Raw genomic sequence first — 230,686 nt, 5'->3', positions numbered from 1 at the left:
GATTTATTTTACGATTGCCAAAATTATTTTGGGATTCTGAATTCTAAATTTCTGTTTGAATTTAATTCGAATAAAAAATTCATTTACTAATTATTCAGAATTCAATAATTCTTTTATTCAATCATTCTTTTATTTAATCATTCTTTATTCAATCATCCGTTTTCTCATCAGAATTCTAATTTCCGTTCCCGATTCTTTATCAGATTTAGCCACGAAAATCTTTCCTTTATGGTAATTTTCAATGATTCTTTTGGCCAGTGAAAGCCCCAATCCCCAACCACGTTGTTTGGTGGTAAAACCCGGTTCAAAGATTCGTTTGTGAAGTTTTTTTGGCATTCCCGGTCCGGTATCGGCAACCGAAACAATTACGCTATTTTCCTTATCGGTCACATACACATTGATGGCGCCTTTGTTTTGCATAGCATCAACAGAGTTTTTCACCAAATTTTCAATCACCCAACTGTAGAGTGCAACGTTGAGCGGAATTCTGATTTCTTCCTTATCGGAATTAAATCTCAAATCCACTTTTTTGGAAATTCTGTCGCGCAAATAATTGACAGAAGCTTCTGTCACCTCAATCAGATTAGCCGGCTGAAGTTCGGGAAGCGAACCGATTTTGGAAAAACGTTCCGTAATCTGGTTGAGACGGTAAATATCTTTTTCGATTTCCAGAACGGGTTCCTGATCCATTTCTTCCATTTTAAGGATTTCCACCCAACCCAACAGCGACGACAAAGGTGTACCGATCTGATGTGCGGTTTCTTTTGCCATTCCCGCCCACAAAAAACTTTGTTCCGTATTTTTCAGGGTTTTGAAATACCAATAACTGAAATAAACAAAAAGGATAATGACGAGAATCAGAATAATCGGATAATATTGCAAACGCGTGAGCAAAGGAGAATTTTCATAATAAACGTATTGTTTGCCAAATTCGCCCAAATCAATCAAAATCGGATCACGAAGCTGTTTCATGTGATTGATGATGCTCTCCATTTTCAGGGAATCTGCCTGGTCATCTTCGGGGATATTCAATGCTGAATTCAGTTCTCCGGATTCGCTCAACAAAACCACCGGCATAGTAGTATTTCCGTTAGCAATATCAATCAGCAGGTTTTGAACATCGGAAGTCAGTAATTCATCTGAACCCATTAGTTGAACCGCTTTGGCGTAGGTTTCCATTTTTTGCTGTTCCTCGACTTTCAGCTGTTGCACAAACTGATTGGAATACCAAACCGTCGCGCCGAATATGAGGAAAGCAAACAGAAATCCAATCCATTTGCTCAAATTCCGGTTTTTCAAAAGATCAAAACGGTTCATATCCTGCTTTTGGGTTGGTAAATGTATTAATTTTTTAAGGATTTAATTTGGAATTAAAGCAATGCGAACTGGGAAAATTAAAAAGAATTCTATTTAAAAATTTCAAATGAATCTTTGACTATGTCCCAGAATTCATCAAGTTTCAGAAGATTTTCTTTAAAAAAGCCAATGATTTCCGACCAGTTTTCTTCTCTGAAAATACTGACTTTTTCGAGCCGGAGCTCTATTTTGCTGATTTCCTTTCCGTTTTCATCGTAAAAACTTCGGAACCAAATCCAGTCCTCGCCTACTGTGGACTCAAACAGTGGAAGATATTCTTCAAACTGTTCAAACATCAGTTCTTGCATTTCCCTGTCCTTCAAAGAAATCTCAATGGCAATTCTAGCCGATTTATTGTCCACATCGGTTTTGAAATACAGTTCCTTGATGCCGGTTTTATAGTTGATCCAGTTCACTTCTTCTCCGCTTGCAGACGACTGAAGTTTCATGTAACGACCAAAGGAAGTCCAGAATTTTTTACGGATTTGAAAAGCTTCTTCTTTTGAATACATTTTACAAAGAAACTCAATTTCCCAAAATCAAAAAAACACTCAATACGTTCTATTAAAAAATGAAATTACCGATTCCTTTTAGTTTAAGCAGATGGTTTTCCTATATTTGGAATCCAAATTAAAAAATATGAAGCGTCTGAGTTTATTTATTCTTTTCTGTTTTGGATTAACCATTTCAACATTTGCACAAAACATGATGACACCCGAACTTTTATGGAAACTGAAACGCCTTTCTCCGGTTGGGATTTCAGATGATGGTAAAAACATTATTTACACCATAACCGAATATGAAGTCGAAAAGGGAGAAAAAACCACCAAAAAATATACGATTCCGGTAAAAGGCGGCACGCCGATGGAAATAAAGGATTATTCGGATTTAATTACAGATAAATCTGTTTCGCCTGATGGAACGCGCAAAATTGACATCGAAAAAGTCAAAATAGACAAAGTACTGGGAAAAGATTTATACCCCAATCTTCAGGAATCCAACGTTTACATTTTCAATGATTTGTATTATCGTCATTGGGACAAATGGAATGACGGAACTTTCAATCACCTGATTCTCAAAATGAACGGAGATTCGGAAGTGGACGGAATTGACATTCTCAAAGACGAACCTTACCATAGTCCGCAAATGCCTTTTGGCGGAAGTGATGATTTTACTTGGAACAACGAGGGAACCAAAATTCTTTATGTCGCCAAGAAATTGGAAGGAAAAGAATATGCAACCAGCACCAATACAGATATTTACGAATATGACTTGCAATCGGGAATAACCAAGAACCTGACAGAAGGAATGCTTGGTTATGATACCCATCCCGAATTTTCAAAAGAAGGTGCATTGGCATTTTTGAGCATGGCGCGTGACGGTTACGAAGCGGATAAGAATGATATCGTCGTATTTTTTAATGGTTTAAAAACCAATTTGACCCAACACTGGGACGGAACCGTTTTCAGTTTCAAATGGGATAAAGACGGAAGAAAAATTTATTTTACTGCACCTATTGGCGGAACGGTTCAACTATTTTCCGTGGATTATGTTCCGGCCAACAACAGCAAAAAACCATTGGAAATCAAACAAATTACCGACGGACAATTTGATGTAGCCGGATTGGTGGGACAAGTTGGAGAGGAATTCATCGTTAGCCGAACCGATATGAACCACGCTTCCGAGCTTTATTCCGTAAACCTGAAAAACGGAAAAATGAGCCAATTGACCGATGTGAATAAAAACATTTACGACCAAATCAAATTGAGCAAAGTTGAAAAACGAATCGTGAAAACCACTGACAATAAAGACATGGTGACCTGGGTGATTTATCCGCCGGATTTCGACCCGAATAAGAAATATCCGACTTTGCTTTATTGTCAAGGAGGACCGCAATCCGCACTTTCGCAGTTTTATTCTTTCCGATGGAATTTCCAACTCATGGCTGCTCATGGATACATCGTGGTAGCTCCCAACCGTCGCGGAATGCCCGGACATGGCGTGGAATGGAACGAAGCCATTTCCAAAGACTGGGGTGGACAAGTGATGGATGATTATTTGTCGGCGATTGATGATGTCGCCAAAGAAAAATATGTGGACAAAGAGCGTTTGGGCGCAGTGGGTGCGAGTTATGGCGGATACTCGGTGTTTTATCTGGCCGGAATTCACAACAAAAGATTCAAATCTTTCATCGCGCATGACGGAGTTTTCAACTTGAAATCCATGTATGGAACAACAGAAGAACTCTGGTTTACCAACTGGGATGCCGGAGGAGCTTATTGGGAAAAAGACAATAAAGATGCGGTGAAAACCTATACGGAATTTGATCCGAGTAATATGTTGGACAAATGGGATACGCCGATTCTAATCATTCAGGGCGGAAAAGATTATCGAGTGCCGATCGGACAAGGATTGGAAGCTTTTCAAGCTGCGCAATTGCATGGTTTAAAAAGCCGTTTGCTGTATTTTCCCGATGAAAATCACTGGGTTTTGAATCCGCAGAATTCTATCATCTGGCATACGGAATTTTTCAAATGGCTGGGGGAAACGCTTTGATTTAAAATTTAAAAAATGAAATTCGGAAAAGTAGAAAATCCGGAGCTGGTTGATTTCAGTTTGCCAAAGGATCATCCCGACACGAAAAAAATTCTTTCGAAACATAAAAAAGAAAATGATTTCGAAGCTTTTGTGGGATGTGCCAAATGGAATCGTGCCGATTTGAAAGGGTTTTATCCGCGTGGAACTAAGGACGAATTGACTTATTATTCCACACAGTTCAATTCCATCGAACTCAATGCTACTTTTTATAAAATGCCTGATTGGCAACAAGTCCAAACCTGGAAAAACAAGACGCCCGAAGGTTTTCAATTCTTCCCGAAAGTTCCCAACATCATCACGCATTTTCGACGATTGATCAACGTAGAAGAACCCATTCAGAATTTCGCAAATGCCGTGAGTAATTTCGAAGAAAAATTCGGGATGGCTTTTATGCAATTGCACGACAATTTTAAACCCAAGGATTTTAATCGGCTAAAAAATGCGCTGGAAGCTTTCCCAAAAGGTTTTCCGCTTGCCGTGGAAGTTCGCAATGAAGAATGGTTTTCTGACGAAAAAATCAACAATGAATTTTGTGCATTGCTCGAAAGTCTAAATATGGCAAACATCATTGTGGATACAGCCGGAAGACGCGATATGATGCACATGCGACTGACCAGTCCGGTGGCTTTCATCCGATATGTGGGCGCAAACCATAAATCAGATTATGACCGATTGGACGAATGGGTGGAACGAATTAAAATCTGGAAAAATCAAGGATTACAGAAACTCTATTTTTTTGTGCATCAAAACATTGAATTGGAGTCTCCCCTCCTCGCTTCGCAGTTTATTGAAAACTTGAATATGGCATTAAAATTGGATTTGAAAATTCCTGATAAAAATAATTCCGGAAACAATCAGACTTCGTTGGACATCAAATAAATAGCCGGAATTGAAAAACAAAAAAGATGAAATTAAAAAATTTCTTTCCGGTTGCAATTCTCTCAGGATTCTTCCTGCTGATTTCTTGTGGCAGTACAATTCCTGATAATGCAGAAGCTGTTCAGGGATTCCAAAAAGATAAATATTTAGGGAAATGGTATGAAATTGCCCGGCTCGATTTCAAATACGAAGAAGGCCTGAACAATACCACTGCTCATTATTCGCTGAACGAAAACGGTTCCATAAAAGTTGTAAACCGTGGCTATGACTACGAAAAAAGGGAATGGCGCGAAGCCGATGGAAAAGCCAAATTTGTAGGCGAAGAAAACATCGGAATGCTGAAAGTTTCCTTTTTCGGACCTTTCTATTCGGGTTATAATGTGATTGCTATCGACCAAGAATACCAATATGCTTTGGTTGCCGGAGAAAGCTTAAAATACCTTTGGGTTCTATCCCGCGAAACCACCATTCCCGAGGAAATCAAAAAGGATTATTTAAAAGTCGCAGAAGAAATCGGTTATCAAACTTCTGATTTAATTTGGGTGGAACATAATCAGTGATTTCGGAATTCTTAATTGATTGAATGGGTTTTGGTTGGGAAGTAAAATGTTTGATCCAAAAGGAATTATACGTTCGAAAATAAGAAAGAGGGATTAATTGCATTGATCCCAAAAATGGAGACCTTGCAAACGAAACCGATGATGTTTCACATCCTATTATTTTTTTCACTCGTCCATTTTAGAAAGTACACTTTCTACATTTCCGAATAAAAAAAAACCGATTGATTACTCAATCGGTTTCGTTTGCGGAGAAAGAGGGATTCGAACCCCCGGAGGTGTGACCCTCAACGGTTTTCAAGACCGCCGCATTCGACCGCTCTGCCATTTCTCCAAGTGAACAGTCGCCTGTTCCCTATTTTGTGGGTGCAAATATATAGATTTTTAAACTATACCTGCAAACCTAAATCGAAATTTCTATCGTAGAATTCAATAAATCTTCCAAACTTTCTCTTCTTCTGATGAGATAGTCCTGATTCTCAGTCAACAATACTTCAGCCGGACGAAAACGCGAATTGTAATTCGAAGCCATCGAAAAACAATAAGCACCTGCATTTTGAAAACAAAGGACATCGCCTTCATTGATTTCATTTATTTTACGATTCGAACCAAAAGTATCCGTTTCGCAAATGTATCCCACCACCGTATAATATCGTGGACGTCCTTCCGGATTGGAAAGATTCAAAATTTCATGATGCGCATTGTAAAACATCGGACGAATTAAGTGGTTAAAACCACTGTCCACACTCGCAAAAACTGTTGAAGTCGTTTGTTTGATGACATTGACCGAAGCCAAAAAATATCCCGCTTCACTTACCAAATATTTCCCCGGCTCGAACATTAACATCAATTCTCGACCGTATTTTTTCTCAAAACGATTAAACCGATGACTCAAACGTTCACCCAGATATTCAATGTCCGTTTCGTCGGCTCCCGGATAATAAGGCACCTTGAAACCACTTCCGAAATCCAAATATTCCAAATCCTTTAATTCAGCCGCTACATCAAATAAAATTTCGGCTCCCTGCAGAAAAACATCCACATCCAAAATATCTGATCCCGTATGCATATGCACACCGTTTACAAGCATTCCGGTATTTTCAATCACCCGTTTGGCCAATGGAAACTGATGAATCGAAATCCCGAATTTCGAATCAATATGTCCCACTGAAATATTCGCATTTCCACCCGCCATGATGTGCGGATTGATACGGATGCAGACCGGATATTCTGGAAATTCCTGTCCGAAATGTTCCAAAACCGACAAATTATCGATGTTGATTTTAACACCCAATTCCATCGCTTCTTTGATTTCCTCAAAAGAAACACCATTGGGCGTATAAATTATTTCAGAAGGCTCAAATCCGGCTTTCAGTCCGATCAAAACCTCCTGAATCGAAACCGTATCCAAACCTGAACCCAAACCTTTGAAAAACTTCAAAATATTCAGATTCGTATTGGCCTTGCACGCATAATTCAACTTCAGCTTCTTGACAGAGGAAAACGCCTTGACCATTCGCTCATATTGAGCGCTCATTCTTTCCGAATCGTACACGTACAGCGGTGTACCATAGTTTTCGGCTGCCGCAAGCAACCTTTCTCTGTCAAAATTCATTTTTAAAATTTTATGTGAGGCACAAAAGTAAAGAAACTCCGTTTTATACACCCAAAGTTTCTTTCTTATTTTATTGGGGCGCCTCCCGTTGCGATTCCAGATTCATTATTCCATTTAAAATCTCACCGCAACGGGACCGTGCTATCCACTATATCTTTTCGCACCAGGAACTGAGGCTCTCGAAGCTCCGATGTGAAAAGGATGCCGCTACTATCACTGGCGCAAGCATTATAAATTAAAAAACACAAAAATTCAACAATCGCTTTTTCCAATTGAATAAATTTGTAAGAACAGTAAAACGCTCATACGATGAAAACTACTCGAAAAGAATTTCTACAAAAATCAATTACAGGATTGGCGGGGTTGCTGATTTTGCCCACTCTTTCTTCCTATTCGCCACAAAATGGCAAACCCGTTGTCGTCCATGCCGGCGAAGGTGAAACCTATTGGATCGGACCACGTAATTCACCATTGACCATCAATATTTCCCGTGATAAATTTGGGAATGAAACCATGTCTTTATGCACGGAACTCATTGCCGTCGGAGAAGGAATTCCGCTTCACAAACATCTGAACGAAGACGAACTGATTTTCATTCACCGCGGTCAGGGAATGCTCATTCTCAACGATCAGGAATTTCTAGTGAAAGAAGGAAGTGCCGCTTTGGTTCCAAAAGGTACCTGGCACAAAATCACAAACACCGGCACTGAAACTTTGACGATGGTTTTTAGTTATTCGCCTGCCGGATTTGAAGGATATTTCCGCGAACTCGGTTCGCCTGTCGGTACGCCCTGGCAACCCAAAACAGCCGAAGAATTTGCCGCCCTTGACAAAAAATGGGGAATTGTTTACAAATGAAAATCCTATTGGTCATGAAAAAACCCTGATTATCTTCCATTCGAGAGATTTCAATTAAAAACACCTCGTTTTGAAATGCCCACCCAAAACCATTTAAAACACAAACAAATTTCATAAATTGCAGTCCGAAATTTTTAATACCAAAACAAATATTTAGACATGAAAGAAGTTGTAATCGTATCGGCCGTTAGAACACCAATCGGGGCATTTCTAGGCGGATTATCCACTATACCAGCCGTTCAATTGGGCGCAACCGCCATCAAAGGAGCGTTAAACAAAATCAATTTAGATCCTTCATTGGTCCAGGAAGTTTTTATGGGAAATGTGCTTCAGGCCGGCGAAGGTCAGGCACCTGCACGTCAGGCCGCTTTGGCAGCCGGATTGCCAAATTCCGTTCCTTGTACTACGGTCAATAAAGTTTGTGCTTCAGGAATGAAAGCCGTGATGTTTGCTGCACAAGCCATCCGTTGTGGCGATGCAGATGTGGTAGTTGCCGGAGGTATGGAAAGTATGTCCCAAACGCCGTTTTACAATATGGCAGGCCGTACCGGAACCAAATTCGGGAATGCAGTTCAGTTGGACGGAATCATTCAGGACGGACTTTTGGATGCTTATAACAAAAAAACAATGGGATTTGCTGCAGATGCAACTGCTGCAAAACACAATATTTCAAGAGAAGATCAGGATGCTTTTGCGATTGAATCTTATACCCGTACAGCAAATGCCTGGAAAGCAGGAAAATTTGCAGACGAAATCGTTCCGGTTGAAGTTCCGCAAAGAAGAGGCGATGCGATCATCGTTTCAGAAGACGAGGAATTCAAATCGGCGAATTTTGAAAAATTCGCATCTCTTCGTCCCGCTTTTGAAAAAGATGGAACTGTAACAGCGGCCAATGCCTCAACTTTGAACGACGGCGCTTCAGCATTGGTTTTGATGTCAAAAGAAAAAGCAGACGAACTGGGTCTTAAACCTTTGGCTAAAATTATTTCCTATGGCGATGCTGCACACGAACCTGAATTCTTTACAACTGCTCCCGCGAAAGCTGTACCAGTGGCTTTAGCAAAAGCAGGATTGAAGGCTTCTGATGTTGATTTCTGGGAATTCAACGAAGCTTTCTCCGTAGTGGGAATCGTAAATACACAAATCTTGGGATTGGATACGGCAAAAATCAATGTGAACGGTGGAGCGGTTTCTTTGGGACATCCGCTTGGAAATTCCGGTTCGCGAATCTTGGTTACCCTGATCAATGTTTTGAAACAAAACGGAGGGAAAATCGGTGGAGCCGGAATCTGTAACGGAGGTGGAGGTGCTTCTGCGATGATTATTGAAAATCTCGATTGATCTAATAATATATAATTTTTACCTCCAAGGTTTTAAAAACCTTGGAGGTTTTTTTATTATTAAATTTTGATAGGGAATTTGCAATAACAGATCCGACAAGAAATTGAAAAATTAATTTGACAGATTCATTCGAAATTTTATTTTCAAATTCCCAATTTATTCAATTTATCAATTCGAAGAATTATCTTTGTCTAAATCCAATTTTAAATGAATATTCAGGACAAAATTCAGGCACTCCGAGAAGAACTCAATCAGCACAATTACAATTATTACGTTTTAGATACACCCAAAATTTCGGATTATGAATTCGACCAATTATTGAAAGAATTACAGAAACTGGAAGCGACTCATCCTGAATTCTTTGATCCCGACTCGCCTACTCAGCGCGTGGGTGGTACGATTACAAAAAATTTTCCTACCATTGTTCACGAACATCGAATGTATTCGCTGGATAATTCCTATTCGATTGAAGATTTACAGGATTGGGAAAAAAGGATTGAAAAAGCTTTGGATGAAAAAGTAGAATTTGTCTGCGAATTAAAATACGACGGTGCTTCGGTTTCCATTTTATACGAAAACGGCCGTCTCAAACAAGCCGTTACACGCGGCGATGGATTTCAGGGCGATGAAATTACGCACAATGTCAAAACCATTCGTTCGGTTCCCTTGAAATTAATGGGAGATTATCCGGCAAAATTTTATGTTCGTGGCGAAATCATTTTACCGCATAAGGAATTTAACCGCATCAATTCCGAACGTACCGAACTGGGACTCGAACTCTATGCCAATCCGAGAAATACCGCAAGCGGAAGTCTGAAATTACAGGACAGTAGCGAAGTCGCCAAACGTAAACTGGATTGTTATCTCTATACCATCGTTGGGAATAATTTACCTTTTGATTCTCAATGGGATATGCTGAAATCGGCGGAATCTTACGGATTTAAAATTCCGCATACCGCAAAATTATGTTCCGGTTTGGAGGAAGTTTTGAATTTCATTGATTATTGGGACAGCGAACGAAAAAATCTGCCTTTTGAAATCGATGGAATTGTTGTAAAAGTCAATTCTTTTGCGCAACAGGAAGAATTGGGACATACCGCCAAATCACCGCGTTGGGCCATGGCTTATAAATTCAAAGCTGAAAAAGCCGAAACCGAATTATTGAGCATTTCTTATCAGGTCGGACGAACCGGAGCCATCACTCCTGTTGCCAATCTCCAACCGGTTTCTTTGGGTGGAACCATTGTAAAACGGGCTTCCTTGCACAATGAAGACATCATCAACAAACTCGATGTGAGAATCGGCGATATGGTTTATGTGGAAAAAGGAGGCGAAATCATCCCGAAAATCGTGGAAGTGAATTTTGATGTGCGCCAACCCGATTCTCAACCGATTGAATTCATTAAAAACTGTCCGGAATGCGGAACAGAACTGGTCAGAAAAGAAGGTGAAGCCCAGCATTTCTGTCCCAACGAAGACGGATGCAAACCGCAAATCATAGGTCGAATGGAACATTATGTTTCGAGAAAGGCCATGGATATGGCGAGTATTGGCGGAGAAACGGCTGTTTTGTTGTATGACAACGGATTGGTAAAGGACGTGGCCGATTTTTATGATTTGACAAAAGAACAGATTCTACCGTTAGATCGAATGGCCGATAAATCGGCTCAAAATATCATCGATGCCATCGAGGATTCCAAAAAGATTCCTTTTGAAAAGGTTTTATATGCCATCGGGATTCGTCATGTAGGCGAAACAGTTGCCAAAAAAATTGCGAAACAATTTCATTCGATGGAAAATCTGATGAATGCAACAATCGAAGAATTGTCAAACACGGATGATGTCGGAGAAAAAATTGCCTGGAGCATTCAGGAATTCTTTTCAAAAGAGAAAAACCGGATTATGATTCAAAGACTGAAACAAGCCGGAATTCAAATGGAAGTAGGTGAAGAGTCCAAACCAACTTCGAACGTTTTAGACGGAAAAACTTTCCTATTCACAGGGGCTTTGACGCAGTTTACGCGTGAAGAAGCCCAGAAATTAGTCGAACAAAACGGTGGGAAAAATATTTCAGGTGTAAGCAAAAATTTGAATTATTTAATTGCCGGAGAAAAAGCCGGAAGCAAACTTAAAAAAGCAGAATCCCTTGGAAGTGTGAAAATCCTGACGGAAGAGGAATTTTTGAAAATGATTAATTCCTGATTTTTAGCGAATTAAGTATATTTTGAAATCATTTTCTTATTTTAGTAAATTAAAATCAAGCTTATGAAAAAGGTCTTCTTCATTTTTCTAATTTCCATTGGAATTTTCGTTCAGGCTCAATCTATTCAAATCCAAGGTGCTTATCTGACGCAAAAAGACGATGTTCATCAGCTTTGGTTGTTTGTGGACGGTTATTCTTCTCTGACGCAATTCAAAGACAATGAATTTCTTTCTGCAATGGGCGGGCCTTATCAAATTCAAAATAACCAATTACTTATTTCGTTGGAATTCAATGATAAAGACAGTTCGGAAGTAGGAAATCAACTGGTTTTTCCATTGAAATTCAATGGAGATGATTTCACGGATTCCGAAGGAAACAAATGGGTAAAACAAAATAAATCCCAGGATTTGGACGGTGCCTGGGAAATCACGGGAAGGAAAATCGACGGGGAAATGAAGGAGATTCACCAAAGAGGCGAACGAAAAACGCTGAAACTTTTGGTGGGAGGTTATTTTCAATGGTTTGCGATTGATCCTTCCCAAAAGAGCTTTTCGGGAACAGGAGGCGGAATTTATACATTTGAAGGCGGAAAATACACCGAAAAAATTCAGTTTTTCTCAAGAGATAATTCCCGTGTGGGCACATCATTGCAGTTCGATGGGGAATTGAAAGACGGAAAATGGCACCACAGCGGATTGAGTTCCAAAGGCGACCCGATTTATGAAATCTGGGGCAGAATCAATTGAGTATTATTAAACATTAAGAGGTTTTGAATGTGACAAAGTAGAATTATTAAGATTCGTTAAGAATCAACAAGTTGAATTAAATCTATTCTAATTTTGTTCCGCTTCCTTCTTTTCTTTCTTTCGGATTTCATAAGGCGATTTATCCATAGGATTCGCACCAAATGTTCCAAAGAAAATGGAAAGAATCGCTACCAAAAACGCATACAAAATCATAGCAACAATAAAACCATAAAAAGGATTTTCACTGGTGAAAAAGCCAATGGAAACAGCAATCACAAATCCTACGATATAATAAATAAATACTTTTTTCATTTTTTAATTTTAATTCGCATAAGTTCTACTAACCTTTTGAATTCCATCTACTTGTCTCAACTGATCAAGAATTTTATCGAGTTGGGATTTATTTTTAACCGAAACCGAAATTTTCCCGTCAAACACACCGTCTTCTTCCGAAATATTGATACTGCGGATATGCACGTGCAAGTTAGACGAAATAATTTTAGTAATGTCATTTACCAGTCCGATTCTGTCCAATCCATTTAAGTTCAAAATAGCACGATACAATTGTGAACTGGAATCAATCCATTTGGCACGAATAATCCGATAAGCTTGATTGGCCTGAAGCGAAACCGCATTAGGGCAATCGTTTTTGTGAACCCGAATTCCTTTCGCAACCGTTACGAATCCAAACACTTTATCCCCGGCAATCGGATTACAGCAAGAAGCCAGATCATAATCAAGTTTTTCTTCATCGGGACCAAAAACCAAAGAATCCAGTTTTTGTTTCGGTTCTTCTTCCTGTGTAACCACTGTTTTGGATTTGGGACGGAAACGGTTGATGAACCCTGTAATCCCTGATTTACTTTCTGCAAATTTCCGCAGACTTTTGTTGTCAATTTCACCTGTAGCGACTTTGTAAAAAATATCCTGACTGTTACGGGTTTTGAAATAATTCTGTAAATCGTTCACCACGCTTTCGTTAAAATCGATTTTCAAATGCCGAAGCTTGCGAATCAGAATTTCCTTTCCATCTTCCGAAATTGCTCTGCGCGCGGCGTTCAGCGAGGCTTTGATTTTGGATCTTGCCTTACTGGTTACCACGAAATCCAGCCAGTCGGTTTTGGGCTTCTGGTTAGGCGAAGTCAGAATCTCTACCTGGTCACCACTTTGCAATTCGTGGCTGAGCGGATACAATTTTCCGTTCACTTTGGCACCTAAACAAGTATCACCGATGTTGGAGTGAATCGCATAAGCAAAATCCAGCGAAGAAGCTCCTTTTGGCAGCGAAAACAAATCTCCTTTGGGCGTGAAAACATAAATTTCCTTGGCGTATAGATTGAATTTAAAATTATCAATAAATTCAGTTGCATCTTGGGTTTCATTGTTGTCCAGCATTTCCCGTACCTGACTGATCCATTCGTCAACTTTGGAATCTTCAACCTGATAATTTTCCTTGTATTTATAATGTGCAGCCACTCCCCTTTCGGCCAGTTCATCCATTCGTTCCGAACGAATCTGAACTTCCACCCAACGTGCCATAGGCCCCATTACGGTAATGTGAAGCGACTCATAACCCGTTGATTTGGGTTGGGAAATCCAGTCGCGCAGACGTTTGGGATTGGGTCGAAAAATATCGGTCACGACCGAATAAATCTTCCACGCCAGGAATTTTTCGTTCTTTTTATCGGAACGATATACAATCCGCACGGCAAATTTATCGTAAACCTCCTCAAAACTAACGTGTTGAGAAATCATTTTTCGATGAATCGAAAACACAGATTTTGAACGGCCTTTGATTTCAAATTCAAGCCCTTCTTCTTCCAGTCTTTCACGAATAATAGATGAAAAATCTTCAATATATTTTTCTCGTTCCTTTTTGGTTTCCTGCAATTTGCGCTCAATACTGAAATATTCTTCCGGTTTGGTGTATTTCAGACTCAAATCTTCCAATTCCGATTTGATATTGTAAAGTCCCATTCGGTGCGCAAGTGGCGCATAAATAAAAATGGTTTCAGATGCAATTTTCATTTGTTTGTCCTCGTGCATCGATTCCAGGGTACGCATATTGTGCAAGCGATCGGCAATTTTAATAAGAATTACCCGAACATCTTCTGAAAGCGTCAGCAGAAGTTTCCGGTAATTTTCGGACTGAATGGAAACATCTTGTTTATTGAGAATGGAAATTTTCGTGAGTCCGTCGATGATGCGTGCAATTCTTTCACCAAATAATTCTTCGATGTCTTCCAGCGTGTAATCGGTATCTTCCACTACGTCGTGCATCAGAGCGGCGGCAATACTCGTTGCGCCCAGACCGATTTCGTCCGCCACTATTTTGGCGACTTCAATCGGATGGAAAATATAAGGTTCTCCCGTTTTTCTGCGCTGGTCTTTGTGCGCATCCACAGCCAGATCAAACGCCTTGCGAATCAGCTTTTTATCGTCTTTTGTAAGCGTCTGGTACGTGTGTTTCAACATATCTTTGTACCGACGCGAAATCTCCTGATTTTCCTTTTCTACAGGACTTAACACATTCTCTTCTGCCATAGGTTAAAGTTAATTAGATTTTTATAAAATTACAAGATGTCTTTTATCAACATCGGCGGTCGGCCAATTATTGCTTTGTTGCCGTTTACCACAATAGGTCTTTCCATCAGATTGGGAAATTCAACCATCAGATCGATTAATTTGTCATCTGATAAATCTTTTCCCTCGTAATGCTCCTTCCAGATGCTTTCCTTTTTTCGGATTAAGTCAACGGGCGAAATTTTAAGTTTTTGAATTATTTTTTTCAGTTCTTCTTTTTTCAAAGGATTTTTCATGTATTCGATCACTTCGAAATCTTTACCCGAATCTTTTACAAATTCAAGTCCCTGACGGCTTGTACTGCATCTTGTATTGTGATAAATCTGAATCATTTTATATATTTTAAATGAGAATTTAGTTTAATTTTTTAATTTATTCTGGAAATCTTCTGTCTAAAAACCATTGATTTTTTTGTAAATTTAAACTATAATAAACAGGTTATGAAATTTTCAATCTTTGCAATTTTGTTGATTTTACTATTCAGCGGTTGCACTACAACAACGCCGACGCCGGCCAATACACCTGAAAACACACTCAATTTTGAAAAGAATGATGAAGACGAATATGATATCATTGTATTTGACAGTCAGTACGATGTGTTTTTGATGACTGTTGCTAAACCCAAAAACTTTTATTCAGAAACTTATTATAAAAACAAAAATCAAATTTATGTAAGCGAATGGAATTACAGAAATTCACAGCCCTTCCGCTATGACCCTAATTTGTACGCAGTATATATAGATTATCAGCCAAACATTCAATATGGTTTGACACTCGAATACAAACTCTATAATTTCTTCAAATTCATTGAATGGAAGTATAAAGTAAATTTAAGTTTTGGAAGATAAATTATATCTTTGCCCTTATGTTTAATAGTGACCTCACAAAGGATTTAAGTCAAAGAATCAAGGACTTACACGCCTATCTGGAAATAGAAAAGAAAGAAATTGAAATCGCAAATGAAGAAGAACGTGCGGCTTCGCCTAATTTTTGGGATAATCCAAAGGAAGCGGAAGTTTTCATGAAAAACCTTCGTTCCAAAAAGAAATGGGTGGAAGATTATAATACAATTCTCACTTCGTTCAATGATCTGGAAGTTTTGTATGAATTCAACAAAGAAGGCGAAGTTACTGACGAAGAAGTTCAGGAACAATATGAATCTACACTCAAATTTCTGGAAGACATTGAATTCAAAAACATGCTTTCGGAAGAAGGTGACAACTTGAGTGCCGTTTTGCAAATTACTGCCGGCGCCGGTGGAACCGAAAGTTGTGACTGGGCAGGAATGCTGATGCGTATGTACCTGATGTGGGCAGAGAACAATGGTTACAAAGTAAAAGAACTCAACTTTCAGGCAGGAGATGTAGCCGGCGTAAAAACCGTTACATTGGAAATTGAAGGTGAGTTTGCCTTTGGTTATCTGAAAGGCGAGAACGGTGTTCACCGATTGGTGAGAATTTCACCTTTTGACAGTAATGCCAAACGACATACGAGTTTCGTATCAGTTTATGTTTATCCGCTTGTGGATGATACTATTGAAATTGAGGTAAATCCAAGTGATGTAGAGTTGCAAACCTCCCGTTCAGGTGGTGCCGGCGGACAGAATGTAAACAAGGTCGAAACAAAAGTTCAGCTGACGCACAAACCAACCGGAATCGTGGTAGTTTGCCAGGTAGAGCGTTCCCAGCTGGCAAACCGTGAACGTGCGATGCAAATGTTGAAGTCGGAATTATATAAAATCGAACTTGAAAAACGAATGGCGGCACGAAGTGAAATCGAAGCCAACAAAATGAAAATCGAATGGGGCTCGCAAATCCGAAATTACGTGATGCATCCATATCAGCTTGTAAAAGACGTGCGCACCGGATATGAAACCAGTGATGTTCAGTCCGTGATGAACGGTGAAATCGACGAATTCTTGAAAGCATTTCTGATGCTGATGGGACAAAAAGAAGATACGGAATAAAAATCAACTCTATGAAAACTCTTTTGACCGTTTTAATTACTATTTTAAGCGGAATTCTATATGCTCAGTCCATTCCTACCAAGGCGAAAAATTTAACAAGTTTCGTCCCTGAAAATTGGAAAGCCATCAAAATGGTTCACGGTGATTTGAATAATGATCAAAAAGATGATCTCGTTTTAATCATCGAAGAAGATAACCCAAAAAACATAATCGAAAACGATGGTATGGGAAGTAAGTTCTTGAATTTAAATCCCAGATATCTGCTGATTATATTTCAAACTCCTAACGGATTTGAACTTAAAGAATTAAACAAAACATTTATTCCCAAAGAAAATAATGAAGAATCTCCATGTTTGATGGATCCGCTTGTCGAGGGCGATATTCAGATCAATAAAGGTGTCTTGGTTTTGAGTTTAAATTATTGGCTCAGTTGCGGTTCCTGGAGTACCGGAACAGACACTTATACATTTCGATTTCAAAAAAACGAATTTGAATTAATCGGTTTCGACACATTTAGTTTCGCGCGAAATTCAGGAGAAATTCATGAAGTAAGTGTCAATTTTTCTACGCGAAAAATGAGCATCACTACTGGAGGAAATATGTTTGAGGATGCAGATGAATCTGAAGAAAAAACTGAATGGAAAACCTTCAAACTGGATAAACTACAAAACCTTAAAACTTTGAAATTTCCATTGGAATGGGAATTTATGGGTTTATATATCTAAATTTATAAAATGAAAATCGTAATCGGCGGTGCAGGAGAAGTTGGTTTCCATTTGGCAAAATGGCTTTCCAAAGAAATGCAGGATGTGACTGTGATTGATACTGACAAGGACAAACTGCACGTCATTGAAAGTAACCTCGATGTTTTGGTACATCGTGGTGATATTACTTCTTTTGATTCGCTTCGCGCGATTAAGATTGATCAGGCCGATATTTTCATCACGGTTACGCAGCTACAAAATACCAACCTGACCAGTGCACTGATTGCCAAAAAAATGGGTGCCAAAAGAACCATTGCCCGAATTACCAATCCCGAATTTTTAAGAAGAGAAAATGCCGTTCCGGTTCAGCGAATAGGGATTGATGTACTTATCAGCCCGGAACAATTGGCCGCCACAGAAATTCATCAGTTGGTAGAAGAATCTGCATTCAATACCACCCATGCTTTTGCCAACGGTGAACTAAAATTATTCGGAACAGTGTTGGATAAAGATTGTAAGGTGCTGGAAAAACAAGTTCGGGAAGTGATTGATGTTTCCAAACAAGAACCTTATTTCATGCCGATTGCCATCATTCGCACAACCGACCGCGGTATGCACGAAACCATCATTCCGCGTGGAGATACAGTTTATAAGTTAAACGATCAGGTTTATTTTATTGCCCTGAAACATGCTACGGCTGAGATTTATAATATTCTCGGTAAAAAACAGGAATTCTATAAAAACGTAATTGTATTGGGTGGCGGAAGCATCGGAAAAAAAACCGTTTCACTGCTGAAGCAGAGTAAACACAACGTAAAACTTATCGAAAAAGACCGAAATAAAGCTTTTGACCTGGCCGACGAATTGAGCGACATTCTGATTATCAACGGAGACGGCCGCGACGGAGATCTTTTGGAAGAAGAAGGAATCACAAATGCCGATGCATTCATCGCTGTAACCGGAAGTTCTGAAACCAATATCATGTCTTGTTTGTTAGCAAAATCCAAAGGTGTGAAAAAGACAATTGCGCTTGTTGAAAATATGGATTACATCCATTTGAGCCAGGAAATCGGGATCAGTGCCTTTATCAATAAAAAATTGTTGGCGGCTGACAGTATTTTCCGTTACATCAGACAAGGCGATGTCCTGGATGTAACCGGACTTTCTGACGTGGATGCTGAAGTGATGGAATTCAAAGTGGATGAATTTTCTCCGGTGGCTAATAAAACCCTGAAGGAAATCAAACTGCCAAAAGAATCGATTGTAGGTGGAATCGTACGAAAAAATGAAGGAATCATTCCGACTGCCGATTTCAGAATTCAGAATGGAGACCACGTCGTTGTGTTTGTACAGCCCTCTGCCATAGCTAAAATCGGGAAATTTTTCCAGTAATGAAAAATATCAATTTCAAAGTAATCTTTAACCTGATTGGTATGCTGATGCTGATCAATGCACTTTTCATGTTACTTTGTGTGATTGTTTCACTGATTTACCGTGAAAATATATTCCTGCCAATGCTATTTTCCAGCTTTATCACAGCCGGATTTGGAGCCATTTGTTATTTCGGGACGAAAAATGCACAAAAAAAGCTCAACCGTAGAGACGGATATTTAATCGTGGGGACTGGCTGGATTTTTCTGATTTTATCAGGTTCCCTGCCCTATTTCCTATCCATTCCTTATTTATCTCCGGAAGTTTTTCTTTCAAACGATATAAACGCCATCAACATATTTTTTGAAACCATTGCCGGCTACACAACCACAGGTTCAACTATTTTTCAGGATGTGGAAGTTTTGCCCAATGGAATTCTTTTCTGGCGCAGTATGACACAATGGATTGGGGGAATGGGAATCATCGTACTGACGATTGCTATTTTACCGCTTTTGGGAATTGGCGGAATGCAGCTTTTTGTGGTGGAAGCGCCAGTGATTTCTGCCGATAAAATCCATCCGAGAATTACAGACACTGCCAAAAGACTTTGGATGGTTTATGTTATTTTAACCATTTGCCAGATTCTTCTTTTGTATATCGCAGGAATGGGTTTATTTGATGCAGTAAATCATTCCCTTACCACGCTTTCATCAGGAGGATTTTCTACGAAAAATGCCAGTACTTCTTACTGGAATTCTATTCCGGCTATTCAGTATATCATCATGTTTTTTATGTTTTTATCGGGTGTGAATTTCGTTTTAAACCACTTTTTACTAAAAAAGGATTTAAAAAAGATCATCCGAAATGAGGAATTTCGATGGTATTTGGGTATTATTGTGGTAACTTCCTTCATTGTCGGACTGATTGTTTATTTCTTCGCCAATCCTTTACACCAAAGCATTCCGGGAGCTGAAATCCTGGGTACGGCCAATAATTATTCTATAGAAAACTCTTTCAGATCTTCTTTCTTTCAGGTAATTTCTGTGATTACTTCCACCGGGTTTACATCGGCTGATTACACCCAATGGACGCCATTTGTATCCATGTTATTTTTTTCATTACTCTTTGTAGGTGGTTCAGCCGGATCGACTTCGGGTGGCGTAAAAGTAATCCGACATGTTATTTTACTAAAAAACAGCATATTGGAACTAAAAAGACTGATTCATCCGAATGCAATTTTACCGGTGCGCTACAATAAAAAAAGTATTTCTCAGACCATTGTTTATAATATACTCGCGTTTTTTGTGATGTATATGTTTATTTGGATTGCGAGTTCTGTAATATTGGCACTCATAAATGAAGGCTTAAATCCCGGGTATGCCGAATTTATTTCAGCCATGAGTTTATCGGCTTCCTCGTTGGGTAATATTGGAAGCGCGCTGGGTGATTATGGTCCTACCGATACTGTGGCGAGTTTAACGCCGTTGGCGAAATGTTTTTGTGCCTTTCTGATGATTTTGGGCCGATTGGAACTTTTTGCTATTCTGATTTTGTTCACGCCGTTTTTATGGCGTTCCAATTAATTTAAATACTTTTACCTTATGAATATAAAAGAAAAACAAGATAGACTCTTGCATTTTTTTAGTTGTTTGATCAATCCGAATGAGTTTAAAAATTCAGTCAGAAAATACCCTAACCCAATCTATAAGATTGTTTTTGATACTTTAGAACAAGTTAAAAACAATCAATTTTCACCAGAAGACATATCGGTTTTTGATGTGATGAATATTTACAGAAATCAATTGGCTGAAAGCACACAGAAAATTGATTATGAAGTTTTCAATAGTCCCATCGTAAATGAGGTTCAAAACATTTATAAAAGAGCAACGTCACCAGAAATATGGTGCAAATTCCACTATCTTCTTGCTAAAAATTTTCAAGCAAAAAATTACCTGGAAATCGGCACCAATCTTGGTGTTTCGGGTTCATACATACTTTCTGCCATCAAAAATCATCCTGATGGGAAATTTATAACTATGGAGGGCGTTCCTAAATTATATGAGATAGCCGAAAATCATTTCAGCAAGATTGCTTCTGCTTCCCAATACCGGATTATAAAGGGACTTTACCAAGACACCATGCCGGAAATGTATGCGATGCCTGTTAAGTTTGATATGGCATTTATTGACGGAAATCACAAGTATGAACCTACACTCGAATATTACTACGAAATAAAAAAGAAGACAAATAATAAAGCTATATTGATTTTTGACGATATATATATTTCAGATCAGATGAAAAAAGTATGGTCAAGAATTAAGAAAGATGATGGCAACAACTTTATTGTTGACTTATGTAAGGTTGGCATTGTAATTATAGATAAAGAGGAAAAAATAAAAGGGATTCATACCAAATACTTTTTAGCATAGTGTTCAATTATAAGAAATTTTAATCCGATTCGCCTCTAAGACAATTAGAAAAAAATAGAAAACCCTGCAAGACCGAAGCCAAAACAGGGTTTTCATTTTTCGAAACATTTGATTTGAAAAAGACTAACCGTCTCTTTCAGTTCACCTGTTATCTGATCTTCCCGAAGAAAGCGAATGCAGGTTGCCCGAAAAATTGAGCTCTACTTGTGTTTAATAAATAAAAGCGAACTGCTCAATCTTATTTTCTAATCGAAAATCTATCCTAAAAATGCCGTGGCAATTCATAGGTGGTTTGAGCATACTTTTAGTCTTAAAAGCAGAATCTCTTGTTCATTGGATGTCAGTTTTTATCTAAAAGATAATCCCTTCTATCTTATTGAACATTATTTGAAAGAACGTTAGTTCTACCAAAATGATTATTAAATTCCTTAATAAGTAAACTTAAATTTCCTCGTTCAAATGAATACACTATCTCGAAGTCTCATTTTGATATTTCAAAGTTAAACTAGGAAATCTGTTTATGCAAATAAAATACAATCTTCTTACTTACAATAACTTAACACGACTTTTCAACAATTGTTAATTTCGTTTGTATTCAGCTAAGGAAAAAGGACTCACATGACTTATATCATTATTTTTTTAACCTTATCAACAATTGCGGTAGAGCCCAAACCATATTTTTTCATGAGTTCAGCAGGTGTTCCGCTCTCACCGAAAGTATCATTGGTTCCCACAAATTCTTGTCTTGCCGGATAATGTTGCGTAAGGAGCCGCGCTACGCTCTCACCCAACCCACCGTAAATATTATGTTCTTCACAAGTTACCACCTTTCCGGTCTTACGAACCGAACGCAAAATGATGTCCTCATCCAATGGTTTGATGGTGTGGATATTGATAACTTCAGCAGAAATCCCTTCGGTTTCCAGCTCATTGGCAGCCAACATAGCTTCCCAAACTAAATGTCCTGTGGCAACGATCGTCACATCCCTCCCCTCCTGAATCATTACGCCTTTCCCGATTTCAAAATCCTGATCGGGTGAAGTGAAAACAGGTACAGACGGTCGGCCAAAACGAAGATAGACAGGTCCGTCATACTCGGCAATTGCCAACGTTGCAGCTTTTGTCTGGTTATAATCACATGGATTGATCACCACCATTCCCGGAAGCATTTTCATCATTCCGATGTCTTCCAGAATCTGATGTGTTGCGCCGTCTTCACCTAGCGTAACACCTGCATGGGATGCACAAATCTTTACATTTTTTCCCGAATAAGCAATAGACTGTCGGATCTGATCATACACTCTTCCGGTCGAGAAATTGGCAAAAGTTCCTGTAAAAGGAATTTTTCCGCCGATGGTAAGTCCGGCAGCGATGCCCATCATATTGGCTTCAGCAATTCCTATTTGAAAAAATCTTTCGGGATTTTCTTTTTCAAAAACTTCCATTTTCAGTGATCCGGTCAAATCGGCACAAAGCGCCACCACATTTGGATTTGTTCTTCCCAGCTCTGTAAGTCCGTCGCCAAATCCGCTACGGGTATCTTTCTTTTCGGAGTATGTTACGTCAATCATTTTAGTCTAAATTATTTAAGAATTCGTCTAATAATTCCTTGTCTTTTTTTGAAAATTTATCGCGGTTATTATTGAAATAAATTTGTTCTGCACGAATCGCATCCAGTGTTCCTTTGTACCAAACACTTGAACCTTCAAATTCGCCCATGTACATATCACACATCTGACCAGCATAGTTTTTGGCGTGTTTAGAAAGTTCTTCATTGGAAAATGAAGGAATAATGGCATCCAATTTTTTGCAATACGCAGGCATTGCTTTCCAGTAAGCGGAATTAGCACTTAAAGTTTCAAATGCAAAATTCATGCTTTCAGGTGTTAAGCTCTCGTATTCAGATTCATATTGGCCTACATAATAATCTTGGGAATAATCATATGTTGCAACGGCTTCCACGGCTTCCTCGATTCCAGCGACAACTGCATCAGCAGCGGCTTCTACAGCAAAATCCTCCGGAGTTTTAGGAGTTGACTTCTCCATCGCTTCAATATCTTTTTTCAAAAAATCATACAATAAATTCGCATCTTTTTTACTTATCAAACCGCTTTTAGGACCATTCTTTTTGACGCCTTTGATTTCTTTCAGCGCAAATGTTTTAAACTTTTCTTCGTCTCCGGCTTTCATGTAATAAGTATAATTACACAGACTTGAAATATAAGAACTTGCATATGAAATCGAATTTTCATCTTCGAATTTCAATGTGTATAATTCTGAATAATTACAGAATTGAGGCTGCGTCATATAATTATAATAGTCATAATATTCTTCCACTTCTTCAGCTACAGCTTCATCCCATACCATTTCTTCTCCCGCATCAAATGCTCTGATAGAATCCTTTTTAACCTGATAATCAGCGAGTTCTTTATCCAAATCGAAATGAATAGTAGAATTTATTTTATTAATTGAAGACAACAGAACTTTCTCGTTTTCATTTCCTTCAGGAGAAGTTATTGCAAGCACAAGTCCTTTGATTTGTTTTCCTTCTTGTTTTGGTAAAAGAAAAGAAACGTTGTCAATTTCACTTGTTTCGTCAATACATAAAACAAAGTCAGTAATTTTAGTCTGCCCCTGCATAGTGGAAATTACTTCATAATGGTTGCAAGATCTATCCAAAACATTAAGCGGAGCACGGTCGATTTTATTTAATTCTACTTTCTCATAAAGCGTTTCCACAGATTCACCATATCCGTATAAATCCATCGCTACAATGTTGAAATTATTCTCCAAGTCAGAATTTTCCACTTGTATTAACTGATTTTCGTTCATATAAGAATATCCGGCTTGATTCCCCATAAAAATCGGGAAATGAACCAATGAATTTTTACTTTGCTCCGAATATTGAGCCGGAATATAATGTCGCGCAAAAATCATATCAGACATCGAAGAATCCAGTCCGGGAAATTTATAATCAAGTCTGTAATTGAAGGTATGAGAATTTTGGGCAGACAAGAATCCGCTTAAAATGAAAGCCGAAAAAATTAGGGATTTTTTCATTTTAATAATCTTTTAATTCGGTTTCAGGATTTTGTTCTAGAGCTTTCTCCAGTTGTTCATCATTCGGAGCTTTTCCGTGCCATGCGTGTGTTCCCATCATAAAATCTACACCGTTGCCCATTTCTGTATGCAGAATAATCACTACCGGTTTTCCTTTTCCGGTTTCAGATTTTGCTTTTTCAAGAACTTCAATAACTTTTTGCAGATTATTTCCTTCTTTCTCCTCCAGCACCAACCATCCGAAAGCAGAAAGCTTTGCATGTAAATCACCCAGATCCAATACATTTTTTGTAGAACCGTCAATCTGCTGACCATTGTAATCAATAGTTGAAATGATGTTGTCCACCTTTTTACCGGCGGCATACATCAGAGCTTCCCAAATCTGTCCTTCCTGTAGTTCTCCGTCACCATGAAGCGTATAAACAAGTTTATCGTCATTGTTTAATTTTTTGGCAAGTGCCGCACCAATCGCCACGGATAGTCCCTGCCCTAAAGATCCCGATGCTACTCTTACACCTGGCAAACCTTCATGCGTAGTCGGATGCCCCTGCAATCTTGAATCGATTTTGCGGAAAGTTTCCAGTTCTTCTACAGGGAAAAATCCGGAACGTGCCAAAGTACTGTAGAAAACCGGCGAAATATGTCCGTTTGACAAAAAGAATAAATCCTCCCCGATTCCGTCCATATTGAAATCGGTGGAATAGTTCATAATTTTCCCGTACAGTGCAGTGAAAAATTCGGCACAACCCAGGGAACCTCCCGGATGACCACTGTTCACAGCGTGAACCATACGTAAAATATCTCTTCTTGTTTGCTGAACGCGGATTTCTAATTGCTCTAAATTCATCGAAAAATTCTTTGTGTGCAAAAGTACGGTTTTGAATGAGATTCTCCACCCGGAAAACCGATAATTATAAAGATTCCGATATGAGTTTTCAACAGATTTAACCGAATAATTTTTTAAATCCGGTCGGAATGAAATTTATGATGTCAGAAGCAATCAAACTTTCTCTCCCAATCTGCGAAGCGGCTTCATCGCCACAGAATCCGTGAAAAAACACACCAAAAAGTACAGCAGCCTCTGGTTCAAACCCTTTACCCAAATGTCCGGCGATGATGCCCGTCAAAACATCCCCGCTTCCGGCTGTTGCCATTCCGGGATTTCCGGTTGAATTGAAAAAGATTTGTCCGTCTGGTAAAAAGGTTTGCGTAAAAGCGCCTTTTGACACTACAATTAATTTGTATTTCTCCACAAATTCTCGAACCATTTTTATTTTCCCAAATGAATCTTTCCAGCCGCCTACAAGCCTTTCCAGTTCTTTATCGTGTGGCGTGAGAATTGTTTTTTCGGGTAATTTTTGAATCAAATCCGGATTTTTTGAAAGCAGATTAATTCCGTCCGCATCAATTATCAATTTCTTGTCTGCAAGATCTGTTTCTTCCAGAAACTGCTCAAATGCACGAGCCGTTTTTTCATCCGTCCCTATTCCAGGTCCGATTGCAATCGTATCAAATTTTTCAACATTTGGGAAAGCCGTGATTTTATCTTCCGAAAAATCCGTCATCGCCATGGATTCGGGAAAAGAAGTCTGAACGATATCGTATCCGCATTTGGGAACATAAGCGGTTACCAATCCGGCACCCGAACGTAAAACCGATTTCAAAGTCAACAGAGCCGCACCGATTTTCCCATAACTTCCTCCGATGACCAGTACATTCCCAAATTCGTATTTATGCGAAAAAGTGGTTCTTCCCATTTGAAAATGCGGCACCTGATCCAAGGTAAAAAACTGAAAAGGTGAATCACTGCTTTCCACAGATCCCCAATCCAGACTGATGTCCAGAATGTCAAATTCACGAATGTATTTCTCGTTTTCAGGTAAGAGCATTGCTAATTTCGGGGTTTGGAAAGTCAGCGTGACTTCTGATTCCACCACAGAATCGGCTTCAGAATTCAACTGATTGCAAAACAATCCGGAGGGCACATCTATGGAAATTACTGTATTCTGGGCTTTGTTAATCTGATCAATTACAGGTTTCCATTCGGGATCGATGGGTCGCGTAAGTCCGTAACCAAAAATGGCATCCATAATTAGGGTATAGGGCGGAAATTCAAATTGGGTTTCAGCATCATAAAGTTCAATCGGAATTTTGGCGTCTTTCAGTCGTTTCTGGTTGGAGAGATTATCAAGCGAATAAGTATTATTTTTCTGTAAATAAACTTTTACCTGCGCTTTTTCATCGGACAAAAGTCTGGCCAGTGCCAGTCCATCGCCACCGTTATTGCCAATTCCACAAATGATGGTAAAATGAGACTTATCAAGTTCCAAACGCGCTTTCAACCAATTCACAACTGAAGTTGCCGCACGCTCCATCAGGTTGATCAATTCAATATCCTGAATGGTAATGGTTTTCGTTTCAACTTCTTTTAACTGTTTCGGGGATAAAATTTTCATGGACTAAAAGTACTGAATTTGCATAAAAAAAACCGGCAATTTACTTGCCGGTTTAAATCTATAATTCAAAATTTTAATTTGTTTTTGTAAAAGTGAAGACAAAATCAACGTTGTTGTAAGTCTCTGTAATAGTAAATTTTGTTTCACTTTGAAATTCAAGATCATAAGCTTTCGTAACACCATCAATAGTAGTTGAAAGATTATTGCCTGATTTTGTATAAGTTCCAATCAGCGGACTGTTTTCTGTTTCCACACATACGCCGGCTTCATTTTCTTCAAAATGTTCCTGAATCAGTGTTCCATCGGGTTTAAACTGACGAATTCCTTCTGTTATACAATCTTCAACTGAAGTCCCGCCAACCGTGTAATTGGAAATAATCCACTTTCCAACCACAGAATAATTAGGTCCTCCCCCATTGTCATCGTCAGAACTACATGAAATCAATCCAAATCCCATTGTCAGCGCAAACAAAATTGCAAATACTTTTTTCATAATTTTTATTTAATGTAATAGTTAGTTAACGTAAATTTTACTCGTAAATTATTTTAACAGAAAATTTTTGTCAAAGATTATACCATTCGCCTCGATGCGGGCGAAGCCTGTCTCGCACTGAAATCATTTCACTTTCGTTTACCACCAAAAAAGCAACTGCATATAAATCTGAAATAATTTCAACGCCAGTAATTTCATTTTTAAGATTTTCCGCTTTGATGAATTCCTTTAAATGAATTTCATGATGTTCAGCAGTTTTCTGCGCATCAGGACCTCGGAAATCCCAAATGAGTTTTAGCTTTTTCTCCATTCTATTTTCTTTGTGTCCAAATTTAAACATATTGATTTAATGGAGAAATTTCTATTTGTTTAACCAATAATTTTTTAGTTGAATTTTATTTGGAAAAGCATTTGTAGTACCTTTGCACGTTCAAATGACAAAAAATATTTCCACATACAATCCGAAAGAATTTATCATCATAAAAGGTGCTAAACTTCACAATCTCAAAAACATAGATTTAGCCATTCCCAAAAACAAATTGGTGGTCATTACCGGACTTTCCGGCTCGGGAAAATCTTCCCTTGCCTTTGATACGCTGTATGCCGAAGGGCAACGAAGATACGTGGAAAGCCTTTCTTCTTATGCGCGTCAGTTTTTGGGGAAATTGGACAAACCACAGGTCGATTACATCAAAGGAATTGCGCCTTCTATTGCGATTCAACAAAAAGTAATCAGCACCAATCCCCGCTCTACCGTGGGAACCACAACAGAAATTTATGATTATCTGAAGTTGTTGTACGCACGGATCGGAACCACTTATTCGCCTGTTTCGGGAGAAATCGTTCAAAAAGATTCAGTAACCGATGTGGTGGATTACATTCAGAATTTACCCATCGATTCAAGAGTTTTGATTTTGTCGCCTGTTCATTTAAATGGCGAACGAAGTTTCGGAGAAAATCTAAACGTTTTACAACAACAAGGTTTTTCAAGATTGGAAGTGGACGGAAACCAGGTGAAAATTGAAGATCTAATCGAATTTAACTTCGAACCTCAAAAGGAAACCCAAATCCGTTTGGTCATCGATCGGATTTCCACGCAGGACGACGAGTCTTTTTATCATCGTTTGGCTGATTCCATTCAGACAGCATTTTTTGAAGGAAAAGGCGAACTGATTTTGAAAAATGTAGATAGCGAAGAAGAGCGTTCCTTTTCCAATCGTTTTGAAATGGACGGAATGATTTTCAACGAACCTTCGATTCATTTTTTCAGTTTCAATAATCCTTATGGCGCCTGTCCGGTTTGTGAAGGATATGGAAAAGTCATCGGAATTGATGAAAACCTGGTCATTCCGAATAAGAAATTATCGGTTTACGAAGATGCCGTTGTGGCTTGGAAAGGCGAGAAAATGAGCGAATGGAAAGAATGGTTCATTAAAAATGCATCGAAATTCGACTTTCCTATTCACAGACCATATTTTGAGTTGACCGAAGAACAAAAAGAAATTCTCTGGCGTGGAAAAGGAAATTGGGAAGGAATTGACGGATTTTTCAAAATGGTGGAGTCCAACACCTATAAAATTCAATACCGCGTTATGCTTTCGCGCTACCGCGGAAAAACAACTTGCCCTAATTGCAAAGGAAAACGACTTCGAAAAGAAGCTTCTTATGTGAAAATAAACGAAAAAGCCATTCAGGATTTAGTGGATTTGCCATTGGATGAACTAAAAGTTTTCTTCGATGATTTAAATCTGAGCGAATACGAAGAAAAAGTAGCCAAAAGAATTCTTTATGAAATCCGCAGCCGAACGGAATTCTTACTCGATGTCGGCTTGGGCTATCTGACTTTAAACCGTGCTTCCAATACACTTTCGGGTGGTGAGAGTCAGCGGATTAATCTTTCGACTTCACTCGGAAGTTCACTCGTCGGATCGCTGTATATTTTGGATGAACCTTCCATCGGACTTCATTCAAAAGACACGGAACGACTCATCGGTGTTTTGAAAAAACTTCGTGATTTGGGCAATACCGTGATTGTGGTTGAACACGATGAAGACATCATGAAAGCGGCTGATCACATCATCGACATTGGCCCCGAAGCCGGAACCAACGGTGGTGAAATTGTTTTTGAAGGAACTTATAAAGAATTGCTGAAAGCCAAAACTTTAACGGCTCAATACCTGAACGGAAAATTGGAAATTGAAGTTCCGAAAAAGCGAATTCCTTTTAAAAATTACATCGAAATAAAAGGTGCAAGAGAAAACAACCTGAAAAACATCGACGTGAAATTCCCACTGAATACTTTAACCGTCATTACAGGTGTGAGTGGTTCTGGGAAAAGTACGCTGATGAAAGAAATTCTCACGCCTGCCCTACAAAGAAATCTCGGCATTTACGGCAATAAAATCGGGGAATACGATGAAATTTCGGGTTCGGTACATAAAATTCATAACATTGAACTGATTGACCAAAATCCAATCGGGAAATCTTCCCGTTCCAATCCGGTGACTTATGTGAAGGCTTATGACGACATCCGCGCTTTGTTTGCCAAACAAAAAGCCAGTAAATTAATGGGTTTCGAACCCAAACATTTTTCGTTCAATGTGGACGGCGGACGTTGTGAAAGCTGTAAGGGAGAAGGTGTTATCACCATCGAAATGCAATTTATAGCCGATGTGGAGCTTGAATGCGAAACTTGTCACGGAAATCGTTTTAAAAAGGAAATTCTCGAAGTGAAATTCCACGAAAAAAACATTTCGGACATTTTGCAAATGACGATTGACGAAGCCGTTGAATTCTTCCAGAAACACAATGAAACTAAAATCGTGGAGAAAATTCTTCCACTGCAAGAAACCGGACTTGGGTATGTTCAGTTGGGACAATCTTCCAATACGCTTTCGGGCGGTGAAGCGCAAAGAATTAAACTGGCGTCTTTTTTAACCAAAGGAAATACGACAAAACCTTCTTTGTTTATTTTTGATGAACCAAGTACCGGACTTCATTTTCATGATGTAAAAAAATTACTGAAAGCTCTTCGCGCACTGATCGAAATCGGTCATACGGTTTTTGTAATCGAACACCATATGGACATCATCAAAGCAGCGGATTGGGTGATTGACATAGGACCCGAAGGCGGAAAAAAAGGTGGAAATCTGGTAGCCGAAGGAACACCGGAAGATATTGCAAAAGTCAAAAAATCCTTTACCGGACAGTTTTTGGAGGAGAAGTTGTGAAATTCATTTCGACAAGTTCAGGATGAAAAAGCTGAGGATTTGAAAATCCAAACCTGAAACTTTAAACCTGAAACCTAAATCATTTCTCCACTTGTTGATACTTCGTTAATAATTGTTGATAGATTTTAGATTAATTTCACATTGTTCACTTAAAATTTTTGTCAATTAGACAAATTATAAAATTGAAAAGAGAACATGAAAAAGAAAATATTTGTACTGGATACTTCGGTTATCATCTTTGACCATAAATCCATCATGAACTTTGACGAGCACGACATCGTCATTCCCATTACAGTTCTGGAAGAATTGGATACTTTTAAAAAAGGCAACGATACCAAAAATTTTGAAGCGCGCGAATTCATCCGCTTTCTGGATAAAACTTCCAAAGACCACCTGATTCAGGACTGGATTCCGCTCCCCGGCGAAGGAAAAGGTTCATTTAAAATCGTGATGGAAACCAACGGAATTGAAAAGTCGGCAGTGAAAATCTATGGTGCTGATTCGATGGACAACAAAATCCTGAATTCCTGCATGATTATTTCCAAAGACGAACCCAAGCGCCTGGTCACATTGGTCACAAAAGACGTGAACCTCAGATTAAAGGCTAAAGCACTAGGAATCAAAGCAGAAGACTATGAGACCGGAAAAGTTCAGAATATTGACAACCTACCCACCGGAATTCTTACTTATACCGATTTTGACCAGGAAATCATCGATTCACTTTACAAAGATTATGCGGTTCCTTTGGAAGTGATTGAAGAGAAAATGGAGATTTCTGCCAATGCTTATTATATTTTGCAGGGCGATAAATCCTCGGCATTGGCATATTACAATCCGTTTGAGCAACAACTGGAAAGAGTCAACAAACAGACGGTTTTCAACATCAAACCCAAAAATGCGGAACAGGCCTTTGCTATCCATTCTATTTTAAAGAAAGAAATAAAACTTGTAGCGTTACACGGCGTAGCCGGAACCGGAAAAACATTAATTGCGCTGGCAGCCGCAATAGCTCAAAAGAAGGATTACAAACAAATTTATCTCGCACGACCAATTGTTCCTTTGAGCAATAAGGACATCGGTTATCTGCCGGGCGACATCAAATCCAAAATTGATCCTTATATGCAACCACTTTGGGATAATTTGAAATTCATTCAATATCAGTTTGACGAACATGACAAAGAATATAAACAAATCAATCTGATGGTGGAGCAGGAAAAATTATTGATTACGCCGCTGGCTTACATTCGCGGACGGAGTTTATCAGATGTTATTTTTATTGTAGATGAAGCCCAAAATCTCACGCCCCACGAAATCAAAACCATCATTACCAGAGCCGGAGAAAACACTAAATTTATTTTTACAGGCGATATAAAACAAATTGACACGCCATATCTGGATGAACAATCAAACGGCTTATCATATCTGGTGGACAAGGTGCAGGGACAAAAGTTATTTGCTCACATTCAGCTAATTAAAGGTGAAAGAAGTGAGTTAGCCAATCTGGCCAATGAATTACTATGATACTACCTTGATTTATTGTTGAAAAAAACTTGGGAACAATCTGTATAATTTTGGTTAAGTTATCAGATACTTCTATATTTGCGCGTTAAAAAATTCTTAATAAGACACCAATTATGAAATGCTCATCAACGATTTTCAAATGAATTACCGTTATGAATTGAGCATTCCATCTGACAATTAAAAAACTAATAAAAAAAGAACAGATGAAAGGAAAATGGCTTATAGCAGGTATAGCAATTATTTTGGGAATACTTTCCATCAGACAATTAAGCTACACCTGGTACACCAATAAGATAGAGTGTGAAGCATTTGAAAATTCGAGAGATGAAGCGCATGAGCAAATTGTACTGGACAGTTTGGCCAATGACACCCTGGACTTGGGAATCATCAGCTACAATTACCGCGATGCCAAAAACAAAGAAATCAAATTAGGTCTTGACCTACGTGGGGGAATCAGTGTGATCCTTCAGGTTCAGGTACGCGACCTGCTGGAAAGTCTTGCTGATCACAGTGAGAATCCAATCTTTGTGGAAGCGCTGAATTCTGCCGATATCAAACAAAGATCGCAAGGTAACCGTGCTTATGTTGATATTTTCTTCGATGAATTTGAAAGAATCAGAGCAGAGAAAGGTCAGCAAAACCTTCGATATGCTTCAGCCGATCTTTTCGGAAACCGTCAGAATGCCAGTTTTATTGAGTTCAACGAAAGCGACGAATCGGTAAAAGATAAAATCAAAAAGGATATTGATGCGAAAATCGGAACGGCTTATCAGGTTATTTCTTCTCGTATCAACCGATTTGGTGTTGTGGAACCTGTGATTCAGCGTCTGGGAGGTTCCGGAGATGGACGAATCTTGGTGGAAATGCCGGGCGAGAAAAACAAAGACCGAATCAAAAACCTGCTTCAAAGTACTGCAAAACTTGAGTTCTGGAAAGTTGAAGCAAACAATCCGCAGGTAAATTCTTATTTCGCTACACTGAATCCGCAAAGTCTGGGCATCAAAACTGATGTGCAAAGTCTTCAGGGAATCATCCAACCGGCAATGGAAGGGAATTCTCTTTTCTCGGTTGCAACCAAAGACACTGCTATTGTTAACGAGATTTTGAATTCACCGGGACTTAAGGCAAATATGCCGTCCAACATCCGTAATTATAAATATTATTGGGGACACAAACCTGTAGACACCAGAAATACCGGAGCAGTAGGTACTTTCCTTTCCCTTTATGCGCTTAGCGGAGATCAGCAAAATGCGCCGCTTCTTCCGGGTGATGTGATCGATCAGGCAACCGGAGAAAGAAATGCAGGTTCTATTTCAAATGAACCTATTGTGACCATGAAAATGAATCCGGAAGGAGCTCAAAGATGGTCTAGAATTACAGAAGAAAACGTCGGAAATTCCATTGCCATCGTATTGGACAATATGGTTTATTCGGCTCCGAATATCAACGAAAAAATTTCAGGAGGAAACTCACAGATTTCAGGAAACTTTACACTTGAAGAAGCGCGTGACTTGGCCAACATCTTACAAGCAGGTAGCTTACCGGCTTCTTCAAAAATTGTTCAGTTAGAAGAAGTAGGTCCTTCATTGGGTCAAGAAGCCATTAACAGTTCCTTGATTGCATTTGCAGCTGTATTTATTCTGATTTTGGTATGGATGGTGTTTTATTATAGCCGTGCCGGTATTTATGCGGATATTGCGGTAACCGTAAACATTCTTTTCCTACTTGGATTGATGGTCGGATTGTTTGGCGCTACGCTTTCCCTTCCGGGTATTGCGGGTATCATCCTTACCTTGGGTATGGCAATCGACGCAAACATCATTATCAACGAAAGAGTTAAAGATGAACTTTTCCAAGGAAAATCTCTTAAAGAAGCTATTTCAATAGCTTATTCCTGGAAAGGTGCGATTTCTGCGATTGTGGATGGTCACGTAACTTCGATTCTGACGGCAGCCATTTTACTTATGGTGGGTAAAGGTCCTGTTCAGGGATTTGCCATTACGCTTTTGATCGGTCTTTTCTGTTCATTGTTTACGGCAATTTTCTTAACGAAATTGTTCATCGACAGAAGACTGGAAAAAGGAAAAAATGTAGAATTCTTTACAAGTATTACCAAAAACTGGTTCCAGGGTCTGAATGTGGATTTCATGGCGAAAAGAAAAATGTTCTATATCATTTCAACTGTGGTTTCGCTTGCATGTATCGCTATTATTTTTGTTCGTGGATTTGATATGGGGGTTGATTTCGAAGGAGGACGTACTTATACCATCCGTTTTGAACAACCTGTAAATGCGAATGAAATTCGTACAACGCTTGAGCAAACTTTGACCGATGACGATGGAACAACTACGGCTCCGACTGTGAAAATTTTTGGTCCATCCAATCAGGTAAAGGTTACCACTAAATTAAAGGCCAATGAAGAATCAACTGCTGTTGATGAAGAAATCAAACAAAAAATATATGAAGGTGTTAAATCCTTCCTGCCGAATGGTTACTCTTATGAAGATTTCTCAAAAGACGAGACCGAAATCGGGATTATGTCGGTTGTAAAAGTAGGACCGACCATTGCAGATGATACTACGAGAGCTTCAATTTTAGCTGTAATTCTGGCATTAATCGGTGTGGGAATTTATATTCTGATTCGATTCAAATGGCAATATGGTGTGGGAATCGTAGTAGGTGCTTTGCACGACGTTATCGTGATTTTGGGATTATTTGCCGCATTCCACGGAATCCTTCCATTTAACCTTGAGATTGACCAAGCATTTATTGCGGCGATTCTTACGGTAATCGGTTACTCCATCAATGACTCGGTTATTATCTTTGACCGAATTAGGGAATACCTTGGACTATATCCGAAAATGCCTTTTGACGAATTGATTAATAAATCAACCAATAATACACTTTCCAGAACGATGAATACATCCATCAGTATGTTCTTGGTAGTATTGATCATCTTCATCTTTGGTGGAGAAACGATCAAAGGCTTTATGTTTGCGATGTTAATCGGGGTAATTGTAGGTACTTATTCATCTATCTACATCTCTTCTCAGATAATGTATGACCTGACTAAAAAGCAAGAAGCAAAAAAGTTGCAGGCTCATAAAGATTAATAAATCAGATTTAAAATAAAAGTAAAAGGACATTGTAAAAACGATGTCCTTTTTTTAATTTCCTTTGTCTTTCTCGTGTACTTTTATACTGTGAAGTTCCTGAACATTTCCCATTGCATCTACTCTTGCACCGGTCAGCATTTTCCCGAATCCGGCGCCAGTATCAAGGTACCAGGCATCGGCAATTTCATCGTAAGCAGGTTTATCGACAACTATATGTCCAATGAATTGTGTCTTTCCAATGTTTTGAAGTGGCTTACGATTGAATAACTCCTCCAGATTTGAATCGTCAAGCGGAAAATTTGCGTCTTCGGGAATTCCGGCGTGAGAGACATAAACTTTCCCGTTTTGCCAGTGATGTGGAAGTTTGTCCATCCAGTTCAGTGTCTGAATGTAATCCAGATTATAATTTTCAAATTTCTGTTTAGAAGCCAGTGTGATGGAATCCCGGTAATATTCTTCAAATAGATATTCGTTATTTCCTTTCAGAATTATAAAATCATCTTTCAGTTTACGTTGAATCTGCATCAGAAATTCAATCACTGCAAACGTATGTTTGCCTTTGTTAACGAAATCTCCGAGTATCACGAGTTTTTCATTTTCCTCGTTCCAATACTTATCAAGCAGTTCGCGAAGTGTAAAATAGCAGCCATGTATGTCGCCTATGATGAAATAACTCATTTTAATCGGTAGTTAAACCAAATTTAATTAACAAAATTCATTCCTTGTTTAAATTCAGGTAAAGAACCGATTATGAAATCGTTACATCTAGAAATGAGGTGATTTTATTTTTTCTTCAGACTTTTTCTGCCGGAAGCCGATTGCCTGTTTTCCAGAATCGGATATTTTTTGAACATTTCCACTCTCAGTGAATCGTTCATTTCTGAAGCTTTCTTAAAAGCCGCCGCGCCGTTTTCCTCCTCGCCCAACAGATAATAACAATTGCTCAGTTGATAATATAATTCCGCCCGGTTAAAGTGCTTTAAACCTCGGTAAACAGCTTCGATTGCTTTCTGATAATCACCGATTGTAATCAGAGTTTCACTTAACCCTAACCAATTATAGAAATTATTGGGTTCCAATTCAACCAAACGATAATAATCAAGCGTCGATTCTTCAAAACGAACCAATTGTATATGCAGATAAGCTCTTCTTTTCCAGTAATCGATATTGAGTCCGTCCAAGTCCAGTCCGCGGTTCAGGTAATAAAGTGCTTCGTCGTAATTTCCGATGCTTTCATATAAATCTGAAGTCGCCACCCAAGCCTGATCCAGCTGCGGATCTTCGTGAATCGCCTGATGGAAAGATTTCAAGGCTTTAAAAGGTTTTCCAAGCTTTACAAAGCAGCTCCCGATTTTCATATAAGTATAAGCCGCAGAATCATCGAGTTCTAAAGTTTCTTCGTAAACTTCAATCGCTTTTTCATAATCCTCCAGTTTTTCAAGACAGGCCGCTTTTTGAGTATGCGCCATAATGCTTTTCGGATTGATAAGCGTTGCATAATCAAAAGCACGATGCGCTTCTTCGTAATCTTTCATCAGCATATATTGCTGTCCTAATTGCGACCAGGCAATTTCTGAATAAGGTCGTAAATCTATGTACTGCAACAGAAATTCAATGCATTCTTTATTGAGATGCAAATCTTCAAAACACTGTACACAAGAGAAAAACGCAAAATCATCATCGAGATCGAGTTCCAGTGCTTTTCTGAAATAATAAAGTGCCTGACTTATTTCGTTTAGATTCAGGTATTCATTGCCCATACAATTGTAAATGTATTCACGGTCATCCCCGAATTCCAGCGCTTTTTCATAAAACTGAATGGCTTTTTTAGGATTTTCCTTGAGCGACCAAAAACGGGCTACACAAATAGCATAATCCACATCATTTGCTCCAACGTCTTTCAGTTCGTTGATGAGAACCGATGCCGCTTTCAGTTTATCAATAGCCAATAGATATTCCAGTTTTTTGATTTGGATTTCGGTGCTGGTCGGATACATATCCAAAGCATAATCCAAAGCTTTTTTGGCATAAGGCAAGTCACCCACATCCAAATAATACGCGATGATTTCGTAAAACTCTTCGGTATCAAAATAGGAATTCTCTCTGTTGTCGAGCATCTGCTCAAAACGTCCAATCAAATCATTATTTAAAAATCCATCTTCCACACTACGAATTTACGGATAACTTAAATTCTTTGTCACATAAACTTTATCAGTTTTGCACAAGGAATGAACAACTTTCAAGAATATGGAAAATAGAGAATAGAAAATAGATTGAGTTTTAATTTTGGATATATAAGAAATAATTATCCCATCGTTTGTAATTCTGCAATAAATCGATCTCCCAAATCATCAGCTTCCTGTTGCGTAGGAGCTTCGGTATAAATCCGGATGATTGGTTCGGTATTGGATTTTCTCAGATGAACCCATCCGTTTTCGAAATCTATTTTCACACCATCCACCGTGGAAATGTCTTCGTTTTCATATTTCTCCTCTACTTTTTGGAGCAAGGCATCCACATCGATTTCAGGCGTTAATTCGATTTTCTTTTTGCCCATGAAATACGGCGGATAAGAAGCACGCAATTCGCTTACTTTCATTTCTTTTTCTGCCAAATGACTCAAAAACAAAGCAATTCCCACCAATGAATCACGGCCGTAATGCAATTCCGGATAAATAATTCCGCCATTGCCTTCCCCACCTATTTTCGCGCCGTTTTCTTTCATTTTGGTTACTACATTGACTTCGCCTACAGCTGAAGCTTCGTATTTCTGACCGTGTTTTTCGGCAATGTCACGCAACGCTCTTGAAGAAGAAAGATTGGAAACCGTGGCCGAAGGCGTTTTACCCAACACATAATCTGCAACAGCGACCAAAGTATATTCTTCGCCAAACATTTCTCCGTCTTCTGAAATAATCGCCAACCGGTCCACATCAGGATCCACCACAATTCCGAAATCAGCTTTTTCTTCCACAACTTTCTTCGAAATATCGGTCAGATGTTCTTTCAGTGGCTCCGGATTATGAGGAAAATGACCGGTCGGATCGCAGTACAATTTCACGTATTCAACGCCTAATTTGTCCAAAAGCGGCGGAATGGAAATTCCTCCGGTTGAATTTACCGCATCAATCACGACTTTGAATTTCTTTTCGGCAATCGCATCAGCATTTACCAAAGGAAGTTGCAGGATTTTATCAATATGAATTTGAATTCCTTCCTCGTTTTTCTCGTAAGTTCCCAAGTCATCGACTTCCGCAAAATGATAATCATCATTTTCGGCAATTTTCAGGATTTCGGCTCCGTCAAGTCCTGACACAAATTCGCCTTTGGCGTTCAATAATTTCAAAGCATTCCATTGTTTGGGATTATGACTTGCGGTCAAAATAATCCCACCGTCGGCTTTCAAATGTGGAACCATCACTTCAACCGTCGGTGTGGTCGAAAGACCTAAATCAATTACGTCAATCCCCAATCCTATCAGTGTAGAACTCACAAGTTGGGAAATCATTTCGCCGGAAATTCGGGCATCACGTCCGATTATTACTTTGAGTTTTTTATCGGATTTATTTTCTTGTGAATTTGCCAACCAGGTTCCATAAGCCGCTGCAAATTTCACAGCGTCAATGGGTGTTAAATTATCGTTTATTTTTCCACCGATGGTTCCGCGTATTCCGGAAATTGATTTGATTAAAGCCATTTTCTCTTTCTGATTTTCGGGCTAAATTAAGGTTTTTGAATGAAATCTTTAAGGACGTACATTAACATTCGATTTAAATTTAAATTATTAAATTTGATTAAATCAAAATCTTAAAATTTATGGAAACAATGTCAGTATTAATTTTCGGTGGACTTTGGAACTGGATTTCTTGGGCAATTTTTGGTGTTATTGCCGGTGCTTTGGCCAAATGGATTATGCCTGGTAAAGATCCCGGAGGATTTTTCGTTACGATGCTAATCGGAATCGGTGGCGCCATTCTCGGCGGATGGCTCAGCAGCTTGATTTTTGATTACAATCCTTCGGCCGATAATTGGTCCTTTGTAGGGTTTATATCAGCCATTGTCGGGGCTTTGATCATTCTTTTTATCTGGAAAAAAGTTGCCACGAGATCCTAAGATCAATTTTACTTTACAATAAAAAATCCGTCTTGGCTTAACCGAGACGGATTTTTTATGTCTTTCCATTTTCTTTACGAATGAATGGCTCTTTTTCCGGTTGCATCAAGCGCCGCTTCTTTGATGGCTTCTGCAAAAGTCGGATGCGCGTGACTCATTCGGGAAATATCTTCAGCCGAAGCTCTGTATTCCATCGCTACAACGGCTTCTGCAATTAAATCTGCAGCTCTCGCCCCGATGATATGAATGCCAAGAATTTCGTCAGTGGATTCATCGGCAAGAATTTTTGCAAATCCGTCCAAATCCATACTCGCTCTGGCTCTACCCAACGCGCGGAACGGGAAGCTTCCCACTTTGTATTTCACGCCGGCTTCTTTTAATTGTTCTTCGGTCTGACCTACTCCGGCAACTTCCGGCCAGGTGTAAACCACGCCGGGAATTAAATTATAATTAATGTGCGGTTTTTGTCCGGCTAATTGTTCAGCTACCAAAACGCCTTCTTCTTCGGCTTTGTGCGCAAGCATCGCTCCTGCTACTGCATCTCCGATTGCGTAAACATTTGAAACATTGGTTTGAAGATGATCATTGGTTTTGATTCGGCCTCTTTCATCGGTTTCGATGCCTGCGTTTTCCAATCCCAATCCCTCTGTGTAAGGACTTCTTCCCACGGCTACCAAAACATAATCTCCTTCGAAGTTTAATTCTTCTCCTCTTTTGTTTTCGGCTTTTACGGTTACATCGTTTCCGTTATTGGTTACTTCGGTAACTTTGGTCGAAGTATGGAATTTCATTCCTTGCTTTTTCAGGACTTTGGTTAATTCTTTTGACAAAGCGCCATCCATCCCCGGAATGATTCGATCCATAAATTCAACCACAGTAACTTCTGAGCCTAATCTTAAATAAACAGAACCCAATTCCAATCCGATGACACCTCCTCCGATTACGATCAAATGTTTAGGAATTTCTTTCAGTTCCAAGGCTTCGGTAGAAGTGATGATTCTTTCTTTATCGGTTTTGGCAAAAGGCAATTCAGATGAATAAGATCCGGTTGCGATGATAATATTTTTGGATTCGATTTCTTCAGTAGTTCCATCCTCTTTGGTCACGATGAGATGGGTTGCGTCTTTGAATGAACCCAAACCGTTGAAAACTTCGATTTTATTTTTGCCCATGAGGTATTCGATCCCTTTTACATTGGTTTCGACAACTTCTCTTTTGCGCTGAATCATTTGCCCGAAGTTTACTTTCGGAGCTTCAATGTCGATTCCGTGAGCGGTAAAGTTATGAACGGCATTGTGGTAATGTTCCGATGAATCAAGAAGAGCTTTTGAAGGGATACAGCCGATATTCAGACAGGTTCCGCCCAAATTTGACTTTTCAATAATTGCAGTTTTAAATCCTAACTGGGCACAGCGAATCGCTGCAACGTATCCGCCGGGTCCGGCTCCGATTACGGTAACATCAAATGAATTCATAAATTATTTTGTTTTAATTTTTGACTTTGTAAAATTAGGGATTAAATCTGAGTTTAGTTAAAATTAATCGGTAAAAACTGTTAACAGACGCAACCCTTTGGCATTATTTTCGTCTGAATTCATATTAAACAATTATAAAATGAAGTTAGAATTAAAAAAATTAGGATTAATTGGAACATTTTTGTTTTCAGGATTGTTTTTATCATCTTGTTTGAATAACGATGACGGACCGGTGATTCCGGATCAGTCCGGATTTATGTTATTTGTGAATACTTCTCCGGGAACAAATGGGTTAAAATATTTTGCCAATGGCGAAGCTGTAACTATGCCTGCACTCAATTATAATGAACTTTATGGCTATACTTATCAAGAAGTGGGTGAAACAAATTTTACAATACGAACGGGTTCCGTAGATTTGGATACATTAAGTCTGGATATAGATCTTAACAGGTATTACAGTCTTTTTGCAGTCAATACACCGGAGGATATTGAATTAGTGGCTTATCAAGATAATCCTGTTGCGATTTCAACACCAAATAAAGCTTCCATACGTTTTCTTCAATTGTCGCATAATACACCTTTGGTGAAAGTGGCGATTGAAGGAATGGAAGAGAATCTGGGAATTTATTATTTCAAACAAGCTTCTTCATTTATGGAGGTTGACAATATTTTTAATAAAAATATCTATCTCATAAATGCCGAAACAAATGACACTATTTTGTCCAAACCTCTGATTCTGGAGGCAGGAAAAACTTATTCGGTTTTCAGCGAAGGAATTTATGGGTCGGATAACGAGAATTTAGATCTTGATGTTCAGCTCATAACATTATAAAACAATCCATTACATAATTTATTTACAAAAAAATCCCCTTGAACTTTCTTCAAGGGGATTTTTTAATTTATTAATTAAAGAAATAGATTAATACTGAACGAAATCAACATCCATTTCTTCTGCTGCTTTTTTATAATAACCTGAATCTAATTTCTCTCGGATGGAATCGAAAGCATTTAATGTGTATTCGATATCCTCATCGGTATGAACCGCAGTCGGTATAATTCTAAAAATAATCGTTCCTTTTGGGATTACTGGATAAACCACCACGGAAACAAAAATCCCATGATTTTCTCTCAGGTCTTTTGCCATAATTGTGGCTTCAATCGGACTTCCCTGAAGGATAATCGGTGTTACAGGCGTATTGGTTAATCCAAGATTGAAATTCTTTGCCTTTAATCCTGCCTGGATTTTTTCAACATTTTCCCAAAGTTTATCTTTCAGTTCCGGATTATTTTTCAATAATTCAAGACGTTTCAATCCGCCCATAACCATCGGCATAGGAAGAGATTTCGCGAAAATCTGTGAACGTAAATTGTATTGTAAATAACGGATGACTTCTTTATCTCCTGCAAAGAATCCACCTATTCCGGCTAAAGATTTTGCAAAAGTAGAGAAATAAACATCGATCTGATCCTGACAATCCTGCTCTTCGCCTGCTCCGGCTCCGGTTTTACCCAAAGTTCCGAATCCGTGTGCATCGTCCACCAAAAGTCTGAAATTGAATTCTTTTTTCAAATCACAGATTTCTTTCAGTTTCCCTTGTTCGGCCATCATCCCGAAAACTCCTTCTGTAATCACTAAAATTCCACCTCCGGTTTCTTCTGTGATTTTTGTAGCGCGTGCCAGGTTTTTCCGCAAGCTGTCCATATCGTTGTGCAAATACGTAAATCGTTTTCCGAAGTGAAGTCTCACTCCATCCACGATACAGGCATGACATTCTTGGTCATAAACAATTACGTCATTTTTTGAAACCAAAGCATCGATGGCTGAAACCATTCCCTGATAACCGAAATTCAGCAAATAAGCGGATTCTTTTCCGACGAATTCCGCTAATTCATTTTCCAGTTGCTGATGGTATTTGGTTTGGCCTGTCATGGCACGAGCTCCCATCGGATACGCCATTCCAAATTGCGCAGCAGCATCGGCATCGGCTTTTCTTACTTCGGGGTGATTGGCAAGTCCAAGATAGTTATTCAAACTCCAAACGACAACATCCTTGCCTTTGAATTTCATTCGCGGCCCTAATTCTCCTTCCAATTCCGGGAAGATAAAGTATCCTTCTCCATAATCGGCAAATTGACCTAATGGTCCCGGGTTCTTTTTAATTCTTTCAAATATATCCATGATATTTTAATTGCTTGGTTAGTATGTAACTAAAATGCTCCACAACGGAATTGGGAGCATTTCATATACCTTTAAATTATAAATAATTCTTTCATTTTATTATTTAACGTATTGGACTGTGGCATTTGATTCCAATCCATTTAAGCGGCTATTGGTAAATCCTTGTTCTGCCATCCATTCATCACTAAATACTTTAGTAATATAACGTGAACCATGGTCAGGGAAAATCAAAACAACACAATCGTCTTCTTTGAACTGTCCTGCCAATTGTTTGTAAGCCTGAACTACAGCCCCGCAAGTATATCCGCCCATAATTCCTTCTTTCAGTGCGATTTCACGTGTTCTGTATGCACTTTCCTCGTCCGAAACCTTTTCAAAATGGTCGATAATTCCGAAATCTGTGGCTTCGGGAACCAAATTTTTCCCAAGACCTTCGATTCGGTACGGATAAATCTCGTTTTTATCTACTTCACCGGTTTCGTGGTATTTCTTAAGGATGGAACCGTAAGCATCTACACCAATGATTTTGATGTCAGGATTTTGGTCTTTTAAATATTTAGCTGAACCTGACAAAGTCCCACCGGTACCGCAACACGCAATCAAATGCGTGATTTTGCCTTCTGTTTGTTTCCAGATTTCTGGTCCTGTTGTCAGATAATGGGCTTCAACATTTTTTAAATTAAAATATTGATTGATATAAATCGAATTCGGCGTTTCTTCCGCAATTCTTTTGGCTACTTCATAATAAGATCTAGGGTCGTCAGCCGGCACATTGGCAGGACAGATAAATACCTTGGCACCCAATGCTTTTAAATAAGCAATTTTTTCACCTTTGGTTTTATCTGAAACGGCTAAGATACATTTGTACCCCTTGACAATGCTTACCATGGCAACACTAAAACCTGTATTACCTGACGTCGTCTCAACGATGGTAGCACCTGGCTTTAAAATACCTTCCCGCTCTGCTTCTTCAATGATGTGAAGGGCAATGCGATCTTTGGTCGAATGTCCCGGGTTGTAACTTTCCAACTTAGCGTAAACCTTACCTGGAATTTCTTGGCCAATTTTGTTTAGTTTAACTAATGGTGAGTCACCAATCAGTTCTAAAACGTTGTTATAAGTTCCAGTCATTACATTTAGTTCTTTACTTACAATCGGCAAATTTAAGAATTTTTATGAATTTACCCATTTTTCGGTAGAGTATTATCAACAACTCCACAAGACAATGGCTTTCAATTTATTAAATTTAAAATTGTAATTGGTTAATATTCCGATGGTTCTAAATAAATATGTTTTAAAATTCGTTTATCAACTTTGGTTAATAATTTTTTTCTTCGCTCCATCATTTTTTGAGCTGCCTCACAACTTTTCTCAAAATCAAACTTCGGCGAGTCTTCTCTTCCACCCCAACTGAAGGAAGGAATAAATTTCGGCGGAAAACCCGATTCAAATACATTCGCAGAAACACCTGCAACCGTTCCGGTATTGAATTGAGTGTTAATTGCCGACTTCGAAAAATCGCCCATCATCAGCCCGCAAAACTGCAAACCAGATTCAATATACGTATTTTCAGTGTAATCCCACACCTTAATCGTCGAATAATTGTTCTTTAAATTTGAATTATTGGTGTCCGCACCCAAGTTGCACCACTCGCCCAGAACGGAATTCCCTAAAAATCCTTCATGTCCTTTATTGGAATAACCCATCAAAATCGAATTGTTCACTTCTCCCCCAACTTTACTATGAGGACCAATCGTCGTTCCCGAATAAATTTTCGTGCCCATATTGAGTTTTGCTCCTTCGCACAACGCCAAACTTCCACGAACCAGACTTCCTTCCATTATTTCAGCATCTTTTCCGACGTAAATCGGACCGGACTTCGCATTCAAAACTGAAAACTCTACCACCGCTCCTTCTTCCAGAAATATATTTTCCGAATTGAGAATTCCATTTGTGGCAGAAATTCCCTGTGATTTGCGCCCTTTTGTAATGATTTCAAAATCAAATTTTATCGCCAAATCATTATAAGTAAACAAATCCCAAAGACGATTAATCAATAAAATTTCACCTTTATAATTATGTCTTGAATGAATTTTTTCAATGTTCTGAAAGTCTTCCCATGAAACTTTGGCAGCAATCAAACTTTCCTGATGGATTAAAAATTCGCCATCTTTTAAATTTCGAATTGCTTGAACCAAATCAGGAAATGGAAAATAAGCCGGATTGATGAACAAATTCAGTTTTTCTACTTGAGCCGAATATTTTTCAGACAGATATTCTTTGGTCAGATAACTGTAATTTCCTTCAATTAATTTCTCCCATCGCTCCCGGAAACTCAAAATTCCCATTCGAAGTTCTGCCAAAGGTTTGGTCAGCGTAAGCGGACGAAGGTTCGCCCATTCTTTATCGTCAAAAAAGATGATGTTCATTCGGAACTGTTTCCTGCAAATTTAAAATTTATTTTGAGGGCAATTCATCGGATTAAATAAAAACGAAAAACTAACTTTGCTGTATGCAACAAACTCCTGTTTATTTCCGAGAAATTTTCGCTTCGCTAAATGAAGTTTTAAATCAAAAAGATTATCATCCGGTTTTCATTTTGGTGGATGAAAATACACATGAAGATTGCTTACCCATTTTGCTTCCCGAAATCGAAAAAGATTTCACTTTTGAAATCATCGAAATCCCTTCGGGCGAAGAAAACAAAGTCATCGAAATTGCAGCCAACGTTTGGGAAACGATGGCACAACTCGAAGGCTCGCGTAAAAGCCTGATGATCAATCTGGGCGGTGGAATGCTGACCGACATCGGCGGATTTATCGCTTCGACTTTCAAACGCGGAATTGATTTCATCAATATCCCGACGACGCTTCTTTCGATGGTCGATGCTTCGGTGGGCGGAAAAACTGGAATTGACCTCAGCGGAATTAAAAACGCCGTCGGAACTTTTGCGATGCCGGTTGCGACTTTTATTTATCCGGAATTTTTGGAAACGCTTCCCGAACGGGAATTTCGCTCCGGACTTGCCGAAATGCTCAAACACGGTTTGATTTACGATAAAAATCATTGGGAAAGTTTAAATTCAATATCGAATTTCAATTCATCTTCCATAAAAGATTTAATCGAAGAATCAGTTAAAATTAAACAAAAAGTCGTGGAAAAAGATCCTTTTGAAAGCGGATTTCGGAAAATTCTGAATTTCGGACATACCATCGGTCATGCAATTGAAAGTGAATCTTTGGAGAGCGAGAATCCTTTTCTTCACGGCGAAGCCATCGCAATGGGAATGCTTGTAGAATCCGTTTTAAGCTTTGAAAACGAATTGATTTCGCTGGAAGAACTCGATGAGATTTTCATTTCTATCGTCCGAATTTTTGGAAAAACTCCAATTCCGGAGGAAATCATTCCGAATTTGTTGAACTGGATGAAACAAGACAAGAAAAACACTAAAGGTCAACTCAGTTTCAGTTTACTGAATGGAATCGGGAACTGCCAATACGATATTTTCCTGACGAATGAACAGATTTTGGAGGGAATTTTGTTGTACAACAAGAAATTGTCTATGATATGAAATTCGTATATTTCATTCTGATTTTATCACTGTTTGGTTGTACTCAAAAGAATTTAAAAGAAAACGCTATGGAAAAATCAAATTCAAATCCGCATACATTTAAATTAGAAAAATCCGAAGAGGAATGGAAAAATGAATTGACGCCGGAGCAATATTACGTAATGCGTCAGGCCGGAACGGAACGCCCTTTTACGGGAAAATACAATATGCATTTCGAAGAAGGAATTTATACTTGCGGTGGTTGCGGTGAACCTTTGTTTACATCGGACTCAAAGTTTGATGCGCATTGTGGCTGGCCGAGTTTTGACCGTGAAATTTCTGAAGGAAAAATTCTGGAAAGAACCGATACTTCACATGGAATGATTCGTACGGAAATTCTTTGCGCTAATTGCGGTAGTCATTTGGGACATGTTTTTGAGGATGGCCCGACCGAAACCGGATTGCGTTATTGCGTGAATTCACTTTCGCTGGATTTTGAGGAGGAATAAAAAAATCCGGATAAATCCGGATTTATATTTTTTTGCTGCTTATTTTTAAATTGAATTCGCGTATTGGAAAAGTCTTTTTAGATCTTTCTCACTATTGAGTGAAATACGGTTTTCTTTAACAAAGCTGTTTAAAGCTTTGGACTTATCACCAAATAAATCCATAATTTTAGATTTTGACGACGGCAATGGAATAATCGACCCTCCTGCTATTTTTACAAAGAAATCATCTTTTTTGGGTTTATATGCAGGTGGTGTATCTATTCCAAATCCAGTTCCGGATTTTTTTGCTTCGGAAAATTCCATTTTTTCTCTTTTGTACAACAATACATCACCTTCCCCTACAATTTCCACAAGATAACCATTCACTATTTTATTTCCGTCACTATATTCTGCAATAATAAATTTCTTATTCAAATCGTCAAAATTTATTACTTTGTACTGATTCTTATCTAAATCATAGATTACGCCGTCATTATCAAATTCCATTTCATCAAAATAAGCATTGTACCGCATTTTGAAAGGCTTATTCATATCATCAACAAATGCATACATAAAGTTTTCCTGAAAATATTGCGATCCTTTGATTTCTTTTGGCAAATTTACTTCTTTGTTAGCAGACGAAATACCAGCCAAAAGGTTAGAACTTGATCTTTCTAGTAATAGTGTTTGCTGACCAAAAACAGTACTGGCTCCTAACATTAAAGTTGTAAGAATGATTATTTTTTTCATTGTCGTTGAATTAGTTAAACCGCAAATTTACTAATAAATACTAAGTTCTAAATATTCTCTTACAGATTTAACTATATCGAAACTTGAAAATCTAATTTATCTGACAGAGGTATTTTCTCACAGGCTTATTAAAATAACCCTTTTTGGGTTACATTTGCCACATGAACACAAACAGACAAATCATTCGGTTGGGCATGCTATTATTCTTGATTACCATGTCTATCTTTTTTCTTTTGATTTTCTTATTTTCGACTCAAGGCAAAATTTCCGATGCACAATATTTTAATTATTCGGCCATGATCAATTGTTTTGTTTTGCCGGGATTATATGCCGGAATCGGATTTTACAGCACTTATATTGTTGCTAAAAAGCGTCCCGTTTCTTTCCGTCAGGCTTGGCAATTGAGTTTTTTACCAATGTTTTTGGGTGGAATCCTGAGCTTGGCCAGCATATTCATTTTCTTCAACACAAGCGGAGTTTGGGCAGAAGACAGTTTACAGCGTGGCTGGTATGATTTGATGACGTCCAATCCCAATCCCGAATTCATGGAAAAAAACGGTGAATTCGTAAAAAGCATGACAGACTTAAGCATCAATATGTTTACTTGGAAAGTATTCTTTCTCTCATTTTCGGTGATTATCTTTTTTTACTTTTTGATTTCGAGTATCTTCGCAGTATTCTTTAAAAACAGACGTGTCTGATGCATTTATCCGTAGTTATTCCATTACTAAATGAACAAGATTCACTGGAAGAATTATTCCAGCGGATTAAAACGGTGTGTCATCAAAACGGTTTTGATTTCGAAGTGATTTTCATTGATGACGGAAGTACAGACGATTCATGGAAAATCATCGAATTTCTTGCAGAAGTCAACCGGGAAATAAAGGCGATTCGATTCCGCAAGAATTATGGTAAATCTCCTGCTTTGATGGCCGCTTTCAAACAAGCTGAAGGAGATATCATCATCACCATGGATGCTGACTTACAAGACTTTCCTGAAGAAATACCTGAGCTCTACGAAGTATTAAAATCCAAAAATGCCGATATCATTTCGGGGTGGAAGCAAAACCGGCAAGACCCTAAACTGACCAAAAACCTGCCTTCCAAAATCTTTAATTCCGTTGCGAGAAAAGTGTCAGGACTTGAGCTTCATGATTTCAACTGCGGACTGAAAGCTTACCGAAGTGAAGTTGCAAAAGAACTGGAATTGCATGGCGATATGCATCGTTACATTCCTGTTTTGGCCAAAAACATCGGATTTGGAAGGATTTATGAGAAAAAAGTTAGGCATCAGGCAAGAAAATATGGAAAATCTAAATTCGGAAAACGAAGATTTGTAAACGGTTTTCTGGATTTGATTACACTTTCCTTTATCAACCGGTTTGGCAATAAACCCATGCATCTTTTTGGCGCTGTAGGAACTTTGATGTTCATCATCGGTTTTCTCGCTGCACTTTATCTTGGACTTGACAAATTGTTCAAAGTTTACATTCTCGAGAAAAACGCAAGATTAATTACAGACAATCCGTATTTTTATATTTCGCTTGTCGCAATGATACTGGGCACCCAATTATTTCTTGCCGGATTTATAGGCGAAATACTGATTCGTTCTCAAAAAAACAAACAGGAATTTGAAGTAAGAGAAACTTTGAATCTGAATTCAAAAAAACAATTTTCTTAACCTAGATAATTAAACCTTAAAAATTAATAGTTATGAAAAATTTTATATTAATTATATCCGCCGCCTTCTTGATTTTTTCTTGCAGTTCTTCTCTAGATGGCGAAGGAGTTGCCACGGCTCAAAAGGAATTTGCAGTTGATCGTTTCAGTTCGGCCGAAATTCACTGCAATTGCGATGTCACTTTTATTCCTTCAGAAATTTCAAAAGTTGTAATTGAATCTCATCAAAACCTGATTGACAACTTTGAAATCAATTCAAAAGGCAATGATTTGGTTATCAAGGAAAAACAATCAGTAGGTGATTTTAACTTATACAATGTAAATGTTTATTTCACACCCGAATTGGACGAAATCGAACTAAACAAACAAGCCCGAATGAAAATTTCCGGCACATTAAAAGCTAACGAATTTAGTTTAGACTTAAATGACCAATCCTCTGTAAATGAATCATTTATTGACATAAAAGATTTAGATTTAGACACATCTGATCAGACTCAAATCAGGATGACCGGAACCGTAATTAAACTGGATGTAAATACCTCCAATGAATCACGTGCCGAGTTAAGTGATTTACAGGCGGTGGAAGTAGAATTTTCCACCAAAGACAACTCTCATTTATCCATCTACGCCATGAAAGACTTGTCAGGAACAGCCTCCAACAATTCACAGGTTTCTTACAAAGGCGACCCAAATAAAAATACCACGGAAAAAGACAGGGCTTTTATCCAACAAAACTAATTGAACAATATGAGCACCAATGCAATGGAGAGAGCCAAAGTATGGCTCGGAGAACATTATGACGAAACAACAAGAGAAGAAGTTCAGCATTTGATCGATACCGATTTACAACTTCTGGAAGATGCTTTTTACAAAGATTTGGAATTTGGAACTGGTGGAATGCGCGGCATTATGGGCGTGGGAACCAACCGAATCAACCGATACACACTCGGCGCGGCTACGCAAGGACTTGCCAATTACCTGAAAAAACAATTTCCCGACAAAGAAAAATCAGTTGCAATCGCTTATGACGTGCGAAACAATTCCGAACTTTTTGCGAGAATTGTAGCCGATATTCTGACCGGAAACGCCATCAAAGTTCATTTGTTTGAGAGCTTCCGGCCGACACCCGAATTATCTTTCACCGTTCGGCACCTGAAATGCGATGCAGGAATTGTTCTGACCGCTTCACACAATCCACCCGAATACAACGGCTACAAAGTGTATTGGAATGACGGAGGACAAATCGTTCCGCCACAAGACAATGAAATCATTGCCGAAGTAGGAAATGTACAACCTCATCAAATTCAATTTCACGGAAACGACCGTTTACTGAACGTAATCGGAAGGGAAATTGACGATTTGTTTATCGAGGCTTCCATCCGCAACATCGGATTTACAAATAAAGGGAAAGAAGATGTGAAAATCGTTTTCACACCCATTCACGGAACTTCGATTGCCATCATTCCCGAAGCACTCAAACGTGCCGGATTTACAAATGTGCATATCGTAGAAGAACAAGCAGTGCCAAGCGGAAATTTCCCGACGGTGCAATCGCCCAATCCGGAAGAACCGGCTGCTTTGAAAATGGCCATTGATCTGGCCAATGAAATTGATGCAGACATCGTGATTGGAACCGACCCTGATGCCGACCGATTGGGAATTGCCGTTCGAAATTTTCATGGAAAAATGGTTTTGCTCAACGGAAACCAAACCAATACGGTTCTGACCGATTATCTTTTGGAGCAAAGGCAAAACGACGGCATGGACGGAACGGAATTCATCGGTTCAACCATCGTAACTTCCGATATTTTTTATGATCTGGCGGAATATTACAATGTCGAATGCAAAGTCGGCCTGACCGGTTTCAAATGGATTGCGGATATGATTCGCAAAGCCGAAGGCAAACAGAAATTTATAGGCGGTGGTGAAGAAAGTTTCGGGTTTATGGTTGGGGATTTTGTCCGTGACAAAGATTCGGTGACTTCCACCCTTCTCGCTTGTGAAATTGCGGCCAATGCCAAAGCAAATGACAGCAGTTTCTTTGAAGAATTATTGACCATTTACACCAAAACCAAGTTTTACCTGGAAGATTTGATGTCCATTACCAAACGAGGAAAAGACGGCGCTGCCGAAATCCGTCAGATGATGGCCGATTTCAGAGCCAATCCGCCGGCTTCTTTTGATGGGTCGAAAGTAATCCGATTGGATGATTATCAGATTTCAATTTCAAAAAACCTGGTGACAGGCGAAGAAAAAACCATTGATATTCCCAAATCCAATGTTTTGATTTTTTATACCGAAGACGGAAGTAAAATTGCTGCGCGTCCTTCGGGAACCGAACCCAAAATAAAATTCTATTTTTCGGTGAAAACAAATTTGGATGAAATTTCGGATTTCGAATGGAAAGAAGACGAACTTCAAGCAAAAATTGAACGATTAAAAAAAGAATTTAACTAAAAAATAAAAATCCCTGCCGGAAATAAAATCTGGCAGTTCTTCAATAAAAGAATGAAAATAATTTCCTATCCCGTTTCCGTTATTTATTATTTTTTCTTCGGACTAACCTTAGTTCTAATGCACATTGTGCAATGGCTTTGTTATAATCTGGGCGGATATCAGGCACATCACAATTCGGTAAAAACCATGAACTGGATGTTGATTATGTGCACCAAACTATTGGGGACTTCTCATAAATTCAGAGGAAAAGAAAAGTTACCAAAAGGAGTTCCGCTTATTTTTGTTAGCAATCACCAGAGTATTTTTGATATTTCTCCGATTGAATGGTATTTGGCGGATTTTCATCCGAAATTCATCAGTAAAATAGAACTAGGGAAAGGAATTCCGAGTGTTTCATACAATCTGCAAAGAGGTGGTTCAGTGCTTATTGATCGTAAGGATTCGCGTCAAGCACTTCCGGAAATTAAAAAATTATCCCAATACATAGAGAAACATAAACGCTCAGCTGCGATTTTCCCTGAAGGAACCCGCAGTCGCGACGGGAAACTCAAACCCTTTCACGACAATGGAATGAAAATGCTTTTGAAATTTGCGCCTTCGGCTTTGGTTGTGCCAATTACCATTAATAATTCATGGAAAATTGTAAAAAACGGCTATTTTCCACTATCTTTGGGGACAAGCTTCTCTTTGGATGTACATGCTCCTATTTCTCCAAAAGACTATGATTTCGAAGCGTTAATGCAAAAACTAAGAGAAGCAATTGAATCAAAACTCGAAAATTAAGACAATGACAAAGCGAGAAAATGTACGTTTGGAAGTAATGAACTTCATCGACAAAGATGTAGATGATTATATGGAGAAATTTCTCATTAGTCCCGAAAAAATATGGCAACCGACTGATTTCCTGCCTGATTCCAATTCCGATAAGTTTTTTGATCAGATAACCGAATTAAGAGAATTGTCAAAAGAACTTCCCTATGATTTCTGGATTACGCTGATTGGTGATACCATTACCGAGGAGGCGCTTCCCTCCTATGAATCCTGGATTATGGAAATTGAAGGCGTGGACAATGAAAACCGAAACGGCTGGTCCAAGTGGTTCCGTGCTTGGTCGGCAGAAGAAAACCGCCACGGGGATGTTTTGAATAAATTTCTTTACCTCTCAGGTAGAATCAATATGCGCGAAGTTGAAATTTCAACCCATTATTTAATTGCGGACGGATTTGACATCGGAACGAGTCATGATCCTTATAAAAATTTTGTGTACACAAGTTTTCAGGAACTGGCGACTTATATTTCGCACAATCGCGTATCGGAAATTGCTAAAAAATACGGCGCAAAAGGTTTAGCTCGAATGTGTAAAATCATTGCAGGTGATGAAATGCGGCATCACTTGGCCTATGTTGAGTTTGTAAAAAGAATTTTTGAAGTCGATCCAAGTGAAATGATGTTGGCTTTCCAGCATATGTTGAAATTAAAAATCGTGATGCCCGCGCATTTCTTGAGAGAATCAGGGGAACCTATAGGTCGCGCCTTTGAAATTTTCTCAGACTCTGCACAGCGTTTGGGTGTTTATACTTCATTGGATTATGTGGACATCATCCGCAAACTGATTAATTTGTGGAACATTGACAAAATTGTGAATCTCAATGAAGAGGCAGAAAAAGCACGTGATTACATCATGAAACTTCCCGACAGATTGGATCGGATTGCAGAAAGAATTATCATTCCGGCTGAATCACCTCGATTGAAATGGGTTTATCCTGCTTAAAATAATTTAAAATGAACTTATCAAATTACCTTGAAAAAGGATATTCCTATTCGGATTATTTAACCAAAGTCGAAAAAACTTTTCAAGAACTTGAAGAGTCCGGAGATGAAAAAGGTTTTGCGCAATATTACTCGATGAACCTGAAACGAATTGACAGGTTAAACAACACTTTTGAATTAAGCGAAGCCCAAAAAGAGCAGCTCAAATCGGTAAATACTAATTTTTCGCTTTTGGTCATCAGCGAAGGCTGGTGTGGCGACGCGGCGCAAAGTATGCCGATTGTCAACAAAATCATGGAAGAATTGGGGGTAACTCAGAAAATTCTTTTTCGTGATGAAAATCCTGAGTTGATGGATGCTTATCTGACCGATGGCGCAAGGTCGATTCCGATGTATGTGGGAGTTGATGCCAACGGAAAGGAATTATTCCGCTTCGGGCCACGGCCAAAAGCCGGAATGGAAATGCTGGACAAACACAAATCGGATCCTGAGAATTATACTGCAGATGAATTTCATAAAGATCTACAAGTTTGGTACAATCAGGACAAAGGGGCGAGTACATTCACAGAATTAGTTCATAAACTTTTGAAATAAAAAAATGAAAATAGACAAAGGATTTGCGATCAGCGGAATTGTACTGCTTTTACTGGCCTTGTTTTTTTTCACGCCAGTTGGCGATTGGGCTACTGATTTACTTAACGAAAAAACCCTTGCCGGACCATCTAAAGAAAAAATTGACAGAAATTTTAATCTAAATGACAAAGAGATGGCTGTTTCCCTGAAAGGATATAACGGAACAGCTGACGCCAATCTGGCAGACTTCCGGGGCAAGGTTGTATTCCTGAATTTCTGGGGCAGTTGGTGTCCTCCCTGTGTGGAAGAAATGCCCGGAATTCAGAAATTATATGAAACAAAAGGAGATCAGATGGCCATTGTTTTAATCACGATGAAAGACAGGCCGGAAAAGTTTCTTCCTTTTCTTCAGGAAAATAATTATTCTATGCCTGTGTATGAAGCCAGCAGTCTTTTGCCTAAACAACTTATACCCGGCTCCTTCCCTACTACATATATTCTTAATAAAAAAGGTGAAATCGTACTTAAAGAAATTAAGTCCGTTGATTGGGGTAGCGATGAAGCCCTGAGCATGGTTCAAAAATTTATTGACGAATAATCTGTATTAAAACGTTTGAATTCCACTAATTTTCATTAATTTCACGATTCATTTAATTGATGAATTATGAATAAGTTAGCAATATTTGGATTGGTTTTCATCGGAACGATTTGTTCTTGTACAAATTCCAAAGAATTAAGTTCAACTCAGTCAGAAAATTTTGAAAATGTGGAATTCACAGAAGAAAGAAGACTAAATCACACGATCAATTTAGCCGAAATTACGATTATTAACACTTTAGCCGACCTGACTGAACTATATGGAAATCTCCAGGATCCAGATCTACCAAGATCTGCTCCAATTCCCCCATTTGATGAAAAAAATGAATTCATACTGGTTTTGAAACCGGAAATGAATGCAAACACTTTTAAAGACATTGAAATTGAGAACGTTCAAAAATCCGGAAATCAACTGATTGTAAATTATAGGGAAGTTGAAAATGCGGAATATGCTGAAAATAAATGGAATGATCCTATCGTTATTTTAAAAGTAACCGGAAAGGAAAGCGAAATTCAAATCAATAAAATTAATTAACATTTAACACCAAAAACATGAGACAGAATTTTTTACTAATTAGCTGTTTTCTATTGTTTGCCGGACTCACATTTGCACAACAAAATGCATGGAGCAAATTTCACGGTAAAAGCATAGAAAACCCAAGAGAGAGGGCATCAAACCCCAACGAATACCAATTACTGAGATTAAATTCAGATGTATTGATTCAACAATTGGCCAATGCCCCGCAAAGAACTCAATATCCGGCAGGAATAAGTGTAAAATTCCCAAATCTGGAAGGAACTTTTGACACCTACAAAGTGTATGAATCCAGCACCATGCACCCTGATTTACAAGCAAAATACCCGCAAATCAGATCCTATATGGGATACAAAACCGATGATACTACAACTAAAATCCGATTTTCAGTTTCTCCATACTTCGGATTGCACGCAGTAATCAGAAGTATTGATGGAATTAAATACATTGATTCGTATTCTGAAAACAATGAATTTTATATGATGTATGACAGAAATAGTGTGGACCATGTACATACTTTCAACTGTGAACATGACGGAGAAGATTTTCTGCATCCTTCAGCACCTGATTTTGAAATGGCTCCTGAAACCGTAATTGATGGAAAACTAAGAACTTACCGCACAGCTATTGCTACTTCAATTGAATATACATCTTATATTGCTACACAGGCAGGAGTGGGAAGCGGAACGGACGAAGAAAAGATAATTGCAGTAATGGAGGCTTTAAATATTGCGGTAACTCGATTAAACGAAGTTTATGAAAATGATTTATCTGTAAGATTGCAGTTAATCCCAAACAATGATTTGATTATTTTCATTCATTCCGACAATTATAGCGTACCAAATGCCGGAACAATGTTAGGACAAAATCAAACGGCAATTGATGGAATCATTGGAAATTCAAATTATGACATCGGCCACGTATTTTATCGTGGAAGTGGTGGTGGAGTTGCTTACCTGAGGTCAGTCTGTAACAATACCTTGAAAGCCGGCGGAGTAACAGGTACTACTGTTCCGGTTGGAGACCCCTTTGTGATTGATTACGTAGCTCACGAAATGGGACATCAGTATGGAGCCAATCACACCCAGAATAATGCTTGTAACCGAAATACCCCAACGGCTGTTGAACCCGGAAGTGCAAGTACAATCATGGGATATGCAGGTATCTGCGCTCCAAATGTACAAAGCAACAGTGATGCTTATTTTCACGCTGTAAGTATCCACGAAATGTATTCCTGGGTAACAACCGGAGGAAACTGTGGAACAAATACAGATACAGGTAATCACGAACCCATTGTAAACGCCGGTCCGGATAAAACCATTCCGAAGGAAACACCCTTTGTTTTAACTGCTACTGCAACAGATGAAGACGGTGACGCCCTGACTTATAATTTTGAACAAACTGATTTCCAGACAGCAACAATGCCTCCAAGACCAAACAATACCGGCGGACCAATGTTCAGATCAGTTTTCTCAACAGATTCTCCTGAAAAATATTTCCCAAGACTTGCAACTATCGTAGGTCTTACAGCCAGTACACAATATAATCCAAACAACAATAATCCTGGAGACTTCAGAGCTTGGGAAAAACTTCCGGCTGTAGCACGTAATATGAATTTCGCTTTGTTGGTAAGAGACAATAATCCATTGGGCGGACAAACCGGAAGAGATAATATCCGTCTGACCGTTACGGCAGACGCCGGACCTTTCACCGTAACTTCACAAGGTTCTGATGGCGTAGTTTGGAATTTAGGAGAAACCCACACTATTACCTGGGATGTTGCCAACACAAACATAGCGCCTGTAAATACTGAAAACGTGACAATCCTTATTTCAACTGACGGAGGATTAACTTTCCCACATGTGTTGGTAGAAAGCACTCCAAACGACGGTTCTCACGAATTTACAGTTCCGAATGGTTGGGGAGAAACTGAAACCGGCAGAATTATGGTGAAAGCGGTTGACAATTATTTCCTAAATGTGAACCAAGCCGAAATAACTATTAATTCAACCTTAGGTATTGATGACATTGATTCCGGAAGTTTCGCAATCTATCCGAATCCTTCACAGGGAATTTTCACGCTTGATATGACAACCAAATCAAATGAAGTATCCTATGCCGTTTATAATATGGAAGGCCGACTGATTTCTCAGAATTCACTTAGCCCTACGGCAGGTAAAGTCTCACAACAGATCAACCTTTCTCATTTACCATCAGGAACTTATGTGATCCAGATTATCAATGGCAATGAAAAAATGTCTCAGAAACTGATTATCAAAAAATAATTAAATTTAATTAATTCTGCAGCCGCCTCTTCAGGCGGCTTTTTTTATTTATGAGAATAAAAAGGATATTTCAAAACTTTTTCAGCAGACTTTTTTTTCATTAATTTAAAATTATGAGAGTGTGAAAAACATATATAATTTCACAAACAACTAATTATCAATAGAATTAAATCAAATCCAGGAGATCTTCACTGCAGAAGAAAAAAATTCATATTTTCTTTACATATCAAAAAAATTATACCTTTACGGACATTTGTTTAATTTAATCAAAATAATTATGATCAAAAATTTTATCAGCTTTTGCCTGATATTTACTAGTTTATCTGTTTCAACTGTCTTTGCTCAGGAAACAGAATTATTTGGGGTACCTTTAAGTGAATACCAAGTTAATCCGGAAAACGATTTGATCAGATGTGCATCATCTGAATATGAAAAGCACCTGCAAAATAATTTCGAAGGATATGCTTCTGAAGAAGAATTTGAAGCCTGGCTGGCTCCAAAAGTTGCGGAAATGAAACAACGTCTGACGAATGGTGAATTCAAAAATGAACTGATTCAAATTCCGGTTGTAGTTCACGTTATCCACGCCGGGCAACCCGAAGGTGTTGGAATGAATATATCCACTGCCAGAGTTCAGTCTCAGATTGATGTTTTAAATCAGGATTTCCAGAAAATTGAAGGAACACCGGGTTATAACGATCACGAATTCGGAGCAAGCATTGGTCTGAATTTCTGTCTTGCACAAGTTGACCCCGATGGAAACCCTACAAACGGTATCAATCGTGTTGAAATTACCGGAACTATCTGGAATGAAGCAAACGTAGAAAACGTTTTGAAACCCACTACTCAATGGGATCCAACTAAATATTTCAATATTTGGGTATGTCAGTTTGGTGGAGATTTGAACGGGGTTCTGGGATATGCACAATTCCCTTCTAACTCAGGCTTGGGAGGAATGCCTGTAAACGGTGGAGCAGCAAACAGAGATGGTGTTATTATCGACTGGAGAGCTTTTGGTGACAGAAACGCCGTTCCGGGAACATATTTTAATACCTACGATAGAGGAAGAACTACTACGCACGAAATCGGACACTCGTTCGGTCTGCGTCACATTTGGGGTGACACTTCGAGCTGTATTGTTAATACAAATGACTCTTTCAATGACTATTGTCCTGATACACCGGCAGCTAACAGCGCAAACTATTCATGTGTTGTAATTGACTCATGTCCTGCTGATCCCGGAAACGACATGGTGGAAAATTATATGGACTACACAAACGACGCTTGTATGAACATCTATACACTTGATCAGAAAGCCCGTGTACTCGCTGTGATTGAAAATTCACCAAGAAGAAAAGAACTTCCTAATTCAAATGTATGTGATGCATTGGGAGTAAGCGATGTAGAAAATCAGGAATTTACAATCTATCCAAATCCGGCTAAAGATTTCCTGAACGTAAGCGTTAAAAATTCTCAACTGACAAGTTATACCATTTACAATACACTTGGACAACAAGTTAAAAGAGAAAACCTTTCAGGAACTCAATTCAAAATCAATGTAAATAATCTGAAAAAAGGAACTTACATTTTGACAGTTTATTCTGAAAAAGGTTCATCAACTCATAAATTTATCAAAGACTAATCTTTAATTGAGTTATAAATAAAAAGACTGCAATATTGCTGCAGTCTTTTTATTTATAAGCCGCATAAAAATCTGAATTATGAAAAATTTATTCTTTACTTTTTTAATCCTGATCATGACAGCATGTACTTCACAGCGCCTGGTTGAAAATTCCGGAAATGAAATTCTGAAAACAGAACTGACTAAAATATCCCGAATGGGTAAAATGCATTATTCCTTTTCAGCTGGTCAGCTGGAAGAATCCGGACTCAGCGAAAATACTAAAAAACTGAACGATGAAAACTGGAAGACAATCCAGAATCTTGCATCAAAAATAAATCTTGAAAATATAAACAATCTTGAAGCCCCTACTGACGCAAGATTTACCGACCGCGTTAAAGAAGTTCAACTTAGTTTTACACTTGGAGATACAACTTATGTTTCATCTGGATTTGACGAAGGCAATCCACCGGCAGAACTGGAAGAAATTTATACATATTTGGAAGATTTGATCGGTCAATAATTTCTGGAAATAAAATTCTGAAGCCTACATCAAAGATGTATTTTTTCGTTTTTTAAAGTCTGATAAAATTCTTGGAATGTTTTTTGATTTTTCATAAAACGTTTAACTTAAACTTCCTACGATGAACAAATTAAAAATATTTAAACTAGCCGGAATTATTGGACTACAAGCCAAAACATCAAATATGTCAGCTACAGACAACGCTAAAGCTTTTGCTCGAATGATGATTGATACCGTTTCCGGAAAATATAAACCCAAAAAAAGAAATCTTTTGATTGGATCGGCTGTCATTGCTTATGTCCTTTCTCCGATTGATTTAATCCCCGGATTTATTTTGGATGACGCAGCCATCGTACTTTTTGCGCTGAAATATTTCGGACGTGAAATGGACAATTACCTGGAATGGGAAAAGAAACAAAAAATAAAAACCATAGTTACAGACGCTGAAATTCTCAATGAATAAATTTCGCCGAAACTTGATTATCATCACAGGCCCCACTGCCATTGGCAAAACGGGGCTTGCTGTTTTTATTGCCAAAGCCTTAAAAACTGAAATCATTTCTTTTGACTCCCGACAATTCTACAAAGAAATGAAAATCGGGACGGCTGTTCCGACCAACGAAGAACTGTCCAAAGTTCCTCATCATTTTATCCAAAACCTAAGCATTCATGACACTTATTCCGTTGGAGATTTTGAGCAGGATGCATTGAAAAAAATCGAAGAATTATTCGAAACTCATCATTCTGTAGTAATGGTAGGCGGTTCGGGAATGTTTGAAAAAGCTGTGACGGAAGGTTTGGACGAATTTCCCGATGTCGATCCAAAATTCAGACAAGAATTAATTCAGGAATTTGAAGCATTCGGAATCGAAAAATTACAGGAAGAATTAAAAAATACGGATTTTTCTTACTACCAACAGGTCGATTTGAGCAATCATCAACGCCTCATCCGGGCACTGGAAATCATCCGTGGCAGCGGAAAACCCTTTTCATCTTTCAGAAAAAACAAATCGGCCGAAAGGAATTTCAAAGTCATCAAAATCGGACTCCAATTACCGCGCGAAGAAATTTATGAAAGAATCAACCGTCGAGTTGATTTGATGATGGAAGAAGGTCTGCTCGATGAAGTAAAATCGCTTTACGAATTCAAACATTTAAACAGCTTGCAAACAGTCGGTTACAAAGAAATATTTGATTATTTAGACGGAAAAATCGAACTGGATTTTGCGGTGGGAGAAATCAAAAAAAATACGCGTCGCTACGCCAAACGCCAACTTACTTGGTACCGGAAAGATGAAAATATCAAATGGTTTTCGCCATTCGAGAAAGAAGAAATCTTGGATTATATTTTAAATCATTTGGACAAAAAATCTTAGTACTTAATACTCAAGTCTTAATACTCACATTCCTTATCCGACTTTACATCCATTCTCCGTTTTTTTATCGGGCGAAAGCAAAACCACCTCATTGTTTTCGTTATAAATGCCCAAAACCAAACATTCAGAAATGAAGTTGGCTATTTGTTTAGGCGGAAAATTCACTACGGCAATGATTTGTTTTCCAATCAATTCCTCTTTGGAATAAAGATTTACAATCTGCGCGCTGGAATTCTTAATTCCCAATGCTCCAAAATCAATCCGCAACTGATAAGCCGGCTTTCTCGCTTTCGGAAAATCATTTACTTCCAGCACCGTTCCCACACGCATATCTACTTTTTCAAAATCTTCCCAGCTTAATGTTTTCATCTATATTTTTTTCGAATTTAATTAATTTAAATAATCCCGGCCTATTCTCAATTAAAAATTCAAAACTCATAACACATAACTCACAACTCATTATTACGACAAACCAAATAATTTCATAATTTAGCACCTTAACACAGAATAAATGGAATTACTGAAAGGAAAAACCGCCATCATCACAGGCGCAACACGCGGAATCGGGAAAGGAATTGCCGAAGTTTTTGCCAAAAACGGCTGCAACATTGCATTTACATTTGCTTCTTCGGTGGAAAGAGCAAAAGTTCTGGAACAGGAATTAGCTGCTTCCGGCATCAAAGCAAAAGGCTATCAGTCAGACGCTTCCGATTTTGAAGCCGCTCAAAAATTGGTGGATGATGTTTTGGAAGAATTCGGACAAATCGATATTGTCATCAACAATGCAGGAATCACGCGTGATAATTTGCTGATGCGAATGAGTCTGGAAGATTATGAAGAAGTAATCCGAGTCAATTTGAATTCAGCATTTAACTTAACAAAAGCGGTTACCAAACCTATGATGAAACAGCGAAACGGTTCCATCATCAATATGAGTTCGGTTGTAGGACGAAAAGGAAACGCCGGACAAGCGAATTATGCCGCTTCCAAAGCAGGTTTGATCGGACTTTCTAAATCAGTTGCCTTGGAATTGGGCTCAAGAAATATCCGTTGCAACGTCATCGCACCCGGATTTATCGAAACTGAAATGACCGAAAAATTAGATCCCAAAGCAGTGGAAGCCTGGAGAGCCGGAATTCCATTGAAACGTGGCGGAACACCGGAAGACATCGCAAATGCTTGCTTATTCCTGGCTTCTGATTTGTCCAATTATATTACCGGACAGGTTTTGAGCGTGGACGGCGGAATGTACACATAATTTGATTTACGATTTACGAAATTCGAATTTCGAGCTTCGGACTTCGAATAACTAATGTAACTACTATGAAAAAAACAATTTATTTACTCGGATTTATATTGGCTTTAAGCTGTAACCAGAATACAACCGAAACTCCGCTTGAAAATCAGGAAACTGAACTCACAGAAGTTTCAAGCAATTCCGTTCAGCCCAAAGAGAATCTAGGATTGGATTTCCGTAATGAATTAGAAAAACATTGCGGAAAAGCTTATGAAGGTGTAATCGTAGCAGGTGCCGAACCGGGCGATGGTTTTCACGGCGAACGATTGGTTATGCAGGTTTTATCTTGTGAAGAAAATCAAATTAAAATTCCTTTTTATGTGGGCGATGACAAATCCCGAACCTGGATTTTGAATTTCTTGGGCGACCGAATTCAACTCAAACACGACCATAGACTGGAAAGCGGAATTGACGATGAAGTTACGATGTACGGCGGAACTTCCACCAACACCGGATTTAAAGATATGCAGATTTTTATGGCCGATCAGGAAACTTGTAACCTGATTGATTATGCTTGCGGAAATGTTTGGTGGATGACCGTAGATGAAACTTCCTTTACCTATAATTTGCGTCGAATTGGTTCCGACCGACTATTTTCCGTAAAATTTGATTTGACAAAACCAATCGAATATGACGAAAGACCTTGGGGTTGGGGTCAAAAATTTGAATAAATATTTAAATAAAACCTGTCAGTTTTGAAAACTGACAGGTCAATTATTTATGTTCTTTGTGGTTGCAAATTTAGTCCACCATAGACAACTGAATTCGTTTTCTTTCCACATCCACATCGGTAACGGTCACTTCCACGATTTGATTCAGATGCACGACAGAATTCACATCGGAAATAAATTCTTTCGTAATTTTTGAAATGTGAACGAGTCCGCTTTGCTTGATTCCGATGTCCACAAAACAGCCGAAATTGGTAATATTATTGATGATCCCCTGCAATTTCATTCCGGTTTTCAGGTCTTCAATGGATTTTATATTTTTGTCGAATTGAACACTAACCGCTCGCTGACGCGGATCCAATCCGGGTTTCTTCAATTCCTCCAAAATATCTTGTAAAGTCGGTAAACCCACTTTTTCAGAAACATATCGGTTCAAATCAATTTTCTCAATCAAATTTTCATTTCCAATTAATTCTTGGGTTGAAACCTTTAAATCTTTCGCCATTTTCTCCACAATCGGATAAGATTCCGGGTGAACCGCCGAATTGTCCAAAGGATTTTCTCCGTTTTGAATTCTTAAAAATGCCGAAGCTTGTTGAAAGGCTTTTGCTCCCAATCGCGGCACTTTTTTCAATTCTTCCCTCGATTCAAATGCGCCCATTTCGGAACGATGATTCACAATATTTTCTGCCATCTTCTCACCTATTCCCGACACATAAGTCAGCAAATGTTTGCTCGCCGTGTTCAGGTTTACGCCTACTTTATTCACGCAAAGCATCACCGTTTCATCGAGTTCGGTTTTGAGTAAATTCTGATCGATATCGTGCTGATATTGCCCGACACCAATGGATTTCGGATCGATTTTTACCAATTCCGCCAAAGGATCGGAAAGTCGTCTTCCAATCGAAACGGCACCACGAACCGTGACATCGTATTGCGGAAATTCATCACGCGCAATTTTGGAAGCCGAATAAACAGAAGCGCCCGCTTCGTTCACCACAAAAACTTTTAACTTTCGGTCAAATGGAATGTTTTGGATCCAATTTTCGGTCTCGCGCGAAGCCGTTCCATTCCCGATGGAAATCGCTTCGATGTTATAAGCATTCACCAAGGAACGGATTTTCTTAGTGGCATCGTTTTTCTGATTTTGAGGCGCATGCGGATACACCGTTTCATTGTGCAACAAATCGCCTTGTTCATCTAAACAAACGATTTTACAACCCGAACGATATCCGGGATCAATCGCTAAAATTCGTTTTTCACCCAAAGGAGCGGCCAATAAAAGCTGTTTCAGATTATTGGAAAACACCTGAATGGAAGTTTTATCAGCCTGTAATTTTGCTTCGCTCAAAGCTTCATTGGAAAGTGAAGGTTCGAGCAGTCTTTTGTAAGCATCTTCAATGGCTTGCTGAATGATTTCCTTCAATTCCGGTTGAGAAGTTCGGAGAATGATATTTTCAATTAAATCCAAAGCATCGGCTTTCGGAATTTCGATTTTCACTTTTAAAAACCCTTCTTTTTCACCACGCAGAATTGCCAATAATCGATGCGAAGCGGAACGTTTTAACAATTCGGAAAAGTCAAAATATTGTGAGAATTTTTGTGCGCCTTCCTCCTCTTTTTTGGATTTAACGACTTTGGAAGAAATGCTTGCTTCGTGCTTGAATTTTCTTCTCAACTGATTTCGAACGCGTTCATTTTCATTGATCCATTCTGCCATAATGTGTTGCGCTCCTTGAATGGCATCCTCAATTGATTCCACCTGATCATTCAAATACCTTGAAGCCAGTTCATCCAAATCCCGAATGGGATTTTGTTTCATAATGATTTTGGCCAAAGGTTCCAAACCTTGTTCCTTGGCAGTATCGGCCTTGGTTTTTCTTTTTTTCTTATAGGGCAAATAATAGTCTTCCAATAGATTTTCATCGTAACAATCCGAAATTTTCTGCCGGAGTTCATCGGTCAATGCGTCTTGTTCTTCGATGGATTTTAAAATCGAAGTTTTTCTTTTTTCTAGTTCTTCGAAATTTTGTTTGAGCTTGGAAATCGTAGAAATCTGTACTTCGTCAAGTCCGCCCGTCATTTCTTTTCGGTAACGGGAAATGAAAGGAATGGTGCAGTCTTCGTTGAGCAAAGAAATCGTGTTTTCTATGGATTTCAGAGAAATAGATGTTTGCTGCTGGATGTATTGGGTGATGTTCATTTTCAATTTAAAAAGACATCAAAAATAAGGGTTTTTTTATTGGTCATCTAAAAACTTAGGGTTTCCCCCTATAAAGCTATGGCTTTTGTTGAGGATCTTTGCAATAGAAAATTTAATTACTCATCTATAATTAGAAGTGAGTAAAAAAGAAGAAAACATCAGATTCATAAGCTAATTATGAGTCTTTCAAAATTAAGTTGTGTCCTTTAAAAACCTAAACTATATTGATCTCTACTAATTTATTTATCCGGGAAATTCATTTACTTTTGGCTTACTTTACCAAAATTTATGTACTATGAATTTCCCCGGATAATAAAAATTTGAATTGATCCGGGCAATATCTTAAATTATTAAAAATAAATGAGGCTCTACACTATTTTCTTAATTCTTACCGCATTATTTTTTCTTACTTCCTGTCAGGATAAAAACCCAAATGATACACAGGAAAACTCAAATACTTCCCTTGAGAACAAATACAAAGACTTGGAAGAATACCAATGGTTGAGTGATGAGAATAATTTTCAAGATGAAGATTATCAGAAAAAATTCAACCAGCACTTTGAACAGAACTTAAAAGAAAATAATTGGGAAGCTGCTGCTGCATATCTGATTGCTTATGGCGATGTATTAGACTATAAATTTGAGCATGACAGCCTTTATCTAAAAAAAACGGAAGTATTTTTAAATGAAAATAAAAACAATATTTCTGATGAAGCCAGAGGCAGGCTTTATTACTATGTTGGAAACCATTATTTCCGAACACTTGATTTGGAAAAAAGCAATGATTGGCTAAAAAAATGTATTGAAATAGTTCCACAAAATAATTCTCATAAAAACACCCAGGGTTTTGCTCATTTTGCCATTGCGCAAAATTATATGCGAATGGGAAAATTGGAATTAGCTGAACAATATGTAGTAAAGGCATTAAATATTTTTGAAGAAGTTGAGGATTTGACCAATCAGGGAACTGCTTACCTTTTAATGTTCAGTATATATACTGAAAATAATGCCTATGAAGAATCTGAAAAATTCTTAAAAAAAGCCATTGATATTTTTGAAAAAACCAAAAATGACTATTTAAAATTTATGGCTCAGAGTTCTTATATTCATTTTCATATCGATCAGGGTGATACGCTGACCACCTTAAATCAGATTGACAAATTAGCGGAATTTTCCAAAAAAATTAGCCTGAATGAATACCAAAATGGTTTGTTAAATCAATACAAAGCCTTTAAATACACGGCTCAAAAAAAGGAGGACAGTGCTCTTTATTACCTCAAAACCGCCAAAGAAATTGCAAAACGAACGGCCGATCCGGATCTCGATATGCGGAATTTCTTTCAGGAAATTCTATTTTCAAAAGCATTTGACAAACCTTTGGAAAATATCAAGCAAGCTGAAGATTTCTTTGAAGAATTAGCCGTAGATAAACAAGAAAACAGACAATTTATGGCACAAATCGCCGATGTATTGTTCAAGTTTTATTTAAAAAAAGGAGAACATGAAAAGGCCAATTATTATGCGGTTTTTCTCATCGACGATGCCTACAAACAGGCTGAAGCCCGAGCCAAAGGATCTTTATTTGAGCTGGAAAGAAAATTTGAGACGGAAAGAAAAGAGAAAACAATATTGCTGCAGGAAAAAAAGTTGGCAGATCAAAATAAAATGATTTTGTACTTGGTGATCTTAACCCTATTTATTATTCTGATTTCGGTAATTGTATTTGTCTGGAATAAAAACAGAAGCATCACCAAAGAGAAAAAAATTACGGAAAATTACGCTTCTCAATTATTACAAAAAACTGAAAATGAACGAAAAAGAATAGCATCGGATTTGCATGACAGCGTAAGCAATGAACTCATAAATCTTCGTCATGCCATTGAAAAAAATGATTTCAGAAACAAAATAGATTTTATTTTGGATGAAGTACGGAACATCAGCCGAAACATCAGTCCTACATTATTTGATAAAATTGGTCTTAAATCAAGTGTGGAGCAATTAATTGAACGAACTCAGAACCAGCATAATTTCTTTATAACTTCAGAAATCAATTACGATGGAAGTCTGGACATCGACAAAGAATTGCAATTGTACCGAATTATTCAGGAAGCCATTACCAATATTTTAAAACATGCCGATGCGATGGCAGGCAAGATTTCGATTGAGGAAAACAAGAAAACTATCAATGTTGAAATCAGAGACAATGGAAAAGGTTTTGACGTACAGAAAATGCTTGAAAAGGGAAATTCCTTCGGACTGCTCAACATTAGCGAACGCGTGAAATATTTAAATGGAACCATAAATTTCCATTCAGACCACTCGGGAACCATCATTAAAATAACCCTACCTAAATAAATTTTATGCACTTTATAATTGCTGACGACCACCCGCTCTCACTTCTTGGAACGCAAGTTCTTATAGAAAGTTTGGGTTATGTTGTATTGGAATCCTGTAAAAATGGTGAGCATGCCTGGAATTCCATTAAAAGATTAAAGCCCGATTTTGTCATTCTCGATATCTCCATGCCTGAAATGGACGGACTGGAAGTTTCTGAAAAAATCCGTGTCCATCAGCTTCCGACAAAAATCATTTTATTGACCTCTCACAAAGAAAAAAGCGTTTATCAAAAAGCACAAGAACTGAATATAAATGCTTATTTATTGAAAGAATATGCGTTGGAAGAGTTGAGAGAATGCATTCAGCATTTACTTAGAAATGATAATTATTTCAGTAGAAAAATAAAATTCGATCTCGAAAAAGATTTGGATTACCTCAAAGAAGAAGCGATGGATCAGTTGAGTTTCTCTGAAAAAAAAGTATTTGAATTAATTGTCGAGCAAAAAACGACCAAAGAAATCGCATCCTTGTTATTCCTATCCGAAAAAACTATCGAAGCGCATCGTTCCTCGATCATTCGTAAATTAGGATTAAAACCGGAGAAGAACGTTTTATTGAAGTTTGCTTCCCAATTTCAGAATAATCCAAATGAACTGGAAAATTAAATAAACATCGTTCAGAATATTTCAAAAATCCTCGAAAAAAGCTGTGTAAAAAAAATATTGTCGATTATTTTAAAGTAAAATCCTATTCTCCAAATTCAGTACCTTTGCACCTTTAAAATTCAGTAAAAATGCAATTAACAGAACAAGAAATCATTCGTCGTGAAAAGTTAGCTCAGCTAAGAGAAATGGGAATTGATCCATATCCTGCTGAGGAATTTGAAATTACTTCAACTGCTGAACAAATCAAGAAGAACTTTGAAGATGGTAAACAGGTGAAACTTGCTGGACGATTGATGTCGGTTCGGATAATGGGAAAAGCGTCTTTTGCCGAATTGCAGGACAGCAGCGGAAGAATTCAGATATATGTTTCGCGGGACGATATTTCGACTGATGAAGAGGCAACAGCTTACAATGTTTTGTTCAAAAAATTATTGGACATCGGAGATTTCATCGGGATTGAAGGTTATCAGTTCAAAACCAAAGTAGGTGAAATTTCGGTTCACGTAACCAAACTGGATTTACTTTCGAAAACTTTGCGTCCGCTTCCCATCGTGAAAACCGATGAGGAAGGAAATGTACACGATGCTTTTGTGGATCCCGAATTGAGGTACCGAATGCGTTATGTCGATTTAGTGGTGAATCCGCATGTCAAGAATACTTTTGTCAAAAGAACAAAACTTTTCAACGCTATGCGCGAATATTTCAACAAACATGGATACATGGAAGTTGAAACACCGATTTTACAACCGATTCCAGGAGGAGCTGCAGCGAAACCTTTCATCACTCATCACAACGCATTGGACATACCACTATATTTGAGAATCGCCAACGAATTGTATTTGAAAAGATTGATAGTTGGTGGGTTTGATGGTGTTTATGAATTTGCAAAAAACTTCAGAAATGAAGGGATGGACAGAACGCACAATCCTGAATTTACTGTAATGGAAATCTATGTTGCTTACACAGATTATCATTGGATGATGGATTTCACCGAAAAACTGCTGGAACATTGCGCCGTCGCGGTAAATGGCTCGACAAAATCAACTTTCGGCGAACATGAAATCGAATGGAAAGCGCCTTATCCAAGAATTTCTATGCGAGATGCGATTTTGAAATTTACCGATTTTGATATCAAAGGAAAATCAGAAGAAGAAATTCGTCAAGCAGCAATTTCTATGGGAATTGAAGTCGATGAAACCATGGGGAAAGGAAAATTAATCGATGAGATTTTTGGAGAAAAATGTGAAGGAAATTTCATTCAGCCGACTTTCATTACCGATTATCCGGTAGAAATGTCGCCACTTACCAAAAAACACCGAACTGAAGAAGGATTGACCGAACGATTTGAATTGATGGTTTGTGGAAAAGAAATCGCCAATGCTTATTCGGAATTAAATGACCCGATTGACCAAAGAGAGCGTTTTGAAGATCAATTAAAATTATCAGAAAAAGGCGATGACGAAGCCATGTTCATCGACCAGGATTTCCTTCGTGCACTGGAATACGGAATGCCTCCAACTTCGGGATTGGGAATCGGGATGGACCGTTTGATTATGTTTTTGACCAATAATCCATCGATTCAGGAAGTTTTATTCTTCCCTCAAATGAGACCGGAGAAAAAACAGGTTCAAGTAAGTGAAGAAGCCAAAGCTGTTTTGGAATTGCTTGGGAAATCAGGAAGAATTGATTTAAATGAATTGAAAAACCAATCCGGACTTTCCGGTAAAAAATGGGACAAAGCCATTAAAGAATTGACTTCCAACAAACTTGCTCAGGTTGAAAAAACTGAGGAGGGTTTGTTTGTGGAAGCAAATTAATTTTAATAAATAAAATCATAAAAATCCTTGTGAAACATATTCTCACAAGGATTTTTTTAATCTTCACAATTATTCATCACTAATTGCACTAATTTTTTAGCCAAATCAAAATTTTCATCGGGATCATGACTGATTTTGGTGTAAACGGTAAAGGTTTCATTTCCAGAAAGAGTTACCATCTCTCCTCCTCTTTCGGTGTTAAATCGCCAATAAGCCGCATCGCCCAGATTGTCCACTTTTTCAAATCCGGAAGATTTCCGAGCTCCGACAAAACCTTTTACGGTTTCTCTTTCCTCTTCAGTTTTATTTTCAAGGTGCTTTTCCATTCGGGCTTCCATTTGCGCTATTTCTTCTTCGCTCATTTCTTTGTAAGCGGTATCAAATCTTTCCCGAAAGGCTTCGGCAGGTAAATCGGCATCGTAAGCATTCAAACTCGAAAAGCCGATGAAATTATTATCGGGAACCATCACATGTTCACTGACAGGACTTGGCTGAGAAGGCCGATCACTTTCCCAGGAATAATACACTTCTCCATAAGAATCTTTCCGGTCAATGGTTTTGGTTTTGAATTCCTCCGAAGGTCTATTCAGAATCCGTGCTACATCATCGAGCGGTAACAGTTCATCGTACCTTAAATCTAGTTTACTCAGACAATTTAAATTGGGACTGGTAGAAGTTTTTGTGGTGATTTCATTTTGGGGCTCCGTTTCAGAGTTCTTACAAGATGTAAAAATACTCATACCGATAAGAAGGATCATTATTTTTTTCATACTAAAAGTTTTAGAATAAATACAAAAGGCTGCTTTCACAGCCTTTTGGAAATGATAATTTATATTAAATAGAGAACTTATTACCAAACATTGGTTACACATCCGTTGTCCACCGTAACATTTTCACCAATCGTCAGATTTGGATTAGAACCTTGTCCGGTAAGAACTCGATAATTAATTCCACAACCACTGATATTTGTAAACTTCACATTGTGAATGTTTAACAAACTTTCGTACCAAAGCCATACGTTTCCTTGTGGAGCGTTCAGACCTGAATACTGTATTTCGGCATAAGCAATTTCGTTTACCGCATGCTCACTACTAATATTGATGCCCCTCCAAGCTTTAGGTACTTTTGATACTCCTGTAAAAATAATCGGCTCCGCAGCTGTTCCAATTGCTTTAATCCCTCCACCATCTTCGTAAATAAGCAATTGAGTTTCAGCTCCAAATTCAATTACTACACCCGGTTGAATGGTTAAAATATCTCTTACCCGGATGTTCTTTATAGCATTTGAAATCACGCTATAAGGCACATCTATTTTGTACCAAGTCGTTGGGGTTTTGATTTCCTCACCATATGGATCTATAAAAACAAAATCTGATGTGTTGCCTGAATATAGATTGGTATTGTTGATAGCATTGAGGTATCCCGGATTGACAACTGCAGGTGCGTTGTTGTTAGTAAATCTGTTGTTTTCCAAAGTTATTATACTCGAAGTATAGGTTGCGTTGAGACCATAAGACTCACTATTGGAAATCAAAGAATTTGTCATTTTCAGTCGGCTGTTTGCATATACATGAACAGCTCCTTTGTCACCATTACTATTAAAAGGCTTTCCGCCTGCATCCAAAACTTGAGTATGAGTAAGTTCGTTGAGCGTACTGTTACTGTCAAACATGATTCCTCTCCACCATCCTTTATTGTTTTGAGTTCCTCTGAAAATAATTGGTTTTTCAGCAGTTCCCACAGCTGAAAGTGAACCATCTGCCGTATGGAAGTCGTCAGTTTCCAATCCTGCATCTTCTTCAAATTCAATCACTACACCCGGTTCGATTTTAATCGGAGCGGTAATATGCATCCTACAAGTTACAATGTAGTCTACAGGAGCATAAGGGTCATCGGTCAAAACCCGAGCTTCTTGGAAGAAATTACAATCCAGAACGATTGGATCGTTAAATTGTTCGACAATTGGCTCCGAACCATCATCGTCAGAAGAAGTACAAGCCGCTAAACCAAAGACGACTAAAAATAAAAACAAATGTTTTAAATTATTGATTTTCAAGTAATTATTTTTCATAATAATATAGTTATAGTTAATTAAAATTTATATTTCATTCCAATCATTGCAACCACTTGATCATAGTCGCTGATGACGTATTTTACTTCTGCAAATGGTGCAAACTTTTCTGATAAATGGAATTTGAATCCACCACCGATGTTTGCCCCGATTTTTCCTTCTCCATCTGAACTAGAAATGCCCATATAGTCACCTTTTGCTGAAAGATGGGAATAATTAATTCCGGCCAATCCATAAGCCCCCATTTGTTCAAGACTCAGGAAATAATAGTTAAGATTCCCATTTACTTCCCACATATTTCTTGTGACGTAATAATATTTCTCAGGAAAATAAAACAAGAAACTCGGTGAAATGGTAAGATTGTTTACAATGGCAAATTCGGCATTAACACCAATACCAACTTGCTCTATCTCACTTCCGTAGCCAAACATCAATCCGATGTTGCTGTCGTTCTGAGCCTTCAGAAGCCCAAATCCCATAAATAGCACAACTGTGCTGACAATAAGTTTTTTCATTTTTTTAATTTTTAATATGTTTTATGCGTTTTAGTGAAGAGAAAAACAAAAAGTAAACATCAAGTCTTTATTTTTTTTGAGTTAATTTAAAAAAGAAGCTGCCCGATATCTTTAATGCAGAGAGGAACTGTTAATTTTGAAATAAAACATATTGTAAATCAGGCAACTTCAATTTATAAAATCAGCAAACAATCCATTCTTAAAACACTAAATTCTTTTCCCTTCGAATTTTATCCTAAAAATTTGGGTATTTTTGTTAAAGAATCAATGAACAGACGATTTACTGGTTAGTGAGAAAAAAACTAATAAGTAAACATCCGTCTAAAAAATGTTTACCAATTCCAAATATTTACACTAAATGACAGAGGATGAAGTAAAAAGGTATTTGAAAAGCAATCAGGAAAAGGCTTTGTTTAAGATTTACGACTTCTATAAATCAGAATTTTTACAATTCGCCAATCGCTACGAACTTCCAAAAGATGATATTTTGGATGTGTATCAGGATGCTTTCATTGCCTTGCATGAAAATGCTTTGAAAGGTAAACTCGATGAATTGAAAAGTAATGTCAAAACCTACTTTTTCGCAATTGGGAAATACATGATTTACAGCAAATTAAAACAAGACAAGAAATCTATTTATATGGAATCAGCCGATGATTTTCAGTTTGATGAATCTTGGAGTATAGAAGAAGAACCGGAAGAGAATTCATCGGTAAGAAAACTGGAAATTGCTTTGAATCAAATGGGCGGAAAGTGCAAAGAACTTCTCACCTACTTCTATTACGAAGAAAAAAAATTGGACGAGATAGTCCTACTGATGAATTATGATAACAAAGACGTGGCGAAAAGTCAAAAGTCACGTTGCATGAAGAATTTGAAAAACTTGTTAAACAAAAACCAATGAACAAGGAAGATTTATTAAACGGATATTTTGAAAACTCACTTTCCAACGAGGAAATGCAGATTTTTGAAGAATTATTGAAAAATGACGTGGAATTTAAATCAGAATTTGAGCTTCGAAAGGATTTGAAATCCGCACTTCAACAAAATAAACGCAAAGAATTAAAAGAAAAATTAAGACAACACGAAGCGCAAAAATCCAACGAAAGAAATTTAGTTTTCAATTGGCGATACGTTGCAGCAGCGGTTTTGGTTTTAGGTTTTGGAACTTATTTTTTGGTCAATGATTTCCAAAATACAGAAGATTTGTATTCCGCTTATTATGAAACTTATCCCAATACGGTTTTGCCGGTTGTTCGTGCAGACTCTACCGAGGAATCACCCGAAACACTTGCCTTTCAAGCTTATGAAAACGAAGATCACGAACGAGCGATTGATTTATTTTCAAGCATATACGAAAAAAGTCATGCAGAATATGCCCTTTTCTACAAGGCTATGTCCATTTTGGACAAAGGCGAAGCCACCCAAGAAGCCATTAGAATTCTCCAAAACACCGAATGGTCAGATGATTACAAGGACAAATCTCTTTGGTATTTGGCACTTGCCTATTTGAAACAGGACAACAAGCCCAAAGCAAAACTGGTTTTGGAAAAGCTTAAAAACGAGAGTAATTATCGAAACCAACAAGTCAGCGAATTGCTCGGGAAGCTCTGAATTTCAAAAAAGTAAAAATCATGCCCGAAACCAAAAGAATTCCGAAAATATACAACCATGTATAGGATTTTTCTGAAATCGGTGTGATGTCCCCCGAAATCACAAAGCCAGCCCAATAATAAGGATGTTGAAGTTCCGGCTCCTGAACACTTGCCAAATACTCCAATTTCGCATTGCGCAAAGCTTCATTTTTGTCCTGGCCTTTTTGCAGGTTTTCATAAAATTTCACCATGAGTTCCGAAGTTTGTCGGTCCGAAACTTGCCATAAACTCATCACGGCCGATGAAACTCCGGCATAGGTAAAAGCCCTTGCCATGCTCATCACTCCATCGCCTGACTCATTTTTCCCAAGTCCGGTACTGCAAGCACTCAACACCACCAAATCGGCATTCAAATCCAAATTATAAACTTCCGAAGCCGTTAATTCACCCGAATCCTCAGCTGCCGTGAAATACATTTTACTGAGCATCGGATTGTTTTTATCGATTTCAGAATGCGTGGCAAGGTGCAAAACCAAGGCATCGGGCGCTTCTTCCAAAAACTTCGATTTGGTAGCCATTTCGCCCAAAACTTCAATTCCATCGGTTAAATCCTTGATCTTTTGAACTTCATTCTGATTGTTTGGAAGCGGATTTCCTTCATAAACGGGCGCAAATCCCATCCATTTGCCGGACGATCTTTTTTGTTTTGACATTTGCTTTTGCGCATTGTACAATTGAACCGATCCGGCATAGCTTAAATTCATTTTTTCCAAAAGAATTCCCGTTTCATCCTCTAAAATTTCAAAAGGAATTTGGTTCAATTCTTTATCGGCAATCACAATCAAATCTTCAAGGTTATCTTCAAAATCAGGTAATAATTCTGAAGCTAAATCTTTTGAGAGACTCTTAATTTCCTTTCTTTCCAATAGGTTTTCAACCAGTTGAAGCGTTGAAATCTGAATGTCATTTGAATTATTCAGCTCATCGAACTGAACTTTTGATTTGCTGAAATAAAGTCGATACACTTTGTCTTTGCCTACAAAATATTCCAAAAATGCCTGATTTTTTTTCAAGGCTTTTTGCTGATAATAACGAATGTTTTCGGCCAATAATAAGTTTTTGGCTTCGTAATAATCCGGATGATTTTCCCGAAGATATTCCTGAATTTTCTCGATTTCATAATTCAGTTCTATCTGTTTGTCCAACATATTTTGAAGGTTGGCATTCGTGGTTGTGGAATCACTTTGGGCCAAGTAAATTGCATCGTTCAATTGCGATAGTTCACGGTTCAGACGTTTTTCATCGTTGAGAATTTCATTCGACACTCCTTTCTCCGTTTTGATTTCCAAATCCATCATCCCATCAAGCAAAACCGTGGATTTATTGATTTCCATCAGTCGAAACAAAGTATTCAATACCTTGCTTTCTTTGGAATATTTATGCATTTCTGCTGCAATTTCCATCGAGTTTTCAATATAACTCGCCACGCTCTGACTATAATACAATTTAGAATTCTGATAATTGTATTCGGTTTTTCCTTTGATAATGATTTCGATTAATTCTTCTATGTTTTCAAATGCTTTTTCAAGCGCTTCTCGGTTTTGAGTCAGTTGGTATTCTTTGAACAAAATAGAATTTCGAATTGAAAGTGCTTCGGTATCAAGCAAATCGGTATTATGGTGAAGGGAAAGAATATCTTCTGCCCGATCCAGATGATTTTTTGCTTGGTTTACTTCATTTAACCCCAGATAAATTTTCGCCAATCTTAAGCCACTAATCGCTTTAACTTTGAAATCGTTTTCTAAATGTTTATTGATTAAATCCTCCGATTGTTCTGCATAATACAAGGCTTCAGAATAGTTTTCCGTTTCGGTGTACATATCAATCAAACTATCGTAAGCCGAAGAAATCGAATAAATTCTGCCGGTTGCTCGAGAAGAATCCACTGCAAGCAAATAATATTTTTCTGCCTCTTTGAAATTTCCAGCTTCTTTTTCAATGAAAGCCAAATCGATGTAAACTTGAGTGGTAAACTTATCATCTTTCCCAAAAAAATCAAGACTTTCTTCCAATACTTGATTCATCAGTTTTCGAGCGCCTTCATAATTTTCCTGCTGTACATACACCCTCGACAAGGACATAGAAGGCAAGGATTTCAGATAAACAGACTCAATTTTTAATACATCATTGGCAAGTGAATAAGCTTTTAAACTATAAAATTCAGCTTTTTGAATGTCCTTTAAAATAAAATAAGTATCGGCTAAAAGCGAATAATAGGTAATCAAAGTTGGGCTTTCCTCACCATGAGCTTTTATTTCCCAATCAATGGCTTCTTTCAAATAATATCCCGATTCGGGATAATCGCCGGTTTTGCCTTGAAAAATCATACCGATGTTAAAAGCCAACTGAGAACGTCGCTGAAAAATGGACTGGGTTTCATTTGGGAAATTCTTTAATTCAGCATAAGCTACCTCCATCATATAAAGCGAACTATCGATTTTATCGGCATTATAATAAGCACCACCGACCCATTGCAACATTGAAATTCGTTTGAAAGTCCAGTCGGAATTTAAATTATTCAGCGATTTATTTCCGTAATACAAGGCATCTGGAAAATTTCTTTGGGAATGAAAATGTTTGGCAATGGTTTCAAAAACAGCCGAAATGGTTGAAGTTTCAACGGATTTTGAGCCAGAATAATTTTCTGCTAATTTTTTTAGATTCTCCAATGAGCCAGTTTGATTTTGTAATAACTCAATACGGTATTTAAGATTCAACAACTGAACATACAAATCGGTTTCATTGTTTTTTAAATCGGGATAATCCCTAAGAATTTCTTCTATCCATTTTAAATCCTCGGATTGTTTTTCGATGTCTGCACGATAAGTTCCCGGGGATTGTCGCATTGAAATTCTATAAATCACAGACAAAATCTCTTCTTTGGGCTGCAATCTTCCTTTTTCTACATAAAGACTGAGAAAAATAGAGTCGGCTTTCCCCCATTCGGAATTATCGCCCTTTACAGGTCCGTTCAGAAACATTTCCTCCGCTTGTTCAAATAAGGAAGAAGATGGAGTTTGAAAACCAAAAAATAAAAACAAGAAGAGAATTGAAAATGGGAGAGCTCTCATCATAGAAAAGGATTTGTTCAAATCTAATCAATAAATCCATAATTTAGAAATAAGAAATCTCGAAGTTTAACTGATAGAATTTTCTTTATTAAATTTATAGAAACCAATTTATTAAAATCAAATGAAACCCTCTAGACTCATCAGCCTTTTACTCGCCGCTATTTTGTTTTATCTGGTACATATCGACGTTCAAAAAGAAAAAAAAGAACGACAAAAACATCTGGAATCCCTTATCTGGTCGCCACCGCCTGACGATGGCAAAGTGTATCGCGGCTGGGATTACAACAAAGAAGAATGGATCGAAGACAAGGGTTATAATTACCGTTTCAACCCACATCTTTATTCCGATGAGGAATTACAAAAATTGCGAGAAGAATTGGAATACGATACCGAAGGAAGGTATTTTCATATTCCCGGCAAAAGGATTCTCACTCGAGAACAAGAAATCCAGGAAGAAGCCGAAAGATATATTGAAGATAATATCGAAGATATTTTGGACGAATACGCAAATTAACGCACGAGATTCATCCACCAACAATCCAGTCCATCCGTTGCCATGTGCATCAAAAGCCCGATCGCGGGAGTCCTTGTTTTGGGAGAAAACAACATCAACAGATAAGCTCCAATTGCCCATTGGGTATGAAGTGGGTGAAACCCAATGCTGCAGCGGTTAGGGTCAAAAAAAGGATCGGCCAAAAGATGATCCAAATCTACCAACATAGTCAATAGAAAAATCAGATAAACCTTTTTCCAATTGTTTCGAAAAAATAAAATAGCAACAATGGCCGGAAAACCTAAATGCAGAAAATAATGTACAAAACTCTGTAACATACTCATAAAAAAACCTTGTCAGAGCGAATCTGACAAGGTGGAAATTATAAAAAAACTGATTATTTTATTATTATTTAGCTTCTTCTGCTTCAACTTGACCGTGAGCACCTTTTTTATGTTCATTTACAGTCAAATCAGCATTCACAGAATAAGCGCTTCCGAAACCATTTACATAAGACCCGCTGATAGGTTGTAAGTCAATCAGAATAAAATCCTTCAGATCAGCTAACATTTTCACGATATTTCCATGTTTAGCTTCCAAAGCATTGACTGCGCGTTCGTAAAATTCAGATTTCTCATCTACGACAACGGCTTCGCAATCCATGGTCAGACGATCACGCGCATAGATTTGTTTTACCGCTAATTCATCTTGAATTACCATCACAGAAACACGTTTTCTATCACGCAAATTTCGAGTGTGGCGAGCCATGAAAGATACTAAAACCTGAAAACCTCCATCAATCTGCACAAAGGGCGCATAACTGGAAGCCGGAGTTCCGTCTTCGTTCAAAGTAGCTAAAATTACAGATTTAGCTTCTCCAATCAACTCTTCAATTTTGGGAACTTTGGGCTTAACTTTCTTTTGAGCAGCTACGATATCGGTCATAATTTTTGATTTTTAAGTAATTAATTATGCGCCAAAGTTAATAATTTTAGAATGAATCTAAATACTTAAAGGTATGATATTTATTGGCTTTAGTTCTAAACAAAAAACCTGTCAAGTTTCAGAAACCTGACAGGTTGAATTTATACTAAGAATAATCGAAAGATTAATCCATATAACTCTCAATCGGTGGACAGGTACAAACCAAATTTCTGTCTCCAAAAGCATCATCTACTCTCGCTACCGGCGTAAAGAATTTGCGCTCTCTCACCCAATCCAACGGATAAGCCGCTTTCTGACGCGAATAAGGGAATTCCCATTCGTCAGCCGTTACAATATCCAGCGGATGCGGTGCGTTTTTCAATACGTTATTGTCCTGCGTAAAATCTCCATTGGCTACCTCATCGATTTCAGCTTTGATCTGAATCAGAGCATCTACAAAACGGTCTAATTCCGCTTTGGACTCCGATTCCGTTGGCTCAATCATCAAAGTTCCAGCAACCGGGAAAGAAACCGTTGGCGCGTGGAAACCATAATCCATCAGACGTTTCGCAATATCGGAAACTTCAATTCCCAGTTTTTTGAACGGGCGGAAATCCAGAATAAATTCGTGTGCCACCACATCGTTTGCATTGGTGTAAAGCACATCATAATGTTTTTCCAAGCGGGATTTCATATAATTCGCATTCAAAATGGCATGTTTGGTCGAATTGGTCAATCCTTTTTCACCCAACATTCGGATGTACGAATAAGAAATCGTCAAAATCAAAGATGAACCATAAGGCGCAGCCGAAAATACCGTATCGGATTTCTCACCCCCGGTTTCAATCAATGGATGCGAACCTAAATAAGGCGCCAAATGTTTGGCCACACAAATCGGTCCAACACCCGGTCCACCACCACCATGCGGAATGGCAAAGGTTTTATGCAAATTCAAGTGACAAACATCTGCCCCGATCATTCCCGGCGCCGTTAAGCCCACTTGTGCATTCATATTGGCTCCGTCCATATAAATCTGTCCGCCCGCATCATGAACCAGCTTTGTTACTTCCATAATGTTGGAATCAAAAGCCCCATAAGTCGATGGATACGTAATCATCAAAGCCGATAAATTCTCGCGGTGTTTCTCGATTTTCAGTTTCAAATCTTCAATATCGGTTTCACCGTTTGGCAAATTTTTCACAATTACCACTTTCATTCCAGCCATAGCAGCCGAAGCAGGATTCGTTCCATGCGCAGATTCGGGAATGATCACAACGTTTCGGTGACCTTCTCCTTGATCTTTCTGATACGAGCGAATCACCATCAATCCGGCGTATTCACCCTGAGCACCGGAATTCTGCTGAACAGAAGTCGCAGCAAATCCCGTGATGACGGAAAGGTGATCTTCCAGGTTTTTAATCAATTCCTGATAACCTGCTGCATATTTTTTTGGAACGAATGGATGAACCGCTCCAAATCCACTCCAACTCAATGGAAGCATTTCGGTAGCAGCGTTTAATTTCATCGTACAAGAGCCTAAAGCAATCATTGAATGATTTAGTGCTAAATCTTTCTTTTCCAAACGTTTGATGTAACGCATCAATTCGGTTTCGGTATGATATAAATTGAATACTTCATGCGAAAGGAAATCAGAAGTTCTGACCAATTCAGCAGGAATTCTTCCTTCTTTAAATTCTTTTTTCTCAATGGATTTTCCTTTGATTTCAGCGAAAATCTGAATTAGTTTATCCAATTCTTCTTCCGAAACCACTTCGTCCATTGCAATACTAATTTTTCCTTCTTCAAAGAAATTCAGTAAAATATTATTTTCTTCAAATTTCTCTTTTGTAATTCCTTCGGCTTCGATTTGAATCGTATCAAAAAAATTCGAGTGAACAATTTTATATCCCAATTCATTCAAAGCATCGTGCAAGCGAACCGCTTTCTGATGAATGTTTTGTGCGATATGGGTCAATCCGCCTTTTCCGTGGTAAACGGCATACATTCCGGCCATCACAGCCAAAAGTACCTGTGCCGTACAAATATTGGAAGTCGCACGCTCACGTTTGATGTGTTGTTCGCGCGTCTGCAAAGCCATTCGCAAGGCAAACTTTCCGTTTCTGTCCTGAGAAACTCCAATAATCCTTCCCGGAATCTGACGTTTGTAATCTTCCGTACAACTCATATAAGCTGCGTGAGGCCCGCCATAACCCATCGGAATTCCAAATCTTTGGGAAGTACCGATTGCGATGTCCGCTCCCATTTCGCCAGGAGATTTCAAAAGAACCAAAGCCATCAAATCGGCAGCGATTGCAACCTGCATCCCTTTTTCTTTTAGTTCAGCAATCAAAGAAGTGTAATCCACAACTTTCCCCGATTTGCCCGGATATTGGAACAATGCACCGTAGAAAGTTTCATCAAAATCAAATTCTGCCGGATTTCCAGTCACGATTTCAATTCCCAATCCGCTTGCTTTGGTTTGACAAACTGCTAAACTTTGTGGCAAAATGTCTTCGGACATGAAGAATTTATTCGCATCATTTTGATTTCGGGGTCGGGATTCAAACATCATATGCATCGCTTCGGCGCAAGCCGTGGATTCATCCAGTAAAGAAGCATTGGCAATCGGCAATCCGGTCAAATCCGAAATTACGGTTTGGAAATTCAGCAAAGCTTCCAGTCGGCCTTGTGCAATTTCAGCCTGATAAGGCGTATATGCGGTGTACCAACCCGGATTTTCCAAAATATTTCTTTGAATAGGCGAAGGTAAAATGGTGCGATAATAACCGTATCCAATGAAACTTCGCGCTTTGGTATTATAGTCAGCCAATTCTTGCAAGTGTTGCAAAATTTCATATTCCGACATAGCTACAGGCAAATTCAGTTTGTCTTTGAAACGAATTTCAGCCGGCATGGTCTCGTTTATCAAATCATCAATGGAATCCTTTCCAATAACAGAAAGCATTTCAGCCGCATCTGCTGACAAAGTCCCGATGTGGCGAAGAGAAAAATCTTGTGTATTCATATTTATTTGCGGTGAATTAAAACCTCAAATTTACGATTTTAAACCTTACGAAAACCTAATCTTTATCAACTGATGATGGATTCTGTATATTTGTTCCAATGAAATTATTCATTGAGAAATATTTACTCAAAACCAACATCTGGGTGGCACTTTGTTTCACCGGATTGTTTATATTCTTCCAGCTGGGATTGTATGAGAAAATTCTTTCGGTTTGGGGAATTGTCTTCTTCGGAACCCTTGCGATTTATAATTTTTCCCGCATCAAAACTTTAAACGAATTCTTTCAATTCCATTCCGAAAAACGAATGCAGATTATCCTGACCTACGTCGGGCTTATCGTAACTTTGATTTTTGTGCTTTTGCGTGGGTTTGAACTCAAAACTTTTCTCTACCTCGGCGTTTTGGGATTTATCAGTTTTTGTTATTCACTTCCCTTTTCAGGATTGGGTTTACGCGCAATTCCTTTTCTGAAATTATTTCTGATTGCGTTTGTCTGGGCAGGAAGTTCCATCGGTTTATTGCTCGTTGTACATCAAGCTGTTTTTCAGCATTCTTTATTATTTCTTTCGGTTTTTTTATTTGTCATCGGCATTACAATTCCTTTTGATATCCGCGATTCGGCATCTGACGAAAAAGAACTGAAAACAATTCCACAAGTAATCGGCATCAAAAACTCAAAAATCCTCGCCCTTTTAAGTCTGATTTTAAGCGGATTTCTTTTCTATTTGGAATTTAGAGAATTCAATTTACTTGTAATTTCTTGGTTTATTTCTTTGCTCATTTCCTTCGTACTCATATCACTTTCCTCCATAAAGAAAAGCGATTTTTATTATTCTTTTTGGCTCGAAGGAACCTCTCTTCTGCCCTTGCTTATCTATTTGGCACTGAATTTGTTTTAACATTTCACTAACAAATTTTTAGTAAATTTGATTGCATCCAAATCTTTCTTTTATGAAGAAATTTATCTTATTTCCCGTTCTCGTATTACTGATTTTTTCAGCTTGTAAGTCCAAAAAAAATGCACAGTTAATGGAAATCAATCCCGAATTTGCTGCTTATGTTTCGGCTTATACTTCTGGGCTGATTTCTACCGAAAGCAATATCAAAGTCATTTTGCAATCCGATATTCCGTTGGAAATCAACGAAGACAAATCCTTGAAAAACGATATTCTCAAATTTTCACCTTCCATCAAAGGAAAAACTTATTTAATCGATAATTCCACTTTGGAATTCCATCCCGATGAAAAACTCGATCAAGGAGAAATTTACACCGGAAAACTTGATTTAAAACCGATTTATTCCAAAATCCCCGACGAACTTCAAACTTTTGAGTTTCAGTTTCAGGCAAAAAAACAGGATTTTACCGTCAATCTCGAAGGAATTCAGGACACACAAGACGGACAGGGAAATTATAAATTCACAGGAAATCTTTATACCGCCGATTTTGCCAATTCTTCACAAGTAAATGAAATGCTCACAGCGAGTTTTGGCGGAAAAGAACTTCCGGTTTCCTGGGAACATTCCGACAATCAGAAAAACCATCGTTTTACCATCAACGGACTGGATGCAGCCGATAAAACCAAAGAATTAATTCTGAAATGGGACGGTAAACCGCTGGAAATCAATAAAAAAATCAATCAGAAATTTAATATTCCGGCCAAAGGCGATTTTAAAATTACGCAGATCAAATCCGTTTCACATCCCGAACAATATATTTCAGTCAATTTTTCCGAAGCGCTTCAATCCGATGCTTTTCTGGACGGTTTGGTGGAACTTAAAAAGACTTCCAAAAGCGAAACCACCAATGATTATTATTACGACAGCACACCCGATAATTACATCAAATCCACCATTATCAACGGAAATGAACTGAAAATTTATACGTCCAAAAAAATTGGTGGCGAATATGAACTCAATATTTTCCCGGGAATTGCCAGTGCTTACGGCAATAAAATCGATGAACCACTGAAAGAAAATGTCAATTTCATCAATTTATATCCGCAGGTAAAATTTGTAGGAAACGGAAATATCATTCCTTCTTCTGACGGAAAAATCAATCTTCCCTTTCAGGCAGTCGGACTGAAAGCCGTTCGTGTCGAAATCACAAAAATTTACGAAAACAATATCCATCAGTTTTTTCAATACAATCAATACGACCAAGTCAATAACCTGAAACCGGTCGGAAAAAAGGTTTTGAACAAAGTCATCCCGATTTCAAACGCCGATAATTTCAACATCAGCGAAATGAATGTTTACCAGCTCGAACTTTCCAAATTCATTGAACCCGAGCCCGGTGCTATTTACAATGTAGAATTTTCATTTGAACAAAGATTTGCAGCCTATCCTTGTTCGGACAACGAAAATACAGATGAAATGCTCGCAACCGTTGAGCCAAAAACTGACGATTACGAAACCGACTCGGAAATGTACAGTTATGATTATTACGACTACGATTATTATTATCCTGACGGATACAATTGGCAGGATCGCGACAATCCTTGTACGGTTTCTTATTATACTTCCGAAAAGAAAGTCAGCAAAAACATTCTGGCGAGCAATCTTGGAATTAACTTCAAAACCGGAAAAGACCGAAACGGATATGCAACGGTTACCGATATCATTTCGGCCAAACCGATGGAAAATGTAAACATCAAAGCTTATGATTTTCAAAATCAACTGGTAGGCGAAGGTTCTACTGACGGCGAAGGTTTTGCCCAATTCAAATTAAACCGAAAACCTTTTCTCATCATTGCCGAAAAAAATCGACAAAAAGGATATGTGAGAGTGGACAATGGTTCTTCGCTTTCGCTTTCCAATTTTGATGTGGAAGGCGAGTCTTCCGCCACCGGATTGGGCGGATTTATTTATGGCGAACGCGGCGTCTGGCGTCCCGGCGATAAAATCCATCTGACCTTTGTGATGGACAAATCCATTACACAGATTTCAGACGATCAGCCTGCCATTTTGGAATTCAAAGGCCCGGACGGACAACTGATGCAGCGAAAAGTCAACAGCAATCCACTCAACGGATTTTATACTTTTGAACTGGAAACGCCGCCCGATGCCAAAACCGGAAACTGGTCGGCCAATGTAAAAATCGGCGGAATGAATTTCTACAAATCGGTAAAAATTGAAACCATCAAGCCCAACCGACTGAAAATCAACACCATTTTCCCGGAAGAAATTCTTACCAAATCCTCTACCGGACAAGGCTTTAAAATTCAGGCGAATTGGCTCAGCGGAGCCTCGGCTCAAAACCTCAAAGCCAATGTTACCGCCAATATTTTTTCGGAAAACACCAAATTCAGCTCCTTTCCCAATTATCATTTCAGTGATCCTTCCCGAAGTTTCCCGATGCAGGAGATGGTGGTTTTTGACGGAACATTAAATGCCAATGGCGAAGCCAATATTTCGACCAATATCAACCTCGACATCACACCTCCCGGAATGTTGAAAATGGGACTTTTCACCAAGGTTTTTGAAACCGGCGGAGATTTCAGTACTTCTTATGTCACCAAGGATTATTCGCCCTACTCCACTTACGTCGGACTTCAAATCCCGACCGATAATGATTATTATCAAATGTTGGAAACCGGAAAAGAACACACCATTAACGTTGCAACAGTAGATTACAAAGGAAATCCAATTTCAAAAGGCGGAGTCAAAGTTTTCATTTACCGTTTGAAAAATTCTTGGTGGTATAATTCAGACCGGAATGATCTGGCTTATTATGTCAACCGTCAGTATGAATTTCTGAAAGAAGAAAAAATCATCACGACTACAAACGGAAAAGGCAGTTTCAAAATCAATATTCCCAATGACGAATATGGAAATTATTTCATTCGCGTACTGGATCCCGACAGCGGTCACGCCGCCGGACAAACCATCTGGATTGACTGGCCTAACTGGCGAAGCCGTGGAGATGGAAATTCGGAAAGTGCTGCAATTTTGAATTTCAAAGCCGATAAAACTTCTTACAAAGTTGGTGAAACAGCTCAGATTACCATTCCTTCTTCTGTCGAAGGCCGTGCGCTCGTGAGTTATGAAAACGGCGTGAAAGTGATGGAAAGAAAATGGATCAATACCGATAAAGACCAAACGAAATTCAGCATCAAAATCACGGAAGAAATGGCTCCGAATTTCTATGTACACATCAGTTTGCTCCAACCGCATAATGCGACCGAAAACGATATGCCCATCCGAATGTACGGCGTCATTCCGATTACGGTTGAAAACCCTGAAAGGCGTCTGTCGCCAGTCATTCAGGCACCGGAGTCCATTCGTCCAAATGCTGATTATTCGGTTTCCATTTCAGAAAAATCCGGAAAGCCGATGACTTATACGCTCGCTGTTGTCGATGAAGGATTGCTCGATATAACCAATTTCAAAACGCCGGATATTTACAGTTATTTCAATCAAAAACAAACACTCGGTGTTACTACTTGGGATATTTTCAATTACGTTTTGGGTGCTTATGGTGGAAGAATTGAGAGCGTTTTTACAATTGGTGGGGATTTGGCTTTGTCCAATACGAACAAGGAAAAAATCAACCGATTTAAACCAATCGTGACCTTTCTCGGCCCTTTTACTTTGAACAAAGGCGAGAATAAATCCCATAAAATCAAAATGGAAAATTACATCGGTTCGGTCAAAGTGATGGTCGTAGCAGGAAATGGTTCAAGTTTCGGGAGTTCGGAGAAAAATATTTTCGTGAAACAACCTTTGATGACACTGACAACTTTACCGCGTGTGCTCACACCGGGCGATGAAATTACTTTGCCGGTAAATGTTTTCGCAATGGAAAACAACATCAAAAATGTAAATGTTTCGGTTAAATCCAATGATTTAATCCGAATTGAAGGCGGAAATAATCAACAGTTAAACTTTACAAAAACCGGTGATCAGATTGCCAACTTCAAACTAAAAGTTCCGGAAAAATTAGGGAAAGCTACTTTGAGCATTTCGGCGGTTTCAGGAAAGGAAAGAACATCGGAAGAAATCGAAATTGAAGTCCGAAGTCCTAATCCGCCGATGACTTTTACTATCAACGAAGAAATCAGCGGAAATCAAAGCTGGGCAAGTGATTATGAACCCTTTGGAATGGCCGGGACTTCTGATACCAAACTTGTTTTATCGACCATTCCAAATTTAAATCTGGACGAAAGGTTACGTTTTCTTATTCAGTATCCGCACGGATGTTTAGAACAGATTACTTCGGCCGTTTTTCCTCAGCTTTACCTCGATCGTCTGACGAATTTGAGCGAAGCACAGAAAAAAGAAGTTCAGTACAATATTGAAGAAGCTTTAAAAAGATTTAAATCCTATCAGACGCCGAGTGGTGGTTTGGCTTATTGGCCGGGCAGCGGCGAACCCAACCGATGGGGAAGTTCCTATGTTTTCCATTTTATTTTGAAAGCGGAAGATATGGGATACAGCATTCCGGCCGGACTCAAAGAGGGTTTGATCCGCTACCAGCGCAAAACAGCGAAAGAATGGAATGGATATAACGAAGATTATTATTACAACGATCTGGATCAGGCGTATCGTTTATATACCCTTACGCTCTCCGGAAATTCAGAACTCGGACTGATGAACCGTTTGCGGGAAAAGAAAACCAATGTTTCTACTTTATGGCGACTTTCCGCGGCTTATCAGCTTGCCGGACAAACCAATATTGCCAAAAAACTTGTCAGTAATCTGGCAACAAGTGTAAAAGAATATAAATTTAACCAATATACGTATGGCTCTTCACTTCGTGATCATTCGATGATTTTGGAAACTTTGACCTTAATTGGCGAACGAAACAAAGCTCAAAATTTAATGCGCCAAATTGCTTCCAATTTGAATTCAGGTTCCTGGTACAGCACCCAGACAACCGCTTATTCTTTGATGGCGATTTCGGAATTCATCGGAAACAACAATTCAAATAAAAACATCAATGCAACGGTTATCATTAACGGGAAATCGATTCAGATCAATAATTCGAAAGCTTTTGTGAATGTTGATTTACCAGAAAGTGCGGGGAAATTCGTCGTAAAAAACAATCAGTCTTCTGTTTTATTTGTGGATTTGGTGCGCAGTGGTGTTTCGATGCAGGAAAACATTCCGGCGACCAATAGTAATTTGAATATGAAAATCACTTATCTGAATATGGACAATCAACCGATTGATCCGACGAAACTCACTCAGGGAACCGATTTCAAATGTGTGGTAACCATCAGCAATCCAGGTATGATGGGTAATTACCAAGAACTGGCTCTGCATCAGATGTTCCCATCGGGTTGGGAAATTATCAATACCCGAATCAATAATCAGGCAACTTCGGTTCAGAACATCGGACTGAATTATCAGGATTTCCGTGATGACCGGGTTTATTCGTATCTCGATTTAGGGGCAGCGCAGGAAAAATCGGTTACGATTTTACTGAATGCCACATACAGAGGAAATTATTATCTACCCGCAACTTATACAGAAGCTATGTATGACCATTCCATTTATGCAGTGGTTCCGGGTCAAAGGGTTCAGGTAAATTAATGGCATAAAAAAACCGGTGAAATCACCGGTTTTTTTTATTAACATGATAGATATTATTTTGCGGTAGCTGTTGCTCTTGTTTTTGCACCTTCAGCTTTTTTGGCTTCTACTGCTCTTAGTTCTGTTTTTTTCTGAGCTTCTTTTTTCTCTTCTTCAATTTTTACAGCTTCAGCTTTTGCACGCTCTTCTTTAGACTGAACTTCCGATGCAGATTTTGCATCAACTGCGTGGGCACTTACAGAGGTTTTTTCCTGAGCAAATAATGCAGGAGCTGCTGCGATAGCTACAAGTAAGATTAATTTTTTCATAATTTTTTAATTTTTAAGGATTTATAATTACTCAAAAATAACAAAAATTTATATTCTTACATCAAAATTTCTCAAAAAAAGAACTAGATAAAAAAACAGCAAGCCTATAAGCCGGATTCTGTATCCGCCCGCGGCGAATCTTTGTCATTTATCTTGCCTCGCTGTTACCAACGAGGTCTATCTGCCTACCCCTCGGTATCGGACGAGCCGCCCTATCCGACGAATCGGAGACCGATATACATGGCATTGCACCGCATAGAGTTTACCTGATTTCACTACAGCCGAACTGTACTTGCTTTCTGTTGCACTTGTCCTTTCTCGGCTATGCCGAGACGGCGGGCGTTACCCGCTATGCTGCTCTGTGGTGTCCGGACTTTCCTTCCCGGCTTAGCCGAGACGACAAAGCGGCTTGCTTTTGCAAATTTACGGCATTTAATTTTTAGGAATCAGTGAAAATTCATGAATATTATTTGACTCACTCATAATTCAAGTAAGAATATGTCAATCTGTCACGGTATTCTGACAAATCGGAATAATTCGTCCGTTGGCATAAAACTTGACTTTAAGAGGAAAATCATTTTAAATAAAATTATAAAAACATACTGAAGATGAGTAAAATAATCGGAATCGACTTAGGTACAACAAACTCTTGCGTTGCAGTAATGGAGGGTAGCGACCCTACCGTTATTCCAAATGCAGAAGGAAAAAGAACGACCCCTTCTATCGTTGCTTTTGTGGAAGGCGGTGAAAGAAAAGTTGGGGATGCAGCCAAAAGACAGGCAGTTACCAATCCACATAAAACCATATCTTCTATCAAAAGATTTATGGGAACTAAATTTTCTGAAGACGTAAAAGAAATCGATAATGTTCCTTATAAAATTGTAAAAGGTGACAATGATACGCCACGCGTTGAAATCGACGAAAGAACTTATACGCCACAAGAGCTTTCGGCGATGATTCTTCAAAAAATGAAGAAAACAGCAGAAGACTATCTTGGACAGGAAGTAAGCCGTGCTGTGATTACAGTTCCCGCTTATTTCAATGACGCACAGCGTCAGGCGACGAAAGAAGCCGGAGAAATTGCCGGACTGAAAGTAGAAAGAATCATCAACGAGCCTACTGCCGCAGCTTTGGCCTATGGTATGGACAAAGGAACGGGCGACAAAAAAATCGCGGTTTATGACTTAGGAGGAGGAACTTTTGATATTTCTATCCTTGAATTAGGCGATGGAGTTTTCGAAGTTTTATCAACCAATGGTGATACCCACTTGGGAGGTGACGACTTTGACAACGTAATCATCAACTGGATGGCAAGCGAATTCCAAAGCGAAGAAGGTGTGGATTTGAAACAAGATGCAATGGCATTGCAACGTTTGAAAGAAGCGGCTGAAAAAGCAAAGATTGAATTATCTGCTTCTTCTCAGACCGAAATCAACCTTCCATATATCACGGCGACAGCTTCAGGTCCTAAACACTTGGTAAAGACACTTACCCGTGCGAAATTTGAACAATTGAGTGATGATTTGGTGCGTCGTTCGATGGAACCTTGTAAAAAAGCTTTGAGCGATGCAGGTTTGTCTGCTTCTGATATTGACGAAGTAATTCTGGTAGGTGGATCGACACGTATCCCGAAAATCCAGGAAGAAGTTGAAAAATTCTTCGGAAAAGTTCCTTCAAAAGGCGTAAACCCTGACGAAGTTGTAGCAATCGGTGCTGCCATTCAAGGTGGTGTTTTGACCGGAGATGTGAAAGATGTACTGTTACTTGACGTAACGCCACTTTCATTGGGAATCGAAACTTTGGGAGGTGTTTTCACCAAACTGATTGAAGCCAATACAACCATCCCGACTAAAAAGTCTGAAACTTTCTCTACAGCAGCAGACAATCAGCCTGCGGTAACATTGAGAATCGGACAGGGAGAACGTTCGATGTTTAATGACAACAAGGAAATCGGACGTTTTGATTTGGTGGACATTCCGCCGGCACCAAGAGGTGTTCCACAGATTGAAGTTACCTTTGACATCGATGCGAACGGAATTCTGAATGTTTCAGCCAAAGACAAAGGAACCGGAAAAGAACAATCGATCAAAATCGAAGCTTCATCCGGACTGAGCGATGCGGACATCGAAAGAATGAAAAAAGAAGCGCAGGAAAATGCGGCCAAAGATGCGGAAGCCAAAGAAAGAATTGAAAAAATTAATGCAGCTGATGCGCTAATTTTCCAAACAGAAAAACAATTGAAAGACTACGGAGATAAAATCCCGGCTGACAAAAAAGAACCAATTGAATCTGCTTTGGTTAACTTAAAAGCAGCGCATGCAACTCAGGAAATTGCACAAATTGACCCGGCAGTAGAAAAATTGAATGAGGTTTGGGCAGCTGCTTCTCAGGAAATCTATGCAGCTATGAATGAGCAACAAGCTCAATCGGGAGACGCAGCTTCACAAGATACTGCAAACTCCGGCTCAGATACCGGAAGTGATCAAGTGGAAGATGTAGACTTCGAAGAAGTGAAATAATTTAAAGTTTCATATACCAAAAGCCCCGGCAGAAATGCCAGGGCTTTTTTTTATCTGTTGATCAGGTGTTTCTTTTTCTCTACACTCAACCTGATTCTTTTCAGTTCCTCATCAAAAAAAGCTCTCTGATTTTTCCTGATGAATTTTTTATTGATCCGGACTTCTTTCTCCTTGGTTCTGAATGCCCATTCGTCGTCGTATGACAACGTCAGGTAAACATCTTCAATTTGTACCGATCGGCGGAAAAGAAGATTCTCCAATAAAATAATTTCGTCAGAAGTGATTTTCGCATATCCCTTCACATATCGGTAAATGATTTCGAGGATGGCTTCCATCCAAAATAATATGGTCACGACCCAAAAAATTTCTCCAAGCAACAAAGCGAAGAATAAAAATAAAACCGTTGGTGCAAGCCGAATCAGGAAAATCGTAAAAAGCTTTTTGTTGGAATAATTAAATATCATTGGAAAGAATTCTGCGCTAAAAAATAAAATCCTGATAATTACTTCTTATCAGGATTTCTTAAAGTTGTACCCCAGGCGGGACTTGAACCCGCACGGACATAATGTCCACAGGATTTTAAGTCCTGCGTGTCTACCAATTCCACCACCAGGGCCTGGTACTTTAATTTATTTCAAAAAAATAGAGCGAGAAACGGGATTCGAACCCGCGACCCCGACCTTGGCAAGGTCGTGCTCTACCAGCTGAGCTATTCTCGCAATTGGGACGCAAATATAAACAATCCCATCTGTTTTTTACAAATATTTTTTACTTTTTTGACTTAGTATTTTCTACCGGCAAGGGCATCAACATGTTAATGGATTCCGTAAGTTGTTTTTTCAGCATTTTTCGGTGCACAATCATATCGATAAATCCTTTTTCAAGCAAAAATTCTGAAGTCTGGAAACCTTCCGGTAAATCACGGCCAATCGTTTCCTTGATTACACGCGGACCAGCAAAACCAATCAATGCACCCGGCTCTGCCAGCACCAAATCTCCAACCGAACCAAAGGAAGCAGTAATTCCGCCGTAAGTTGGATTGGTCAAAAGTGTGATATAGGGAATTTTCGCATCTGATAGTTGGGTAAGTTTAGCCTCCACTTTTGCAAGCTGCATAAGCGAAATAGCCGCTTCCATCATACGCGCCCCACCCGATTGTGTAATCAGAATGTAAGGAAGATTATTTTTCAGTGCATAATCAATCGCTCTAACGATTTTCTCTCCCATAGCTGAACCAAGCGATCCTCCAATGAATTTGAAATCCATGGCACTGATTACCACATCACGTCCGTTCATTTTACCGGTCGCATTACGGAGAGCATCTGTCAGTCCGGTTTTCTTTTTCACATCTTTCAGACGGTCTTTATATTTCTGTGTATCGGTCCAGTTCAGCGGGTCTTTGCTCTCCACTTTGGCGTCAAGTTCTTTGAACTTGGCGTCGTCAAACAAGATTTCGAAATATTCCTGACTCCCTATCTGCACATGAAAATCATCATCAGGACTTACATACATATTGGCCTTCAGCTCTTCTGTATCAACGATTTTTCCGCTCGGAGATTTGTACCACAAACCTTTTGGAACATCTTTTTTATGCTCTGTCGTAATGTTTTTCTTTGTTCTTCTAAACCAAGCCATCTTCTTTTTCTCGTTTTGCTGATCGTATATATTATCTAAATTATCCAATTCTTCCTACATTATTTAGGTCTTCAAAGGCCTGAATCAATCTATCTTTAAAACTTACTTCACCTTCTCTGACCCAAACACGCGGATCATAGAATTTCTTATTTGGTTTGTCATCTCCTTCCGGATTTCCTATCTGAGATTGTAAATAGTCTTTTTTCGCATCAAAATACTTACGAACTCCTTCCATAAACGCAAACTGTAAATCGGTATCGATGTTCATTTTAATCACACCATAACCGATGGCCTCGCGAATTTCTTCAAGCGAAGAACCTGAACCTCCATGGAAAACAAAATCCACCGGATTTTTTGCTGTTCCGAATTTCTCCTCGATGAATTTTTGTGAATTATCAAGAATTTTTGGTGTTAAAACCACATTTCCAGGCTTGTAAACACCATGTACATTTCCAAATGCTGCTGCAATCCAGAAATTATCGCTTACCGATTTCAATTGTTCGTACACATATGCCACTTCGTCAGGCTGTGTATATAAAAGTGAATTATCTACGCTTGTATTGTCCACTCCGTCTTCTTCACCACCGGTAATTCCAAGTTCCACTTCCAGTGTCATTCCGATTTTGGACATTCTTTCCAGATACCTTTTGGAAATTTCCATGTTTTCTTCCAATGTCTCTTCCGACAAATCCAACATATGTGAACTGAAAAGGCTTTTACCTGTTTTGTGATAGAAATCCTCATTGGCATCCATCACTCCGTCAATCCATGGCAATAGATTTTTAGCACAATGGTCAGTGTGTAAAATTACGGTTGCACCATAAGCTTCTGCCAAAGTATGAATGTGCAAAGCACCTGCTATAGAACCTCTCACGGCTGCAAGTTGATTATCGCCTTTCAGTCCTTTTCCGGCATTGAAAGCCGCTCCACCATTTGAAAACTGAATAATCACCGGAGAATTTACCTGAACGGCAGCCTCCATCGCCGCATTCACCGAACTCGACCCGATTACATTACATGCGGGCAGTGCGTATTGATTTTCCTTTGCGTCCTGAATGATTTCTTTTACTAATGAACCGGTTGCAACTCCGGCCGGGAATTTTCTACTCATAGCTAAAATTTTAAGGTGCTTAAACTTCGTACAAATATAGAGAACTTCTCATTAAAAAGGGTAATTTATTCCAAAAGCAAGACGCGGTTTCAGTATATTGAAATTATCAAACTGCCATCTGTCACCCAACGGATAACTCGGATCGTGGATTTTATAGGCAAAATCCAAACGAAGCATCAGATAAGTCAGGTCTATTCTCAATCCAAATCCCGAACCTATTCCCAGTTCTTTGTAAAAATCATTGAATCTGAACAGCGTTAGCTCATTTTTCTTATCGGTTCCCCAAATGTTTCCGGCATCTACAAACAATGCTCCATGGAAAATATCCATCATTTTGAAACGATATTCCACATTGAAAAGTAATTTCAACCGCTCAATCGCAAAGACATCATCACCTCCCGCATACCGCGGAAAATCGGCAGGACCCAAAGTGGCAGCAGCCCAGCCCCGTACATCATTTGCCCCTCCTGCTGTATAACTTCGTACAAAAGGAACAAAATCCGTATTCCCGTACGGTTGCACAATTCCTGCAAATGCACGGGTGGCAAGCGTGGAAGTCGGACTCAAATTGAAATATTTACGTACATCTACTTCTAACTTCACAAATTGCGAATAAGGCACATTGAAAACCAATCCCATTTCCTTGCCCTGATCCGTTTCGGTCTTATAAAATCCGAAAGCATCATCCAGCAGTCCCAGAATATTTCCCGCTACTTCTACCCTTCCTCTAAAAAACCATGGATTTTTCACGTTTCTTCGTTCACTTTGATTGAGCGTATACTGATAAATCATAGAAGCCACCAAAACATCCTGCGTAATGGTCTGTCTTCTGAAATTCATATTTTCAAAAATCGATAAATCCTCCAGCCCTTGGCCTTCCAATGTATTCAGGAAAGCTTGGTCATTGTAAATCATATTGATAACATCTTCATCTGACAAAGTTCCCTGGTAGTGCTGAATCGCTGCCCCGGGATTGTACATGAAATAATGATTATTGAAGAAATTGTTTTTGATATTATTGTCGCCTTCAAATACATTGAAATAATTTTCTTTCTGAATATTATAGACAAATTCTGTGTTCAATACACTCAGCATATGCGAATGCGTATCGCGGAAAGAAATATTATAATCCAAACCTGTTGAATAAGTCACCCTGCCGATTCCAATGTTCCGTTGAACTGAAGCTCCCATCCGGAAATCGGTTTGTTTGTAAAAACGTTTGGGAAAAAGACGATCTGTATTCAGTGGAAATAATAAATAAGGAAAACCGAGTTTGGTCTGAAAGGTCATTTCAAATGCATTGAAAAAACTCTTGTCATCAGTAAACTTCTTGTTTACATTTCCCAGAGTTCCGCGAAGCGTTGTTTCCAGATTCTCACCACCTCTGAACAAGTTTCTCGCCACCAGCGACACACGCGGCGAAACCCCGAAATTCATGAATTCAGACCATGAAAGTTCGGCTCCGTAAAAAACATCGTACTTCTTTTTGGGACGAAACCACATATTCACATTCAAAACACTGTCATTCTGAATCAACATTGCGGTATCAATTTCATTTTGGAAAGAAGTCAGGTTGATTCCTTCCCTTTTGGAAATATTTCTTTTGGTTTGATTTTCCGAAATCTGTCGGTAAAGTGCGGAATCTCTCAACACAATTGCATCTGTGAAAAATTTCGGACGGTATTTCATTTTCGGATCTACATAATGCAAATGATATCCGTCAAAAATCGTATCAAAATAAACCGGCGGCATTTGTCCATCCGGAACCGGATTAGAATCAGGATAAATATGAATCGTTCCATAACGGTATTTAGCAAAAGTTTCTTTGGCTTTGATGGAATCATTCCTCTCAGACGGAATCAGCAAAGTCACATCGATTTGCTTATCGGTAAAAGTCGTGTCGGCCGTAAATTCTATGGCTTGTCCGTCATCGTTAAAACGATAATAGCCTCGGTTTTTTAAATATTCAACAATGCGATCCCGTTCGGCAATAAAATTATCCATATCGTACCGTTCGCCCGCTTTAATTTCAGAACCTCTTCCCAGTAAGGTTTCATAATGCCTGAGCACTGCACTATCTTTTATAGAATAATTATAAGTTTCGATTATCGATTCCTCACCCGGATTGATATGATAAATTACCTGCCCTTTTTTTGCAGCGCTGTCCAGATCATGTTCGGACTTTACGGCAGCATCAAAATAACCACGATCAAAATAATAATTCTCAAGATTTTCTTCAGAAAATGAAGACATCGCCGTGTCAATCAAAACCGGCGATTCTCCCTGATTAAACCTGAATCTTTTCCACCAGAGTGAATTTCCCGTGTATTCTTCCAAGCCATTTTTCGATAGTAAACTATCAAGTGATTCCTGGGTTCTCCTTTTTCTGGTCAAGTCATAATATTCCGCAAAAGCAGTATCAAATTTAGCAGGCACCGAATTATACATCAGCAGTTTAAAAGGAAAAAAGCCGAAAACAGCCCCCCCATTGGGACGTTGTTTTACATAATCAGGAAGATTGGATTTAAAAGGTTTTTCTTTTTCATCAAATTTGAATTCATTTTTGGTAAGTAAGTGCTCCCCTTCGGGAACTTTTTTTGTGACATTACAGCTATAGGCAATTAATACCAGAATAACGAATAATACTATCTTTGCATTTAGATATTTCATTTCAGATGCTTACCAATAATGAAACCAAGCTAATCAATTCCTTGGTCAAAAAAAAATTTAGGCAAAAATACAATAAGTTTATTGTTGAAGGTGTTAAAATCATCGGCGAACTCCGCAATGGTCCCGTGAAAATTCATAAAATTTTCTCGACCGACCCTTCAGTTTTTCCTGATGAAAATCTGATCGAATTAATTTCAGAAAACGAACTCAAAAAAATAAGTCAGCTCGTACAACCCAATACCGTACTGGCTTTGTGCGAAATCCCCGATGAAAAACCCATCCAAACAGAAGGACTCATTCTGGTACTTGATGATGTGCGTGACCCGGGAAATCTTGGCACCATCATCCGCATGGCAGATTGGTTTGGAATTGAACAAATTCTTTGTTCAAATGAAACAGTTGACCTCTACAATCCCAAAGTGATTCAGGCAACCATGGGTTCTTTTTTGCGTGTTCAAATTAATTATACCGACTTGAACGAATTCTTCAAAAATTATAAAAATCCGGTTTTGGGAACTTTTATGAAAGGCGAAAACATTTATGAAACCCAGATTCCAAAAAATGCAGCCATCGTTCTGGGAAATGAAGCCAATGGAATTTCTGAGGAATTGAATTCCTTTATGACCGACAAAATCAGCATTCCAAGATTCGGAAAAAGTCAAATGACTGAAAGCCTGAATGTCGCAATGGCAACGGCAATTATTTTGAGTCAAAGCGCCTCGCAAAACTTCAAAAAATAATTCTTAGCAAAAAGTTAATTTTTTGTTTTCTTTTTTAGTTTTCCATTAATTTGGACGTTTAACACACACGACAAACTAGAAAACGGAAATGAAAAAATGGAATTGGATCTTAGTTCTCTCGATACTCTTTGCTTTATTCAATTGTAAAAATTCCGATAAAAATCCGACGGAAAATTCAGAAAATGAAAACGATACCATTCCAAAATACGATTCGCTGGACTGGTCAAAAGAATATGAATTCGGAAAAATAGATCTGATTGACAAGGCTAATAAATACCGTTTTTTTGATAAATTCTACAATGATTTCTGGCTTCACAACAAAGTAAGCGGCGGCTTCTTGGTCGCTCAGCACGGACAGATTATTTATGAAGGATACTCCGGATTTTCAGATATCGAAAAAGAAATTCCTGTCACTGCAGAAACCCCGATTCACATTGCTTCCATCACAAAGGTCCTCACCGGACTTGCTATTCTCAAACTGGTGGAACACGATAAAATCGACCTCAACGACAAAGTTTCGGAATACCTGAACGGATTTCCTTATGAAAATGTGAGAATCGAAGATTTACTCAACCACAGAAGTGGACTTCCGAACTATCTTCACCTTTCCGACGATAAAAATTATTGGGACAACACCAAAAAAATTACCAATCAGGATGTACTCGATATTCTGGTCAATAAAAAACCGGAAGCACTAAGTCAGCCCGGGAAAAACTTTTCCTACAACAATACAAACTTCGTTTTGCTGGCGCTGATCATAGAAAAACTAACCGGACTTTCCTATCCCCAAGCCATGAAAATAATGGTTTTTAATCCGCTGGGAATGAAAAACACTTTCGTAATGGAATTCGCAAAGGATTCCGCAAAGGTTTCAAAATCTTATTACAACAACGGCCGCGAATGGAAATATGACCACCTGGATGTAACCTATGGCGACAAAAATGTGTATTCGACACCGCGCGATCTGCTCAATATGGACATCGCCATGTATTCAGAAAAATTCCTTCCCAAAAAGCTGAAAGAAAAAGCATGGAAAGGTTATAGTTATGAAGCCAAAGGCGTGAAGAACTATGGCTTAGGAATCAGACTTATGGAATGGGACGACGGCGGGAAAATCCTTTACCACAACGGTTGGTGGCATGGCAATAACACAACTTACGTTCGTGATTTTGATAATGAAGCCACCATTATTTCACTTGGCAACCGCAAAAACCGAACGATTTACAGCACCTTTAGACTGGTAAGCCTCTTCGGCGATTATCCTTTCCAGTTCCCCGATGCGGGAAACGGAGGCAACGGCAAGGATTCGCTTAAAAGCCTTGAAAAACAAATGGACAGCGTAAAGCAAAAAACACTGAAAGACAAAGTGGAAAACCTTGAAGAAAAAGTCGATTCCCTGAAAGCAAAAAACGAAAAGCTGAAGAAAGGGAGAAAATAAAATCCTTAACTCTGACAAATCATTTAGTTTCATGAATTCTCATAATTAGTAAACAATTATTTTAAAAATCAATATTATGAGAAACAGAAGTTTTTTTATGGCCATTCTCTCTATTTTGTTTGTGTTCACTGCCTGTTCAAGTGATGACGACAATGCGGGCGAAGTAAATTTAATCGTTGGCACTTGGAAGTACAATGCGTATATAGACAGTTTTCTAAGTGAGAGCGAGTGGCACACAACCAATGAACCCGTCACTTTGGAGTTTAGAGCTGACGGAACTTTTACAGAAAGATATAATTCAGAAATTGAAGGAGAAGGAAATTGGATCATTTCGGGAGATATCTTAAAATTGGTTTATGTAGATCCCGAATGGGGAGATTCGACCGATGAATTTGAGCTTTTGCTCCTGGAAAATTCAAAATTTCATATTAAATACAATTATGAAGATGGTGAATACCGAATAGATGAATTCATAAAATTATAAATGAGAATCCTGCTGAATTCAGCGGGATTTTTTAATTATAAGTTTCCCCTTCTTGATCGAAATTTCCTTTGCAATTCCGTCCACTGTAACTCTCAAATAAATAAATCTATTGGGAGTTTCTTTTTGATTCCTTTTAAAAAAAATAATATTGCAAAACTATTTTCCAACATAACTTTAAATATTTATGGTTTATAAATTTCTAAATATTATGTCTTTGAATCAAGATATTAAACTGCTTAACATCTTATATTTTAATGAATTACACACCAAATCGTGGCGGTTATTTTTCGGTTGGAAGAATTGCCACGATTAATGCAGTTAAATTTTGATTGCTTTTGAAAATTTTGTGATAGCTGATTCATCAAAAAACCCCGTAATCTATTGTTATTACAGGGTTTTTGAAAATTTTAGAAGATTTTGAAAACTTATTCTTTTCTCCTTCTGCAGAGAGGAAGGGATTCGAACCCTCGATACAGTTACCCGTATACTACCTTTCCAGGGTAGCCTCTTCAACCACTCGAGCACCTCTCTATTTTATAGGTGAAATTACGAAGAATTAAGCCCTTCAACCTCCCGATAGCTATCGGGATGGACACCTTTCTGTTTAGGTTGGCAAATGTATAAAATTATATCAAATCAACCTTATTATTGTGTCAAATATGTCAGTTCGCCCCGTAAATCTGTTTCGTAACGTTTTTTAAACTCATCCGCACTTAAATCCTGTCCCAATAAATGAATGGTTTTGGCCACAGATGCTTCTGTCGTCAAATCGAAACCGTTTATCGCTCCGATTTCCTTGAAAATATCACTGGTTTCATACCGTCCTATCTCCACCATACCTCCGGCGCATTGGGAATTAATAATAAACAGCAAGCCTTCCTCTGCTCTTTTCCGCAACAAATCTTTGAACCAATCAAAAGAAAAAATATTGCCCGATCCGAAAGCTTCGATTATCATCACTTTCATTCCTTTTGTCGCAAACATATTTTCGATGAATTCGCGGGACATTCCCGGAAAGATTTTCATCAAACCTAAATCGGTGTTCAATCTTTTATTGACCGAAAAAGCAATGGACTCCTCTTCAAAGCGCAATACATGTTTTCTCACATCTAAGCGAATCCCCGATTCGCCCAAATCAGGATAGTCCGGTGAGGCAAAGGCGTCAAAATTTTCCGCACTGATTTTGGTCGTGCGATTGGCACGTAATAATTTATATTCGAAATAAATACAAACCTCCCGTATGCTGGGCTTTCCGTCTTCTTGAAGGGAAGCAAAATGAATCGAAGTAATCAGATTTTCTTTGGCATCTGTGCGCAAATCTCCTACGGGAAGTTGCGAACCGGTGAAAATTACCGGTTTTTGCAATCCGTTCAGCATAAAACTGAGAGCAGACGCGGAATAAGCCATGGTATCTGTACCATGAAGAATGACAAACCCATCGTATTGAGAATAGTTTTTTTCGATTATTTCAGCGAGTTGCACCCAATGTCCGGGATTCATGTCGGAAGAATCTATGGGTTTTTCAAATCCGGTAAAACTAATATCGCTGTCAATCAAACTAAGCTCGGGAATGTGTTTGATTAGATTTTCAAAGTCAAAAGGCTTGAGTGACTGCGAACTATAATCTTTGGCCATCCCAATGGTTCCGCCGGTGTATATCAATAAAATTTTGGTTCTCATTTTTATATTTAGCAACCGGCAAGTTATAGAATTAGTTATTTCTCTGCAAGATGAAAATACCAAAACACATAAGAATCAGCATTAACGAAAGAATTTGTTAAAATATTAAGAAATTTTATAGAATATTTAAAAGTTGTGGAATAATAATTGTATAACTTTATCCCACTATTAACCAAGTAAAAATTATAAATTATGGGATTATTTTCATTCATCAAAAATGCTGGTGAAAAAATCTTCGGTGGAAATGAAACTCCGGAAGAAAAAGCACAAAAAGTAAAAGACCATGTATCTAAATATGGTTTTGATTTATCGCAAGTTACCTTTACAGCAAATGGCGATAGTATCTCTGTTGGCGGCTCTGCCAAAAATCTTGACGAAAAACAAAAAATCCTTGCAACTGCAGGAAATGTGGATGGTGTTGATAATGTTGAAGACAATTTAGCGCTTATCGAACCTTTGAAATTTGAAATGCCCGACTTTTCAAAAACCATGTACACAGTGAAAAGCGGTGACAATCTTTCAAAAATTTCAAAAGAAGTTTACGGTGATCCCAACAAATACCACACAATCTTTGAAGCAAACAAACCAATGCTTTCAGATCCCGACAAAATCTATCCGGGACAGGTTTTATATATTCCGCCTCAAGGATAAAAATATTATCAGAACTTCAGTTTAGCGCTGGAGTTCTGTTTTTCTTTCCTAACCGATGAACTAAAACCTACAATTTAACGTTGTAACCAAAAGTTTAATAAATAAAGTTCTTATGAGATTATCCATTTTATCAGTAGTTACGCTTGCCGCTCTCATCGTGGTGAGTTGTGTACCTCAAAAGAAGTACGATGAACTACAAAACAGATTTAACAGTGTGTATGCAGAAAATCAGGGTTGTCAAACCGAATTGGCTGCAGCTAAATCCAAAATTGAAGGTTTAGAAGACGCAATCCGTTCTGAACGAGGCAATCTGGCTTCTTTGCAAAACGCGCTTGCAGAATGTCTTGCCGGTAGCAAGCAAGGCGGTGCCAACATTGCTAAACTTGTGGACGAAATCAACGCATCAAACAAGTATATCAAACATTTAACGGAAATCAACCGTAAAAATGACTCCCTGAACATGGTTCTTACCAACAATCTTACACGTTCTTTAAGCCGTGAAGAATTGAAAGACGTTGACGTTCAGGTGTTGAAAGGAGTTGTATTCATTTCCTTGTCAGACAATATGCTTTACAAATCAGGAAGCTATGAAATCAGCTCTGCAGCAAGCGAAACTTTGTCTAAAATTGCCAAAATTATCAAAGATTACAAAGATTATGACGTAATCATTGAAGGTAACACAGACAACGTTCCAATCAACAGACCTAACATCCGTAACAACTGGGACTTGAGTGCATTACGTGCTTCATCAGTTGTTCAATCGCTTCAAAACGACCACGGTGTTGATCCTAAACGTATGACTGCTGGTGGACGCGGTGAATACAATCCGGTTGCTTCAAATGCAACAGCTGAGGGACGTACCAAAAACCGTCGTACACAAATCATCATTACGCCTCAGTTAGACGAGTTTATGGAACTAATCGGACAAGCTCCTGAAGTAGATTAATCTAATTAGGATTCCAATAAAAAAATGGCGGGCTTTTTATGAAAGTCCGTCTTTTTTTGTGCCCATTCTTTAATGCTTTGAGTCAAAATGAATTCGTCATCCATTGTAATGTTCGCCGCAACACAGACCGAAGTAGAAGGTTGGCAGAATTTAATCAAATCTTCCAACATTTGATTATTTCGGTAGGGCGTTTCCATAAAAATCTGGGTGCAATTATTTTTACGGCTATCCGCCTCTAATTTTTGAATGACTTTTTTTCGTTCGAACTTATCAATAGGCAAATACCCATGAAACATAAACTGTTGACCGTTCATCCCAGAAGCCATCAAAGCAAGTAAAATGGACGAAGGTCCCACAAGCGGAATTACCTGAACCTGATTTTGATGCGCAAGCCTGACCAATTTACCGCCCGGATCAGCCACTGCGGGCAATCCGGCTTCTGAAATAATCCCGATGGATTCACCTCTTTTGAATAATTTGGAAAGTTCATGGAGTTCTTCTCCGCTGGTATTTTTATCCAGAATATGAATCTCAAGTTCCTGCTGTTTCTTTTCGGGCAAAACGGTTTTGATAAATTTTCGAGCCGATTTTTCATTTTCAACAACGAAAATTCTAATGCTTTTAATGATCGCAAGATTATAAGCCGGCAGGCTTCTCGCTGCATCATCATTGCCAAGTAAACTTGGAATCAAATATAATTTGGACTTCATTCGGATTCTAATTCTTGAGCGATTTTGTCGGCTGCTTCTTCCAAAAGTCTGTACACCTCTTCAAATCCGTCATCTTCCCCGAAATAAGGATCGGGAACATCGCGATTTTCCAGTATCAACCTGACCTTCTTTCGTTCATCATCATTTTTTGCATGTGCTAAAACATCAGAATAATTTGATTCATCCATTACAAAAATCAGGTCGAATTTATCAAAATCAGCTGCACTGAATTGTCTCGCACGTTGCGTACTGATGTCTATTCCGTATTTTTCTGCAACTGAAACCGAACGTTTGTCGGGCGATTTCCCAATGTGCCATGGACCCGTACCGGCCGAATCAATGGTGAATTTATCATTGAGTTTGGAACGCAGGATGCCTTCTGCCAAAGGAGAGCGACAAATGTTTCCCAGACAGACCATTAAAATTTTCATGTTTATGAATTTATTCTACGGTAATTTTCCGGTTCAGGTCTTCCACATAACCTCTGAAAACCTTGTCAGTTTCAGACAAGTTCTTCACGGTTTTGCAAGCGTGAAGCACAGTAGCATGGTCACGGTTTCCAATCTGTGAACCGATACTCGACAAAGAAGCTTTTGTATATTTCTTTGCAAAATACATCGCCAATTGTCTTGCCTGTACCACATCGCGTTTACGCGTTTTGGACTGAATCTGATCGTAAGGGATTTTGAAATAATCACTTACCAATCGCTGGATATAATCAATGGAAATTTCTTTCCGTGTATTGTTGATGAAGTTTACCAGTGTTTTCTGCGTCAGTTCAAGTGTGATTTCCTTTTTGTTCAGGGTTGCCTGTGCAATGATAGAATTCAGGCATCCCTCCAGTTCACGTACGTTTGATTTGATACTTTTGGCAATGTGATCAATTACCTCTTCCGGAATTTCGATTCCGTCTTTTTCCACTTTGTGTTTCAGAATGGCAAATCGGGTTTCATAGTCAGGCGCCTGAAGATCTGCAGAAAGTCCCCATTTAAAACGGGAAATCAATCGTTGCTCCATTTCCTGAATATCCACTGGCGGTTTATCGGAAGTCAGAATGATCTGATTTCCTTTTTGGTGCAGGTGATTGAAAATATGGAAAAATGCTTCCTGAGTTGCTTTTTTACCGGAAAGGAATTGGACATCATCAATAATCAGAATGTCAATCATCTGATAGAAATGAATGAAATCATTCCGGTTATTGCTTTGCACCGCATCGATAAACTGTTGTGTGAATTTCTCAGTTGAAACATACAAAACCGTTTTATCGGGATGATTTTCCTTTGCTTCCAACCCGATTGCGTGTGCAAGGTGCGTTTTCCCTAAACCTACTCCTCCATAAATGAACAATGGGTTAAAGGAAGTTCCGCCCGGACGTTTGGCCACGGCTTTACCTGCCGATCTCGCCAATCGGTTGGTTTCCCCTTCAATGAAATTATTGAAATTATTGGAAATATTAAGTTGGGAATCGATTTTTATTTTTTGAAGCCCAGGAATGATAAAAGGATTTTTCACCTTTTTACTGTCAATTGGCAGTGGTGCATCTATTTCCTGAGGTTGTATTTTTTCTCTGTTTGAACTAGGGATTTTTACCGTGTAAGGATCTTTACCAGAATATTTCTGATCCATGACGATACTGTAAACCAATTTAGCATCCTTTCCAAGCTCTTTTTGCAGAGCAATTTTCAGTAATTTTATATAATGTTCTTCAAGCCATTCATAAAAGAATTTACTGGGAACCTGGATGGTTAAAATGTTTTCGTTTAATTTAATTGGTTGAATAGGTGAGAACCAAGTTTTGAAAGCTTGTTCCTGAATATTGTCTTTAACAAATTTCAAGCAATTTTTCCAAACCGATTCAGCAGTTTTTCCCATAGTTTTGTAGATCTTTTTGTTTTAAGATTATGTTAAAAAAAGTAATTGGCCTACTAATATAGGCGCTTTTTTTGGTAAAGCAAAAATGCTCATAATTTTTTAGTAAAAAAAACCAATTGGGTATTGACTTTTTCAAAATATCTTTGTAATGATTTAACGCAATACTTTAATATGATTTCGACAAGGATTTCAATACGTGTAAGATACGGCGAAACCGACCAGATGGGCGTGGTTTATCATGGAAATTACGCAACTTACTGTGAAGTTGCAAGAGTGGAATTTTTCCGCGAAATGGGGCTACCTTACAAGGAGTTGGAAGACAAGGGAATTATGCTTCCGGTTACCGAACTCAACCTTAAATTTCATAAACCCGCTTATTACGATGAACTGCTTGAAATTAAAACATTTTTACCGGAAATTCCACGAGGCGTGCGCATTCATTTCACTTACGAAATTTACAACGAGAAACAGGAGTTATTAACAACCGGAGTTTCTACCCTGGCTTTTATCGATATGCAAACACGAAAACCTGTTCGTTGTCCCCAATACATGAAAGAACGTCTAGAGGAATTATTCTAAAACTTCAATTTTTACCTGATATAATGGTTCAAATGAACTTAAAAAATTTTCCAGATTTTCTTTTCTGATTTTGACCTGCACCGCACATTTATCGGTAAACTCTGTTTTTAGGACTTCGGCATTGAACTTATCGATGTTTCGCATCACGCTTCCCTGATCTTCGTATGAAAATTCAAAATTCACTTTTTGCGTGAGGTGTTTTTCCACAATTTTAGCTTCTTCCAAAACCATTTGGGCAGAGAGTTTATAGGCTTTTATCAAACCTGCAACGCCGAGTTTCGTTCCGCCGTAAAAGCGAACAGAAGCCACCAGCACATTGGTTATTTCTTTGGATAAAATTTGATTGTAAATTGGGAGACCTGCACTACCCGATGGCTCTCCGTCGTCATTTGCCCGATAATTTTCACCGTTGATTCCCAGCCGATATGCATAACAGATATGGGTAGCATCAGGATATTTCTGCCAAAGTTCGGTCAGCCTTTCCTTTGCTTCTTCTTCGTCATCCACCGGATAAGCAAAACCGATGAATTTACTTCCTTTTTCCTTGAAAGTAATTTCCTCAACCGGATTGGATATGGTTTGAAAAGAAAAACTCATTTTCTGAAAATCTCAAGTTTGTTACCGGCAATGTTACGGGTTTCAATTATTTGTCCCGAAATTTCGGGTGAATGAATACCTTCACTCCAATTATCTAAAGACGTAAAAATCCGGGCTTCGTCCCATAATCCTTTTCTGATAAAGGTTTCGAGTGTCTGCTTTCCTCCTTCTATAATGACCGACTGAATTTCTCTTTCATATAATTCTTCAAGAATCTGCTCCGCTAAATTTTCATCAAAACGAATGGGAATGAATTCTAAATTTTCTGAATTTGTGTTTGGCTCCTCGGTAAAAACCAAAGTTTTCTGATTTCGGTTGAATAAATTCAAATTTAGATTCAATTTCAAATCCCGATCCAGCACCATCCGGACCGGATTATTTCCTTCCCATAATCTTGCATTTAGCTCTGGATTATCGACTTGAGCGGTATTGGTTCCCACAAGTATCCCCTGCTCTTCGGTTCTCCATTTATGAACCAATTGTTTGGAAAACTTATTTGTAATCCATTTTTGCTTACCCGTGGTTGGCGCCATAAAACCATCGGCTGTCTGCGCCCATTTCAGAATGATGTAGGGGCGCTTTTTCTCATGAAATGTAAAGAACCTTTTATTTAACTCCCTACATTCATGCTCCAGCAAACCAAGCTTCACGTCGATTCCGGCTTCCTTCATTTTTTGAATTCCCAATCCATTAACTTTTGCAAAAGGATCAGAAGTTCCCACTACAACTCTCGGGATTTGACACTGAATAATGAGATCAGCGCAAGGGGGCGTTTTTCCATGATGTGCACAAGGTTCAAGTGAAACATATAAAGTTGAATTTCTCAGGATTTCCTTATCGCTGATTTGTTGTATAGCATTGACTTCGGCGTGAGCGGATCCATATTTTTGATGCCATCCTTCTGCCACAATTTTATTTTCGTGAACGATCACACAGCCAACTAATGGATTCGGATAAGTAGTTCCGAGCCCGAGTTGTGCGAGTTGAATGCATCTACGCATCATTTGTTCCTCAAATTTCTCCATTTTGGATCTAAAAAAACGCTTCAAAGATTCAAGAAACCTTTGAAGCGTGGAAATTATTTTTCGATAAAATTAACCTTCAGATTCTTCGGCATTTCCCGAGTCGTTAACCTCTTCGTCAAAATCAATTCGATGTAATTTTCTCAATTTGATTTCTGTATCGGTCAAACGTGAACGTTTTTCTTCAATTTGCCTGTAAACATCCTTCAACAACGGACTGTTTTGATCGGCATTTGCAAAGAAGCCAACATTTGTTTCCAATTGATTGATTTCTTTTTCCAGTTCGTCGATGAGTTTACGAGCTTTTCGGATTTCATCGTCTAGAAGACGTTCATCTTGCCCTGACTTGATCTGATCCACAAGGGAAGCCATTTTGAAATCCTGAATTTCGTGATCGGTCAGACCGAGTGATTTCACCAATTCACCGATGACTTTATTGAATTCACTGTTGATACCCATTTTTGGCGCAGGAACTTTCCCGATACTGTTCCAGCGGACGTTGAAATCATTGATGGCATCCAGATTTTCCTGAACATTTTCTTTTGCGCTGAATGCTTTGATTTCAGTAAGTAATTCTTCTTTTTTAATCAGATTTTCTTCAAATTGTTGATTGACCTGATTACCTCTTTCTTTGTAATTGTCAAAGAATTTATTACATGCATCTTTGAATTCTTTCCAGATGGAATCTGAATATTTTCTCGGCACATGCCCGATTTTTTTCCAATCTGCCTGAATTCTTTTGATTACTTGAACAGAGGCATTCCAATCGGTGCTGTTTTCATGTTCTTTGGCAATCCTCAACAATTCCTGTTTTTTTTCCAGATTGGTTTGTTGTTCGGTTTTAAGGGATTTGTAGAATTCATTTTTGGCGTGGTTGAAATCACGTGTAGCGGCTTTGAATTCGTCCCACATTTTCTGGTTTACTTCTTTGGGAACTCTTCCTACGGCCAAGAAACTTTCACGCAGCGCATTCAATTTTTTGATTCCGGATTGCCATTCGCCGTGTGATTTTTTATCGGCATTTTCGGTAAGTGCTTTTATATTGTCAAGAATTTCTCGTTTCTTTTTCAGATTTTCTTCTTGTTCGGCTTTGATTTTTTCACCGAGTTCCGATTTTCTATCATGGATTTTATGTGTCAGCTCTTTAAACCTTTGCCAAGTTGGTTCGCGAAGTTCTTCTGCCACCGGCACGGCTTCTTCTTTCCAAAGTCTGTGTAGGTATTGAAGTTCGTTGAGTGCTTTCTGAACATTTTCTTCTTCAACCAATTCTTCTGCACGTTTGATGATGGACTCGCGCACCTGTAAATTGTGTGCATAGTCCATTTCTCGAAGTTCTTTGTTTAAATTCAGGTATTCATAGAAATTATCCAAATGGTGGAAATAAGTTCTAAAAACATTTCCGGCTTGGGCTTTTGGGATAGGGCCTGCATTGTGCCATCTTGTTTTTAGCTGACGGAATGTTGTGAATATATTTGAACTCTCATCTACTGTGTCCTGATAAAGAGCTTTTAATTCATCAATGATTTGAAGGCGTTCTTTTAGATTTTCTTGTTGTGATTTTTCCTGCTCTTTGTAGAATGCATCAAGTTGTTTTCGATAATCATTGAAAACGGCGTTGAATTCTCTTCTTTGGGGATTGTCATAATGGAAATCGGTTTCTTCACCGCCTGCTTCTACAAAAGCCTCTTTTTTGCTGTTTTCGTCCTCTTCCAGCTGTTTTTTCACGGCGTCACGAATCTGATGGAAATGTTCCCTTAGTTTTCTTGCCGGATGATTTTTTAGCAATTCTTTTGCTTCTCCTATCAAGACGGTCAAAGGAAGTTCATCGTAATTTTTAAATGGAATTTCCTCTTCGTGTGAGTCTTCGCTCTCGTCAGATTCTTCTCCGTTTGTTTCGGATTTGTAATCATCGGCATCTTCGGACTGAGCAGATTCTGGCTCATCAGAAGTTTCTTCTTTAGACTCATTTTGAATTTCAGTTTCTTGGGTTCCAGGCATTTCTTCCTGAGTTCCCATTGTGGCAGACTCTTCCTGAGAAACTGATTCTTCAGAAATTTTTTCGGGAGCATCTGTGATTCCCTCCTCGCTTAAATCCTGCTTATCAGACTCATTATCAGTTGATTTTTCAGAATTCTCAAGGGGATTTAATTTTTTATCATTTTCTCCATCTGCTCCATTGTGCAGGTTATCCAATTCAGTTGTCATAACGCGTTTTTCTTTTAGATTAACAAATCTAATAAATCATAAGCGATTTACAAAGATTGGCTCCAAATTTCCCAAGATTTTTCTGCCTGCAAAACAAGCATTTCATAGCCGTTTTTGATTTTGGCACCTTGGGTTTCTCCCAACTGAAGGAACTTTGTTTTTTCGGGATTGTAAATCAAATCGTAAAGCAAATGTGAATCAGTAAGAAATTCATAAGGAATATCGGGCGATGTTTCTAAATCCGGGAAAGTCCCAACGGGTGTGCAATTGATGATCAGTTGATGAGTAGAAATAATTTCCTGATTTAAATCTGAAAATTTCAATTCGCCCTTTCTTGTAACTGACTTAAATTCTATATCGAGTTTAGTTAATGCAAATTTCACCGCTTTGGCAGCTCCGCCATCACCCAAAATCAATGCTTTCTGATGGTGTTTTTCGAGCAAGGGCTTGAGTGAATTTTCAAAACCAAAGGCGTCCGTATTGAAACCGATTTTTTTATTGTTTTGAATTTTCACGCAATTCACTGCGCCAATTTTTTGAGCTTCCGGACTTAATTCGTCCAAATAAGGAATTATTTCTTCTTTGTAGGGAATCGTCACATTGAAACCTTTCAACTCTTTCGTTTGAAATAATTCTTCAACTTCTGAAATTGACTTTAAATCAAATAATTGATACGTCGAATTGGTGATGTTTTCTTTTCGGAATTTATCGTGAAAATACGATTCGGAAAAGGAATAAGCAATGTTTTTTCCTATTAGTCCAAACTTTCTCACCTGTTTCTGAATTCTTTTATTCGCTTAATTTTCTTAACTCTTTCGATTCGAGTTTTGATAATTTTTGTAATGGTCGGCAAGTTTGCCAATACGATGATGGCAATAATGAATTTCCCTAAATTTTGTTCGACAAAACTAAATTGGCCGAGAAAATAACCGATGAGTGTAATTCCACCTACCCAAACGGTTGCGCCAATGAAACTATACAATAGAAAAACCCTGTATTTTAAATGTAAAGTTCCGCAAACAAAAGGAATGAGTGTGCGAATCACCGGTGTGAAACGAGCAATAATAATGGCATTTCTTCCATTTTTTTTAAAAATCCTCATCGCTCTTTTCAGGTATTTCTTTTTGTAAAAGCGAGAGTCTTCTTTTTGCAAAATCCATTTCCCAAATCTTCTACCCACTAAATAATTTAGGTTGTCTCCCAAAAGAGCTGCCAACATTAAAAGAGGAATGAGAATTTCAATCTGTAAACTATTGTCTTTGCTGGCTGCAATCATTCCCAATGCAAAAAGTAAGGCATCTCCAGGAAGAAAGGCGGTGAAAAATATCAGAAATATCAATCCTGTTTCGGCAAATATCTGTAGAAACAAAAGGAGATAAATCCAATTTCCGTATTCGTCGAATAAATGTTTTATTACTTTATCAGGTCGACTGACAAAACCAGTTATAGCATCAAAAATTTCTTGCATTTAAGGGTATTTCAGCTAGAAATCAGCAAAAATCACGCCCGAACGATATCAGCGCCAATTGCGCGGAGTCGGGTGTCAATTTGTTCGTAACCTCTGTCAATTTGTTCAATATTGTGTATAATACTTTTTCCTTTTGCTGAAAGTGCGGCGATAAGAAGCGCGATTCCAGCTCGGATATCGGGCGAACTCATTGTGGTCCCGCGCAAAGGTGTTTCGTGATTTTGTCCAATGACAGTGGCTCTGTGTGGATCGCAAAGAATAATCTGAGCGCCCATATCAATTAATTTATCTACGAAAAACAATCGGCTTTCAAACATTTTTTGGTGCACCAGCAAGCTTCCTTTTGCTTGGGTGGCAATTACCAAAACGATACTCAACAAATCCGGTGTAAAACCAGGCCAAGGCGCGTCTGAAACGGTAAGAATGGAACCGTCCATAAATTTCTGGATTTTATAATGTTCCTGTGCGGGAATGTATATATCGTCGTTTTGTTTTTCCAATTGAATGCCGAGTTTTCGGAAAACATCGGGGATGACGCCTAAATTGTCCCAAGACACATCTTTTATGGTCAGTTCCGATTTGGTCATGGCTGCCAATCCAATCCAAGAACCAATTTCAATCATATCGGGCAAAACGGTATGTTCGGTTCCTGAAAGTTCTTCTACCCCTTCAATGATCAATAAATTGGAACCAATACCTTCTATTTTTGCGCCCATCCGGACGAGCATTTTGCATAATTGTTGAAGATAAGGTTCACAGGCGGCATTGTAAATCGTTGTTTTTCCTTTGGCCAAAACAGCCGCCATCACGATGTTGGCCGTTCCGGTTACAGAAGCTTCTTCCAATAACATATAAGTACCTTGAAGTGGTTTTCCGTTTTCAAGTTCTACACCGTAGAAATCTTCTCCTTCTTCGAATCGGTATTTTGCGCCTAAGTTGATGAATCCTTGGAAATGTGTATCCAAACGTCTTCGTCCTATTTTGTCTCCACCCGGTTTTGGCATATAGGCCTTTCCATATTTGGCGAGAAGCGGTCCCATCAGCATAATGGATCCACGAAGTGCAGCTCCGTCTTTTTTGAATTCTTTGGTTTGCAAATAATCCATCTGAATATCGTCTGCCTGAAAGGTATAATCTCCTTTTGCGTTTTTTTGGACTTTCACTCCGAGATCTCCCAGGATTTCAATCAATCGGTTGACATCCCGTATGTCGGGAATATTTTTAATCCGAACCGGCTCGGTTGTTAAAAGTACGGCACACAAAATCTGAAGCACTTCATTTTTAGCACCTTGGGGAATGATTTCGCCACTTAAGCGATTTCCTCCTCTGATTTCAAATACTGACATTCTTGGGTGTTATTTATGTTTGGATTTATTACGGTTATTGTTGTTCTGGGAATTTTTGGTTTTCCGATTTTTATTGGAATGATGATGATTTCCCACTTGTAATCGGTCGTTTGACAATAAAGTTTCGTCTGCATTTCGTAAATCAAAAGCTCCTTCTGACAATTCGAACAAATGGTTGAAAATCGTCTGATCGTCCACGGTGTCTTTGTTCCACAACAAATAACATTTTTTCATATGATTGGCAATTACCATCACCAAACCTTCCTGTTTATCGCCTTCCCATTCTTTGGCGACCTTGATCATGTTTCTGATGTTCTTCCCGTAATATTTGTATTTGTATTCGTCTTTTGGATAACGAACTTTGTTGGGTTTACTGTAAACCTCCTCTGCGGTAGGTTGCGGATACGGCGATTTTACATCCAACTGAAATTTGGACATTATAAACAACTGATCCCAAAGTTTATGCTGGAAGTCGGGGACATCACGCAGGTGCGGATTCAGTTCTCCCATTACTTCAATTATGATTTGTGCAAAGCCATTTCTTTCTTCATCATCTTCTATCGTTAGGCAATAATCCACCATTTCTTGTATGTGGCGGCCGTATTCAGGGATGATTAAGGGTTTTCTCGCGGTATTGTATTCCATTGTAAATTTTGAATGTTCACAAAAGTACAATATCTGAAATTAAATTCTTTTGTTTAACAAAAAATTATAGGTTTTATAATCTTTAGATGAGAAAGAGAATGATTTAAAACTGATTAATTCGTAAAAAATTACGCAACCGACTCCAATCTCTTCTTCAGAGAAGTCAGAAACTGCGAAGCCAGAGCGCCGTCAATCACCCTGTGGTCATAGGAAAGCGAAAGCATCATCATTTTGCAAACGGCTAATTCTTCTTTGCCATCGACAATAATAACTCCTGCTCCGGATCGGATTTCGCCCAAAGCCAAAACGGCAACCTGCGGACGGGAAATAATCGGTGTACCGGCCAAACTTCCAAAAATACCGGTATTACTTACCGTAAAAGTCGTATTCTGAATGTCGGTTGATTTCAATTTATTAGATTTGGCGTTGTTCCCGATAAGATTCACGTTTTCAATGATTTCTTTCAGACTTAAATCATTGACTTTCTTTATGTTTGGAACAATCAGGTTTCCGTCGGGCAAAGCAGTTGCAAATCCCAGATTGATGTCGTTTTTGATGATTAATTCATCTTCATTCATCCAGGCATTGAACTTCGGAAATTCAACCAAAGTTTCGATGACCGCTTTCATGATGAAATGCGTATAAGTTACTTTCACACCGTTTTCTTTCTGGAAATCTTCTTTGATTTTTTCACGGTGATTGACCAAATTCGTCACATTGACTTCCGAAAAAGTCGTCACGTGAGGAATGATCTGATAAGAAGTCTGCAAATGTTCCGCTGCTATTTGTCGGATTCTTGGCAAAGACTCGACTTTATCTTCGGGTTGGATGTTCAGATTTAATTTAGTAGAAACCTTTTGCTGAATTGGTTTTTCGTCTTTTTTAAGAAATTTTAAAATATCGGCTTTGCGAATTCTCCCGTTTTCTCCCGTCGGTTTGATTTGCTTTAAATCTTCGATTTCTAATCCGTTTTCGGCGGCGATTCTCCGAACTACGGGCGATAGAAAAGATTTTCCGTCCAAAGATTTGGTTTCCAATAATTCAACATTGGTTTCGGTTGAAATCGTATCGGTTTCTTTGATTTCAAATTTTTCGGTATGTACAATTGTATCGGCCGAAACTTCCATAACCGCAATCGGATGACCGACTTTCACTTCTTCTCCTTCCTGAACCAGAATTTCTTTGAGAATTCCTTCGTATTCGGACGGCAAATCGCTGTCCACTTTGTCCGTACCGATGGTAACGAACAATTCATCTTTGGCGATTTTATCACCGGGATTTTTCAACCAGTCTGTAATGGTAGCTTCCATCACGCTTTCGCCCATTTTGGGAAGGAGAATTTGGATTTCTTTCATCTCTTGAAGTATTAAGTATTAAGTATCAAGTATTAAGACTTTTCTTATGTCTATATCTTGTTACTTAATACTTCAATCTAATTATTCAAACGCATTGATTCCTGTAATGTCATTTCCGGTAATTAGTAAATGGATATCATGGGTTCCTTCGTAAGTGATAACGGACTCTAAATTAGCGGCGTGGCGCATCATCGGATAATCTCCTACGATTCCCATTCCTCCTAAAATCTGACGCGATTCACGTGCGATATCCAATGCCATTCTCACGTTGTTTCGTTTTGCCATGGAAATCTGCGCAGGTGTCGCTTTGTCTTCATTTTTCAAAGTTCCTAAACGCCAAGCCAACAATTGAGCTTTGGTAATTTCGGTGATAAATTCGGCTAATTTCTTTTGTTGCAACTGAAAAGAAGCAATGGGTTTTCCGAATTGGAATCTTTCCAGCGAATATTTCAAAGCGACTTCATAACAATCAATCGCAGCACCAATTACGCCCCAGCTGATTCCGTATCGTGCTGAATTCAAACAAGAAAGCGGTCCTCTCAAACTGTTTACGTGCGGAAAAACATTCTCTTTTGGAATTTCTACGTTTTCAAACACCAATTCTCCGGTTTTGGAAGCACGAAGTGACCATTTGTTGTGGGTTTCAGGTGTTGAGAAACCTTGCATTCCGCGTTCTACTAGCATTCCGCGGATTTTTCCTTCTTCATCTCTTGCCCAAACCACTGCGATGTCGGCAATCGGTGAATTGGTGATCCACATTTTGGCACCGTTTAGAACATAATGCGAGCCTTTATCGATAATTCTCGTTTCCATTCCGGAAGGATTAGAACCGTGGTTGGGTTCGGTCAGACCGAAACATCCGACCATTTCGCCTGTGGCTAATTTGGGTAGGTATTTTCTTTTTTGTTCTTCTGAACCGAATGTAAAAATAGGATACATCACCAAAGACGACTGAACGGATGCGGCCGAACGTACGGCACTGTCACCGGCTTCAAGTTCTTGCATAATTAATCCATAGGAAATCTGATCCAAACCTGCGCCGCCGTATTCTTCCGGAATATAAGGCCCTAAAGCGCCGATGGCACCCAGTTTGGGCATTAATCCCGGCAAATCGGTGTGGTTATGCGCGGCTTCGTCAATCACAGGTTTGATTTCCTGGTTCACGAATTCACGGACACTTTGCTGAACGAGTTTATTTTCTTCGGTTAGTAAATCTTCTATTTTAAAATAATCGGTTGTCATTTTTGTTTGTTTTGGTGCGTAAAATTAATTAGAAAAACAAGAATGGCAAATAATAAATGAATTGTTATTTATCAACTCATCACTTGTTAATTACCATATTCCGGATGTTTTAATCATCTCCTCCCGGACTTCCCGGACCTGTAGGTCTTCGCTCTCCTTCTTCGGGGCGACTTGGAACCGCTTGTTGGGTCGTATTTTTAGGCGCATTCTGAGTAGGACGTGTATTGGATGTATTATTTCGCGGTTTTGGAGAAGCAGGTACACTTTCCTTTTCATCAGGTATCATCTCAGCTTCCTTCTTCTTCATTTCTTCTTCAGAAACATCTCCTTTTTCATTGTCAGTTTCTTTCTTTTTACCTGTCAGCAAATCTAGAATTTCCTGTGCTTTTTTTGCTTCATCTGTATTCTGATAAGCCACTGTAATCAACTCCAAAGCTGAAATTAAATTTTCCCTTCCTTCGGTTTTTCCTATTGCAAGCGCATTTAAAAGTGAGAATTTGGCAATGATAGCTTCGGTCGGATATTTCTCAATAGCTTCTACTGTACGGGATTTTACTCTTTCATATTCGGCAGCTTTGTATAAATCATAAGTTTCTTCATAGAAAGCCAGAGCTTCTTTTGTAGTGGGTGTAATGAAGTCAACTTCAGGATTCAGAATGTATTCTGCATAAATCGAATTCGGATATTTTGAAAGAATCAAATTTTTATATTCTTCTGCTTTACTCAGATTTTCTTCTTTATTGTTGATGCGGTAAATCTGATAATAGGCCTGAGCTTCAGTTGATTGTTCTTTTGGCGGAGTCGAAACGAGGTGTTCCAATGTTTCAGTCGCCGTTCTCGCATTTTTAAATAAATCATAGTAACCAATTCCCAAAGAAAGTTCCGTGGTATCGCGTTCTATTTTTAATCTGTTCAATTCGTTGGGTTTGGTAGGAATCTGTTCAAGATAGAAATCCAGTTCATACCTTCTCGGATTCTGAGCATCTACCTGCCCCAGCATCTGCGCCTCCTGTTCTTCCAGGCTAAGCATTGCTCCGGTTGAGGATCTCCAGTTATCTGCCAGACGTGCATTTCCCCAAACTCTCTTAAATTCATTTTGACCGTTTGCTTTCAAAGATGTATTGTAGAAATAAAAACTGCTTCCACCACCTTCATCAAATGAGCTTCCAAAGCCTGTTCCTTTTGTCTGTGTCTGAAAAATAGTGGCTTCTTCCTCCATTTGCTTCTGACGTTTGGCATCTTCAATTTTCAATTTAGCGATATAATCTCCAAAGAATTTGTCTTTTTCTTCAGGACTCATATAAGCCAGCTTGAGGATACTATCGTTTTTCTTTACCAGATAATATTTTTCCATGAGTGTTTTCAGAGAAGAATTTCTTTCTGTAATACGCGCAATATCTTTGTCATAGGGTGCCACCGAAAGGGCGCTGTCATAATAAGCCGAAGCATGAACATAATTTCCGTGAGCAAACTCCAAATCGGCATATCGTTCGTAAGCTAAACCTCTCACGTAAGGGTCTGATGCTGGCCCAACAAAGCTTTCTTTTAAATATTTACGTGCTTCTTCAATTTTACCGGCTTTTGCGGCAATATCTCCGATCGCATAAAGGAATTCATTTTTACGGGAAACATAGTTTCCTTTTTTGGAAACGTCCAATAAATGATCTTTGTATGAATTATAACTGTTTTTTTCAGGATCAAAATTGGCTGCGATTGCGAGCTGAGATTTGACTTCCATTTCAAATCCGGGCTTCATCTGATAAACGCGGGTAAAAGCCTCACCTGCTTCATTTTGCATTCCAAGTTTGGAATAAAGCTGACCTTCAATAAAATGATACCTGGCTCTCCTTTTCTTATTCTTTGTATTTCGGATAGTTTTTTCCAAAACATCCAGTGCATCTTCATATTCTCCCTTTCTGATCATGTTTTCCGCATAATATTTGGAAAACTTTTCTTTCATTTTCTTTTTATATCCATCATCCTTATTCAGATTTTCAAGAATTCTTTCACCTTCAAAATCATTTCCGTTCTGAAAATGTGCCAATGCAGTATACATTCTGGCTTCGGGCGTAAATTTCTTATGATAAGGAAGTTTTGACTGAAGATAATTCAAGGCTTCAAGAGATTCAAAACTTTTACCGTTGTTATAACGTGCTTTTCCAAGAATAAGATAAGCGCGGGTCATGCTTTTATTTCTTTCACGTCCGTTGATGAGCATGGAGTGATTTTCAATGGCTTTCAAAGCCTTTTTTTCCACTAAATCAAATCCGGTTACGGCAGGCTGATTATTGCTGCCGGAACCACCGGGACGGAAGTTTGATGCCTGCTGGTTGATATAATCGTCGGTTAATTCAGGCTGTACAATTTCAGGTCGTGGATCTACGGGAAGGATTTCTGAGTAATTATCCTGATAACTGATTTCAAGTTCATCAATCTTTTTGTCCATTTCTTCTTCCGCATTGAACAAAGTATTGAACCAGGCAGTTGTATTGTGGAAAGCTCTGTTTTTGGCCGAATCTCTTTTAACAGAACAGCTCACCAACAATCCCAAACATGCAAATGCTATTAATTTCTTTTTCATAAGTTATCCAATCCCGACAAAACTACAATAAAAACGCATTAATTAAAAAAATCTTGTATGATAGATTTAAAATCTATTCAGATATTTGCATTTATTAATCAATGGCCAAAAAGAAAAAAAACATACTCCGGAAATTGTTGCAAAAACATACCCTGATCATTCTCAATGAAGAATCGCAGGAAGAACAATTTTCATTTCGTTTAAACAGAATGAACGTGCTGGTAGTCATTGCACTGATGACTTTCTTCACCATTGCATGCACGACACTTACGCTCCTTTATACACCTTTGCACGATTACATTCTGCCATCTGAAAAACAAATCAATGTTCAGGACAAAGAAGAAATACTAAACCTGACCAATCAGATAGAAGAACTGGAAACACGAACCAAAGCCAATGATCTTTACATCAAAAACCTCCGCGCCATACTGCGTGGCGAAGTTCCGATTCCTGAAATTGACACTATGCAAACGCCAATTACCGTAGCCGTTGATCTGAGTAAAATCGACCTTTCTCCGACGGAAGATGACCTTGAACTTCGAAAGGAAGTGGAACAAGAAGAACTTTTCAGCATACAAGGCAATCAGGACAGTCAGGAATCCGGCAATCTTTTGTTTACTCCATTGAAAGGGATGATCACAGCCGGATACGAAACCGAAGAAAACCATATGGCCATTGATATTGCCGCCCAACAGGGCGAAGCCATCAAATCGGTAGCGATGGGAACCGTCATCTTCACCGATTGGACTCCCGACACAGGTTATGTAGTTGTCATTCAACATCAGCGCGGAATGATTTCGGTTTATAAACATGCTTTGACGGTTTATAAAAAAATGGGAGAAGTAGTCAAAAAAGGCGAAGTCATAGCAGCGGTTGGAAATACCGGAGAACTCACCACCGGGCCGCATCTCCATTTCGAACTCTGGATTGATGGAACACCGGTCGATCCGCAACAATACATCGTTTTTTAAATGGGATTCAAATCAGAAATAGCCAGAATTTTTGCCGGAATTAATTCCAAAAGCGAAGAGAAATGGATTACACATCCTGTTGAAACTCAAACTAAAATCTTCCGCGAATTGATTTCCGCCGGAAAACAAACCCAATTCGGGAAAGACCATGGATTTGAAAAAATCCAAACTTATGAAGATTTCAAAAACCAAGTTCCCATCCGAGATTATGAAGCTTTGAAATCCTATATCGATTTAATTCGAAACGGAAAATCCGACGTTCTCTGGAAAGGAAAACCGCTTTATTTGGCCAAAACTTCGGGTACTACTTCGGGTTCCAAATACATTCCAATTTCAAAAGATTCAATGCCTTATCACATAAAATCTGCAAGAAATGCTTTGCTGAATTATATGAGGGAAACTGGAAGATCGGATTTTATAGAAGGAAAAATGATTTTCCTTCAGGGAAGCCCCGAACTGGAAAAAGAAAACGGTATCAACGTCGGACGTCTTTCGGGAATTGTGGCGCATTTCGTTCCGAAATACCTTCAGAAAAACCGAATGCCAAGCTGGGAAACAAATTGTATCGAAGATTGGGAAACCAAAGTCGATAAAGTGGTCGAAGAAACCCTGACTGAAAATATGACGCTGATTTCGGGAATTCCGCCCTGGCTGGTCATGTATTTTGAAAAATTAATTGAAAAATCAGGCAAAAAAAATATAAAAGAAATCTTTCCCAATCTCCAACTTTTGGTTACCGGCGGCGTGAATTACAATCCTTATCGGGAAAAAATGATTGAGCTCATCGGCGAAGATCTGGATGTGATTCAGACCTATCCCGCTTCAGAAGGTTTCATCGGATTTCAGGATTCTGTCAAAGCCAACGATTTATTATTGTTGCTGAACCACGGAATTTTTTATGAATTCATTCCGGCTGACGAATTTTTTGATGAAAACCCAAGCCGAATTTCGATTCGGGACGTGGAGCTCGATAAAGATTATGTACTGATTCTCAACACAAACGCCGGACTTTGGGGCTATAACATTGGTGATACCGTTCGATTTACCAGTCTTTCGCCTTATCGGATTGTGGTTTCGGGGCGAATTAAACATTATACTTCGGCCTTTGGCGAACACGTGATTGCGCACGAAGTCGAACAAGCAATGCAAAAAACTTTGAAAAAATATCCGGCAAAAGTTTCTGAATTTACCGTCGCGCCAAAAGTCAATCCGGACGAAGGATTTCCCTATCACGAATGGTTTGTGGAGTTTGCGGAAGAACCGGAAAATTTTGAATTATTCCGTCAGGAACTGGATAAAAACCTGAGAAGTTTTAATTCTTATTATGATGATCTGATTTCAGGTAATATTCTTCAGCAACTGAAAATCTCAAAAATAAAAAAGGAAGGTTTCAATCAATTTATGAAATCCCAGGGCAAACTCGGTGGACAAAACAAAGTACCACGACTTTCCAATGACCGGAAAATTGCCGATGAATTCTATAAACTGAATTTGGTGGAGGCAGAATGAATGAATGATTGAATTCTAAATAATTGAACACTCCGATATTAGTTTGAAATTTCAGTTCATTTCTAAATTAAATCGTTCTATTTAAAACAAAAAAGACTCATAAACTGATAATTATCCTTTTCAATTTTTATTTGATTATTTAACTTTAAGGTTTAATTATTTTAATTTAATCAACTGAATATGAGCACGAAAAGATTCCACGAATACGAAGTAATTTTCAAATACCTAACCGACAATAAAGGAGAAAAAGTGGACAAAGAACCGATTGAGTTTTTATTCCAAAATCATGATGATGTATTCAACATCGTAGATGTTCTGACCGAAAAAGATTTGTTTGAAGATAAATCCCAAACGGTTCAGTTTGCCATAGGTCTGAAACTCTTTGGAGATGTGATGATGAAAAATAAAGACCATGAATTGTTTTCCGAAATGCGCCCTGCTTTTATTGAATTTATGAAGAAATTGAAAGGGAAATAACCCCCGTTTTGTCATGGTTTTTGCCGAAGCAAAAACACACGCCAAAACTTTATATTTCCCAAATTACTCCGAGCTAAAGATCGGAGCTATAAAGCTTTAACTCCTACGGAGTTTTTTTGAATGCAAAAACCTTGTCAAGTTCATCATCAGAATGAAAATACCTTTGACAAGGTTAGAATGTTATTTAGAATGAATACTAAAATCAATCACAAGTTCCGTCGGTACTGCAACTCTGTCCTTGGGACATTTCCAATTTTATTTCAGGATTTTCTTTTCTCCATTCCGTGAAAGATTTGCTCAAAGTATCTAAAAAAGCTTCGGAAGGTTGTGCACCCGAAACGCCATATTTTCGGTCAAAAACAAAAAAAGGAACACCCGTCACCCCGATGCTTCTCGCTTCCTGAATGTCCTGATTCATTTTATATTTAAACTGATCATCGGTAAATGCCGACTCCAATTCTTTTTCGTCCAAACCGGCTTCTTTTCCTAATTCTTTCAGCGTTTCCAAATCGGCAACATTTTTTCCGTCAGTAAAAAAAGCACGGAATAAAACTTCTTCCACTTCATCGCCCAAACCTTTGGTTTTTGCGAACTGAATGAGCTGATGTGCCTTTTGGGAATTCACCATCACCGATTTGTCCAGATGATATTCCAATCCGGCCTGACGTGCCATTTCGGTTACATTTGCCAAGATTCCTTGTACTTGTTCGCGGCTCATCCCCTTTCTTTTGACCAAATAATCTTCCTGGGATTCAGTCGCTACTTCAGGAACGGTCGGATCCAACTGAAAACTTTTCCATTCGACTTCAATTTTATCTTTGTCGGGAAAATCAGCCAGTGCCGTTTCAAAATTTCTTTTTCCGATGTAACAAAACGGACACATTACATCACTCCAGATTTCAATTTTCATAATTTTTTGTTTTAATTTTTTCAATGTTTTGTCATGGTTTTTGCCTAAGCAAAAACACACGCCAAAACCTATTTTCGTTTATTTTTTATCCCCAGAACTGAAGTTCGGGGTTACAAAGCTTTAACTCTTTTAAAACCTTGGCAAGGTTATCATGAAGATTTATTTACTCACTTCATCAAGTAATTTCAAATCCTCTTCGTCCAGATTTAGTTCTGTTGCCGACAAAATCTGCGCCAATTGTTCTCTGGAAGTTGCACTTGCAATCGGTCCGCCGATGTTGGGCTGAGCCGACAACCAAGCCAAAGCGACCGTTGCCGGAACTGAATTATGCTTCTCAGCGACTTTATCCAGTGCATTCAAAATATTCAGTCCTTTTTCGTTCAGATAGTTGGCTGCGCCATGTCCACGTGGACTTTTGTTGAAATCTGCTTCGGAGCGATACTTTCCAGTTAAAAATCCAGAAGCTAAAGCGTAATATGGGAATACCGTTAAACCGTATTCCGCTACAATCGGTGCATAATCAGTTTCGTATCCGCTTCTTTCTACCAAATTATACAAAGGTTGGAAAACTTCGTATTTCGGAAGGTTATTGTGGGTTGAATATTCCAATGACTCCTTCAAACGAGCCGGAGAAATATTGGAAGCCGCAATATGTTTCACTTTTCCTGATTTTACCATTTCGGCAAAAGCTTCCAATGTTTCAGCAACCGGTGTTTTCTCGTCGTCATAATGCAGATAATACAAATCAATATAATCGGTCTGAAGTCTTTCAAGGGATTTGTCCACCGACTCCATCAAGTGTTTTCGGCTGGCATCGATTTCATTTTTCACACCCGTTGGACCGCCTGCTTTGGTGGCGATGATTAGTTTACCTCGATTTCCACGTGCTTTCATCCACTTCCCGATGATGGTCTCCGATTGTCCGCCAGGACCGCCGTCCACCCAATACGAATACATATCGGCCGTGTCAATGAAATTAAATCCGGCTTCGAAATAAGCATCAAGAATTTCAAAGGATTTCTCTTCGTCCAAAGTCCATCCGAATACATTTCCGCCCAGGTTAAAAGGTCTGACTTCTAAATTGGTATTTCCTAATTCTATTTTTTTCATTTTTTATTTTTTTAACTATCTAATTATTTGATTTTGTCATGGTTTTTGCCGGCGCAAAAACCCACGCCAAAATCTATTTTCGTTTATTTTTTTATCCACGAGCTGAAGCTCGGGTTTACAAAGCTTTAACTCCTACGGAGTTTTTTATCGTTGTTTTTACCGAGTACAACCACACAACATTTTTCTTCGATTGACATTTCTCCCCTAACTGAAATTCAGGGATAGTAGTTAATCCCACTTATGAACTGTTGACAAGGCATATTTCCCACCGCCGGTGAACATCAGACCCAAACCTCCAAAGAGGAACAAAGCGATTCCTTCATGTAACCATGCTCCGGATTTTCCGAGGGCAAAAAGAGGATCCATGTGCGCCATCAAAAAGGCTACAATCATCACGATGGCAAATGCAACTGCAGCTAATCGGGTGCGATATCCGATAATGATCATCAAGGCGGCAATTGTTTCACCAAGATGTACACCATAGGCCAAAAACTCGGGCATTCCATAAGCTGCGAGCATCGATTTGATGCCATCTACACCATAAATCACTTTGTGAAATCCATGCATGAACATTAATATTCCTAAACTTAAACGAAATATTAGTAGTCCTAAATCTATGTTTTTATTTTTCATTTTATCAGAAGAATTAGATTAGTAAGCCGCTGTAAAACGTTCTTTGTGGTGTTTCGGTTTTTCGATTTCGTCCATTAGCACAACTGCTACGTCTTCCGGAGAAAGTTGGGATGTATTGTTCTCATCCACTACCGGATGGTCTTTTCCGAGACGATATTTTCCGGTTCTTCCCGTTGTAATTCCGGGATGCATTTCTATGGCCGGACTGAAAAACGCCCAATCCAAGTCTTTTTCTTCTTTTAAAATATTGAGATAGTCTCTTGCGGCCGTTGCACCGGGTTTGATTTCAGCCGGGAAATCGGGAGAGTCCACCAATTGTTTATTTTCAGCATCGTAAAGACTTCCTGCTCCACCAATGACCAAAAGGCGTTCTACTCCCGCTTTTTTCACGGCTTCCTGAATGGATTTAGAACCTTTCAGAAAATCATCGTAAAGATTCGGGTTCGTCCATCCGGCATTGAATGCGCTGATTACCGCATCTTGTCCTTTGAGGGTTTCGGCAAGTTCGCCAACCTCATTGACGTCGATGGCTACTTTTTTAACGTCTTCAGTTAGTTTTTCAGGATTTCTCGCGATGGCTGTGACTTCCAGTCCGCGGTCTTTTGCTTCTTTTACTAATTTGGAACCCAAAAATCCGGTGGCTCCGATGATCGCTATTTTCATATTCTAAAATGTCTTATATTATTGTAATAAAAATTGTTACATTTATGTTTAAAATTTTTTAATCAAATTCGTCCACAAAAGCTTTTAGGTTTTTGTGTTGAAGTGCATTTACCAGGATTTCGTCGGTTTCCTGGAATAATTTTTCCAGTGCTTTGTTTATATCCTTCCCGATGGGGCAATTCGTACCGGAACAATTGTTTTTCTTTCCGAGAACATTTGAATTTTTGACTGCATTGTAAATATCGGCCAGTGAAATTTCGCAGCTCGAAACATGGAGCATGGAGCCACATAAGGACTGAAAGAAAAAAGCAAACCAATGGTATAGGAAACCATAATCCCAAAACAACAAGTCATCAAAAGAATCATCCGCTCAATCAAATCATCGGATTGAATATAGAGAATTGACAAACCTGCCAGCGAAGCCAATTTCCCGGATTCGATATCGCCTAAATACCAACCGATGAACAAAGGAATTCCCACAGCAATTCCGGCAACGACCGGGAAATGCCATTTTCGTGTGGTTTTATTGAATTGAAAAAAACTATTCATTTTTAAATGCCCGGAAGCAGGAATTCGAAGATTATCTTTCCAATTCTTTTAATAAATCCACCAAATCAATCGGATGGGTGTACATTTCCAAAGAACCATCTGGCTTTTGTGGCCATAATTCGCGCGGTCTGTCCCAATAAAGCTCTACACCGTTTCCGTCGGGATCATCGAGATACAAAGCTTCCGAAACGCCATGATCACTTGCGCCCGTAAGCGGATAATTTGCTTTCCTGATTCGGTCAAAAATCATTGCCAAATCTTTTCGGGTCGGATAGACTATCGCAGTATGGTAAAGGCCAACGCTGTTTCTTGACGCCGGCGGCGCATCCTTGCTGTGCCAGGTGTTCAACCCGATGTAATGATGGTAGCCGCCTGCCGAAATAAAGGCCGCCTGATCACCGTACATCGTGGTGATTTCAAAACCCAATAAACCATTATAAAAAGCAAGGGCGCGTTCAAGGTCAGCCACTTTCAAATGAACATGACCGATTTGTGTTTGCGCCGGAATTTTGTATGAATCCATAATTATTTTAATTTTTAAATAAAGGTCAATATTTTTTTTTCGTATAAAACATAAAAAGGCTGCCCAAACAGACAGCCTCATTTATAAAATAATCAAATCGATTAAGAATTTGTAGGTTTCGGAGCCCATCTGTCATAAGGTGTCATGTCAAAGCTGTTTACTTCTTCCATGGTCAACCCAAGAGCTTTGGCTACTCCTTCCCCGTATTCCGGATCTGCTTTGTAACAGTTTCTGATGTGACGAATCTGGATAAACTTCTCGGCTCCACCGATTTGTCTTGCAGTGTTTCCAAATAATAAATCTGCCTTTCCATCGGCTTTGATGATTCGGAATAAATCACCCGGTTGCGTATAGTAATCTTCATCGTCATCTCTGAAATTATGAGCATATGCATCACCTGTCAATTCCAAAGGTGGTTCTTTTGATTCAGGCTGCTCCTGCCATTCGCCGTAACTGTTTGGTTCGTAATGCAATGTACCACCATAGTTACCATCGACACGCATTGCGCCATCTCTATGAAAAGCATGGTAAGGACATTTTGGTTTGTTTACAGGAATCTGAAAATGGTTTACGCCCAAACGGTAACGCTGAGCATCTCCATATGAGAACAATCTTCCCTGAAGCATTTTGTCCGGAGAGAATCCAATTCCCGGAACAATGTTCGTTGGGTTAAAAGCCGCTTGCTCTACGTCTGCAAAATAATTTTCGGGGTTTCTGTTCAGTTCAAATTCTCCCACCGGAATCAATGGGAAATCTTTTTTCGACCACACTTTCGTCAAATCAAACGGATGGAAACGATAGGTTTTAGCTTGTTCTTCCGTCATGATTTGTATATACATTTTCCATTTTGGGAAATCCTTTCTCTCAATGGCATCAAATAAATCACGTTGAGAAGATTCTCTGTCCATTCCCACTACTTTTGCTGCTTCTTCGTCTGAAAAATTTTCAATTCCCTGCTGGGTTCTAAAATGAAATTTCACCCAATGCCGTACATTATCTTTGTTGATAAAGCTATAAGTATGACTTCCAAATCCGTGCATATGACGATAACCTTTTGGGATTCCGCGGTCACTCATTACAATTGTAACTTGGTGCAAAGATTCAGGAAGTAAAGTCCAGAAATCCCAGTTGTTGTTTGCACTTCTCAGGTTAGTTTTGGGATCACGTTTCACGGCATGATTCAAATCCGGAAATTTCATCGGGTCACGGAAAAAGAAAACCGGTGTATTATTTCCGACCAAATCCCATATCCCTTCATCGGTATAAAATTTAAGTGCAAAACCACGAATGTCACGCTCAGCATCAGCTGCACCTCTTTCACCGGCTACTGTTGAGAAACGTGCAAACATTTCTGTTTTTTTACCGATTTCAGAGAAAATATTAGCTTTTGAATATTGAGATATATCGTGAGTAACTGTAAAAGTACCGAATGCGCCCGAACCTTTTGCGTGCATACGACGTTCAGGAATAACTTCACGGTCGAAGTTGGCCATTTTTTCCAAGAACCAGAAATCCTGCATCAACATTGGCCCTCTCGGTCCTGCTGTCTGTACATTTTGATTGTCAGGAACCGGAGCTCCCGTCTGTCTGGTCAGTTTTGTTTTCTTTTCATCCATTTTTTTCAAGTTTAATTATAATTCAGTTGAGGATATCAGAAATATCCTATAATTGTTTCTCTTTAGTTTTTAGAACTCAGGTTTTTTCCCATCTAACTTACGAAATTTTAACGATATTTTGGAAAAATTTATTTACGCATTTCTATTCCTTGCTTCGCAGCAGCAAGTTAGAATTACTTTGAATTCCATCAGAGAAGTAAACGATTGAATTTCTTTATGATTTGATAAAAGCATTCAAGCCCAATAATGAAATCAGCATTTAATCAAAAAAAATTGCGGAGAACTCTTAGTAAGAGCTCTCCGCAGCTTAAGGGAAAGGTTCAGGTTTAAATGATTTACCTGTTACCTACCATCACGAGTTCATCGACTCGAATTTCAGTGATATAACGCTTTTGACCATCTTTGTCATCATAATTCCGATAGACAATTTTACCTTCGACCGCGATTTCATTACCCTTTTCCACATATTTTTGCATGATTTCTGCAGTTTTTCCAAAAGCCACCAAATTGTGCCATTGAGTGTCTTCAACTTTTTCACCTTTGGCATTTGTGTAATGGTCTGAAGTCGCTAAACTTACTTTTGCAAGTATTCCGTTTTCAAAATTAACGGTTTCAACATCTTTTCCTGTTCTACCGATTAAGGTAACTTTGTTTCTTAGTGACATAACTTTAAATTTTAATTGTTTAACATTCAGATAAGAGACTTTCCTTGTCATCTCAAATCTCTGCTGCAAAGTTTTCACTAAGACCAAAATTTAGTCGGTAGAAAAATATTTAAAATCGATTGTAGTCGTTTGAAATCAATTAAACATCTATTTAACAACAACTTAATTAAATAAAAAATCCCCTTTATAATGATTCCTATAATTTCACATTTCAATCTCCCACCAAAACTCCGCTGATATTCCAGGCACTGAAACTCGTTCCTTCAGGTTCGCCTTGCGGAATTTTCACCTGAACTTTATGTTTTCCGGCCGGTAAATCGCCTAAGTCGATGAGATAAGGATTGGTCACCGTACCGGGGCACCAATTCGAACGACTGTAATCGGATGAAGACAGTCCATTTTGGAAATTCCCCGAAACCGGATTGTAAAGTCGGTAGGAACCGCAATCTTCCCGCCAAGGAATTAAATCAAAAACTAATTTTCCATTCCAAAAAATACTGTTTTTCTTGGGAAGAAATTCATCTCCGTTTGACCAGCCGCCGTGCCCGGTCGTGATGTAGCGAAGTTGGGCATTTTTCATGGCTTCTTTTAGTTCGAATTCCAATTCAAGGCCTTTTTCGGAATTAAACATTGTGGCATATTCCTGACCTGCCATTTCCATTATATTCAAAGTATTAAAAAGCGGAATGATTTTTTTTAAAGCTTCCTCGGAATTCGCTTCGTTGTGAATGGTAATATTCATCGAAATTTGATGTCCGCCTTTGTCGTAGTTTCCGATAAAAACTCCGATATAAGCTTCTTTTTCACTCATTAAAGAGGCAAATTGGGAAATTTCTTGTCGATACATCACCGAATCCTGCCAGGTTTTCCCTTTCAGACTCACGCGATCATTGAAATGTTTGACTCCAAATGGCGTGAAGAAACGCATGAGTTCTACCAAAGGCGAATAATCTGTTGCCGCGACGACGCCTTGGTATTCTTTTCCGTTTCCGTTTGTGTAAATCGGAAGGGTTTTGGCACCGTTTTTCAATCCATCGAGAAAGGATTGTTTTTTATCGGTGGGAATTAAAAAAACCGTTCCGGTTCGATCGTAAGCATCGCCATTGGATTGTTCAATTAAATCCAGAAAAACCTGTTGGGAAGCTTTGATTTCAGGGAATTTCACTTTTTTCACGACGATGGTTCCATTGGCAAATCGCATTACACCTTCCCGAGGTTCAAATTCTTCGGACCAATGAATTAATTGATTTTCAAAAATTGGAAGAGTGGTAAATCGGCTTTTCCAAATATTGTCCTGATAATCCAGTTTGTCTAGTGATTTTGGTTGTGAATTTCTGATTGATTCCGGCCAATTTGGTTTTTCCTTTTTGATTTCGGTAGCCGATATTTCATAATTTCCGTTTCGAACCATTTTCAAAACCAAACCCAATTCTTGTCCGATAATTGTGGGTGCGCCTTTGATGTTTAAATCATTGGTGTACCAGATTTCAATCGTATTGGAATTGATGATGGTTTTGGCTTTTTGGCAATTATAACCCAGAATTTTTTCGGTTTCATTTAAAAATTCAAATTCCTGTTTCTCAATCGATTCATTGTCCACCATCGAAATGACTTCCGAATTATTTAGAAATGCGATTTGTGTAAATTTCTTTTCGTCAGGCTGAACAAATGTCATTTCAAAAGGAAATTTCGCTTCGCCCGCGAGTTGATCCCGATTGGTCATCCAAACATTTTTCTCATTCGCATAAATCCAAATTGGATTTTGGTTGGGATGCTTTTGACCGTGGTAACTCACTTCGTAACTGATGCGAGTTAGTCTGTCGGTTTCAAATTGAATTTGAGAGAAAATCTGATTTCCGACGAGAATCAGAATTGAGAAAAGAAAATTGCGAAACATTTTAATTTTTTAATTCTTACAAACTTAAACAAATGTTGTGAAAAATGGGATAAATGGTGGCGTACCTACGGCACGCCTTTTTATCAACCGTCGCTTTTGCTACAAAGCATTTGCACCGCTGGCACATTGTTGAGGCGATGAAATATTCCCGATGAAAACTATCTTTTCCAAGACCTTGAAGATTAAGGAAAAATCCTGAAAATAAAATTAAAAAACTCACATCTTTTTTCTTAAATTGCAAATACTTTTACTACTAAATACCAAACTTAAGTTTAATTTAACAATCATCAATATGTGCGGAATAATTGGTACATTTTTAATAAATGAAGACGCTGAGAAACTTCGTTATCAGATTCTGAAAATGTCAAAAAAAATCAGGCATCGTGGCCCTGACTGGTCGGGGATTTATACCGGTGAAAATGCGATTTTATCGCACGAACGATTGGCAATCGTCGATCCGAGTTCCGGAAAACAACCTCTATTTGGAAATAATAATAAATTGGTTTTGGCCGTAAACGGCGAAATTTATAATCACCACGAACTCCGAAATCAATTTCCGGATTATCCTTTCAAAACCAATTCGGATTGTGAAGTAATTCTGGCATTGTATCAGGAAAAAGGCCCGGATTTCCTTGATGACCTCAACGGTATTTTTGGTTTTGCGCTTTATGACGAAGAAAAAAATGCGTTTCTCATTGCCCGCGATCATATGGGCATTATCCCATTATATTATGGTTTCGACAATTACGGACAATTTTATGTTGCTTCCGAATTGAAAGCTTTGGAAGGTGTGTGTTCGTCCATCAAGACTTTTCCGCCCGGACATTACATTTACAGTCCCGAAGGATTGGAACCGAAAAAATGGTACAAAAGAAATTGGGAAAATTTTGAAAATGTTCGCGAAAAAACCACGGATATTTCTGTTTTGCGTGATGCACTGGAAAAAGCGGTTCATCGGCAGTTGATGTCCGATGTTCCTTATGGGGTTTTGCTTTCCGGTGGATTGGACTCTTCGGTTGTGGCGGCGATTACCAAAAAATTTGCAGCCAAACGAATTGAAAGTGGCGACAAAGAAGAGGCCTGGTATCCTCAATTGCATTCCTTTGCGGTGGGTTTGGAAGGTTCGCCCGACTTGATTGCCGCAAGAAAAGCAGCTAATCACATTGGGACGATTCATCACGAAATTAATTTTACCATTCAGGAAGGATTGGATGCGCTTCGCGATGTGGTTTATTACCTCGAAACCTACGATGTCACCACCATTCGTGCTTCGACTCCCATGTATCTGATGGCACGTGTTATAAAATCCATGGGCATCAAAATGGTACTTTCGGGAGAAGGTTCCGATGAGATTTTTGGCGGTTATTTGTATTTCCACAAAGCACCGAACGCTCAAGAATTCCATGAAGAAAACGTACGAAAACTCAGTAAACTTTATTTGTATGATAATCTTCGTGCCAACAAATCCATGGCGGCTTGGGGAATTGAAGCCCGTGTTCCTTTTTTGGATAAAGAATTTCTGGATGTAGCGATGCAAATCAATCCTGAAGACAAAATGATCAAAGACGGAAGAATGGAAAAATGGGTCGTTCGGAAGGCTTTTGAAGATTATTTACCACCGGAAATTGCTTGGCGTCAAAAAGAACAATTTTCGGACGGAGTCGGTTATAGCTGGATTGATACGCTCAAAGAAATGGTCAATGAAAAGATATCAGATACTCAATTGATGAATGCGGAATCTCGTTTTCCGGTCAATCCGCCGATGAGCAAAGAAGAATATTTTTATCGATCTATTTTTGAAGAACATTTTCCTTCCAATACCGCTGCGCTAACGGTTCCCTATGCGAAATCGGTGGCTTGCAGTACGCCTCAGGCTTTACTTTGGGACGCCGCTTTTCAGAATATGAATGATCCTTCCGGTCGCGCGGTGGCTAATGTGCATAAGGAAGCTTACCAATAATTTCTCAAAAATTAATTCTAATAACTAAAACCTATTTTGAAATCATTACTAAAAATATCAACGTTAGATTTAAGTCAAAATAGGTTTGTAAATTTGGGGAAATTCAAAAAATTATGCCCGTTAAATATTCGGTTTTAGACCTAGCTTCGGTCGTAGAAGGAGATTCTTACAAAAAAACCTTTGAAAAATCTGTAAAATCAGCTCAATTCGCAGAAGAATCGGGATACGAACGATATTGGTTTTCCGAACATCACAATATGCCAAGTGTCATCAGTTCGGCAACTTCTATTTTGATTAATCATATCGCCCAAGCAACGAAATCCATTCGTGTGGGTGCCGGCGGAATTATGCTGCCCAATCATTCGACACTTTCCGTGGCAGAGCAATTTGGGACTTTGGAGGCTTTGTTTCCGAACCGAATTGATCTGGGATTGGGGCGTGCGCCCGGAACAGATCCTTTGACGGCCGTGGCGTTGCGCCGTGGCGACCAGAATTTCAATTATAATTTCGAATACCATATTCAGGAATTATTTCAATATTTCAGTGCGGAGAATTCGGATGCCAAAGTGCGTGCTTTTCCGGGCGAAGGTGCCAATGTGCCGGTTTATATTTTGGGTTCGAGTACCGACAGTGCTTTCCTTGCTGCCAAATTAGGATTGCCTTATGCCTTTGCCGGACATTTTGCGCCGGGACAATTTCAACAGGCATTTGAGATTTACCAAAGCCGTTTTACGCCGAGTCAACATTTGGATACACCTTATTCCATTTTATGTTTAAGTGTTTTCGCTGCCGAAACGGAAGACGAAGCGGTTTATCATTCGCTTCCGCAATTTCAGGCAATCGTCAATTTATTGACTGACAACCGCCAGCCACTGACTTCCCCTGAAAAAACAAATCTGGAAAATCTAAGTCCGGAATTGCAGGCAGGCGTTCATCGGATGACGGCCTTGAGCATGATCGGCGACAAAGCCATTTTGAAAGAAAAAATCGGGAGAATTGTAGAGGATTTGAATTTAAATGAGATCATGGTCTATACCAATATGTTTGATTTCGAAGCGAAGCTGAATTCGTACAAAATCACATCTGAAGTTTTTCAGGAATTGAATGAATGAATGTATGTATGAATGAATGAATCAATTAATCTTAATTTTACATTATAAATCTGCGCATATCTGCGAAATCTGCGGGTAATTTCTCCCACTAATAGCGCTGATTTTCGCTGATAATTTAATTTTATTTCCATTCTCGGTTTATTATCTTTACGGCGCTAAAACCGCTTTATGTTTCAGAAAAACAATCCCAAAGTTGTCAATGCCTGGAAGTTTTATGATTGGGCCAATTCGGTTCATTCCTTGGTGATTGCTTCTGCGGTTTTCCCGATTTATTATGGTGCTGTAACGCTTTCTAACACTGCAAATCCGACTAAATTTATGGGGTTTCATCCCGAAGCAGCTTTCAATTTCTCCTTGGCAATTTGTTTCTTTCTCGTGATTTTGATGTCGCCGGTTTTGAGTTCGGTTGCCGACACCATCGGAAACAAAAAAAAGTTTCTGAAATTCTTTTGCTACCTCGGTTCTTTCAGTTGTATGGGACTTTTCTTTTTCACAGAAGAAAACATTTGGCTGGGATTATTGTTGAACTTATTGGCTGCCGTAGGATATTGGGGAAGCATGGTTTTTTATAATTCTTATCTCCCCGAAATCGTCACTGAAGATCGTATGGATAAAACATCTGCGCAAGGATTTATGGTCGGATATGTGGGCTCTGTCATTCTTCTGGTGATTTGTCTGGTTTTAATTCAGGTCGTGGGTGCAGGAAATGAAGGTTTCTGGACGCGACTGAGTTTTGTGCTTGTCGGACTTTGGTGGATGGGTTTTGCGCAGATTACCTTTCGCCGGCTTCCGACGAATATTTACAATAAAAAAATTCCGAGAAGTATATTCAAATCGAGTTTTAAAGAACTTCGAAACGTTGCCCGTGAATTGAATTCTTATTCGACTTTACGGATTTTTCTGGGGTCATTTTTCTTTTACAGTCTTGGGATGCAAACCATTTTTCTGGTGGCGGCACTATTCGGACAATCCGAAATCGGATTGACAACGGACAAACTGATCATGACGATTTTATTGATTCAGATTGAAGCCATTTTAGGCGCTTGGTTATTTTCGTTTTTATCGGGAAAAATAGGCAACCGAAATACACTTTTGATTGGAATTTTCATTTGGATCATCGTTTGTTTATTGGGTTATACCATCGAAAAAGAAAGTCCTTCGGTAGAAACGCAGTTTTACATTATGGCCGCTCTGGTCGGATTGGTAATGGGTGGAATTCAGTCACTTTCCCGTTCGACGTATGCGAAATTATTGCCACCCACAGAAGATCATACCACTTATTTCAGTTTTTACGATGTGTTTGAAAAAATGGCATTGTGTTTGGGACTTTTCACATTCGGACTAATCATAGAAATGACCGAAGGAATGAAGGTTTCGACCTTGGCAATGGGTGCTTCGTTCTGTATCAGTTTCGTGATTATGTGTTTCTTGAAAATGAAAAAGCCGGTTTCAAATTAAATCAAATTTTATGCTGAAGAATAAGTTTACACTGGATTATTGGAAGAAAATTCTGCAAATTACGATCAAAGCAGTCAAAGGATTTGGTGATGATCGTTGTATGAAATTCAGTGCTTCGCTGGCTTATTATACCATTTTTTCCATTGGTCCTTTATTGCTAATCGTTATTTGGTGCATCGGGTTTTTCTACGGACAGCAATTGGAGGAAGGGACTTCTGCCCAAATGGAAGTTTTCGAAGAATTAAGTGAGATTTTCGGTACAAATGTGGCTAGTTTTATGCAAAGTTCGATGGAGAAAATGATGATCCAATCAGACTCCAACCTGGGAATTATCGTCGGGATTGGGACTTTATTATTTACTTCAACAACAGTTTTTGTAGATATTCAGGACTCCATCAATGCGATTTGGGGCGTAAAGCCAAAACCTAAAAAAGGTTGGCTTAAATTAATTCTGGATCGATTGATTTCTTTGTCAATGATCCTTGGGCTTGGATTTTTATTGATTACATCCTTGCTGGTCAATTCATTTATAATGCTTTTCACCAATTATATAACCGAAATCATCCCGGGCATTACGCTTAGTATGCTGAACTGGATCAACACCGGAATTACCTTTTTGGTGATTACCACCTTGTTTGGATTTATTTTCAAAGTTCTACCCGATGCAAAAGTCCGAAACCGTGACATCATCGGCGGTGCGATTTTCACTTCTTTATTATTCATGTTGGGGCGATACGGAATTTCCTTTTATTTGCAACACAATGCGACGGCAAGTGCTTTTGGAGCTGCCGGATCGGTGATTTTACTCTTGTTATGGATTTATTATTCGGCGGCTATTTTGTATTTCGGAGCGGAATTTACCAAGGAACATTCCAAAGTTTTTGGGAATGGAATTCAACCATCCACTTATGCCGTTTTGGTTGCCAAAACAGAAATTGCGGTGAAAGGCGGTGACGATGCGGCAGTAAAAGAAGGCGAAATTCTACTGGAAAAAGACGAGAGTAAATGTGAGGAGGGCTAGGCTTTATTTATAAATTTCAATAAACTCTGTTATTCTAAGAATTTGAGTTGAATTAAATTGCTGAATTTCAAGCAAATCTCCATCACCAGTTAAGAGATAATCTGCTTCTGAATCGACTGCAAGTGCCAGTAAAAAATTATCCTTTTCATCTCTGCACTCATTTACTACCGATTTAACATCTATAAATTCGGCGTAATCTTGAATTATTTCAATAAGACTTTCAACATCCTTAATTTTGAAAAAGCGTTTAAACTTTGGTCGAGCAACCACTTCAAGGAACTCGCTTAAAAGTTCTTCGCTAAAAATTAAAACAGATTTACCAGAAAGAATTATTTCATCGAGTTGTGCGAAATTTTTAGTAATTAGAAAGCTAATCCAAAGATTGGTATCAATAATTATCCTTTTCGACTTATTTCCCATAACGCTCATTCCGAACTTTTTCCACTTCAGCCGTTATTTCATCTAAAGTAGGCGCAGAATCAGAATTGGATCGTAATTTTTTCAAAACACCTGAGAAACCGCTCCTTGAATCCTGTCTTATTGAAATTAATTTCTGATCCGCCAAATCACGTAGTAATTTAACTGCTTTCGGATTTAATATTTCAATTTTGATACTGGTATTCATATTAATCATTTGACTCAAATATACAAAAAATCGTTCATTTAAACTCAAACCAAACGCCCATCCACCAGATAATCATTCAGTCCATACGCTGTATATTTCTGAACTTTTCCGTGTTGCAGATGAAAATCAATTCGACCTAGGAATAGCCCTGCCCAGCCTACCTGATTATACAAAACCGTTTTTCCTTTTGCATTCAGAAATTCTTCGGGTTGGGGCAGAAAAGTATGGGTATGTCCGCCGATGATCAAATCAATTCCTGAAGTTTTTTTGGCCAAATGTTTGTCAGAAACAACGCCGTCGTCGTGCTGATATTCGTAGCCGATGTGCGAAAGGCAAATCACCAAATCACATTTTTCTTCTTCGCGTAAAATCCGGCTCATATCCTGCGCAATCTCAATCGGATCATAATATTTCATTTCGCCGTAAGCATCGCGGGAAACCAAACCGGTGAGGTCCACTCCTACTCCGAAAATCCCAATCCTAACGCCTGATTTCTGAATGACTTTGTAAGGTTTGAAAAAACCTTCCATCAAAGTATTTGTAAAATCATAATTCGCAATTACGATTTCAAATTTCGCGTGCGGCATACGACTTTTGATACCTTCCAGCCCATTGTCAAATTCGTGATTTCCCAAAGTCCCGACATCGTACCCCATTTGTGACATCAGTTTGTATTCAAGATCGCCGCCAAACAAATTAAAATAAGGCGTCCCCTGCACCACATCGCCTGCATCCAACAGAAGAACATTTTCTTCCTGTTGTCGGATTTGATGAATCAGAGCTGCCCGACGCGCAAAACCACCTTTATTGGAATAAGTTTCATCGCTCGATGGTTCAAAAGGTTCTATCCGGGAATGTTGATCATTGGTATGAAGAATCGTTATTTTCTGGGTTTTATTGAACTCTTCCGCCAGCAAATTCGCCGTCGGAACCATCGTCAGCAAAGAAGCTGCAGCTGCCTTTTTTATAAATTCTCTACGGTTTTCCATTTACGTTATGAGTTTGGGGTTGTGAGTAGTTTTATTTGTCAAGAATTCGTTTTTCCAGATTTACCCGGATGGTATCGTTTTTACCAAAATAATTCATCATCAAATCTCTTTGTTTGATGCCCAAGTTTTCGGCCGAAACAGGATTTTCAAAGAAGCTCATCTGATCGCCTCCTTTTTGAAGGAAATCATTGGTGACAATCGTATAATTTTTGTTTTTGTCTAATTTTTCACCATTGATGAGAATTGAACTTTCATCGTTTGAAACGAATTGAATTCCCGACAGCGGATGACCCACCGACGCATTGGACAGAAAATGCATCATTTCCGGAATTTTATCACCCGAAAGGGTTACCACAACCACTTCATTTTCAAAAGGCATTAGTTCAAAAACATTTCTTACCGTCAAATCTCCGGCAGTGAAAGTCCGGCGAATTCCGCCCCAGTTCAAAACACAGAGATCGATTTTCTGGTTGTGTTTTTTCTGATAAATCAAATTGGCTTCTTCCAAAACCATATCACAGTTCAGATTGGCGAGTGGACTGTTGTAGCCGTCCCGATGTAGCTCAATCGGAGTATAGCTGATGACTTTGTCCATCGTTTCCTGCAATTCACGTTTGTAAGGCGCAATCAGCGCCACAACGGTTTCATCGGCTTCCAACTGATTGGAAATGGAAATATTTTCCTGATAATCCGCTTGTTGAACCTGATAAATCTTTTGGGAACAAGCCGTCAGAAAAAACAATAAAATGAGAACGGGAACAGAGAAGTTTTTCATTTTGATTAATTCTGCTATCAAATTTGAGAAATCTTTTTGGTTTAAACCTATTTTCAAGATTAAAATTAGCTTTAAATCATATTTTATTGTCAATTTTTCATAAATTTAAATATCTAAACTTAAAGCACTTAAAAATGAAACTCCTTTATTTTCTTCTTTTCTTCATTTCATTTGAATTAAGCTTTGCGCAAACCTCTTCAGAGATTTTACTTAACAACACCTGGCGTTTGGTTTCTTTTGATAATGAATGTTTTGGTCATGGTCCGATTGAAAATGGAGAATTTAATCCGAATAATATTCTTTTAAACTTCTCAGAAGAAAACGGACAGCTTTATTTTCAAACTGAAATCTGTCAGGCAATCGATGGCACTGTCCATATAAATGATGCTGAAATTAATTTCACAATTACATCGACCCAAGGAGATCCTTGCGAACATCCTTTAAATCAACAATATGAAGACGGATTTCAATGTGCAATGTCAGCTGAATACCATTTTACCATTACAGAAGAAAATGGATTTTATAAATTATCTCTTAGCAATGAAATTTTTATGGATGTGACTTTTACTACTGAATTATTAAAAACAGAAAATTTAACTCAGAACTTTCTTTCTCTCTATCCTAATCCGGTCAAAGAAATCCTAAACATTGAAAATCCTGATTTGAAAATTAAGAATTTAGAATTACTCAATTCCGAAGGGAAAATTATTTCACAAAAAGCCGTAAATCAAAAAGAAATTGCACTGGATTTCAATCCTTTTCCGAAAGGTATTTATTATTTGAAACTCCGATTGGAAAACGGACGGGTTCAAACCGAAAAGATCATTAAAAAATAAAATATTTTTTTTCGAATTAACTCCAAAGCCTTTCAAATCCTTTGAGGTTTTTCTATTAATATACCTTAAATTTGGACTTTCGAATGATGGAGTTCTCACTTCATTCAAGACAATATTTATAAACAAATTTTTGAAATATGAACGAATTGACAGGAACCGGAATTGCACTGATTACCCCTTTTCATCAGGACGGAAGCATTGATTTTCCGGCACTTGAAAAACTGGTGGATCACGCCATAAAAGGCGGAGTTGAATATCTGGTTTGCTTGGGAACCACGGCAGAAACCCCGACTTTAACCAAAAATGAAAAGATAGAAATCGTTTCAACCATAAAATCAGCAAATGCCGGTCGTTTACCATTGGTTTTGGGCATTGGAGGAAATAATACCGCCGAAGTCAAAGATGAATTCAGTCAAACTGATTTATCTGATTTCTTGGCCGTTCTTTCCGCTTCGCCGGCTTACAACAAGCCTACGCAGGAAGGAATTTATCAACATTACAAGGCTTTGGCCGAAAATACTGAAGCTAAAATTATTCTCTACAACGTTCCGGGAAGAACCAGTTCCAATATCAATCCCGAAACGACTTTAAGATTGGCGCATGATTTCAAAAATATAGTTGCCATCAAAGAAGCTTCGCCCAATTTCCTGCAAAGCACAGAAATTTTAAAAGACAAACCGGAAGATTTTATGGTAATTTCGGGCGATGATGAATTCGGACTTCCGATGACACTTGCCGGTGGAAAGGGCGTGATTTCGGTTATCGCACAAGGATTGCCGGAGGAATATACCCAAATGATCCGTTTGGGATTGGAGAGAAAAGTAGATGAGGCATATTCTTTGCATTATCGACTCATGGACATTACCCGTTCCATTTATGTGGAAGGAAATCCTTGCGGAATCAAATCTTTATTGGCACACAAAGGTATTTGCAAACCTTTTACCCGACTGCCTTTGGTTCACGCAAGTGAAAATTTATCAAAGCGAATTAAAGAATTATCAGAAAAACTTTAAACTGAAAGTTATGATCAAACAAAGTATATTGGACGCACTGAACAATCAGGTAGAAGCCGAAGCGACCGCTTCACAGCTTTACTTGGCGATGGCTTCCTGGGCAGACGCCCGCGGACTCGAAGGAATTTCAGAATTTCTTTTTGCCCATTCCGACGAAGAAAGAATGCACATGCTCAAACTGGTTCGTTTCATCAACGAACGCGGTGGAAAAGCAATTATTCCGGCATTGCAAATGCCGAGACAGGATTTCCAGAATTTGCATGAACTATTTGAAATGCTTCTCGAGCACGAAATCAAAGTATCGGAAATGATCAATGAAATCGTGGATCTGACACTTGCCGAAAAAGATTATACGACACATAATTTCCTTCAGTGGTATGTTTCGGAGCAAATTGAAGAGGAAAGGCTGGCACGGATTATTCTGGACAAATTAAAATTAATCGGCGACGACAAAGGCGGTATGTATTTGTTCGACAGGGACATTTCGACCTTTAATTCTCCTAAATAATTTTGAATCCCTTAACATTTTGCCACCGGCATTTGTATTATGTTTGTGGCAAATATTTTATACCTTTGCAAAATGTTTAAAAAATTCGGTGTTTTATTGATTGTTTTGACGTTGGCGGTTTCCTGCAACAAGCGTTTTGAAAAAGCTATGAAGAGTTCTGACAAGGATTATATTCTTCAGGTTGCCAATGAATTCTATGAGGAAGGAAAATGGTCCAATGCCATTGAGCTTTATCAAAAGGTTTCGGCCGCTTTTTCCGGAACAGAATACGCTGCAGACATTGCTTACAAACAAGCAGACGCGAATTTTCAGGATAGAAATTACCGTTTGGCTGCACACCAATTCAAAACATTTTACATTACCAATCCGGCAGATCCGCGCGCTGAAGAAGCTGCATTCCGTTCGGCTTACGCTTTTTATACCGACTCACCGGTTTATAATTTAGACCAATCCAGTACTTACAATGCCATTGACGAATTGCAGTCTTTTATCAATGCTTATCCGGAATCGGCCAAAGTTGAGGAAGCAAACGGATATATCAACGAGCTGAGAGAAAAGCTGGAAAAGAAAGCATTTGAAATTGCGAAGATTTATTATAAAACACTGAAATACAAAGCTGCAGGAATTGCGTTTGACAATATGCTGAATGATTTCCCCGACACGAAATTCCGGGAAGAAGCAATGGTTTATTCGCTTCGCTCTAAATATGAACTGGCGGTAAATTATAGCCGTTTTGACAGAAAGGAATTAAGATTGCAGGAAGCGATGACCCAATATAAGTTATTTACGAAAGCTTTTCCTAACTCAAAATTTGGTGATGAGGCTTCCAAGATTAATCAGAAAGTAATGGAAGATATGGCCAAACACAGAGAAGTAGCCACCAAATTAGAGGAGGATAAAAAAGAAAATCAAAACCGGGAAAATCCCGTTCAATCATAATTTAAGTCGAATTAATCAGAATATACTAATATGAACTTCAAAGACATTGACGCACCTACTTCAACAGAAACCTTTAACAGAGGTATAATTGAAGAAAAAACCGGAAATATTTACGAATCCATCGTAATTATGGGTAAACGTGCTGAACAAATCAATCAGGAAATGAAGACCGAATTGATTCAGAAATTGGACGAATTTGCTTCGCATACAGATTCTCTTGAAGAAATTTTCGAGAACCGCGAACAGATTGAAGTTTCCAAGTTTTACGAAAGACTTCCTAAACCAACTTCCATCGCTATCAAAGAATGGATGACTGGGGATATCTACTTCAGAAACCCAAGCGAGGAAGCTTAAAAAATCGATAATATGTCTATCCTGAACCGGAAAAAAGTTTTGTTGGCTGTTACCGCTGGTATAGCTGCTTACAAAACTGCTTTTCTGGTTCGTTTGTTTATAAAAGAAGGTGCAGAAGTACGGGTAATTCTCACTCCGAAGGCGCGCGAATTTGTAACCCCCCTTACCCTTTCCACCCTTTCCAAAAATCCGGTGGAATGGGAATTTTCAGAAGAAACCGGAACCTGGAACAACCACGTGGAACTCGGACTTTGGGCAGATTTTATGGTGATGGCGCCGGCTACCGCCAATTCACTTTCCAAAATGGCCGATGGGAGTTCAGACAATCTGGTACTCGCCACTTATCTTTCCGCAAAATGTCCGGTTTACATTGCACCGGCAATGGATTTGGATATGTATCAACACCCAACCACCAAAGAAAATTTAGCCAAACTTGAAAGTTTCGGAAACATCATCATTCCGGCTGAAAGTGGGGAACTTGCCAGCGGACTCAGCGGCGAAGGCCGTATGGCAGAGCCCGAAAACATCCTTTCATTTATTGAACAGGATTTACTGAACAAAGCACCACTCTTTGGTAAAAAAGTTTTGGTCTCCGCAGGACCGACTTATGAAAAAATGGATCCCGTTCGTTTCATCGGGAATTTTTCATCAGGAAAAATGGGTATCGAAATTGCTAAAACGGCCACCAATCTGGGTGCGGAAGTGACTTTGGTTTGCGGACCGTCTTCCATTTCGACTTCCAATTACAATATTAACCGTGTCGATGTCGTTTCAGCTATGGAAATGAAAGAAGCAATGGATTCAAGATTTGAAAATGCAGACATCGTGATTATGTCGGCAGCCGTTGCGGATTATCGACCAGCGAATTTAGCCGAACAAAAAATCAAAAAGGACGATGAAAATCTGACAATCGAACTGGTTAAAAATCCCGATATTTTAAAAGGTCTGGGCGAAAGAAAAACACATCAGATTTTGGTAGGTTTTGCTCTCGAAACCAATAATGAACTGGAATTTGCCAAAGGAAAATTAGATAAAAAGAATCTGGATTTCATTGTGTTAAATTCAATGCAGGATGAAAAAGCCGGATTTCAGAAAGACACCAATAAAGTAACCATCATTCCGCGAAACGGAGAACCGGTTGCTTACCAAGCAAAAAATAAAACCGAAGTTGCAAAAGATATTCTTAACTTTATCCTTGAAAATTACGATTTATGAATAAAATGAAAGCGCTTTTTGTCTGTTTGATATTTTCAGTAAGTCTTTCCGCTCAGGAATTTCTGGCTACTGTAACCGTTGATTATTCGCAGGTTCAAGGCTCAAATGTTCAGGTTTTTCAAACTTTGCAAAAATCCCTCAGTGATTTTATCAATACGACGAAATGGACAGATAACCGATATAAAATCCATGAAAAAATTGAAACAAATTTTCTGATTATCATTACGGGAAGAAATGGAAACACCTATAATGCACGTCTGCAGATTCAATCCAGAAGACCTGTGTTTAATTCCACTTATTATACGCCTGTATTGAATTTTGTGGATGGGAAATTTGACTTTGAATACACTGAATTTGAAGAACTTATATTCAATTCGCGTAAATTCAGTAATAAAAACCTGACAGATGTCATCGCATTCTACGTTTATTATGTTTTGGGAATGGATGCCGATACTTTCCAGCTAGAAGGTGGAACCAATTATTTTAAAATCAGTCAGCAGATTGCGATGAATGCCGCAAGTTCGCAGTTTGGCGGATGGAATGAAATGGACGGCAATAAAGCCAGAGCTTCATTGATTAACAATGTTTTGAAACCGACTAATAAAACACTTCGAAATATTTACTACCAATACCACAGAGTTGGTTTGGATCAAATGAGCGATAACGAAACAAAAGCCAAAAACACAATCGGAAATGCTTTGGAAACGCTGAGTTTTTACGAAAAAGGAAATTACGCCTTGTTCTATCCACTCGACATTTTCTTTATGGCCAAAAAAGACGAAATTGCTAAAATATTTGGTGGCGGACTGATGTCTTCGGCAAATATTCCGCAGATCAAAGAAACCCTGAATGCCCTTTCGCCTACCAACAGTTCTATCTGGAATAATCTAAAAAAATAATGCTAACCCGACTTTCGGTTTCCAATTTTGCGATTATCGATCAGCTGCAAATGCAGTTTCACAAAGGATTGACCATCATCACGGGAGAAACCGGTGCCGGAAAATCTATTTTATTGGGCGCGCTTAAATTAATTTTGGGCGAACGTGCCGATTTAAAGCAACTCAACAATGAGTCAAAAAAGTGTATCATTGAAGCACAGTTTGACATTTCCGAATTGAGTTTAGAATCTTTTTTTCAGGAACACGAACTCGATTTTGATAACGAAACCATTCTAAGACGGGAATTACTTCCCAGCGGGAAATCCCGTGCATTTGTAAACGACACACCGGTTACTTTGCAGATTTTGCAAGAACTCGGTGAAAACCTGATTGATATTCATTCGCAATTTAATTCGGAAAATCTCTTCCATCAGGATTATCAGTTGCAGATTTTGGATGCCTATTCCGGTCAATTGGCTTTGGTAAAAGAGTATCAAACAGAATTACGTGAAAGAAACCGAAAACTGGAAAATCTGAAAAATCTGCGTGAAGAACTTGCTGAATTGGATCGGGAAGCAGATTATAAACAGTTTTTATTAGACGAACTCCAAACTGCCAATTTACAACCAAACGAAACGGAGGAACTTGAAACGGAGCAAAAAGAATTGCAAAATGTAGATGAAATCCAAAAAATTCTAACCGAAACTGAAGCCAGACTAGATACCGCTGAAATAGGGATTCTTTCCCAATTGTATGAGCTCGCCCACCAGCTTCAGAAAATTTCAGGTTTTGGAGAAGAATTGGAAAACTTTCAGAAAAGACTTGAATCATCCCGAATTGAAATTCAGGATTTGCATTCAGAAATTACTTCAAAAATCCAGCGAATGGAATCCAATCCGGAAAGACTTTTGGAAGTAAATGAACGCCTTGACCTGATCCATACTTTGCTTCATAAACATCGGGTAAATTCTTTGGAGGAACTGATGGAAATTCAGACAAATCTTGAAAATGATAAATCCGGATTTCAGGAACTTGAAAAAGAAATTTCTAAACTGGAAGAACAAATCAATCAGTTTGAAATCAGTTTGAACAAAAAAGCTGAAGCCATCTCGAAAAACCGTAAAAAGGCGATTCCGGCAGTGGAAAAAGAGCTTTTGGGTTCGCTTGAAAAACTGGGAATGGAAAACGCTTCGATGCAACTTCAACTCATCGGTAAAAAAAGTTTCAGCGCTTCAGGAAAAGACGAAATTGATTTTCTTTTCAGTGCCAATAAAGGTTCAGGACTTAAACCTGTGGGGAAATCTGTTTCGGGTGGGGAACGTTCCAGATTGATGCTGGCTGTAAAGAAAACTTTGGCAGGTAAACTTGAACTACCGACTTTAATTCTGGATGAAATCGATACAGGTGTTTCGGGAAAAGTAGCCAATGAAGTCGGCAATCTGATGAAAGAAATGGGTAACGACCTACAAGTCATCAGCATAACACATTTACCGCAGGTGGCGGCAAAAGCTGATTATCATTTCAAAGTTTCAAAAAGCCTCAAATCCGATCAGACACTTACTGAAGTTCGAAAATTATCTGAGCAGCAGAGAATTGAAGAAATCGCAGAACTCATCAGTGGTTCAAATGTTTCGGAAACTGCATTAGATCAGGCCAGGGAACTGATGAATTCCTAAATTATTTATAAAAAAAACCTCATAGTAGAGAAAACCATGAGGCATAAATAACTAACACACAAATAATCTTAAAAAATAAGACTTTGTACAATTGCTTCAGGTCGAAACTTTTGTACAAAGCAAATATACAAAAGTCTACTAAAGTAGTATACTATTTTTTTAAATTTTTTTGATTCTAAATTAAATCTTCCAAAGACTGGCTTTCCAAGACCTTAAGGGTTTTGTCTCTAACCTGCACCATCACTCTATTTAGCGAACAACTCACTTCATCGATACAGTCATCACATTTTTTATAATAATTCAAACTAACACAGGGCAAAAGTGCAATTGGGCCATCCAAAACTCTGATGATGGCGGCAATTGGAATATTTTTAGCAGGTATTTCGAGCAGGTAACCTCCTCCTTTTCCTTTTTTGGAAGTTAACAGCCCGCTTTTCTTTAAATCCAGTAAGATACCTTCCAGAAATTTCAGGGGAATGTTCTCATTTAATGCAATTTCGGAAATCAAAATGGGCTGCCCATGGGAATTTCTCGCAAGATAGGCCATAGCTTTTAACCCATATTTGGTTTTTTTAGTTAGCATAATTCAAATCTTCATTCGTTTAAACCAAAACAAATTTCGGCAATTTATTCTAACTTGCAACCCTAATTAAAAAAATGCAGATTATGAAGCTTCGATTTACTCTTTTAACACTAACCCTTACCTTTTCCTATCTTTTCTCACAATATTCAACTCCAAACACCGGTGTCCACTGGACGCTTGATGACATTGCGGCTGATTCACCTTCGACTGTCACTGTTTCGGGAAGCGAATATACTTTGCATGAAAATTTGCTCGTGGAAGTTAACGATTCTCTTTCACTCAATGAAAACCTCACCCTGAAGATTGCGCCCGATGTGGAAATTGAAGTAAAAGGATATTTCGCAAGTGATGCCGACGAAATTACCATCACAGCTGTTGATACCGAAAATCCATATGAAGGCTTTTGGATGTTTGACACTTCTGAAGTCTATTTCAACAATACTTTAATTGAATATGGTGGTGGAATCCGGGTGATAACTCCTAATTTTTTAATGGAAAACTCTGAAGTATCCAACAATACGAATTCAAGCGGGTCATCTACCGGTGGCGCCATTGCATTTTCAAATGGTAGTCCGGTTGTTAGAAATTCAACATTTAGAAATAACGTTCATCCGGCTCTGAGCTCAGGAGCGAACTCTTCTGTTGCTATTCAGGTTGAGAACTGTTATTTCGAAGGAAACAACACCACCAATAATAACCGTCCACAAATCAACATGGGACCGAGTGGTGAAGCTGATTCGACCCGAATTATTAACAGCACCATCATTGGAAACCGTGACTTTACTATGGTTGGTGGTGTTTCGGTTTCGAGCCTGATAGGGGTTACCAACAAATTTTTGCTTAAAGGCAATACCATTCGCGATAATCGTTACGGGTTTACTTCGTTGGGCGGGGTATCCGAAGGAATTATCGAGAATAATATCTTTGAAGACAATGATACTGAAACAAATCCTATGAACGGCGGTAGTGGGATTTCTCTTTACAACACCGGAATGGTTTATATTACAGGTAATGAAATCAGAAGAAGTCTCTGGGGAATTACGTTGATTGGAACCGCACTGGCAAATCTGGGAAGTGATGATGCGGAAGATTTTAATCCGGGTGGAAATATTTTCAGTGAAAACGGAAACGGTGGTGAAATTTATGCGTTGTTCAACAATACGCCAAATGAGGTGAAAGCGCTTCATAACTGCTGGATTGAAGGTCAGGAATCGACTGCAGAAGATGTGGAGGGTGTAATTTCACATATAGTGGATGATCCTGAGTTGGGAGAAGTTTTCTTTGATCCATTTGAATGTGGAATTGTAATGGGAACAGCCGATTTAAGCCAGGCCAATTTTGCGATTTATCCAAATCCGGCTAAAAATTCATTTTTCATTAATTCATCTGAAAAAGGTGTGGTTAGAATCTATGATTTAAACGGAAAACTGATTCATTCGGCAAATAAAACAACTGACTCACAACAAATTCAGATTAATTTACCGAAAGGTGTTTATCTGGTCGTATTTGATGCCGAAAAAACCAAATCTTTACAGAAATTAATTGTTCAATAAAAAACAAATTAATTAAAATCAAAGCCGTCCCGAATCAGATTTCAGGACGGCTTTTTTAATGAGGGTTCACTATTAATTAATTATTTCTTTATAAATCTTTCTGTTTTGGATTTTTCGCCAATCATAAGTTTCAGAACATAAGTTCCGGACTGAAGATGTGAAACATCCAGTTTTTCAGTATAATTACCTTGCATCACAATTCTTCCGTTCAAATCTACAATCTGATAGGTTTGTGCCTCAAATCCGTTCAGAGAAATATTCAGAATTTCCTTTACAGGATTTGGGTAAACTTGTAGATGAGAATTTGTATCGTCTGTATCAACAGATGTGTAGTTATAATTATTATTGGACTGAGTCGTACAGAAGTTGGTGGATCTAGAAGAACGGAAAGTACTTCCACTTGCCAACACGGTAGTACCTTGTTTCAAAGTATAAGAACCATTGCCATACGAACAGCACATTCCGTCGCCATAAGTATCATAGAAGGTCAATCTATAACAATCAGGACTTAAGTTCAATGGAATATCCAAAGTCGAGCCATCGGGTTGTGAACCATAAGTCCCACCTGATGCCACTATCGTAGTTCCTCTGTAAATTCTCCAATATGTTTCTTCCGGATAATTATCAAAAGTAATACTCAATACCAATTGCGAATTTTCGGCCAGCGTAGTCACATTTACCACATTGGATGAAGCTGAAACATTTCCTGCAGCGTCTTTGGCTTTGACTGAAAATGAATAAGCCGTATTGGCTGTCAATCCTGTAACGTTGGCAGTCGTTCCGGTAACAGTTCCGATGTTGGTTGTGCCAGAATAAACATCATATTCGGTTACACCAACATTGTCGGTAGATGCTGTCCAGTTCAGTGTAAGAGAAGTCTGGGCTACGTTTGAGGCAGCAAGATTTGTCGGTGCCGTTGGCGGCTGGGTATCAGATGTAGATGCGCCTATGACAACTGTATAATCCTCCACCTCACCATAAGTAAAGGTTTCACATGGTCCCGGAATTGAATTATACTTCATCGAAACCCGCATACGAGTAGGGCCATCAATTGCCGAAGCAGGAACTGTAAAGGTACCACTTACCGGTGATGTTGTGGTCGCTGATCTTGACCAGACCATTTCTCCCGAATCTGTAAAATCTCCGTCTTTGTTGTAATCAATCCAGACTGCATAACCTTCGTTGTAGGTGGTTCCTGTCCATTGAGGTGTTACCGTAATAGTGTAGGCCTGAGATTTGGAAAGACTTGTTGAAATATTGGTAAAGTTTGAATAAAACTGAGCTCCAGAAGGATTGTCGATTGTATTTAACTGAACTCTCTGGATAAACTCATCATTCACATTCGTACTGGTTGATGTACAGTATTCAATCTGAACTTCAGTTGTCGTGAAACTTACAGCTGCTGAATAATCAGATGTCGCGCCTCCGTCACATTTGCTTCTTACCTGCGCCTCGTATTGAGAATTAGAAGATAATCCGCTTAAAGATTTGGAAGTTGAGGTTTCAGAACTTGTTGTCCATGAAGAAGAACCTACCAAACGATATCTGAAATCATAGGAAGCACCCGATACCGCATCCCAGGAAAGTGAAGCCGTGGAACTTCCCACTCCATCCACACTTAAACCGCCCGGAACTGTTGCATTACATTCAACAGGCGTTGCCGAAACACCCGTAATAATGAGCGAATAATTCTGGCTGCCTCCTGTGAGTGAACCTTTGTGAGATACCGTCACAGTATAGGCTCCGGAAGCACCGCTCACTTCTACTCTTTCAAAAGGATCTACATTATTATCGGCTTTACCGTTGGTTGTGATTCCGGTCAGCTTCCAGGGCAGATAGGTTGTACTTCCTTTGGTAATTCTCAAGTCCAAATCGTTAACCAGAACAGGCGTGTTGGAGTTGGTCTGAGTCGTAGCAGTGCCCGGACGGTCTGTCCAGCAAATGGATGCTCTTAATTCATTGGCTCCATCTGAATCAACTGTAAACTGATAGGTTTGGCCACTGGTTAAAGTCAGCTCCTGGATTATACTTCCGTTTCCGTTGGCCGATATCGTTTCGGCAGCTTTTTTAGCATTTAACAATCCCCAACCGAAAATTGCATCAGGCCCGGCAGAACCGGCATCGTCAGCAGTGTGCAAAACCAATCCCTTCAAGGTAGCTGCACGCATAAATTCGGAATTGAGATTGTTGTAATGTTGTTGTAAAAGTAATAATGAGCCCGCAACATTAGGCGAAGCCATAGAAGTACCCGTAATCGTTCCATAAGCAGTATTGCTTGTTTCATAAGTGGAATAAACCGAAGTGCCGTTTCCGGTAATATCGGGTTTTATACGGTAATCGTCAGTAGGTCCTTCACTGCTGGAACTGTTGATAGATACACTGATTAAATTTCCGTTTGCATCAACATTCGCATCATTTGCATTGGCCACAACAAGATTATTTTTGGAAGTAGCATGCCCTGTCAGCTTGTCATAAGCCGAATTACCAGCAAGCGGAGCACCATTATAATTGGTATTTCCGTCGTTTCCTGCAGCAACCACCATTAAATAATAAGGTGCATTGAAAAGCAGATTGTCCCAGTCACGGGAATCAGTTATGTAAGCTCCGAAATAATAGTCCGGCACTAAATCAGAACGAAATCCATAAGAATGATTTGAAATCAACATTCCGCTTGAAGCAGCCGAAGTCGCTTCAGACAAATCATAATTCCAGTCATAACCAACTGCACGTGCATGGGGCGCCATTCCTTTTGCGTTAGCGCTTACGCCGGAAGCCATGATGGTTCCGGTTACGTGTGCAGAATGATAATGCAAAGCCGTGGTTCCGTCACCTATGGAAAAGCGGTCTGTTCCGCCGGCACCGTCATATTCCTGGTGGGTAGTTCTCGCCAAACCACCATCCCAAACATGAGCAGTCATATTTTGCCCCATCAGGTTTAATCCTAGTGATCCTCCCGAATTCAAATGATTGGTTCGGGTAGATTTTGCTGCATTGACATTAAAAGTTGTGTAATAAATAAGCGATCCATCAGGAAGAATTTTTTGAAGTTCCGCATAAGTTCCATTTTGTTCGATGATCAGCGGAACGTTTAGCGAAGCAGCCATATTCCTTACTTTTTCTTTTTCTGAACTGATCTTCTGGAAGTATTCATTCTGAATTTTTAGTAATTCATTCAGATCGTAGCGATCGGTAATACGTTGTTTTTCGCTAAGCGTTTGGGCCGCGCCCATCTGCCAGGCTACCAGCAAAATCACAATGCTGATTTTTTGTAAAAATTTGTCCATAAATAGTTAGTGTTAATTGTTAATTCTAACTGAATGTATTAATTTCTAAGGAATTAGACTTTAAAAAACACAAACTATTTTCAAGTATTTTTAAAAAATACCAAGATTTTGGTAGTAAATTCTGACCTAATTAATGCTGAGGAATATGAAAACCATTCATAAAAAATCCGGAGAAATTCCCCGGATTATTTTAATTTTTCAGATTACCATCTGATTAGAACAGTTCCCCAGGTAAATCCACTTCCAAATGCAGTCATACAGATTAAATCTCCTTTCTGAAATCTGCCTTCTGCATATGCTTCGCTCAAAGCAATCGGGATAGAAGCTGCGGTTGTATTTCCATATTTCTGAATATTATTAAAAACCTGGTCATCACGCAATCCTAATTGTTTTTGAACAAACTGACTGATGCGTAAATTGGCCTGATGAGGAATGAATAATTTTAAATCTTCAATGCTTTCCCCTGATTGCTCAAAAGCTTCCCTGATAGACTCCGGGAAACGGGTTACGGCATGTTTGAACACAAAATTCCCGTTCATATAGGGATAAATCTGCTCGGGCGTCAGGGTGTTGCCTTCTTCCAACATTACATCGGACCAGCCTAATTTAGTACCCGGAAACTGAACAGCAAGCTCTTCGGCAAACTCTCCTTCGCTGTGCATATTGGTGGATATAATTCCACGATTTTCATCATCTGTAGCCGAAACAACCACCGCTCCTGCCCCATCTCCAAAAATCACGGAAACACCGCGTCCGCGCGTGCTCATATCCAATCCGAAGGAATGATTTTCAGCGCCCACTACCAAAACGTTTTTGTACATTCCGGAACGGATGTAAGCATCTGCCGTTGCCAGTGCATACACAAATCCGGAACATTGATTTCGAACGTCCAGTGCGCCGATGGTATCACATCCTAAATTTTTCTGCAACAAAACGCCACAACCCGGAAAATAATAATCTGGGCTTAAAGTAGCGAAAAGTATAAAATCGATGTCTTTAGCAGTAAGTCCAGCATTTTTTATGGCGATTTCGGCTGCTTTTGTTCCCAAATCGGAAGTAGTAGTGCCGGAATGTTTACCCAAATGGCGACGTTCTTTGATTCCGGTTCGTTCCTGGATCCATTCGTCATTGGTTTCCATCACTTTGGCTAAATCGTCATTGGTAACTATATTTTCGGGAACATAATGCCCGATTCCTGTTATGATTGATTTCTTCATCGAAAGTTTTTTAGATTTTAATTAGATGTAATTTTCTTCATCTACAGTCTGACAAATTTAACTGAATTTATGAATTCAAATTTAATGAATTGGAAATAGGATGATTATAAATTAGAATTCAGGCAATAAAAAACCTCGCAGCTAACTACGAGGCATTTAAATTATTCAGAATTAATTATAGAAACTATTCCTTGATTCTTTCCATGTAAGAACCGTCTTCGGTATTGATTTTCACTTTATCACCTTCGTTGATAAAAAGCGGAACACGGATCTGAGCACCTGTTTCGGTTGTGGCAGGCTTGGTTGCATTGGTTGCTGTATCACCTTTCAATCCGGGTTCTGTATAAGTAATTTCCATGGTCACAAATTGAGGAAGTTCAGCCGAAAGCGGCATTTCATCTTCTGCACGGAATAAAATAGTAACCTCATCACCTGCTTTTAAAAACTGATCGTTATCAATCATTCCTTTATTGATGTAAACCTGAGAATAATCGTCATTGTTCATAAAGTGGAATCCGTTATCATCATCATACAGATACTGATATTTACGGGTTTCGACACGAACTTCATCGATTCTATGTCCGGCTGAAAATGTATTATCCAATACCTTTCCGTTTGTAACACTTTTAAGTTTGGTACGAACAAACGCGGGTCCTTTCCCAGGCTTAACGTGCTGGAATTCAATTATTTTCCAGGTATCATCGTTCCAATTGATGCAAAGTCCTTTTCGTATGTCTGCTGTAGTTGCCATTTGAATATTTTCTTAATTAAATTTCTGCTTTTGTAGTATATCCTTTCATCAAACCTCTCGGGCTGTTTTTGATAAATTCCAGTATCTGATTTCTTTCAGGTGTAGATTCGAATTCATTTTCGATGAAGTCCAGTGCTTGTGTCACATTTTTACTTTTCTGAAAGAAAACCCTGTAGATATTCTGGATTTCTGTGATTTGTTCTGTGCTAAATCCCCTTCTCTGCAATCCGATGGAGTTCACCCCGGCATAGGACAAAGGGTTTCTCGCTGCTTTCACAAATGGTGGTACGTCTTTTCTGACGTGTGATCCACCGGCTATGAAAGCATGTTCGCCGATGTGTGTAAACTGATGTACGGCGCTCATTCCACCCAAAAAGGCATGATCTCCAATTTCAATATGTCCTGCCAATCCGACTCCGTTCACCAGAATCACATGATCACCAATTACACAATCATGTGCGATATGTGCCGTTGCCATTACCAGACAATTATTTCCGATTTTGGTGTAACCAAGTGCATTGGTTCCTTTGTTGACAGTCACGCATTCACGAATTGTGGTATTGTCACCGATATAAGTAAGTGTTTTTTCTCCCTGATATTTTAGATCCTGAGGATCGGCTGATATAACGGTTCCCGGATAAATTTTACAATTTTTTCCGATTCGGGCACCTTCCATGATGGTTACATTGGGGCCAATCCAGGTTCCTTCTCCGATTTCAACATTGTCATAAATAGTAGAAAAGGGTTCTATAATCGCAGTTTCGGCAATTTTTGCATTCGGATGAATATAAGCCAATGGTTGATTCATTGTTTCCAAATTATATTTTGTCTTTTGTTACCAATGCCATCATTTCTGCTTCAACGGCAATTGTATCGTTTACATATCCGTATCCCTGCATGTGTACGATTCCTCTTCTGATGGGTTGTAACAAATCAACTTTTAGAATCAGGGTATCACCCGGAATAACTTTTCTTTTGAATTTCACGTTTTCAATTTTCATAAAGTAGGTGGAATAATCCTTTGGGTCGTCAATTTCACCCAAAACAAGAATTCCTCCCAACTGTGCCATGGCTTCTACCTGCAATACGCCCGGCATTACCGGTTCCTGAGGGAAATGTCCTACAAAAAACGGTTCGTTCATGGTTACGTTTTTCACACCGACCAGTGAAGTTTCTGTTTTTTCAATCACTTTGTCCAGCAATAAAAATGGCGGCCGATGCGGAAGAATCTTCATAATATCATTGATATCATAAATCGGATCTTTGGTCAAATCAAATTCTGGTACATTTTTACGTTTTGCAATTCCAATCTGTTTGCTTAGTTTTTTAGCAAAATTGGTATTGATCTGGTGACCCGGTTTATTTGCGATAATTTTTGCTTTTAATTTTGTTCCGATTAAAGCCAAATCCCCTACTACATCCAAAAGTTTGTGACGTGCCGCTTCATTTGGATAATGAAGATTGATGTTATCCAATACACCATTCGGACGAATTGAAACATCTTCTTTATTGAAAGCTTTGGTCAGTTTCTGTCTTGTTTCCGGAGTGATTTCCTTGTCCACATAAACGATTGCATTTCCAAGATCGCCGCCTTTGATAAGTCCGGCATCCAGAAGATATTCGATTTCATGCAGGAAACTAAAAGTACGCGCATTGGCAATTTCTTCTTTAAATTCCGACATACTTTTGATGGAAGCATTTTGCGTTCCCAAGACTTTCGTCCCGAAATCCACCATGGTAGTAACTTGATATTCATCGGCCGGAATAGCCGTAATTTCAGAACCGGTTTCAGGATCGGTATAAGTCACGATGTCTTTTACGACGTAATATTCTCGATCTTCTTCCTGCTCTACGATTCCTGCTCTTTCAATCGCTTCCACAAAATATTTGGAAGAACCGTCCAAAATAGGAACTTCTGAATTATTGATTTCAATCAGGACATTGTCCAGATCCATTCCTGTCAAAGCTGCCAAAAGGTGTTCCGTGGTATGGATTTTCACGCCTTTCTTTTCAATGGTTGTCCCTCTTTCAGTACTGGTGACATAATTGGCATCGGCTTCTATATGTGGATTACCTTCCAAATCGGTTCTTACAAAAACAAAACCGGTATTTACCGGCGCAGGTTTCAGTGTCATGGTTACTTCACGTCCTGTGTGAAGTCCTACACCGTTTAAAACGTATTCGCTTGCCAGCGTTTTTTGTTTGTCAGACATTAATCTTTTATTGTTTGTTGTTGCTTTATTTCTTTTTCAAGTTCTTCCAATCGCTTTACGATACTTGGAAAATTGCGGAAATATACGTAAGATTTCCTAAAGTCGGCTGCATCCATAGATGGAGAACCGTAAATTTTTGATCCGTCGGGTACATTATTATTGACACCGCTTTGCGCCTGAATTTGCACAAAATCTCCGATTTTCAAATGACCTACGATTCCGACCTGTCCGCCAATCATACAGTTTTTCCCGATTTTGGTCGAACCGGCTACGCCTGTTTGGGATGCTATCACAGTATTCTCACCTATTTCTACATTGTGTGCAATCTGAATCTGATTGTCAAGTTTCGCTCCAGAACGAATGATAGTTGAACCCAAAGTCGCGCGGTCAATGGTACAAGAAGAACCAATTTCCACATTGTCCCCTACAACTACATTCCCGATTTGTGGAACTTTTTCCAAAGTACCGTCAGAAGTCGGCGTAAATCCAAATCCGTCTGCTCCCATTACGGTGTTGGAATGAATGATACAATTCTTCCCGATTTTTGTGTCGGAATAAATACGTACGCCCGAATGGATTACACTTCCTTCTCCTATGGAGACATTTTCACCAATATGAACCCCGGAATGAATCATTACATCCTTTCCGATTTCGGCTCCTTCTCCTACAAAAACAAAACTTCCGATGTAAACTTCTTCACCCAACTTCGCTGATTCATGAATTTGGGCATTGGGTTCGATTCCGGATTTTTTATTTTTCAGATGATTGGCATAATGCAGGAGTTTCGTAAAAGCTTTGTAAGCATCTTCCACCCAAATTAACGTAGAATTCACTTCTTTTTCGGGTGTAAAATCCTTGGAAACGATTACAATTGACGCTTCGGTACTATATAAATAAGGTTCGTATTTCAAATTCGAAAGAAATGAAATGGATCCCGGTTTTCCTTCTTCAATCTTAGAAAGCGTATTGACCCTTACATCGGGGTTGCCTTCTACCTTCCCTTCTAAAACCGAAGCAATTTCTACTGCACTAAACTCCATAGTATGCAAAAATATAAATTTTGGGTATATCTATAATTTGAATTAAGAATTTTTCTTAACATCTAAGTAACATAAATGAAACTTTTCTATCGGATTCAACAAATGATGCGATAAAATCTGCAAGGACGACTCCGAAATTTCCTGCAAACTTCGGTCTTTGTTCATGATATAAACCGGTGATTTGTGTTTATCATACGGAATAACTTTCACACTGGACTGGTGTACAAAATAACTTCCGTCCTCTACTCCGAGCTCTCTGGCGGTTTTATTTGTCAAAACATTTAATTCATCGGCAGAAAGCGGTTCGTTTAAAATTTTTGAAACCGGAAGCATCCTGTTAATTAAACAACGCGACAAACAGGATAAAGTTATATCCTCATGGTTTTGCCATTGTTTGAGCGAAGCCCATACATCGCTGTCATCGAGTTGAATAAATTGCCCGAGCTGATCTTTCAGGTTTTCTTTTACTTCATTTTGCAAAAAATATCCGAAAGCGTCTGTGGCAAATAATTTTTCGCCATTTCGACTTAATTCTTTTGCTCTACGCATCGCTTGCGTCAATAAAACTTCTGCCGAAAAAGAAGTCCGGTGGTTGTAAACCTGCCAATACATAAACATTCGCGCAGCCAGGTATTTTTCAATGGAATAAATCCCTTTGGAATCCACCACAAGTTGATCGTCCTTTACATTTAACGTGGAAATAATCCGGTCGGGATTTATATTCCCTTCCACCACTCCTGTAAAAAAACTATCCCTTTTCAAATAATCCAATCGGTCCATATCCAGTTGGCTCGAAACCAATTGCGTGAGAAATTTCCTTTCGTATTCGCCTTTAAAAATCTGGATGGCAAGATCCAATTCACCAGAAAATTCACGGTTCAACATTTCCATCAAATACAATGAAATTCTTTCATGGTACAGGTTTTCAATGATGGAATGTTCCAAAGTATGAGAAAAAGGTCCGTGCCCGATATCATGTAAAAGTATGGCACAAAGCACGCCGTTTTTTTCTTCTTCCGAAATTTCCACATTTTTTGCCCGAAGCGTTTCCACCGCTTTTTGCGTCAGGTGCATGGCTCCGAGCGCATGGTGAAATCGGGAATGTTTCGCACCCGGATAAACCAGTTCGGTTAATCCAGTTTGGCATATTCTTCGCAGTCGCTGAAAACTTGGATGCTGAATAATATCGAAAATTAATTCGTTGGGTATGCTAATAAATCCGTGTACGGGATCGTTAAATACCTTTAGTTTGTTTACATACTCCAATTTATGCTTATTTAATCACTAAATTAGTTACAAATTTAACAGAAAAACACTTGTATGGCTATAAAAATTTTATGGATCGATGATGAGATTGAGTTGTTGAAACCCCATTCCTTGTTTTTGGAGAAAAAAGGTTACGAAACCCAAATGATTAATAATGCCACAGACGCCTTGGAAATCATCCCAAATGAAAATTTTTCGGCAGTGCTGATCGACGAAAATATGCCCGGAATGGGCGGACTCGAAGCGCTTCAGAAAATCAAAGAAATAAAACCTCAGCTTCCGATTGTGATGATCACCAAAAATGAGGAAGAACACATCATGGAAGAAGCTATCGGCTCACATATAGCGGATTACCTAATCAAACCTGTCAATCCAAATCAAATTTTGCTGAGTTTGAAAAAAATTCTCGACAGCAGCAAAATCATCACCGAAAAAGCGGTTGTGAATTATCAGATGGAATTCCGAAGCATAGCCATGGACATGATGAATGCGCGGGATTTTGAAGACTGGAGAGATATTTATAAAAAACTGGTTTATTGGGAATTAGAACTTGAAAACATTCAGGACAATGAAATGGCCAAAATCCTGGAAGCCCAAAAACAAGAGGCTAATGCTGCCTTTTTCAAGTTTGTAGAAAGAAATTATTACGATTGGCTTCATACCGATGAGAAACCGGTTTTGTCACACACCGTTTTTAAAGATTACGCAAAACCTCATTTGTCCAAAAACCAAAACACTTTGCTCATCATGGTGGACAATTTGCGTTATGATCAATGGAAAGCGATTGAACCTATTTTTTCTCAATTTTATAATGTCGAAAAAGAGCAGATGTATTACAGCATTTTGCCCTCGGCAACTCAATATGCCCGAAATGCATTCTTTTCAGGGCTGTTGCCTTCGCAAATTGAAAAACGCTTTCCCAACGAATGGCTCAACGATAACGACGAAGGAAATAAAAATCAATTTGAAAAATTATTCTTAGAAGATCAATTGAAACGATTGGGATTGTCTGATTTGACTACCCAATATTTCAAAATCCTAAATTCTGATTATGAAAAGAAAATTTTGGACGAATTCCATCAGTATAAAAATAAAAACTTGACGGTGATCGTCTATAACTTTATCGATATTCTTTCCCATGCCAAAACCGATAATCGGATTGTGAGCCAAATGATCAGAGATGACAAAACCTATCGTTCTACAACCAAAAATTGGTTTGAAAACTCTTATTTGATGCAGATTGTGAAGAAAGCCCAGCAAGAAGGAATGAAAATTTTGCTGACCACCGATCACGGAACGATTTTCGTGCGCAAACCTTCTCAGGTAGTCGGTGACCGCGAAACCAGCACCAATCTTCGTTACAAAATGGGACGGAAGTTACAATATGACGAAGATGATGTTTTTGCCATTGAAAATGCAGAAGATTATTATTTGCCCAAAGTAAATATGACATCCAAATACATTTTTGCGAAAGAAGATATTTTTCTGGCTTATCCGAAAAACTACAATCACTATGTGAATTATTACAAGGAAACCTATCAGCACGGCGGAATTTCCATGGAAGAAATGATCATTCCTTTTGTAACTTTGACGCCTAAAACTTAATTATTTCCGAATTTTTATGGAATTTCAAATTCATTCAATTGAAGAACTAAACAGCGTCGCCCAAGAAATTATCTCTCAACTTCAACAGAAAATCATTTTGCTTGAAGGCGAAATGGGCGCAGGAAAAACCACTTTTATCAAAGTTTTGCTTCAGGAAATGGGAAGTACCGATGAAATCAGCAGTCCTACTTTTTCCATCGTCAACGAATATGAAATTCCCGAAGGAAAAGTTTTCCATTTTGATTTGTATCGAATTAAATCCGAGGAAGAAGCATTGGATTTCGGGATAGAAGAATATCTGTATTCCGGTCATTATTGTTTCATCGAATGGCCTGATAAAATTTCAGACTTACTCCCTGAAAAGCATCATACAATTAAAATTATTGCAGAAGGAAATCAAAGAACCATTATTTTTGTGTAATTTTAAAAGATGGAAAACAGCGGTATTTATACACCTTTTACACGTCAGGAACTTATGCCGAAGGAAGAACGGCTGGAAGTTCGGTTAAGAGAAGGGAAATTAAGCATAGGAATTCCTAAGGAAATTCATTTGGAAGAAAAAAGGTTGAGTCTTTCTCCCGATGCGGTTCAGGTTTTGGTAGCCAACGGCCACGACATCACGGTGGAAACGGGTGCCGGTGAAGGTGTTAACTACACCGATCAGGAATATTCCGAAGCAGGCGCAACCATCGCTTATGACAAAAAAGAAGTTTTTTCAAAACCTATCATACTAAAAGTCAGTCCTGCAACGACAGAAGAAATCGAACTGATGATGCCGAATTCTTTTTTGGTTTCAACCGTTCAGATCAATATGCAGACGAGAAGTTATTTCGAAAAATTATCGGCCAAAAAAATCACCGCACTTGGATTTGAATTCATCAAAGATGCACACGGACACCTTCCGGTTGTGCGTTTGTTGAGTGAAATAGCCGGAACCACTTCCATCCTGCTCGCGGGCGAATTGATGTCCAATACCAACGGCGGAAACGGCGTTTTGATGGGCGGAATTGCCGGTGTTCGTCCGGCTGAGATCGTTATTTTAGGTGGCGGAACCGTTGGCGAATACGCCTCAAGAGCTGCCTTGGGACTGGGTGCCAACGTAAGGGTTTTTGATAATTCTTTGAGTCGTTTACGAAGATTGCAAACCGATTTGGGTGTAAGAATTTCCACTTCCATGATTGACCCAAAGGAACTCGGAAAGGCACTGAAACGATGCGATGTAGCCATCGGCGCACTTCGTGGCGATGCCCGCGCTCCTTGCGTGGTAACCGAAAAAATGGTGGAAAACATGAAGTCCGGAGCGGTTATCATTGATCTGAGCATTGACAATGGCGGTTGTTTTGAAACCTCTGAAATCACTACACACTCCAAACCGTTTGTCATCAAACACGGTGTCATTCATTATGGCGTGACCAATATTACTTCGCGTGTTTCACGCACTACCACCAAAGCTTTGAGCAATTTCTTTTTGCCTTATTTGCTCTCGGTGGCCAAAGAAGGCGGTTTTGAACATGTTATAAAATGCGATCGCGGACTTCGGTCGGGAATTTATCTTTACCACGGCCGCATGACCAAGAAAAAAATCAGCGACTGGTTTGACCTTCCTTTTCACGATATAAATTTATTAATCGTATAATTGCCGGAAATTTCAGCATTAAAATTTTAGATTTATGGACTTTTGGAAACGATTGCGCTTTTATCTGATTGGGGTTTCAATCGGAGTTGTATTGGTAATTATTTTGTTTGGCCCACGCTCCATGCAGTGTTCGTATTTCCCGAACTCAAGAGCATTGGAAGAAGCTAAAATCTATCCGATGTCCTATTCTGAAAACGCACAGCAAACAATTCAAAATGAACACCTTGATAGTGTTTTCATTTATAATGAATTGTTTAAAAAGAGTAAAATAACCAATTTCGGGACCGATGAAGTGAGGGAAACGCCTTGCCGGACGTATCGTGCTCAATACCGCGAGGAAAGAAATTTCGATTTTGTTTATCAGATTTGTAAAAAACAAACCATTCTGACGGAACTTCAGAAACTGGATAAAGTAGAAGAAGAAAAATAATTTCAAAAAGAAATCCTGACAAGAAAACTTATCAGGATTTTTTATTATTGTTGTTTAATCAAACAAACTTTTCGATTTCGGCCGATAAATTAGCAGTGATTTCAGCGATTTCGCCCACACCGTTTACTTCTGCATATTTCCCTTGGGCTTTATAATGTTCGGCAACCTCGTCGGTTTTTTTGTAGTATTCCACAATTCGTTCTCGAATGACCTCTTCGTTGGCATCATCTGCGCGACCGCTTTCTTTTCCTCTTTCCAAAAGCCTGCCCACCAAAACTTCATCATCTACTTTCAAGGAAAGACAGATCTTTACTTCTTGACCTAGGTCTTCTTTCAGAATTACGTCCAGTGATTCGGCTTGTGCAGTAGTTCTTGGGTAACCGTCAAAAATAAATCCTGAATAGCCGGTATGTTTTTTCAGTTCATCACGAAGCATATTTGTCGTCACTTCGTCCGGAACCAAATGCCCCTGATCCATATAAGACTGAGCCAATTTACCTAATTCAGTTTGGTTTTTCAAGTTGAAACGAAACATATCGCCGGTGGACAATTGTTTCAGATTAAATTTTTCTTCCAAAAATTTTGCCTGTGTCCCTTTTCCGCTTCCCGGAGGGCCAAATAATACTATGTTGATCATTTTTATTGTTTAATTTGATAAATATCGGGCAGGTTTCTTCCAAGTCCGTCATAGTCAAGTCCGTATCCTACCACAAATTTATCGGGTATAGTAAGTGCAACCAAATCAATGGTTAAATCTTTTTTATAAGCTTCCGGTTTGTACAGAAGCGTTGCTATTTTTATGCTTTTCGCATTCTTTTTACTCAAAATTTTATGAAGCGCTTCCAGAGTATTTCCGGTATCGATGATGTCTTCCAGGATGATGATGTGACGATCGGTCAGATCCATCGGGATATCCATATGTAATTTCACTTCTCCACTCGAAGTAGTTCCTTCATAAGAAGCCATTTTCAAAAATGAAATTTCACATTGCCCTGGATATTGTTTCAGGAAATCACTCATGAACATAACCACACCATTCAATACACCAATAAATACGGGAACATCGTCTTTGTGTTGTGCATAAATTGTGTTGGCCATACGTTTGATCGCATGCTCAATTTCTTCAAATGTAATATAGGGTATAAATACCTTGTCGTGAATTTTAATTTCTTCCATAAGGCTCAATGAGTTGCCAAAACTACATAAATTTTTAGAATCTGTCAATTCGATGATTCAAAAAATAACATCCCTTTACCATAATATCCCGAAACGTTGAGATTGAGAATTTAAATTAGATTCAGTTTGAATTAGCAAACATTAAAAAAGTCATAAATTATCCTATGGTAAAGGTTTAAATTTGTTAACAAAGCAATTCGAAATGAGAGATCAGTTTTACAATTACATTCAAAACCTTCAGAAAACCATTACCGACGAACTTGAACGCGTCGATGGAAAAGCAAAATTCAAAAAAGATGAATGGCAGCGCGATGGCGGCGGTGGCGGACTTACCATGGTCATGGATGAAGGCAATGTTTTTGAAAAAGGCGGTGTGAATATTTCACGCGTTTATGGAGACCTTCCCGAGTCTTTGCAAAAAGCTCTGAATGTTTCATCGGGTAAGTTTTTTGCCTGTGGATTGAGTATGGTAATTCATCCAAAAAGCCCGAAAGTTCCAACCACGCATGCCAATTGGCGTTATTTTGAAATGTATGACGAAGCCGGAAATGTGGTGGACCATTGGTTTGGTGGCGGTCAGGATTTGACGCCCTATTTTTTGGACGAAGAAGATGCGGTACATTGGCATACGGTCTGCAAAAAAGTTTGCGATGCACATCACCCGGATTTTTATGCCAAATATAAAAAGGAATGTGATGATTATTTCTGGAATTCACATCGTGGGGAAGCAAGAGGACTCGGCGGATTGTTTTTTGATTACCTGAAACCAACCGAAGAATTTGATGTGAATTTTTGGTATGATTTCGTGACGGCAGTGGGTGATTCCTTTTTGGAAGCCTATATACCGATTGTGGAAAAACACAAAAATGAAGCTTATACTGAAGCCGATCGTGAATGGCAGGAAATTCGTCGCGGTCGTTATGTGGAATTTAATTTGATTCATGACCGCGGAACTTTGTTTGGATTGAAAACCAATGGAAGAATTGAGTCCATTCTGATGAGTTTACCGAAACACGTTCAGTGGCATTACAACCATCAACCCGAACCAGGATCTGAACAAGAAAAACTGGTAAAAGTGCTGATGAATCCGAGGGAGTGGGTTTAATCTGGGTTTAAGGTTTGACGTTTAATATTTAAAGTTTTTGGAAAACAAACTCCAAAATCTGCGCATACAGTGACTGTTGCACATTAAACTTTGAACTTGAAATTTTAAACCTGAAACACTTAAAGAACGGCTTCCCTAATCCGAACCAATTTTCGAAGTAAATCTTCCAATAAATCCAATTGCAGCATATTGGCTCCATCGCTTTTGGCGTTTTTCGGGTCGGGATGCGTTTCGATGAAAATTCCGTTGGCTCCTACTGCGATTCCGGCTTTGGCAATGGTTTCGATTAGTTCCGGTTTCCCTCCGGTTACACCACTCGCCTGATTGGGTTGTTGCAAGGAATGTGTAATGTCCAAAATCACCGGCGCATAGTTCTGCATCACGGGAATTCCCCGATAATCCACCACCAAATCGCCATAGCCCAACATGGTTCCACGCTCAATAATTGCCACATTTTGATTGCCTGAATCGGTTACTTTTTCCACCGGAAACTTCATGCTTTCAGGTGAAAGGAATTGTCCTTTTTTCAACGTGACATGTTTTCCGGTTTTCGCAGCTGCCACGACCAAATCGGTTTGACGCACCAAAAATGCCGGAATTTGAAGCACATCGACATATTCAGCAGCCATTTCCGCATGAAAAGGTTCATGAATATCGGTCGTGGTCGGAACGTCAAACTCCTCTCCTATTTGTCGGATGATTTTTAGCGCTTTTTCGTCGCCGATTCCGGTAAAAGAATCAATTCGCGAGCGATTCGCTTTTTTAAACGAACCTTTGAAAATATAGGGAATATTGAGTTCATCGGTAATTTTGATGACTTTTTCCACGATTCTGCGTGGTGTTTCTTCATTTTCGATGGCACAAGGCCCCGCGATTAAAAAGAAATTCGGCGAATCTTTGTGTTTGATTTTTGATAAGTTCTGAATCATTTGGTAAAGTTACGAAAAAGATGAATGTTTATTGAGCAGAAGGAAGTTCCAAAACTTCTTCTTTTCTATAAATAATGGAATCTAATAGTCCTATAAATTTTGATAAATTGATATACTTTTCATTTTTTTGATAATATTCAGAATGAATTAATTCCACAAACAGTTGTTTCTCATCAAAGCGAATGAAATATCCCTCACCTGAGATATTTACATTCGGAATCAAGCTAATGTCTGAAGGTTCAATAGAATTAACTCTATATTTTGATATTTTTTTCTCAATTAACTCTAATTCTTCTTTTGAAAGAAAAAGATTAATTGTTTTTGCTGAATCAGCGTAATTTCGCTTAAATTGATACGTTTCAAAATTAAAGACATCGCCACCTTTTTGAAATTCTTTTATTTTCAAATTACGATCACAAGAAAATAGGAAAAAGACAAAACTTAAGAATACAATTTGTTTCATATTTCAAGATTATATCAAAAATACAATAATTTCGCAGTCAGTTTATGTTTAAAAGTCACCAAAATAAAATCACCTATTTCAAACCTGAACAAATTCAGGGCATTTCCTTGCCTGAAAAATTCACCTTTCCATTTTATTATGAACCGCATCCGCTGACGGAATTGGCGGCGAAAGATTTGCAAGATTATTTGGAAAATGAATTCAATGGAAATCATAATTTCGGTTTGGACAAAACAAAAGAAGGTCTGATCATCGGAAAAATGTTTGGTGTTTTGGTGGTTCAGGATCGGAAAGGCAAACTCGGCTTTTTATCGGCTTTCTCAGGGAAACTTGCAGGTTCCAACGAACATGAAAAATTCGTTCCACCGGTTTTTGATATGCTCAAAGAAAGCAGTTTTTTCTTGCAACAAGAAGAAATTCTGAATGAAATGAACCGGAAAATTGAAATCCTGGAAAAGAATCCTGAATTTCTCCGGCTGAAATTGGATTTGGAAAAATATGCTCAAGAATCTACCGAAGAAATTTCCGCATTTAAAAATGGAATGAAAGAAAACAAAGCCAACCGTAAAAAAATTCGCGAAGCAATGGATTCTTCCGTTTCCGAAGCAGAATTAATTAAGGAAAGCAATCTCGATCAGTTTAAATTTCGGATGTTGAAAGAAAGCTGGAAACAGGTTTTGGATGAATTCCAATTAAAAATCACTTCTTTTGAATCTCAAATTGAAAAGCTAAAAAAGGAAAGACGTGCAAAATCTTCCGCCCTTCAAAATCAATTATTTGAGCAATATTCCTTCCTGAATCAATCGGGAAAAACCAAAAGTTTAGGAGCCATTTTTGCCGAAACGGTTTTTGAGAAACCTCCTGCCGGAGCGGGCGAGTGCGCGACTCCGAAATTATTGCAATACGCCTTTTTGCATGATTTGAAACCCTTGGCTTTTGCCGAATTCTGGTGGGGCGCTTCACCTAAATCGGAAGTCCGAAAACACGGAAATTTTTATCCGGCTTGCAGTGGAAAATGCCGTCCCATCCTCAGGCATATGCTCGAAGGAATGGAAATCGATGAGAATCCGCTTTTGAAAAACTTAGCCGCAGAAAAACAAATCGAAATTCTCTTTGAAGACGAATTTTTACTCATCGTCAACAAGCCGGCGGAACTGCTTTCGGTTCCCGGAATTGAAATTCAGGATTCGGTTTATACGAGATTACAGGAGATGTTGCATCCGATAGAACCATTGATCATTCATCGGCTCGATATGTCCACTTCCGGACTTTTGGTGGTTGCCAAAACCAAAAAAGCGCATAAAATCATTCAAAATCAATTTCTGAAAAGAACCGTCAAAAAACGATACACCGCTTTGCTGGATGGAATTTTGATGGAAAAGGAAGGCGAAATCCATCTTCCGTTGCGGGCAGACATCACCGACCGCCCACGACAAATGGTTTGTTTTGAAAACGGAAAAAAGGCGGTTACAAAATGGAAAAAAATAGAAACGAAAGACGGAAAAACCAAAGTTCATTTCTGGCCATTGACCGGTCGAACGCATCAATTACGGATGCATGCTGCACATAAGTTGGGGCTGAATTCGCCTATTTTAGGGGACGATTTGTATGGAAATTCTGCGGAGCGACTTTTTTTACATGCTGCCGAACTGGAATTTACACATCCTGAAACAAAAGAAATCTTGAAATTTGAAGTGAAAGAAGGTTTTTAAATAGTCGAAATTTGAAGTGCGAAGCTCGAAATTCGCACAACAAAACTATGCAACCCATCAAACTATCTTCTTACGGCAGACTATTGTGATTTCAATTTATCTCCCGCAGATAACGCAGATGTTCGCGGATTTTTTAACCATTAAGAAATTAAGAGAATTAAGTTCCAAACTCGAAAAAACATATATACTTTAAAGCAAGTCTTAATTCTAAAGCTCGAAATTCGAAGTTCGAAAGACGAAATTCGGAAGCTAAAAATTCCCTACTTTTGCTCAAATTTTGACTTTATGAATCCCGATATATTTGAATGGATTGGCTATGCAGCCTCAGTTTTTATTGTTTCATCCTTTCTTGTCAACAACATCAAATCCATCCGCATCATCAATATGATCGGTTGTTTGTGTTTTGTGGCTTACGGAACTTACTTCGAATTCTGGCCGGTTGTAATTCCCAACGCCATTTTGGTTTTTATCCAATTGTATTTCTTAATTTTCAAGGACAATAGAGTTAAGAGTTAAGAGTTATGGGTTAAGAGTAAATTTCTTAACACTCAACTCAAAACGCAAAACACGTATGAAAAAGCCTAAAATCATTACTTCGGTTATCAATAATTATCAGGGCGATCAGCGGGTGCAGAAAGTCTGTAATTCGTTGCTGAAGTTTGGTTTTGAGGTGGAAGTGGTCGCCACTGATTTACGTGAAAAACCCAAATTGAATTTCCCCTATCCGGTTCATATTCTGCATCTTTCCCGACAAAGTGGCATAAAAATGTATCTGTATTTCAACTGGAAATTGTTTCATAAACTATTGAAAATCACAAAAAAAGAAGATATTTTATTAGCCAATGATCTCGACGCACTTTTGCCGAATTATTTGGTTCATAAAATCAAAGGAAGCCAATTGGTTTTTGACAGCCATGAAATCTTTTCGGAAGCTCCGACTTTGTACAATCGACCGTTTCGGAAAAAAATATGGAAAACATTGGAAAAACTCATCGTTCCGAAAATCCAATATTTTTATACGGTGAGTCATGGTTATGCGGACTGGTTTGAAAAAGAATATCAAATCCGGCCGGAAATCATCATGAATGTTCCGGTTGTCCAATCGGTTTCCGACGAAAAATTAAAGGTTCAACTACCTGAAATACAAGTTGGTGAGAAAATTTTGATTTATCAGGGTGTGCTCAATTTCAGCCGTGGAATCGACAAAATGATTGAGGCCATGCAATTTGTGGAAAATGCGCAATTCTGGATTTTGGGATTTGGACCCAAAAAAGCAGAATTTGAAGCTTTGACTTCCCGATTAAATTTGAATGATAAAGTAAAATTCATCGGGCAAGTTTCGCCTTCACAATTAAAGCTCATCACACCAAAAGCCGATTTGGGATTGAGTTTGGAGGAAGATTACGGCATCAGTTACCGCTACGCTTTGCCCAACAAAATTTTTGATTATACGCATGCCGGCATACCGATTTTGGGCACGAATTTACCCGAAATTAAAAATACAATTGAAAATTACGGCATCGGAAAAATCATTCAAAATCATGAACCTCAGCATATTGCCGAGTTGATTCAAGAAATGTTAGAAGAAGGAAAATCGCCTTATGCCGAGAATCTGAAAAAGGCGGCAGAAGTTTTAAATTGGGAAAATGAGGAAAAGAAATTAGAGAAAATTTATTCGGTTTTTAAAGTGCAGATATAACCCAATTTGTACAATTGAAACTGAAATAGCGAAGGATTTTCCGAATGTAAATTTCGCAGTAAAGTTTTTTCCAATTTTTGAAACAAGAAGCCAATCGTTTTTTTCAAACCGAGCCTTTTCATCTTTTTATAAGTTCGGATGATTTTCAGGTTTTCTGCCATTTCAGGTTGATTGTTCATCATCCAAAAAGCATTTCGGACGGCTTTTTTATGCTTCTCAACAAATTTGGAATTGGTTTCTAAACCGAGGTGAATGCAAGGATTATCAATGATTTTCACCCGTGCTTTGGCTGCTTTTAATTTCAATCCGAAATGGGTATCGACGTATCCATAATTTTCCGGCAAACCACCAAAAGGGTTCTGAAGAAAGATTTCTTTTCGCACTAAAAAATTATTGCCCCGAATTTCGAGATAAGGATCTTTTCCGGGAATTTGTTCTTCGGTTTTTTTTCCGTGCAGCCATTTCAGACGATATTCAACTGAAACTTCATTTTCATAGAGAATTCCACCACTCATGATGTCGAAATCGTTTTCTTTGATTTGTTCCAAATATAATCGGATGAAATCATCCTGCGCCGGGATCATATCGGCATCCAAAAACAGCAACCATTTAAATTTTGCAGTTCTTGCGAGGATGTTTCGGGCTTCGGCATTTCCGACGTTTTCTTTTAATTCAATTAATTGAAAATAAGGAAGATGTATAGCGGAATTAGCATTCTTAGAATTCAAATCGGTAGAAAAATCGTCCACGGCCATGATTTCAAATTCGATATTTGCGGCAACACATTGTTGGTGAAGCGCATTGACCAAATTGCCTATATCCCAATTATAAACCGGAATTAAAACGGACAACATTTAACCTAAAAATAAAGATTCGGACTCTGCCACATGGACTTTTCCATCTTCGCATTTAAAGGTTTTGGCAGGGAATTTCTGAATGATGTTATAGTCGTGCGTCGCCATCAGGACGGCCACATTTTTTTCTTTGGAAAGATTGAGAATCAAATTCATGATTTCAACCGATGTTTCGGGATCAAGATTCCCGGTCGGCTCGTCTGCCAGAATCAATTCCGGATGGTTCAAAAGGGCACGTGCGATGGAAATCCTTTGTTGTTCACCACCTGAAAGACGGAACGGCATCATTTTCTTTTTGGAAATCATCCCTACGCTTTCCAACACTTCGTCTATGCGGTCGTTGATCAGGGTTTTGTCTTTCCAACCCGTTGCTTTCAATACGAAAGAAAGGTTTTTCTCAACATTTCTGTCCAATAAAAGTTGGAAATCCTGGAAAACGATTCCGAGATGTCTTCGAAGCACCGGAATTTTACTGGTTTTCATTCCATTGAGTTCAATGTCCACTACTTTTCCGTAACCTTCGTTCAGCGGTAAATCACCATAAAGAACTTTGAGCAGACTTGATTTTCCGCTTCCGGTTTTCCCGATCAGATAAGCAAATTCTCCATCATTTAACTCAAAATCAACATTGCTCAGCACCAAATAATTTCTTTGGTATATAAATGCTCTTTCTAACTGGATTACCTTATTTGACATATTTCTATTTTTTGAAAACAAATATAAAAAAAAGCCCGAAAGAAACTTCCGGGCTTGGTCTTTTTAATATAATATTAGCGATTATCGTTTAGCTCTTACTTCGCTAACCGTCAATTGCTTTCTGCCCCTTTTTCTACGAGCTGCCAATACTTTACGTCCGTTTTTGGTAGCCATTCTCTCACGGAATCCGTGTTTATTTCTTTTTCTTCTGTTGCTGGGTTGAAATGTTCTTTTCATTTTTCTAAAGCTTTTCTACATTTTCTCAAATGGTGTGCAAATATATGGCAATTTTTCAAATACAAAAAAGATATTTCAAAAATTTATTTTTTCTTCAAAATAAATCCGGCTGGAGCCGGATTAGATTAGGTCAAAAAATGGTTTAAAGTTAAGGTGGGAGGTACTAATTGAGCATTTTTTTATCTAAATGCTGATTAAATACTTAGGTCTTAATAGTGAACACAAATTTATCTTTTCGGCTTTGATTAGAAAATACCTAATCATAGGTATTTTCTTTGATTTAATTTTATTAATTTGCACTGCCTGATTTCCTGACCTCTCTATTTTAATGTTTCTATGGAAAAAATTGAAAAATTAGTTGAAATATGGAAGAATATTCCTGCCATTGACACCCAGCCAATTGATTTGTCCCAAAAGGAAATTATCCAACAGTATATGGATATTTTTCATGTAGGAGATTGTTTTTATCTCATTTTCAATACACAGACGGCAGAAATGGAATATGTGGATCCTAAAATCATTTCTATTTTGGGATATAATCCTGAAGAATTTAACCTGCAATTGGTGATGGACAGCGTCCATGAAGAGGATATTCCTTATTATTTTCATTATGAAAAAAGCGCCATCCGGTTTTTCACCAATCTGGATCCTTCCGTTATTTTGAAATATAAATTCTCTTATGATTACCGCATCAAAACCAAAGACGGCGAATACAAAAGAGTGTTACAACAAGTCGTTCCGATTTATTATTTCCCGGAAGGCGGTGCCAGAACCATCGGGATTTTTACCGATATTTCGCATCTGAATGTCCAGGGAATTCCCAAATTATCTTTTATAGGCATGAAAGGTGAACCGTCTTATTACAATATGCACTTGCAAGAAGAATTCAGGATGACGAAAAACCTCTTTACCAATCGGGAAAATCAGATTTTAAATGAAGTCCTCAAAGGGGTAAGCAGTAAAGAAATCTCCGAGAAATTGCACATCAGTTTATTGACGGTTCAAACCCACCGCAAAAACATCTTGAAAAAATCGGGTTGCGCCAGTTTAACCGAATTGCTTACGAAATCAGTCAGGGAAGGTTGGGTTTAAATTCTGAATTTTATTCAAAACAAATCCCCACAAATAGGTATTTTGCAATACAGTTTAGGTGAAATTCCTTCATTGTTTTATATTTGAACGACCAAGAAAATCGGAGTGAAAAAAACATTGGTTTTTCTGATATTCACCTGTCTGCTCTGCGGACAAATTTTCGCTTCCGATACGCTTCGTCTCGCAGGCCCGGGCAATGACTGGCTTCCGGAATATCTTTCTGAATTTAAAGACTGTTCCAAAGAGGAAACAGCTTCTTCCCTACTCCGTAAATTCAAAAAAAATCAATTTTCAAAAGTTGAAAAAGGTAAAGTTTCAAACGTCATCAACCGTGGCCTAACCCACTGTGTTCACTGGTTTGCCTTAGTTGTAAAAAATGAGTCTGACCGACCCCAAGATTATCTCTGGAATTTTTACAATGAAGGAATTAATTTCACGCTTTACGAAGCCGATTTGGATACTGAAAAAATCCTGAACGAAGAAAGTTTATCACATCATATTTCTAGAGTTAATCGCTCGGTCCCACTTCGTTCCATTTCATTTAAAGTGTCCATGATGCCTGGCGAGACAAAAACTTTATTGGTCAAAACAGAACCTATTGGTCGTAAAAATCTATATTTCCCGACCGACATCAGCACCGAAGCAGATATTCTTTGGTGGGAGTTGGATTTTTCCTTTTTACTGGGGCGTTATTACGGGTTTTTCTTTTTTGCAGCCATTTTCAATTTCTGTCTGTTTATCATTCTCAGAAAAAGGTTTTTCGGCGATATGTTAGGATATGTACTTAGTTTATTGGCTTTCACAATGGTCGAGTACTTGCATGATCTTTATTTGATTCCGGAATCAGTTTATCCGTATTGGGCAAAAATCCCACGAGTGTTTTTCCTCGGATTGGCTTTGTATTTTAATATCAGGATTTTCCAGGATTTTGTTCAATTAAAAAAATACCTACCGAAGTTTGATAAATACCTACGAATCATCGGCAATACTTCTCTCGTGATTGCTTTCCTCTTTCTTCTGATACATTTTTTCAATCTTTTATCTGTTAATTTACTTCAACTTACAAAAGTTTATTACAATATATTTCTTCTTGTGCAGCTCGTTGTTTTTCTGATTGGAATTATCGTTGCCATAAAGAAAAAAATTGCTTATGTATGGCATTATCTGGGCGGAAACAGTCTTATTTTCATTTCGGTGATTCTTTATATCCTCAACAATACATTTGAAGTTATACATCATCGACAATTCATCAACCCCGGAAATCTGATTTTTGCTTTTGCCTTTGAAGTAGTGTACCTGATGATTGTTTTTGCGCTCAAGTATAAAAATGATTTCGACCAATTTACCCTTCATCTTAAAAAGGCCGAAAAGGAACGAATTCTGCTTACTTCTGAACTGATTTCCACACAGGAAAAAGAAAGAATGCGCGTAGCACAGGACATTCACGATGGAATTGGCGGCTCTCTTCAAGCATTCCGGATGTTGTTAGGACAGGAGAAACTTCAAAATGAAGAAAAACTCAACACTATTTTAAAAACCATTAATTCCGATTTCAAACATCTGATTCATCAGCTTTCACCTAAAAATCTGAAAACACTCGGACTTTTCCCTACAATCGAGGATGAAACTTCAAGATTTGGTGATTCACCTTCAGTAGAATTAAACCTCATCGGCGACGAATCTTTATTGCCATGGGAAATGAAAATAAATGTTTATCGGATCTATCAGGAATTAACCACAAACGCCCTAAAACACGCAGAAAACCTAAACGCATTGAGTATTTCCATAGCCATTGACCTGGAAGAAATCAGACTAATGGTGGAAGATAACGGCAAACAAAAAATTTCAATTGAAGAATTTGAAAAAACCGACGGATTCGGCATCAGCAACATCCGTACCCGCGTTGCTTACTACAATGGATGCATGCACATAGACAATACCACACAAGGCACTTCCATAATTATAAACTTACCACTTAAAACCAAAACTTATGATTAAAATTATTTCCATCGACGACCATCGGTTGTTTTTTGAAGGACTAAAAGCAATTATGGAAAAAGAGGAAGACCTCCTGCTTCTGAACGGTTTTGAAAAGAATATTAAAATCGAAGAAATCGCAGACCTACTACCCGATATCCTTTTACTCGACGTTCATCTGCCGGGAAAATCGGGAATTCAATTGGCGAAAGAATTCAAATCAACACATCCCGAAATCAAAATCATTTTGCTTTCCATGGAAGTGGATTTCAGTTACATTCACGAACTGAACGAAATAGGTGTGGAAGCCTATGTTTCAAAAGAAATTGAAACAAGCCAGTTGCTGGAAACCATCAGAGAAGTTCACAACGGCAGCATTTTCTTTCCAATCAGCCCTACCCTGCCTACTACCAACGTACTCAGCGAAAGTTTCAATTTTACCGAAAGGGAAATCGAAATTTATGAATTTGTAAAGAAGGGATTTACTAATCCGCAAATTGCAGAAAAGCTTCATTTAAGCATCTGGACTGTGAAAACGCATCGTAAAAACATCAAACAAAAACTCAACATTAAAAATGGATTTAAAATTCCTGTAAATCCATTGGAAGAAGAGGACGATTGATTTTTAAATAGTTTTTAATTTTCCACAATACAAAATTTAAACTTTTCATTCTGACTTGATTTTTCTTCACAATTTGCATAGAAAATGTTGAAAACTCCCCATGATTATCATAGGCTGTACGGCTTAAAAATCGTATTTTAGCACGTTATTTTGACTCAAGGTTATTTAGAATGTTGAAATTTGAAAAATTACCATCCTAAACCTTGAATTTAAATAAGTTTTGAATTTTATTATTGAATACTAAATATAGTTTAAATGAATAATGACGGAGAAAAGTTAATCCCGATCAACATCGAGGATGAAATGAAATCTGCTTACATCGACTATTCGATGTCGGTGATTGTATCGCGTGCATTACCGGATGTTCGGGACGGAATGAAACCGGTACACAGAAGGGTTCTTTTTGGAATGTATGAACTGGGCGTGATGGCCAACCGAGGTTATAAAAAATCGGCCCGTATTGTAGGAGAAGTTTTAGGTAAATATCACCCACACGGGGATTCATCTGTATATGACACGATGGTGCGCATGGCGCAGCCATGGTCGCTTCGTTATATGATGGTGGACGGTCAGGGGAACTTCGGTTCTGTGGACGGTGACCCACCGGCGGCGATGCGATATACCGAAGCAAGACTTCAAAAGATTTCGGAAGAAATGCTATCGGACATCGACAAAGAAACCGTTGATTTTCAGTTCAACTTTGACGATACACTTCAGGAACCCAAAGTACTTCCTACCCGTATTCCAAACCTTTTGGTGAACGGAGCCGCAGGTATTGCGGTAGGTATGGCAACCAATATGGCACCACACAACCTGTCAGAAGTCATTGACGGAACCATCGCGTATATTGACAACCACGACGTCAGTATTGATGAATTAATTCAGATGATCAAAGCACCTGACTTCCCTACCGGAGGAATTATTTACGGATACAGTGGTGTAAAGGATGCTTTTGAAACGGGACGTGGTAGAATTGTAATGCGCGCCAAAACCAATTTCGAAGTGGTAAACGGACGCGACTGCATCATCGTTTCGGAAATCCCTTATCAGGTCAACAAAGCGGATATGATTGCCAAAACGGCCGATTTGGTAAAAGAAGGAAAACTGGAAGGTATTTCAGAAATCCGTGATGAGTCTGACCGTAAAGGAATGCGTATCGTTTACGTATTGAAAATGGATGCAGTTCCAAACATCGTTTTGAACCTATTGTTCAAACATACTGCACTTCAATCTTCTTTCAGCGTTAACAATATCGCATTGGTAAACGGAAGACCTGAACAATTAAACCTGAAACAATTAATCAGTCATTTCGTGGATCACCGTCATGATGTGGTGGTGAGAAGAACCGAATATGAATTAAGAAAAGCCGAAGAACGTGCTCACATCCTGGAAGGTTACATGAAAGTAATCGGAACTCAGGATGATTTGGACAGAGCCATTAAAATAATCCGTGAAAGTGCTACACCGGACGATGCAAGAGCCGGGTTGATGGAAGCTTTCGATTTATCGGAAATTCAGGCGAGAGCCATTCTGGAACTTCGTTTGAGAACGCTGACCGGACTTGAAATCGACAAGATCCGATCCGAATACGAAGAATTGATGAAAACCATCGATTATTTGAAAGAAGTATTGGCCAGCAAAGAACTTCGGATGAAAATCATCAAAGACGAATTAATCGAAATCAAAGAAAAATACGGTGACGAAAGACGTTCCGAAATCGATTATGCCGGAGGTGATATGAACATCGAAGATTTAATTCCGGACGAAGAAATGGTTTTGACGATTTCTCATTTGGGATACATCAAACGTACACCGCTTTCTGAATACCGCAAACAATCACGCGGAGGCGTTGGAAATCGTGGTGCTACCACCCGTGACGAGGATTTCCTTGAATACATGGTAGTGGCAACTAACCACCAGTACATGCTTTTCTTTACCGAAAAGGGAAAATGTTTCTGGATGCGTGTATTTGAAATTCCGGAAGGCTCCAAAACTTCAAAAGGTAGAGCTATTCAGAATTTAATCAACATCGACCCGGACGACAAAGTACGTGCTTACATCCGCACCCATGATTTGATGGACGAAGAATACGTAAACAATAACTACGTAATCATGGTTACCAAAAAAGGAATTGTTAAGAAAACTTCTTTGGAAGCTTATTCCCGTCCGCGTGTAAACGGAATCAATGCGATTACCATTCGCGAAGGCGACCAATTATTGGAAGCAAAACTGACCGATGGTAAAAGCGAAATTATGATTGCTTCTTTGAGTGGTAAAGCAATTCGATTTGAGGATGAAAAAGTTCGTCCGATGGGAAGAACGGCTTCGGGAGTTCGCGGTATCAACTTAGGTTCAGAAGACAACGAAGTAATCGGAATGATTGTCATCCGTGACAAGGAAAACGAGACCGTTTTGGTCGTTTCTGAAAAAGGATACGGAAAACGAAGTTCAATTGAAGATTATCGTATCACCAACCGTGGCGGAAAGGGAGTTACCACTTTAAATGTGACTGAGAAAACAGGTAAATTAATTGCGATTCAATCCGTTACAGACAATGATGATTTGATGATTATCAACAAATCAGGTGTTGCCATTCGTACCGGAGTGAAAGAAATGCGCGTGATGGGACGTGCCACTCAGGGAGTTCGATTGATTAATTTGAAAAAGAATGACGAAATCGCTGCTGTAGCCAAAGTTGCGATGGAAGAAGAAGTAGAAATGGACGAGATAGATGACGAAAATCAGCTGTTAAATGATGTTAACAACGAAACAAATGGTTCGGATGTTGATAATAGTCCGGACGAAAATCTTAATTTAGATTCAGAAACTGACGAATAAGTTTAAATAATCGCCGGATTCGGATTGAATCCGGCGATTTTTATCTCATTCCTTAAAAATTAAAATACAAAAAGATGAAAAAAGTAGTTTTATCACTCGCAACATTGGTCCTGTCTTTTGTTGTATTTGCGCAGGAAAAAGAAATTGATGCAGCCTTCACGGCGGTTGAGTCCAACAATATTGCCGGCGCAAAAACGGAACTGGCAAAAGTTGCTTCTCAAATCAACACAAATACCATCAGCCCGGAATCCAAAGCAAAATATTATTATGCCGCAGGTCAGGTTGCGCTGAAAGAAGGAAATTCAATTGAAGCGGCCAAAATGTTTGGCGAAGTCGGAAAATATGAAAACGGAACCATGTATTCCGTCAGAAATAAAACTTCCAAGCAAAACGAATATTTTGCGACAAAAGCTGAAGCAGATGCCGCTGCAGCAAATGATAATTATGCAAAACCTAAAGAAGAAAAACTGACGCCAAATCTTTTATTGAAGGTTCAGGATCAGTTAAGAACCCAGGCTGAATCGGTTTTACAGCAAGCCAACACCGCTTATCAGGGCAATAACTCCAACCTTGCTGGTGACAAATTTCTTGAAGCTTCCTATTTGGTAAAGGCCATCGGAGGTGATGCCGGACTATTCAAATACAACGCTGCATTGAGTTATCACAAAGCCGAAAACTTTCAGAAAGCTTTTGATACTTATAAAGAATTGATAAACGAAGGATATACCGGCGTTTCAACTTCATGGGTTGCCAAAAACAAAGAAACAGGTGAAGATGTTTCCTTCAATTCAAAAAATGATGCCGATATGCAGGCAAAACTTGGACTTGTAACCGGCGTTAAAGAAGTAAAAACTCCATCGGTTGAAAAAGATTTATATACTTATACACTACGTGTTTTGAGTGGATTGAAAAAATATGACGATGTAGTTCAAAAAATTTCTGATAAATTCCCCAATGATAATGAAATTCAAACATTGGTAGGGAATGTTTTACATAATTCAGGAAATGAAGATAAATTTCTTCAAAAGTTGATTGAAAACACGAAAATTGATCCGAATAACGCCAATAATTTTTACAACATTGGTGTCATCCAGATGAATTCAGGAAAGGATGCTGAAGCCATTCAGAATTTTGAAAAAGCTGTTCAGTTAGATCCAAAAATGAAGAATGCTTATACTAACCTTGCATTGGTAAAAATCAAGCCTGAAAAGGAATATGTTGATATTATGAATGCAAATCTTGGAAATTCCGCAAAAGAGAAGAAAACCTATCAGGAATATTCACAGAAAAGAAAAGACCTTTACAAAGAAGTTATTCCTAATTTAGAAAAAGCTTTTGAGTTAGATAAAACCAATTACGATGCAGCCAAAACATTGCGTCAAGCTTATCAGGCGGCCGAAATGTTTGACAAAGAAGACGAAATGCGCGCCATAGAAAAGTCTTTGGAAAAATAATATTATCAAATTATAAATCTAAACCCGTTAAGTTCTCTTTAGCGGGTTTTTTATTTTTTCCGAATTAGGAAATAACCTAATTTTGAACGCAAATTGAAGTTGATGAAACCGCATTCCTATACAGATCAAGAATACTTAGATTTCTATAAAAAATTACTCCTTCCCCGAATGATTGAAGAGCGAATGCTCATCGGCCTGCGCCAGGGAAAAATTTCCAAATGGTTTTCCTCCTGGGGTCAGGAAGGAATTTCTGTGGGAACTGCTTTGGCGATGAACCCGGACGAATATATGCTGACGATGCACCGGAATCTCGGGGTTTTTACAGCGCGTGAAATTCCTTTGCGCCGACTCTTTGCTCAATTTCAGGGAAAAGCAGAAGGATTTACAAAAGGTCGTGACCGTTCTTTCCATTTCGGAACGAACGAATACAAAATCGTAGGAATGATTTCGCATCTCGGCTCCCAAATGGGCGTTGCTGATGGAATTGCGCTGGCCAATAAACTCCAAAAAAATAAAGAAGCCGTTTTGGTTTTTACCGGCGACGGTGGTGCAAGTCAAGGCGATTTTCACGAAGCAGTGAATGTGGCTGCCGTTTGGCAATTGCCGGTGATTATCATTGTGGAAAATAACCAATGGGGACTTTCCACTCCTTCTTCTGAACAGTTTCGGATGAAATCTTTTGCTGACAAAGGAATCGGCTATGGAATTGATGCGGTTTCCATCGATGGAAACAACTTTTTGGAAGTCTATGAAACAGTAAAACATTGGGCGGAAGAAATCCGTGAAAACCCACGTCCTGTTTTGATTGAATGTATGACTTTCCGTATGCGCGGACACGAAGAAGCATCGGGAACGGCTTATTATCCGGAAGGATTGATCAAATCCTGGGAAGACAAAGACCCGATTTTACAATTTGAAAATTTATTGAAAGAAAAAGGAATTCTGACTGATGAATCCATTCAAAGTTTACGAACGGAATTAAGTGAATTTGTTTTAAGCGAACTGGAATTCGCCGATAATTTACCGAAGATCATTCCCGATAAAGAAACCGAATTAAAGGATGTCTTTGCTCCTTTCCCAAATGAAGAAATTCTTCCCAAAAAAATAGAAACACAGCGTGAATTAAGGTTCATCGATGCGATTTCCGAAGGTTTGCACGAAGCCATGAAACAATATCCGGAATTAATTCTGATGGGACAGGACATCGCCCAATACGGTGGTGCTTTTAAAGTTACCGAAGGTTTTCTGGACAATTACGGTGCAGACCGCGTGAGAAATACGCCGCTTTGCGAAGCTGCAATTTTGGGTGCCGGTTTAGGTTTGTCCATCCGCGGACAAAAATCCATGGTGGAAATGCAGTTTTCCGATTTCGTCACGGAAGGATTCAACCAAATCGTCAATAATCTCGCAAAAGCCAATTATCGTTGGAACCAAAATGCCGATGTGGTTGTACGAATGCCGACGGGCGGCGGAGTAGCTGCCGGGCCCTATCATTCCCAATCCACAGAAGCATGGTTTACAAAAGTTCCGGGATTGAAAGTCGTTTATCCGGCTACACCCGAAGACGCCAAAGGTTTATTGTTGCAATCCTTTGCTGACCCTAATCCTGTTATGTTTTTCGAGCATAAAAAATTGTACAGAAGTTTGAAAAGCATGGTTTCGGAAGGATTTTACACCGTTCCTTTCGGGAAGGCGAGAATTCACAGAAAAGGAGAAGATTTGAGTATCATCACTTATGGAATGGGCGTTCACCTGGCTTTGGAAACTTTGAAAAAACACCCTGAAATCGATGCGGAAGTCATTGATTTACGGACTTTGATTCCCTGGGACAAGGAAACGGTTTTGGATTCTGTCCGAAAAACCGGAAAAGCAATTGTTTTGCATGAAGATACTTTGATCAACGGATTTGGTGGCGAAATTTCGGCGGTAATTTCAGAAGAAATTTTTGAAGAATTGGATGCTCCGGTATTCCGTGTGGGAAGTATGAATACGCCGGTTCCTTTTGATGCGGAACTGGAAAAGCAATTTATGCCTGATGCGGAGTTTGAAGAGAAATTATTGAAACTTTGGAAATATTGATGAACCCTAACAGGGTTTGAAAGCTTTTAGAGTTGTAAATATTTGATGGAATGGTTTTTGTGAAAAATTCCGCTAAATCATTCATCATGAAAATCTACAATTATTTATCGTTGGGACTTGCATTTGCTTTTTTGGTAAGCTGTAATCCCAAAAATTCGACGGCTCAAACCCAGCCAGAGGAAACGGAAAATCTTCCACCGGTAGAAACCAGAGCGGCCAATACCGATTACAAATCTGCTTTTGAAGGGCAAACCCGTGTGGCTGGTATGAAAACTACAACTGAATATCAAGTGGACAAAGTTGCGACGGATTTGAAGCGTCCTTGGGCCGTGGTTCCTTTTTCTGATGGGCGTTTGCTGATTACGGAAAAATCGGGGCATATGCTGATTTATAGTGCAGAAGGAGAAAAAATTAAAACCATCGAAGGTTTTCCTGAAGTGGACGATCGCGGACAAGGTGGACTTCTGGATGTAGTTTTTGATCCGGATTTCAATACCAATCAAATGATTTATTGGTCATTTTCTGAAAAACAAGCTGATGGTAAAAATCTGATGGCAGTGGCCAAAGGAAAACTGAACGAAGCAGCCGGAAAAGTTGAAAACGTAACTGTTATATTTCGTGCGACACCTGCCTTGGACAGTGATAAACATTATGGTTCGAGAATGATTTTTGACAAAGACGGGCATTTGTTTGTGAGTACGGGCGAGCGTTCGATTATCGAAGGTCGCGTTCAGGCTCAGGATTTGAAATCGGGGCTTGGAAAAATATTTAAAATTACCAAAGAAGGAAAACCTGCACCGGGAAATCCTTTCTTAAACAATCCTGATGCGATGCCTGAAATTTATGCGTATGGAATTCGAAATGCTCAAGGTATGGATTTGCATCCTGAAACCGGTGAACTTTGGGAAACAGAAATGGGGCCACGTGGTGGTGACGAGTTGAATCTCATCAAAGCGGGGAAAGATTATGGTTGGCCGACGATTACGTATGGAATTGAATACGGCGGACAAGAAATCGGGACGCCACCTATGCAGCAAAAAGAAGGTATGGAACAACCGGTTTACTATTGGGATCCCGTTTTATCGCCAAGTGGTATGGCTTTCTACAAAGGCGATGCGATTCCGGAATGGAAAAATAATTTATTCATTGGTGGTCTAAGCAGCCAACACATCGCGCGAATTGTAATTGAAAATAATAAAGTAGTCGGAGAAGAACGTTTATTGGTCGATGAAAAACAAAGATTCCGCGATATTGCCTACGTAGATGGGAAACTATTTGCCGTTACCGATCAAGGAAATCTTTATCGAATCAAAGCAAAATAATTCAAATGAAATAAAAACAAAAAAGTTCATCTTTCACCGGATGAACTTTTTTTAAGCTCTATTAAATTATTATTCTCCAATTTCTTCCGCTAATTTTATTTCTTTCAAAACTTTTCTTTTTTTAATGTGTAGCGCTATGAAGCTTAACACAAATCCGATGATGGAAATAATTGTTAAATTCAGAATATACGGATAAGTCAAATCAAAACTTCCTTTTTCAATAATAAGGATTCGAAAAGCCGGTAAAAAATGGGTTAAAGGAATGATTTGAGCGATGACTTGAACAAATTCCGGCATCTGACTCAAAGGCCAAGTAAATCCAGAAATCATAAAACTTGGGGTTGCAACAACCATCAAAACCTCGGTTGCTTTTAATTGATTGGGAATCAAAATACTCACCAAAATTCCTATAAAACTCACGGCCAAAACAAAAATCCCTGCCACGAGCGTAAGATTACCTAAGTTTTCAAAAAACGGAATTCTAAACCAGAAGGTAAATCCCCAATACATCAACCAAACCAGAAAGCTCATGATTAAATAAGGGATTAATTTGACCATAATCAAAGAAAAAGTCGATCGCGTTTTTAAAACCAACTCTTTAAAACTTCCCGATTCAAATTCGGACGCAAACGATAAAGCCAAACCCAATAATAATACTTGTTGTAAAACAGTGGCTAAAACACCCGGCCATAAAAAGTACATATAATTGGTCGCACGGTTATTTTTCTTAACAAAAGTTGTTTTGAAAGGTTCGTATTGGCTCATCACCAAATTTTCGGGAACTCCTTGTTTACGTAAAGTTTCAATTTGCACACCTGCCTTTAAAGTCCCCAAAACCAATTGCAAAGCCCCCGACGCATAATTTGCGGTCAAAACATTAGAAGTATTGACTATGGTTGTAATTTCCGGATATTGTTTGGTCAAAATATCTTTTTCAAATCCTTTGGGAATCAACACCACACAAGCTGCAGAATTTTCAATCATCAATCGGTTTAAATTCGCTGTATTAAATTGCAATGATGCGATACTTAAAACTTCGTTATCTTGCATCATTTCAATTGCTTTAGCGCTCATTTCTGAACGGTCTTCGTCCACCACAATAATGGGTAAATCGGTTACTTTTCCTTTGGAATACACATAACCAATTAAGATTCCGTACAATAAAGGAGCTCCAAAGAACAATAAACGCAAGACTTTATTGCCCCAGAAAAGTTTAAACTCCCGCATTAATAATTCAAAGAAAACCTTCATTCTTATTTTTTTAAGGTTACGGTAGTTTTGGACAAAATTTCATCAGCCTCCGATTGATTCACCGGGCGAACCGTCATTTCATACAAAGGATCTTGAGCATCATAATCCGGATAGGCCGTTGCAATGTTGGCATAGGCTCCTATGGGTTTGATGTTTTTGATTTCTCCTTTGATATCTTTATTCAAATAAGGAATATGAATATCGATTTGGCCACCTTTGGGGTAATTTTTCAATTCAGTTTCCGGAACTGTGAAGCGGAAAAAAGTTGTCTCTTTTAAAGTTCCTTTGAACAAGGTATATCCGGGCATGGCCAATTCACCCAATTTTAAGGTAATCAAATCGACCTGCATATCTTGTGGAGCAGTAATATAGCGTTCTTTTTCGGCCACTCGCACTTCTTCCAAAGCACCCAATGCACGATCTTGTTGACCTTGAGCCATGATTTGTTGTTCGATTCGTGCGCCATTTTTCACATCGGCTATTTCTGCATCAACTGCTACAAGTTGCGCATGAGCACCTTGGTATTTGGCATAAACTTCATCGTATTGCTGTTGTGGAATCAAGGAATCTTTTACCATCACGCTCAAACGATCCAATGATTTTTTAGCATAATTATATTGTTCCATTAACCCAGCTCTTTTCGCATTCAATTGTTGCAATTGGTTTCTGGTAGCACCATTCACCGACATATCATATTGAGCTTCTGCCGATTTTACGGCACCTTGAGCCTGGGCTTTTTTGGCATCTACTTCGGGAATATTCAAAATAGCCAACGTATCGCCTTTTTGTACAAAATCGCCTTCTTGAACCAAAATCTGGTCGATACGACCCGCAATTTTGCCCACAACTGCAATTTCCTCCCTTTCCACTTTTCCTTGAATTAGTTGATCCATTTTAGCTTCTTTTTTACAAGCTGTCAAACTCAATAAAACTCCGGTTACAAAAACTATTTTTTTCATGATTATTTCGAAATTAGATAGGTTGATAAAACACCAGCTGATTGATAGGTTTCAATGGCAATTTGGCGTTGTTTAATGATGGTTTGAATTTTATTTAAAGATTCTTTATAAATATCATTTTCAGCAGTCAATCGTTCGGTCACACCGATTAATCCGGCTTTGTATTGTTTTTCAGCCATTGAATTATTGTGTTGAGCAATCAATTCCCGTTGTTTTGCAATTTCAATTTGTTGAATGGCTGTCTGGTATTCCAATTTATTTTTTTCCAATTGCAAAGCCGTTTTTTCTTGAGCATCTTTCAATTTATTTTCGATTTGTTTCAAACTTAAGTTGGCTTCTTCTATTTTATGTTTGCGTTCAAAACCAGCAAAAATTTCCCATTTCATCGCTACACCAATCATCCACGTAGGATTAAAGGTCAAATGGTTTAGTTGTAAATCAATTGGATTTTGTGTTAGAGCTGAATTTGTACTCACATCCGAATTGAAAACAGAGGTATAACTATATCCGCCAAAGGCTCCAACGGTTGGCAATAAGGAACCTTTTTCTTTTTTTACAACATATTGGGTAGCTTGTTGGTAAGCTTCCAATGCTTTGATTTCATTTCGGTTTTCACTGGATAATTCTTCAAAAATGACAATTGGTTCTACTACGTAGGAAGTCTGTAAAATTTCTTCAATTGATAAACCTGTTGCTTGACTGATTTTCAAAGCCAGTAATTGCTTTTTATTTTGAACCTCTGTACGATTGGTTTCCAACTCCAAAGTCGCCAATTTAATTTTATCACGGTCATAAGGAATTGCCAAACCAACTGAAATCGCCTTTTCGACACGTTCTGTTTCCTTGTTTAAACGTTTTTCACTTTCGTCGATTAAACTTTCAGCGGAATTTAGTAATTGCAATTGGTCGTAACTTAAAATGATATCTTTGATAACTTCGTCAGCTTTTAAATCCATCATCAACGCATTACCTTTGTTTTGATATTCCAAGGCTTTGGCTCCGTAATGAATTTGACCACCACTAAACAATACGGCTTTTGCCATAATTCCACCATGAAAAGCTTGACCTTTTGTTTTAAAATCAGTTGAACCTTCAAAAAGGTTAAAGTCGGTCATGGGAACATTGAAAGTCGGAATATCTAAATTTCCATTGCTTTTCAAATAGCCATACAAAGCCGTAGCTTCCAATCTGGGAATGTATTTCGACAAAATACTTTGGCGTTCTAATTCCAATTTTTCATGATCAATTTTTTGGTTTTCCAATTCTATATCGTTTTCCAAAGCAAAATTGATAGCCCTGTGGACATCATCATTTAAAAGTATTTGAGCAGAAGTCGAAATCGAAAGTACCCCCAAACAAACTATGAAATACTTTTTCATTTTATATTGGTATTTAGGTTATCATATACAACTTGAAATGCGTCACGAATGGCAATAATTTGTTCATCACTCAATCCATTGGTAGCCTTTTCAATAGTATCATCCACAATTTCCATTACAGATTTCTCAACTTTTTTTCCTTTTTCGGTAAGGAAGATTAAATTCAAACGGCGGTCGTTTTCATGGCTTTTTCTTTTCACATATCCTTCTTTAACTAAATTATCAATTAACCGTGTAACACTTGGTTTATCTCTGCTGGTGCTATTTGCAATCATTTGTTGAGAACAGCCGTCTGTTTTCCATAGAACTGCCAAAACTGACCATTGCTCACGCGTTAGGCTTATTCCTTTATTTTTAAATTGTTGCGATAAAAACCGATTCAACAATAAGGCTACTCGGCCCGATAAAAGGTTGTATTTATTTTCGCTTGAAACTAAATCTAAATTATCCATAAAAATATAGTTGTTTAAACAACTGCAAAGTTAAACAAACAATAGTTAATTAAACAACTATTTTGATAAAAAAATTTTATTTGTAGTAATTTAATCTGCTAAATAGGTAAAATACCTTGTTTCAAAAAGAGTTTCATGAAATTAAAAATCCCATAAAAACAAAAAAGTTCATCGGTTGAGATGAACTTTAAGTCAATTTATTTTTTCGTTGGGAGAACCTGAAGTGCCTGATAGGTTTGGGGCTCTGCTTTGTAAATTTTATAATGAACTACCATACCTTCTGGAACATAGATAACGATTGGCATACGACCATTGTAATTTAATAGTAATCCTTGTGAGCTAATAAATTTGGAGACTTTTTGATTATCTCCACAGCCCATCAAAGTACCTACTACATCTCCTTTTGATTGAAATTCATAGTAATTGTATCCCCATCCTTGTAGATCTTTGGTTTGAAGTTCACCCATTAAAGAATGACGGTTACAAGTATCTACCTCTTGATATTTTCCTACAAAAATTTCGATTTTTTTGTTGGCATCTTCTTCCATAGAACTAAAAGGAACTTCAATCACGAATTGTGTGAATCCTTTTTTGGGTTCCGGGAATATTTTGGTATCTACTTTTGAGTGGATGTTCTGTGCTTGCATAAATTGAATTCCGGTAAATAAAAACAAAAAGCTTACAAAAAATACTTTTTTCATCGATTTAAATTTCCCACTGTTTTTCAAATCTTATGCCGTAAAGAAATTATTCATTTATAAATGAATTAGCACCTCATGCCTTTTACCAATTCCACTTCTCTTCCCAACAAAGGCAAATACCTTTCTTGGATTACATGGAAATGATGGATTTGATGTCCTACCATCGAGAATCCAAAACCCAATACGGAAAATTCATTATCGCCCGAATAGGCAATTTGCATTAAATCTTCTTCATCGAAAGTTTTAAAAAGGGAAATAGTAGAACTACGAACGAAAAGAAAATCGTCAATTAAATCTTGAAATGTTCTGCTATTGGCTTTGGAATGAGGAGTCATCCAATTTTCATCATGCGCTACCGGTCTATTGGACTCTTGACGAGCATAGACCAAAGCTCTGTAAGAAAATATTCTTTCCCAGTCAATAATATGTTGCAGAATTTCTTTAGTCGTCCATTTTCCGGGAGCATACACCCGATCACCTAATTCCTCTACTACCGAAATATCCAAATTTTGAAAACTCGCTAAATGTTTATCCAACGCTGCTTTGATAGGCAAATCTTCTACAATTGAAATATAGGGAATATAATGTGGTGGAATTTGTTTTATCGCAGATTTTCTCAATTTCCTAAATCGTAAATTTCCATTATTTCTTTTAACTTTTTATCCATATCGATTTTCAAATCGATTAATTCACCATTGTGCATATTGAATACCCAACCGTGCACCCTCAAATCTCTTTCCAAATGTGCTTTTTGAACTGCGGCTGTTTTGAGCAAATTATAGGATTGTTCTTCCACATTTAATTCGACCAACCGGTTGTAACGAAGAGTTTCGTCGGTAATAGCGTTAAGTTCATGTTTGTGTATGCGGTAAACATCACGTATGTTTCTCAGCCAAGGATTCAAAATACCCAAATCTTTGGCTTCCATGGCTGCTTTGACACCTCCGCACAAATAGTGCCCACAAACAACTATATGTTTAACTTTAAGTGAATTAACGGCATAATTCACTACCGACATCATATTGAGATCAATGCTAATGACCATATTGGCAATATTTCGATGAACAAAAATGTCTCCCGGGCAGGCGCCCATTAATTCCTCAGCACTCACACGGCTATCGGAACAACCAATGTAGAGGACTTCTGGATTTTGTCCGTTGGAAAGTTTTTTGAAGTAATCGGGATCGGTTGCCAATCGTTCAGCGACCCAATTTTTGTTATTTTCAAATATTTTTTTTAAATCCATATTGGTTTGAAATTTAATATAGGAAAGCGAATTGGAAATGAAATGAGATAAATTCCTTTTATATTCATAAGAATTTAAATTTTTGAAATCTTTCCTAAAACGAATTTACTACAAAAAACAAAGCCGATGAAAATTTCCACCGGCTTAGTAATAGATTAATTTATAAAAACCAATTATTCTTCTGATCCTATTTTTGCACTCAGGAATTCGCGGTTCATTCTTGCGATGTTTTCCAAAGAAATTCCTTTCGGGCATTCCACTTCACAAGCACCGGTATTGGTACAGTTTCCAAAACCTTCAATATCCATCTGCGCCACCATATTTTGTGCTCTTCTGGCTGCTTCCACTTTCCCTTGGGGCAAGAGTGCATACTGGGAAATTTTGGCTCCGACAAACAACATAGCCGAACCATTTTTACAAGTCGCTACGCATGCACCGCATCCGATACAAGCTGCTGCATCAAACGAACGGTCGGCATCGTATTTCGGAACCGGTAAACTGTTGGCATCAATTGTATTTCCCGATGTGTTGATCGAAACAAATCCTCCTGCTTGTTGGATTCTTTCAAAGGAAGATCTGTCCACAATCAAGTCTTTGATGACCGGAAAAGCGACGGATCTCCATGGTTCTACATAAATAGTTTCGCCATCTTTGAACATACGCATATGCAATTGACAAGTCGTAATTCCGGTATCGGGTCCGTGGGCACGTCCGTTGATGTAAAGCGAACACATTCCGCAGATTCCCTCACGACAATCGTGGTCAAATGCAACGGGTTCTTTGCCTTCCACAATCAATTGTTCGTTTAACTGATCCAACATTTCAAGAAATGAACTATCGGTAGAAACATCGTTCAGTTTATATGTTTCGATTTGTCCTTTGGCTTTGGAGCTTTTTTGTCTCCAAATTTTCAAAGTGATGTTTATATTTTTTGATGCCATAGTCTGTGTATTTACGATATACGAAGTTCGAGTTTCGAGTTTCGAGTTTCGTTTATTTATAGCTTCGAGCTTTCAGCTCAATGAATTCATATTTCAATTCTTCTTTGTGCATTATTTCACGGTTGATGTCTTCTCCTTGGTATTCCCAAGCGCCTACAAATGTGAAATTCTCGTCGTCACGCAATGCTTCACCTTCTTCGGTTTGGTATTCTTCGCGGAAATGTCCGCCGCAAGATTCGTTTCTTTGCAAAGCATCCATTGCCATCAATTGGCCCAATTCCATAAAGTCTGCAACACGAAGTGCTTTTTCAAGTTCAGGATTTAATTCGTCTGCCGTTCCGGGAATAAATACATTCTTGTGGAATTCTTCTCTGAGTTCAGCAATTTCTTGGATTGCTTCAGAAAGTCCTTGTGCGTTTCTTGCCATTCCCACTTTATTCCACATAATATGTCCCAAAGCTTTGTGGAAACTATCTACAGAACGATTTCCTTTATTATTTATAAATGAATTAATCTGATCTTTAACTGCTTTTTCAGCTTGATCGAATTCAGGAGAATCCGTCGGAATTTTACCGGTTCGAATATCAGCTGAAAGATAATCTGCTATGGTATAAGGCAATACGAAATATCCGTCTGCCAATCCTTGCATCAAAGCTGAAGCCCCCAATCGGTTTGCGCCGTGGTCAGAGAAATTGGCTTCGCCCAACACATAACATCCCGGAATGGTACTCATCAAATTATAATCTACCCAAATTCCTCCCATCGTATAGTGAACCGCCGGATAAATTTTCATTGGGGTTTCATACGGATTATCGTCGGTGATTTTTTGGTACATCTGGAAAAGGTTTCCATATTTATCCTCAATCCATTGTTTACCCAATTTAGTTACTTCCTCGTCAGTTGGATTGTGGTTTCCGTTTGCGTAAGCAACTTCACGTCCTTTTTTCTTGATTTCGGTTGAGAAATCAAGGAATACTCCTTCTTTTGTATCGTTGTTTTCGATTCCAAAACCTGCATCACAACGTTCTTTTGCTGCTCTTGAAGCTACGTCACGTGGCACTAAGTTTCCGAAAGCCGGGTATCTTCTTTCCAAATAATAATCCCTGTCCTCTTCTGCTATATCGGTCGCTTTTTTCTTTCCCTCACGAATGGCAATGGCATCCTCTATTCTTTTCGGAACCCAGATTCTTCCTGAGTTACGAAGCGATTCCGACATCAAAGTCAGTTTGGACTGATTGGCTCCGTGAACCGGAATACAAGTAGGGTGAATTTGCACATAACAAGGATTGGCAAAGAATGCTCCTTTTTTGTGAATTTTCCAGGCTGCTGTGGCATTGGATCCCATTGCATTGGTCGAAAGGAAATAAACGTTCCCGTATCCACCCGAAGCAATAACGACTGCGTGAGCAGAATGTCTTTCAATTTCACCGGTTACAAGATTTCTTGCAATGATTCCGCGTGCTTTTCCATCTACAATGACCAGATCCAGCATTTCATGTCGGTTGTACATCTGAATTCTTCCCAGTCCGATCTGATGGTTCATTGCGGAATAAGCACCCAGCAATAATTGCTGTCCGGTTTGGCCTTTTGCATAAAAAGTTCGGCTGACCTGTACCCCACCAAATGAGCGGTTGTCAAGATATCCACCGTAATCTCGTGCAAAGGGAACGCCTTGGGCTACACATTGGTCGATGATATTTGCTGATTCTTCCGCCAAACGGTGAACGTTGGCTTCTCTGGCTCGGTAATCACCTCCTTTGATCGTATCATAAAACAAACGATAAACGGAGTCGTTGTCTCCTTTGTAATTTTTCGCTGCGTTGATACCTCCTTGTGCCGCAATGGAATGCGCACGTCTTGGAGAATCCTGGTAACAGAAAGCTTTTACTTTATAACCCAATTCGGCTAAAGTCGCGGCGGCAGAACCACCTGCAAGTCCCGTACCGACAACAATTACTTCAATTCGGTCACGGTTATTGGGAGCAACCAAATTCAAATGTGCTTTGTGATTACTCCATTTCTGCGAAATATCTCCTGCAGGTATTTTTGAATCTAATTTGCTCATAAAACTTCAATATTTTTAAGGTAACAAATAATGGCAATCAACATAAATCCAACCGGAATTGCGATAGCGAATACTTTACCAAAAGATTTTATAAAAGGTGTATATTTTCTGTGTCTGGCACCAATGGATTGAAATGCAGATTGGAATCCGTGCAACAAATGCATCATCAAAAGGAAGAAGGCAACCACGTAGGCCAAAACTCTCCAAGGATTCTGAAATTTATGCATTAATTCTTCATAATAACGCTCTGCATCCGGAACTTCCGCTGCGATATACTTATAATTCATTTCAGGAAACCAGAAATCAATCAAGTGAAGCACCAAAAATGCAAGAATGGCCAATCCACTCCATATCATATTTCGGGAGGACCAAGTGGAATTTTCCTGCGGTTTGTTCATTGCATACGCTACAGGGCCTCTCGCCTTTCTGTTTTGAATTTCCAGAATGAACCCCATGACAAAGTGAAAAACAACCGCAAAAATCAAAATGGGTTGAGTTACATATTGTACTATAGGATTGTACCCCATAAAATGGGAGGCTTCGTTAAACGCCGTAGGTGATATCACCGCCAATGAGTTGATGATAAAATGTTGCAATAGAAATATCAGCAAAAACAAAGCTGACAAAGCCATTGCAAATTTCTTTCCGATGGATGACCGGAATAAAGATTCTGTTGCCATAGAGCAGATTATTGTTGAAACGAAAACAAATTTAGAAAAGTTAAAATCTCTTAACAATGAAAAATGTCATTCTATTCCGCTCTGACAGTAGTTTAGACTAATTCTTAATTAATTCAATAGAATTAAACCGCTTCAATTTTAAGATTTATTTCACTTTTTCAAGGACCGAATAGTACAATTCTTCATACATGGGAATGATGTTTTTCTCGTCAAATTTCAAAGCTTGTTGTTTGGCATTTCTTTTGAATTTTTGGAGATTTTCCGGATTTTTCAATAACCAGATTGCTTTTTCTGCCATCCCTTCCACATCGCCTATCGGCAAAACAAATCCGGTTTCGCCATCGATATTCACCTCCGGAATTCCGCCTGCATTGGAAGAAATCACCGGAACGCTCGCTGCCATCGCTTCCAATGCTGCCAGTCCGAAACTTTCTTTTTCCGAAGGAAGCAAAAACAAATCCGACGAGCAAAGCACGTTTTGCAAATCACTGATTTTCCCCAGGTTTTTTACTTTGTGCGCAATTCCCAATTCATCAATCAGCCGGTTGGCATTTTCCCACTCCGGCCCCTCGCCTACGATAATTAATCGGGACGAAACTTCTTTTTGAATCCGATAAAAAACCTGAATCACGTCTTCCACTCTTTTCACTTTGCGCAAATTGGACACATGGATGATGATTTTCTCTTCGTCCGGTGCCATCTGTGTCCGACAACCGCAGTTTTCATCTTTGATGAATTGTTGATTGTCGATGAAGTTGGGAATTACTTCGATGTCCTTGTCAATCGTAAAGAATTCATAAGTTTCCTTTTTCAAACTTTCAGAAACCGAAGTAACTTTATCGGAATGGTTGATGGAAAATTCCACCGCCGGTTTGTACGCCGGATGATTTCCCACCAAAGTAATATCGGTTCCGTGAAGCGTGGTAATCACAGGCAGATTAATTCCTTTTTCCTTGAGCATTTGTTTGGCAAAATAAGCAGCATAAGCGTGCGGAATTGCATAATGCACGTGAATTAAATCAAGTCCCTGTGATTGCGCAATATTGACGATAATCGTGCTCAGCGCAAGCGAATAAGGCTGATACTGGTGAAAAAGCGGATAAGTTTCTACATTGACTTTATGAAAATAAATATTGGAAAGTTTTATATCGAGTCGCGCAGGAAGACTTGTACTGATGAAATGAACTTCGTGGCCACGTCCGGCAAGATCCATCCCTAATTCTGTCGCTACAATTCCGCTTCCGCCGTAAGTCGGATAACAGACAATCCCTATTTTCATATCCAAAAGAATTTGGGTACTAAGTTAATTTATTTTGAAGGATTGGTTTTGTTTTTCTACGTTAAAACTTTATTTAATAAAAACCCTTCCAATTTCTGATGCATAAGCCTGAATTTTCCCGTGCTCATCCATCAGACCAAAAAGATGGAAACCTTTTTTCCCATAATAATCCTTAAAATAAAAAGCCGGAAAATCTGAAAACATTGGTTCTAAAATTTCTTGAAGATATTGCTTGCTTTCGGAATCGAAATTGGACATGATTACACCATATTGATTTCCTTCTTTTAAAACTATGAAATCACTAATGGCCGGGCCACGTGTTTTCATTCCGTTCATTCCTATTTCGTCATATTCCAATGGCAAAACCAAATTACCGTTAGCTTTCACAATGCCTGCTTTGCCATTTTTATAAACCACAATATTGGCTTCTGTTTTTATGTAGAAAGGATTTTCGAAGTCGGAATCTCCAACGGAAGCCTCTCTCTTATCCTTCCTCAGACCAAACTTTCCGGTCGTTTTATCTATCCGATAGGTTTTCATCGTTCCTGCAATCGAATCATATTCCATGGGAATGAACGCATTTCCTTTAGAATCCAGCGTACCACATTTCAGTTGAGAATTAATTTTATTGCAAATTAAAAACTGACTATTACCAAAATAAGCAAGTGAATCATGACGCGCTTCCTGTTGAATTCCATGCTTTATCCACCCAAAAAGATTTCCTTTTTTATAAATGACATCTTCTTTCTGGCGGTTAATTTGTGGCATTCTTAAAGATACTTTTGAACCAGCTAAAAGTTTGACATGGGATATTTCTCCTTTATCATTTTCATATTTCAGGATTCCGTTCTCCATAAAATAATGAGGGAAACCTTCTGATTTTATTGCTTTTTCAGGAACCAACTGAGCATTTATTGCGAGAAGGTCTTCATCCATTTCCTGAAGGATTTCAGCTCTGTCAGGTACCGGCTCTGTCATTTCTTCCATTAGAAAATAATCAGATGTTTTAAGCACTTTTTTTCTTTGAATGTCCTGATTTGAATCTTTGTATTCCAATGAATAAGTTCGGGTTTTGGGGTCGTTGATTAGCACTTTAAAATCGGTAACATTCTGAAATAAGAATTCTTTAATCTTTCCTTCATCTGCATCAAAAACCGCCATCTCAAACTCATTCTGAAAATTCTCCATAAAGAGCAATGCGTACTTTAGCTTTTCCGGATTTTGATCGCTCCGGCCTGTCGCATCCACAAATTCCAGACGTCGGTATCCCTCCGGGCTTAGGTTTTCTCCCTTTAAATTATAAAGAAAAAAAGCCGGAGATTTCCCTTTTAAATTGTCATACTGTTTCTGATTAAGGCTCATTTTTTCTGCATCACCCGTAAACCAGGCACTGATCAGCATGCCGGGCATCACTTGATAATACGAATAAGGATTGGGTCCAATCAAAACTTTTCCTTTGTATAACAGGGATTTAACAGCAACTAAATCATTTCTTTCAATTTGTCCTGAATCTGTTTTTATTTTATCATTTACCAATAATCTCTCTTCCGCTTGAAAATATTCATCTCCCAACCATTCTACCTCATCATAATTAGCTTCTACAATCACTTTGTCCGATTCATCCATCAACCCGAATTTTTCTCCCGATTTAAACGGAATTAAAATCTCTTGCGCCATAACTGGCAAAGCAGCAATCAAAAAACTAAAAATTATAAACTTCTTCATTTTGGAATATAAATTCATTACATTATTTCGGTTCCAATCCACTTTTTCGCGGTCGGAACTTCATACAAATTCATTTGGCTCAATAAATCTTCGATCGAGTCGCTGATGAGCAGCATTCCTTTGTATTCGTTTCGCAAAAGTTCTTCTTCAATCATTTTATCGACCAATTGAATCAGCGGATCGTAATATCCATTGATATTCAAAACGCCAATCGGTTTCTGATGCAAACTCAACTGCGCCCAAGTGAGGATTTCAAATAATTCTTCCATCGTTCCAAATCCGCCCGGCAAGGCAATAAAAGCATCGGAACGGTCGTGCATCAGTGCTTTTCTTTCGTGCATTGTTTGCACAGTGATTAATTCGTTGAGCGAATGGTGTGCAATTTCCTTGGTCTGAAGAAATCCCGGGATGATGCCCGTTACTTTGCCTTTTTTGGACAAAGCTCCGTCGGCTACTTTCCCCATCAAACCGACTTGAGCGCCGCCGTAAATCAGTTCAATTCCGTTTTCGGCAAGAATTTCGCCCAGTTCAAAAGCAGTCTCTGCATAGACCGGATAATTGCCCAAACTCGAAGCACAAAACACACAAATGGATTTCATAAATTTAAATTTAAAATCAGAAAAATGATTTTGCGAATTTATAAAAACATAAAATCATTAAGTAAATTAATGAGCATAACTTCCAAATTATTCAATGTAAAAAACCTCATAATTTCACACTCAACCTCAACTGTCCATAAAAATTCACAGGATTTCCCGGATAATAATACCTCGGCAAAGCATTTCCAAAAGCCGTCGCATTGACCAAAACCATCGATGCATAATGGGTATCGGTCAGATTATTGACCCCAATTGAGAGTCCTACTTTGAGTTGATTCCAGAATTCTTTTTCCCAATCCAGTTTGGTGTTAACGAGCTGATAAGTTTCATTGTAAACCGAATTCGCATCATTGATCGGGAATTCATCTACAAAATAATAATCGGCCATCCAGCGAAAACCATACGGCATCCGCAGTTCAAATCCAGCCGTGACCAAATTGGCCGGAACGCCCGTAAGTTCATTGCCCGAATAATCATTGCCATTATGCTTAAATTCTTCGAATTCATATTGCCCAATCGAAGCCGAAACAGATGGCGTAAAAATCCAGTTCCGATGCAGCACAAATTTATAATGCGAGGAAATTTCAATTCCCTGATGCAAAGTTTTCCCGGCATTTACACCAATGTATTGATCTTCCGCCACTCTTTCCGAAACCAATAAATCTTTTACATTCATCCGATAAGCCGAAATTTCCAGATGGAATTTGGGCCAAAATAATTTATAACCGATTTCCAGATTATTTCCCGTTTCCGGTTGGATGGAAGTATTTACGCGGCCTTCTTCGTTCAGCATTTCATCGATGGAAGGATAGGAATAACCCCGGCTGAAAGAGGCAAAAAAAGTTTGGTTTTTATTAGGATGAAACAAAAGCGAAACTTGCGGCGAGAAAATCGGGTCGTAGGCATGTTTAGACTGATCAAAATCTTCCTGCGGAAATGCATTTGTTAAATCAAATTGCGTTTGATTAAAATTCAATCCGGCTTGAATTTCCCATTTTTTATAAATCGGAATTCGGATTTGAGCGAAAAGGTTATAAAAGAACCGATCCTGAAGCGTTTGGGTCAATTGATTTCCTTGCAAACTTCCATTTCCATCATTGGTTTCGTAGAGATTTTCAAAAGTTTTTCCGTCATATTCATCCTGAAACAATTCTCCTCCCAAAACATATTGAAACGGCAGATTAAAAATAGAACTTCCACTCAGCTGAATTCTTCCGCCATAAGTTTGGGTATTTTGTGTGAGAATGTCAAACGGACGCGGTTCATACCCTTCTTTGGTTGCGAAATAAACCGTTGCGGCCAATTCCGTTTTCGGACTGATTTGATAGGCATAATCCAGTCCGCCCATCCAATTGGTATATTGCTCATAACCTTGTGCTGCTCGCCAGTTTGCCGCTGCCGAAGATGGATTTTCTTCGAAATCAGTTTCGTTGATGGAACTCGCAATATAGGATTTCAGATAGGTTTGATTGAACAAATACGACAAACGGTGTTTTTCGTCCCGATAAGCATCGCCTGAAATCGTATGACCTTCCCGGAAATAACCCGAATTCTCCCGAAATCCATCGGATTGAATTCGGGAATAACCATAATGAATAGAGGAATGATCGCCGTTCCAACTGTATCCGGCGTTGTTTTTCAACAATTCAAATGAACCCACGGTGGTCGAAAACCGGAATTCACTTCCTTTGAAATTTGATTTTTTGGGATGCAATAAAATCGCGCCGCCAAGACCTGCTCCGTAAATACTCGACATCGGTCCTTTGATGATTTCGATTTGAGAAATCTGTTCCAAATCCAAATCTTCAATCGTGGTTTCGCTGTCGCCCGAAGTCAGTGGAATATTGCCGTAAAATCCACGGATGCGGTTCGTCCCATAAGGCGTTCGCGCGCCCAAACCCCGAATGGAAATCCGGTTGGTATTGATGCTCCCCGACTGCATAAAAACGCCCGGTGCTTTGTTCAAAACCCAAGAAATTTCCGTGGAATTATTGGAATGAATGGCTTTTTCGTCGAGAATGGAAATTGAAACCGGAACGTTGAGAAGGCTATCGTTGACCATAAAATGTGTGATGGTCGCCGTTTGAAGTTCTGTAACGGCGGAGTCAGAGATTTGGGAAAATAAACTAAACGGCATGAGCCAAAAACTCAGAAAAAATAGATTTTTCTTCATAAGTGAAAATTAAGGATTAATTCGACGGAAATTCTTATTTTCGATCAGTTAAATCAACAAAAAATGAACCGAAAAGAAGTTTTTAATAGGCCGATTATGAAAAAGGCAATGGAAATTTTGAAACTGGTGGACGGACTGAATGCTTTTTTGGAAAAATCTGAAATTGATGAAAATTCTCCGCTACGATTTCAACTTGATATGATCACAGAAAATGCGATGATCATTCCGGCAAAAATTTCGGGTGCGGAAGCCGGGGATTTGTACGACATCCGAATGGAAAATGCAGCTATCATCCGCAAGGCAGCACGGGAAATTTCGGTGACGGTGGGTTATTTGGATTTAGGTAGAATGAAAGAAAACGATTACACCGATTTGATCCGAAGTGAAATAGAAAATTTCAAATTATTGTTCCGCGAATGGGTCAAATCATTTGATGTTTGGAATTATGTGGTGGACGATTGGGGATTGTTTAATCCACCGGGGATTGAGCCAGAGGAAGAGGAATAAAAATTAGGCCATCAGCTATCTGATTTGCAAACCCTTACATATTATCATTTTTCAATCAGTCAGAAAATTATTGTATAATTGTGTGCAATTCTACCAAAAACGAGCGAGTACACCCAACCTTTCTATTATTTTTTACATCTAAGAAATAAAAGCTAACAATGAAAAAAATACTGACATTTACTATTTCACTTTTATTACTTCAAAATGTAATTGCCCAAGACCTTGTTGGAAAATGGAATATTAATTCTCTAATTGATAATAATAACCCTCCTGAAGAATACATTTTAAATCCAACAAAACCAGATGAACACGGAATTGAATTTGGACTTATACTTATCTTAAAATCTGACGGAACTTTCCACAGTTATCGAATTCCTGGCTGTGGACAAGACAGATTTCCACCTTCAACTTCCGGAAAATATACCATTATTGATGAAAACTACATTAGCTTTTTTTTAGAGAAAAGAAATGAAGAGCAAGAAACTTTAATTAACGAATATTTAGGGAAATTATATTATTCCAAAAAAGATGATGGATTTAGATTTTTAAAAAGCAGTGGAAATATTGAGCGTGATAAACAAATCGCATATTTTCGTGATTTACTCTATGAAAAAAACAGTGAAATAAACAAATATGAAGACAATGCACTTAATTGGAAATTTACAGAGATTAAAGATGAAAAAGAAGCTGTAGCTTTCTATATGTCAGAAAACCAAATTCAAAATTTTGAAATTCTATATTCAAGACGTGCAGAAGGTTATAACAGAAACATAATCTTAATAAAAATTGATAGTGATTTTAGATATGTAATATTTGAAAATGGTTTTTATGGACAAGGCCGTAACAGAATAGCTTTATATGACGATTCTACAATAAAAGAAATAGACAAATTAGTTGCTAAAATCGACAATGATAGAAATCTGAAAACAAAAACAATAAAGAACAATAATGAACCCAAGCAAAACTTAAACAATAATTCTGATATAACATTAACTCTATATCAAAAGAAAAAAAAATTACACAAAGCTGTTTATGACCAATATACTTCATATTCTAATATAAATGGAAATGTCAATAATATTACCATTTACTATCAAGATGAAGAACCAATCTATATTGAATATCTAATAAGGCATATCAGTAATCAGCAAGAGCCTGAATCAATAATAGGATTCTACATTTTGGACTTTAAAAACCAAAAAATAATCACAAAACCAATAAAAAATTATAGAAAGACCACCTATCCAAGCGGACTTCTAAATAAAGCAATGGATGAAATCAAAAAACAAATAAAATAAATGATCTCAAAATTATATATATCTTATTTTGTAGTATGTTTTCTAATATTCTGCTCTTGCAGTAGTACTAAATTTTCAAATAAAGAGATTATTCCTATTGATTTTAGAGATGATATTAGTTGGTATCCTCCTGAAGTTTATGAAAAATACGATTACTTTTATGAAGGAAATAAAATAGGGTTACAAAACAAAAACGGTAAAGAAATTCTTAAAGCTGAGTTTACAAATATCCGGTTTTTAAATGCAGAATACTTGTTAGTAGAAAAAGAAAAATTAAATGGATTGGCTAATATTAAAGGTGAAATTATTTTACCAATTGTAAAATCTTATTACAGTATCGATCTTTTTCCATATGAGAATCCTGTTATGATTATAGCAAGTAATTCGGATAATAAAGAAGAATATTACAATATAGTTGGAAAAGAAATTTACCCACCAACAAATTCTTTTGAACTTCGATTTTTTGAAGCTTTTTCTCATAATAACAAGAATTACATAACATTAGGAGATGGTTTTCCTAAAAAATTATTTAAAGTTGAAAATGACACACTCCAAGAAATCCATTTTGGTGAGGATAGTTGGGAATTTGTTAAATTGAAAAATAATCTTGTAAGTTTTTATACAGAACAAAATCAAATAATAAAAAGAGGATTTTATGACATAAATACTGAAAAAAACATCATTTTGGATATGTTTAGAGATTATCGATTAAATGAAAAAACAAACGAAGTTTGGATTAAAACAGACCAATTCTTTGACACAATTATAGATAGTGTTCTTAATGTAAAACCAAACCCAATCAAAAATATTTCTAAAATTGACGAATAAAAAAACTGCACGCAACATCATTGGCGAAATGGTGGGTATCAGAGTAAATTGATTATTCCTTTGTATCAACTTTATAGTTAAAATCTCACAACCTCCTCCCTGATTCTGGTTCTCACTTCACCACCGCATCATACAGCGCCTGCCGTATATTTTCGCGGACTTTCTTTCGGGATAAATCATTGCTTTCGGTACTCACATTTACCCGATTGGAGAGGAAAACCAACACCAACTGATGATCGGGATCGTTCCAAACCATCGTTCCCGTATAGCCAAAATGCCCGTAAGAATTATTGCTTCGGTCCGAAAGTTTATCAAAACCTGCTCCTCTCCGATTGCCCGAATACTGATCTTTCGTAAACTCCTGCAAAGCCTGCGGACTGAAAAAATTCACACCGCCATAACTCCCGCCGTTGAGATACATCTGCATGATTTTCGCCATATCCTGCGCATTGGAAAACAATCCGGCGTGTCCGGCAACACCTCCCATCATCGCTGCACCTTCGTCCTGCACAAATCCGTGTAGCAATTGATTTCGGTAAATCCGGTCTCTTGCACTCGGAACAATGAATTCCAAATCAAATTTTTCTCGTGGTAAATAAGTGGTGGAACTCAATTGCATCGGCTGATAAATCTTTTCATCCACCAATAAATTCAAAGGTTTTTTGTACTTTTTTTCCAAATATTCCTGAAACAAATAATACCCCAAATCGCTGTATTCGTACTTTTTAGAACCCAAAGGCGCATACATAATATCGGTCATAATCGTATCGCGAATCGAACCAATGATGTATATATTATCGGTCACTTTGATCGGATGTTCCTCATCTTGCTTTCTCGAATAATAATCCAAATACAATCTTGCATTTTGAACATTTACCGACTCTTTATAAAACCCAATCCAAGGCGGCAGTCCGGACTGATGCGCCAGAATTTCCCTAAGTTTCAGATTTCCTTTGTCGGTTCGGGCAGATTCGGGTAGAATACTCGCCAGATTCTGGTCCAGGTTGAGCTCGCCATTACTGACTTCCTGCATCAGCAAGGGTAAAGTAGCCGTTACTTTGGTAACGGAAGCCACATCGTAAACATCTTTAGGGCTTACTTTTTTTTTTCGTTCAATGGTTTGGTAACCAAAAGATTTATCGTAAATCACTTTTCCATTTTTGGCTGCGACGATTTGAAGACCCGGTGTAGTTCCTTCGTCAATGGCTTTCTGTGCCAACTGGTCAATTTGTTGAATGATTTCCGGTTTCAAGCCCACAGCCTCGGGAATTGCAAAACCCAAACGTTGTAAAGACTCGGTTTTTAGTGATTTTCCGTATTTCCATTCGGCATTGACATCGACCGGCAATTTTCCTTTCGCACCGATTGCACCAAAAATGATTCCCGCGGCAGCATTTTGGGTCATATCCAAATTCTGGTACATTACCAAGGCCGCTTTTGTGGAAGTCAAATCCAAATCCATCAATCCATAAGGACTCCCAAAAACCACCGCAATCGTATTGTTTTGTGCACTTGCTGCTTTCAAAATCGCATTGGAATTGGCCGAAATTTTATAACTTTTATAAGCGGTTTCGTTGGATTTATGGAATCCTATGATGACATAATCGTAGTCTTTTAATTTCGAAACTTCCGAAACCGATTTTATTCGGACTAAATCTGTTTGAACGTGAAAATTCAAATTCTGATGAAAGGTTTCAAATTCGGCTTCTTCCAAAGGCACAAAAGCGATTTTGGTTTCGGCTAAATTTTTAATCGGAAGTAAATCCGATTCGTTTTTGATCAAAGTAGCTGCGTTTTCATAAAGCTTTGAAGTCAGAGCCTGATGAGCAGGCGGATTGAGTCTTAAAACCAAATCTTTTGTATCAATCGGTTTGCTGTTATGCAATCCTACGAAATATTTCGCCATTAAAATTTTCTTGACACTTTCGGCCAATCTTTCTTCTGAAATTTCACCCGAATTAATTTTCGCTATGATTTTCTGTTTTCCGGTTTTTACGGCTTGTGAAAACAACAAAATATCGTTCCCGGCCTCAAAAGCTCTCGCATCGACTTCGCCCGGCGGATAAGATTTCGCCACGCCTTCCATATTCAAAGCATCGGTCACAATCAGACCTTTGAAATTCATTTCATTTTTCAACAAATCGGTTACCACTTTTTTGGACAAAGTAGTCGGCAATCCGCTGTTGTCCAGTGCCGGAACATTGAGATGCGCCACCATAATCGCCGGAACACCGGCATCAATCAACTGCTGAAAAGGTGCCAATTCCACCGATTTCAATCGGGATAAATCCTGATTGACCAGCGGAAGGGTTTTGTGTGAATCTTGACTTGTGTCGCCATGTCCGGGAAAATGTTTGGCCGATGCCAAAACACCTTTTTCTTTCATCCCGAGCATATAAGCGATTCCTTTGTCAGCCACATTCTGAACATCAGATCCAAATGAACGATTCCCAATGATGGGATTCTGTGGATTTGTATTCACATCTACAACAGGAGCGAAATTGAAATTAACTCCCATCGTTCTGGCTTGCTCACCAATGGCATTTCCCATTTCTTTCACGATTTGGTTATCTTCTACCGCACCAACCGTCATCGCCCAAGGAAAACGGTTTATCTCTTTCAGACGCATGGCCAGACCCCACTCGGCATCCATTCCGATGAGTAATGGGACTTTTGTCACTTTGTTGTAGCGATTGGTCAGTTCTGCCTGCTTTACAGCCAAATCCTGCATAAAAATCAGTCCGCCTATGTTTTCATTTTTTACAAGATTTTCAATTTCGGCTTCGTGCGCCGCATCTTTATTGGAATATGCCGCAACCACAAACAACTGCCCTACTTTTTCTTCCAAAGTCATGGCATCATACTTTTCATTGACCCATTTCATTTGCAGAGAATCCACATATAAGGGAGAATCCTGCTGGGCAAAAAGTATTTGAGAAAAAATTAAGATTGATAAAAGGGCAAAAAACTTCTTCATTTAAATCAAATTTAGTTCAGGTAAAATCAAATTTCTTTCCAAAAAACGGAAATTTATTTTAGATATAAAACATTCAGATGAAATCTATCACATCATCTTAAAATGTCTGAACATAAATCCACCGCCAATTCCAATTGAAACAAAGGGGTATCCTTTGCCCAGTGGCATCATATACTCATATCCGACTTTTAAATTTAACAAGGATAAAAGTTCAAAATAAATGTGCGGTGAAATCCGGAATTGGTTGTCAAATTCTTTATTGAAATCAAATAAATATCCCGCATTCAGGTTGGCCGAAAGCAAATAGTCTTTGTAATCGTTATCCACAATATAATAAGCAAGACCCAATTGTGGAGCCAGTCCTGATGGAATCTCATCATTTTTTGTGGTATAATCCAATCCAAAATAAATATCAAAAGGTTTATTTTTATCGAAAAGAGTGGGATAATTCACCGTTGCCTGAAACATTCCTTTTTTATCGTATTTGAATCCGGCACTTATCACTTGCGCCTGACTAAAAGTGAATCCAAAAAAGATGAATATACCAATTAGTAAAAAATAATTCTTTTTCATTTAACTTCTAAGTTTTATAATCAAGTATCATCCGAAAATGATTTTCACATTACAATCCGGTAAAGGATTACATAATCCTCACCTTACATTCCAACCGGGTTTAAGTCGAGGTTCATCAGAAAATAAACAACTGACATTATGGAGATTAAATTCGTTAGTATAAAAAATAATAGCCAGTACTTTTCCGATTTTGTGTTTTGTTTCTTCTGATTTCTAACCAATGCAGTTATGCAACTGATCAAACCAAAAGGAGGAAAACAGACAAAAATAAAAAGCAATATTCCATGAACGGCATTAAAGTCAACTGCAAAACTGCTCAAAAACCAGAGCATTAAAATGCACAAAAGAGGCAATACCGAAAGGAGTACACTTATTTTAAACCAAATTGAATTCACAACTATTTTATTTTCTAATTATGTATTCGGTACCATTTAATCCCACAAAAAAACTCCCTTTATCCTCATAGGTTTCAACAAGCACTAATGGATACTGAGGGGTTTGAAAACGAACGTAATATTCTTTCCAAATAATGGAATATTTTGCCGGTAAGATATTCTCACCTGTTATCGGGTTGCGAACGCCCCATAACTGGCTTTTTTCATCTAAAAATTTCTCAAAAGGCTGTTCTTTTGGTAAATATCCTACAATTTCTTTGGGTCTGATTTCATTAAAATCATCATCATTGTACTTGTAAACTACTTTCCCGTTTTTATCTATTCGTAACTTTTCGCCCTCTTGATATACTGTGGCATAATCACTGCTTTCGTACATTTTTTTTGCCGGATCCTTAATGTCCATAAAGTCAAAATCCTGACTAAATAATGAGGCTCTTTCAAATTGAACTTCAATCATTATATTTAAATCTTTGTCACAATAACCATAAAGTCCATCTTGTAAAACAGGAATCAGATCCGGGTATTTTAATTCTTCAGGGTTATTATTTTCCTGCGCATTTAAAAAGAGAAAAGGAATTAAACCCAAAGCCAATCTGAACAAGTAAAATGAATTGTTTTTCATGAACTAAAATATTTTTTTGATAAAGGTATAAGCAAACATGTATAAAAATAATCCCTGAATTCAGGGAATTTATACAGGGCAAGTCACATAAACCGAAGTACCTTTGTTTTTGGCTGTGGCAATTTCCAAACTACCTTTTAAGTAATTAATTCTGTGTTTCAGGTTGGCCAAACCGGATCCCTCCGATTGTAATTTTTCATCAAACCCTACTCCGTCATCTTCCACCGTTAAAAAAAGCTGGTAATCCCTTTGTTGGAGCTGTACAAAAATTTCTTTTGCATCGGCATGTTTTACGGCATTGTTGATTAACTCCTGTGCAATCCTGTAAAACATCAATTGTTTTTCTTTGTCCGGGCATTCCTTCACATTCACAGATTGAAAGTCAATTTTCAATTCTTCTCCTGACAAACGGGAACAATATTGCTGCAAAGCATCAGAAAGTCCATAATTTTGAAGCAAGTCAGGCAATAGGCTTTGGGAAACAAAACGCATTTCTGTAATGGCGTTGTCCAGATCCGATTTCAATTCCGATTGTAATTCTCCCTTTTCTTGTGAGGGGTTTTGAAAAAATGTATTTAATTTCAATTTGATCCCGGAAAGCAGACCTCCCAAACCATCATGCAAATCACGTCCCAAACGTTGACGTTCGGTTTCGGCGCCCTGCATCAAGGAGGAAAGCATTTCAATCTGGTGTTTATGTTCCAGTTGTGATAACTCATAATGATGCAAATCTTTATCTTGCTGGTTAATTTTCTTTTGACTCTTACTGTTCCTGTATAATAGAAACGCTAAAACAAATAAAATCAGCATCGCTCCGACCGAACCAAAAAGCCATATTTTATTTTGCTGGAGTTTCCAATCTTTTTTTTCATTGTCATGCTGAAGCTGCGCGATTTCCTTTTCCTTTTGAGCCGATTGAAATTCTGCTTCCAAAGTATGTAAACGCTGCACAATTGTTTTCTGGTCAATGCTGTCTTTCAAGTCGGAATATTCCAGCATATATTCGTACGCCTGCTCCGGGTTGCCTGTTTTATGTTCCAGATCAGCCAAATTCTTAAGCGAACTCAAGGTGCTTTGCGGATAATTATATCGTTTGGTATCTTCATAGTATTGTTTCAGGTAATAAAGCGAATTCCGGTAATCTCCTTTCTGATAATAAGCATGTGCAATGCCGGAAACAGCGTTCATTTTATAGGTAAATTCATTGTACTTTTCCGCGACTTTCAACGCAGACCGGTTATCGAGGATAGAAGCATCAAAATTCCCTTTTGCCAAATTGTATTCCGCTTTTAAATTGTAATAAAGCGCCCATTGCTGCAGCGTATCTTTCTTCTGTGACAAAGTTGATTTGGCGATTTCCAAGTATTCAAGCATATCATCCAGATTGCCAAGCTGATAAGAAACCATCACCAGATTGAGTGCGGAATTTCCTAAATTCCTCGAATCTTTTTTGGAATCGATTTGGGTATGGTAACTTTTGAGAAAATATTCTTTTGCCTTTTCAAATTGTCCGTTGTCATAAAAAATCAAACCTAAATTCCCGTAAACTGTATTGAGCGTAATGGTGTCTTTGTATTTTTCCAACGCAGGAATGATTTTCAGGTAAGTTTCCTGCTCTTTCACTTTATTCCCATTCAATCCATACAGCAAAGCTTTCAACATAGAAGCTTTGGCCATCCCCCATTCTTTGTCTTGTTGATTATTTATTTTCGAAAACCGGTCGAAAGCTTCGTCTACATATTTCCGGGCGGTTTTCAAATCATTTTTCCCAAAATAAAAAGAGGATTTCGCAATGAGTAAATTCCCTTCTGAGAATTGATACGGATGTTTTTTTAAATCTTTTTCGGCTTGATTGACCAATTGAAAAAAAAGAGCGGAATCCTGAATGCTCAGATTTTTAATCCGGCTGATTAGTTCTTCCAGCTCCAAGCTATCTTTCTGAAAATCCGCAACATTTTGGGCTTCCAGCTTATGCAGAGAGCCAAATAAAAATATTCCCAAAAAGATTAACACATAAGCCACCCTCATTCATTAAAAAATTTCATTAATTTGACTCTATAAACTTATAAATTATAACTTAAACTTCTTTCGGTTTGAAAATTAAAGTTGTAATCACAGATGACCACCCCATTGTCACGCAAGGATTTAAACATTTTTTATCCACTGAACCTGACATAGAAGTCTCCGCCACTTTTTCTGACGGAAAATCGCTCCTGAAATGGCTTTCGGACAATACGACCGATATACTTCTTCTCGACATTTATCTCCAGGACAGTAATGGATTGGAACTCTGCAAAAAAATTTCTGAAGAGTATCCTGACATTGGGATCATTGCCATAAGCGGACAGGACGAAGGTATTGTCATTTCCCAAATGTTGCAAAACGGCGCTTTGGGATATGTTCTTAAAAATGCCGAAAGCGAAGAAATCACCGAAGCCATACGATCCGTTTTTCGCGGAGAAAAATATTTATGCAAAAGAACCCAGGAATCTCTCCAGAAACTTGACAAACAATTAACCGAAATTCCAAAAATTACAAGGCGTGAAAAAGAAGTCTTGCTGCACATTGCTGAAGGCCTGACCACACAGGAAACCGCCGATAAATTATTCATCAGCCCGCATACGGTAGAAAGCCACCGCAAAAATCTGATGGAAAAATTCGAAGTAAAAAGCATGACTTCCGTTATCAGCAAAGTAAAAAGTTTGGGACTGATTTAATCTTTTTTCGCTTCTATCTTTTCTTGCAAAAACCGAATAAATTCTTCCATATCTTCCTTTTCATGCTGGTTCAGCTGAATCCATATTTTTTTCTCTTTTCCTTCCGAAAGAAAATACAGGCGTTTCAGGTTTTTGTTTTTGTCTTCCAGCCGAAGTAAATCCTGGTAGCGAATCAAATGAAGTGGAGAAGCGGGCGCGAATTTCAATTCCATGTGATCTTCATACAACTTTATGGTTTCCCTGTTCTTATTCATCAAACTGATGACAACCAAAAATACAGATATTCCCACTCCCGGTAAAAATAAGGGCTGCATGGTCACTAAAAAACTTACCAGGGCAATAATGGCCAATACGGAACCGGCATAAAGGGGAATATTCACGGCCGATTCTTTCATTTTATAGGTTTTAATTGCTTTCATTTCCTATTGAATTTATTTCTGAATAAAAATCCTGCTGTTTCAATTTGTTCATGAGGCTTCTCGCACCAAAAAAACCAATCAATCCTATTGGGATAAAGGCTGCACTTCCAATCATAAATAAAATACATCCGGTTTTTATTTTGTTTGAAACAATGAATATCAATCCTAAAATGTTTAGCAAAACAAAGGGTGCCGTAAAATAAAAAAGGATAGGTTCGGGATTTGCCAATTGCAACAGGCTAATCAAAGCGTGGATTACAATACCAATCCACATTCTGTAATCTATATTTTCCATAACAAAATTGATTTATTCAAAATTAAGGTTGACCGAAGGTTTAAAAAATCCCTGAAATCAGGGGTTTTACCCATCTCTTCCAAACAATAAATTTGATTTATAAAACATAGCGCAAATGCAGACAATTTGCTTTTTTAGAATTTTATTTCTTTTAGGATTGATTTCAGAGCTTCTACCGGCACAGAATCCGGTACATGAATTTGAAATTGCCGATGACATTCGGGCTCAATTAATCATAAAAAAAGGTGACTTGTCGGTTGTTATCTTCCCAGATGAAAAAAAGCAGATTATCTTAAAAAATGCAGAAAAAAACCCTGAGATTCTTTTTGAAGACATTAATGGAGACGGATTTACTGATATATTTCTGAATTTTCAATGGAAATATGGACATAAAAAGGGAAGAATTTTTCTTTTTCATCCAGACATTTCTTCATTTAAAGAATTTGAAATCAATAACACACGTCTGCTTGATACAGAATTCATTGGGCCAAAAACACTGCGCATCCGGCAATCTATTTTTCCGTCCTGTACAGATAATTGGAAAACCTTTTCGTTCAATCAAGATTTTGAAGTTTCCTTGATAATGTCGGTAGAGACATTGCGCATACCAGGAGCTGATTTGGATCTGAGTAAAAAGATTCAATACGGGCAGGGTAATGAATCGGAAGATTTGTTTCTCATTCAATATGGACAAGCAATTGAAGATTTGTATGCCTATGTTTTTGTCGAGAAAACAGAGTTATATGAAAAACCTGAATTTAATGCAAATTCAATAGGGTATCTGATTAAAGATGATGAATTTCTCATTTTGGATTTCACCTCTGATAATTGGTTGAAAATCCGCTTTTATAATGAAAATTTAAACAAGTATATTGAGGGTTGGATAAATGCTACAGAATTAATTCTTAATAAATATGGTCTCGAATTTGGCGGAGATCATCAAGAAGAAAACATTAATCTTAGTTTACTGTATCCATATTATGAAGAAAAAAGTATGTTTGTTTTTACAATCGGTATGACGAACAACAGTTCCAGCTCATTTTCAATTGCAAGCGGCCGCATTTGTATTTTGCTGGAAAATCCGGCCGGAAGACGTTATCTGTATGACCTATATGGTACACACTCGGAAATGCTTCCCCCGAAAAGTCTGAAAGAAACTTACGGTAAAAGCCCGGAAGGAAAATGGTATTCACCCAGTATCCTATTGGACGACAATACGGTGGAATGGGACGACGAATTTAAGAAATTCCTGATTTATCATGGTATAAATGAAGAAGAAGTGACTTATTTGCAATTCATTCCGGACACAATTCCGGCGGGAACCTATAAGATGTATGCGGTATTTTACAAACCATTCAGCTATGAGCCGGCAATTGTATCAAATCCTCAGCAAATTGAAATACCCTTCCCCAAACTTCCGCCCTCCAATAATTGAGTTAATTTTTGATGATGTATTCTGTTCCGTCAAGTCCAATATAAATGGCTTTGTCCAAAACTCCTCCGTAAGCAAGCACCAATGGATATTGGCGGATTCGTAAGTAATTATTGTATAACTCATCAAGTAAAGCGTAATGAGCTTTGATTATGATTTCGCCTGTTTCGGTATTTTTTATTCCGCGTAAAAAAGTTTCTTCACTCGTAAAATAAGAAAAGGGCAATTCTTCGAATTTCGGATAATACACAAGCCGAACACCTTCTTCAATCAAATCCTTGGCCTTCTCGTTTAATTCTGCCAGGAATTCTTCGTCAGGAAAAACAGATTTACCTGTATTTGAATCTGTTATGAGCTGAAAGAGTGTTTTTGAATCCACACCGTCAATAACATAAGTATTCGGACTCTTCATAAAAAGGTTGATAACCGTATCTCCTTTTTTAAAGTCTTCAGGATTGTATTTATAAACCGGCTCTCCCTTTTTATTGATTCTGTAACGTTCCTCATTGATATCTACCCATGCATAATCAGCGGTCCCATATTGCACGACTTCAGTATTTCTTACTTGGTAAATTTGAAAATGAAAATCTTCCTCAAATAATTCCGCGTGTTCAAATTTCGGATTTATCTTAAGATTTAAATCTTGATCACAATAACCATACAAACTGTCATTTACCAATACCGGAATTAAGTCGGGGTAATTCAATTCATCTTGTTGTTGAGCCGAAATCGGCTGTACTACGAATAGGGACAGACAAAGTATTGTCATAATTTTAGTCATAATTTGCATTTTTTTTCAACCCTCTTTTATTCTATAATTCTATATTCTTCCGGTACTTCAAAAAAGGAAGATTCAACTACCCTTTTTTCAATTGAAAGCACTTCTAACCCATATTCAAAATCATTTTCATTTATTCCTTTTGCTATTACCTTCAGAGGTAATCCCGGTATGCTTAGCAGAAACTCATACTCGCTAAAGAAGATCTTCGGCAATCCTTTTACATACCAAATCAGTATTTCCATATCAGCGTCCGGTTTGTCCCATGATAACCGGGCAAGGTTACAGGTATAACCGGAAATGACCTGCGTTTCTTCGGGGAAAGAAATTTTCATTTCCTGAAAATATTCCGGTACCGTCAGGGAAATTCTTTCTTTGACTTTTAAGGAATCAAACCGGGTGAAATATTTAAATGAAGTACTGTCTGCCCAGTTCGTTACCTGCACAAAAGGAGATTTGCTATGATCCTCCATTTTTGTCTTTTCCTCGTTAGTATAAACTTTGATTGCAGGGCCTGCTTCATTGAGCATTTGTATTGCTGCCGTCACTTCCTTATCAACAGAATCGGTGCTTGTCAAATGGAATCTATAGTTTACTTGATAAACTTCCAACTTGTTTTGGGCAATCATCTTTTCAGAAGAGAAAAACAGAGAGAAAAAAATGAAAAAATGAAAAATGTTTTGTCGTTGCTTCATGTTCACTTATTTGAATGAATATTAAGACTCGGGTTAGGGTATGCTTTTAAATATGTAGTGTTCCGGTACTTCAAAAATAGAAGGTTCTACCATTACTTTTTCAAGAGAATTTGCCTCAATACCTATATTGAATCGGCTATCGGTGATACTACTTTCAATCTTCAAAGGCAATCCCGGTACTTTTTCCAGATAATCATATTCACCCCAAAATAATTGAGGAAGGTCTTTGACATACCAAACAAGGATTTCATTGGAATCGTCCAGCTTGAAGCGGGCAAGATTACATGAATTTCCCGCAATGGTCTGGGTTTCATCTGACAAAGTCATCACTAAATCAGAAGAAATAAAAATAGAAGGATCTTCGTTATCGCTTAAATAATCGACGTTTATTTTAGGTTCAGCCAAAGGCACTTCGTATGCCAATTTCTCCTGGTTAAAATCGTCATCGGTTTTGGTCATATATTTGAATGAAACACTGTCTTTCAAGTTGCTTACCTGTACATAAGGATTTAAATTATATTGCTCCACTCTTAGTTTTTCGGATGTAACATATGCCCTGATGACGGGCTCATTTTCATTGAGGATGGTCATTGCTTCTATCAGCGCCATCATTACCGAATCTTTTCCGGAATAGCTCATTTCATACTCGACTTTCCACGCGTTCATTTTTGGCTGTGCGGAAAGTTCGAAATGCATAAGAAATAAAAATATTGGAATCCAATATGAAATTTTTGTCATGGATTTCATTTTTCATTTTTTTTCAGATAAACGATAATTGTATCTTGTTTTTTGGGTTCTTTAACCTTTGCTGTTTCATAACCGTCAGCAAAGATGCTCGCTTCAATTCGGGGACATTTATTTCCACCGCTCAGGTAAGCATTAAATTTCCCTAAGCTGTCTGATTCAAAATTTCGTTTGTACCCTGTGTTGGTGACAGATACTTGAGCACCTGCAATTGGCATATGTGTAACGCTGTCTTTGATCATGCCCTGCAGAACTCTCATACAACTACAGGAAACGAACAAGCTTGCCGAACAAATCAGCAATCCTGTTTTGATGGATTTAATAATCTTCACTTCTTTTCATTTTTTAAAACTTTTCATTTCTTCAAAATTAAAAACACTATCCCAACACAAAAATCCCTGAAATCAGGGGTTTTGAAAAAGTTTAGAGAGATTTAACTTTACACTATGTTAAAGGAATTTGAAACGAAAGCCAAGCAGAAAAAGGCCAAAGCAAGAAAATTAGCCCTTTGGGCAATCGGTTTAGGGGTAGGTTATCCTTTGCTTTTCACTCTCATGCTTTCATTGAGGGATCTAATGGACAGAACCCGATTCGGAACTGAATTTGTGTCTTTGGGTGTGACGGTATCCTTTCTCGCAATTCCTGTTTTGATTTCAGTTTGGGTATTGGCAATCTGGAGCTTAAAATTAAGTAAATCCGAACTGGGCATCATGGCTTTGATTTTGGCTGTTTTATTATTACTTGGTCTTGCAGGAATATTGTATGCATTGAGCCAAATCTGTATCATTTGTTAATTATTCAGAATGAAATTTATATTTTCCATATTCGCCGTTGGCTGTTTTTCGGGATTATTTGCCCAAGTTGATTTCCCTGTCAGGATTCAGGATTTTTCAGATGAGTTTGAAGGATTAATCGACCTGAATGATGATGACACACTGGTGGTTTCTCAATACGATGAATATGTACCGGAATATGTCATCAGAATCATGGACAAGAAAACAAATTCAGAAGCATTGAAGGCTTACACAAATGGCTTTCCCGATTATTTGTTGAATGAAGAGAATGAAGCTGTTCCCAATATTAAGGAACTCCCTTATGGCAGCCAAAGTGTGTTGATATATGAGGATTATAATTTTGACGGAATTAAGGATTTTGCCATTATGAACGGTTATAACAGTTGTTATGGAGGACCCTCTTTTGATATTTATCTGGTAGATAAAAGCAGGAAATTGCAATACAGTGAAGGATTTTCTGTACTATCCAATGATTATTGCGGGATGTTTCAAATCGATGATGAAAATCAAACGATTCACACAATGACCAAAAGCGGTTGCTGCTGGCATGAGTTTTCTGAATTTAAAGTGATTAACAACGAGCCGAAAGTCATAAAAATCATAGAAGAAGCCTATCTATCATACAATAATTTTATAGAAGTAACCGAAACCGATTACAAAGACGGAAAAGAGTTCAGTGAAACTAAAAATTACTTCCCGATGGAAGAAATGAGTTCTGATATTATCTTTTCATTTGAATTGGAGAAATCAGGGAAACAATTAATCATTTACCAAACAGAAAAAATTCTCAATTATGTGCTAATCCTGGAAGATGAAGAAATTGAATTCTATTTCCCACAACCCTATTATGATGAACAAAACCAAGAAACCGTTTACGAAAATTTCACTTATGACATGGACGAAAATACTTTGTCTTTCAAAAATGCCGATGCAGAATACGAAATATATGAAAGCCCTGAGAAAGTAGGGATCAAAGTCAAAACCAAAGGCAAGACCTATGACCTGAAAGGTAAAAAAGATACAATTACCGGAACTTTAAAAGACCTCCGTAAACCTGATTGGGATAACATTTTGTACAATAATTTTTAAAAATTTACTTATAATTAATTCGCAATGAAAAAAATACTTATCATTACCTTGTTTCTTTTTACCGGAACAATTTTCGCACAGCAAGACACTATTATTTCCTCTGTTCAAAGGGAAGAAGCCCACAAGCTGATTTTGGAACATGTTTACAAAAGTTTCCGGGTTCCACATCAAGCGTACAATGATTCCATTTCCAGGATTAGTTACCGGGTTCAGTTTGTCATTGATGAAAACGGAGAAGTTACAGAGCCGGAAATTATCTCAAAAAACACGGAATGCCGTGCTTGTGAAATTGAAATCATGAGGGTCATGAAATCGGCTCCTACTGTAAGTCCTATTATCTTGGATAACAGAAAAGTAAAAGCAATTTTCATCCTTCCTTTTTCTATAATTATACAATAAGATGAAATTTAATTTTCTATTTTTTTTCCTTTCAGGAATCACACTGGCACAAATCAATCCCGAAAAAGAGCCATTTCCGCCGGAAGATTTTGTGGTTTATCTTTCCAAAACCGACACTATCCAAAATGTTCTATATGAAATCGGGAGATATGAACCCAAAGGTTATACTTTTACGACCGGTCATAATGGTGCGTGGATAAAAGTTCCTTTAAATGATGAACAAAAAAATAATAAAAATTTCTTCTATACCCATGCCCCGATTTACCTTAAAATTACAAAAGGAAATACCGGAAAATATTATTTTCTTGATGACTATTATGACATTGATATGTATTCATTTTCTGAATTGAAATCGGAAAACCTTATTTTTATCACGGCGAGATACTCAATGTATATAATTGATAATAAACACAATACCCTATCATCTAAAATCATTCCCGGAGACGGACAATATGAAGGCGAAGATGCCATCAGCCCTTTATATTCTGCATTGACATTGTTTGACGAAGAGAATTTCCTTCTGGGAAATGTTCAAGGATTTGGTGTTTTTTGTATTGATATAACCCATCCGGCAAAACCCAAAGAGTTGAAACAATACAGCATTAATTTTTCCAACAAAGGACAGTATTATGCATTTTTTCACCGGAAGAAAAAAAATAAATTTGACATCATGATTGCGCAAAGTGATGTAGAAACGGATAAAGGAACGATAAGAAGATTATATAAAAAACTTAAGACCGTTCGCTATGTTATGAAAAGTATTCCGGTAAAAACAAATTCTTCCGGCGAACCCCAAATCGAAATCAGCAAACATAATTTGCACTTTATCTCCAAAGAAAAACATTATCAGTTGGATTTAGAGAAAGGAATTTTACTACTCAGCGAGGAATAACCAGAAAACCTTGTCAAGATCAGGAAAACTCTTTCAACTTATATTTACAAATCCAGTTCCTTTACCCCTTCTGTCGCTTTTTTTCGAATGATTTTTATATGTGGGTTGTTGGAAACTGAAACCGAATTCGGATCAATCACATAAATCGGTTTGCCATATTCGACGAAATCAATCAGCGAAGCTGCCGGATAAACCTGCAACGAAGTCCCGATGACGAGCATCATATCAGCCGATTCCACTTCTTGAATTGCCGTTTCCATCATCGGAACCATTTCGCCAAACCAAACGATGTGCGGGCGAAGTTGAGCACCGTCATCAGCCAAATCTCCCGGATTAATATCATCTTCCCAATCCAGAATCAGATCTTCGCTTCTCTCACTTCGGGCCTTTCTCAATTCGCCGTGCAAATGAATCACCTTTGAAGAACCAGCCCGTTCGTGCAAATCGTCCACATTTTGAGTGATGATGACGACCTTGTATTTTTCTTCTAATTCATTTAGAAAATAATGTGCAGAATTCGGCTGAACTTCTTTCAATTGCCTTCGTCTTAAATTGTAAAAATTCAACACCAATTCTGGATTCTTTCGCCAACCTTCTGGCGAAGCCACTTCCATGATGTCATGGTTTTCCCAAAGTCCGTTGGCATCCCGAAAAGTAGAAATCCCGCTTTCGGCACTGATTCCGGCTCCTGTCAATACAACAACTTTCTTCATAAATCCTTAAATTGCATTAAATTTAAAAAATTCTCATGAAAGATAATTTTTCTGACAAATCGGAATTGTATGCCAAATTCCGTCCTTCCCTTCCTATAGATTTGTTTGATTATTTGATTGAAATGGTTCCTGCGCGTGAAAATGCCTGGGATTCTGCGACAGGAAATGGTCAGTCTGCTTATCTGATTTCAAACTTTTTTAAACAAGTTTATGCGACCGACATCAGCGAAGAACAATTGAAAAATGCCGCACAGTCGTCCAATATTCATTATTCCAAACAATCTGCTGAGCAAACGGATTTTGAAGATAATTTCTTTGATCTCATCGTCGTTTCACAAGCCATTCATTGGTTTGATTTTGATCGGTTTTTCAATGAAGCCAAACGCGTATTGAAACCCAACGGAATTCTCGCCGTTGCCGGATATGATTTACCGCGACTTTCGCCCGAAATTAATGCAATCACAGATAAATTGTACAAAGAAATTCTGGACGGATTTTGGGACGATGAACGACAACACATTGACTCTCATTATCAAAATATTCCGTTTCCTTTCGAAGAAATTAAAATCCCCGATTTCCACATTCACGACGAATGGCAGCCGGAACATCTCATCGGATACCTCAATACTTGGTCGGGATTGAAGCATTTCATCCGTGAAAAAGGATTTAATCCGGTGGACGAATTAGAAGCAGAAATCAGGGAAGCTTGGGGAGGTTTCAAACTGCAAAAAGTAACTTTTCCAGTCTTTACAAGAATCGGTAGAATTTGATTTTCAATAAAATTTTCAAGTTTTTTTATCGGAATAAATAAAAAAAACACGGGTTTATTTATTTTTGCAATTGATGACAAAATTGCCTGATTCATTCTTAAAACGTATGGAGTCAAGGATTTCTGAAAAAGATTTCCAGAGTTTCGTTTCGGCTTATGAGCGTTCTGCTCCGCAAAGTATCCGAATAAATTCAAAAAAACCGACCGATGTTTATCATGAATTAAAATCGGTTTCTTGGTTTTCGGACGGTAAATATTTGGACGAAAAGAAACAGTTTATTACCGATCCGCTTTGGCATGCGGGGACTTATTATGTTCAGGAAGCTTCTTCCATGATTTTAGCTGAAATTTTCAAACAGATTTATGGAGACGAAAGCCCAAAAAGAGCTTTGGATCTTTGTGCTGCTCCGGGTGGAAAATCGACTTTGCTCCAGAGTTTACTCGATGAGAATTCGGTATTGATTGCAAATGAAGTCATCAAACCAAGGGCACAGATTTTAAAGGAAAATCACATCAGATTGGGGATTTCTGAAAATCTGATCATCACCCAAAACGACCCGAAACAGTTTTCAAAGCTTGAAGAATTCTTTGATTATATACAGATTGATGCACCCTGCAGCGGTGAAGGAATGTTCAGAAAAGACGAAGCCGCACTCCGCGAATGGTCGGAAGCGAATTGCAACCTCTGCTGCGAACGATCCAAACGGATTCTGGCTGATACACTTACTGCGCTGGCAAAAGACGGATATTTGGTTTACAGCACCTGTACGTTTGATCCCGATGAAAATGAAAATCTGATGGAATGGGCTTGTGAGAATTTTGATCTGACTTCGGTTAAACTGGATTTTCCTGAAGAATGGGGAATTTCCCAAATGGAATTTAACGGCGTTTGGGGTTATTATTTTTATCCGCATAAAGTACAAGGCGAAGGACTTTTTGTTTCGGTCATGAAGAAGAATTCCGGTTATGGATTATTTCATCCTGAAAACGGCAAAAAACCAAAATCGGTTCAAATTGCCAGTTTGATCCCAAGTGAAAATATCATTCAGGAAAAAGAAAAATTGGTTTGGGAAACAGAAGAATTGAGAAAAGTCAAAAACTTCATTACCAAAAAATTAAACATTGTTTATTCGGGAATCGAATTAGGCGAAATCAAAGGAAAAGATTTCATTCCGGCACAGGCACTGGCGAGTTTTTACAAACATTTGCATATCTTCCCCGAAGTGGATGTCAATGCAGAAACTGCATTGCAGTTTCTGCGTGGAAACGATCCTCAACTCGACTTAGACCAAAAAGGAATTTACCTTTTGACTTACCAAAATTTAGGATTGGGATTTGTGAAATTCATCGGCAACCGATCCAATAATTATTATCCGAAACCCTGGCGGATTAAGAATTACTAAATTTAACTCATGAAAACTACCCAACAACTTGCCGACCGATTCAGAGAAGTTTTGTTAAACGGAACTTTTATTGCCTACACCAATTACAAAAATGAATTGGAAAATCTGAATTGGAAATTGGCAGTTCATAAAATTGAAAACCTCAATACCATAGCCGATTTGGCACGACATATTCATTATTACATCGGAGGAATAAATGAGGTATTCCGAGGCGGAAATCTGGAAATAAAAGATAAATTCAGCTTTGATTTCCCTCCTATTCAAAACCGGGAAGAATGGATTTCCTTCCTGAATAAATTTTGGCGAGATGCAGAAGAATTTGCCGGATTTGTGGAAAAATTGCCGGATGAAAAATTACACGAAGACTTTGTAGAAGCAAAATATGGGAATTATCATCGGAATATCGATGCGATGATTGAACATGCTTATTATCATTTAGGGCAAATTGTGCTGATTAAAAAGCTTTTGGCTTCTCAATTCGAATCGAATGCTTAATTTTGAGAAAACTACGATATGAAATCAGTCGGTTTACTTTTGCTTTTTGGAATTTTGCTGACGTCCTGCATGGGAGATTCTGCTATCGACTATAACGACCGCATCATCAAACCTCAATTGGAAATCGTAACCAATCTGGATTCGATTTTTGATCCGGATTCTACTTATGAAAAGATTCAGCTTCACCGCAAGAATTTGGTGGAAACAGCTGAAAAAGGTTTGACAAACACCCAAACTTTGGAAGATTTTCAAGGCAACGAATCTTTTAAAAATGCTGCCGCACAATATTTTACTTATGTGAAATCTTATTTCGGAGAAACACCGGGCATTGACAGCATTTTATATAAATTCAATTCGCCTGAACGGCTTGAATCCCTTCCTGATGGCGTGTACAATCAAACAAAACAAGGATTCCAAAAATTTTTGGAACTCGAAAACACCTTGCTGGCGGAGCAACAAAAATTTGCAGTAGAATTCAATCTAAAAATGGATTATCGTCAACCTCAAAATCCCTAATTTCATAAAATGGTCGTAATTGTAACATGGTTATTTGCCAAAAGCTTTCGCGGATTAGCGATTTATCCCTTTATATTTTTAAGAACCAAAGATTTAAAGGAAAATCTGAAAATCATCAACCATGAACGCATCCATTTGCGTCAGCAAATCGAAATGCTTTGGGTGTTTTTCTTTTTGTGGTATGGAATCGAATTTTTAATTCGCTGGATTCAGTTCAAAAATCCGCTTACCGCCTATTTCAACATCAGTTTTGAAAAAGAAGCTTATGCAAACGAAATTTATCCTGAATACCTAAAAACCAGAAATTTCTGGTCATTTACCAAATATTTATGATTCATTTTCCCGAAATACAATCTGAAATCCAATTCCTCACAAAAATTAACGAAGTCGAATTACATATTTTAAGGGAAGATCAAATCTATCCCAGCATTTCGGGCAATAAATTCAGAAAGCTGAAATACAATCTGGAAGAATTTTCCAAAGGGAATTATGATGCGATTCTGACTTTTGGAGGTGCTTATTCCAACCATATTTCCGCCACCGCAGCAGCCGGAAAAGAATTTAACACCCCGACCATCGGAATCATTCGCGGCGAAGAATTATCGGAGAAAATTGCAGAAAATCCAACTTTGAGTTTTGCTCAGAAGGCCGGAATGAAGTTGAAATTTATTTCGCGCGAGCAGTACCGAAACAAATCAAATCCTGAGTTTTTAGAGAAATTAAAATCCGAATTCGGAAATATTTACATTTTGCCGGAAGGCGGAACCAACGAATTAGCGATAAAAGGTTGCGAAGAAATTTTAAACGAAAACACCAGAGAATTTAATTATATTGCTTGTGCTGTCGGTACAGCCGGAACCATCTCGGGCATTGTGAAATCCTCTGAAAACCAGCAAATTATATTAGGATTTCCGGCATTGAAAGACAGTGGATTTCTCTCAGACGAAATAAATCGGTTTACAAACCGTTCCAATTTTAAACTGATAAAGGATTATCATTTCGGAGGCTACGCCAAAGTCAATAACGAATTATTAGAATTCATTAACGATTTTAAGCGACAATTTGGTGTAACTTTGGACGCTGTATATACCGGAAAAATGATGTTTGGGATTTTTCAATTGATTCAAAACGGATTTTTTCCGAAAGGAACCAAAATTCTTGCCGTTCATACCGGCGGAATTCAAGGAAATGAAGGAATGAACAGAAAATTAAAACATGCAAACAAAACAACGATAATATGATGAAAAGAGGAATTTTACTGATCATTTTATTATTCACAACACAAATTTTCTCTCAGGAATCAAGGGATCTGGACTACATCAGAAAACATGCGCTTTTGGCGGTAGAAGAAATGCATCTCTACAATGTCCCGGCGAGCATTACACTTTCACAAGGAATTCTTGAAACCGGTGGCGGGCAAAGCCGTTTGGCGGAAATTGCCAATAATCATTTCGGCATCAAATGCAAAAGCATCAAAGAATGGAGCGGCCCGACCATCAGCCATACCGATGATGCACCTAATGAATGTTTCAGAAAGTACAGCTCGGTTCAGGAAAGTTACCGAGATCATTCTAAATTTTTGGCAGAAAGACCTTATTACAAAGATTTATTCAAATTGGACTTGCTGGATTATAAAGCCTGGGCACACGGTCTGAAAAAAGCCGGATATGCCACAAATCCGAAATATGCCGGTATTCTGATTTCCAGAATTGAAAAATATAAATTGGATGAATTTGATCGGTTGAAACCGGAAGAAGTTCAACGAAAATTATTTGAATTGTACGGCCCCACCGACATTATCGCACTATCTAGTTCTTCTCAGACCACAACTGATGTCATAGTAGCGACGGTCCCAAGCCCTGCAGTTGCAGTCGCGGCCAAAACAGTGGAAGAACCTATCAAACGTATTGAAATTGAAAAAAGAGCAGAAAATCCAATGCTTCGCATAAAAAATCATAAAATCGGTGTAGATTATGTGATTGCATTGGAAAACGAAACCATCGCTTCCATTGCTAAACTTTATGATATTCATCCAAAAGATTTGGCACTGTATAACGAATTAAATTCCAACAGTAAACTTACGCCCGGACAATATGTTTATTTCGGGCGCAAGAAAAACAAAGGAGTTGATAAAGAATACAAGGTTCAGCCGGGTGACAATATGTATCTGATTGCCCAGAAAGCGGGAGTGAAAATCAATAAATTATATTCGCTGAACAAAATGCGTCCGGGCGAGCAACCCAAAGCCGGAACCATATTGAATCTGAAAACCAGAAAACGATAAGATGATTTACCAGAGAAGCAGCGCTCTTTTTCAGGATGCGCAAAACTATATACCGGGCGGCGTAAACTCACCGGTTCGTGCCTTTAAATCGGTGGGCGGAATTCCCGTTTTTATGAAGAAAGCCCGTGGCGCTTATCTTTACGATGAAGACGGTAGAAGTTATGTCGATTACATCAATTCCTGGGGACCGATGATTCTCGGACACACACATCCGATGGTACTGGAAGCCGTCACACATCAGCTTAAAAAAGGATTTTCCTTCGGAACACCGACTGAATTGGAAACCGAAATCGCTAAGCTGATTGTTGACAACGTTCCGAATGTGGATAAAATCCGAATGGTAAATTCAGGGACAGAAGCTTGTATGAGTGCAATTCGTCTGGCGCGCGGATTTACCGGGCGTGATAAAATCATCAAATTCGAAGGTTGTTACCATGGACATTCGGATTCTTTTTTAATCAAAGCCGGAAGTGGCGCTGCAACTTTTGGGAACCCCAACAGTCCCGGCGTGACGCAGGGAACCGCAAAAGATACTTTGTTGGCACGCTACAACGATTTTGAATCTGTAAAAAATTTATTTGACAATAATCCGGGCGAAATTGCTGCAGTAATCATTGAACCCATAGCCGGAAACATGGGCTGCATCGTTCCGGAAGAAAATTTTGCTCAGAAACTGAGAGAAATTTGTACGGAAAATAATGCTCTTCTGATTTATGACGAAGTAATGACCGGATTCCGTTTGGCATTTGGAGGCGCTCAGGATAGATTGAAAATCAATGCTGATCTGGTCACTTATGGCAAGATCATCGGCGGTGGATTCCCTGTCGGAGCTTTTGGTGGAAGAAGCGAAATTATGGATTATTTAGCGCCGTTGGGACCGGTTTATCAAGCCGGAACTCTTTCGGGAAACCCGATTGCGATGCGCGCCGGACTTACTACACTATCCATCATTAAGGAACATCCTAATCTGTATGAAAAAATTGACAATACAACAAAAATTCTTCACGAAGAAATTTCTACAATTCTTTCTGAAAAAGGAATTGGACATACAGTCAATCGTTTTGGTTCAATGATTTCTTTTTTCTTCGGAGAAAACAAAGTTCGAAATTTCGATGAAGCCCAAAAGGCCGATCACGCCATGTTCAACCAATTTTTCCATCATATGTTGAAAGAAGGAATTTACCTTGCGCCGTCGGGTTATGAAACCTGGTTTATTTCGGACTCAATTGAAAATGAAGAGATTGAAAAAACATTGGATGCTGTTCAGAAATTTGAAACTCAATAATTTCTGACGAATTCCATTCAGATAATTCTGATGGAAAAAGCATTTTTCACTACCTTTAGTAGCAAATTTTCTTGCTATGAAAAACATTTATTTGCTCTGCTCCTTCCTGACCGTTTCAATCATTTATGGGCAAAGAAACTATGAACAATCCCTTAATGAAGCCAAGGCTTTTGAATCCTTTCAGCAAATCGAAAATGTTTTATTGGAAACCGATTATGTTCCCGAATATTATCGGCTGGAAATGACAGTAAACCCCAATGAATTGAATTTCAGCGGAAAAACTACCATGCATTTCACCACCACAGCCGAATTAAATCAGATTGAAATAAATGCACAGCCCAATCTAACTATTGGCACCATTACCTATCATTCGCTTCCCATCACAAATTTCACCCGTAGCGGAAATGTTCTTACCATTAATCTCCCTGCCACAATCCCCAATAATCAGTTGGATTCTATTGCCATTGCATTTTCAGGTGTCGCGAATGCAACTTCCAGCGGTCTCAGAAGAGGTTTTCACAATGACGTACCGGTTATCGAAACAATTTCCGAACCCTGGCATGGTTCGAGCTGGTGGGTTTGCAAAGATGACCTCATTGACAAAGCGGCAAAACTTGATGTATATGTAACGCATCCGGAAGAATTCAAAGCCGCTTCAAACGGCACTTTGAAATCGGTAACAAATGCGGGAAACGGAAATCTCCGCACACATTGGCAACATAATTATCCGATTCCGACATATCTGGTCGCAATTGCAGTTACCAATTATACCGAATACAATAATTCCGTCAATATCAATGGCACCAATATGCCCATTATCAATTATGTCTATCCGGAAACTTTATCAAACTGGACCAATTCATTGGATCAGGTACCGAATTACATCAGTTTTCTGAGTGAAAAATGGGGTGATTATCCTTACAAAGAAGAGAAATACGGACATGCACAATGGAACCGCGGAGGTGGAATGGAACATTCCACGATGAGTTTTATGGGAAATTTCAACTTCGGACTTGTTGGACACGAACTGGCCCATCAATGGTTTGGAAATCAAGTTACCTGCGGCACATGGCATGACATCTGGATAAATGAAGGCTTTGCGGAATATGGTGACGGACTTCTGACAGAAGAATTTTTAGGCGATACTGAATTTATTAACTGGAAAGACAACAACATCGGACTCATTACCGCAGAACCTTGGGGCTCTGTCTATAATCCGGATGCCGATAACCAATCCCGGATTTTTAATTACCGGCTTACCTACGCAAAAGGCTCTATGGCAGTTCACCTCATGCGTTTTATGATCAACAATGACGATTTGTTTTTTCAGGCTTGCAGAGATATTTTAAACGATTCTGAACTCACTTATAACTATGCGGTAACCGAAGAAATTAAAACGAGCTTAGAAACTTCGACAGGCATGAACTGGGATAATTATTTTGCAGATTGGATTTACGGAGAGGGACATCCAATTTTTGACATACGCGTCAACAAAAATCCGGATTCAAATGAAATAAGCGTCAAATTTACCCAAACTCCATCTCATAATTCGGTTTCATTTTTTGAAACACCATTTGAAATCGAATTCAGAGGAGCCGGCGGACAGACAGACACAAGAAGATTTGAACTGACACAATCACCCCAGACTTTTTTTGTAAATGACCTTTCCTTTCCTGTGACCTCCTTTATTCCCAATCCGGGATTTGATGTCATCTGCGAAATCAACAACACGGTTTTAAACAACAACGAATTTGAAACAGAACACAGCAACCAAGCAAAATTATATCCGAATCCTGCACGAACTCAATTTACCATCGAGAATAAATTTCCCATAAACGAAGTGAAAATATTTGACGCTACCGGAAAAATCATTTTTCATTCCGGACAAATTGATTTGAAAAAAGTTCTGATTTCAACCAAAAACTGGCTCACCGGAACTTATATGGTTCAGATTCATTCCGGTAAAAATGTTCAGTTGAAAAAGCTTTTGATAGAATAAAATATCATTAAAATATTACTTTAATTAAAATTAATAAGAGGTTCATTATAAATTATTTAAAATATTATATTTAAATAAATAATTTAACTATTTACCAAATTCAATCACTTAATAATTTTGCCAGCTCCTCTCCCACAAAAGAGCCAATAGCAAGCCCGGTTCCGGTTAGTCGCACACCACAATAAACATTTTCAGATAATTGTTTTACGATAGGATTTCGTTGCGCGCCCATTCCCATGATTCCACTCCAGCGATGCTCGATTTCAACCGATTGATTGGGTAAAATAATTTCACGCAGATAAATTTCCAATTGTTGCTGAATTTGCGAGGTAGTACCGAATTCCGTCGTGGTTTCGCCTTCTATATCCAGATTCCTCCCACCACCAAAAAGAATTCTATTGCCTATATTTCGAAAAAAATAAAAACCTTCGTCCATGTGGAAACAACCTTTGAACGGAAGATTTTCAATGGGTTTTGTTACCAGCACCTGCGCTCTTGCAGGCACCACATCTAAGTCATAAAGTTGGCGTGTAAAAGCATTGGTACAAAGAAAAGCTTTTTTCGATTTGAAATTAAATTTATTATTTAATTCTAATTCTACATTTAACTGCAAATCAGATATATTACTGACTTCAATATTATTCAAAATACTGATGTTTTCCGACTGCGCCAATCGCATAAAAGCTTTCATCATTTTACCCGTATGAATCTGTCCTTCAAAAGGAGTTTCTATCATGCCGATTGTATGGGCGAACCCAAAATTCTGATGGGATTTTTGATAAGGATTTGCATTGAAAACGGGAAAAAGCCATTGGTTGATTTCTTCCAATTTATCCAAACTTCTTTCCATCATTTCCTTGTCTTGATTTCGGAAAATCTCATAGCCGCCCCATTGATGAAAATCGATGGCTTCATCACCCAAAAGACTTCGCAGTTTTTGCAAACCTTTCCATCGCCTTTCTACCAATTGATAGATTTCATCCTCAGGATTGGATTCCAAATACCATAAAATCTCTGAGAGCGTCCCAAAACAAGCGAAACCGGCGTTTTTGGTACTGGCACCTTCCGGCAAGATTCCTTTTTCCAAAATCAGAATTTTTGCATTGGGATGTTTCAAACGCAAATGATAGGCAGTGCTCAATCCCACAATTCCACTTCCAATCACTGTAAAATCCACATCTCGGAAATAAGTATCCAATTCCCAATAACTCAAATTCATATTTTTGATTTTTGAATGATTCTGTTCTGTAAATTTACATAATCTTGTTTTGCCTATCCTTGTATTTAGTCTGATTTAGAAAATTCTCAAAGCAATTTTAGTTTAAAATTTTATAATTTTGAATCATGGATTTACAAGATCAATTGAAAAAATTATTTCCCGATCATATTTCTTCTGAGGAAGAAACAACCGAACCGGAAAATGACCTTTGGATGCAGGAGGAGCCTATCATCTGCAAATTTGAAAAGCGGAACGGTAAGCCTCAAACGATTTTGGAAGGATATACCGGAGCCGATGAAGACTTCAAACAATTGGCCAAAGAAATCAAAAAACTTTTAAGCGTTGGCGGAAGTTTCAAAGAAGAAAAAATCATCATCCAAGGAGATTACCGCGATAAAATCATGCAGTTCCTGAAAGACAAAGGATTTAAGGTAAAACGCGTAGGTGGTTGATTTTATTCAATTTTTAAATAAAAAAACCGGAACTTTTGAAGTTCCGGTTTCGTTTTTATAAGAAATCTGATTAGATGTTTTCTACATTCAGAATTTCGATTTTTCTTTCTCCATCACGGAAAGGCCACGTAATCACATCCCCTTTTTTGTATCCGACAGTCGCCATAGCAATGTCTGAAGTGATCGCATATTTACCTTTTTTCTTGCGCTCTTTGTTTGAATCAACAAAAATGTAGCTTTCTTCGATATTGTTTGTATGATCTTTAATGGTCACTTTACGGTTAACCGTTACCACATCTTCTGGAAGCTCTCTACGCAAAACCTGTTTAGCTGTTCTCAGTTCATTGTTCAAAATTTCTTCTTCCGCTTGAGAAACTCTTTTTCTTCTGATCTGGTCCTTGATAAGGTCATAAATTCCTGTTGTAACTACTATATTTTCTGACATATTATTTATTTTTTTCTATTTGAGATTTTCGGATTTTGGGATGTTGACTCAACCAATAGTCTTAGAAAATCTAAACTATTACCAAAAGTCCGGCTATAAATTTTTACAAATTTGAATCCCTGTCTTGAGCCTGACAGGGTTTAGAAAATAAATTCTTTGGAGTCTTGAAGGAAAATATCGTCAAGCAAATATGACAACGACAGCAAAATGCTGTTTCCAAAAAATTCAGAATAAGAAGTCGTAATCATCTTTACTAATTTAAACTTATGCGAAGTTAAGCCTTAAACCTTAGGTTTGCAAAGATTTAGGATTGAAAAGCCTTATTCGAATTGGTAAAGTTTTATTAAAATCGTTAAACCTATAATTAATTCTTTTCTTCATCAATAATTGCTTAATTTCACTGTGCAAAAAGCAAATCAAATTTGAATGGAATCAATTAGTGTTTTTGAAATCATAAAAGTAGGAATCGGACCTTCAAGCTCACATACAATGGGTCCCTGGAATGCAGCAGAAATGTTCCTGAATTTGATTCGGAACAAAAAATCTATTGCTTCGGTTAGCGAAGTTTTTGTCGAATTTTACGGCTCCCTTGCCAAAACAGGAATCGGTCACGGAACAGACATGGCCGGAATGCTCGGACTTTCCGGTGAAAATTTCAAAACCATTGACACCACTTTGATCGATGAAAAAGTGGAAAACATCAAAACTTCAGGAAAACTGATGCTCGGTGGTGAAAAAGAAATTCCATTCATTTATGGTCATCATCTGGTTCTGAATAAACAAGAGAATCTTCCTTTTCATCCAAACGGAATGATTTACAAAGTTCGTTTTGAAGATGGTAGTGAATTATCTCAAGATTATTATTCGGTAGGCGGAGGATTTGTAGCCACACAGGAAGAAGTAACCGTAGAAAGCCAGTGTGTACGTACGCTTTATCCTTGTCATCACGGAAAAGATGTGCTGTATTACACAAATAAACTCGGCATTTCTTTTTCGGATTTAATTTATATCAATGAGGAAAGCTGGCGCACCCGCGAAGAAACAAAAGCAGAAGCGCTTGCCATTTGGAGTCATATCAAAGAATGTATATACAAAGGGGTAAACAAAGAAGGCTATCTCCCGGGCGGACTTAAAGTAAGCAGAAGAGCAGCTGGACTGAACCGAAAATTACTCGGTGATAAAACTTATAATAATTTGGACGAATGGTTCCAATTGGTCATAGATGCTGAAGAAAGTTTTGTCAATATCAATAAATGGGTCTCTTGCTTCGCGCTTGCGGTAAACGAAGAAAATGCAAGTTTCGGAAGAATTATCACAGCACCTACCAATGGCGCAAGTGGCGTGATTCCTGCAGTATTGACGTATTCCCAAGCATTCACAGAATATATCGGAGACGATAATATCATTCGTTTTTTATTGGTTGCCGGCGAAATCGGGACATTGTTCAAGAAAAACGCAACCATTTCTGCAGCTATGGGTGGCTGTCAGGCAGAAGTCGGGGTTTCATCGGCGATGGCCGCGGCGGGTTTAACAGAAATTATGGGCGGAACGCCTGCTCAGGTTTTGATGGCTGCCGAAATCGCAATGGAACATCATTTGGGGATGACTTGCGATCCCATTGCAGGTTTGGTACAGATTCCTTGTATTGAAAGAAATTCGATGGGTGCAATCAAGGCAATTACGGCTGCCAATATCGCGATAGAAAGTGATCCTGAAAAAGCCCGGGTTTCGCTCGATCAAGTCATTCAATCTATGTGGGAAACGGCTCAGAGTATGAGCGACCGATTTAAAGAAACTTCTGAAGGTGGATTGGCAATAGCAGTGAATGTAGCAGAATGTTAAAAAAATGGGGGATCAACTAAAGGCAGTTTTTGCACTTCAAATGAATTCTAATTGCGAATGCTAATTAAAATTCGGTGGCAGAAAAGCAATTGACCTAAAATGACCCCCGAAAATGAATAATAAATTAAATATTATCCGATTTCTTAATTAAACCAAATATACAAATTTATTCTATTGAAGCGTCTCTAAGTCTTTCAATTAAAATTATTTATAACTTTTCATTGCTTAGAGGAGATTTATCAGGCTGATGATTTGAAAATTCAAGTTTGTAAATCCGGAAAAGCCAGAAAAACAGCGAAAGTAAAATCGGTCCGAATATAATGCCGATAAATCCGAAAATATTTACTCCTATAATTACCCCGAAAATAGTAATCAGTGGATGCACATCGGCCATAACTTTTTGTGTCCAGAACCGGAAAACATTATCGGCAAGCCCTACCACAATCATACTGTACGCAAATAAAAGATAGGCATTGGTGGTTTCGCCGGTAGCCAGCAGATACAAACTCGCCGGAATGTAAATGATCGCTGCCCCAATGACCGGAAGCATCGCCCCAAAAATGGTTAATATAAACCATCCGAATGCTCCTTCAAGTCCGAACATAAGATAACCAATATATGCTACTATGGATTGTAAAAATGCCACCAGCGGCACGCCTACTGCATTGGAAATCACAAGATCTCGTAAATCCTTGTTGAGAATTACCAAATTTTCGGTTTTAAGTGGAATGTTCTGATAAAACCAGTTTTCCATTTTACGATAATTCATCAACATAAAATAGAGAATCAGATAGGCAAAACCAAGCTGTATGATACCGTTGATTGACGTATTTAAAATTTGCTGAATGATATTGACTACGACAGAAGTTACATCGCCCAGATTGATTTCCTGCAAAATATTAATTCCAAATTCATTTTCAATTTCTTTAAGTCCCAATTCAATTTTGCCTTGAATTTTATCTTTGCTGGTAATGGCTTCACTTACTCGCGTAGAAAGCATATCAATGAGAAAATATAAAGGCGTGACGATGATCAATATACTTCCCAACATCAATAATAAAACAGACAATACCTTGTTCATCTTCCATTTATAAATCATCCACCGCAATGGATGGATAAGCAAAACATATAAACAAAAAGCACCTAAAAATCCCGGTATGAACAGGAGCAGATTGGTAAATATCAAAATAAACATGGCCAGACCAATCATCAAAAATAAGATCTGTCTCAAAATACTGTTGGGGATGTATTTTCTCTGCATGTATCTGATTTTATAAATTTCTATTGTAAATATACATTATAGGAATGAATCTTTAAATAGATTTCTTTTGTCTGAAAATAATTTACGAATTAAAAGATGGACTAAAAGATAGTTTGTTGTTAAATAGTAATCCAACTTAATTTCATTCATAAAAATGACCTATTTTTAACATTGTTTAATTCACGCATGAACTACAGACTGGCAGGATTATTTTTGGGAATTTTCTTTTCGACAATGCTTTTCTCCTCCGCACTTGCTCAAGTGGAGGAAAAGAAAGATTCTGCCTCAAAGGAAGAAATCCTGAAGCAAAAAGATAAAAATTTTGATGAATCGCTTGAAAACTATAGGAAGAAAAATAAATTTAATCGCCTTATTCACAGAATATTTGTCAAAAAGCCCGGTACAAAAAAAGCAGAACGAACCTCAAACCGTTTTGGCGAATCCGATGTTAATTTCAGTGAATTCGAAGGAAAAACAATTCGAAACATCCATATCACAACTTATGATCCTTTTGGTCATTCCTTGTCTGACTCATTGGTCAAACCCGACAATTTTCTGGAAAAAGCAGGCAATGCACTTCATATTAAAACCAAAAAATTCGTGGTCCGGAATTATCTTTTACCGGAAAAAGGTGATGTCGTGGATTCGTTAAAAATTCTTGAATCCGAACGTTTGATGAGAAGTCAGCGTTTCATACGTCGGGTCAGAATCACACCTGTCCTGGCAGGCGCTGACAGTGTGGACTTGAATGTTCAGGCACTGGACTCTTGGAGTATTATTCCCAATTTAACTTATTCCGGCAGTCGGGTTGGTTTCCGCCTAAGAGACCGGAATTTCCTTGGATTCGGTCACGATTTTGACAATCGTTATCGGCAAAATTTTGAAAACGGAAAATATACTTTTCAGACCCGATATACGATTCCAAACATTCAGCGAAGCTTTATTGGGTTCAACATCGGATATTACAGCAACGAACAAAATGCATATACAAAAAGCGTTTCGCTCGAACGGAAATTCTTTTCTCCACTTACCCGCTGGGCCGGTGGCGTCTATATAGGGCAGCGTGCTTATCAGGATTCCATTCCCAATCAGGATGGGATTTTAACCCAAAATTTCAAATTCAATCTTCAGGATTATTGGGGCGCCGTTTCATTTCAATTGTTTAAAAAGGAAAATTCCACGGCAGAACGGCTCAACAACCTGATTCTTTCCGCACGTTTTTTTCAAGTGAATTATGTACAAAGCCCGGTTTCTGAAATAGATCCGGTTAATTTCTATGCCGATGAAAATTTTTACCTCATGGGAATCGGTGTTTCCAGACGAGGATTTGTTCAGGACCGATACATTCACAATTATGACATCGTGGAAGACATCCCAATCGGTTTGTCATACGGTCTTACAGCCGGAATCCAGAAGAAAAATAATGAAGACCGATTTTATCTGGCTGGCGGATTTAAAATGGGAAATTATTACCGACTTGGATTTTTTGGATTTGAAACCCAATACGGAGGATTTTTTGGTGAAAATCAACCCGAACAAGTCGTTTTTTCATTCAATACTCATTATTTCACGCGTCTTATGTCTTGGGGACGTTGGAAATTCCGGAATTTTATTTCTACAGAAATGGTCATAGGAAATAACCGTATTGAGTCCCGCGGCGACAGACTGACTTTAAACGAAAATGATCCCTCTGGCATTCCCGGTTTTTATAGTCGCGACGTAATCGGAACAAAAAAATGGCTGACCAATATTCAGATTCAGTCTTACTCGCCTTATGAATTTCTTGGCTTTCGATTTTCACCCTTTCTAAATTCCTCGCTCGGAATTATAAGCAATAAAGGAGAGAAATTATTTGATGGAAAACTTTATGCGAAAATTGGTTTGGGCGTATTATTCACAAATGATTACCTGGTTTTCAGCAACTTTCAACTTTCCATTGCCTGGTACAACACCATTCCCGGCAGCGGTGATAACATCATTCAGACCAATACTTTTGACAACCGAGATTATGAACTGATGGATTTTGAATTCGGTAAACCCGAACTGATTCGTTACAATCCTTATGTGGTTTACTGATTATTTTGGCGCCTCCCGTTTCGATTCAATATTTCCAGCATTCAATATGATTTTAGCGCAACGGGACCAGGCACAGCTACGCTGGTTACTTTCGTTTTTTCCTTTCTAAAAGGAAAATCTCAGTAATCCTGCAACTCCTCTTCTCTATCGCTCCTGCGGGTTTTCGCTGCTATCC

The 230,686-nt window shown here is 38.4% G+C and carries 208 protein-coding genes, 4 tRNA genes and 1 other RNA gene (1 of these 213 cut by a window edge); 104 read left to right on the top strand and 109 right to left on the bottom strand.

Annotation, left to right across the window (positions count from 1 at the left end; translation table 11 throughout):
• A protein-coding gene (gene mgtE, locus WBF63_RS05105; protein WP_424368623.1) for a magnesium transporter crosses the window boundary here: on the top strand, positions 1–40 show its end. The gene continues 1,316 nt to the left of window position 1, outside the view; 40 of the gene's 1,356 nt are visible here — the last part of the coding sequence; its start codon lies beyond the left edge, outside the window; it ends in the stop codon at positions 38–40.
• Between the two features lie 104 nt (positions 41–144).
• Here mgtE and WBF63_RS05100 read toward each other — a convergent pair whose 3' ends face one another.
• Both WBF63_RS05100 and WBF63_RS05095 read right to left on the bottom strand, forming a co-directional pair.
• Positions 145–1,317 carry a sensor histidine kinase gene (locus WBF63_RS05100; protein WP_424368622.1) on the bottom strand — a complete coding sequence of 391 codons (1,173 nt, stop codon included), beginning with the start codon at positions 1,315–1,317 and terminating at the stop codon, positions 145–147.
• Positions 1,318–1,406: 89 nt separating this feature from the next.
• The gene (locus WBF63_RS05095) at positions 1,407–1,868 is read right to left on the bottom strand and encodes a DUF4268 domain-containing protein (protein ID WP_424368621.1); all 462 of its coding nucleotides are present in this window, start codon (positions 1,866–1,868) and stop codon (positions 1,407–1,409) included.
• Between the two features lie 127 nt (positions 1,869–1,995).
• On the opposite strand from WBF63_RS05095, the gene WBF63_RS05090 reads away from it, so the two are divergent.
• Genes WBF63_RS05090 through WBF63_RS05080 form a run of 3 tightly spaced genes read left to right on the top strand, consistent with a single transcriptional unit; the run spans position 1,996 to position 5,393 of the window.
• Positions 1,996–3,912 carry a S9 family peptidase gene (locus WBF63_RS05090; RefSeq protein ID WP_424368620.1) on the top strand — a complete coding sequence of 639 codons (1,917 nt, stop codon included), beginning with the start codon at positions 1,996–1,998 and terminating at the stop codon, positions 3,910–3,912.
• Positions 3,913–3,927: 15 nt separating this feature from the next.
• Positions 3,928–4,833, top strand: a complete 906-nt coding sequence (locus tag WBF63_RS05085) for a DUF72 domain-containing protein (RefSeq protein ID WP_424368619.1) — start codon at positions 3,928–3,930, stop codon at positions 4,831–4,833.
• Between the two features lie 26 nt (positions 4,834–4,859).
• Positions 4,860–5,393, top strand: coding sequence for a lipocalin family protein (locus tag WBF63_RS05080; RefSeq protein ID WP_424368618.1), 534 nt, complete (start codon positions 4,860–4,862; stop codon positions 5,391–5,393).
• A gap of 246 nt (positions 5,394–5,639) precedes the next feature.
• Here WBF63_RS05080 and WBF63_RS05075 read toward each other — a convergent pair.
• Positions 5,640–5,724, bottom strand: a tRNA-Ser gene (locus WBF63_RS05075).
• 69 nt (positions 5,725–5,793) lie between these two features.
• A complete protein-coding gene (gene lysA, locus WBF63_RS05070; RefSeq protein WP_424368617.1) occupies positions 5,794–7,005 on the bottom strand; it encodes a diaminopimelate decarboxylase in 1,212 nt (403 codons plus the stop codon).
• 309 nt (positions 7,006–7,314) lie between these two features.
• On the opposite strand from lysA, the gene WBF63_RS05065 reads away from it, so the two are divergent.
• From WBF63_RS05065 to WBF63_RS05050, 4 genes are all read left to right on the top strand, one after another.
• Positions 7,315–7,863 (top strand): cupin domain-containing protein, encoded by a 549-nt coding sequence (locus WBF63_RS05065; RefSeq protein WP_424368616.1) that lies wholly within the window; start codon positions 7,315–7,317, stop codon positions 7,861–7,863.
• Positions 7,864–8,022: 159 nt separating this feature from the next.
• On the top strand, positions 8,023–9,204 hold the full coding sequence (locus WBF63_RS05060) for an acetyl-CoA C-acyltransferase (protein ID WP_424368615.1): 1,182 nt from the start codon (positions 8,023–8,025) through the stop codon (positions 9,202–9,204).
• Positions 9,205–9,411: 207 nt separating this feature from the next.
• Entirely contained in the window at positions 9,412–11,406 is a 1,995-nt protein-coding gene (gene ligA, locus WBF63_RS05055) for an NAD-dependent DNA ligase LigA (protein ID WP_424368614.1), read from the top strand.
• 63 nt (positions 11,407–11,469) lie between these two features.
• Positions 11,470–12,153, top strand: coding sequence for a hypothetical protein (locus WBF63_RS05050; RefSeq protein WP_424368613.1), 684 nt, complete (start codon positions 11,470–11,472; stop codon positions 12,151–12,153).
• 87 nt (positions 12,154–12,240) lie between these two features.
• Here WBF63_RS05050 and WBF63_RS05045 read toward each other — a convergent pair whose 3' ends face one another.
• Genes WBF63_RS05045 through arsC form a run of 3 tightly spaced genes read right to left on the bottom strand, consistent with a single transcriptional unit; the run spans position 12,241 to position 15,068 of the window.
• Positions 12,241–12,465, bottom strand: a complete 225-nt coding sequence (locus WBF63_RS05045) for a hypothetical protein (RefSeq protein ID WP_424368612.1) — start codon at positions 12,463–12,465, stop codon at positions 12,241–12,243.
• Between the two features lie 9 nt (positions 12,466–12,474).
• Positions 12,475–14,697, bottom strand: coding sequence for a RelA/SpoT family protein (locus WBF63_RS05040; protein ID WP_424368611.1), 2,223 nt, complete (start codon positions 14,695–14,697; stop codon positions 12,475–12,477).
• 29 nt (positions 14,698–14,726) lie between these two features.
• A complete protein-coding gene (arsC, locus tag WBF63_RS05035; protein WP_424368610.1) occupies positions 14,727–15,068 on the bottom strand; it encodes an arsenate reductase (glutaredoxin) in 342 nt (113 codons plus the stop codon).
• 108 nt (positions 15,069–15,176) lie between these two features.
• On the opposite strand from arsC, the gene WBF63_RS05030 reads away from it, so the two are divergent.
• Genes WBF63_RS05030 through WBF63_RS05005 form a run of 6 tightly spaced genes read left to right on the top strand, consistent with a single transcriptional unit; the run spans position 15,177 to position 21,206 of the window.
• Positions 15,177–15,584: a DUF6146 family protein gene (locus WBF63_RS05030; protein WP_424368609.1), complete on the top strand. Its 408-nt coding sequence runs from the start codon at positions 15,177–15,179 to the stop codon at positions 15,582–15,584.
• Positions 15,585–15,601: 17 nt separating this feature from the next.
• Entirely contained in the window at positions 15,602–16,702 is a 1,101-nt protein-coding gene (gene prfB, locus WBF63_RS05025) for a peptide chain release factor 2 (RefSeq protein ID WP_424368608.1), read from the top strand.
• A gap of 11 nt (positions 16,703–16,713) precedes the next feature.
• Positions 16,714–17,427 (top strand): hypothetical protein, encoded by a 714-nt coding sequence (locus tag WBF63_RS05020; protein WP_424368607.1) that lies wholly within the window; start codon positions 16,714–16,716, stop codon positions 17,425–17,427.
• 9 nt (positions 17,428–17,436) lie between these two features.
• Positions 17,437–18,798: a Trk system potassium transporter TrkA gene (trkA, locus tag WBF63_RS05015; protein ID WP_424368606.1), complete on the top strand. Its 1,362-nt coding sequence runs from the start codon at positions 17,437–17,439 to the stop codon at positions 18,796–18,798.
• Positions 18,798–20,360 (top strand): TrkH family potassium uptake protein, encoded by a 1,563-nt coding sequence (locus tag WBF63_RS05010; protein ID WP_424368605.1) that lies wholly within the window; start codon positions 18,798–18,800, stop codon positions 20,358–20,360. Before trkA ends, WBF63_RS05010 begins: the two co-directional genes overlap by 1 nt.
• 18 nt (positions 20,361–20,378) lie before the next feature.
• Entirely contained in the window at positions 20,379–21,206 is an 828-nt protein-coding gene (locus WBF63_RS05005; protein WP_424368604.1) for an O-methyltransferase, read from the top strand.
• A gap of 623 nt (positions 21,207–21,829) precedes the next feature.
• Here WBF63_RS05005 and WBF63_RS05000 read toward each other — a convergent pair.
• The 6 genes from WBF63_RS05000 to WBF63_RS04975 all read right to left on the bottom strand — a co-directional run bounded on the left by WBF63_RS05000 (position 21,830) and on the right by WBF63_RS04975 (position 27,525).
• Positions 21,830–22,777 carry a transketolase family protein gene (locus WBF63_RS05000; RefSeq protein ID WP_424368603.1) on the bottom strand — a complete coding sequence of 316 codons (948 nt, stop codon included), beginning with the start codon at positions 22,775–22,777 and terminating at the stop codon, positions 21,830–21,832.
• A 1-nt stretch (position 22,778) separates the two neighbouring features.
• A complete protein-coding gene (locus WBF63_RS04995; RefSeq protein WP_424368602.1) occupies positions 22,779–24,266 on the bottom strand; it encodes a hypothetical protein in 1,488 nt (495 codons plus the stop codon).
• Position 24,267: 1 nt separating this feature from the next.
• Positions 24,268–25,113, bottom strand: a complete 846-nt coding sequence (locus WBF63_RS04990) for a transketolase (protein ID WP_424368601.1) — start codon at positions 25,111–25,113, stop codon at positions 24,268–24,270.
• A gap of 97 nt (positions 25,114–25,210) precedes the next feature.
• Positions 25,211–26,722 (bottom strand): NAD(P)H-hydrate dehydratase, encoded by a 1,512-nt coding sequence (locus tag WBF63_RS04985; protein ID WP_424368600.1) that lies wholly within the window; start codon positions 26,720–26,722, stop codon positions 25,211–25,213.
• Positions 26,723–26,795: 73 nt separating this feature from the next.
• On the bottom strand, positions 26,796–27,215 hold the full coding sequence (locus WBF63_RS04980; RefSeq protein ID WP_424368599.1) for a hypothetical protein: 420 nt from the start codon (positions 27,213–27,215) through the stop codon (positions 26,796–26,798).
• Between the two features lie 70 nt (positions 27,216–27,285).
• Positions 27,286–27,525: a hypothetical protein gene (locus tag WBF63_RS04975; RefSeq protein WP_424368598.1), complete on the bottom strand. Its 240-nt coding sequence runs from the start codon at positions 27,523–27,525 to the stop codon at positions 27,286–27,288.
• 124 nt (positions 27,526–27,649) lie between these two features.
• Between WBF63_RS04975 and uvrA the strand changes: the two genes are divergently transcribed.
• The 3 genes from uvrA to secD all read left to right on the top strand — a co-directional run bounded on the left by uvrA (position 27,650) and on the right by secD (position 35,079).
• Positions 27,650–30,445, top strand: a complete 2,796-nt coding sequence (uvrA, locus tag WBF63_RS04970) for an excinuclease ABC subunit UvrA (RefSeq protein ID WP_424368597.1) — start codon at positions 27,650–27,652, stop codon at positions 30,443–30,445.
• A gap of 195 nt (positions 30,446–30,640) precedes the next feature.
• A complete protein-coding gene (locus tag WBF63_RS04965; protein ID WP_424368596.1) occupies positions 30,641–31,966 on the top strand; it encodes a PhoH family protein in 1,326 nt (441 codons plus the stop codon).
• A gap of 203 nt (positions 31,967–32,169) precedes the next feature.
• Entirely contained in the window at positions 32,170–35,079 is a 2,910-nt protein-coding gene (secD, locus tag WBF63_RS04960; protein WP_424368595.1) for a protein translocase subunit SecD, read from the top strand.
• 54 nt (positions 35,080–35,133) lie between these two features.
• On the opposite strand, the gene WBF63_RS04955 is transcribed toward secD, so the two are convergent.
• From WBF63_RS04955 to glmM, 3 genes are all read right to left on the bottom strand, one after another.
• Complete coding sequence (locus tag WBF63_RS04955; protein ID WP_424368594.1) at positions 35,134–35,760, bottom strand: metallophosphoesterase; 627 nt, start codon at positions 35,758–35,760, stop codon at positions 35,134–35,136.
• A gap of 104 nt (positions 35,761–35,864) precedes the next feature.
• A complete protein-coding gene (locus WBF63_RS04950) occupies positions 35,865–37,247 on the bottom strand; it encodes a tetratricopeptide repeat protein (protein ID WP_424368593.1) in 1,383 nt (460 codons plus the stop codon).
• 140 nt (positions 37,248–37,387) lie between these two features.
• Positions 37,388–38,779: a phosphoglucosamine mutase gene (glmM, locus tag WBF63_RS04945; protein WP_424368592.1), complete on the bottom strand. Its 1,392-nt coding sequence runs from the start codon at positions 38,777–38,779 to the stop codon at positions 37,388–37,390.
• A 128-nt stretch (positions 38,780–38,907) separates the two neighbouring features.
• Here glmM and WBF63_RS04940 point away from each other — a divergent pair, with 128 nt between their 5' ends.
• On the top strand, positions 38,908–39,195 hold the full coding sequence (locus WBF63_RS04940) for a GlsB/YeaQ/YmgE family stress response membrane protein (protein WP_424368591.1): 288 nt from the start codon (positions 38,908–38,910) through the stop codon (positions 39,193–39,195).
• A gap of 74 nt (positions 39,196–39,269) precedes the next feature.
• Here WBF63_RS04940 and lpdA read toward each other — a convergent pair whose 3' ends face one another.
• The gene (gene lpdA, locus WBF63_RS04935; protein WP_424368590.1) at positions 39,270–40,670 is read right to left on the bottom strand and encodes a dihydrolipoyl dehydrogenase; all 1,401 of its coding nucleotides are present in this window, start codon (positions 40,668–40,670) and stop codon (positions 39,270–39,272) included.
• A gap of 139 nt (positions 40,671–40,809) precedes the next feature.
• Here lpdA and WBF63_RS04930 point away from each other — a divergent pair, with 139 nt between their 5' ends.
• Positions 40,810–41,502: a DUF4397 domain-containing protein gene (locus WBF63_RS04930; RefSeq protein WP_424368589.1), complete on the top strand. Its 693-nt coding sequence runs from the start codon at positions 40,810–40,812 to the stop codon at positions 41,500–41,502.
• An 87-nt stretch (positions 41,503–41,589) separates the two neighbouring features.
• Here the strand turns inward: WBF63_RS04930 and WBF63_RS04925 are convergent, their stop codons facing one another.
• The 3 genes from WBF63_RS04925 to WBF63_RS04915 form a co-directional block, all read right to left on the bottom strand.
• Positions 41,590–42,849: an aminotransferase class I/II-fold pyridoxal phosphate-dependent enzyme gene (locus WBF63_RS04925; RefSeq protein ID WP_424368588.1), complete on the bottom strand. Its 1,260-nt coding sequence runs from the start codon at positions 42,847–42,849 to the stop codon at positions 41,590–41,592.
• Between the two features lie 99 nt (positions 42,850–42,948).
• A complete protein-coding gene (locus tag WBF63_RS04920; protein ID WP_424368587.1) occupies positions 42,949–43,980 on the bottom strand; it encodes a PLP-dependent cysteine synthase family protein in 1,032 nt (343 codons plus the stop codon).
• 131 nt (positions 43,981–44,111) lie between these two features.
• Positions 44,112–45,278 (bottom strand): GlmU family protein, encoded by a 1,167-nt coding sequence (locus WBF63_RS04915; RefSeq protein ID WP_424368586.1) that lies wholly within the window; start codon positions 45,276–45,278, stop codon positions 44,112–44,114.
• A gap of 83 nt (positions 45,279–45,361) precedes the next feature.
• Here WBF63_RS04915 and aroB point away from each other — a divergent pair, with 83 nt between their 5' ends.
• Positions 45,362–46,420 carry a 3-dehydroquinate synthase gene (gene aroB, locus WBF63_RS04910; protein ID WP_424368585.1) on the top strand — a complete coding sequence of 353 codons (1,059 nt, stop codon included), beginning with the start codon at positions 45,362–45,364 and terminating at the stop codon, positions 46,418–46,420.
• The gene (msrB, locus tag WBF63_RS04905; RefSeq protein WP_424368584.1) at positions 46,417–46,908 is read left to right on the top strand and encodes a peptide-methionine (R)-S-oxide reductase MsrB; all 492 of its coding nucleotides are present in this window, start codon (positions 46,417–46,419) and stop codon (positions 46,906–46,908) included. The genes aroB and msrB overlap by 4 nt, the downstream gene beginning before the upstream one ends.
• Before the next feature lie 45 nt (positions 46,909–46,953).
• On the opposite strand, the gene WBF63_RS04900 is transcribed toward msrB, so the two are convergent.
• A complete protein-coding gene (locus WBF63_RS04900) occupies positions 46,954–47,637 on the bottom strand; it encodes a hypothetical protein (RefSeq protein ID WP_424368583.1) in 684 nt (227 codons plus the stop codon).
• Between the two features lie 161 nt (positions 47,638–47,798).
• On the opposite strand from WBF63_RS04900, the gene WBF63_RS04895 reads away from it, so the two are divergent.
• The 14 genes from WBF63_RS04895 (at position 47,799) to miaA (ending at position 61,054) form a co-directional block, all read left to right on the top strand.
• Entirely contained in the window at positions 47,799–48,338 is a 540-nt protein-coding gene (locus tag WBF63_RS04895) for a DUF4199 family protein (RefSeq protein WP_424368582.1), read from the top strand.
• A complete protein-coding gene (locus WBF63_RS04890) occupies positions 48,338–49,318 on the top strand; it encodes a glycosyltransferase family 2 protein (RefSeq protein ID WP_424368581.1) in 981 nt (326 codons plus the stop codon). Before WBF63_RS04895 ends, WBF63_RS04890 begins: the two co-directional genes overlap by 1 nt.
• Before the next feature lie 32 nt (positions 49,319–49,350).
• Positions 49,351–50,055 carry a GIN domain-containing protein gene (locus WBF63_RS04885; protein WP_424368580.1) on the top strand — a complete coding sequence of 235 codons (705 nt, stop codon included), beginning with the start codon at positions 49,351–49,353 and terminating at the stop codon, positions 50,053–50,055.
• 9 nt (positions 50,056–50,064) lie between these two features.
• Positions 50,065–51,774 carry a phospho-sugar mutase gene (locus WBF63_RS04880; RefSeq protein WP_424368579.1) on the top strand — a complete coding sequence of 570 codons (1,710 nt, stop codon included), beginning with the start codon at positions 50,065–50,067 and terminating at the stop codon, positions 51,772–51,774.
• A 51-nt stretch (positions 51,775–51,825) separates the two neighbouring features.
• Positions 51,826–52,557 carry a lysophospholipid acyltransferase family protein gene (locus WBF63_RS04875; RefSeq protein ID WP_424368578.1) on the top strand — a complete coding sequence of 244 codons (732 nt, stop codon included), beginning with the start codon at positions 51,826–51,828 and terminating at the stop codon, positions 52,555–52,557.
• Between the two features lie 4 nt (positions 52,558–52,561).
• Entirely contained in the window at positions 52,562–53,545 is a 984-nt protein-coding gene (locus tag WBF63_RS04870) for an acyl-ACP desaturase (RefSeq protein ID WP_424368577.1), read from the top strand.
• A gap of 11 nt (positions 53,546–53,556) precedes the next feature.
• A complete protein-coding gene (locus WBF63_RS04865) occupies positions 53,557–54,138 on the top strand; it encodes a thioredoxin family protein (RefSeq protein WP_424368576.1) in 582 nt (193 codons plus the stop codon).
• 4 nt (positions 54,139–54,142) lie between these two features.
• Entirely contained in the window at positions 54,143–54,715 is a 573-nt protein-coding gene (locus tag WBF63_RS04860; protein WP_424368575.1) for a TlpA family protein disulfide reductase, read from the top strand.
• Between the two features lie 66 nt (positions 54,716–54,781).
• Positions 54,782–55,249, top strand: a complete 468-nt coding sequence (locus WBF63_RS04855; protein ID WP_424368574.1) for a hypothetical protein — start codon at positions 54,782–54,784, stop codon at positions 55,247–55,249.
• Between the two features lie 17 nt (positions 55,250–55,266).
• Entirely contained in the window at positions 55,267–57,534 is a 2,268-nt protein-coding gene (locus tag WBF63_RS04850; protein ID WP_424368573.1) for a reprolysin-like metallopeptidase, read from the top strand.
• Positions 57,535–57,811: 277 nt separating this feature from the next.
• A complete protein-coding gene (locus tag WBF63_RS04845) occupies positions 57,812–59,176 on the top strand; it encodes a T9SS type A sorting domain-containing protein (protein ID WP_424368572.1) in 1,365 nt (454 codons plus the stop codon).
• 79 nt (positions 59,177–59,255) lie between these two features.
• Positions 59,256–59,678, top strand: coding sequence for a hypothetical protein (locus tag WBF63_RS04840; RefSeq protein ID WP_424368571.1), 423 nt, complete (start codon positions 59,256–59,258; stop codon positions 59,676–59,678).
• Positions 59,679–59,799: 121 nt separating this feature from the next.
• Positions 59,800–60,141, top strand: coding sequence for a YkvA family protein (locus tag WBF63_RS04835; protein WP_424368570.1), 342 nt, complete (start codon positions 59,800–59,802; stop codon positions 60,139–60,141).
• Positions 60,134–61,054 (top strand): tRNA (adenosine(37)-N6)-dimethylallyltransferase MiaA, encoded by a 921-nt coding sequence (gene miaA / locus WBF63_RS04830; protein WP_424368569.1) that lies wholly within the window; start codon positions 60,134–60,136, stop codon positions 61,052–61,054. The genes WBF63_RS04835 and miaA overlap by 8 nt, the downstream gene beginning before the upstream one ends.
• A 33-nt stretch (positions 61,055–61,087) precedes the next feature.
• Here the strand turns inward: miaA and WBF63_RS04825 are convergent, their stop codons facing one another.
• Positions 61,088–61,423 (bottom strand): tRNA-binding protein, encoded by a 336-nt coding sequence (locus WBF63_RS04825; protein WP_424368568.1) that lies wholly within the window; start codon positions 61,421–61,423, stop codon positions 61,088–61,090.
• 142 nt (positions 61,424–61,565) lie between these two features.
• Between WBF63_RS04825 and fabG the strand changes: the two genes are divergently transcribed.
• Both fabG and WBF63_RS04815 read left to right on the top strand, forming a co-directional pair.
• Entirely contained in the window at positions 61,566–62,312 is a 747-nt protein-coding gene (fabG, locus tag WBF63_RS04820; protein ID WP_424368567.1) for a 3-oxoacyl-[acyl-carrier-protein] reductase, read from the top strand.
• Positions 62,313–62,377: 65 nt separating this feature from the next.
• Positions 62,378–63,022 (top strand): hypothetical protein, encoded by a 645-nt coding sequence (locus WBF63_RS04815; protein ID WP_424368566.1) that lies wholly within the window; start codon positions 62,378–62,380, stop codon positions 63,020–63,022.
• Positions 63,023–63,092: 70 nt separating this feature from the next.
• On the opposite strand, the gene WBF63_RS04810 is transcribed toward WBF63_RS04815, so the two are convergent.
• Complete coding sequence (locus tag WBF63_RS04810; RefSeq protein ID WP_424368565.1) at positions 63,093–65,222, bottom strand: Tex family protein; 2,130 nt, start codon at positions 65,220–65,222, stop codon at positions 63,093–63,095.
• Positions 65,223–65,582: 360 nt separating this feature from the next.
• Between WBF63_RS04810 and WBF63_RS04805 the strand changes: the two genes are divergently transcribed.
• From WBF63_RS04805 to lysS, 3 genes are all read left to right on the top strand, one after another.
• Positions 65,583–67,577, top strand: a complete 1,995-nt coding sequence (locus WBF63_RS04805; RefSeq protein WP_424368564.1) for a tetratricopeptide repeat-containing sensor histidine kinase — start codon at positions 65,583–65,585, stop codon at positions 67,575–67,577.
• Between the two features lie 5 nt (positions 67,578–67,582).
• The gene (locus tag WBF63_RS04800) at positions 67,583–68,224 is read left to right on the top strand and encodes a response regulator (RefSeq protein WP_424368563.1); all 642 of its coding nucleotides are present in this window, start codon (positions 67,583–67,585) and stop codon (positions 68,222–68,224) included.
• A gap of 128 nt (positions 68,225–68,352) precedes the next feature.
• Positions 68,353–70,041, top strand: a complete 1,689-nt coding sequence (gene lysS / locus WBF63_RS04795; protein ID WP_424368562.1) for a lysine--tRNA ligase — start codon at positions 68,353–68,355, stop codon at positions 70,039–70,041.
• Between the two features lie 56 nt (positions 70,042–70,097).
• Here the strand turns inward: lysS and WBF63_RS04790 are convergent, their stop codons facing one another.
• The 3 genes from WBF63_RS04790 to WBF63_RS04780 form a co-directional block, all read right to left on the bottom strand.
• Positions 70,098–70,811, bottom strand: a complete 714-nt coding sequence (locus WBF63_RS04790) for a hypothetical protein (RefSeq protein ID WP_424368561.1) — start codon at positions 70,809–70,811, stop codon at positions 70,098–70,100.
• Between the two features lie 80 nt (positions 70,812–70,891).
• On the bottom strand, positions 70,892–72,112 hold the full coding sequence (locus tag WBF63_RS04785) for a hypothetical protein (protein ID WP_424368560.1): 1,221 nt from the start codon (positions 72,110–72,112) through the stop codon (positions 70,892–70,894).
• Between the two features lie 20 nt (positions 72,113–72,132).
• Positions 72,133–72,627 carry an outer membrane beta-barrel protein gene (locus WBF63_RS04780; RefSeq protein WP_424368559.1) on the bottom strand — a complete coding sequence of 165 codons (495 nt, stop codon included), beginning with the start codon at positions 72,625–72,627 and terminating at the stop codon, positions 72,133–72,135.
• A 358-nt stretch (positions 72,628–72,985) separates the two neighbouring features.
• Between WBF63_RS04780 and WBF63_RS04775 the strand changes: the two genes are divergently transcribed.
• Together WBF63_RS04775 and WBF63_RS04770 are read left to right on the top strand one after the other, a co-directional pair.
• A complete protein-coding gene (locus tag WBF63_RS04775; RefSeq protein WP_424368558.1) occupies positions 72,986–73,531 on the top strand; it encodes an RNA polymerase sigma factor in 546 nt (181 codons plus the stop codon).
• Positions 73,528–74,241, top strand: a complete 714-nt coding sequence (locus tag WBF63_RS04770; protein ID WP_424368557.1) for a tetratricopeptide repeat protein — start codon at positions 73,528–73,530, stop codon at positions 74,239–74,241. Before WBF63_RS04775 ends, WBF63_RS04770 begins: the two co-directional genes overlap by 4 nt.
• Here the strand turns inward: WBF63_RS04770 and WBF63_RS04765 are convergent.
• Positions 74,216–77,356, bottom strand: coding sequence for a CHAT domain-containing protein (locus WBF63_RS04765; protein ID WP_424368556.1), 3,141 nt, complete (start codon positions 77,354–77,356; stop codon positions 74,216–74,218). The genes WBF63_RS04770 and WBF63_RS04765 overlap by 26 nt on opposite strands.
• 118 nt (positions 77,357–77,474) lie before the next feature.
• Between WBF63_RS04765 and WBF63_RS04760 the strand changes: the two genes are divergently transcribed.
• Positions 77,475–77,867, top strand: a complete 393-nt coding sequence (locus WBF63_RS04760; protein ID WP_424368555.1) for a hypothetical protein — start codon at positions 77,475–77,477, stop codon at positions 77,865–77,867.
• On the opposite strand, the gene WBF63_RS04755 is transcribed toward WBF63_RS04760, so the two are convergent.
• The 3 genes from WBF63_RS04755 to gcvP form a co-directional block, all read right to left on the bottom strand.
• Positions 77,864–78,190 (bottom strand): DUF6122 family protein, encoded by a 327-nt coding sequence (locus tag WBF63_RS04755; protein WP_424368554.1) that lies wholly within the window; start codon positions 78,188–78,190, stop codon positions 77,864–77,866. The two genes, WBF63_RS04760 and WBF63_RS04755, sit on opposite strands and share 4 nt — an antisense overlap.
• A 64-nt stretch (positions 78,191–78,254) precedes the next feature.
• Complete coding sequence (locus tag WBF63_RS04750) at positions 78,255–78,791, bottom strand: pyridoxamine 5'-phosphate oxidase family protein (protein WP_424368553.1); 537 nt, start codon at positions 78,789–78,791, stop codon at positions 78,255–78,257.
• Positions 78,792–78,954: 163 nt separating this feature from the next.
• Positions 78,955–81,795: an aminomethyl-transferring glycine dehydrogenase gene (gcvP, locus tag WBF63_RS04745; RefSeq protein ID WP_424368552.1), complete on the bottom strand. Its 2,841-nt coding sequence runs from the start codon at positions 81,793–81,795 to the stop codon at positions 78,955–78,957.
• Between the two features lie 98 nt (positions 81,796–81,893).
• On the opposite strand from gcvP, the gene WBF63_RS04740 reads away from it, so the two are divergent.
• Both WBF63_RS04740 and WBF63_RS04735 read left to right on the top strand, forming a co-directional pair.
• Entirely contained in the window at positions 81,894–82,694 is an 801-nt protein-coding gene (locus WBF63_RS04740; protein WP_424368551.1) for a hypothetical protein, read from the top strand.
• A 52-nt stretch (positions 82,695–82,746) separates the two neighbouring features.
• On the top strand, positions 82,747–88,329 hold the full coding sequence (locus tag WBF63_RS04735) for an alpha-2-macroglobulin family protein (RefSeq protein ID WP_424368550.1): 5,583 nt from the start codon (positions 82,747–82,749) through the stop codon (positions 88,327–88,329).
• 53 nt (positions 88,330–88,382) lie between these two features.
• On the opposite strand, the gene WBF63_RS04730 is transcribed toward WBF63_RS04735, so the two are convergent.
• Complete coding sequence (locus WBF63_RS04730) at positions 88,383–88,637, bottom strand: hypothetical protein (RefSeq protein ID WP_424368549.1); 255 nt, start codon at positions 88,635–88,637, stop codon at positions 88,383–88,385.
• A gap of 91 nt (positions 88,638–88,728) precedes the next feature.
• Positions 88,729–89,053: RNase P RNA component class A (gene rnpB / locus WBF63_RS04725), an RNA gene on the bottom strand.
• Positions 89,054–89,245: 192 nt separating this feature from the next.
• On the opposite strand from rnpB, the gene dnaK reads away from it, so the two are divergent.
• Positions 89,246–91,156 (top strand): molecular chaperone DnaK, encoded by a 1,911-nt coding sequence (dnaK, locus tag WBF63_RS04720; protein WP_424368548.1) that lies wholly within the window; start codon positions 89,246–89,248, stop codon positions 91,154–91,156.
• Between the two features lie 50 nt (positions 91,157–91,206).
• Here the strand turns inward: dnaK and WBF63_RS04715 are convergent, their stop codons facing one another.
• The 6 genes from WBF63_RS04715 to WBF63_RS04690 all read right to left on the bottom strand — a co-directional run bounded on the left by WBF63_RS04715 (position 91,207) and on the right by WBF63_RS04690 (position 96,572).
• On the bottom strand, positions 91,207–91,620 hold the full coding sequence (locus WBF63_RS04715; protein ID WP_424368547.1) for a hypothetical protein: 414 nt from the start codon (positions 91,618–91,620) through the stop codon (positions 91,207–91,209).
• A 67-nt stretch (positions 91,621–91,687) separates the two neighbouring features.
• Positions 91,688–91,772 (bottom strand) — tRNA-Leu (locus WBF63_RS04710).
• A gap of 30 nt (positions 91,773–91,802) precedes the next feature.
• A tRNA-Gly gene (locus WBF63_RS04705) sits at positions 91,803–91,875 on the bottom strand.
• 49 nt (positions 91,876–91,924) lie between these two features.
• Entirely contained in the window at positions 91,925–92,791 is an 867-nt protein-coding gene (accD, locus tag WBF63_RS04700; protein WP_424368755.1) for an acetyl-CoA carboxylase, carboxyltransferase subunit beta, read from the bottom strand.
• Between the two features lie 40 nt (positions 92,792–92,831).
• On the bottom strand, positions 92,832–93,902 hold the full coding sequence (gene fbaA / locus WBF63_RS04695) for a class II fructose-bisphosphate aldolase (protein ID WP_424368546.1): 1,071 nt from the start codon (positions 93,900–93,902) through the stop codon (positions 92,832–92,834).
• A 51-nt stretch (positions 93,903–93,953) separates the two neighbouring features.
• Positions 93,954–96,572 (bottom strand): BamA/TamA family outer membrane protein, encoded by a 2,619-nt coding sequence (locus WBF63_RS04690; protein ID WP_424368545.1) that lies wholly within the window; start codon positions 96,570–96,572, stop codon positions 93,954–93,956.
• On the opposite strand from WBF63_RS04690, the gene WBF63_RS04685 reads away from it, so the two are divergent.
• From WBF63_RS04685 to WBF63_RS04675, 3 genes are all read left to right on the top strand, one after another.
• Positions 96,554–97,312, top strand: a complete 759-nt coding sequence (locus WBF63_RS04685) for an RNA methyltransferase (RefSeq protein ID WP_424368544.1) — start codon at positions 96,554–96,556, stop codon at positions 97,310–97,312. The genes WBF63_RS04690 and WBF63_RS04685 overlap by 19 nt on opposite strands.
• An 88-nt stretch (positions 97,313–97,400) precedes the next feature.
• On the top strand, positions 97,401–98,750 hold the full coding sequence (locus WBF63_RS04680) for a serine hydrolase domain-containing protein (RefSeq protein ID WP_424368543.1): 1,350 nt from the start codon (positions 97,401–97,403) through the stop codon (positions 98,748–98,750).
• A 76-nt stretch (positions 98,751–98,826) separates the two neighbouring features.
• On the top strand, positions 98,827–99,234 hold the full coding sequence (locus tag WBF63_RS04675) for a lipocalin family protein (protein ID WP_424368542.1): 408 nt from the start codon (positions 98,827–98,829) through the stop codon (positions 99,232–99,234).
• A gap of 444 nt (positions 99,235–99,678) precedes the next feature.
• Here the strand turns inward: WBF63_RS04675 and WBF63_RS04670 are convergent.
• Both WBF63_RS04670 and WBF63_RS04665 read right to left on the bottom strand, forming a co-directional pair.
• A tRNA-Ser gene (locus WBF63_RS04670) sits at positions 99,679–99,765 on the bottom strand.
• A gap of 114 nt (positions 99,766–99,879) precedes the next feature.
• A complete protein-coding gene (locus WBF63_RS04665) occupies positions 99,880–100,914 on the bottom strand; it encodes an asparaginase (protein WP_424368541.1) in 1,035 nt (344 codons plus the stop codon).
• Between the two features lie 192 nt (positions 100,915–101,106).
• On the opposite strand from WBF63_RS04665, the gene lysM reads away from it, so the two are divergent.
• Positions 101,107–101,565 (top strand): peptidoglycan-binding protein LysM, encoded by a 459-nt coding sequence (gene lysM / locus WBF63_RS04660; RefSeq protein ID WP_424368540.1) that lies wholly within the window; start codon positions 101,107–101,109, stop codon positions 101,563–101,565.
• Positions 101,566–101,677: 112 nt separating this feature from the next.
• Positions 101,678–102,511: an OmpA/MotB family protein gene (locus tag WBF63_RS04655; protein WP_424368539.1), complete on the top strand. Its 834-nt coding sequence runs from the start codon at positions 101,678–101,680 to the stop codon at positions 102,509–102,511.
• Between the two features lie 5 nt (positions 102,512–102,516).
• On the opposite strand, the gene WBF63_RS04650 is transcribed toward WBF63_RS04655, so the two are convergent.
• From WBF63_RS04650 to dnaA, 3 genes are read right to left on the bottom strand one after another with little or no spacing between them, the layout of a single operon-like run.
• Complete coding sequence (locus WBF63_RS04650) at positions 102,517–103,221, bottom strand: SAM-dependent methyltransferase (RefSeq protein WP_424368538.1); 705 nt, start codon at positions 103,219–103,221, stop codon at positions 102,517–102,519.
• Complete coding sequence (locus WBF63_RS04645) at positions 103,218–103,652, bottom strand: low molecular weight protein-tyrosine-phosphatase (RefSeq protein ID WP_424368537.1); 435 nt, start codon at positions 103,650–103,652, stop codon at positions 103,218–103,220. The genes WBF63_RS04650 and WBF63_RS04645 overlap by 4 nt, the downstream gene beginning before the upstream one ends.
• A 10-nt stretch (positions 103,653–103,662) precedes the next feature.
• The gene (gene dnaA / locus WBF63_RS04640) at positions 103,663–105,093 is read right to left on the bottom strand and encodes a chromosomal replication initiator protein DnaA (RefSeq protein WP_424368536.1); all 1,431 of its coding nucleotides are present in this window, start codon (positions 105,091–105,093) and stop codon (positions 103,663–103,665) included.
• A gap of 171 nt (positions 105,094–105,264) precedes the next feature.
• Between dnaA and WBF63_RS04635 the strand changes: the two genes are divergently transcribed.
• Positions 105,265–105,672 carry an acyl-CoA thioesterase gene (locus WBF63_RS04635; RefSeq protein WP_424368535.1) on the top strand — a complete coding sequence of 136 codons (408 nt, stop codon included), beginning with the start codon at positions 105,265–105,267 and terminating at the stop codon, positions 105,670–105,672.
• On the opposite strand, the gene WBF63_RS04630 is transcribed toward WBF63_RS04635, so the two are convergent.
• The 10 genes from WBF63_RS04630 to WBF63_RS04585 form a co-directional block, all read right to left on the bottom strand.
• Entirely contained in the window at positions 105,664–106,269 is a 606-nt protein-coding gene (locus WBF63_RS04630; protein ID WP_424368534.1) for an IMPACT family protein, read from the bottom strand. The two genes, WBF63_RS04635 and WBF63_RS04630, sit on opposite strands and share 9 nt — an antisense overlap.
• Positions 106,266–107,294 carry a bifunctional diaminohydroxyphosphoribosylaminopyrimidine deaminase/5-amino-6-(5-phosphoribosylamino)uracil reductase RibD gene (gene ribD, locus WBF63_RS04625; protein ID WP_424368533.1) on the bottom strand — a complete coding sequence of 343 codons (1,029 nt, stop codon included), beginning with the start codon at positions 107,292–107,294 and terminating at the stop codon, positions 106,266–106,268. Before ribD ends, WBF63_RS04630 begins: the two co-directional genes overlap by 4 nt.
• Before the next feature lie 69 nt (positions 107,295–107,363).
• Positions 107,364–109,496, bottom strand: coding sequence for a DUF349 domain-containing protein (locus tag WBF63_RS04620; protein ID WP_424368532.1), 2,133 nt, complete (start codon positions 109,494–109,496; stop codon positions 107,364–107,366).
• Between the two features lie 47 nt (positions 109,497–109,543).
• Positions 109,544–110,269 (bottom strand): shikimate dehydrogenase family protein, encoded by a 726-nt coding sequence (locus WBF63_RS04615; RefSeq protein WP_424368531.1) that lies wholly within the window; start codon positions 110,267–110,269, stop codon positions 109,544–109,546.
• Entirely contained in the window at positions 110,266–110,964 is a 699-nt protein-coding gene (locus WBF63_RS04610) for a VTT domain-containing protein (RefSeq protein ID WP_424368530.1), read from the bottom strand. Before WBF63_RS04610 ends, WBF63_RS04615 begins: the two co-directional genes overlap by 4 nt.
• Positions 110,965–110,996: 32 nt before the next feature.
• Positions 110,997–112,310: a UDP-N-acetylglucosamine 1-carboxyvinyltransferase gene (gene murA, locus WBF63_RS04605; protein ID WP_424368529.1), complete on the bottom strand. Its 1,314-nt coding sequence runs from the start codon at positions 112,308–112,310 to the stop codon at positions 110,997–110,999.
• Between the two features lie 9 nt (positions 112,311–112,319).
• Positions 112,320–112,955: a DUF4290 domain-containing protein gene (locus WBF63_RS04600; protein WP_424368528.1), complete on the bottom strand. Its 636-nt coding sequence runs from the start codon at positions 112,953–112,955 to the stop codon at positions 112,320–112,322.
• 128 nt (positions 112,956–113,083) lie between these two features.
• Entirely contained in the window at positions 113,084–114,310 is a 1,227-nt protein-coding gene (locus tag WBF63_RS04595; RefSeq protein ID WP_424368527.1) for a dihydrolipoamide acetyltransferase family protein, read from the bottom strand.
• 81 nt (positions 114,311–114,391) lie between these two features.
• Positions 114,392–115,552, bottom strand: a complete 1,161-nt coding sequence (locus WBF63_RS04590; RefSeq protein WP_424368526.1) for an acyl-CoA dehydrogenase family protein — start codon at positions 115,550–115,552, stop codon at positions 114,392–114,394.
• A 109-nt stretch (positions 115,553–115,661) separates the two neighbouring features.
• Complete coding sequence (locus WBF63_RS04585) at positions 115,662–118,133, bottom strand: tetratricopeptide repeat protein (protein ID WP_424368525.1); 2,472 nt, start codon at positions 118,131–118,133, stop codon at positions 115,662–115,664.
• Positions 118,134–118,234: 101 nt separating this feature from the next.
• Between WBF63_RS04585 and WBF63_RS04580 the strand changes: the two genes are divergently transcribed.
• The 3 genes from WBF63_RS04580 (at position 118,235) to WBF63_RS04570 (ending at position 121,090) form a co-directional block, all read left to right on the top strand.
• Positions 118,235–119,104 carry a M23 family metallopeptidase gene (locus WBF63_RS04580; protein WP_424368524.1) on the top strand — a complete coding sequence of 290 codons (870 nt, stop codon included), beginning with the start codon at positions 118,235–118,237 and terminating at the stop codon, positions 119,102–119,104.
• On the top strand, positions 119,105–120,613 hold the full coding sequence (locus WBF63_RS04575; protein ID WP_424368523.1) for a GH3 auxin-responsive promoter family protein: 1,509 nt from the start codon (positions 119,105–119,107) through the stop codon (positions 120,611–120,613).
• Between the two features lie 180 nt (positions 120,614–120,793).
• Positions 120,794–121,090, top strand: coding sequence for a DUF3861 domain-containing protein (locus tag WBF63_RS04570; RefSeq protein WP_424368522.1), 297 nt, complete (start codon positions 120,794–120,796; stop codon positions 121,088–121,090).
• A gap of 202 nt (positions 121,091–121,292) precedes the next feature.
• Here the strand turns inward: WBF63_RS04570 and WBF63_RS04565 are convergent, their stop codons facing one another.
• From WBF63_RS04565 to WBF63_RS04525, 9 genes are all read right to left on the bottom strand, one after another.
• On the bottom strand, positions 121,293–122,000 hold the full coding sequence (locus tag WBF63_RS04565) for a DsbA family oxidoreductase (RefSeq protein WP_424368521.1): 708 nt from the start codon (positions 121,998–122,000) through the stop codon (positions 121,293–121,295).
• Between the two features lie 159 nt (positions 122,001–122,159).
• Positions 122,160–123,110 (bottom strand): aldo/keto reductase, encoded by a 951-nt coding sequence (locus tag WBF63_RS04560; RefSeq protein WP_424368520.1) that lies wholly within the window; start codon positions 123,108–123,110, stop codon positions 122,160–122,162.
• Between the two features lie 228 nt (positions 123,111–123,338).
• Entirely contained in the window at positions 123,339–123,743 is a 405-nt protein-coding gene (locus WBF63_RS04555; RefSeq protein ID WP_424368519.1) for a DoxX family protein, read from the bottom strand.
• A gap of 18 nt (positions 123,744–123,761) precedes the next feature.
• Positions 123,762–124,406 (bottom strand): NAD(P)-dependent oxidoreductase, encoded by a 645-nt coding sequence (locus WBF63_RS04550; protein ID WP_424368518.1) that lies wholly within the window; start codon positions 124,404–124,406, stop codon positions 123,762–123,764.
• Positions 124,407–124,562: 156 nt separating this feature from the next.
• Positions 124,563–124,955, bottom strand: a complete 393-nt coding sequence (locus tag WBF63_RS04545; RefSeq protein ID WP_424368517.1) for a hypothetical protein — start codon at positions 124,953–124,955, stop codon at positions 124,563–124,565.
• A gap of 31 nt (positions 124,956–124,986) precedes the next feature.
• Complete coding sequence (locus WBF63_RS04540) at positions 124,987–125,478, bottom strand: VOC family protein (protein ID WP_424368516.1); 492 nt, start codon at positions 125,476–125,478, stop codon at positions 124,987–124,989.
• 101 nt (positions 125,479–125,579) lie between these two features.
• Complete coding sequence (locus tag WBF63_RS04535; protein WP_424368515.1) at positions 125,580–127,094, bottom strand: catalase; 1,515 nt, start codon at positions 127,092–127,094, stop codon at positions 125,580–125,582.
• Positions 127,095–127,429: 335 nt separating this feature from the next.
• Positions 127,430–127,759 (bottom strand): single-stranded DNA-binding protein, encoded by a 330-nt coding sequence (locus tag WBF63_RS04530; protein WP_424368514.1) that lies wholly within the window; start codon positions 127,757–127,759, stop codon positions 127,430–127,432.
• A gap of 211 nt (positions 127,760–127,970) precedes the next feature.
• Positions 127,971–129,656: a PNGase F N-terminal domain-containing protein gene (locus WBF63_RS04525; protein WP_424368513.1), complete on the bottom strand. Its 1,686-nt coding sequence runs from the start codon at positions 129,654–129,656 to the stop codon at positions 127,971–127,973.
• A 292-nt stretch (positions 129,657–129,948) separates the two neighbouring features.
• On the opposite strand from WBF63_RS04525, the gene asnB reads away from it, so the two are divergent.
• The 4 genes from asnB to WBF63_RS04505 all read left to right on the top strand — a co-directional run bounded on the left by asnB (position 129,949) and on the right by WBF63_RS04505 (position 135,207).
• Positions 129,949–131,616 (top strand): asparagine synthase B, encoded by a 1,668-nt coding sequence (gene asnB, locus WBF63_RS04520; protein ID WP_424368512.1) that lies wholly within the window; start codon positions 129,949–129,951, stop codon positions 131,614–131,616.
• 113 nt (positions 131,617–131,729) lie between these two features.
• Complete coding sequence (locus tag WBF63_RS04515; protein ID WP_424368511.1) at positions 131,730–132,728, top strand: LLM class flavin-dependent oxidoreductase; 999 nt, start codon at positions 131,730–131,732, stop codon at positions 132,726–132,728.
• 168 nt (positions 132,729–132,896) lie between these two features.
• Positions 132,897–134,186, top strand: coding sequence for an MFS transporter (locus WBF63_RS04510; RefSeq protein WP_424368510.1), 1,290 nt, complete (start codon positions 132,897–132,899; stop codon positions 134,184–134,186).
• Between the two features lie 10 nt (positions 134,187–134,196).
• Positions 134,197–135,207 (top strand): YihY/virulence factor BrkB family protein, encoded by a 1,011-nt coding sequence (locus WBF63_RS04505; RefSeq protein ID WP_424368509.1) that lies wholly within the window; start codon positions 134,197–134,199, stop codon positions 135,205–135,207.
• Positions 135,208–135,210: 3 nt separating this feature from the next.
• On the opposite strand, the gene WBF63_RS04500 is transcribed toward WBF63_RS04505, so the two are convergent.
• Genes WBF63_RS04500 through WBF63_RS04485 form a run of 4 tightly spaced genes read right to left on the bottom strand, consistent with a single transcriptional unit; the run spans position 135,211 to position 137,596 of the window.
• Positions 135,211–135,636 (bottom strand): putative toxin-antitoxin system toxin component, PIN family, encoded by a 426-nt coding sequence (locus tag WBF63_RS04500; protein WP_424368508.1) that lies wholly within the window; start codon positions 135,634–135,636, stop codon positions 135,211–135,213.
• A complete protein-coding gene (locus tag WBF63_RS04495) occupies positions 135,617–135,832 on the bottom strand; it encodes a hypothetical protein (RefSeq protein WP_424368507.1) in 216 nt (71 codons plus the stop codon). The genes WBF63_RS04500 and WBF63_RS04495 overlap by 20 nt, the downstream gene beginning before the upstream one ends.
• Positions 135,833–135,876: 44 nt before the next feature.
• Entirely contained in the window at positions 135,877–136,821 is a 945-nt protein-coding gene (locus WBF63_RS04490; protein WP_424368506.1) for a bifunctional metallophosphatase/5'-nucleotidase, read from the bottom strand.
• Between the two features lie 31 nt (positions 136,822–136,852).
• Positions 136,853–137,596, bottom strand: coding sequence for a 5'-nucleotidase C-terminal domain-containing protein (locus WBF63_RS04485; RefSeq protein WP_424368505.1), 744 nt, complete (start codon positions 137,594–137,596; stop codon positions 136,853–136,855).
• Positions 137,597–137,730: 134 nt separating this feature from the next.
• Between WBF63_RS04485 and WBF63_RS04480 the strand changes: the two genes are divergently transcribed.
• The 8 genes from WBF63_RS04480 to recN all read left to right on the top strand — a co-directional run bounded on the left by WBF63_RS04480 (position 137,731) and on the right by recN (position 145,015).
• Positions 137,731–138,432 (top strand): T9SS type A sorting domain-containing protein, encoded by a 702-nt coding sequence (locus WBF63_RS04480; RefSeq protein ID WP_424368504.1) that lies wholly within the window; start codon positions 137,731–137,733, stop codon positions 138,430–138,432.
• Between the two features lie 137 nt (positions 138,433–138,569).
• Complete coding sequence (gene dapA, locus WBF63_RS04475; protein WP_424368503.1) at positions 138,570–139,445, top strand: 4-hydroxy-tetrahydrodipicolinate synthase; 876 nt, start codon at positions 138,570–138,572, stop codon at positions 139,443–139,445.
• A gap of 10 nt (positions 139,446–139,455) precedes the next feature.
• Entirely contained in the window at positions 139,456–139,953 is a 498-nt protein-coding gene (locus WBF63_RS04470; RefSeq protein WP_424368502.1) for a ferritin, read from the top strand.
• 72 nt (positions 139,954–140,025) lie between these two features.
• Positions 140,026–140,892, top strand: a complete 867-nt coding sequence (locus tag WBF63_RS04465) for an outer membrane protein assembly factor BamD (RefSeq protein ID WP_424368501.1) — start codon at positions 140,026–140,028, stop codon at positions 140,890–140,892.
• Between the two features lie 30 nt (positions 140,893–140,922).
• Positions 140,923–141,246, top strand: a complete 324-nt coding sequence (locus WBF63_RS04460; RefSeq protein ID WP_424368500.1) for a DNA-directed RNA polymerase subunit omega — start codon at positions 140,923–140,925, stop codon at positions 141,244–141,246.
• A 12-nt stretch (positions 141,247–141,258) separates the two neighbouring features.
• Entirely contained in the window at positions 141,259–142,461 is a 1,203-nt protein-coding gene (coaBC, locus tag WBF63_RS04455) for a bifunctional phosphopantothenoylcysteine decarboxylase/phosphopantothenate--cysteine ligase CoaBC (protein WP_424368499.1), read from the top strand.
• Entirely contained in the window at positions 142,458–143,360 is a 903-nt protein-coding gene (locus WBF63_RS04450; protein WP_424368498.1) for a DUF4835 family protein, read from the top strand. Before coaBC ends, WBF63_RS04450 begins: the two co-directional genes overlap by 4 nt.
• Complete coding sequence (gene recN, locus WBF63_RS04445; RefSeq protein ID WP_424368497.1) at positions 143,360–145,015, top strand: DNA repair protein RecN; 1,656 nt, start codon at positions 143,360–143,362, stop codon at positions 145,013–145,015. The genes WBF63_RS04450 and recN overlap by 1 nt, the downstream gene beginning before the upstream one ends.
• 175 nt (positions 145,016–145,190) lie before the next feature.
• Here recN and WBF63_RS04440 read toward each other — a convergent pair whose 3' ends face one another.
• Entirely contained in the window at positions 145,191–145,598 is a 408-nt protein-coding gene (locus WBF63_RS04440) for an RrF2 family transcriptional regulator (protein ID WP_424368496.1), read from the bottom strand.
• An 83-nt stretch (positions 145,599–145,681) separates the two neighbouring features.
• Between WBF63_RS04440 and WBF63_RS04435 the strand changes: the two genes are divergently transcribed.
• Positions 145,682–147,151, top strand: coding sequence for a T9SS type A sorting domain-containing protein (locus tag WBF63_RS04435; protein ID WP_424368495.1), 1,470 nt, complete (start codon positions 145,682–145,684; stop codon positions 147,149–147,151).
• 80 nt (positions 147,152–147,231) lie between these two features.
• Here the strand turns inward: WBF63_RS04435 and WBF63_RS04430 are convergent, their stop codons facing one another.
• The 7 genes from WBF63_RS04430 to WBF63_RS04400 all read right to left on the bottom strand — a co-directional run bounded on the left by WBF63_RS04430 (position 147,232) and on the right by WBF63_RS04400 (position 156,922).
• Positions 147,232–150,435: a S8 family serine peptidase gene (locus WBF63_RS04430; protein WP_424368494.1), complete on the bottom strand. Its 3,204-nt coding sequence runs from the start codon at positions 150,433–150,435 to the stop codon at positions 147,232–147,234.
• Positions 150,436–150,638: 203 nt separating this feature from the next.
• Positions 150,639–151,652 carry a 3-oxoacyl-ACP synthase III family protein gene (locus WBF63_RS04425; RefSeq protein WP_424368493.1) on the bottom strand — a complete coding sequence of 338 codons (1,014 nt, stop codon included), beginning with the start codon at positions 151,650–151,652 and terminating at the stop codon, positions 150,639–150,641.
• A 184-nt stretch (positions 151,653–151,836) separates the two neighbouring features.
• Entirely contained in the window at positions 151,837–152,403 is a 567-nt protein-coding gene (gene efp / locus WBF63_RS04420; protein ID WP_424368492.1) for an elongation factor P, read from the bottom strand.
• Positions 152,404–152,419: 16 nt separating this feature from the next.
• Positions 152,420–153,211 carry an acyl-ACP--UDP-N-acetylglucosamine O-acyltransferase gene (lpxA, locus tag WBF63_RS04415; RefSeq protein WP_424368491.1) on the bottom strand — a complete coding sequence of 264 codons (792 nt, stop codon included), beginning with the start codon at positions 153,209–153,211 and terminating at the stop codon, positions 152,420–152,422.
• Between the two features lie 10 nt (positions 153,212–153,221).
• The gene (locus WBF63_RS04410) at positions 153,222–154,616 is read right to left on the bottom strand and encodes a bifunctional UDP-3-O-[3-hydroxymyristoyl] N-acetylglucosamine deacetylase/3-hydroxyacyl-ACP dehydratase (protein WP_424368490.1); all 1,395 of its coding nucleotides are present in this window, start codon (positions 154,614–154,616) and stop codon (positions 153,222–153,224) included.
• Positions 154,616–155,656: a UDP-3-O-(3-hydroxymyristoyl)glucosamine N-acyltransferase gene (lpxD, locus tag WBF63_RS04405; protein ID WP_424368754.1), complete on the bottom strand. Its 1,041-nt coding sequence runs from the start codon at positions 155,654–155,656 to the stop codon at positions 154,616–154,618. Before lpxD ends, WBF63_RS04410 begins: the two co-directional genes overlap by 1 nt.
• A 42-nt stretch (positions 155,657–155,698) precedes the next feature.
• On the bottom strand, positions 155,699–156,922 hold the full coding sequence (locus WBF63_RS04400) for an HD domain-containing protein (RefSeq protein WP_424368489.1): 1,224 nt from the start codon (positions 156,920–156,922) through the stop codon (positions 155,699–155,701).
• Between the two features lie 54 nt (positions 156,923–156,976).
• Here WBF63_RS04400 and WBF63_RS04395 point away from each other — a divergent pair, with 54 nt between their 5' ends.
• Genes WBF63_RS04395 through WBF63_RS04380 form a run of 4 tightly spaced genes read left to right on the top strand, consistent with a single transcriptional unit; the run spans position 156,977 to position 160,593 of the window.
• Positions 156,977–158,527, top strand: a complete 1,551-nt coding sequence (locus WBF63_RS04395; protein ID WP_424368488.1) for a PglZ domain-containing protein — start codon at positions 156,977–156,979, stop codon at positions 158,525–158,527.
• 16 nt (positions 158,528–158,543) lie between these two features.
• Positions 158,544–158,948, top strand: coding sequence for a tRNA (adenosine(37)-N6)-threonylcarbamoyltransferase complex ATPase subunit type 1 TsaE (gene tsaE / locus WBF63_RS04390; RefSeq protein ID WP_424368487.1), 405 nt, complete (start codon positions 158,544–158,546; stop codon positions 158,946–158,948).
• A 9-nt stretch (positions 158,949–158,957) separates the two neighbouring features.
• Positions 158,958–160,163 carry an alanine dehydrogenase gene (locus WBF63_RS04385; RefSeq protein WP_424368486.1) on the top strand — a complete coding sequence of 402 codons (1,206 nt, stop codon included), beginning with the start codon at positions 158,958–158,960 and terminating at the stop codon, positions 160,161–160,163.
• Positions 160,164–160,197: 34 nt separating this feature from the next.
• Complete coding sequence (locus WBF63_RS04380; RefSeq protein WP_424368485.1) at positions 160,198–160,593, top strand: hypothetical protein; 396 nt, start codon at positions 160,198–160,200, stop codon at positions 160,591–160,593.
• Positions 160,594–160,651: 58 nt separating this feature from the next.
• Here the strand turns inward: WBF63_RS04380 and WBF63_RS04375 are convergent, their stop codons facing one another.
• Complete coding sequence (locus WBF63_RS04375; protein WP_424368484.1) at positions 160,652–161,230, bottom strand: adenylate kinase; 579 nt, start codon at positions 161,228–161,230, stop codon at positions 160,652–160,654.
• A 2-nt stretch (positions 161,231–161,232) separates the two neighbouring features.
• Positions 161,233–161,769 (bottom strand): hypoxanthine phosphoribosyltransferase, encoded by a 537-nt coding sequence (gene hpt, locus WBF63_RS04370; protein WP_424368483.1) that lies wholly within the window; start codon positions 161,767–161,769, stop codon positions 161,233–161,235.
• A 202-nt stretch (positions 161,770–161,971) separates the two neighbouring features.
• Here hpt and hemF point away from each other — a divergent pair, with 202 nt between their 5' ends.
• Positions 161,972–162,874, top strand: coding sequence for an oxygen-dependent coproporphyrinogen oxidase (gene hemF / locus WBF63_RS04365; protein ID WP_424368482.1), 903 nt, complete (start codon positions 161,972–161,974; stop codon positions 162,872–162,874).
• A gap of 119 nt (positions 162,875–162,993) precedes the next feature.
• On the opposite strand, the gene kdsA is transcribed toward hemF, so the two are convergent.
• Positions 162,994–163,803 (bottom strand): 3-deoxy-8-phosphooctulonate synthase, encoded by an 810-nt coding sequence (gene kdsA, locus WBF63_RS04360; RefSeq protein WP_424368481.1) that lies wholly within the window; start codon positions 163,801–163,803, stop codon positions 162,994–162,996.
• Positions 163,804–163,831: 28 nt separating this feature from the next.
• Positions 163,832–164,266 carry a hypothetical protein gene (locus WBF63_RS04355; protein WP_424368480.1) on the bottom strand — a complete coding sequence of 145 codons (435 nt, stop codon included), beginning with the start codon at positions 164,264–164,266 and terminating at the stop codon, positions 163,832–163,834.
• A gap of 44 nt (positions 164,267–164,310) precedes the next feature.
• Between WBF63_RS04355 and WBF63_RS04350 the strand changes: the two genes are divergently transcribed.
• The 3 genes from WBF63_RS04350 (at position 164,311) to WBF63_RS04340 (ending at position 167,677) form a co-directional block, all read left to right on the top strand.
• Positions 164,311–165,978 carry an RluA family pseudouridine synthase gene (locus tag WBF63_RS04350; protein ID WP_424368479.1) on the top strand — a complete coding sequence of 556 codons (1,668 nt, stop codon included), beginning with the start codon at positions 164,311–164,313 and terminating at the stop codon, positions 165,976–165,978.
• A gap of 285 nt (positions 165,979–166,263) precedes the next feature.
• Complete coding sequence (locus WBF63_RS04345; RefSeq protein WP_424368478.1) at positions 166,264–166,494, top strand: uroporphyrinogen decarboxylase; 231 nt, start codon at positions 166,264–166,266, stop codon at positions 166,492–166,494.
• A gap of 55 nt (positions 166,495–166,549) precedes the next feature.
• A complete protein-coding gene (locus WBF63_RS04340; protein ID WP_424368477.1) occupies positions 166,550–167,677 on the top strand; it encodes a glycosyltransferase in 1,128 nt (375 codons plus the stop codon).
• Here the strand turns inward: WBF63_RS04340 and WBF63_RS04335 are convergent.
• The 3 genes from WBF63_RS04335 to rpmH form a co-directional block, all read right to left on the bottom strand.
• Positions 167,650–168,531 carry a glycosyltransferase family 2 protein gene (locus WBF63_RS04335; RefSeq protein ID WP_424368476.1) on the bottom strand — a complete coding sequence of 294 codons (882 nt, stop codon included), beginning with the start codon at positions 168,529–168,531 and terminating at the stop codon, positions 167,650–167,652. The genes WBF63_RS04340 and WBF63_RS04335 overlap by 28 nt on opposite strands.
• A complete protein-coding gene (locus WBF63_RS04330; protein ID WP_424368475.1) occupies positions 168,532–169,227 on the bottom strand; it encodes a cell division ATP-binding protein FtsE in 696 nt (231 codons plus the stop codon).
• Between the two features lie 81 nt (positions 169,228–169,308).
• Positions 169,309–169,464: a 50S ribosomal protein L34 gene (gene rpmH, locus WBF63_RS04325; RefSeq protein ID WP_084018001.1), complete on the bottom strand. Its 156-nt coding sequence runs from the start codon at positions 169,462–169,464 to the stop codon at positions 169,309–169,311.
• 336 nt (positions 169,465–169,800) lie between these two features.
• Here rpmH and WBF63_RS04320 point away from each other — a divergent pair, with 336 nt between their 5' ends.
• The 7 genes from WBF63_RS04320 (at position 169,801) to WBF63_RS04290 (ending at position 180,848) form a co-directional block, all read left to right on the top strand.
• Positions 169,801–170,556, top strand: a complete 756-nt coding sequence (locus WBF63_RS04320; protein ID WP_424368474.1) for a LuxR C-terminal-related transcriptional regulator — start codon at positions 169,801–169,803, stop codon at positions 170,554–170,556.
• Positions 170,557–170,661: 105 nt separating this feature from the next.
• Positions 170,662–172,554 carry a sensor histidine kinase gene (locus WBF63_RS04315; RefSeq protein WP_424368473.1) on the top strand — a complete coding sequence of 631 codons (1,893 nt, stop codon included), beginning with the start codon at positions 170,662–170,664 and terminating at the stop codon, positions 172,552–172,554.
• Entirely contained in the window at positions 172,547–173,155 is a 609-nt protein-coding gene (locus tag WBF63_RS04310; protein ID WP_424368472.1) for a response regulator, read from the top strand. The genes WBF63_RS04315 and WBF63_RS04310 overlap by 8 nt, the downstream gene beginning before the upstream one ends.
• A gap of 255 nt (positions 173,156–173,410) precedes the next feature.
• Positions 173,411–175,993, top strand: a complete 2,583-nt coding sequence (gene gyrA, locus WBF63_RS04305; protein ID WP_424368471.1) for a DNA gyrase subunit A — start codon at positions 173,411–173,413, stop codon at positions 175,991–175,993.
• Between the two features lie 74 nt (positions 175,994–176,067).
• The gene (locus WBF63_RS04300; protein ID WP_424368470.1) at positions 176,068–177,447 is read left to right on the top strand and encodes a tetratricopeptide repeat protein; all 1,380 of its coding nucleotides are present in this window, start codon (positions 176,068–176,070) and stop codon (positions 177,445–177,447) included.
• A gap of 102 nt (positions 177,448–177,549) precedes the next feature.
• A complete protein-coding gene (locus tag WBF63_RS04295; RefSeq protein WP_424368469.1) occupies positions 177,550–179,526 on the top strand; it encodes an alpha-ketoacid dehydrogenase subunit alpha/beta in 1,977 nt (658 codons plus the stop codon).
• Positions 179,527–179,612: 86 nt separating this feature from the next.
• Positions 179,613–180,848: a PQQ-dependent sugar dehydrogenase gene (locus tag WBF63_RS04290; RefSeq protein ID WP_424368468.1), complete on the top strand. Its 1,236-nt coding sequence runs from the start codon at positions 179,613–179,615 to the stop codon at positions 180,846–180,848.
• A gap of 69 nt (positions 180,849–180,917) precedes the next feature.
• Here WBF63_RS04290 and WBF63_RS04285 read toward each other — a convergent pair whose 3' ends face one another.
• The 14 genes from WBF63_RS04285 to WBF63_RS04220 form a co-directional block, all read right to left on the bottom strand.
• Positions 180,918–182,099 carry an ABC transporter permease gene (locus WBF63_RS04285; RefSeq protein WP_424368467.1) on the bottom strand — a complete coding sequence of 394 codons (1,182 nt, stop codon included), beginning with the start codon at positions 182,097–182,099 and terminating at the stop codon, positions 180,918–180,920.
• 2 nt (positions 182,100–182,101) lie between these two features.
• On the bottom strand, positions 182,102–183,058 hold the full coding sequence (locus WBF63_RS04280; protein WP_424368466.1) for an HlyD family secretion protein: 957 nt from the start codon (positions 183,056–183,058) through the stop codon (positions 182,102–182,104).
• A 2-nt stretch (positions 183,059–183,060) separates the two neighbouring features.
• A complete protein-coding gene (locus WBF63_RS04275; RefSeq protein WP_424368465.1) occupies positions 183,061–184,437 on the bottom strand; it encodes a TolC family protein in 1,377 nt (458 codons plus the stop codon).
• Entirely contained in the window at positions 184,434–184,889 is a 456-nt protein-coding gene (locus WBF63_RS04270) for a MarR family winged helix-turn-helix transcriptional regulator (protein WP_424368464.1), read from the bottom strand. Before WBF63_RS04270 ends, WBF63_RS04275 begins: the two co-directional genes overlap by 4 nt.
• A gap of 197 nt (positions 184,890–185,086) precedes the next feature.
• Positions 185,087–185,590: an ecotin family protein gene (locus tag WBF63_RS04265; protein ID WP_424368463.1), complete on the bottom strand. Its 504-nt coding sequence runs from the start codon at positions 185,588–185,590 to the stop codon at positions 185,087–185,089.
• Positions 185,591–185,655: 65 nt separating this feature from the next.
• A complete protein-coding gene (locus WBF63_RS04260; RefSeq protein WP_424368462.1) occupies positions 185,656–186,210 on the bottom strand; it encodes a DinB family protein in 555 nt (184 codons plus the stop codon).
• Positions 186,207–186,836 (bottom strand): carbonic anhydrase, encoded by a 630-nt coding sequence (locus tag WBF63_RS04255; RefSeq protein ID WP_424368461.1) that lies wholly within the window; start codon positions 186,834–186,836, stop codon positions 186,207–186,209. The genes WBF63_RS04260 and WBF63_RS04255 overlap by 4 nt, the downstream gene beginning before the upstream one ends.
• Positions 186,837–187,009: 173 nt before the next feature.
• The gene (locus WBF63_RS04250; protein ID WP_424368460.1) at positions 187,010–187,777 is read right to left on the bottom strand and encodes a succinate dehydrogenase/fumarate reductase iron-sulfur subunit; all 768 of its coding nucleotides are present in this window, start codon (positions 187,775–187,777) and stop codon (positions 187,010–187,012) included.
• A 52-nt stretch (positions 187,778–187,829) separates the two neighbouring features.
• Complete coding sequence (locus tag WBF63_RS04245) at positions 187,830–189,842, bottom strand: fumarate reductase/succinate dehydrogenase flavoprotein subunit (RefSeq protein WP_424368459.1); 2,013 nt, start codon at positions 189,840–189,842, stop codon at positions 187,830–187,832.
• On the bottom strand, positions 189,839–190,522 hold the full coding sequence (locus WBF63_RS04240) for a succinate dehydrogenase cytochrome b subunit (RefSeq protein ID WP_424368458.1): 684 nt from the start codon (positions 190,520–190,522) through the stop codon (positions 189,839–189,841). The genes WBF63_RS04245 and WBF63_RS04240 overlap by 4 nt, the downstream gene beginning before the upstream one ends.
• Before the next feature lie 145 nt (positions 190,523–190,667).
• Complete coding sequence (gene bshA / locus WBF63_RS04235) at positions 190,668–191,801, bottom strand: N-acetyl-alpha-D-glucosaminyl L-malate synthase BshA (protein WP_424368457.1); 1,134 nt, start codon at positions 191,799–191,801, stop codon at positions 190,668–190,670.
• 69 nt (positions 191,802–191,870) lie between these two features.
• Positions 191,871–193,526 carry a hypothetical protein gene (locus tag WBF63_RS04230; RefSeq protein WP_424368456.1) on the bottom strand — a complete coding sequence of 552 codons (1,656 nt, stop codon included), beginning with the start codon at positions 193,524–193,526 and terminating at the stop codon, positions 191,871–191,873.
• Positions 193,527–193,543: 17 nt separating this feature from the next.
• A complete protein-coding gene (locus WBF63_RS04225) occupies positions 193,544–194,125 on the bottom strand; it encodes a TIGR00730 family Rossman fold protein (protein WP_424368455.1) in 582 nt (193 codons plus the stop codon).
• A gap of 106 nt (positions 194,126–194,231) precedes the next feature.
• On the bottom strand, positions 194,232–196,298 hold the full coding sequence (locus WBF63_RS04220) for a TonB-dependent receptor (RefSeq protein WP_424368454.1): 2,067 nt from the start codon (positions 196,296–196,298) through the stop codon (positions 194,232–194,234).
• A gap of 63 nt (positions 196,299–196,361) precedes the next feature.
• Between WBF63_RS04220 and WBF63_RS04215 the strand changes: the two genes are divergently transcribed.
• The 3 genes from WBF63_RS04215 to WBF63_RS04205 all read left to right on the top strand — a co-directional run bounded on the left by WBF63_RS04215 (position 196,362) and on the right by WBF63_RS04205 (position 198,931).
• A complete protein-coding gene (locus tag WBF63_RS04215; RefSeq protein WP_424368453.1) occupies positions 196,362–196,805 on the top strand; it encodes a hypothetical protein in 444 nt (147 codons plus the stop codon).
• 158 nt (positions 196,806–196,963) lie between these two features.
• Entirely contained in the window at positions 196,964–198,103 is a 1,140-nt protein-coding gene (locus tag WBF63_RS04210) for a hypothetical protein (protein WP_424368452.1), read from the top strand.
• Positions 198,104–198,931: a hypothetical protein gene (locus WBF63_RS04205; protein WP_424368451.1), complete on the top strand. Its 828-nt coding sequence runs from the start codon at positions 198,104–198,106 to the stop codon at positions 198,929–198,931.
• Between the two features lie 112 nt (positions 198,932–199,043).
• On the opposite strand, the gene WBF63_RS04200 is transcribed toward WBF63_RS04205, so the two are convergent.
• The 4 genes from WBF63_RS04200 to WBF63_RS04185 form a co-directional block, all read right to left on the bottom strand.
• The gene (locus WBF63_RS04200; RefSeq protein ID WP_424368450.1) at positions 199,044–201,908 is read right to left on the bottom strand and encodes a glycoside hydrolase family 3 N-terminal domain-containing protein; all 2,865 of its coding nucleotides are present in this window, start codon (positions 201,906–201,908) and stop codon (positions 199,044–199,046) included.
• 87 nt (positions 201,909–201,995) lie between these two features.
• On the bottom strand, positions 201,996–202,481 hold the full coding sequence (locus tag WBF63_RS04195; RefSeq protein ID WP_424368449.1) for a hypothetical protein: 486 nt from the start codon (positions 202,479–202,481) through the stop codon (positions 201,996–201,998).
• Between the two features lie 402 nt (positions 202,482–202,883).
• Positions 202,884–203,498: a hypothetical protein gene (locus WBF63_RS04190; protein WP_424368448.1), complete on the bottom strand. Its 615-nt coding sequence runs from the start codon at positions 203,496–203,498 to the stop codon at positions 202,884–202,886.
• A gap of 69 nt (positions 203,499–203,567) precedes the next feature.
• Complete coding sequence (locus WBF63_RS04185; protein WP_424368447.1) at positions 203,568–205,526, bottom strand: tetratricopeptide repeat-containing sensor histidine kinase; 1,959 nt, start codon at positions 205,524–205,526, stop codon at positions 203,568–203,570.
• Between the two features lie 65 nt (positions 205,527–205,591).
• On the opposite strand from WBF63_RS04185, the gene WBF63_RS04180 reads away from it, so the two are divergent.
• Positions 205,592–206,215, top strand: a complete 624-nt coding sequence (locus WBF63_RS04180; protein WP_424368446.1) for a response regulator — start codon at positions 205,592–205,594, stop codon at positions 206,213–206,215.
• Here the strand turns inward: WBF63_RS04180 and WBF63_RS04175 are convergent.
• Both WBF63_RS04175 and WBF63_RS04170 read right to left on the bottom strand, forming a co-directional pair.
• Positions 206,212–206,634 carry a hypothetical protein gene (locus tag WBF63_RS04175; protein WP_424368445.1) on the bottom strand — a complete coding sequence of 141 codons (423 nt, stop codon included), beginning with the start codon at positions 206,632–206,634 and terminating at the stop codon, positions 206,212–206,214. The two genes, WBF63_RS04180 and WBF63_RS04175, sit on opposite strands and share 4 nt — an antisense overlap.
• A complete protein-coding gene (locus WBF63_RS04170) occupies positions 206,621–206,929 on the bottom strand; it encodes a hypothetical protein (RefSeq protein WP_424368444.1) in 309 nt (102 codons plus the stop codon). The genes WBF63_RS04175 and WBF63_RS04170 overlap by 14 nt, the downstream gene beginning before the upstream one ends.
• Before the next feature lie 115 nt (positions 206,930–207,044).
• Here WBF63_RS04170 and WBF63_RS04165 point away from each other — a divergent pair, with 115 nt between their 5' ends.
• Entirely contained in the window at positions 207,045–208,364 is a 1,320-nt protein-coding gene (locus tag WBF63_RS04165; RefSeq protein ID WP_424368443.1) for an SH3 domain-containing protein, read from the top strand.
• 1 nt (position 208,365) lies between these two features.
• Here WBF63_RS04165 and WBF63_RS04160 read toward each other — a convergent pair whose 3' ends face one another.
• Genes WBF63_RS04160 through WBF63_RS04145 form a run of 4 tightly spaced genes read right to left on the bottom strand, consistent with a single transcriptional unit; the run spans position 208,366 to position 210,910 of the window.
• A complete protein-coding gene (locus tag WBF63_RS04160) occupies positions 208,366–209,142 on the bottom strand; it encodes a hypothetical protein (protein WP_424368442.1) in 777 nt (258 codons plus the stop codon).
• A gap of 26 nt (positions 209,143–209,168) precedes the next feature.
• Positions 209,169–209,834, bottom strand: coding sequence for a hypothetical protein (locus WBF63_RS04155; RefSeq protein WP_424368441.1), 666 nt, complete (start codon positions 209,832–209,834; stop codon positions 209,169–209,171).
• A 33-nt stretch (positions 209,835–209,867) separates the two neighbouring features.
• Positions 209,868–210,572: a hypothetical protein gene (locus tag WBF63_RS04150; protein ID WP_424368440.1), complete on the bottom strand. Its 705-nt coding sequence runs from the start codon at positions 210,570–210,572 to the stop codon at positions 209,868–209,870.
• Positions 210,573–210,577: 5 nt separating this feature from the next.
• Entirely contained in the window at positions 210,578–210,910 is a 333-nt protein-coding gene (locus WBF63_RS04145) for a carboxypeptidase-like regulatory domain-containing protein (protein WP_424368439.1), read from the bottom strand.
• Positions 210,911–211,024: 114 nt separating this feature from the next.
• Between WBF63_RS04145 and WBF63_RS04140 the strand changes: the two genes are divergently transcribed.
• From WBF63_RS04140 to WBF63_RS04125, 4 genes are read left to right on the top strand one after another with little or no spacing between them, the layout of a single operon-like run.
• Positions 211,025–211,372, top strand: a complete 348-nt coding sequence (locus WBF63_RS04140; protein WP_424368438.1) for a hypothetical protein — start codon at positions 211,025–211,027, stop codon at positions 211,370–211,372.
• A gap of 9 nt (positions 211,373–211,381) precedes the next feature.
• A complete protein-coding gene (locus WBF63_RS04135; RefSeq protein WP_424368437.1) occupies positions 211,382–212,461 on the top strand; it encodes an XAC2610-related protein in 1,080 nt (359 codons plus the stop codon).
• A gap of 24 nt (positions 212,462–212,485) precedes the next feature.
• Positions 212,486–212,860, top strand: coding sequence for a hypothetical protein (locus WBF63_RS04130; protein WP_424368436.1), 375 nt, complete (start codon positions 212,486–212,488; stop codon positions 212,858–212,860).
• Position 212,861: 1 nt separating this feature from the next.
• Positions 212,862–213,752: a hypothetical protein gene (locus tag WBF63_RS04125; RefSeq protein ID WP_424368435.1), complete on the top strand. Its 891-nt coding sequence runs from the start codon at positions 212,862–212,864 to the stop codon at positions 213,750–213,752.
• A 44-nt stretch (positions 213,753–213,796) separates the two neighbouring features.
• Here the strand turns inward: WBF63_RS04125 and WBF63_RS04120 are convergent, their stop codons facing one another.
• Positions 213,797–214,465 carry an SIR2 family NAD-dependent protein deacylase gene (locus WBF63_RS04120; RefSeq protein WP_424368434.1) on the bottom strand — a complete coding sequence of 223 codons (669 nt, stop codon included), beginning with the start codon at positions 214,463–214,465 and terminating at the stop codon, positions 213,797–213,799.
• A gap of 35 nt (positions 214,466–214,500) precedes the next feature.
• Between WBF63_RS04120 and WBF63_RS04115 the strand changes: the two genes are divergently transcribed.
• The 9 genes from WBF63_RS04115 (at position 214,501) to WBF63_RS04075 (ending at position 223,216) form a co-directional block, all read left to right on the top strand.
• Positions 214,501–215,235, top strand: a complete 735-nt coding sequence (locus tag WBF63_RS04115; RefSeq protein WP_424368433.1) for a class I SAM-dependent methyltransferase — start codon at positions 214,501–214,503, stop codon at positions 215,233–215,235.
• 73 nt (positions 215,236–215,308) lie between these two features.
• Complete coding sequence (locus WBF63_RS04110) at positions 215,309–216,637, top strand: methyltransferase RsmF C-terminal domain-like protein (RefSeq protein WP_424368432.1); 1,329 nt, start codon at positions 215,309–215,311, stop codon at positions 216,635–216,637.
• Positions 216,638–216,646: 9 nt separating this feature from the next.
• A complete protein-coding gene (locus tag WBF63_RS04105) occupies positions 216,647–217,132 on the top strand; it encodes a DUF1572 domain-containing protein (RefSeq protein WP_424368431.1) in 486 nt (161 codons plus the stop codon).
• 18 nt (positions 217,133–217,150) lie between these two features.
• Positions 217,151–217,648 carry an LIC11966 family surface protein gene (locus WBF63_RS04100; RefSeq protein WP_424368430.1) on the top strand — a complete coding sequence of 166 codons (498 nt, stop codon included), beginning with the start codon at positions 217,151–217,153 and terminating at the stop codon, positions 217,646–217,648.
• Positions 217,649–217,657: 9 nt separating this feature from the next.
• Positions 217,658–217,981, top strand: coding sequence for a hypothetical protein (locus WBF63_RS04095; RefSeq protein WP_424368429.1), 324 nt, complete (start codon positions 217,658–217,660; stop codon positions 217,979–217,981).
• On the top strand, positions 217,978–218,889 hold the full coding sequence (locus WBF63_RS04090; protein ID WP_424368428.1) for a 1-aminocyclopropane-1-carboxylate deaminase/D-cysteine desulfhydrase: 912 nt from the start codon (positions 217,978–217,980) through the stop codon (positions 218,887–218,889). The genes WBF63_RS04095 and WBF63_RS04090 overlap by 4 nt, the downstream gene beginning before the upstream one ends.
• A complete protein-coding gene (locus WBF63_RS04085; protein ID WP_424368427.1) occupies positions 218,886–219,932 on the top strand; it encodes a glucosaminidase domain-containing protein in 1,047 nt (348 codons plus the stop codon). The genes WBF63_RS04090 and WBF63_RS04085 overlap by 4 nt, the downstream gene beginning before the upstream one ends.
• A 1-nt stretch (position 219,933) precedes the next feature.
• Complete coding sequence (gene hemL, locus WBF63_RS04080) at positions 219,934–221,217, top strand: glutamate-1-semialdehyde 2,1-aminomutase (RefSeq protein ID WP_424368426.1); 1,284 nt, start codon at positions 219,934–219,936, stop codon at positions 221,215–221,217.
• Positions 221,218–221,293: 76 nt separating this feature from the next.
• Positions 221,294–223,216, top strand: coding sequence for a M1 family aminopeptidase (locus WBF63_RS04075; protein ID WP_424368425.1), 1,923 nt, complete (start codon positions 221,294–221,296; stop codon positions 223,214–223,216).
• Positions 223,217–223,316: 100 nt separating this feature from the next.
• On the opposite strand, the gene WBF63_RS04070 is transcribed toward WBF63_RS04075, so the two are convergent.
• A complete protein-coding gene (locus tag WBF63_RS04070) occupies positions 223,317–224,435 on the bottom strand; it encodes an NAD(P)/FAD-dependent oxidoreductase (protein WP_424368424.1) in 1,119 nt (372 codons plus the stop codon).
• A 125-nt stretch (positions 224,436–224,560) separates the two neighbouring features.
• On the opposite strand from WBF63_RS04070, the gene WBF63_RS04065 reads away from it, so the two are divergent.
• Positions 224,561–224,887, top strand: a complete 327-nt coding sequence (locus tag WBF63_RS04065) for a translation initiation factor (protein ID WP_424368423.1) — start codon at positions 224,561–224,563, stop codon at positions 224,885–224,887.
• Between the two features lie 70 nt (positions 224,888–224,957).
• Here WBF63_RS04065 and WBF63_RS04060 read toward each other — a convergent pair whose 3' ends face one another.
• Positions 224,958–225,332: a GreA/GreB family elongation factor gene (locus WBF63_RS04060; RefSeq protein WP_424368422.1), complete on the bottom strand. Its 375-nt coding sequence runs from the start codon at positions 225,330–225,332 to the stop codon at positions 224,958–224,960.
• 426 nt (positions 225,333–225,758) lie between these two features.
• On the opposite strand from WBF63_RS04060, the gene WBF63_RS04055 reads away from it, so the two are divergent.
• Entirely contained in the window at positions 225,759–227,174 is a 1,416-nt protein-coding gene (locus tag WBF63_RS04055; protein ID WP_424368421.1) for an L-serine ammonia-lyase, read from the top strand.
• Positions 227,175–227,382: 208 nt separating this feature from the next.
• Here WBF63_RS04055 and WBF63_RS04050 read toward each other — a convergent pair whose 3' ends face one another.
• Positions 227,383–228,435: an AI-2E family transporter gene (locus tag WBF63_RS04050; RefSeq protein WP_424368420.1), complete on the bottom strand. Its 1,053-nt coding sequence runs from the start codon at positions 228,433–228,435 to the stop codon at positions 227,383–227,385.
• 186 nt (positions 228,436–228,621) lie between these two features.
• Here WBF63_RS04050 and WBF63_RS04045 point away from each other — a divergent pair, with 186 nt between their 5' ends.
• Positions 228,622–230,511 carry a hypothetical protein gene (locus tag WBF63_RS04045; RefSeq protein ID WP_424368419.1) on the top strand — a complete coding sequence of 630 codons (1,890 nt, stop codon included), beginning with the start codon at positions 228,622–228,624 and terminating at the stop codon, positions 230,509–230,511.
• Positions 230,512–230,686: the final 175 nt, after the last annotated feature.

It is taken from the genome of Moheibacter sp. (assembly GCF_049672845.1).
Classification (GTDB): Bacteria; Bacteroidota; Bacteroidia; order Flavobacteriales; family Weeksellaceae; genus Moheibacter.
This window is presented reverse-complemented; position numbering and strand designations above follow the sequence as displayed.

What these genes read in the sequence shown, in the direction of transcription:
- WBF63_RS05100 (WP_424368622.1), bottom strand. Translation starts at nt 1,317, where the DNA reads ATGAACCGTTTTGATCTTTTGAAAAACCGGAATTTGAGCAAATGGATT.
- WBF63_RS05095 (WP_424368621.1), bottom strand. Translation starts at nt 1,868, where the DNA reads ATGTATTCAAAAGAAGAAGCTTTTCAAATCCGTAAAAAATTCTGGACT.
- WBF63_RS05090 (WP_424368620.1), top strand. Translation starts at nt 1,996, where the DNA reads ATGAAGCGTCTGAGTTTATTTATTCTTTTCTGTTTTGGATTAACCATT.
- WBF63_RS05085 (WP_424368619.1), top strand. Translation starts at nt 3,928, where the DNA reads ATGAAATTCGGAAAAGTAGAAAATCCGGAGCTGGTTGATTTCAGTTTG.
- WBF63_RS05080 (WP_424368618.1), top strand. Translation starts at nt 4,860, where the DNA reads ATGAAATTAAAAAATTTCTTTCCGGTTGCAATTCTCTCAGGATTCTTC.
- lysA (WP_424368617.1), bottom strand. Translation starts at nt 7,005, where the DNA reads ATGAATTTTGACAGAGAAAGGTTGCTTGCGGCAGCCGAAAACTATGGT.
- WBF63_RS05065 (WP_424368616.1), top strand. Translation starts at nt 7,315, where the DNA reads ATGAAAACTACTCGAAAAGAATTTCTACAAAAATCAATTACAGGATTG.
- WBF63_RS05060 (WP_424368615.1), top strand. Translation starts at nt 8,023, where the DNA reads ATGAAAGAAGTTGTAATCGTATCGGCCGTTAGAACACCAATCGGGGCA.
- ligA (WP_424368614.1), top strand. Translation starts at nt 9,412, where the DNA reads ATGAATATTCAGGACAAAATTCAGGCACTCCGAGAAGAACTCAATCAG.
- WBF63_RS05050 (WP_424368613.1), top strand. Translation starts at nt 11,470, where the DNA reads ATGAAAAAGGTCTTCTTCATTTTTCTAATTTCCATTGGAATTTTCGTT.
- WBF63_RS05045 (WP_424368612.1), bottom strand. Translation starts at nt 12,465, where the DNA reads ATGAAAAAAGTATTTATTTATTATATCGTAGGATTTGTGATTGCTGTT.
- WBF63_RS05040 (WP_424368611.1), bottom strand. Translation starts at nt 14,697, where the DNA reads ATGGCAGAAGAGAATGTGTTAAGTCCTGTAGAAAAGGAAAATCAGGAG.
- arsC (WP_424368610.1), bottom strand. Translation starts at nt 15,068, where the DNA reads ATGATTCAGATTTATCACAATACAAGATGCAGTACAAGCCGTCAGGGA.
- WBF63_RS05030 (WP_424368609.1), top strand. Translation starts at nt 15,177, where the DNA reads ATGAAATTTTCAATCTTTGCAATTTTGTTGATTTTACTATTCAGCGGT.
- prfB (WP_424368608.1), top strand. Translation starts at nt 15,602, where the DNA reads ATGTTTAATAGTGACCTCACAAAGGATTTAAGTCAAAGAATCAAGGAC.
- WBF63_RS05020 (WP_424368607.1), top strand. Translation starts at nt 16,714, where the DNA reads ATGAAAACTCTTTTGACCGTTTTAATTACTATTTTAAGCGGAATTCTA.
- trkA (WP_424368606.1), top strand. Translation starts at nt 17,437, where the DNA reads ATGAAAATCGTAATCGGCGGTGCAGGAGAAGTTGGTTTCCATTTGGCA.
- WBF63_RS05010 (WP_424368605.1), top strand. Translation starts at nt 18,798, where the DNA reads ATGAAAAATATCAATTTCAAAGTAATCTTTAACCTGATTGGTATGCTG.
- WBF63_RS05005 (WP_424368604.1), top strand. Translation starts at nt 20,379, where the DNA reads ATGAATATAAAAGAAAAACAAGATAGACTCTTGCATTTTTTTAGTTGT.
- WBF63_RS05000 (WP_424368603.1), bottom strand. Translation starts at nt 22,777, where the DNA reads ATGATTGACGTAACATACTCCGAAAAGAAAGATACCCGTAGCGGATTT.
- WBF63_RS04995 (WP_424368602.1), bottom strand. Translation starts at nt 24,266, where the DNA reads ATGAAAAAATCCCTAATTTTTTCGGCTTTCATTTTAAGCGGATTCTTG.
- WBF63_RS04990 (WP_424368601.1), bottom strand. Translation starts at nt 25,113, where the DNA reads ATGAATTTAGAGCAATTAGAAATCCGCGTTCAGCAAACAAGAAGAGAT.
- WBF63_RS04985 (WP_424368600.1), bottom strand. Translation starts at nt 26,722, where the DNA reads ATGAAAATTTTATCCCCGAAACAGTTAAAAGAAGTTGAAACGAAAACC.
- WBF63_RS04980 (WP_424368599.1), bottom strand. Translation starts at nt 27,215, where the DNA reads ATGAAAAAAGTATTTGCAATTTTGTTTGCGCTGACAATGGGATTTGGA.
- WBF63_RS04975 (WP_424368598.1), bottom strand. Translation starts at nt 27,525, where the DNA reads ATGGAGAAAAAGCTAAAACTCATTTGGGATTTCCGAGGTCCTGATGCG.
- uvrA (WP_424368597.1), top strand. Translation starts at nt 27,650, where the DNA reads ATGACAAAAAATATTTCCACATACAATCCGAAAGAATTTATCATCATA.
- WBF63_RS04965 (WP_424368596.1), top strand. Translation starts at nt 30,641, where the DNA reads ATGAAAAAGAAAATATTTGTACTGGATACTTCGGTTATCATCTTTGAC.
- secD (WP_424368595.1), top strand. Translation starts at nt 32,170, where the DNA reads ATGAAAGGAAAATGGCTTATAGCAGGTATAGCAATTATTTTGGGAATA.
- WBF63_RS04955 (WP_424368594.1), bottom strand. Translation starts at nt 35,760, where the DNA reads ATGAGTTATTTCATCATAGGCGACATACATGGCTGCTATTTTACACTT.
- glmM (WP_424368592.1), bottom strand. Translation starts at nt 38,779, where the DNA reads ATGGCTTTAATCAAATCAATTTCCGGAATACGCGGAACCATCGGTGGA.
- WBF63_RS04940 (WP_424368591.1), top strand. Translation starts at nt 38,908, where the DNA reads ATGTCAGTATTAATTTTCGGTGGACTTTGGAACTGGATTTCTTGGGCA.
- lpdA (WP_424368590.1), bottom strand. Translation starts at nt 40,670, where the DNA reads ATGAATTCATTTGATGTTACCGTAATCGGAGCCGGACCCGGCGGATAC.
- WBF63_RS04930 (WP_424368589.1), top strand. Translation starts at nt 40,810, where the DNA reads ATGAAGTTAGAATTAAAAAAATTAGGATTAATTGGAACATTTTTGTTT.
- WBF63_RS04925 (WP_424368588.1), bottom strand. Translation starts at nt 42,849, where the DNA reads ATGGATATATTTGAAAGAATTAAAAAGAACCCGGGACCATTAGGTCAA.
- WBF63_RS04920 (WP_424368587.1), bottom strand. Translation starts at nt 43,980, where the DNA reads ATGACTGGAACTTATAACAACGTTTTAGAACTGATTGGTGACTCACCA.
- WBF63_RS04915 (WP_424368586.1), bottom strand. Translation starts at nt 45,278, where the DNA reads ATGAACATCATCTTTTTTGACGATAAAGAATGGGCGAACCTTCGTCCG.
- aroB (WP_424368585.1), top strand. Translation starts at nt 45,362, where the DNA reads ATGCAACAAACTCCTGTTTATTTCCGAGAAATTTTCGCTTCGCTAAAT.
- msrB (WP_424368584.1), top strand. Translation starts at nt 46,417, where the DNA reads ATGAAATTCGTATATTTCATTCTGATTTTATCACTGTTTGGTTGTACT.
- WBF63_RS04900 (WP_424368583.1), bottom strand. Translation starts at nt 47,637, where the DNA reads ATGAAAAAAATAATCATTCTTACAACTTTAATGTTAGGAGCCAGTACT.
- WBF63_RS04895 (WP_424368582.1), top strand. Translation starts at nt 47,799, where the DNA reads ATGAACACAAACAGACAAATCATTCGGTTGGGCATGCTATTATTCTTG.
- WBF63_RS04890 (WP_424368581.1), top strand. Translation starts at nt 48,338, where the DNA reads ATGCATTTATCCGTAGTTATTCCATTACTAAATGAACAAGATTCACTG.
- WBF63_RS04885 (WP_424368580.1), top strand. Translation starts at nt 49,351, where the DNA reads ATGAAAAATTTTATATTAATTATATCCGCCGCCTTCTTGATTTTTTCT.
- WBF63_RS04880 (WP_424368579.1), top strand. Translation starts at nt 50,065, where the DNA reads ATGAGCACCAATGCAATGGAGAGAGCCAAAGTATGGCTCGGAGAACAT.
- WBF63_RS04875 (WP_424368578.1), top strand. Translation starts at nt 51,826, where the DNA reads ATGAAAATAATTTCCTATCCCGTTTCCGTTATTTATTATTTTTTCTTC.
- WBF63_RS04870 (WP_424368577.1), top strand. Translation starts at nt 52,562, where the DNA reads ATGACAAAGCGAGAAAATGTACGTTTGGAAGTAATGAACTTCATCGAC.
- WBF63_RS04865 (WP_424368576.1), top strand. Translation starts at nt 53,557, where the DNA reads ATGAACTTATCAAATTACCTTGAAAAAGGATATTCCTATTCGGATTAT.
- WBF63_RS04860 (WP_424368575.1), top strand. Translation starts at nt 54,143, where the DNA reads ATGAAAATAGACAAAGGATTTGCGATCAGCGGAATTGTACTGCTTTTA.
- WBF63_RS04855 (WP_424368574.1), top strand. Translation starts at nt 54,782, where the DNA reads ATGAATAAGTTAGCAATATTTGGATTGGTTTTCATCGGAACGATTTGT.
- WBF63_RS04850 (WP_424368573.1), top strand. Translation starts at nt 55,267, where the DNA reads ATGAGACAGAATTTTTTACTAATTAGCTGTTTTCTATTGTTTGCCGGA.
- WBF63_RS04845 (WP_424368572.1), top strand. Translation starts at nt 57,812, where the DNA reads ATGATCAAAAATTTTATCAGCTTTTGCCTGATATTTACTAGTTTATCT.
- WBF63_RS04840 (WP_424368571.1), top strand. Translation starts at nt 59,256, where the DNA reads ATGAAAAATTTATTCTTTACTTTTTTAATCCTGATCATGACAGCATGT.
- WBF63_RS04835 (WP_424368570.1), top strand. Translation starts at nt 59,800, where the DNA reads ATGAACAAATTAAAAATATTTAAACTAGCCGGAATTATTGGACTACAA.
- miaA (WP_424368569.1), top strand. Translation starts at nt 60,134, where the DNA reads ATGAATAAATTTCGCCGAAACTTGATTATCATCACAGGCCCCACTGCC.
- WBF63_RS04825 (WP_424368568.1), bottom strand. Translation starts at nt 61,423, where the DNA reads ATGAAAACATTAAGCTGGGAAGATTTTGAAAAAGTAGATATGCGTGTG.
- fabG (WP_424368567.1), top strand. Translation starts at nt 61,566, where the DNA reads ATGGAATTACTGAAAGGAAAAACCGCCATCATCACAGGCGCAACACGC.
- WBF63_RS04815 (WP_424368566.1), top strand. Translation starts at nt 62,378, where the DNA reads ATGAAAAAAACAATTTATTTACTCGGATTTATATTGGCTTTAAGCTGT.
- WBF63_RS04810 (WP_424368565.1), bottom strand. Translation starts at nt 65,222, where the DNA reads ATGAACATCACCCAATACATCCAGCAGCAAACATCTATTTCTCTGAAA.
- WBF63_RS04805 (WP_424368564.1), top strand. Translation starts at nt 65,583, where the DNA reads ATGAGGCTCTACACTATTTTCTTAATTCTTACCGCATTATTTTTTCTT.
- WBF63_RS04800 (WP_424368563.1), top strand. Translation starts at nt 67,583, where the DNA reads ATGCACTTTATAATTGCTGACGACCACCCGCTCTCACTTCTTGGAACG.
- lysS (WP_424368562.1), top strand. Translation starts at nt 68,353, where the DNA reads ATGCAATTAACAGAACAAGAAATCATTCGTCGTGAAAAGTTAGCTCAG.
- WBF63_RS04790 (WP_424368561.1), bottom strand. Translation starts at nt 70,811, where the DNA reads ATGAAAAAAATAATGATCCTTCTTATCGGTATGAGTATTTTTACATCT.
- WBF63_RS04785 (WP_424368560.1), bottom strand. Translation starts at nt 72,112, where the DNA reads ATGAAAAATAATTACTTGAAAATCAATAATTTAAAACATTTGTTTTTA.
- WBF63_RS04780 (WP_424368559.1), bottom strand. Translation starts at nt 72,627, where the DNA reads ATGAAAAAACTTATTGTCAGCACAGTTGTGCTATTTATGGGATTTGGG.
- WBF63_RS04775 (WP_424368558.1), top strand. Translation starts at nt 72,986, where the DNA reads ATGACAGAGGATGAAGTAAAAAGGTATTTGAAAAGCAATCAGGAAAAG.
- WBF63_RS04770 (WP_424368557.1), top strand. Translation starts at nt 73,528, where the DNA reads ATGAACAAGGAAGATTTATTAAACGGATATTTTGAAAACTCACTTTCC.
- WBF63_RS04765 (WP_424368556.1), bottom strand. Translation starts at nt 77,356, where the DNA reads ATGATGAGAGCTCTCCCATTTTCAATTCTCTTCTTGTTTTTATTTTTT.
- WBF63_RS04760 (WP_424368555.1), top strand. Translation starts at nt 77,475, where the DNA reads ATGAAACCCTCTAGACTCATCAGCCTTTTACTCGCCGCTATTTTGTTT.
- WBF63_RS04755 (WP_424368554.1), bottom strand. Translation starts at nt 78,190, where the DNA reads ATGAGTATGTTACAGAGTTTTGTACATTATTTTCTGCATTTAGGTTTT.
- WBF63_RS04750 (WP_424368553.1), bottom strand. Translation starts at nt 78,791, where the DNA reads ATGACCGATATCGTAGCTGCTCAAAAGAAAGTTAAGCCCAAAGTTCCC.
- gcvP (WP_424368552.1), bottom strand. Translation starts at nt 81,795, where the DNA reads ATGAATACACAAGATTTTTCTCTTCGCCACATCGGGACTTTGTCAGCA.
- WBF63_RS04740 (WP_424368551.1), top strand. Translation starts at nt 81,894, where the DNA reads ATGAAATTATTCATTGAGAAATATTTACTCAAAACCAACATCTGGGTG.
- WBF63_RS04735 (WP_424368550.1), top strand. Translation starts at nt 82,747, where the DNA reads ATGAAGAAATTTATCTTATTTCCCGTTCTCGTATTACTGATTTTTTCA.
- WBF63_RS04730 (WP_424368549.1), bottom strand. Translation starts at nt 88,637, where the DNA reads ATGAAAAAATTAATCTTACTTGTAGCTATCGCAGCAGCTCCTGCATTA.
- dnaK (WP_424368548.1), top strand. Translation starts at nt 89,246, where the DNA reads ATGAGTAAAATAATCGGAATCGACTTAGGTACAACAAACTCTTGCGTT.
- WBF63_RS04715 (WP_424368547.1), bottom strand. Translation starts at nt 91,620, where the DNA reads ATGATATTTAATTATTCCAACAAAAAGCTTTTTACGATTTTCCTGATT.
- accD (WP_424368755.1), bottom strand. Translation starts at nt 92,791, where the DNA reads ATGGCTTGGTTTAGAAGAACAAAGAAAAACATTACGACAGAGCATAAA.
- fbaA (WP_424368546.1), bottom strand. Translation starts at nt 93,902, where the DNA reads ATGAGTAGAAAATTCCCGGCCGGAGTTGCAACCGGTTCATTAGTAAAA.
- WBF63_RS04690 (WP_424368545.1), bottom strand. Translation starts at nt 96,572, where the DNA reads ATGAAATATCTAAATGCAAAGATAGTATTATTCGTTATTCTGGTATTA.
- WBF63_RS04680 (WP_424368543.1), top strand. Translation starts at nt 97,401, where the DNA reads ATGAAAAAATGGAATTGGATCTTAGTTCTCTCGATACTCTTTGCTTTA.
- WBF63_RS04675 (WP_424368542.1), top strand. Translation starts at nt 98,827, where the DNA reads ATGAGAAACAGAAGTTTTTTTATGGCCATTCTCTCTATTTTGTTTGTG.
- WBF63_RS04665 (WP_424368541.1), bottom strand. Translation starts at nt 100,914, where the DNA reads ATGAGAACCAAAATTTTATTGATATACACCGGCGGAACCATTGGGATG.
- lysM (WP_424368540.1), top strand. Translation starts at nt 101,107, where the DNA reads ATGGGATTATTTTCATTCATCAAAAATGCTGGTGAAAAAATCTTCGGT.
- WBF63_RS04655 (WP_424368539.1), top strand. Translation starts at nt 101,678, where the DNA reads ATGAGATTATCCATTTTATCAGTAGTTACGCTTGCCGCTCTCATCGTG.
- WBF63_RS04650 (WP_424368538.1), bottom strand. Translation starts at nt 103,221, where the DNA reads ATGAAGTCCAAATTATATTTGATTCCAAGTTTACTTGGCAATGATGAT.
- WBF63_RS04645 (WP_424368537.1), bottom strand. Translation starts at nt 103,652, where the DNA reads ATGAAAATTTTAATGGTCTGTCTGGGAAACATTTGTCGCTCTCCTTTG.
- dnaA (WP_424368536.1), bottom strand. Translation starts at nt 105,093, where the DNA reads ATGGGAAAAACTGCTGAATCGGTTTGGAAAAATTGCTTGAAATTTGTT.
- WBF63_RS04635 (WP_424368535.1), top strand. Translation starts at nt 105,265, where the DNA reads ATGATTTCGACAAGGATTTCAATACGTGTAAGATACGGCGAAACCGAC.
- WBF63_RS04630 (WP_424368534.1), bottom strand. Translation starts at nt 106,269, where the DNA reads ATGAGTTTTTCTTTTCAAACCATATCCAATCCGGTTGAGGAAATTACT.
- ribD (WP_424368533.1), bottom strand. Translation starts at nt 107,294, where the DNA reads ATGGAGAAATTTGAGGAACAAATGATGCGTAGATGCATTCAACTCGCA.
- WBF63_RS04620 (WP_424368532.1), bottom strand. Translation starts at nt 109,496, where the DNA reads ATGACAACTGAATTGGATAACCTGCACAATGGAGCAGATGGAGAAAAT.
- WBF63_RS04610 (WP_424368530.1), bottom strand. Translation starts at nt 110,964, where the DNA reads ATGCAAGAAATTTTTGATGCTATAACTGGTTTTGTCAGTCGACCTGAT.
- murA (WP_424368529.1), bottom strand. Translation starts at nt 112,310, where the DNA reads ATGTCAGTATTTGAAATCAGAGGAGGAAATCGCTTAAGTGGCGAAATC.
- WBF63_RS04600 (WP_424368528.1), bottom strand. Translation starts at nt 112,955, where the DNA reads ATGGAATACAATACCGCGAGAAAACCCTTAATCATCCCTGAATACGGC.
- WBF63_RS04595 (WP_424368527.1), bottom strand. Translation starts at nt 114,310, where the DNA reads ATGAAAGAAATCCAAATTCTCCTTCCCAAAATGGGCGAAAGCGTGATG.
- WBF63_RS04590 (WP_424368526.1), bottom strand. Translation starts at nt 115,552, where the DNA reads ATGACAACCGATTATTTTAAAATAGAAGATTTACTAACCGAAGAAAAT.
- WBF63_RS04585 (WP_424368525.1), bottom strand. Translation starts at nt 118,133, where the DNA reads ATGAAAAAGAAATTAATAGCATTTGCATGTTTGGGATTGTTGGTGAGC.
- WBF63_RS04580 (WP_424368524.1), top strand. Translation starts at nt 118,235, where the DNA reads ATGGCCAAAAAGAAAAAAAACATACTCCGGAAATTGTTGCAAAAACAT.
- WBF63_RS04575 (WP_424368523.1), top strand. Translation starts at nt 119,105, where the DNA reads ATGGGATTCAAATCAGAAATAGCCAGAATTTTTGCCGGAATTAATTCC.
- WBF63_RS04570 (WP_424368522.1), top strand. Translation starts at nt 120,794, where the DNA reads ATGAGCACGAAAAGATTCCACGAATACGAAGTAATTTTCAAATACCTA.
- WBF63_RS04565 (WP_424368521.1), bottom strand. Translation starts at nt 122,000, where the DNA reads ATGAAAATTGAAATCTGGAGTGATGTAATGTGTCCGTTTTGTTACATC.
- WBF63_RS04560 (WP_424368520.1), bottom strand. Translation starts at nt 123,110, where the DNA reads ATGAAAAAAATAGAATTAGGAAATACCAATTTAGAAGTCAGACCTTTT.
- WBF63_RS04555 (WP_424368519.1), bottom strand. Translation starts at nt 123,743, where the DNA reads ATGAAAAATAAAAACATAGATTTAGGACTACTAATATTTCGTTTAAGT.
- WBF63_RS04550 (WP_424368518.1), bottom strand. Translation starts at nt 124,406, where the DNA reads ATGAAAATAGCGATCATCGGAGCCACCGGATTTTTGGGTTCCAAATTA.
- WBF63_RS04545 (WP_424368517.1), bottom strand. Translation starts at nt 124,955, where the DNA reads ATGAATAGTTTTTTTCAATTCAATAAAACCACACGAAAATGGCATTTC.
- WBF63_RS04540 (WP_424368516.1), bottom strand. Translation starts at nt 125,478, where the DNA reads ATGGATTCATACAAAATTCCGGCGCAAACACAAATCGGTCATGTTCAT.
- WBF63_RS04535 (WP_424368515.1), bottom strand. Translation starts at nt 127,094, where the DNA reads ATGGATGAAAAGAAAACAAAACTGACCAGACAGACGGGAGCTCCGGTT.
- WBF63_RS04530 (WP_424368514.1), bottom strand. Translation starts at nt 127,759, where the DNA reads ATGTCACTAAGAAACAAAGTTACCTTAATCGGTAGAACAGGAAAAGAT.
- WBF63_RS04525 (WP_424368513.1), bottom strand. Translation starts at nt 129,656, where the DNA reads ATGTTTCGCAATTTTCTTTTCTCAATTCTGATTCTCGTCGGAAATCAG.
- asnB (WP_424368512.1), top strand. Translation starts at nt 129,949, where the DNA reads ATGTGCGGAATAATTGGTACATTTTTAATAAATGAAGACGCTGAGAAA.
- WBF63_RS04515 (WP_424368511.1), top strand. Translation starts at nt 131,730, where the DNA reads ATGCCCGTTAAATATTCGGTTTTAGACCTAGCTTCGGTCGTAGAAGGA.
- WBF63_RS04510 (WP_424368510.1), top strand. Translation starts at nt 132,897, where the DNA reads ATGTTTCAGAAAAACAATCCCAAAGTTGTCAATGCCTGGAAGTTTTAT.
- WBF63_RS04505 (WP_424368509.1), top strand. Translation starts at nt 134,197, where the DNA reads ATGCTGAAGAATAAGTTTACACTGGATTATTGGAAGAAAATTCTGCAA.
- WBF63_RS04500 (WP_424368508.1), bottom strand. Translation starts at nt 135,636, where the DNA reads ATGAGCGTTATGGGAAATAAGTCGAAAAGGATAATTATTGATACCAAT.
- WBF63_RS04495 (WP_424368507.1), bottom strand. Translation starts at nt 135,832, where the DNA reads ATGAATACCAGTATCAAAATTGAAATATTAAATCCGAAAGCAGTTAAA.
- WBF63_RS04490 (WP_424368506.1), bottom strand. Translation starts at nt 136,821, where the DNA reads ATGGAAAACCGTAGAGAATTTATAAAAAAGGCAGCTGCAGCTTCTTTG.
- WBF63_RS04485 (WP_424368505.1), bottom strand. Translation starts at nt 137,596, where the DNA reads ATGAAAAACTTCTCTGTTCCCGTTCTCATTTTATTGTTTTTTCTGACG.
- WBF63_RS04480 (WP_424368504.1), top strand. Translation starts at nt 137,731, where the DNA reads ATGAAACTCCTTTATTTTCTTCTTTTCTTCATTTCATTTGAATTAAGC.
- dapA (WP_424368503.1), top strand. Translation starts at nt 138,570, where the DNA reads ATGAACGAATTGACAGGAACCGGAATTGCACTGATTACCCCTTTTCAT.
- WBF63_RS04470 (WP_424368502.1), top strand. Translation starts at nt 139,456, where the DNA reads ATGATCAAACAAAGTATATTGGACGCACTGAACAATCAGGTAGAAGCC.
- WBF63_RS04465 (WP_424368501.1), top strand. Translation starts at nt 140,026, where the DNA reads ATGTTTAAAAAATTCGGTGTTTTATTGATTGTTTTGACGTTGGCGGTT.
- WBF63_RS04460 (WP_424368500.1), top strand. Translation starts at nt 140,923, where the DNA reads ATGAACTTCAAAGACATTGACGCACCTACTTCAACAGAAACCTTTAAC.
- coaBC (WP_424368499.1), top strand. Translation starts at nt 141,259, where the DNA reads ATGTCTATCCTGAACCGGAAAAAAGTTTTGTTGGCTGTTACCGCTGGT.
- WBF63_RS04450 (WP_424368498.1), top strand. Translation starts at nt 142,458, where the DNA reads ATGAATAAAATGAAAGCGCTTTTTGTCTGTTTGATATTTTCAGTAAGT.
- recN (WP_424368497.1), top strand. Translation starts at nt 143,360, where the DNA reads ATGCTAACCCGACTTTCGGTTTCCAATTTTGCGATTATCGATCAGCTG.
- WBF63_RS04440 (WP_424368496.1), bottom strand. Translation starts at nt 145,598, where the DNA reads ATGCTAACTAAAAAAACCAAATATGGGTTAAAAGCTATGGCCTATCTT.
- WBF63_RS04435 (WP_424368495.1), top strand. Translation starts at nt 145,682, where the DNA reads ATGAAGCTTCGATTTACTCTTTTAACACTAACCCTTACCTTTTCCTAT.
- WBF63_RS04430 (WP_424368494.1), bottom strand. Translation starts at nt 150,435, where the DNA reads ATGGACAAATTTTTACAAAAAATCAGCATTGTGATTTTGCTGGTAGCC.
- WBF63_RS04425 (WP_424368493.1), bottom strand. Translation starts at nt 151,652, where the DNA reads ATGAAGAAATCAATCATAACAGGAATCGGGCATTATGTTCCCGAAAAT.
- efp (WP_424368492.1), bottom strand. Translation starts at nt 152,403, where the DNA reads ATGGCAACTACAGCAGACATACGAAAAGGACTTTGCATCAATTGGAAC.
- lpxA (WP_424368491.1), bottom strand. Translation starts at nt 153,211, where the DNA reads ATGAATCAACCATTGGCTTATATTCATCCGAATGCAAAAATTGCCGAA.
- WBF63_RS04410 (WP_424368490.1), bottom strand. Translation starts at nt 154,616, where the DNA reads ATGTCTGACAAACAAAAAACGCTGGCAAGCGAATACGTTTTAAACGGT.
- lpxD (WP_424368754.1), bottom strand. Translation starts at nt 155,656, where the DNA reads ATGGAGTTTAGTGCAGTAGAAATTGCTTCGGTTTTAGAAGGGAAGGTA.
- WBF63_RS04395 (WP_424368488.1), top strand. Translation starts at nt 156,977, where the DNA reads ATGGCTATAAAAATTTTATGGATCGATGATGAGATTGAGTTGTTGAAA.
- tsaE (WP_424368487.1), top strand. Translation starts at nt 158,544, where the DNA reads ATGGAATTTCAAATTCATTCAATTGAAGAACTAAACAGCGTCGCCCAA.
- WBF63_RS04385 (WP_424368486.1), top strand. Translation starts at nt 158,958, where the DNA reads ATGGAAAACAGCGGTATTTATACACCTTTTACACGTCAGGAACTTATG.
- WBF63_RS04380 (WP_424368485.1), top strand. Translation starts at nt 160,198, where the DNA reads ATGGACTTTTGGAAACGATTGCGCTTTTATCTGATTGGGGTTTCAATC.
- WBF63_RS04375 (WP_424368484.1), bottom strand. Translation starts at nt 161,230, where the DNA reads ATGATCAACATAGTATTATTTGGCCCTCCGGGAAGCGGAAAAGGGACA.
- hpt (WP_424368483.1), bottom strand. Translation starts at nt 161,769, where the DNA reads ATGGAAGAAATTAAAATTCACGACAAGGTATTTATACCCTATATTACA.
- hemF (WP_424368482.1), top strand. Translation starts at nt 161,972, where the DNA reads ATGAGAGATCAGTTTTACAATTACATTCAAAACCTTCAGAAAACCATT.
- kdsA (WP_424368481.1), bottom strand. Translation starts at nt 163,803, where the DNA reads ATGATTCAGAACTTATCAAAAATCAAACACAAAGATTCGCCGAATTTC.
- WBF63_RS04355 (WP_424368480.1), bottom strand. Translation starts at nt 164,266, where the DNA reads ATGAAACAAATTGTATTCTTAAGTTTTGTCTTTTTCCTATTTTCTTGT.
- WBF63_RS04350 (WP_424368479.1), top strand. Translation starts at nt 164,311, where the DNA reads ATGTTTAAAAGTCACCAAAATAAAATCACCTATTTCAAACCTGAACAA.
- WBF63_RS04345 (WP_424368478.1), top strand. Translation starts at nt 166,264, where the DNA reads ATGAATCCCGATATATTTGAATGGATTGGCTATGCAGCCTCAGTTTTT.
- WBF63_RS04340 (WP_424368477.1), top strand. Translation starts at nt 166,550, where the DNA reads ATGAAAAAGCCTAAAATCATTACTTCGGTTATCAATAATTATCAGGGC.
- WBF63_RS04335 (WP_424368476.1), bottom strand. Translation starts at nt 168,531, where the DNA reads ATGTTGTCCGTTTTAATTCCGGTTTATAATTGGGATATAGGCAATTTG.
- WBF63_RS04330 (WP_424368475.1), bottom strand. Translation starts at nt 169,227, where the DNA reads ATGTCAAATAAGGTAATCCAGTTAGAAAGAGCATTTATATACCAAAGA.
- rpmH (WP_084018001.1), bottom strand. Translation starts at nt 169,464, where the DNA reads ATGAAAAGAACATTTCAACCCAGCAACAGAAGAAAAAGAAATAAACAC.
- WBF63_RS04320 (WP_424368474.1), top strand. Translation starts at nt 169,801, where the DNA reads ATGGAAAAAATTGAAAAATTAGTTGAAATATGGAAGAATATTCCTGCC.
- WBF63_RS04310 (WP_424368472.1), top strand. Translation starts at nt 172,547, where the DNA reads ATGATTAAAATTATTTCCATCGACGACCATCGGTTGTTTTTTGAAGGA.
- gyrA (WP_424368471.1), top strand. Translation starts at nt 173,411, where the DNA reads ATGAATAATGACGGAGAAAAGTTAATCCCGATCAACATCGAGGATGAA.
- WBF63_RS04300 (WP_424368470.1), top strand. Translation starts at nt 176,068, where the DNA reads ATGAAAAAAGTAGTTTTATCACTCGCAACATTGGTCCTGTCTTTTGTT.
- WBF63_RS04295 (WP_424368469.1), top strand. Translation starts at nt 177,550, where the DNA reads ATGAAACCGCATTCCTATACAGATCAAGAATACTTAGATTTCTATAAA.
- WBF63_RS04290 (WP_424368468.1), top strand. Translation starts at nt 179,613, where the DNA reads ATGAAAATCTACAATTATTTATCGTTGGGACTTGCATTTGCTTTTTTG.
- WBF63_RS04285 (WP_424368467.1), bottom strand. Translation starts at nt 182,099, where the DNA reads ATGAAGGTTTTCTTTGAATTATTAATGCGGGAGTTTAAACTTTTCTGG.
- WBF63_RS04280 (WP_424368466.1), bottom strand. Translation starts at nt 183,058, where the DNA reads ATGAAAAAAATAGTTTTTGTAACCGGAGTTTTATTGAGTTTGACAGCT.
- WBF63_RS04275 (WP_424368465.1), bottom strand. Translation starts at nt 184,437, where the DNA reads ATGAAAAAGTATTTCATAGTTTGTTTGGGGGTACTTTCGATTTCGACT.
- WBF63_RS04270 (WP_424368464.1), bottom strand. Translation starts at nt 184,889, where the DNA reads ATGGATAATTTAGATTTAGTTTCAAGCGAAAATAAATACAACCTTTTA.
- WBF63_RS04265 (WP_424368463.1), bottom strand. Translation starts at nt 185,590, where the DNA reads ATGAAAAAAGTATTTTTTGTAAGCTTTTTGTTTTTATTTACCGGAATT.
- WBF63_RS04255 (WP_424368461.1), bottom strand. Translation starts at nt 186,836, where the DNA reads ATGGATTTAAAAAAAATATTTGAAAATAACAAAAATTGGGTCGCTGAA.
- WBF63_RS04250 (WP_424368460.1), bottom strand. Translation starts at nt 187,777, where the DNA reads ATGGCATCAAAAAATATAAACATCACTTTGAAAATTTGGAGACAAAAA.
- WBF63_RS04245 (WP_424368459.1), bottom strand. Translation starts at nt 189,842, where the DNA reads ATGAGCAAATTAGATTCAAAAATACCTGCAGGAGATATTTCGCAGAAA.
- WBF63_RS04240 (WP_424368458.1), bottom strand. Translation starts at nt 190,522, where the DNA reads ATGGCAACAGAATCTTTATTCCGGTCATCCATCGGAAAGAAATTTGCA.
- bshA (WP_424368457.1), bottom strand. Translation starts at nt 191,801, where the DNA reads ATGAAAATAGGGATTGTCTGTTATCCGACTTACGGCGGAAGCGGAATT.
- WBF63_RS04230 (WP_424368456.1), bottom strand. Translation starts at nt 193,526, where the DNA reads ATGAAGAAGTTTATAATTTTTAGTTTTTTGATTGCTGCTTTGCCAGTT.
- WBF63_RS04225 (WP_424368455.1), bottom strand. Translation starts at nt 194,125, where the DNA reads ATGAAATCCATTTGTGTGTTTTGTGCTTCGAGTTTGGGCAATTATCCG.
- WBF63_RS04220 (WP_424368454.1), bottom strand. Translation starts at nt 196,298, where the DNA reads ATGAAGAAAAATCTATTTTTTCTGAGTTTTTGGCTCATGCCGTTTAGT.
- WBF63_RS04215 (WP_424368453.1), top strand. Translation starts at nt 196,362, where the DNA reads ATGAACCGAAAAGAAGTTTTTAATAGGCCGATTATGAAAAAGGCAATG.
- WBF63_RS04210 (WP_424368452.1), top strand. Translation starts at nt 196,964, where the DNA reads ATGAAAAAAATACTGACATTTACTATTTCACTTTTATTACTTCAAAAT.
- WBF63_RS04205 (WP_424368451.1), top strand. Translation starts at nt 198,104, where the DNA reads ATGATCTCAAAATTATATATATCTTATTTTGTAGTATGTTTTCTAATA.
- WBF63_RS04200 (WP_424368450.1), bottom strand. Translation starts at nt 201,908, where the DNA reads ATGAAGAAGTTTTTTGCCCTTTTATCAATCTTAATTTTTTCTCAAATA.
- WBF63_RS04195 (WP_424368449.1), bottom strand. Translation starts at nt 202,481, where the DNA reads ATGAAAAAGAATTATTTTTTACTAATTGGTATATTCATCTTTTTTGGA.
- WBF63_RS04190 (WP_424368448.1), bottom strand. Translation starts at nt 203,498, where the DNA reads ATGAAAAACAATTCATTTTACTTGTTCAGATTGGCTTTGGGTTTAATT.
- WBF63_RS04185 (WP_424368447.1), bottom strand. Translation starts at nt 205,526, where the DNA reads ATGAGGGTGGCTTATGTGTTAATCTTTTTGGGAATATTTTTATTTGGC.
- WBF63_RS04175 (WP_424368445.1), bottom strand. Translation starts at nt 206,634, where the DNA reads ATGAAAGCAATTAAAACCTATAAAATGAAAGAATCGGCCGTGAATATT.
- WBF63_RS04170 (WP_424368444.1), bottom strand. Translation starts at nt 206,929, where the DNA reads ATGGAAAATATAGATTACAGAATGTGGATTGGTATTGTAATCCACGCT.
- WBF63_RS04165 (WP_424368443.1), top strand. Translation starts at nt 207,045, where the DNA reads ATGCAGACAATTTGCTTTTTTAGAATTTTATTTCTTTTAGGATTGATT.
- WBF63_RS04160 (WP_424368442.1), bottom strand. Translation starts at nt 209,142, where the DNA reads ATGACTAAAATTATGACAATACTTTGTCTGTCCCTATTCGTAGTACAG.
- WBF63_RS04155 (WP_424368441.1), bottom strand. Translation starts at nt 209,834, where the DNA reads ATGAAGCAACGACAAAACATTTTTCATTTTTTCATTTTTTTCTCTCTG.
- WBF63_RS04150 (WP_424368440.1), bottom strand. Translation starts at nt 210,572, where the DNA reads ATGACAAAAATTTCATATTGGATTCCAATATTTTTATTTCTTATGCAT.
- WBF63_RS04140 (WP_424368438.1), top strand. Translation starts at nt 211,025, where the DNA reads ATGTTAAAGGAATTTGAAACGAAAGCCAAGCAGAAAAAGGCCAAAGCA.
- WBF63_RS04135 (WP_424368437.1), top strand. Translation starts at nt 211,382, where the DNA reads ATGAAATTTATATTTTCCATATTCGCCGTTGGCTGTTTTTCGGGATTA.
- WBF63_RS04130 (WP_424368436.1), top strand. Translation starts at nt 212,486, where the DNA reads ATGAAAAAAATACTTATCATTACCTTGTTTCTTTTTACCGGAACAATT.
- WBF63_RS04125 (WP_424368435.1), top strand. Translation starts at nt 212,862, where the DNA reads ATGAAATTTAATTTTCTATTTTTTTTCCTTTCAGGAATCACACTGGCA.
- WBF63_RS04120 (WP_424368434.1), bottom strand. Translation starts at nt 214,465, where the DNA reads ATGAAGAAAGTTGTTGTATTGACAGGAGCCGGAATCAGTGCCGAAAGC.
- WBF63_RS04115 (WP_424368433.1), top strand. Translation starts at nt 214,501, where the DNA reads ATGAAAGATAATTTTTCTGACAAATCGGAATTGTATGCCAAATTCCGT.
- WBF63_RS04110 (WP_424368432.1), top strand. Translation starts at nt 215,309, where the DNA reads ATGACAAAATTGCCTGATTCATTCTTAAAACGTATGGAGTCAAGGATT.
- WBF63_RS04105 (WP_424368431.1), top strand. Translation starts at nt 216,647, where the DNA reads ATGAAAACTACCCAACAACTTGCCGACCGATTCAGAGAAGTTTTGTTA.
- WBF63_RS04100 (WP_424368430.1), top strand. Translation starts at nt 217,151, where the DNA reads ATGAAATCAGTCGGTTTACTTTTGCTTTTTGGAATTTTGCTGACGTCC.
- WBF63_RS04095 (WP_424368429.1), top strand. Translation starts at nt 217,658, where the DNA reads ATGGTCGTAATTGTAACATGGTTATTTGCCAAAAGCTTTCGCGGATTA.
- WBF63_RS04090 (WP_424368428.1), top strand. Translation starts at nt 217,978, where the DNA reads ATGATTCATTTTCCCGAAATACAATCTGAAATCCAATTCCTCACAAAA.
- WBF63_RS04085 (WP_424368427.1), top strand. Translation starts at nt 218,886, where the DNA reads ATGATGAAAAGAGGAATTTTACTGATCATTTTATTATTCACAACACAA.
- hemL (WP_424368426.1), top strand. Translation starts at nt 219,934, where the DNA reads ATGATTTACCAGAGAAGCAGCGCTCTTTTTCAGGATGCGCAAAACTAT.
- WBF63_RS04075 (WP_424368425.1), top strand. Translation starts at nt 221,294, where the DNA reads ATGAAAAACATTTATTTGCTCTGCTCCTTCCTGACCGTTTCAATCATT.
- WBF63_RS04070 (WP_424368424.1), bottom strand. Translation starts at nt 224,435, where the DNA reads ATGAATTTGAGTTATTGGGAATTGGATACTTATTTCCGAGATGTGGAT.
- WBF63_RS04065 (WP_424368423.1), top strand. Translation starts at nt 224,561, where the DNA reads ATGGATTTACAAGATCAATTGAAAAAATTATTTCCCGATCATATTTCT.
- WBF63_RS04060 (WP_424368422.1), bottom strand. Translation starts at nt 225,332, where the DNA reads ATGTCAGAAAATATAGTAGTTACAACAGGAATTTATGACCTTATCAAG.
- WBF63_RS04055 (WP_424368421.1), top strand. Translation starts at nt 225,759, where the DNA reads ATGGAATCAATTAGTGTTTTTGAAATCATAAAAGTAGGAATCGGACCT.
- WBF63_RS04050 (WP_424368420.1), bottom strand. Translation starts at nt 228,435, where the DNA reads ATGCAGAGAAAATACATCCCCAACAGTATTTTGAGACAGATCTTATTT.
- WBF63_RS04045 (WP_424368419.1), top strand. Translation starts at nt 228,622, where the DNA reads ATGAACTACAGACTGGCAGGATTATTTTTGGGAATTTTCTTTTCGACA.